Annotated in this window: 175 protein-coding genes and 3 pseudogenes; 88 read left to right on the top strand and 90 right to left on the bottom strand. The window is 27.0% G+C overall.

What is annotated here, in order from left to right:
* The first annotated feature begins 200 nt into the window (after positions 1-200).
* From Q0K19_RS00890 to Q0K19_RS00880, 3 genes are read left to right on the top strand one after another with little or no spacing between them, the layout of a single operon-like run.
* A complete protein-coding gene (locus Q0K19_RS00890; RefSeq protein ID WP_297244763.1) occupies positions 201-1,418 on the top strand; it encodes an FtsX-like permease family protein in 1,218 nt (405 codons plus the stop codon).
* The gene (locus Q0K19_RS00885) at positions 1,411-2,091 is read left to right on the top strand and encodes a hypothetical protein (protein WP_297244762.1); all 681 of its coding nucleotides are present in this window, start codon (positions 1,411-1,413) and stop codon (positions 2,089-2,091) included. The genes Q0K19_RS00890 and Q0K19_RS00885 overlap by 8 nt, the downstream gene beginning before the upstream one ends.
* Positions 2,092-2,122: 31 nt before the next feature.
* Positions 2,123-3,187, top strand: a complete 1,065-nt coding sequence (locus Q0K19_RS00880; RefSeq protein WP_297244761.1) for a hypothetical protein — start codon at positions 2,123-2,125, stop codon at positions 3,185-3,187.
* Positions 3,188-3,190: 3 nt separating this feature from the next.
* On the opposite strand, the gene Q0K19_RS00875 is transcribed toward Q0K19_RS00880, so the two are convergent.
* Positions 3,191-4,078: a glycosyltransferase gene (locus Q0K19_RS00875; RefSeq protein ID WP_297244760.1), complete on the bottom strand. Its 888-nt coding sequence runs from the start codon at positions 4,076-4,078 to the stop codon at positions 3,191-3,193.
* 401 nt (positions 4,079-4,479) lie between these two features.
* Between Q0K19_RS00875 and Q0K19_RS00870 the strand changes: the two genes are divergently transcribed.
* The 6 genes from Q0K19_RS00870 (at position 4,480) to Q0K19_RS00845 (ending at position 9,714) form a co-directional block, all read left to right on the top strand.
* A complete protein-coding gene (locus tag Q0K19_RS00870; protein ID WP_297244758.1) occupies positions 4,480-4,854 on the top strand; it encodes a hypothetical protein in 375 nt (124 codons plus the stop codon).
* Between the two features lie 176 nt (positions 4,855-5,030).
* Complete coding sequence (locus Q0K19_RS00865) at positions 5,031-5,447, top strand: hypothetical protein (RefSeq protein ID WP_297244757.1); 417 nt, start codon at positions 5,031-5,033, stop codon at positions 5,445-5,447.
* A 338-nt stretch (positions 5,448-5,785) separates the two neighbouring features.
* Complete coding sequence (locus tag Q0K19_RS00860; protein ID WP_297244756.1) at positions 5,786-6,844, top strand: ABC transporter ATP-binding protein; 1,059 nt, start codon at positions 5,786-5,788, stop codon at positions 6,842-6,844.
* Complete coding sequence (locus tag Q0K19_RS00855) at positions 6,841-7,659, top strand: ABC transporter permease (protein ID WP_297244754.1); 819 nt, start codon at positions 6,841-6,843, stop codon at positions 7,657-7,659. Before Q0K19_RS00860 ends, Q0K19_RS00855 begins: the two co-directional genes overlap by 4 nt.
* 12 nt (positions 7,660-7,671) lie before the next feature.
* A complete protein-coding gene (locus Q0K19_RS00850) occupies positions 7,672-8,481 on the top strand; it encodes an ABC transporter permease (protein WP_297244751.1) in 810 nt (269 codons plus the stop codon).
* Positions 8,482-8,511: 30 nt separating this feature from the next.
* Entirely contained in the window at positions 8,512-9,714 is a 1,203-nt protein-coding gene (locus Q0K19_RS00845) for an ABC transporter substrate-binding protein (RefSeq protein WP_297244748.1), read from the top strand.
* A 97-nt stretch (positions 9,715-9,811) separates the two neighbouring features.
* On the opposite strand, the gene Q0K19_RS00840 is transcribed toward Q0K19_RS00845, so the two are convergent.
* Complete coding sequence (locus Q0K19_RS00840; RefSeq protein ID WP_367172099.1) at positions 9,812-10,684, bottom strand: integrase core domain-containing protein; 873 nt, start codon at positions 10,682-10,684, stop codon at positions 9,812-9,814.
* 204 nt (positions 10,685-10,888) lie between these two features.
* Here Q0K19_RS00840 and Q0K19_RS00835 point away from each other — a divergent pair, with 204 nt between their 5' ends.
* On the top strand, positions 10,889-12,448 hold the full coding sequence (locus Q0K19_RS00835; protein WP_297244744.1) for a bifunctional UDP-sugar hydrolase/5'-nucleotidase: 1,560 nt from the start codon (positions 10,889-10,891) through the stop codon (positions 12,446-12,448).
* Between the two features lie 847 nt (positions 12,449-13,295).
* Here the strand turns inward: Q0K19_RS00835 and Q0K19_RS00830 are convergent.
* Together Q0K19_RS00830 and Q0K19_RS00825 are read right to left on the bottom strand one after the other, a co-directional pair.
* Entirely contained in the window at positions 13,296-14,456 is a 1,161-nt protein-coding gene (locus Q0K19_RS00830) for a phosphopentomutase (protein WP_297244742.1), read from the bottom strand.
* A gap of 209 nt (positions 14,457-14,665) precedes the next feature.
* A complete protein-coding gene (locus Q0K19_RS00825; RefSeq protein ID WP_297244739.1) occupies positions 14,666-15,424 on the bottom strand; it encodes a glucosamine-6-phosphate deaminase in 759 nt (252 codons plus the stop codon).
* A 168-nt stretch (positions 15,425-15,592) separates the two neighbouring features.
* Here Q0K19_RS00825 and Q0K19_RS00820 point away from each other — a divergent pair, with 168 nt between their 5' ends.
* Positions 15,593-16,255, top strand: a complete 663-nt coding sequence (locus tag Q0K19_RS00820) for an HAD family phosphatase (protein WP_297244736.1) — start codon at positions 15,593-15,595, stop codon at positions 16,253-16,255.
* A gap of 95 nt (positions 16,256-16,350) precedes the next feature.
* Positions 16,351-16,785, top strand: coding sequence for a PTS sugar transporter subunit IIA (locus tag Q0K19_RS00815; RefSeq protein ID WP_297244734.1), 435 nt, complete (start codon positions 16,351-16,353; stop codon positions 16,783-16,785).
* A gap of 66 nt (positions 16,786-16,851) precedes the next feature.
* Here the strand turns inward: Q0K19_RS00815 and glyA are convergent, their stop codons facing one another.
* The gene (gene glyA, locus Q0K19_RS00810) at positions 16,852-18,279 is read right to left on the bottom strand and encodes a serine hydroxymethyltransferase (RefSeq protein WP_297244732.1); all 1,428 of its coding nucleotides are present in this window, start codon (positions 18,277-18,279) and stop codon (positions 16,852-16,854) included.
* Between the two features lie 236 nt (positions 18,280-18,515).
* On the opposite strand from glyA, the gene Q0K19_RS00805 reads away from it, so the two are divergent.
* The 5 genes from Q0K19_RS00805 (at position 18,516) to Q0K19_RS00785 (ending at position 22,175) form a co-directional block, all read left to right on the top strand.
* Positions 18,516-19,181, top strand: coding sequence for a hypothetical protein (locus Q0K19_RS00805; RefSeq protein WP_297244730.1), 666 nt, complete (start codon positions 18,516-18,518; stop codon positions 19,179-19,181).
* Between the two features lie 97 nt (positions 19,182-19,278).
* A complete protein-coding gene (locus tag Q0K19_RS00800; RefSeq protein ID WP_297244728.1) occupies positions 19,279-20,583 on the top strand; it encodes a variable surface protein VspJ in 1,305 nt (434 codons plus the stop codon).
* Positions 20,584-20,663: 80 nt separating this feature from the next.
* Complete coding sequence (locus Q0K19_RS00795) at positions 20,664-21,062, top strand: nitrous oxide-stimulated promoter family protein (protein WP_297244767.1); 399 nt, start codon at positions 20,664-20,666, stop codon at positions 21,060-21,062.
* An 18-nt stretch (positions 21,063-21,080) separates the two neighbouring features.
* Entirely contained in the window at positions 21,081-21,479 is a 399-nt protein-coding gene (locus tag Q0K19_RS00790) for a YbaN family protein (RefSeq protein ID WP_297244726.1), read from the top strand.
* Positions 21,480-21,548: 69 nt separating this feature from the next.
* Positions 21,549-22,175, top strand: a complete 627-nt coding sequence (locus tag Q0K19_RS00785; protein ID WP_297244723.1) for a hypothetical protein — start codon at positions 21,549-21,551, stop codon at positions 22,173-22,175.
* A gap of 94 nt (positions 22,176-22,269) precedes the next feature.
* Here the strand turns inward: Q0K19_RS00785 and Q0K19_RS00780 are convergent, their stop codons facing one another.
* On the bottom strand, positions 22,270-23,232 hold the full coding sequence (locus tag Q0K19_RS00780) for a Gfo/Idh/MocA family oxidoreductase (protein ID WP_297244722.1): 963 nt from the start codon (positions 23,230-23,232) through the stop codon (positions 22,270-22,272).
* 205 nt (positions 23,233-23,437) lie between these two features.
* Here Q0K19_RS00780 and Q0K19_RS00775 point away from each other — a divergent pair, with 205 nt between their 5' ends.
* Positions 23,438-25,099, top strand: a complete 1,662-nt coding sequence (locus Q0K19_RS00775) for a formate--tetrahydrofolate ligase (RefSeq protein WP_297244720.1) — start codon at positions 23,438-23,440, stop codon at positions 25,097-25,099.
* Between the two features lie 348 nt (positions 25,100-25,447).
* Here the strand turns inward: Q0K19_RS00775 and Q0K19_RS00770 are convergent, their stop codons facing one another.
* From Q0K19_RS00770 to Q0K19_RS00710, 13 genes and pseudogenes are all read right to left on the bottom strand, one after another.
* Positions 25,448-28,306, bottom strand: a complete 2,859-nt coding sequence (locus Q0K19_RS00770; RefSeq protein WP_297244718.1) for a tetratricopeptide repeat protein — start codon at positions 28,304-28,306, stop codon at positions 25,448-25,450.
* Between the two features lie 45 nt (positions 28,307-28,351).
* On the bottom strand, positions 28,352-28,777 hold the full coding sequence (locus Q0K19_RS00765) for a hypothetical protein (protein WP_297244716.1): 426 nt from the start codon (positions 28,775-28,777) through the stop codon (positions 28,352-28,354).
* A gap of 191 nt (positions 28,778-28,968) precedes the next feature.
* Positions 28,969-30,666 (bottom strand): carbon starvation protein A, encoded by a 1,698-nt coding sequence (locus Q0K19_RS00760; protein ID WP_297244714.1) that lies wholly within the window; start codon positions 30,664-30,666, stop codon positions 28,969-28,971.
* Positions 30,667-30,703: 37 nt separating this feature from the next.
* On the bottom strand, positions 30,704-31,228 hold the full coding sequence (locus Q0K19_RS00755; protein WP_297244712.1) for a hypothetical protein: 525 nt from the start codon (positions 31,226-31,228) through the stop codon (positions 30,704-30,706).
* A gap of 321 nt (positions 31,229-31,549) precedes the next feature.
* Positions 31,550-32,143: an RdgB/HAM1 family non-canonical purine NTP pyrophosphatase gene (gene rdgB / locus Q0K19_RS00750; protein ID WP_297244710.1), complete on the bottom strand. Its 594-nt coding sequence runs from the start codon at positions 32,141-32,143 to the stop codon at positions 31,550-31,552.
* A 1-nt stretch (position 32,144) separates the two neighbouring features.
* Entirely contained in the window at positions 32,145-32,618 is a 474-nt protein-coding gene (locus Q0K19_RS00745; protein ID WP_297244708.1) for a GyrI-like domain-containing protein, read from the bottom strand.
* 20 nt (positions 32,619-32,638) lie between these two features.
* On the bottom strand, positions 32,639-33,838 hold the full coding sequence (locus Q0K19_RS00740; RefSeq protein ID WP_297244706.1) for a MalY/PatB family protein: 1,200 nt from the start codon (positions 33,836-33,838) through the stop codon (positions 32,639-32,641).
* A gap of 503 nt (positions 33,839-34,341) precedes the next feature.
* Positions 34,342-36,318, bottom strand: a pseudogene (locus Q0K19_RS00735) (TRAP transporter permease).
* Positions 36,308-36,829: a DUF1850 domain-containing protein gene (locus tag Q0K19_RS00730; RefSeq protein WP_297244702.1), complete on the bottom strand. Its 522-nt coding sequence runs from the start codon at positions 36,827-36,829 to the stop codon at positions 36,308-36,310. The pseudogene Q0K19_RS00735 and the gene Q0K19_RS00730 overlap by 11 nt, the downstream one beginning before the upstream one ends.
* 72 nt (positions 36,830-36,901) lie before the next feature.
* Positions 36,902-37,858 (bottom strand): annotated as a pseudogene (locus tag Q0K19_RS00725) (TAXI family TRAP transporter solute-binding subunit).
* A gap of 109 nt (positions 37,859-37,967) precedes the next feature.
* Complete coding sequence (locus Q0K19_RS00720) at positions 37,968-38,468, bottom strand: leucine-rich repeat protein (protein ID WP_297244700.1); 501 nt, start codon at positions 38,466-38,468, stop codon at positions 37,968-37,970.
* Positions 38,469-38,730: 262 nt separating this feature from the next.
* Complete coding sequence (locus tag Q0K19_RS00715; protein WP_297244698.1) at positions 38,731-39,390, bottom strand: hypothetical protein; 660 nt, start codon at positions 39,388-39,390, stop codon at positions 38,731-38,733.
* A 71-nt stretch (positions 39,391-39,461) separates the two neighbouring features.
* Positions 39,462-39,983: a hypothetical protein gene (locus tag Q0K19_RS00710; protein WP_297244696.1), complete on the bottom strand. Its 522-nt coding sequence runs from the start codon at positions 39,981-39,983 to the stop codon at positions 39,462-39,464.
* Between the two features lie 209 nt (positions 39,984-40,192).
* Between Q0K19_RS00710 and Q0K19_RS00705 the strand changes: the two genes are divergently transcribed.
* Positions 40,193-40,726, top strand: coding sequence for a hypothetical protein (locus Q0K19_RS00705; RefSeq protein ID WP_297244695.1), 534 nt, complete (start codon positions 40,193-40,195; stop codon positions 40,724-40,726).
* Positions 40,727-40,793: 67 nt separating this feature from the next.
* Here the strand turns inward: Q0K19_RS00705 and glgP are convergent, their stop codons facing one another.
* Complete coding sequence (gene glgP / locus Q0K19_RS00700; RefSeq protein WP_297244693.1) at positions 40,794-43,355, bottom strand: alpha-glucan family phosphorylase; 2,562 nt, start codon at positions 43,353-43,355, stop codon at positions 40,794-40,796.
* Positions 43,356-43,727: 372 nt separating this feature from the next.
* On the opposite strand from glgP, the gene aroF reads away from it, so the two are divergent.
* Positions 43,728-44,771, top strand: coding sequence for a 3-deoxy-7-phosphoheptulonate synthase (gene aroF / locus Q0K19_RS00695; protein WP_270003972.1), 1,044 nt, complete (start codon positions 43,728-43,730; stop codon positions 44,769-44,771).
* 78 nt (positions 44,772-44,849) lie between these two features.
* Here aroF and carB read toward each other — a convergent pair whose 3' ends face one another.
* From carB to Q0K19_RS00655, 8 genes are all read right to left on the bottom strand, one after another.
* Positions 44,850-48,047 carry a carbamoyl-phosphate synthase large subunit gene (gene carB, locus Q0K19_RS00690; RefSeq protein ID WP_297244689.1) on the bottom strand — a complete coding sequence of 1,066 codons (3,198 nt, stop codon included), beginning with the start codon at positions 48,045-48,047 and terminating at the stop codon, positions 44,850-44,852.
* A complete protein-coding gene (gene carA / locus Q0K19_RS00685; RefSeq protein WP_297244687.1) occupies positions 48,040-49,125 on the bottom strand; it encodes a glutamine-hydrolyzing carbamoyl-phosphate synthase small subunit in 1,086 nt (361 codons plus the stop codon). The genes carB and carA overlap by 8 nt, the downstream gene beginning before the upstream one ends.
* 541 nt (positions 49,126-49,666) lie before the next feature.
* A complete protein-coding gene (locus tag Q0K19_RS00680) occupies positions 49,667-50,620 on the bottom strand; it encodes a peptidylprolyl isomerase (protein ID WP_297244685.1) in 954 nt (317 codons plus the stop codon).
* 89 nt (positions 50,621-50,709) lie between these two features.
* Positions 50,710-52,173, bottom strand: coding sequence for a radical SAM protein (locus Q0K19_RS00675; RefSeq protein WP_297244683.1), 1,464 nt, complete (start codon positions 52,171-52,173; stop codon positions 50,710-50,712).
* Between the two features lie 16 nt (positions 52,174-52,189).
* Positions 52,190-52,630 (bottom strand): YkgJ family cysteine cluster protein, encoded by a 441-nt coding sequence (locus Q0K19_RS00670; protein WP_297244681.1) that lies wholly within the window; start codon positions 52,628-52,630, stop codon positions 52,190-52,192.
* Positions 52,631-52,691: 61 nt separating this feature from the next.
* Positions 52,692-53,132, bottom strand: coding sequence for a MarR family transcriptional regulator (locus Q0K19_RS00665; protein WP_048593604.1), 441 nt, complete (start codon positions 53,130-53,132; stop codon positions 52,692-52,694).
* A 337-nt stretch (positions 53,133-53,469) separates the two neighbouring features.
* Positions 53,470-55,698 carry a glycoside hydrolase family 2 protein gene (locus Q0K19_RS00660; RefSeq protein ID WP_297244675.1) on the bottom strand — a complete coding sequence of 743 codons (2,229 nt, stop codon included), beginning with the start codon at positions 55,696-55,698 and terminating at the stop codon, positions 53,470-53,472.
* 940 nt (positions 55,699-56,638) lie between these two features.
* Positions 56,639-57,070, bottom strand: coding sequence for a hypothetical protein (locus Q0K19_RS00655; protein WP_014488681.1), 432 nt, complete (start codon positions 57,068-57,070; stop codon positions 56,639-56,641).
* A gap of 208 nt (positions 57,071-57,278) precedes the next feature.
* On the opposite strand from Q0K19_RS00655, the gene Q0K19_RS00650 reads away from it, so the two are divergent.
* The gene (locus tag Q0K19_RS00650) at positions 57,279-58,352 is read left to right on the top strand and encodes an ankyrin repeat domain-containing protein (protein WP_297244671.1); all 1,074 of its coding nucleotides are present in this window, start codon (positions 57,279-57,281) and stop codon (positions 58,350-58,352) included.
* A gap of 312 nt (positions 58,353-58,664) precedes the next feature.
* On the opposite strand, the gene Q0K19_RS00645 is transcribed toward Q0K19_RS00650, so the two are convergent.
* The 7 genes from Q0K19_RS00645 to pnuC form a co-directional block, all read right to left on the bottom strand.
* Positions 58,665-60,986, bottom strand: a complete 2,322-nt coding sequence (locus tag Q0K19_RS00645) for a BspA family leucine-rich repeat surface protein (RefSeq protein ID WP_297244766.1) — start codon at positions 60,984-60,986, stop codon at positions 58,665-58,667.
* Between the two features lie 641 nt (positions 60,987-61,627).
* Positions 61,628-62,239, bottom strand: a complete 612-nt coding sequence (locus Q0K19_RS00640) for a BspA family leucine-rich repeat surface protein (protein WP_297244669.1) — start codon at positions 62,237-62,239, stop codon at positions 61,628-61,630.
* 20 nt (positions 62,240-62,259) lie between these two features.
* Positions 62,260-63,327 (bottom strand): DNA replication/repair protein RecF, encoded by a 1,068-nt coding sequence (locus Q0K19_RS00635; protein WP_297244667.1) that lies wholly within the window; start codon positions 63,325-63,327, stop codon positions 62,260-62,262.
* A 165-nt stretch (positions 63,328-63,492) separates the two neighbouring features.
* On the bottom strand, positions 63,493-64,677 hold the full coding sequence (metK, locus tag Q0K19_RS00630) for a methionine adenosyltransferase (protein WP_297244665.1): 1,185 nt from the start codon (positions 64,675-64,677) through the stop codon (positions 63,493-63,495).
* A gap of 163 nt (positions 64,678-64,840) precedes the next feature.
* Positions 64,841-65,827: a VWA domain-containing protein gene (locus Q0K19_RS00625; RefSeq protein ID WP_297244662.1), complete on the bottom strand. Its 987-nt coding sequence runs from the start codon at positions 65,825-65,827 to the stop codon at positions 64,841-64,843.
* A gap of 196 nt (positions 65,828-66,023) precedes the next feature.
* Positions 66,024-67,028, bottom strand: coding sequence for an AAA family ATPase (locus Q0K19_RS00620; RefSeq protein ID WP_297244660.1), 1,005 nt, complete (start codon positions 67,026-67,028; stop codon positions 66,024-66,026).
* Positions 67,029-67,040: 12 nt separating this feature from the next.
* Entirely contained in the window at positions 67,041-67,727 is a 687-nt protein-coding gene (pnuC, locus tag Q0K19_RS00615) for a nicotinamide riboside transporter PnuC (RefSeq protein WP_297244658.1), read from the bottom strand.
* Between the two features lie 170 nt (positions 67,728-67,897).
* Between pnuC and Q0K19_RS00610 the strand changes: the two genes are divergently transcribed.
* The 10 genes from Q0K19_RS00610 (at position 67,898) to Q0K19_RS00565 (ending at position 76,653) form a co-directional block, all read left to right on the top strand.
* Positions 67,898-68,374: a hypothetical protein gene (locus Q0K19_RS00610; RefSeq protein WP_297244656.1), complete on the top strand. Its 477-nt coding sequence runs from the start codon at positions 67,898-67,900 to the stop codon at positions 68,372-68,374.
* Between the two features lie 134 nt (positions 68,375-68,508).
* The gene (locus Q0K19_RS00605) at positions 68,509-70,461 is read left to right on the top strand and encodes a hypothetical protein (protein ID WP_297244653.1); all 1,953 of its coding nucleotides are present in this window, start codon (positions 68,509-68,511) and stop codon (positions 70,459-70,461) included.
* Positions 70,462-70,602: 141 nt separating this feature from the next.
* Entirely contained in the window at positions 70,603-70,731 is a 129-nt protein-coding gene (locus Q0K19_RS00600; protein ID WP_297244651.1) for a hypothetical protein, read from the top strand.
* Positions 70,732-70,880: 149 nt separating this feature from the next.
* On the top strand, positions 70,881-71,162 hold the full coding sequence (locus Q0K19_RS00595; protein ID WP_297244649.1) for a hypothetical protein: 282 nt from the start codon (positions 70,881-70,883) through the stop codon (positions 71,160-71,162).
* Positions 71,163-71,181: 19 nt separating this feature from the next.
* Positions 71,182-71,928, top strand: coding sequence for a MerR family transcriptional regulator (locus Q0K19_RS00590; protein ID WP_297244647.1), 747 nt, complete (start codon positions 71,182-71,184; stop codon positions 71,926-71,928).
* 148 nt (positions 71,929-72,076) lie between these two features.
* Positions 72,077-72,448: a hypothetical protein gene (locus tag Q0K19_RS00585; protein ID WP_297244645.1), complete on the top strand. Its 372-nt coding sequence runs from the start codon at positions 72,077-72,079 to the stop codon at positions 72,446-72,448.
* A 603-nt stretch (positions 72,449-73,051) separates the two neighbouring features.
* Positions 73,052-74,176 (top strand): chorismate mutase, encoded by a 1,125-nt coding sequence (locus Q0K19_RS00580; RefSeq protein WP_297244643.1) that lies wholly within the window; start codon positions 73,052-73,054, stop codon positions 74,174-74,176.
* Positions 74,169-74,696 carry a shikimate kinase gene (locus Q0K19_RS00575; protein ID WP_297244641.1) on the top strand — a complete coding sequence of 176 codons (528 nt, stop codon included), beginning with the start codon at positions 74,169-74,171 and terminating at the stop codon, positions 74,694-74,696. The genes Q0K19_RS00580 and Q0K19_RS00575 overlap by 8 nt, the downstream gene beginning before the upstream one ends.
* Positions 74,697-74,784: 88 nt before the next feature.
* The gene (locus Q0K19_RS00570) at positions 74,785-75,483 is read left to right on the top strand and encodes a DUF554 domain-containing protein (protein WP_297244639.1); all 699 of its coding nucleotides are present in this window, start codon (positions 74,785-74,787) and stop codon (positions 75,481-75,483) included.
* 45 nt (positions 75,484-75,528) lie between these two features.
* Positions 75,529-76,653, top strand: a complete 1,125-nt coding sequence (locus tag Q0K19_RS00565) for a hypothetical protein (RefSeq protein ID WP_297244637.1) — start codon at positions 75,529-75,531, stop codon at positions 76,651-76,653.
* A gap of 716 nt (positions 76,654-77,369) precedes the next feature.
* On the opposite strand, the gene Q0K19_RS00560 is transcribed toward Q0K19_RS00565, so the two are convergent.
* The 3 genes from Q0K19_RS00560 to fusA form a co-directional block, all read right to left on the bottom strand.
* Positions 77,370-77,780 carry a hypothetical protein gene (locus Q0K19_RS00560; protein WP_014488657.1) on the bottom strand — a complete coding sequence of 137 codons (411 nt, stop codon included), beginning with the start codon at positions 77,778-77,780 and terminating at the stop codon, positions 77,370-77,372.
* Between the two features lie 8 nt (positions 77,781-77,788).
* Positions 77,789-78,607 (bottom strand): PTS sugar transporter subunit IIA, encoded by an 819-nt coding sequence (locus Q0K19_RS00555; protein WP_014488656.1) that lies wholly within the window; start codon positions 78,605-78,607, stop codon positions 77,789-77,791.
* 86 nt (positions 78,608-78,693) lie between these two features.
* Complete coding sequence (gene fusA, locus Q0K19_RS00550; protein ID WP_297244634.1) at positions 78,694-80,784, bottom strand: elongation factor G; 2,091 nt, start codon at positions 80,782-80,784, stop codon at positions 78,694-78,696.
* Positions 80,785-81,096: 312 nt separating this feature from the next.
* Here fusA and Q0K19_RS00545 point away from each other — a divergent pair, with 312 nt between their 5' ends.
* Complete coding sequence (locus tag Q0K19_RS00545) at positions 81,097-82,419, top strand: MATE family Na+-driven efflux transporter (RefSeq protein ID WP_297244632.1); 1,323 nt, start codon at positions 81,097-81,099, stop codon at positions 82,417-82,419.
* Positions 82,420-82,496: 77 nt separating this feature from the next.
* Here the strand turns inward: Q0K19_RS00545 and Q0K19_RS00540 are convergent, their stop codons facing one another.
* A complete protein-coding gene (locus Q0K19_RS00540) occupies positions 82,497-84,191 on the bottom strand; it encodes an amidohydrolase (RefSeq protein WP_297244630.1) in 1,695 nt (564 codons plus the stop codon).
* A gap of 29 nt (positions 84,192-84,220) precedes the next feature.
* A complete protein-coding gene (locus Q0K19_RS00535) occupies positions 84,221-84,604 on the bottom strand; it encodes a VOC family protein (RefSeq protein WP_297244628.1) in 384 nt (127 codons plus the stop codon).
* A 342-nt stretch (positions 84,605-84,946) separates the two neighbouring features.
* Between Q0K19_RS00535 and Q0K19_RS00530 the strand changes: the two genes are divergently transcribed.
* The 6 genes from Q0K19_RS00530 (at position 84,947) to Q0K19_RS00505 (ending at position 93,815) form a co-directional block, all read left to right on the top strand.
* Positions 84,947-85,168, top strand: a complete 222-nt coding sequence (locus tag Q0K19_RS00530) for a hypothetical protein (protein WP_297244765.1) — start codon at positions 84,947-84,949, stop codon at positions 85,166-85,168.
* A gap of 107 nt (positions 85,169-85,275) precedes the next feature.
* Positions 85,276-89,022, top strand: coding sequence for a phosphoribosylformylglycinamidine synthase (locus Q0K19_RS00525; protein ID WP_297244626.1), 3,747 nt, complete (start codon positions 85,276-85,278; stop codon positions 89,020-89,022).
* Between the two features lie 83 nt (positions 89,023-89,105).
* Complete coding sequence (locus Q0K19_RS00520) at positions 89,106-89,912, top strand: Cof-type HAD-IIB family hydrolase (protein WP_297244624.1); 807 nt, start codon at positions 89,106-89,108, stop codon at positions 89,910-89,912.
* A gap of 24 nt (positions 89,913-89,936) precedes the next feature.
* Positions 89,937-90,719 carry a Cof-type HAD-IIB family hydrolase gene (locus Q0K19_RS00515; RefSeq protein WP_297244764.1) on the top strand — a complete coding sequence of 261 codons (783 nt, stop codon included), beginning with the start codon at positions 89,937-89,939 and terminating at the stop codon, positions 90,717-90,719.
* Between the two features lie 27 nt (positions 90,720-90,746).
* On the top strand, positions 90,747-91,973 hold the full coding sequence (locus Q0K19_RS00510) for a M20 family metallopeptidase (RefSeq protein ID WP_297244621.1): 1,227 nt from the start codon (positions 90,747-90,749) through the stop codon (positions 91,971-91,973).
* A gap of 99 nt (positions 91,974-92,072) precedes the next feature.
* Entirely contained in the window at positions 92,073-93,815 is a 1,743-nt protein-coding gene (locus tag Q0K19_RS00505) for a sulfatase (RefSeq protein ID WP_297244619.1), read from the top strand.
* 56 nt (positions 93,816-93,871) lie between these two features.
* Here Q0K19_RS00505 and Q0K19_RS00500 read toward each other — a convergent pair whose 3' ends face one another.
* On the bottom strand, positions 93,872-94,309 hold the full coding sequence (locus Q0K19_RS00500) for a PepSY-like domain-containing protein (protein WP_297244617.1): 438 nt from the start codon (positions 94,307-94,309) through the stop codon (positions 93,872-93,874).
* A gap of 212 nt (positions 94,310-94,521) precedes the next feature.
* A complete protein-coding gene (locus tag Q0K19_RS00495) occupies positions 94,522-94,959 on the bottom strand; it encodes a PepSY-like domain-containing protein (protein WP_297244615.1) in 438 nt (145 codons plus the stop codon).
* Between the two features lie 206 nt (positions 94,960-95,165).
* On the opposite strand from Q0K19_RS00495, the gene Q0K19_RS00490 reads away from it, so the two are divergent.
* Positions 95,166-95,405 carry a hypothetical protein gene (locus Q0K19_RS00490; RefSeq protein WP_012671924.1) on the top strand — a complete coding sequence of 80 codons (240 nt, stop codon included), beginning with the start codon at positions 95,166-95,168 and terminating at the stop codon, positions 95,403-95,405.
* 31 nt (positions 95,406-95,436) lie between these two features.
* Here the strand turns inward: Q0K19_RS00490 and Q0K19_RS00485 are convergent, their stop codons facing one another.
* The 4 genes from Q0K19_RS00485 to dhaK form a co-directional block, all read right to left on the bottom strand.
* Positions 95,437-95,910, bottom strand: coding sequence for an ankyrin repeat domain-containing protein (locus Q0K19_RS00485; protein WP_297244610.1), 474 nt, complete (start codon positions 95,908-95,910; stop codon positions 95,437-95,439).
* An 80-nt stretch (positions 95,911-95,990) separates the two neighbouring features.
* Positions 95,991-97,436 (bottom strand): dihydroxyacetone kinase phosphoryl donor subunit DhaM, encoded by a 1,446-nt coding sequence (gene dhaM / locus Q0K19_RS00480; RefSeq protein WP_297244608.1) that lies wholly within the window; start codon positions 97,434-97,436, stop codon positions 95,991-95,993.
* A 24-nt stretch (positions 97,437-97,460) separates the two neighbouring features.
* Positions 97,461-98,072, bottom strand: a complete 612-nt coding sequence (gene dhaL / locus Q0K19_RS00475) for a dihydroxyacetone kinase subunit DhaL (protein ID WP_297244605.1) — start codon at positions 98,070-98,072, stop codon at positions 97,461-97,463.
* A 354-nt stretch (positions 98,073-98,426) separates the two neighbouring features.
* Entirely contained in the window at positions 98,427-99,422 is a 996-nt protein-coding gene (dhaK, locus tag Q0K19_RS00470) for a dihydroxyacetone kinase subunit DhaK (protein WP_297244603.1), read from the bottom strand.
* 280 nt (positions 99,423-99,702) lie between these two features.
* Between dhaK and Q0K19_RS00465 the strand changes: the two genes are divergently transcribed.
* From Q0K19_RS00465 to Q0K19_RS00435, 7 genes are all read left to right on the top strand, one after another.
* Entirely contained in the window at positions 99,703-100,425 is a 723-nt protein-coding gene (locus Q0K19_RS00465) for a HEAT repeat domain-containing protein (RefSeq protein WP_297244601.1), read from the top strand.
* 242 nt (positions 100,426-100,667) lie between these two features.
* Positions 100,668-101,666, top strand: a complete 999-nt coding sequence (locus Q0K19_RS00460) for an ABC transporter ATP-binding protein (protein ID WP_297244599.1) — start codon at positions 100,668-100,670, stop codon at positions 101,664-101,666.
* A gap of 39 nt (positions 101,667-101,705) precedes the next feature.
* Complete coding sequence (locus Q0K19_RS00455; RefSeq protein WP_008732202.1) at positions 101,706-102,413, top strand: ABC transporter permease; 708 nt, start codon at positions 101,706-101,708, stop codon at positions 102,411-102,413.
* Between the two features lie 30 nt (positions 102,414-102,443).
* Positions 102,444-103,019, top strand: coding sequence for an ankyrin repeat domain-containing protein (locus tag Q0K19_RS00450; RefSeq protein WP_297244587.1), 576 nt, complete (start codon positions 102,444-102,446; stop codon positions 103,017-103,019).
* A gap of 476 nt (positions 103,020-103,495) precedes the next feature.
* Entirely contained in the window at positions 103,496-104,275 is a 780-nt protein-coding gene (locus Q0K19_RS00445; RefSeq protein WP_297244585.1) for an ankyrin repeat domain-containing protein, read from the top strand.
* Positions 104,276-104,358: 83 nt separating this feature from the next.
* Positions 104,359-105,948, top strand: a complete 1,590-nt coding sequence (locus Q0K19_RS00440; RefSeq protein ID WP_297244583.1) for a hypothetical protein — start codon at positions 104,359-104,361, stop codon at positions 105,946-105,948.
* A gap of 160 nt (positions 105,949-106,108) precedes the next feature.
* Positions 106,109-106,684, top strand: coding sequence for a hypothetical protein (locus tag Q0K19_RS00435; RefSeq protein ID WP_297244581.1), 576 nt, complete (start codon positions 106,109-106,111; stop codon positions 106,682-106,684).
* Here Q0K19_RS00435 and Q0K19_RS00430 read toward each other — a convergent pair.
* Positions 106,681-107,625, bottom strand: a complete 945-nt coding sequence (locus tag Q0K19_RS00430; RefSeq protein ID WP_297244579.1) for an alpha/beta fold hydrolase — start codon at positions 107,623-107,625, stop codon at positions 106,681-106,683. The genes Q0K19_RS00435 and Q0K19_RS00430 overlap by 4 nt on opposite strands.
* Positions 107,626-107,789: 164 nt before the next feature.
* Between Q0K19_RS00430 and Q0K19_RS00425 the strand changes: the two genes are divergently transcribed.
* From Q0K19_RS00425 to Q0K19_RS00410, 4 genes are read left to right on the top strand one after another with little or no spacing between them, the layout of a single operon-like run.
* Complete coding sequence (locus Q0K19_RS00425; protein WP_297244577.1) at positions 107,790-108,569, top strand: hypothetical protein; 780 nt, start codon at positions 107,790-107,792, stop codon at positions 108,567-108,569.
* 28 nt (positions 108,570-108,597) lie between these two features.
* The gene (locus tag Q0K19_RS00420) at positions 108,598-109,368 is read left to right on the top strand and encodes a hypothetical protein (RefSeq protein WP_297244575.1); all 771 of its coding nucleotides are present in this window, start codon (positions 108,598-108,600) and stop codon (positions 109,366-109,368) included.
* A gap of 17 nt (positions 109,369-109,385) precedes the next feature.
* Positions 109,386-110,165: a hypothetical protein gene (locus Q0K19_RS00415; protein WP_297244573.1), complete on the top strand. Its 780-nt coding sequence runs from the start codon at positions 109,386-109,388 to the stop codon at positions 110,163-110,165.
* 25 nt (positions 110,166-110,190) lie between these two features.
* Positions 110,191-111,033 carry a hypothetical protein gene (locus tag Q0K19_RS00410; protein ID WP_297244571.1) on the top strand — a complete coding sequence of 281 codons (843 nt, stop codon included), beginning with the start codon at positions 110,191-110,193 and terminating at the stop codon, positions 111,031-111,033.
* A 46-nt stretch (positions 111,034-111,079) separates the two neighbouring features.
* On the opposite strand, the gene Q0K19_RS00405 is transcribed toward Q0K19_RS00410, so the two are convergent.
* The 9 genes from Q0K19_RS00405 to ispG form a co-directional block, all read right to left on the bottom strand.
* Positions 111,080-111,619, bottom strand: coding sequence for a Gx transporter family protein (locus Q0K19_RS00405; RefSeq protein WP_297244568.1), 540 nt, complete (start codon positions 111,617-111,619; stop codon positions 111,080-111,082).
* 8 nt (positions 111,620-111,627) lie between these two features.
* Entirely contained in the window at positions 111,628-111,990 is a 363-nt protein-coding gene (locus Q0K19_RS00400) for a NusG domain II-containing protein (protein WP_297244566.1), read from the bottom strand.
* A gap of 16 nt (positions 111,991-112,006) precedes the next feature.
* Entirely contained in the window at positions 112,007-113,092 is a 1,086-nt protein-coding gene (locus Q0K19_RS00395) for a CdaR family protein (protein WP_297244564.1), read from the bottom strand.
* The gene (gene cdaA, locus Q0K19_RS00390) at positions 113,089-113,871 is read right to left on the bottom strand and encodes a diadenylate cyclase CdaA (protein ID WP_297244562.1); all 783 of its coding nucleotides are present in this window, start codon (positions 113,869-113,871) and stop codon (positions 113,089-113,091) included. Before cdaA ends, Q0K19_RS00395 begins: the two co-directional genes overlap by 4 nt.
* 93 nt (positions 113,872-113,964) lie before the next feature.
* Positions 113,965-115,032: a hypothetical protein gene (locus Q0K19_RS00385; RefSeq protein WP_297244559.1), complete on the bottom strand. Its 1,068-nt coding sequence runs from the start codon at positions 115,030-115,032 to the stop codon at positions 113,965-113,967.
* Positions 115,033-115,209: 177 nt separating this feature from the next.
* A complete protein-coding gene (locus Q0K19_RS00380) occupies positions 115,210-116,007 on the bottom strand; it encodes a hypothetical protein (protein WP_297244557.1) in 798 nt (265 codons plus the stop codon).
* Between the two features lie 130 nt (positions 116,008-116,137).
* Positions 116,138-117,427 carry a hypothetical protein gene (locus tag Q0K19_RS00375; protein ID WP_297244555.1) on the bottom strand — a complete coding sequence of 430 codons (1,290 nt, stop codon included), beginning with the start codon at positions 117,425-117,427 and terminating at the stop codon, positions 116,138-116,140.
* Entirely contained in the window at positions 117,417-118,766 is a 1,350-nt protein-coding gene (locus Q0K19_RS00370; protein ID WP_297244553.1) for a tetratricopeptide repeat protein, read from the bottom strand. The genes Q0K19_RS00375 and Q0K19_RS00370 overlap by 11 nt, the downstream gene beginning before the upstream one ends.
* A 172-nt stretch (positions 118,767-118,938) precedes the next feature.
* Positions 118,939-120,006: a flavodoxin-dependent (E)-4-hydroxy-3-methylbut-2-enyl-diphosphate synthase gene (gene ispG / locus Q0K19_RS00365; RefSeq protein WP_297244551.1), complete on the bottom strand. Its 1,068-nt coding sequence runs from the start codon at positions 120,004-120,006 to the stop codon at positions 118,939-118,941.
* 214 nt (positions 120,007-120,220) lie between these two features.
* Here ispG and Q0K19_RS00360 point away from each other — a divergent pair, with 214 nt between their 5' ends.
* A complete protein-coding gene (locus Q0K19_RS00360) occupies positions 120,221-121,141 on the top strand; it encodes a hypothetical protein (RefSeq protein WP_297244549.1) in 921 nt (306 codons plus the stop codon).
* 1,097 nt (positions 121,142-122,238) lie between these two features.
* Positions 122,239-124,236: an ATP-dependent helicase gene (locus tag Q0K19_RS00355; protein WP_297244548.1), complete on the top strand. Its 1,998-nt coding sequence runs from the start codon at positions 122,239-122,241 to the stop codon at positions 124,234-124,236.
* A gap of 434 nt (positions 124,237-124,670) precedes the next feature.
* Here the strand turns inward: Q0K19_RS00355 and Q0K19_RS00350 are convergent, their stop codons facing one another.
* Positions 124,671-125,102 carry a PepSY-like domain-containing protein gene (locus tag Q0K19_RS00350; protein WP_297244546.1) on the bottom strand — a complete coding sequence of 144 codons (432 nt, stop codon included), beginning with the start codon at positions 125,100-125,102 and terminating at the stop codon, positions 124,671-124,673.
* A gap of 293 nt (positions 125,103-125,395) precedes the next feature.
* Here Q0K19_RS00350 and Q0K19_RS00345 point away from each other — a divergent pair, with 293 nt between their 5' ends.
* Both Q0K19_RS00345 and Q0K19_RS00340 read left to right on the top strand, forming a co-directional pair.
* Positions 125,396-125,716 (top strand): hypothetical protein, encoded by a 321-nt coding sequence (locus tag Q0K19_RS00345; protein WP_297244544.1) that lies wholly within the window; start codon positions 125,396-125,398, stop codon positions 125,714-125,716.
* A gap of 5 nt (positions 125,717-125,721) precedes the next feature.
* Entirely contained in the window at positions 125,722-126,705 is a 984-nt protein-coding gene (locus Q0K19_RS00340; protein WP_297244542.1) for a DUF2157 domain-containing protein, read from the top strand.
* Between the two features lie 65 nt (positions 126,706-126,770).
* On the opposite strand, the gene Q0K19_RS00335 is transcribed toward Q0K19_RS00340, so the two are convergent.
* The 4 genes from Q0K19_RS00335 to Q0K19_RS00320 form a co-directional block, all read right to left on the bottom strand.
* On the bottom strand, positions 126,771-127,580 hold the full coding sequence (locus Q0K19_RS00335; RefSeq protein ID WP_014488612.1) for a family 1 encapsulin nanocompartment shell protein: 810 nt from the start codon (positions 127,578-127,580) through the stop codon (positions 126,771-126,773).
* A gap of 33 nt (positions 127,581-127,613) precedes the next feature.
* Positions 127,614-127,964 carry a demethoxyubiquinone hydroxylase family protein gene (locus Q0K19_RS00330; protein WP_297244538.1) on the bottom strand — a complete coding sequence of 117 codons (351 nt, stop codon included), beginning with the start codon at positions 127,962-127,964 and terminating at the stop codon, positions 127,614-127,616.
* A 479-nt stretch (positions 127,965-128,443) separates the two neighbouring features.
* Positions 128,444-129,316 carry a glycine--tRNA ligase subunit alpha gene (locus tag Q0K19_RS00325; protein ID WP_297244535.1) on the bottom strand — a complete coding sequence of 291 codons (873 nt, stop codon included), beginning with the start codon at positions 129,314-129,316 and terminating at the stop codon, positions 128,444-128,446.
* A gap of 171 nt (positions 129,317-129,487) precedes the next feature.
* The gene (locus Q0K19_RS00320; protein ID WP_297244532.1) at positions 129,488-131,149 is read right to left on the bottom strand and encodes a methyl-accepting chemotaxis protein; all 1,662 of its coding nucleotides are present in this window, start codon (positions 131,147-131,149) and stop codon (positions 129,488-129,490) included.
* A 165-nt stretch (positions 131,150-131,314) separates the two neighbouring features.
* On the opposite strand from Q0K19_RS00320, the gene Q0K19_RS00315 reads away from it, so the two are divergent.
* From Q0K19_RS00315 to purC, 6 genes are all read left to right on the top strand, one after another.
* Positions 131,315-132,520: a DUF815 domain-containing protein gene (locus Q0K19_RS00315; protein WP_297244530.1), complete on the top strand. Its 1,206-nt coding sequence runs from the start codon at positions 131,315-131,317 to the stop codon at positions 132,518-132,520.
* 152 nt (positions 132,521-132,672) lie between these two features.
* A complete protein-coding gene (locus Q0K19_RS00310; RefSeq protein ID WP_297244526.1) occupies positions 132,673-132,837 on the top strand; it encodes a zinc ribbon domain-containing protein in 165 nt (54 codons plus the stop codon).
* 79 nt (positions 132,838-132,916) lie between these two features.
* The gene (locus Q0K19_RS00305; RefSeq protein ID WP_297244524.1) at positions 132,917-133,981 is read left to right on the top strand and encodes a DNA adenine methylase; all 1,065 of its coding nucleotides are present in this window, start codon (positions 132,917-132,919) and stop codon (positions 133,979-133,981) included.
* 31 nt (positions 133,982-134,012) lie between these two features.
* On the top strand, positions 134,013-135,113 hold the full coding sequence (locus Q0K19_RS00300) for a hypothetical protein (protein ID WP_297244521.1): 1,101 nt from the start codon (positions 134,013-134,015) through the stop codon (positions 135,111-135,113).
* A 17-nt stretch (positions 135,114-135,130) separates the two neighbouring features.
* Positions 135,131-135,619: a 5-(carboxyamino)imidazole ribonucleotide mutase gene (purE, locus tag Q0K19_RS00295; RefSeq protein WP_297244519.1), complete on the top strand. Its 489-nt coding sequence runs from the start codon at positions 135,131-135,133 to the stop codon at positions 135,617-135,619.
* A 69-nt stretch (positions 135,620-135,688) separates the two neighbouring features.
* Positions 135,689-136,405, top strand: coding sequence for a phosphoribosylaminoimidazolesuccinocarboxamide synthase (gene purC / locus Q0K19_RS00290; protein WP_297244516.1), 717 nt, complete (start codon positions 135,689-135,691; stop codon positions 136,403-136,405).
* Between the two features lie 80 nt (positions 136,406-136,485).
* Here the strand turns inward: purC and Q0K19_RS00285 are convergent, their stop codons facing one another.
* The 6 genes from Q0K19_RS00285 to glmS all read right to left on the bottom strand — a co-directional run bounded on the left by Q0K19_RS00285 (position 136,486) and on the right by glmS (position 145,629).
* On the bottom strand, positions 136,486-136,971 hold the full coding sequence (locus Q0K19_RS00285) for a hypothetical protein (protein WP_297244513.1): 486 nt from the start codon (positions 136,969-136,971) through the stop codon (positions 136,486-136,488).
* A gap of 96 nt (positions 136,972-137,067) precedes the next feature.
* A complete protein-coding gene (purF, locus tag Q0K19_RS00280; protein ID WP_335846321.1) occupies positions 137,068-138,480 on the bottom strand; it encodes an amidophosphoribosyltransferase in 1,413 nt (470 codons plus the stop codon).
* A 908-nt stretch (positions 138,481-139,388) separates the two neighbouring features.
* On the bottom strand, positions 139,389-139,928 hold the full coding sequence (locus Q0K19_RS00275) for a CbrC family protein (protein ID WP_297244508.1): 540 nt from the start codon (positions 139,926-139,928) through the stop codon (positions 139,389-139,391).
* Between the two features lie 24 nt (positions 139,929-139,952).
* Positions 139,953-141,929, bottom strand: a complete 1,977-nt coding sequence (locus Q0K19_RS00270; protein WP_297244506.1) for a BspA family leucine-rich repeat surface protein — start codon at positions 141,927-141,929, stop codon at positions 139,953-139,955.
* Positions 141,907-142,938 carry a deoxyguanosinetriphosphate triphosphohydrolase gene (locus Q0K19_RS00265; RefSeq protein ID WP_297244504.1) on the bottom strand — a complete coding sequence of 344 codons (1,032 nt, stop codon included), beginning with the start codon at positions 142,936-142,938 and terminating at the stop codon, positions 141,907-141,909. Before Q0K19_RS00265 ends, Q0K19_RS00270 begins: the two co-directional genes overlap by 23 nt.
* 861 nt (positions 142,939-143,799) lie before the next feature.
* Entirely contained in the window at positions 143,800-145,629 is a 1,830-nt protein-coding gene (glmS, locus tag Q0K19_RS00260) for a glutamine--fructose-6-phosphate transaminase (isomerizing) (RefSeq protein ID WP_297244502.1), read from the bottom strand.
* A 232-nt stretch (positions 145,630-145,861) separates the two neighbouring features.
* Here glmS and Q0K19_RS00255 point away from each other — a divergent pair, with 232 nt between their 5' ends.
* Together Q0K19_RS00255 and bioD are read left to right on the top strand one after the other, a co-directional pair.
* Positions 145,862-147,982 (top strand): alpha-amylase/4-alpha-glucanotransferase domain-containing protein, encoded by a 2,121-nt coding sequence (locus Q0K19_RS00255; protein ID WP_297244499.1) that lies wholly within the window; start codon positions 145,862-145,864, stop codon positions 147,980-147,982.
* 17 nt (positions 147,983-147,999) lie between these two features.
* Positions 148,000-148,665: an AAA family ATPase gene (bioD, locus tag Q0K19_RS00250; RefSeq protein WP_297244497.1), complete on the top strand. Its 666-nt coding sequence runs from the start codon at positions 148,000-148,002 to the stop codon at positions 148,663-148,665.
* A gap of 23 nt (positions 148,666-148,688) precedes the next feature.
* Here the strand turns inward: bioD and Q0K19_RS00245 are convergent, their stop codons facing one another.
* Positions 148,689-149,663 (bottom strand): substrate-binding domain-containing protein, encoded by a 975-nt coding sequence (locus Q0K19_RS00245; RefSeq protein WP_297244495.1) that lies wholly within the window; start codon positions 149,661-149,663, stop codon positions 148,689-148,691.
* Positions 149,664-149,965: 302 nt separating this feature from the next.
* Here Q0K19_RS00245 and Q0K19_RS00240 point away from each other — a divergent pair, with 302 nt between their 5' ends.
* The 4 genes from Q0K19_RS00240 (at position 149,966) to Q0K19_RS00225 (ending at position 155,506) form a co-directional block, all read left to right on the top strand.
* On the top strand, positions 149,966-151,324 hold the full coding sequence (locus Q0K19_RS00240) for an alpha-glucosidase (protein ID WP_297244493.1): 1,359 nt from the start codon (positions 149,966-149,968) through the stop codon (positions 151,322-151,324).
* Between the two features lie 105 nt (positions 151,325-151,429).
* A complete protein-coding gene (locus Q0K19_RS00235) occupies positions 151,430-153,013 on the top strand; it encodes an alpha-glucoside-specific PTS transporter subunit IIBC (protein WP_297244490.1) in 1,584 nt (527 codons plus the stop codon).
* Positions 153,014-153,049: 36 nt separating this feature from the next.
* Positions 153,050-154,375 (top strand): 6-phospho-alpha-glucosidase, encoded by a 1,326-nt coding sequence (locus Q0K19_RS00230; protein WP_297244488.1) that lies wholly within the window; start codon positions 153,050-153,052, stop codon positions 154,373-154,375.
* Between the two features lie 540 nt (positions 154,376-154,915).
* Positions 154,916-155,506, top strand: a complete 591-nt coding sequence (locus tag Q0K19_RS00225) for a phosphatase PAP2 family protein (RefSeq protein ID WP_297244486.1) — start codon at positions 154,916-154,918, stop codon at positions 155,504-155,506.
* A gap of 61 nt (positions 155,507-155,567) precedes the next feature.
* Here Q0K19_RS00225 and Q0K19_RS00220 read toward each other — a convergent pair whose 3' ends face one another.
* Together Q0K19_RS00220 and Q0K19_RS00215 are read right to left on the bottom strand one after the other, a co-directional pair.
* Complete coding sequence (locus tag Q0K19_RS00220; RefSeq protein WP_297244484.1) at positions 155,568-157,238, bottom strand: vWA domain-containing protein; 1,671 nt, start codon at positions 157,236-157,238, stop codon at positions 155,568-155,570.
* 114 nt (positions 157,239-157,352) lie between these two features.
* A complete protein-coding gene (locus Q0K19_RS00215; RefSeq protein WP_297244482.1) occupies positions 157,353-158,039 on the bottom strand; it encodes a hypothetical protein in 687 nt (228 codons plus the stop codon).
* 214 nt (positions 158,040-158,253) lie between these two features.
* On the opposite strand from Q0K19_RS00215, the gene Q0K19_RS00210 reads away from it, so the two are divergent.
* Positions 158,254-158,874 (top strand): class I SAM-dependent methyltransferase, encoded by a 621-nt coding sequence (locus Q0K19_RS00210; RefSeq protein WP_297244480.1) that lies wholly within the window; start codon positions 158,254-158,256, stop codon positions 158,872-158,874.
* 85 nt (positions 158,875-158,959) lie between these two features.
* Here the strand turns inward: Q0K19_RS00210 and Q0K19_RS00205 are convergent, their stop codons facing one another.
* A complete protein-coding gene (locus Q0K19_RS00205) occupies positions 158,960-160,291 on the bottom strand; it encodes a glucose-6-phosphate isomerase (RefSeq protein WP_297244478.1) in 1,332 nt (443 codons plus the stop codon).
* Between the two features lie 100 nt (positions 160,292-160,391).
* Between Q0K19_RS00205 and dcd the strand changes: the two genes are divergently transcribed.
* Entirely contained in the window at positions 160,392-160,910 is a 519-nt protein-coding gene (dcd, locus tag Q0K19_RS00200) for a dCTP deaminase (RefSeq protein ID WP_297244476.1), read from the top strand.
* Between the two features lie 667 nt (positions 160,911-161,577).
* On the opposite strand, the gene Q0K19_RS00195 is transcribed toward dcd, so the two are convergent.
* Together Q0K19_RS00195 and mutS are read right to left on the bottom strand one after the other, a co-directional pair.
* Entirely contained in the window at positions 161,578-161,901 is a 324-nt protein-coding gene (locus tag Q0K19_RS00195) for a cupin domain-containing protein (RefSeq protein ID WP_008723089.1), read from the bottom strand.
* 88 nt (positions 161,902-161,989) lie between these two features.
* Positions 161,990-164,653, bottom strand: a complete 2,664-nt coding sequence (gene mutS / locus Q0K19_RS00190; protein ID WP_297244466.1) for a DNA mismatch repair protein MutS — start codon at positions 164,651-164,653, stop codon at positions 161,990-161,992.
* 845 nt (positions 164,654-165,498) lie between these two features.
* Between mutS and murJ the strand changes: the two genes are divergently transcribed.
* The 7 genes from murJ (at position 165,499) to Q0K19_RS00155 (ending at position 176,393) form a co-directional block, all read left to right on the top strand.
* Positions 165,499-167,112 carry a murein biosynthesis integral membrane protein MurJ gene (gene murJ / locus Q0K19_RS00185; protein ID WP_297244464.1) on the top strand — a complete coding sequence of 538 codons (1,614 nt, stop codon included), beginning with the start codon at positions 165,499-165,501 and terminating at the stop codon, positions 167,110-167,112.
* 79 nt (positions 167,113-167,191) lie between these two features.
* The gene (locus Q0K19_RS00180; protein WP_297244462.1) at positions 167,192-170,086 is read left to right on the top strand and encodes a methyl-accepting chemotaxis protein; all 2,895 of its coding nucleotides are present in this window, start codon (positions 167,192-167,194) and stop codon (positions 170,084-170,086) included.
* A gap of 125 nt (positions 170,087-170,211) precedes the next feature.
* Positions 170,212-170,595 carry a rod-binding protein gene (locus Q0K19_RS00175; RefSeq protein WP_297244460.1) on the top strand — a complete coding sequence of 128 codons (384 nt, stop codon included), beginning with the start codon at positions 170,212-170,214 and terminating at the stop codon, positions 170,593-170,595.
* A 36-nt stretch (positions 170,596-170,631) separates the two neighbouring features.
* Positions 170,632-171,075, top strand: a complete 444-nt coding sequence (locus tag Q0K19_RS00170; protein WP_297244458.1) for a DUF2752 domain-containing protein — start codon at positions 170,632-170,634, stop codon at positions 171,073-171,075.
* Between the two features lie 98 nt (positions 171,076-171,173).
* Positions 171,174-172,532 carry a TonB-dependent receptor gene (locus tag Q0K19_RS00165; RefSeq protein WP_297244455.1) on the top strand — a complete coding sequence of 453 codons (1,359 nt, stop codon included), beginning with the start codon at positions 171,174-171,176 and terminating at the stop codon, positions 172,530-172,532.
* 44 nt (positions 172,533-172,576) lie between these two features.
* A complete protein-coding gene (gene polA / locus Q0K19_RS00160) occupies positions 172,577-175,336 on the top strand; it encodes a DNA polymerase I (RefSeq protein WP_297244452.1) in 2,760 nt (919 codons plus the stop codon).
* Between the two features lie 517 nt (positions 175,337-175,853).
* Entirely contained in the window at positions 175,854-176,393 is a 540-nt protein-coding gene (locus Q0K19_RS00155) for a GrpB family protein (RefSeq protein WP_297244450.1), read from the top strand.
* A 107-nt stretch (positions 176,394-176,500) separates the two neighbouring features.
* On the opposite strand, the gene Q0K19_RS00150 is transcribed toward Q0K19_RS00155, so the two are convergent.
* The 5 genes from Q0K19_RS00150 to Q0K19_RS00130 form a co-directional block, all read right to left on the bottom strand.
* Positions 176,501-177,448 (bottom strand): N-acetylmuramoyl-L-alanine amidase, encoded by a 948-nt coding sequence (locus Q0K19_RS00150; protein WP_297244448.1) that lies wholly within the window; start codon positions 177,446-177,448, stop codon positions 176,501-176,503.
* Entirely contained in the window at positions 177,394-179,544 is a 2,151-nt protein-coding gene (topA, locus tag Q0K19_RS00145) for a type I DNA topoisomerase (RefSeq protein WP_297244446.1), read from the bottom strand. The genes Q0K19_RS00150 and topA overlap by 55 nt, the downstream gene beginning before the upstream one ends.
* A 42-nt stretch (positions 179,545-179,586) precedes the next feature.
* Positions 179,587-180,861 carry a DNA-processing protein DprA gene (dprA, locus tag Q0K19_RS00140; protein WP_297244442.1) on the bottom strand — a complete coding sequence of 425 codons (1,275 nt, stop codon included), beginning with the start codon at positions 180,859-180,861 and terminating at the stop codon, positions 179,587-179,589.
* Positions 180,858-181,571 carry a tetratricopeptide repeat protein gene (locus tag Q0K19_RS00135; protein ID WP_014487284.1) on the bottom strand — a complete coding sequence of 238 codons (714 nt, stop codon included), beginning with the start codon at positions 181,569-181,571 and terminating at the stop codon, positions 180,858-180,860. Before Q0K19_RS00135 ends, dprA begins: the two co-directional genes overlap by 4 nt.
* A 153-nt stretch (positions 181,572-181,724) precedes the next feature.
* Positions 181,725-185,114, bottom strand: a complete 3,390-nt coding sequence (locus Q0K19_RS00130) for an exodeoxyribonuclease V subunit beta (protein WP_297244437.1) — start codon at positions 185,112-185,114, stop codon at positions 181,725-181,727.
* Between the two features lie 122 nt (positions 185,115-185,236).
* On the opposite strand from Q0K19_RS00130, the gene Q0K19_RS00125 reads away from it, so the two are divergent.
* The 6 genes and pseudogenes from Q0K19_RS00125 to Q0K19_RS00100 all read left to right on the top strand — a co-directional run bounded on the left by Q0K19_RS00125 (position 185,237) and on the right by Q0K19_RS00100 (position 190,990).
* Positions 185,237-186,355, top strand: coding sequence for an AI-2E family transporter (locus Q0K19_RS00125; protein WP_297244435.1), 1,119 nt, complete (start codon positions 185,237-185,239; stop codon positions 186,353-186,355).
* A 38-nt stretch (positions 186,356-186,393) separates the two neighbouring features.
* A complete protein-coding gene (locus Q0K19_RS00120) occupies positions 186,394-187,383 on the top strand; it encodes a glycosyltransferase family 9 protein (RefSeq protein WP_335845740.1) in 990 nt (329 codons plus the stop codon).
* A gap of 42 nt (positions 187,384-187,425) precedes the next feature.
* A pseudogene (locus Q0K19_RS00115) lies at positions 187,426-188,336 on the top strand (Rpn family recombination-promoting nuclease/putative transposase).
* Between the two features lie 81 nt (positions 188,337-188,417).
* Positions 188,418-189,068: a CatA-like O-acetyltransferase gene (locus Q0K19_RS00110; protein ID WP_297244430.1), complete on the top strand. Its 651-nt coding sequence runs from the start codon at positions 188,418-188,420 to the stop codon at positions 189,066-189,068.
* A gap of 123 nt (positions 189,069-189,191) precedes the next feature.
* Entirely contained in the window at positions 189,192-190,433 is a 1,242-nt protein-coding gene (locus tag Q0K19_RS00105; protein WP_297244428.1) for a DUF6175 family protein, read from the top strand.
* 11 nt (positions 190,434-190,444) lie between these two features.
* A complete protein-coding gene (locus Q0K19_RS00100) occupies positions 190,445-190,990 on the top strand; it encodes an epoxyqueuosine reductase QueH (protein ID WP_297244426.1) in 546 nt (181 codons plus the stop codon).
* An 11-nt stretch (positions 190,991-191,001) separates the two neighbouring features.
* On the opposite strand, the gene Q0K19_RS00095 is transcribed toward Q0K19_RS00100, so the two are convergent.
* The 3 genes from Q0K19_RS00095 to Q0K19_RS00085 all read right to left on the bottom strand — a co-directional run bounded on the left by Q0K19_RS00095 (position 191,002) and on the right by Q0K19_RS00085 (position 192,202).
* A complete protein-coding gene (locus tag Q0K19_RS00095) occupies positions 191,002-191,364 on the bottom strand; it encodes a helix-turn-helix transcriptional regulator (RefSeq protein WP_297244424.1) in 363 nt (120 codons plus the stop codon).
* 195 nt (positions 191,365-191,559) lie between these two features.
* Entirely contained in the window at positions 191,560-191,748 is a 189-nt protein-coding gene (locus Q0K19_RS00090; RefSeq protein WP_041177240.1) for a putative motility protein, read from the bottom strand.
* A 250-nt stretch (positions 191,749-191,998) separates the two neighbouring features.
* Positions 191,999-192,202 (bottom strand): hypothetical protein, encoded by a 204-nt coding sequence (locus Q0K19_RS00085; protein WP_041177241.1) that lies wholly within the window; start codon positions 192,200-192,202, stop codon positions 191,999-192,001.
* Positions 192,203-192,480: 278 nt separating this feature from the next.
* Between Q0K19_RS00085 and Q0K19_RS00080 the strand changes: the two genes are divergently transcribed.
* Complete coding sequence (locus tag Q0K19_RS00080; protein WP_297244417.1) at positions 192,481-194,169, top strand: FAD-dependent oxidoreductase; 1,689 nt, start codon at positions 192,481-192,483, stop codon at positions 194,167-194,169.
* A 175-nt stretch (positions 194,170-194,344) separates the two neighbouring features.
* Positions 194,345-194,950 (top strand): metal-sensing transcriptional repressor, encoded by a 606-nt coding sequence (locus Q0K19_RS00075; RefSeq protein ID WP_048593763.1) that lies wholly within the window; start codon positions 194,345-194,347, stop codon positions 194,948-194,950.
* Positions 194,951-195,002: 52 nt separating this feature from the next.
* On the opposite strand, the gene pyrF is transcribed toward Q0K19_RS00075, so the two are convergent.
* The 3 genes from pyrF to Q0K19_RS00060 form a co-directional block, all read right to left on the bottom strand.
* Positions 195,003-196,358, bottom strand: a complete 1,356-nt coding sequence (pyrF, locus tag Q0K19_RS00070; RefSeq protein ID WP_297244412.1) for an orotidine-5'-phosphate decarboxylase — start codon at positions 196,356-196,358, stop codon at positions 195,003-195,005.
* 68 nt (positions 196,359-196,426) lie between these two features.
* Complete coding sequence (locus tag Q0K19_RS00065; RefSeq protein WP_297244410.1) at positions 196,427-197,338, bottom strand: dihydroorotate dehydrogenase; 912 nt, start codon at positions 197,336-197,338, stop codon at positions 196,427-196,429.
* Between the two features lie 24 nt (positions 197,339-197,362).
* The gene (locus Q0K19_RS00060; protein ID WP_297244407.1) at positions 197,363-198,130 is read right to left on the bottom strand and encodes a dihydroorotate dehydrogenase electron transfer subunit; all 768 of its coding nucleotides are present in this window, start codon (positions 198,128-198,130) and stop codon (positions 197,363-197,365) included.
* 298 nt (positions 198,131-198,428) lie between these two features.
* On the opposite strand from Q0K19_RS00060, the gene Q0K19_RS00055 reads away from it, so the two are divergent.
* Positions 198,429-198,902 (top strand): CAP domain-containing protein, encoded by a 474-nt coding sequence (locus Q0K19_RS00055; RefSeq protein ID WP_297244405.1) that lies wholly within the window; start codon positions 198,429-198,431, stop codon positions 198,900-198,902.
* 85 nt (positions 198,903-198,987) lie between these two features.
* On the opposite strand, the gene Q0K19_RS00050 is transcribed toward Q0K19_RS00055, so the two are convergent.
* The 3 genes from Q0K19_RS00050 to Q0K19_RS00040 form a co-directional block, all read right to left on the bottom strand.
* Entirely contained in the window at positions 198,988-199,233 is a 246-nt protein-coding gene (locus Q0K19_RS00050) for a hypothetical protein (protein WP_297244403.1), read from the bottom strand.
* Between the two features lie 1,266 nt (positions 199,234-200,499).
* Positions 200,500-200,673 carry a hypothetical protein gene (locus Q0K19_RS00045; protein ID WP_270000317.1) on the bottom strand — a complete coding sequence of 58 codons (174 nt, stop codon included), beginning with the start codon at positions 200,671-200,673 and terminating at the stop codon, positions 200,500-200,502.
* Between the two features lie 190 nt (positions 200,674-200,863).
* Positions 200,864-202,012 carry a site-specific integrase gene (locus Q0K19_RS00040; protein WP_297244399.1) on the bottom strand — a complete coding sequence of 383 codons (1,149 nt, stop codon included), beginning with the start codon at positions 202,010-202,012 and terminating at the stop codon, positions 200,864-200,866.
* A gap of 205 nt (positions 202,013-202,217) precedes the next feature.
* Between Q0K19_RS00040 and Q0K19_RS00035 the strand changes: the two genes are divergently transcribed.
* The 4 genes from Q0K19_RS00035 to Q0K19_RS00020 all read left to right on the top strand — a co-directional run bounded on the left by Q0K19_RS00035 (position 202,218) and on the right by Q0K19_RS00020 (position 203,900).
* On the top strand, positions 202,218-202,745 hold the full coding sequence (locus Q0K19_RS00035) for a Panacea domain-containing protein (RefSeq protein ID WP_297244397.1): 528 nt from the start codon (positions 202,218-202,220) through the stop codon (positions 202,743-202,745).
* Positions 202,736-203,047: a hypothetical protein gene (locus Q0K19_RS00030; protein ID WP_297244395.1), complete on the top strand. Its 312-nt coding sequence runs from the start codon at positions 202,736-202,738 to the stop codon at positions 203,045-203,047. Before Q0K19_RS00035 ends, Q0K19_RS00030 begins: the two co-directional genes overlap by 10 nt.
* Before the next feature lie 460 nt (positions 203,048-203,507).
* Positions 203,508-203,639, top strand: coding sequence for a hypothetical protein (locus Q0K19_RS00025; RefSeq protein WP_297244393.1), 132 nt, complete (start codon positions 203,508-203,510; stop codon positions 203,637-203,639).
* 75 nt (positions 203,640-203,714) lie between these two features.
* Complete coding sequence (locus Q0K19_RS00020) at positions 203,715-203,900, top strand: hypothetical protein (protein ID WP_297244391.1); 186 nt, start codon at positions 203,715-203,717, stop codon at positions 203,898-203,900.
* An 85-nt stretch (positions 203,901-203,985) separates the two neighbouring features.
* Here the strand turns inward: Q0K19_RS00020 and Q0K19_RS00015 are convergent, their stop codons facing one another.
* The 3 genes from Q0K19_RS00015 to Q0K19_RS00005 form a co-directional block, all read right to left on the bottom strand.
* Positions 203,986-204,210, bottom strand: coding sequence for a hypothetical protein (locus Q0K19_RS00015; RefSeq protein ID WP_297244390.1), 225 nt, complete (start codon positions 204,208-204,210; stop codon positions 203,986-203,988).
* A 386-nt stretch (positions 204,211-204,596) separates the two neighbouring features.
* Positions 204,597-206,495, bottom strand: coding sequence for a hypothetical protein (locus tag Q0K19_RS00010; RefSeq protein ID WP_297244388.1), 1,899 nt, complete (start codon positions 206,493-206,495; stop codon positions 204,597-204,599).
* Between the two features lie 80 nt (positions 206,496-206,575).
* Positions 206,576-207,115 (bottom strand): hypothetical protein, encoded by a 540-nt coding sequence (locus Q0K19_RS00005; RefSeq protein ID WP_297244386.1) that lies wholly within the window; start codon positions 207,113-207,115, stop codon positions 206,576-206,578.
* Between the last annotated feature and the right edge of the window lie 109 nt (positions 207,116-207,224).

The following is a 207,224-nucleotide window of genomic DNA, read 5'->3' as shown; positions in this document are numbered from 1 at the left end:
GCGACCGTAGGAAGTGCCTGTGGTATTGCCACAAAGAAGCAAAAAGGCTATATTTTTAACTTAAAATGCATAATTTATCTTACCTTTAAAATATAATTAATATTATTTAAAAGTATTTTTCACTTGCACTTTTTGGTTCTTTTTGCGGCGGGAAAAAGAACAATAATAAAATTTTATTAATAACTACAATGGACAGATAAATGAATATAATAAAATTAGCATTCGATAATCTTTGGTATAATAAAACCAGAACAATTTTAAATATGATACTTATTATAGTGTCTTTCGTATCTCTTATGATGATAAGCGGATATAATAACTTCACCAAAGAAGGTATTATTATAAGCGTTAATACAAGCGGTGGATCTGTTGTAATAGCTGATAAATCTTATTGGGATACAAAAAGCGAAAAAATCAATATGCTTAATAGTAATGATTTTGAAGTTATTTATAAAAAACTTGACACTATAAATGAAGTTAATGATTATCAGAAAAAACTTGATATAAGCGGACTTGTTGGTAATGAAAGTAAAAGTAAATTCTTTTCAGGTTATGCCTATGAGAAATCATCAAAAATAATGTCATCAGTTTCATTAAAAGCAGGTACTCCTATATTTGATGATGATATTGATACTATGGTTTTGGGCAAAGATTTGGGCGAGTTTTTTAATATTAATTATGATGATACACCTTATTTAAATTTGATGACAGATTTCGGTGAGGGTATAAATCTAGGCTCTTTAATGGCGGTAGGTTCAATGTCTTTAAATAATAGTGCTTCTGATGCTATTACTCTTTACTGTCCTCTTAATGCTATGTATGAAGTATTTGGACTTGAATATGGTAATGCTCATAATTTGTTGGTATATTTAAAAGATTATAAAAAGGCTACTGAAATAAAAAATGATCTTAATAAATATTTTAATGAAAACAATTTAAATTATGAAGCTAAAGATTGGAAAGATTTGAATGCATTTTTACTTTCAGTTATTGATATGAATACTAATAATTATTTAACAGCTTTATTTATATTAAGCATATTAGTATTCGTTTCAGTTATGCAAATGCTTACAACAAATTTTTTAGAGCGTTTGAATGAATTTGGTACTATGCGAGCATTGGGAATAAATATAAAAAATGTAACTTTACTTTTATTTTTGGAAATCATTATAATGGCAGTGTTAAGTTCTGTTATTTCAATAATTATTTCTTATGGTGCTTCAGGTATACTTAATGCTTCAAACTTTATAATGAAATTCCCCGGTGCTACAGATGGTTATCCTTTAAGTTTATTACTAACATTTAAAGATACTGTTTTAATATTTGCATGGGTATTATCTGTATCAATATTAGCAGGTATTTATCCAATAATAAAGGTTATTAGAATGCCTATAATAGAGGTGATAAAGTATGTGTAAAAAAATAGTGAAAATTTTATTTATAATAAGCATTTTATCTTTTAATTTGTACAGTCAGAATATATTTGATGATTTCGTTAAAATTTATAATAGAGATGGAAAAAACTATAAAATGTCCGGCACTTTCACAGATATAAAAGACGGCAAAAAGAAAGTTAATAATTTTGATATGATAGTTGGAAAAGATTATAAATTGATGTATTTAAAAAATAATAATACTCTTTTTCTTGCTAATAATCAGGGATATTTTGTACAGTCAAAGAATCAGGTTTCCCCTTTAAAAATTTCAGGAAGCTATGTTGTAACAGGGGCAGCAAACATGAATGATTTAATGTCTATAAACTTTACAGATGATTATAAACTTGACAAAGTTGTGAGTGATGAAGAAGTAAATTTAGTAAAGAAAAACAGAAGCGTTACTTATGCTAAAGCTACACTCAAAAAAATCGCAGGCGGATATAGTATAGATTTTTTTGATAATAGCGGAAAGGCATTGAAAAGAGGTATATACAAAATAAAAGATAATTATTTCAATGATATGGAATTTTATAATTTGATTATTAATACAAATACAAGTACAGTGTGTAATATATCAAAGACAGAGCCTTCAAGTTCATCAAGTTCCTATTTTAGAAGCGAGAACATGAAAATGCTTTTTAGTTTATTTAAATGATTAAATAATAATCAAAAATATTTGGTAATAAATGCATCGTATAAAAATATATTTAACCTTTTTTATATTTGCTGTATCCTCTATAGCATTCGCCGATATAACACCTAAATTCGGTATAAAAAATAGTTTTAATTATATAGATTTAAAAGAAAGCGAATATATACCAAATTCAATATTAAGTAATGATACTTATTTTTATTTAGGCTTTGAATATCTTAACAATAATTTTTATTTTTCATTCAAGCCTGCAATTAGAATATACACAAAAGACAATAGAGAACTTATTTATGATAACGGCAATCTTATAAAACAGAATGATAATAAGGCATATTTGTCTTTTACATTCGATGAAATACAATTTAATTATATAAATGAAATCTTGGGCTTTTATATAGGAAAGAGAAAATTCCATTTCGGAGAAGGTTTTAACAGACAGTATATGTTTGTAGGTGAAAGTGTACTTTATAATGATTATGAGGCTTTATATAATACCGAGCTTAATTTTTATCAGGGAAATATTACTCATTCAATAGGTTTTATTACGGACACTAAATCAATAGATTTATTAAAAGAACCACAGTATTATACTTCTTGGTATTATTTGAAATATTCTTCATCTCATTTGGGTTTAATGGGAATAACTAAATATACTTATGACTTACAAAAACAAAATAATTTAATGCTTGGTTTTGAGGCTTCATATATATTTGATATAGGCTTTAAAGTTTATGGAAATGTTACTTATAATATTTTAAGCAGCAATAATATAGGAAAAAGCCTTAATGATATAAAAAGTTTATTAGGTATTAATTATACTTTTATTTATAATTATGATTTTATACTTAGTCCTTATGTAGAATATTTTTATGAGGATAGTCATTCATTTTATTCTGTAGGGCTTTATTTATCTTTCCTTAATAATTTATTTAATATAATAACTTATTTTTCTCATTCGCCTAATTATAAAATGGATTTAAATGCTAAACTTCTTATCAATTATAATAATTTTAGTTTTACTTTTAATTATTATACTCCTTTCAAGAGCAATGAAATTTTAGGGCAGGCATTTGAAGTAAGTTTAGAATATAATTATTAATATTTACATAAACTTAAGTCTGAAATTATCTCTCCATTCTCTTTTTGGTATGAGCCAAGATATCTTTAGCATTAATTTATAAAATAGTTTATTTGTATTTTTATATCTGCTTCCGCCCATATTTATCCATTCATTATAATTTTCATTCCATAATTTTAAAGAATCATCTTTTATTCCGTTCCAAAACTTATGAAATCCGTAAGAATGAAGTATTTTAGCATCAGGAAAATTCGGATAATTATTAGGAAGCAGATAATATTTATTAATGTCTAATTTCTCTGGTTTAATATCAAATTCCTGAAGCATTAAACTGAATGCAACCTGTTCTGGAAAATATAAATTATCAAAGTATTTCAGAGTTGCATCATAGCAGAAATCATATATTTCATTGTAATTTTTTAGATGATCTTGTAATACTATAAGACCAGTTATCATACTGTCGCCTTTCATATTATATTCATCTATTTTATTAATTAAATTATTGGTTATAGCCCCTTCACTTATCAAAGCCTTAATACCAGATTCGGATTTATTTTCTAATTCGGATATATTGCCAGTAATATACACATCATAATCAGTATATATTACAGTTTCATATTCATTTAATAATTTTAAGCATTCAAATTTTGCAAATACCATATATGTAAAATGTTTAGTACCTGCAGTTTTATTATTTAATTTATCTTTTAATGGAAAGTCATAGTCTATAAATATAGTTTTATGTATATTATTTATTAATTCTTTATCTTTTTCTTTAAATTTTCCATCTGTGAAAACAATAAATTCATAATCAGAACCTTTATAGGTTTTTTGGAAATTTATAACCGCAGAAGCAATAGCAAATGTCATATTAGAAGTACCGCATAAAACAATGGCAAGTTTCTTTTTCATTGCTTTATACCTCTATTAAAATATATTGCAATGTCAAAAGAAAATATATTTTTATATTAGCTAATTTTTTGTATAATGATTTATTTATTGCTGATTGCTGATTGCTGATTGCTGATTGCTGATTGCTGATTGCTGATTGCTGATTGCTGATTGCTGATTGCTGTCAATATGTTTAAATTAAAAAAATTTTCTGCATTTTTCATATAATTAATATAACATAGATAAAATATAAGTCAACGATAAAAATATAAAAAATTATTTTAACAATCTTACTTATATAACTATAATGAATATAAAAATAGCATGTATTTTGATTAATTTTCTTAAGGAATAATATTATGAAAACTTTATATTGACATAGTAAAAAATATATTTATAATCAAAGGCTTTAGGAGGGATCTATGAAAAGAAACATTTTTAAACTTTTATTTATTTTATTAACTTTAAGCCTATTTTCTGTAAGCTGCAGCATGAAAGATTTGACGGGTTCAGATGAAGGCATAGAAAAAGAGTACAGAGGCAATAGATATGCAGGAAATCTTTCAGATGGATCAAAAGCTGAAATTTATATAAATAGTGATGGTTCTTTTGATTTAAATTGGAACGGTCAAGTAAAAGTTGAAGCAAAAAACATAATAAGTCTAGGTAATGGCAAATATAGTGCTTCACAAGGAACAAGCGGTTTTGAATTGCAATTTGAAAGTACATCATTAGGTTTAATAATAGTATATTATGATAATGGTAAGCAATTATTAGGTACACTTACAAAACAGTGAGAAATAAACTATAAAAATAAAGGGCTTTTGAAATAAGGCTCTTTTTTATTTGCATTAAAAATATTTATATAAAAATATTTCATATACTATTGACACTATTATTTTTTATAATAAATTAATATTGATTAATTTGTAATAATGTATAGTATTATAGAATATTAAAAAAAGGAGAAAATATGATTAAAAAATTATTTTTATTTAGTTTATTAGTATCAAGCTTTTTAGTGATAAGCTGCAGCAACAAAGATACAACAGGAGCAACAGAAGAAAAGCCTATAGGTACAGGTATAGATGCAAAATATGCTTATACTTATGAAGGTACTGAAGCTAATCCTAATGATCCTAATCAGTCAATAACTATGATTCTTATAGTTGATTCTAATGGAGGCGGTTCTTTAGAAATTAAAAGTACTATTCCAGAAATTACTTCTGATAAGAAAAATTTTACTTCTAGTCAAATTGATAAATATTCAGATACAAAATATAAATTTCAAGATGGATCCTTTGAATTCAATTTTAGTAATGATGGTAGTACAGTAGATGTAATCTCAGGAGGTGCATCTCTTCTAACTCTTAATAAGAAGCAACAATAATATAAAAACAAAAGAAGGGGGGCTTAAAAAAGCCCCTTTTGTTTGCATTGAAAAATATTTATATAAAAAAATTATAAAAATATTTCATATACTATTGACATTATTTATATTTGTATTATATTGAAACCCATTAAAAATTAATTATGCAATAGCTCGAGTAATGGATATTCTTTGCAGGTGTATCTGTTGACTAAGAAAGGCTTATTATTAATTATAATTAGCTAGAACGAAAAAAACCCTATGCGGGTAAGCGACGAGTAAACTGCGTTTTATACGTTAAGATGTATATACGTAATTTTACGGAGGCTATTGCAAATATACGCATAGGGGGCTTAATTATGAGCGATAATATTATCGTGTCTTTAAAAAATATCAATGTTTCTTATGATGAAAATTCTATACTAGAAAATCTTAATCTTGATATCAAAGATAAAGAATTTTTAACTCTTTTAGGACCGTCAGGCTGCGGTAAAACAACTATACTTAGAACTATAGCAGGTTTCATAAAGCCTGATTCCGGAGAAGTGCTTTTTGACGGAAAAGTTATTAATGATACTCCGGCTTATAAAAGAGAAGTAAATACTGTATTTCAAAGATATGCATTATTTCCGCATTTAAATGTTTTTGAAAATATTGCATTCGGGCTTAATCTTAAAAAAGTTCCTAAATCAGAGATTAAAGATAGAGTTCATCAAATGCTTAAAATGGTTAACTTAGAAAATTACGGAAACAGAAATATTGCTAGACTTTCAGGAGGACAGCAGCAGAGAGTAGCTATTGCGAGGGCATTAATCAATAAACCTAGAGTGCTGCTTCTTGATGAGCCTTTAGGAGCATTGGATTTAAAGCTTAGAAAAGAAATGCAAATAGAATTGAAGAAAATTCAGCAGTCATTAGAAATTACTTTTGTTTATGTTACTCATGACCAAGAGGAAGCATTAACTATGAGCGATACTGTAGCAGTAATGAAGGACGGTGAAATACTTCAGATAGGCACTCCTGAAGATATATACAATGAACCTAAGAATGCATTTATAGCTGACTTTATAGGCGAAAGTAATATTATAGACGGCATTATGCATGATGATTATGTTGTAGAGTTTGCAGGTTATATATTCGACTGTGTGGATAAAGGATTTGAAAAGCTAGAGAAAGTTGATGTTGTTATACGTCCTGAAGATATAATAGTTGTGCCTGCTGAAAATGCCAATATATCTGGATTAGTTGAATCTGCTATATTTAAAGGTGTGCATTTCGAGATGGTACTTGATGCACATGGATACAAATGGATAATACATTCTACAGAAAAATGGGAAGCAGGTACTGAAATAGGAATAGATATTGCCAAAGAAAATATACATATTATGAAAAAAACTGTAGAAGAGGTGATAATATGAAAACAAAAATACCAGCAATACCTTATTTAATTTGGACATTAGTTTTTGTATTAGTACCGCTTTTTTTAGTTATATATTTTGCTTTTACCAATCAAAGAGGAGATTTCACTCTAAATAACTTTGCAAATGTTACAGGATTTACACCTGTTATAGTTCGTTCTGTAATACTTGCTTTTGTTGCTACTTTGATATGTTTGATACTTGCTTATCCTTTATCATATTATATATCAAGACAGGAGAAAACAGTTCAGCATGCTTTAATAATGCTTGTAATGCTTCCTATGTGGATGAATTTTCTTCTTAGAACTTATGCTTGGATGACTATATTAGAAAATAACGGTCTTATAAATAAAATGCTTATGTTTATGGGGCTTTCACCTGTAAAACTTATAAATACTCAGGCAGCTGTATTAATAGGAATGGTTTATAATTATCTTCCTTTTATGATACTTCCGCTTTACTCTGTTATGACTAAAATACATCAAAGTTTGATAGAGGCTTCTCAGGATTTAGGTGCTGATTCTTTCAATGTATTCAGCAAGGTAATATTTCCATTGAGTTTACCGGGAATGGCTGCAGGAGTTACAATGGTATTTGTGGCTGCTGTAAGTACATTTGTAATTTCGCGTATGCTTGGAGGAGCCTCTAATATACTTATAGGCGATTTGATAGAGATGCAGTTTTTAGGTATGTCTTATAATCCTAATTTGGGTTCGGCTATAAGTTTGGTGTTAATAGTAATATCTTTATGTGCTATTATGCTTATGCAGCAGATAGATGATGAAGATGAAGATGTTAAGGGTATGTTTTTATAAGGATATGCTGTTATGATAAAGAAAATATTATCAAGAAGTTATATTGCTTTTATATTTTTATTTTTATATGCTCCTATAGCAATACTAATTTTTTTCTCTTTTAATAAAGCAAGAGGAAGAGGAGTATTTACTGGTTTTACTTTAAATTGGTACAAAGAATTATTTTCTAATGATTTGATACTTCATTCTTTTTTTAATACAATAATAGTTGCAGCAGTATCTTCTATATTTGCTACTATACTTGGTACCATGGCTGCTATTGGGATAAATAGTTTCAATAAAAAAATGAAAAGTGCTGTTATGGGTATTACTTATGTATCTATAATCAATCCTGAAATAGTAACAGGTATATCTTTAATGCTTTTATTCGTTATAATGAAACTTAAATTCGGATTTACTACTTTGATTTTAGCACATATAACTTTCAATGTACCTTATGTTATATTAAATGTGCTTCCGAAATTAAGACAGCAGGATAATAGTTTATATGAGGCAGCATTAGATTTAGGATGCACTCCTTCAATGGCTTTTTGGAAAGTTGTTATACCGGATATACTTCCAGGAATACTTGCAGGTTTTCTAATGGCATTGACTTATTCATTAGATGATTTTGTTGTGAGCTATTTTACTACTGGTATTACTTCTCAGACTTTACCTATCACTATATATTCTATGACTAGAAAGAGAGTAAGTCCAGAAATTAATGCTATATCTACTGTTATCTTTATAGTTGTGCTTGTGAGTCTTGTTGTTATGAATTTAAAAGAAATTAAAAAAGAAAAATATTTGATGCAGTTAAAAAGAAAAATAAATAAACATTAATAAAAAAATTATTTATAAGGAGATTAAAAAATGAAAAAGAAACTTTTTGCAGTTTTTATGTTAATTGCTATAGTAGCAAATGCACAAACTGTTAATCTAAACAGATTTGATACTAACTATTATCATAAATACAAAGGACAAAATTTATCAGTTAATGTTTATAACTGGGGCGAATATATATCAGATGGTTCAGACGGATCATTAGATGTAAACAAATTATTTGAAGAACTTACAGGAGTAAAGGTTAACTATTCAACTTTTGCTTCTAATGAAGAGATGTATGTAAAGTTAAAAGTCGGCGGTATTCAGTATGATGTTATAATTCCTTCTGATTATATGATAGAAAGACTTATAAGAGAAAATTTAGTAAGAAAATTGAATTTTAAAAATATACCTGCTCATACAAATATAGCTAAGAGATTTAAAAATTTACCTTTTGATCCTACAGGTGAATATTCTTTAGCTTATACTTGGGGAGTAACAGGAATAATTTATAATAAGAGTTTAGTAAGTGAAAGTGAAGATATGATAGATTGGAAAATACTTTTTGATAAAAAATATCAAGGTCAGATACTTATGTACTATAACCCTAGAGATGCTTTTGGAATAGCTCAGGCATATTTAGGATATTCTTTAAACACTACTAATGAGTCAGAACTTAGAGAATGTGCTAAACTTTTAAAAACTCAAAAACCTTTGGTACAGTCTTATGTAATGGATGAGATGTATGATAAGATGGAAGCTGGAGAGGCTGCTATAGGCGTTTATTATGCCGGCGACTCTTTAACTATGATAGACAATAATCCTGATTTGAATTTCGTTATTCCTAAAAAAGGTGCTAATTTATTTGTAGATTCTATATGTATACCTGCTTCTTCAGGTTCTCCTGAATTAGGAGAGATGTATATTAATTTCTTATCTGAACCTGAAATAGCTTTAGCTAATATAGAGTTTATAAATTATGCTTCTCCAAATGATGGAGCTATCGCTATAATGAGTGATGAAACTAGAAATAATAGAATAATATATCCTGATCAGGAAACTTTAGATAATTGTGAAGTTTATATAACTTTACCCGATGAAACTAATATCTTAATGGAAGATTTATGGAATGAAATACTTTCTAATGACAATACATATAAAGGCTGGGTAATACCTGTTGCTTTAGGTGTTATAGTTTTACTTTGTGTTGTTATTATAGTATTGAAAAAGATGAAAAAAAGAGAAAACTAATAAAATAGTATTTGTAATATTATACTAAAAGCCTAGTATGTTTTTTACATACTAGGCTTTATTATTTATTAAATGCACAGGAGCCAGACATATTGCATTAAGTATTCCTTAGTTTTTTAAAGTATAACATAGGTGTATCATAATTTAAAGCTGAATGTATTCGTTTATGATTCCAAAAATTATTATATCTTTTTAATTTTTGATTAGCTTTTTCTAAAGTTAATTCTTGTGTACAATAATCATAGAATTCTTTTTGGTCTCGGTTATGTGTACTTTCTACAACACCATTATACCAAGGACTAGCGACTGGGCTATAAACTCTTTTAATATGTTTATTATTACAAAACTTGTCTAACGGATGTTCTGTTTCAAATAAATGCTTACGATAAGTAAACTCAGTGCCATTGTCTGTTTGAATGCAATGAACTCTAAAAGGAAAATATTCTATCAAACGTTCCATAAAATCAATAGTGCTATCTGGAGTTTTTTCATTATACAAATATCTAAAACTTATTCTTGTAGCTAAATCAACAGCTGTTAGCTGATAATAGCGTATTTCACCAAAAAAAGCATACTTTGTATCTATTTGAACCTTTTCGCCTGCTTCTTTTATATAAACAGCATGCTTTCCTCTATGTTTTTTTCTAATTTTCTTCTTTTTCTTATTATACAAATGATGTTCTTTTAAGATTGTTTCAATAGCTGTAGTACCTATTTTAATATTTTCTTTTTCTAATAATTTCTTTATTTTTACTTTACCATATTTATATTTCTTACATATTTCTATTACTTTGTTAATAATCTTTTTATTTTTAACTTTATTAGGACTATTTTTAGGTTTTCTGCTCTTATTTTCTATTATGCCTTTTTCTTCTAATTTCTTCTTCCAATAATAATAAGTTCTAATACTAATATTAAATTTTAAAGCCTGTGCTTTTTTATTTTTTACTTTATTAATAATTAATACTATCTTTTTTTCTGTTCTGTATTATATTGTTGCATAGGTATTCCTTTTTGTTTATTTCTAGCAATTTAAATTATAAGGGATACCTACTTTTTTTAAACTAAAAGTGTGCAATATCTGTGGCTCTTAAACATTATTATTTATTAAATTATCTTGAAAAAGAGAATAATAGATATATAATTTAAAAACAATATTTTAAGGAGAATGCAAATGTTTAAAAGATTGCATGTTATTTTGTTATTATCTTTAATTCTTTTGTTTTCATACTCATGTTCTAATTCAACTGCAAAGAAAACAGGAAATACAGGTAATTTAACTATAATACATATGAATGATACGCATGGAAAAGATGAGGAGGAGAGAGTTGTTAATAAAGATGTAAATCCTCCGGAAACCAATTATATGTATGGAGCTGCTAGAAGAGCTTCATATATAAAACAGGTAAAAGCCACTAATAATAATGTATTAATTCTTCATGCTGGAGATACTATTACTGGAAGTATTTATTCTACAGTATTTCAGGGAAGAGATGAAGTTGATATTATGAATATGATTGGTGTTGATGCTGCTGCTGTTGGAAATCACTTTGTAGATTTTGGACTTAGTAATTTTACAGAGATAATGAAAGAGAGAAAATTTCCTACACTTTCTTTAAATATAAAAAATAAATCAGATAATAGTTATTATGCTACTCCATATATAGTTACAAATGTTAATGGACTTAATGTTGCAATTATTGGTGTAACAACAACAGATTCAGTTTATAGCCCTAAAAACATTGTAGATTTAATATTTGAAGAAGAAATTAAATCATTAAAAGATTTTCTAAAACAAACTCCGCTTAATACTACTAATGATGTTACAATATTACTTAGCCATGTAGGTTATGAAGGCGACAAAAAAATTGCTGAAGCTATACCTAATACATTTGATATAATAATAGGCGGACATAGTCATACTGTATTAGATAAAGCAGAAGTTGTTAATGGTACTCCTATAGTTCAGGCTGGTTCTTATGGACATTATTTAGGACATGTTAATTTTAATGTTAATAATGGTGTAGCAGATAAAAATAATTTAGATTATAAATTAGTAGCTATGGATCAGACAATAGAGCAGGATAAGGATATGCTTGCATTTATTGATGAGATGAAAGGTACAGTAGATAAAGAATTTAATGTTAGAGTAGGAAGTTTACCTATGGATTTAGCTCATGATGGAATAAGATCCAATTCTATGCCTATAGGAAATTTTGCATGTGATTTGGTAAAAGATTCTTATGAAAATGTTGATATTGTAATGATTAATTCTGGAAATTTAAGATCTGTATTAAAATCAGGCGATATTACTTTAGGAAATATACAGAATGAATTTGCTCCTTTTGATAATGAAGTTATTATAGTTTCATTGAATGGAAAAGATGTACTTGATATGATAAAACTTTCAGGTCAAAAGAGAGGAAATGGAGGATTCTTGCAATATTCTAAAGGTATGGAAGTAAAATACACAGCAAATGGAGAGTTAATATCAGCTAAATTGAATGGAGAGGATATAAGCGAAGCTAAAGATTATAGTGTTATTTTATCAGATTTTGTATTTGATGGCGGTGACGGATATGTTGATGCAGATAACAATCCTATAGGAAGAAAGGGAAAAAATGTTGTTCATACAGGAAATGATATAAGAGATGCTTTAATATCAAAGATTAAAGAATTTAATAATATACCTGCTGATTATATCGATCAAAATCCAAGAGTTATATTTGAATAATAATTAGAACATAAATAAGAGTCTGGTTTTATTAAACTAGGCTCTTCTTTATATAGAATAACTTTCTAAAAAATTAACTGACACGCGGTGATTAGATTTTAAAACTTAAATAAATTATATTATAGAATAATTTCTAATATAATTTTTATTTAAACGCGTGCTAATATAGTTCATAAATTTAAAAAAGACTAGGGTGGGGCATGTTATTTTTGTGTTTGTAAAATAGAAATAAAAAGTGAAAATAACTGATTATGATAATAAGGAAAAAGGGCGGGGATTGTAATAAAATTTAAAAATCATTTTATAAATGCCCACTATTTATTCTTTTTAATTATACTGAAAATTTTTAAGTTTATCAATTTTTTATTGTTCTTTTTCCCGCCGCAAAAAGAACCAAAAAGTGCAAATGTAAAATTAGTACTAAATCATACGAAATTTGTTTTACATGTAATATAAATTATTAATTTAAGATAAAATATAGCCCTTTTGCTTCTCGGCGTAGGCGGGCTTCGCCTGTGGCAATACCACAGGCACTTCCTTCGGTCGCAAAAGAAGTGGGGGTGTGGTGGCTAGTTCCCACAAATAATAAAACTAAGAAAATAATTTTTGACAGAATATAGTTGTTTAGGTATATATTATAAATTATTAATTTTAATTAAGTTTTTTAGCCACACCCAAGTTTTTATTAGAATTTTACATTTCATTAACGCACGTTTAATGAAAATTTTTATTATAGATCAAATTATTATTAAGAATTATTTATATCCATGATTTTGTTTTACGTGCGTAAAAATTAAGGCTGATATAAATTAATATACCAGCCTAAAAATAATATTAGTAACTTTTATTATAAGAAACAACCTTCAAGTTTAGTGTCGCCAAGTAAATGTTTTTCTATTGATGCTGCTATAGAAACAAAAGAATCTTTAACACCTATATTAACATTTTTTTTCAAATTTTTTCCATAAGCAAGTATAGGTATATATTCTCTTGTATGATCGCTTCCCTTGTATGTAGGATCGCATCCATGATCTGCTGTTATAATGAACAAATCATCATCATTTAAATTTTCAATCATTTCAGGAATATATTTATCGAATTCTTCCAAAGCATTTTTATATCCTTTTGGATCTCTTCTATGTCCGTAAAGCATATCAAAATCAACTAAATTTGTAAATATTAATCCTTCATCAATTTCCTTAATAGCCTTAATAGTTTTTTCTATACCATCAAGATTGTTTTTATTAGTTTGTCTGTTTTCTGTGATTCCAACACCTGCAAATATATCGCTTGTTTTTCCTATGCCTACAACAGGAAGATTTTTATTTTTTAATCTGTCAAGCATAGTTTCACCGCTTGGAGGCACTGAATAATCATGTCTTCTTTCAGTTCTTTTATAATTTCCTTTAGTTCCTATATAAGGACGTGCTATAACTCTTGCTACAGGAGAATATTCATTGCATATTTCAAGAGCTTTTTTGCATATATTATAAAGCTCATCTACAGGTATTATTTCCTCATGAGCTGCTATTTGAAGTACAGAATCTGCAGAAGTATAAACTATTAAAGAACCATTTTTTAATTGTTCATCAGCATAATCGTCTATAACTTCAGTACCTGAATAAGGCTTATTGCATACAACTTTTCTTCCTGAAAATTCTTCTATTTTTTTCAAAGTAATTTCAGGAAATCCATTAGGGTAAGTATTGAATGGTTTTTCAGATACTAATCCAGCTATTTCCCAATGTCCTGTAGTAGTGTCTTTGGCCTTAGAAGTTTCCATAGCTTTTCCGTAATATCCTATTGTATTATTATTTTTTGAAACCCCTTCTATATCTATTATATTTCCAAGTCCTATTTTTTCCATATTTGGAAGACTTATTCCTCCATTAGCTTTAGCCAAATGAGCAAGAGTATTAACTCTCTCATCTCCAAAAACAGCTGCATCAGGTAAAGCACCAACACCGCAGCTATCAACCACTATTAAAACGGCTTTCTTTTTATTCATATTTTATTATCCTATATTTAATTTTTTATATCTAATTTAAATATAACCATTTTTTAAGAATTATATAAAATATTATTTAATGTGTATATTATATTTTTTATAATAAAAATTAATAACTATAGAAATATTATATAAATAAATTTTTTGGCATAAAAAAGGGATAGTATTAAACTATCCCTATTTTTAATAATATATTTAAGAATGATATATTATTTTTTGCATCCTTTTTTCTTTTCTAAACCTATAGCATCAGCTAATTCCTGATCTATAACAACAACAACATCATCATGAAGTTTAAGGAAGGTGACAGGACATTTAGTAGTAACTTTATCATTGGTAAGAAGCTCTTTCATAGCAGCAGCTTTTCCTTTACCAATAGCAGCTATAACTATTTTTTTAGCCTTTAATATTCCGCCCATACCCATACTGAATGCTTCTTTAGGAACATCTTTTTCTGAAGCAAAGAATCTAGCATTAGCTTTAATAGTTTTTTCATCTAATTTAACGCATAATGCATCGGCATGTAAAGCCTCATCAGGTTCATTAAATGCTATATGTCCGTTAGGGCCTACTCCTAATAATTGTATATCTCTAGGAAGTTTATTTATTTTATCATTAAATTCTTTCAATATTTTTTCTTTTTCTCCTATACCTTTAGGAACAAAAGTATTCTTTTTATCAATATTAACATGATCAAATAAATTTTTATTCATGAAATATCTATAGCTTTGTTCATTTTTAGGATCTAATCCCTTATATTCATCTAAATTTACAGATTTAACATTTTTAAAATCAATTTCTTTTTTTTCATAAGCCTTTATTAAATGAGGATATACAGCCTCAGCAGTACCTCCTGTAGCAAGTCCTAAAACTGCATCTTTTTTCACTTTTAATAAGTTAATAATTTCTGCTGCTGTTTTTTTTCCTACCGCATTTGCATCCTTAGCAATAATTAATTTTAATCCCATAATAATATACTCCTTTTATTTGGATTATCATATTTTTCATAAATCAGCTCTTTGTGCAAATTATAACATATATATAATTTATTATCAAACATTATACTGCTATTGATTTTGATAGAAAAAAATATAAAATATTTGCATCAATAAATATTTTAAAACATTAAGGAAAAAATGATGGATAAAAATATAAAGGTAAAAGCTGTAATATTTGATTTTGACGGAACTTTAGTTGATAGCGAAAGTTTATATACTAAGGCATTGATTAAGGTAGCAAATGAGATGAATGTACTTAAAGGGGTTGATTTTAAATCTTTAACAGGATATCAGACTAAAGATATAGATAATATTTTGAAAAAAGAAGGCTATCATATACCAGATAATTTATTTAAAGAAGCCGAAGTTCGTTTTCATAAAATAATGGAAACAGATTTAGAAACTTTTGATGGTGTTATGGAAACATTGGAGAGGTTTAAAGATTTGGATATGGTTATAGCTTCCAATAGTAATATAGAGTATGTTAAAAAACATTCTGATATGAAGGGAATATCTAAATATATTAAAGGCTATTCTTGTTTTAATGAAAAATTAAGAGCTAAACCTGAACCGGATTTATTTTTGTATGCATTTGAACTTCTTAAAGGTTATAATAATGATTTAAAAAAAGATGATGTTATAATATTTGAAGATAGTTTGGCTGGTATTGAAGCGGCTAAAAAAGCTGGCATTAAATCTATAGCAATTACTAATAGTTATAATAAAAAAGAACTTATGGATAAAGGTGCTTATATAGTTGTTGATAAAATAAATGAAGTATTTAATTATATAGAATTATAGTTTTTAAATGTATATTTTTACTAATATAATTATTGAAATTTATGTATAAATATTATATAAAATTAAAGTAATTATTAAAAATGAAGGATTTTAATATGTTAAAAGAGATGTTAAATGGTAAAATACAAGTTGTTGAAAGCATAGAAGATTGGCAGGAAGCTTTAAAAATAGCAGCAAAACCTCTTTTAGATGCTAAAAATATAGAACCTAGATATATAGATTCTATTATAGAAAATGTAAAAAAGAATGGGCCTTATATTGTTTTAACTGATGGTGTTGCTATGCCTCATTCAAGACCTGAAGCTGGGGTTATAAAAGAAGGAATGAGCTTATTAAAAGTAAAAAATGGTGTTGATTTTTATCAAACAGAAAAAAAAGTATATTTATTTTTTACTTTAGCTGCTAAAGATTCTAACAGCCATCAGGATGCAATAGCTGATTTGGCAGATGTTCTTGGAGATGATGAATTGTTGCAAAAAATAATAGAAAAAGATTTAAAACCAGAAGAAATTTTAAATTTATTTAATTAATTTATTGTTTAAATTAATAAAGGGAGCTTCAAATTAATGAAGCCCCCTTTTATTTTATAAATAATATTACATATCAGCTATAAACTTATACATAGGGAATTTTTTACATAGAGCAGCTACTTTTTTAGCAACAGCATTAATCATTTTTTCATCATTACTATTGCTTAGAACTTCATCTATATATTGAGTTAATTCCATAACATCTTTTTCTTTTAAACCTCTTGTAGTTATAGCAGGAGTACCTAATCTTATTCCGCTTGTAACCATTGGGGATTCAGTATCATAAGGTATACCGTTTTTGTTTATAGTTATATGTGCTTTATCTAAAATAGTTTCAGCAAGCTGACCAGTTATGCCTTTAGATTTTTTCACATCAACTAATATTAAATGAGTATCAGTACCGCCAGAAATCAATTCATATCCTTTAGCTAAGAACATATTAGCCATAGCTTCAGCATTTTTTACAACTTGCTCCTGATATTTAACGAATTTAGGATCTAAAGCCTCTTTAAAACATACGGCTTTAGCAGCTATAACATGCATTAAAGGACCGCCTTGTATGCCAGGGAATATAGTTTTATCTATTTTTTTAGCTAAATCTTCCTCTGTAGAAATGATATATCCGCCTCTAGGACCTCTCAAAGTTTTATGAGTAGTACCTGTAACGAAATGAGCATGAGGAACAGGGCTAGGGTGAACACCTGCAGCAACAAGTCCTGCAATATGAGCCATATCTACCATTAATAAAGCACCAACTTCATCAGCTATTTCTCTAAATTTTTTGAAGTCAAGGAATCTAGGATAAGCACTTCCGCCTGCAACGATTAATTTAGGGTTAAGTTTTTTTGCAGTATCTCTAAGCTCATCATAGTCAATTTGCATAGTTTCTTTGCTAACATTATAGTGTTGGAAATTATAAATTTTTCCTGAGAAATTAACATTTTTACCATGAGTTAAATGTCCGCCTGAATCAAGTGATAATCCTAAGCATGTATCTCCTGGCTGAAGAACTGCCATATAAACACCCATATTAGCTTGAGAACCGGAATGCGGCTGTACATTTATAAAAGGAGCTTTGAATAATTTTTTAGCTCTTTCTCTTGCTAAATCTTCTACAATATCAACCTCACTGCAGCCGCCGTAATATCTTTTTGACGGATAGCCTTCAGCATATTTATTTGTAAATATAGAGCCTTGTGCTTCCATAACAGCACGTGAAACTATATTTTCGCTAGCTATAAGTTCAAAGCCATTAACTTCTCTCTTATACTCATTTTTCATTGCAGCAAATATCTCTTTATCAGCACTTTTTAATGGAGTTTCTGATACATAATATTTAGGAGCAACTACTTTTTTCTCTGCAGGTTTTGAAGCTTTTTTTACATTAACAGCTTTCTTAGATGCAGCTTTTTTGTCAACAACTGTTTTCTTAGCAGCTTTTGAAACCTTTTTTGATGAAGATTTAACTGCTGCTTTTTTCTTAGATACAGCCATATTTCCTCCAATGAAATTTATTATTTAATCAAATTTTTGTTTGAAGTAATGATATATCAATATAGTTTTTTTTTCAATTATTAAAATAGTATTTAATGTGTTTTTTTTATTATTTTGAATTATAAAAAATTATAAAATAAAATGTTTTATTTATTTTGGCTATTGATTTTTTTTATTTAAATGTTAGAATATACTAACAATTTGAATTAATATACTAACTTATTCTAGAGGCATAAATGAAATACATAATTATTTTATTTATAATAACAAATATAATATATTCTTATGAATCTAAAGAAATAAATAGTTTTTATAATGAATATTATTCTTCATCATATAATATTAAATTAATAGAAAATAATTCTTCTAAGACTTATAAAAATATATATTCCCTTGTTACATCAAAAAGCATAACTAATGAAAAAGAAAAATATAATTATTTGAAAGAAGCTATAAATGATAATGCTGATTATATAAAATCTGAAGATATTGATTATTTGATAAGTGTATCTGAGCTTATGAGTTATATAGTTTATTACAGCGGACTTTCTGAAAAAATTTCTTTTGGATCTAAAAGCAAAGAAATATATAAGAAGATTTTGGAGAAAGATGATTCTAATTTTTTCGCTCTTTTAGGTACAGCTATCGGATATATGCATGCTCCGGCTATAGCAGGCGGAAGCAATAAAAAAGCTTTTGAATATTTTAATTCAGCATTAAATAATTCAAAAGAAAAATATCAGAAATATTTATCTTATGTTTGGTTATCACAATACTATTTTAAAATAAAAGACGATGAAAATTATAATAAATATATTGAAATGAGCAAAAAAATATATCCTAATGGAAAATTATTGAAGGAGGCCGTAGAGAGAAATAATACTAAAAATAAACCGTTATAAAAATAGTTTAATAATAGTGATAGGATAAAAAATATATTTGAATTAATAAAAGTACAAAGTTGTTAAAAAAAATTATAAACAAAATAAAGGATTATATATGAAACGTTTATATTTTATTTTAGCGGTTTTATTAATAACTGCTTATAGTGCATTTAGTTATACTGTTGTAGAAGATTTCAATGATTTTTTAGTTGATGAAAATCAATTAAGAATAAGGCTTGATAGATTCGGCGTATTAGCAGGAACTGAAAATTTAAGATTTATGGTTGGAGTATCAGGAGAAACTGCAGGAGTATTGCTTGATAATTTAGACAGCGGTACTAAAGGAGGAATAAATACATTCAGACCGGCAGCAATAGCAGGATTTGGATATAAAACAGAAAGTTTTGGTATAGGTTTGGGTTATCAATTCAAATATGTATCAGGAAGCTGGCAGGCACATACTCCTATAATAACAGCAACAGCTTTGAATGATAACTTGAGAATCAATGTACCTGTTACAATAGGAGTAGGAAGCGGAAATGTTAATAATGGAGATATAGCAGTTTCAACAGATACTAGAATAGAATATTATACTGGAAACAATATATTCAGCAGAATAAGAGTTAATCTTAAATATGGTATGTATAGATTAAAAGCTAATGAAAGCAGAAGCGGAGATTTAACAGGAGGCGGTAATTTACCTATGAATATGGGGACTGTAGGAGAGAATGGTAAATATGGATTTACTAAAGATACTACAGCACATTCTATAGGTATAGATGTTAGAGGTTATTTTATAGCGGCAACAGATCCTGTATTAATAGAGCCTCAAATAAGAGTATTATATCAAGGTTCTATAGCAGATTTTACAGGTACTTCATATAAAGTTACACCTCCAGGAATGGACTCTAAAGAAGGAGGAGCAGGATTCGGACTCTATAATATAGATGCTTCAAATCCTATAGGTGCTTTTTCAATAGGTGATACAGGTTTTACTATGGCCCCATATTATGATTTTACTGCTCACAATATAGCATTTACTGGTGAGGGAGCTTCAATAGAAATAGGAGGTACAGAATATTATATAACTAAGCCTCAATTTATAGGTGTATCTGTTCCTGTGGGTTTTACTGCTGAAAGTGAGTTTATTACATTGTATTTAGAGCCTGCATTATCTTTCTCTATGATTACAGGGGGAATTAATGCCTATGCGAGCAGTGCTAAGCCTATGAGAATACCTCCTATATTCTACTCTGTTGGATATTTAGTATATGGAGAATTATATATCACTCCTATTCCTAATTTGGAATGGTATTTTGAGGCTCAAATAGGAAGTGCTACCACTATTGATAGTATAGGAGATAGTAAGCAAGGAGGTTTGGCTTTCAATGGAAGTACTGGTATCACTTGGAAATTTTAATTTGCTAAATTATTGATTTTGGGTAAATAAATTTATTGGGTGTCTTAGAATATAAGATGCCCAATATAAAAACTACTAATATGAAAGTTATTTTAAAAAATAAAGAAAATAATATATTAAAAATAAAAAGAAAAATAGATTATGAAAAAAATATGCTGCTTTATATGATTAAATTGTATTGTAGATATAATCATAAAGAGTATCATAAGAATTATAATAAAACATTTGGAAGTAAAAATATTTGCAAAGAATGTGAAGAAGTTTATAATTATGCTTGTGAAAGAACTTCAAAATGCAGATTCATTTCTACAAAAACATTTTGCAGTGCATGCTCTTCTCATTGCTATAAAAAAGAGATGAGAGAAAAAATAAAAAATATAATGATTTTTTCTGGAAAGAGAATGATTTTTTATAGACCTGTAATTGCTTTGAAACATGTTTTTGTTATGCTTGTACGCAATATGAAGAAAAATATTTAAAGTTATTGAAGGTGTTATATGAGAATATTATTTATATGTTTAGGTTTTATTTTTGTAGGTATAGGTGCTGTGGGAATAGTTGTGCCTATACTTCCAACAACACCTTTTCTTTTGCTTGCATCTTTCTTTTTTGCTAAAGGCTCTAAAAAATTTCATGATTGGTTTATGTCTACAAAACTATATAAAAAATATTTAGAAAGTTTTGTTAAATCAAGGGCTATGACTTTAAAAGCTAAACTCACTATACTTTTGCCTGTAAGTGCTATGCTTATAGTTACATTTATTTTTGTAAATAATCTGCATGCTAGAATTGTTCTTGTAATACTTTTTATTGCTAAGTATGTATATTTCTTTACTCAAATAAGAACTATAAAAGAAGGCGAAGAAACAGCAGAATTAGAAGAAAGCAATAAATAATTATTTGTAATAAATAATAACATTTTTTGCATTATTGATATTTCCCTTTGTTTGATATTGGGAGATATGATGAAAATACTAATTAGATATATTTTTATGGTGAATATTTTATTTTTTAATTTATTTACTATAGTATATTCAGAGGATAATAAAGAAAATAAAGAAAATGATGAAAAAAAAGGCTTTCAGTCTGTATTAGATAATAGATTTTTTTCTATAGGATTATTCAGCAGTGCGGATTCTATAAAGACAACTGTTAATATAGAATTTGGTTTTAAGATAATGAAATATAATAATTTTCAAATAAAAAGCTATACTGCTGTAACAGGTTCAAAAATATATGATGATAGTCCAGAAATGTATCAGCTAGGACTTATGCAAAAATTTACTTTTGGCAATAACGATGAATATACTGGCGAGATAGGTATATCAAGATATGGATTTGCTTTTTTTAGTTTTGGATTTTTATCTTTTGATCCTGATAAAAGCGGAAAATTTTTATTTGCTTCTCCATACTATTGGGAGGTTGGGGGAGGAGCCGGTTTTAATATTAATGTGAGTAAACATGTTGGTATAGTATTAGAGTTTGGCGGCGGACTTCATCTTGTTCCTGACGGTAAAGAACTTGGATATCCTGCAAAAATTAATAAAGCCGGATTTGGCAGAATGAGTATCGGAGGAAGGTATTATTTTTAAATTGCTTCTCCTAAATTATTATAATTGCCTAGTAATTATATAATTAATTTTTAATATAATTACTAGGCAATATTTGTTATGTGCAGTAAAATTATTACCAAGTTTTTTTAATTTCTTTTAAAATAGCTTCAGTTAATTTTATTGTATTCACATCATCTTCAATAGATACGAATCTTTTATCTTTTCCCAATATGCAGTTAGCAAAATGTTCATCTTCTAATTTTAGAGGATTATCTCTATGTATAAATACTCTTTCTATTATAGATTCCTGCTTATAATTAATACCTACTGAAGTTTTTATATTACTTTGACTTGCTGCCTGTCTATGTATAGTTATATCTTGAGTGGCATAGTCTAATATAAAATATGCTTCCTCTGTACTGATAGCTAAAGTTCTTATTTTTTCCTGAGTTACTCTGCTTGCACTTATTGTTGCTATAGTTGAATCTTCAAATTCTAATAATGCACTTGCAATATCTTCATTATTTGTTCTTATTCTTTTTCCGCTTGCTGAAAATCTTACTATTGGTTTTTTCACTAAAGAAGTAACTATATCTAAATCATGTATCATTATATCAAATACAACACCAACATCAGTAATACGAGGAGTAAAAGGAGCTAATCTTCTAGCTTCTATTAAATAAGGTTTTTCTATTATATGATGAAGTTCCTGTACAGCACCATTAAATCTTTCAACATGACCAACTTGAAGTATAACATTTTTTTGTTTAACGATTTCTTCCAATTCCAAAGCCTGAGTATAAGTTTCTGTCATTGGTTTTTCTACTAATACATGTTTTCCTTTTTCTACAGCTTTTTTAGCTATTTCAAAATGATACATTGTAGGGCTTGCTATTATAACAGCATCAGCATTATCTATCGCTTCATCTAAACTATTAAATTTTCTTATATTATGTTTTTGTGATATTTCATTTAAATGATTTTCATCAGCATCGTATATGCCTGATAAATTTATTTGATTTATTTGGCTTACAACATTTAAATGGAATTGACCCATTCTTCCTACACCTATAAGACTTATATTTACTTTATCCATTTGCAATCCTTTTTTATAAATTAATAATTAAATGCTTAAATAAATTTTATTTGTAATAAATATTTTAAACGTTCTAAAGATTATAATAATAATTCTACAAAATTCAATAATATTTTTTTATTTTATGAAATTTTATATACTATCAAATATTTTAAAAGTATAGTATATTTTAAATCTATATAAAAATTATTTGATTGGAGTATGTATGAAAACAGATATAGAAATAGCTCAAGAGTGCAAATTGGAAAGAATAGAAAAAATAGCAGAGAAATTGAATTTGACTGATGATGATTATGAGGTATACGGAAAATATAAGGCAAAGATAGAATTATCATTATTAAATAAATTAAAAGATAAGAAAGATGGAAAATTAGTTTTAGTAACTGCAATAACTCCTACACCAGCCGGAGAAGGAAAATCCACTGTTACAATAGGGCTTACTCAAGGATTAAATAAAATAGGGGTTAATGCTGTTGCTGCTTTAAGAGAACCATCTCTTGGTCCTGTGTTCGGTATAAAGGGAGGTGCATGCGGAGGAGGCTATTCTCAAATTGTACCAATGGAAGATATTAACCTTCATTTTAATGGAGATTTTCATGCTATAAGCAGTGCCCATAATTTAATATCCGCTTGTATAGATAATCATATTAAACAAGGAAATGAATTAAAAATAGATGTTAATAAGATAGTATTCAAAAGAGTTTTGGATATGAATGACAGAGCTTTGAGAGATATAGTTATAGGACTTGGCGGAAGTGAGAATGGTGTTGTAAGGCAGTCATCATTTCAAATAACTGTATCATCTGAAATTATGGCTATACTCTGCTTATCAAATTCATTAATGGATTTAAAAGAGAAAATAGGAAATGTTATATTTGCTTATGATATTAATGATAATCCTTTGAGAGTGAGAGATTTAAAAATAGAAGGTGCAGCATGTACACTCCTTAAAGATGCCATAAAACCTAATTTAGTACAGACACTTGAGAATACTCCTGTTATAGTTCATGGAGGTCCTTTCGCTAATATTGCTCATGGATGTAATTCTATACTTGCTACAAAAATGGCTTTGAAATTATCCGACTATACTATTACAGAGGCAGGTTTTGCTGCTGATTTAGGAGCTGAAAAGTTTCTTGATATTAAATGCTGTCTTGCCGGTTTAAAGCCTAATTGTATTGTATTGGTTGCTACTATAAGAGCATTGAAACATCATGGAGGAGCTTCTGATATTAATAAAGAAGATTTAGGAGCTTTAACTAAAGGTTTTGAAAATTTGGATAAACATATTGAGAATATGCAGAAATATAATGTTCCTGTAGTAGTTGCTATTAATAAATTTGTTTCTGATACTGATAAAGAAGTGGAATGCATAACAAAACATTGCGAGAGTAAAGGAGTAGATATTTCATTATGCGAAGTTTGGGCTAAAGGCGGAGAAGGTGCAATAGATTTATCTCATAAAGTTTTAAAAGCAGCTTCTGAAGAATCAAATTATAAGCCTTTATATGAATTAGAAAAAAGTATAAAAGAAAAAATAGAAACTATATGTAAAGAAATATATGCAGCAGGGGAAATTAAATTTTCTAACAAGGCATTAAAAATGATGAAGAAAATAGAAAATATGGGATTCGGTAATCTTCCTATATGTATATCAAAAACTCAAAAATCAATATCAGATAATCCTGCTTTACTAAATGCTCCTAAAGGCTATACATTAAATATTGATGAAATAAAACTTGCATCAGGAGCGGGATTCATTATTGCTATGGCCGGCGGTATTATAGATATGCCGGGACTTCCTAAAATTCCTGTTGCATGCAATATAGATATAGATGAAAATGGTAAGATAAAAGGTTTATTTTAAAATATTTAGAATATACTGAAAAATTTTTAAGTTTGTCAATTTTTTTATTGTTCTTTTTCCCGCCGCACGCCACAGGCGGACAGCGTCAAAGAACAATAAAGTGCAAGTATGAAATTAGTACTAAATAATACTAAAATAGTTTTACATGTAATATAAATTATTAAATTAATCTAAAATATAGCCTTTTTGCTTCTTTGTGGCAACAAAAGAAGTGGGGTGCGGGGCAAAGCCCTGCAAATATTTAAAATTTAAAAAAATTATTTTTGACAAAATATAATTGTTTATGTATATAAAAAAAGAGCTATAAATAATTTTATAGCTCTTTTTTATTTTTATATTAATTAATTTTTATTCTGTTGTAGTGGTAGGTGACGTAGTAGTATCGCCTGTTGTATTTCCAGTAGTTGTAGTATCATCTGCAGCAGTATCTCCTGTTGTATCTCCAGTAGTTGTAGTATCATCTGCAGCAGTATCTCCTGTTGTATCTCCAGTGGCTGTATCATCAGTTACTGCAGTATCATCTGTAACTGTAGTGTCTTCAGTAGTAGTTGTATCATCAGTTACTGTAGTATCATCAGTGACAGTTGTATCTTCTACAGGTTCTGGTTCAGGAGGAGGCGGAGGTAATTTAAGATTATCAATATCCTCAACTCTTATATTTAAATCCATTCTTCTAATTACTGTTTTTGCAATCTCTGCTTCTACAGGCTCTCCTAAAGAATCAAGTAAAGTTATTTCAGGATTTTCATTTCTGTACTGCTTCATTTCTAGTACATAACCTTCAGCATCTCTTGCCACAGTAGTTTTATTTCTTCCGTCATTTTCTATATCTATACTAACTCCGTTAGCTCTCACTTCATTGACAGTTGATCTTCCGTCAGTATAAGTTTTTGTAGTTGAAGTGCTTCCGTCTGCCTCTGTTGTTGTAGTTTCTGTGTTTCCTTGTATATCTTTTACCACTACTATGCTTGAGCCATTAGGTTTAATAGTTGTAGTTATACTGCTGGAATCTGCTGCCACTACTTCTGTTACTGTGCTTGAATCTCTGTTAAGAGTAGTAGTTTCTCTTGAGCCGTCTTGTCTTATTACTCTCTTTATAGTAGTACCGTCAGGCATTTTTATTTCGCTTATAGTATCTTCAGCAACTGTATCAGTTATTACTGTGCCGTCTACCTTCTTAGTTACTACTGTAAATGAACCGTCTTCATTATAAGTTTTTGTTATAATACTTCCGTCATCAGCTTTTACATTGTATGAGAATGTACCGGCACCTGCTCCTGTAGAATTTCTTTCCTCAACTCTGCCGTCCGGATAAACTATTTTTAAATTGCTTATTCCATTTGTATCTACTGTTGTAGTACCTATACTTCCGTCTATATAATTTGCAACTACTACATAGCTTCCGTCAGGATTCTCTGTTTTTACTATAACAGCTCCATCAACTCTCTTTGTTTCAGTTGTGATATTTCCAAAATTATCTTCAGTTCTTTTTACCTCTGTCCCGTCTAAACTTCTAGTGTAGAAAAATGCTCCGTTATTATCTTTATAATTTGTTGTGATAGAGCCGTCAGATCTTTCCACTACAAATGCTTTATTACTATCTAAAGTTTTTCTATTTATAAAAGAACCGTCAGGGTATAAAGTGTATTCAAATGTATCTCCATTAGAATTTTTTGTATTTATAGATTTTGAATTATCTATCATATATGTTTCTAATCTTTTATCTCCGTTTTCAAATACTGTTTCTATTTCTCTTTTTCCATAAGGATATATAGTATCTGAAACTTCATAATTATTAGAATACATTTTAGTTTTTTCTATTTTTCCATTTTCATAAACTATTCTAACACCATTAGGATATATAGTTTCTCTTTCATAATAAAAATTAGGGAATATATTTTCTGTTGTTATACTTCCGTCATTATTTGTATTTACCCTATGATTATTAGTAAAAGGAATAAATTTAATTGATGTATCATTACTTCTTATAAGAGATATAACTCTTTCTAAAGATTCTTTTTGATAATAATCATTTCCTACATTAGTTAAAAATATTTCATAGGATATAGCGGCATTAGTTATTTCGCCAAGTGCTAAGAAAGTATGCCCCATATTAAGATAAGCACTGTAATATAAAGCCCAAGTATTATATGCATCCACTGAAGCTATATTAGTTTTTATCTCCACCATATTTCCATTAGTATCCATAACATTAGTCATTATAACTATATTTGTTACTGTAAATGGATTTTCTTCAGTTATTACATAGCTTGATCCTGTAACAGTTGAATTTGTGGACATTGTAACAGTATTTGAATCTCCTGCTGCAGCTTCATTAGTAACATTATCAGGAGGAAGGGCAGTTTCCGAAACTGAAGGATTTACCACTTCCAAATTAAAATTAGCATTTGCTTCAAATATTACTGTTGTATTTGTAAATTCATAATTATTTGTATATGTATTTGTGATAACTACATTTGTAAATAATGGAAGTTTAGTAAATGTATTATCCAAGGTATTTTTTATATTTTCATTTGCAATATTTAGATTATTTATAGCATCAGATATTGCATTAGTATCAGATGATAAATTTGTTGATATTGTATTTGTATTTATAGCAGGAGCAGTTATATTAGTTGATATAAATTCATTTGTTAATGATTCATTTGAACCTATGGAGATATTAGTTATAGATTCATTAGAAGAAGTATTATTAACATCAAAAATAAATATTGTATTTGTTACTACATTTTGAGAAACTGTATAATTAGTTAATACTTCATGATTTAATTTAGTTGTATATGGGGAATGAAGACGTTCTATAGATCTGTTATACCAAAGTAAAGCATCTTCATAATTTTTTAATTGATAGTAAGAGTTTGCTATATTATTACAATATGAATATGAATCATTGATATCGAATGCTAATTTATAATAATTTATAGCATTTTCATATTGTTTATCTTGGAAATAGCATGCTCCTATATAATAATAAAGCATATCATTAGTTGATAATGGTCTTCTTTTCAAATATAAAAGAAATGCTTCTCTTGCAAAATTATATTTTTTTTGGAAGAAAAGTTTTTCTGCATTATAAAATTCTCTGTCAATATTTCTTTCATCATTTGGAGCGGCATTCTGTGCTAACAATATAGATGATAATGATATAAAAATAGATATTATAATTATTGAAAGAATTTTTTTCATAATAATATGATCCTCTTTATTTTTTAAGGATAATATTTAAAACTATCAATTTTTTATATAGTCAAAATAATGATTAAATAGCGAATATAGTATATATTCACTGTATCCTCTTACCTTTTTTTTGTCTTTTTCTAAAACATCATTTAAAAATTCAAAAGTTTTTTCATTAGGATTTTCTATATAATAAATCCTTTCTCTAGATATTAAATTACTTTCATTTTTTATCATTTTTATAATTGAAAGTTCTTTTAATCTATCCTTTTTATCTTCGCGGCTTGCCTGATATGAAAACAGACGTTTTACCAAGTTCTCAAATACTATCTTATTGTACATAACAGCTCTTCTTACATCTGTATCAACACTGCCGTCATAATTATTGATTTCATTGTCAAATATTGCTATAGATATTGCAGATTTAATATCAGCAAACACAGCTTTTTCTTCTTTTAATTTAAATTTCTTACTAGACATAATATTAGAAAATATTCACCTTTGTTTAAAATATAAGTCATATTGAATATCGACAAAGTTAAAAATTTAATTAGATTAAAAATTTGATTCAGATAATAGTTGTATATTTGTTATAGTATTAAAATATAGTGAAATAAAAAACCCCTTCCATAAAATAATTATGAAAGGGGAAAATTCTATATTAAATAAAATTATTTGTTTTTGATAGGATCATTAGGGTTAGAAGCAGTTTCTTTAGATAATCCGCGAGCCCATTGACCAGTGATGAATAATTCTATAACTGCTAATATTATCATAATAGCAGCTATTGCAGCTAATACATAACCGTCAAAAGTAGCTTTCATAACATTAGTATATACTACTAAGCATAAAGCGGAAAGAGTAACAGCAAACATGAATACTAAAGGAATAATAGTTTCCCAAGAGTTTCTTTTTTGAGTATTTTTTATCCAAGCAGCAACAGCAAGTAATGCTAAACCTGCTAATAATTGGTTAGCACTTCCAAATATAGGCCATATTCTTTCATAGCCGTAAAGAGTAAATCCTAAAGATATGGCAACAGTAATACCTGTAGCAAGATAAGGATTTGTAAATACGGTTTTTACTGTTCTTCCATCTTCAGTATAGTATTCACCCAATTCTTGAACCAAGTATCTTCCTATACGAGTGGCACTGTCTAAAGAAGTTAAAGTAAAAGAAGCGAATGCTAAAGTAACAAAAGTTTGACCTAATCCCATAGGTATTCCAAAAGAATTCATAAATGTTGCAACGCCTAAAGCAAATCTAGCAGCTGGAGTTCCTTCAGTATTTCCTGCAATTGCAGCAACGCTCATTAAAGCAACTATTGCAACTATACCTTCTATAAGCATAGCTCCGTAACCTACAAGTTTAGCATCTTTTTCGCTATTAAGCTGTTTAGCACTAGTTCCCGAACTTACTAAAGAGTGAAAACCTGATATAGCTCCGCAGGCAACGGTAATAAATAGTATAGGAAACAAATAATTGCCGGCACTAGGCAAAAAGCCATTGAAAGCGGACATTTGTACAGAAGGTCTCATAATTATCAAACCAACTACTCCTCCTGCTACCATAGCATATAATAAGAAAGAAGACAAATAGTCTCTAGGCTGCAGAAGTATCCACACAGGCAGAAGAGAAGCACATATTATATATATTACCAATATTATTTGCCAATGAACTTTAGTTAAAGCTAAGAACGGAAATTTATCAGCTAAAAAAACTACAGCCGCTAATAGCACAACTCCTATTACAGTTGAAACAGTTACGTTTACGCCTCTTCTATAAACCAAAAAACCGAATAACAATGCCAAAACTATAAAAAGCATACTCGCAGTGCCTGCAGCAGCTTTCTGTTTTTCCGCTAAATCTATAGCGTCAATATTTCCAACTGTCTGAACATTTACTGCGAAAGTACCTGCTGTAATATCCAAAAATGCAGCAACAACTAAACAAATGGTAATGAAAGCATAAAGAGTGAACATTATCTTACCTTTTTGGCTAACATTACTTCTTATAACTTCTCCGATAGATTTACCTTCATGTCTTAAAGAAGCAAGTAATGAACCGTAATCATGCACACCTCCGAAGAATACGCATCCGAATATAATCCATAAATACACAGGCAGCCAGCCGAACATAGTAGCAATAATCGGACCAGTGATAGGACCGGCACCAGCTATTGAAGAAAAATGGTGTCCTAATAATACTTTAGCATCTGTAGGAACATAGTCTCTGCCATCAGGTCTAGTATGAGCAGGAGTCTTTCTGCCCGGATCTACACCCCATTTTTTCGCTAGATATGAACCGTAAGTTATATAGGCTATGAAAAATATAATCATACCTAACAATAGAAGAATGAAAGCATTCATTTTTATCTCCTTAAAAATTTTATTATTTTATAACCTCCTAAAAATCTGAAAGAAGAAGTTTTAATTCTTTCTTACGCATTTTAGGTAAGTATACATTTTTATCTGTCATAGATACTATAGCATATTGCGTTTCTGACCAGCCATGAAATAGTAATTTGTAATTGACTTTATAAAAGAATTTTTTTGTTATCTTTTCCCATTCTTTTTCTAAAGGACTTTCTGTAACTAATATTCCTGTTATTAAACTTCTTTTATGAAATTTATTAGGATTAGATAATATAGGAGTAAGCCTAATAAGCATATTTTGAAAATTTTCTATATCTTCATTCTTTAACTCTTTAATAAATCTTAAAAGCATATGTTCAAATACAGAATAACCTTCATAAACTGTAGATTTAGTTATAAATGATTTGAAGAAATCGTTTCTATGAAAAGCATACAAATCAAAGTATTCATCTTCTTTGGTAATTTCATATTCTAAATCAAAATGTCTCATTAATTTTTCTGAAACACTAAATATATACTTTTTTACATTTTCATTATCAATGTGAAGTTTAGCCATGTTTCCTCTCCATGCTATATATTATATAAAGTTTTTTTTCATTGTCAAGTTGTTATCTATACTAAATAGTAATTATTATTATTTAAAATCGTATTCTTAATAGATTTATTAAATATTGTATGATTTTTGTAATATATGTATGATTATTGCTATATATTAAATTGTTTTTATTATTATTTATTTAATTGAATGTTTAAATTTATAATAAAAATAGGGTATAAATATTTATTATAATTCTAAAAACAATAATTATTATTATATTTTTTTATATAAAATACATTTTTTATGATTTATACAATGAAAAACATATATTATATATAATCAATAAGCATAAATACCAGATAAAATATTTTTCATTTTGTTCATAGCCAATGATCTATGACTCATAGAATTTTTTTCTTCCAAACTCATTTCAGCATAAGTAATATTATATCCATCAGGCTGAAATATAGGGTCATATCCAAAACCTTCAAAACCTCTTGGATTTTCTATTATTATTCCATTAACTCTGCCTTCAACTGCTATATAATAATTATCATCTAATACACATACTGCAGAAGTTATAAAATATGCTGTTCTATCATTTTTATCTTTTAATTCATCTAAAAGCATCTGCATTTTTTCTTTATATCCAAGTGTCTCTCCGCCGTATCTAGCCGAATATATTCCGGGTTTTCCTCCAAGTGCATTAACACATAGTCCGGAATCATCTGCCAAAGATGGTAATTTAGTATGATTATATACTGTTTTTGCCTTTATAAGTGAGTTTTCTATAAATGTATTTCCATCCTCTATTATTTCACCTATATCCGAAGGCATTGATAATATTTCTTTTATTACAGTTCCTTTGAATATGGATTCTATTTCTTTTAATTTATGTTGATTTGTTGTTGCTATTACTAATTTTTCAAGCATATTAATTTCCTTTTATATTAAAAAATAGATAAAAATCTTTACTGTTTGGTATATAATATTCCATAACATTGCCTATTATTATATATCCGTTTTTTGGGGCATAATTTTCAACTACATTTGTAAATATTTTGCTGTAATTTTCTATATTGCATTTTACCTTTATAAACTTACCGCCTTTAATATTCCATTTTGTCCAGCCTTCAGGAGGAGTAGAATTTTCTTTTACTTCCACACCTGCCATATATTTGCCTCTTTCTCCCCAATGGGCAAAGGTTTCATCTATATCATTCATTATTCCCCATATACCGGACAAATTATTATTTTCATCAATTTTTACTAAGTTAATTATTTCTTTAATATTTTTATTAAATTCCTGCCATAAAGGTAATACCCATTTTGAATGTTTTTCACTTTCTCCTTCGGCTACTTTTCCTATAACTTCAAAATCTTCTTTTTCTACTATTTCTATATCCATAATGTTTTAGAACTCCTATTTTATTTTTTTAATTTTTTTACAGCTTCTGATATATTATTCATAGCATTTTCAACATAGTATCTTTGAGTGGCTAAATTAAAACGCATAAATCCTATGCCGGCTTTTCCGAAAGCATTCCCTTCATCTAATGATAAATTACAAGAATCATAATAGAAGTTATTTAAATCTTCCTGATTCATATTAAATTCTTTCATTAAGTTTTTATTATCAGCAAACATCAAATAAGAACCTTCTAAAGGCACAGCTTTTATATAATCTTTTAATATACTATTTTCTATATAGTTTTTAATATAATTATAATTGCCCCAAACATATTTTCTCATTTCATCAACCCAATAAGCACATTTTGAATATGCTGTTTTACAAGCAGCTAATGATAATATAGAAACTGATACGCAGAATCTTTCCATTTGAAATTTGAATGCTCTCATTATTTCTTCATTTTGAATTATAACATTTGATACCTTTGCACCTGCTAAATTGAAAGTTTTTGAAGGGGCATTCATTGAAATTATATGATTGGAGTATTTTTCTATAGATGCTAATGGCGTATATTTTTTTGTCGGATCAACTATTATATCGCAGTGAATATCATCACAAATTATTTTGACATTGTTTTCTATTAAGATATCTGCTAATTTTGATAATTCTTCTACAGAATAAAGTCTTCCTGTAGGATTATGAGGATTGCCTATTAAAGCAGCTGTTAGATTATTGTCTTTTACTTTTTTTGCTACATCTTCATAATCTATAGTATATCTGCAAGTATTATCATCATATATTAAATCTGATTCAACTATTTGACAGCCTTGATTTTTTATTCCTGCAAACATAGGGTAGTAAGTAGGAGTTAAAACTAATACGCTTTCACCTGGTCTTGTTAAAGCAGATATTGCTATATTAAATCCTTGTACTAATCCTTGTGTGAAATTAAGCCATTCTTTTTTTATATCCCAATTATATCTTTCTTTATGCCATTTTATAACAGATTCATAATATTCATCATAAGTAAAATAACCAAAAATACCAAAATCTGCCTCTTTCTTTATTGCTTCTATTATTTCAGGAGCAGCTTTAAAATCCATATCAGCAACCCACATAGGAATTTGATTTTCTTTTAAAGTTTTTTCTCCGAATGCTTTAGTCCATTTTATACTGTTAGTTTTTCTTCTGTCTATTAATTCATCAAAATTAATCATTAAATAACCTTTTATGAAAATTATACCGATTTATTTTATAATAATATAAAAAATAAATCTATTATATAATATATTTTTATTAAAAAGAAAATACATATTGATAGTTGATGTTTAATTTAATAAATTAAAAATTTTTAGTATATACCTAAACAATTATATTTTGTCAACCGCGAGCTGCGGCACCTTCCCGCACGGTATCACTTATTCTTAACGAATGTCCTCTATATGTGCGGCTGATTACTTATTATTGCACAAAAATTAATAATTTATCTTAAAAGTAAGACTATTTTAATATGATTTATTACTAATTTTACATTTGCATTTTTTGGTTCTTTGACGCTGTCCGCCTGCAACTGTAGGGAGTGCCTTTTAGGTATGGCGTGCGGCGGGAAAAAGTTGAATAAAAAAATGACAAACTTAAAAATTTTTAGTATATATAAAAATGAGGAAGCATTTATAAATATTAAAGCTCCCTCATTATTATTTTTATATATTATTAATTATTAAGCAGCAGCGGCAGTATTCATTTTATTTTTTGTTGCTATTTGTATGATAACTAATATCGCTATAACTGCTATTCCTATAATGTCACTATAGAATTCAGGATATATAGATAATAATCCAGCTATAATAAATAATATTCTCTCATAAGCTTTACATTTTCTAAATACATATCCTTCTAATCCTGCAGATACTCCAAACATACCAATAAGAGAAGTTATAAGTATAGGTATAACATCAGCAATAGTAGTGTTTATCATTAATATATCAGGATTGAATATAAACATATAAGGAATTATAAAAGCACCTATAGAAAGTTTTGTAGCTTCAATACCAGTTTTAAGCGGATCTGATTTAGCAATAGCAGCACCAGCCATAGCAGCCAAAGCAACAGGAGGAGTAACATCTGCAATTATTCCGAAATAGAATACAAACATATGAGCAGCTAAAGGTTCATAACCTAAACCTATTATTGCACTTGCAGCTATTGTTGAAGTGATAAGGTAATTTGCTGTAGTAGGAACGCCCATACCAAGTATAATAGAACTTACCATTGTTAAGAATAATAATAACAAAGGTATTCCGCCGGATATAGATATTAAACCTGCTCCTATTTTTAAACCTAATCCTGTTAAAGTAATAACTCCTATTATAACTCCAGCCATAGCACAAGCAACAGCTACACTTATTATATTTCTAGCAGCATTAACGAAAACATCTATTAAATCTTTGAATCCGAAACTTACCTGTCTTTTCATTATAATATCTACTATTGAGTTTACAATGGCAACTAAACCGGCAGCAATTATACCCATTAATCCGGCATAAATTGCAGTTTTACCAAGTACGAAGAAGTATATAATAGTAGCAAGAGGTATAACTAAATAACCTTTCTTCATCAAAAGTTCGCCTATTTTAGGAAGAGAATCTCTTGATAAACCTTTAAGTCCTGTCTTTTTAGCTTCTAAATGCACCATTATAAATATACCTGTAAAATAAAGTATAGCCGGTATAATAGCAGCCTTAGCAACCTGCATATAAGGTATACCCAAACTTTCAGCCATTAAGAAAGAAGCAGCTCCCATTATAGGAGGCATTAATTGTCCGCCAGTAGAAGCTGAAGCCTCAACAGCACCTGCAAACTCTGGTCGGTATCTTAAAGATTTCATCATAGGTATTGTGAAACTTCCTGTACCTACAGTGTTTGAAACTGAACTTCCTGATACTGTACCAAACATAGCACTTGTAAGTACTGCTACTTTTGCAGGGCCTCCGTCAAATCCTCCTGCTATAGCATTACATATATCTATAAAAAATTGTCCTATTCCTGTTTTATCAAGCAATGCACCGAAAAATATAAATAAGAATATAAATGTAGCTGAAGCACCTATAGGAGTACCCATTATTCCTTCAGTATTATAAAATAAATGTGATACTAATCTTTGAAGAGAATATCCTCTATGATTCAAAAAACCAGGGGCATAAGCTCCAAACAAGGCATATATAATAAAAACTATTGATATTATAAGTATAGGAAGTCCTACTATTCTTCTGCAAGCTTCAAATACAAGAAGTATCCCTATTATACCTATAATGACATCAGTTGTAGTGTATATTCCGGCTCTTCTTATTAATTCTTCAAAATTAAATGATATATAAGCCCAAGAAGCAGCACCTATTACAGCAAGTATAACATCATACCAAGGAAGTTTATCCTTAGGCATATCTTTTTTCATCGGAAATAAAAGATATGCAAGAAGCATAACAAATGATAGGTGAGTAGCTCTTACAATCTGTGCTGTAATTTTTCCAGATAATATTGAATATAATTGAAATAAACAAAATACAACAGATATTACTATTATCAAATATTTTTTCCAATCTTAATATCTTCTGTACCTTGATTCACTGTCATATTTACTCATGTAATCATCAATTTCTTCAACTGTTGGAATGTGAATATCATTTCTATGTTTCATTGTTCTCCCTTAATATTTTATTATTCATTATATTTGAAATTATTTTAAATAATGATACTTTCTTATATTCTATCTTTATATTTGTTTGAGGCTTAAATAATGTATTTAACTTTATTTCTTTTCCGTCAAATTCTATTCTATGATCAGCTACAATGCCGACAAATAAATATAAGTCTTTTATTTTTTTATTAATGTTGTTTATTTCTATATAATCATCTGTAATAATTATCTTTTCATTACCTTCTGGATCTGACATACCAGCACCATAAGAAACAAATCTAGTCTTATCCAGTACAATATTATTATTATTTATAATGTAATAATCTCTAATTCTTCCTTTATTTACAGAATGTGTATATGAAATTAGAAACTCTTTTCTATTAATATTAAATATAAAATTATCTTTATTATTTTTAACACTATTTAATATAAGTCTTGGAAATAGAGGTACAAATAATAAAGCAATAATTATTATGATGACAGATATACATATAATAATTTTCTTTAACATATATCAGAATAATTATTAGTGTATTCATTATTTAATTAATATAAACAATGAATACACTTATATTATTTGTAATTATTGTACATTATATCCCAATTCTTCGTAATATTTTAAAGCACCTGGATGGAATGGTATAGATATTCCTTTGTAAGCTTCTTCAATATTTAATTCTTCGCCTTTAGCATGAGCAGTTGCTAAATCAGCTTTTTTATCAAATAAAGTTTTTACTAAATTATAAACAACATCTTCAGGTATATTATTATTAACTGCGATAGTTGCTTTTACTACTATTGCTCTAGTATCTGTAGTAACATTATTATATGTATTAGCAGGTATTGTAACTTCTGTATAATATTTATATTGATTTAAAATTTCATCTAATTGAGTTTTATCTAAAGAAACCAAAACTATATCTTTTGATAAAGATAATTCTTGTAAAGCGGCATTAGGTATTCCAGCAACTATGAAACAAGCATCTAAAGTACCATTTTGTAATCCGTCACTTGACTCTTTAAAAGAAAGATTTTATTTATTTATATCATCGAAAGTTAATCCATAAGCTTCTAATATTTGTTTGGCATTAAATTCAACACCGCTTCCAGCATCTCCTACTGATATTCTTTTTCCTTTCATATCAGCTATTGATTTTATTCCACTTTCTTTTGTAGCTGCGATTTGTACTATTTCAGGGTATAAAGTAAGAACAGCAGAGAAATTAGTTAATATTTCTCCGGCAAAGATGTCTGTACCATTATATGCATAGTCCATAACATCGTTTTGTACAAATGCTAAATCAGCTTCATGTCTGTTAAGAAGTCTTAAATTCTCAGCAGAAGCTCCTGTTGATTGAGCAGTAACATTCATTCCTTCTATATTAGCATTCCATATACTAGCTATGCTTCCTCCGAATGAATAGTATGTACCGCTTGTTCCGCCTGTAGCAAAAATATAATTTAGATTATTGCTTTTTTGGCATCCTATCATTAATACCAATGATAGAATAGCTGCAGCAGTGATAAGAACATTTCTAATAATAATAATACTCCTTGCAAAATTTATTTACATAATACACTTTATAATATTAAAAGTCAATATTTATTATTGATATATAAGTTTTTATATATTTATTATAGGTTAATAGTTATTCTAATACTTCTATGATATCTTCTATACTAAATTCGCCTTTATAATAAACTTTTTTCCAAGTATATCTAGCCCAATTTGTAGTAGTATATTTTTTTCCTCCTGATATAATTTCTTTATATCCGTCAAAATTTCCCAAATATAATGTCATTTGTTTTTGATCTATTCCTTTCCAAGCATCTCCATTATTAGCACCTGTAAAATCTAATCTTGTACCATAATACACAACATGCTTAAGATTTTTTACACCAGCAAGCATACTAGGATACATAGTTTTAAAATTAGTACCTAAAACTATAGCTTCAAGAGATGTGCAGTTATCAAAAGCATTATTTCCTATAGCCTCCATATCAGCTGGAAAATAAACACCTGTAAGATTTTTTACATTCATAAAACTTTCATTAGGCCATTTCTTCCCATTTCCTTCAAAAATAACATTTTCTGCATACAAAAATACATGCTTATCAGGCTGCTTTCTTAGGCATTCTGCTATACTCAATATTGTAGTTTTATCTATAATTCCTCTAATTCCTAATCTGCTTCCTCCGCTTCTATCTATAGCATCGTATATTACAGGGCATTGAAAAGTTCCTCCTCCGCTAGTATATGGTAAATGAATTTGGTATACAAAAAAATTGATTTTATTTGCTTCTTCTAATGCATTATCAGGACTTAAATATTAAATATTACAAGATACAATAAAAATTAAAATAATAGTTATAAGAATGATAAAACTTTTTATTTTCATAAATTAGACTCCTTTATAATTTTGGTTCTCCAGCAAATCTATACACAAATGGTACAAACATAACTGAAAAACTTTTTGAAAATATAGAATATTCAAATGATAAAGATTGGTAAAATATATCAATAGTTGCACCAACTCTTATATCATAACTGAAATAATTATCTTTTATTGATATTTTAGGCATACTTGTATTAAATTCATAAGTTTGATTATTAATATTTTCTGTAACAGTATTTATACCAAATTCAGAATCAGAATCTACAAAACTATATACTAAATCAACTCCAATAAATCCGTATATTGCAAAATAATCTATATATGGAACTTTATCTCTTAATTTTAATCCTCCAACTAATTTTGGAGTTAAAGCAAAACTTATCCATTTACTTTTTATGTCGGCTGATGTTCCAAAGTATGCTCCTGTATATGTGCTGTTTGCGGAATTATGCATCTGAAATACATACCTATCATTCATGAAAGCCATATTGAATTTTCCATAATCAAAATTGAAATCTGCTCTGGCATCAACAAAAAAATATTTATCTCTATAAATATAGAATTTTAAGTCCATACCGCTATGTAATCCGAATGTTTCTATTTTTGTATCTTTAACAAAAAGATTATAAAATTCGCTGTAACCTGGCATAAATGCAAATCTTAATCCTATGGACATAGGAGCAGTCCAGCAATTAATAGAACCAAAAACTTCAATATATGGAAATGGTACTTTATCTATAGAATTTATTAGTCTGCAAAATCATTATCATAACTTAATGAAGATTTTGTATCTTCAAGCTGAAAATTTAAGTATGCTCCAATACCTACAGTACCTAATGGAAAATGTAAAGGAATTATTAATCCATAATTATCTCCTGAAGCAGCATTGAACTGTATTTTTCTTTTAATTTTCTGTTCTATTGCATATCCAACTGACATATTAAAATTATAAATATCATATAAAAATTCGATACTTGACATCAAAAGTATTGTATTAGGAGATTCAGGATATTTTTCTATTAATTTTGGATTGTTAAGTACATCTTTCCAAAATTGCGGATTTATATTTTCTATAAAGTTTTTGGCATTATTAAAAAAATTTATTATATATTTGTTATTAGAAATATAATCGATATAGCCTTGATTATATTTATTATTCATTTGAAAATATTTAGTTATAAATTGATTATATTCAGTATTTATATCTTGTGAATATAAATATGGAATATGCAAACATAAGAAGAAAGCAACATGTAAAAAGTATTTCATAAATAATCCTAATTGTTTTTATTATAGTAAAATTATTTTCTAAAATCAATATAAAAATAGTAAAATAGAAATTTTATATAAAAATATTCATTTTAATTAAAAATAAAAAATATTTTAACGATAAAAATTACCATTATATTTAAAATAATTAATATTATTATAATATGAAAAAAATCATAATTTTGATATTTCTTTTTTGCAGTATAGTAATGTCCACTCCATTATTTATAGAAGAAACCCCAATAAAAATTTATATAAAAAATAAAATTTTAGATGAGGCTGAAAAAAAAGGTGATATTCAAACTATAGAAGAATTAACAAATGAAAATACATCAGTTATAACTAATGATAAATTAATAAGTACTAATAATAGTGTATTAATAATAACTAATGATATAGATTTTTCAAAGTATAGAGATAGAGGATATGATATAACAATGGATGTACTTCCTAGATATTATAGAGTACAGGCAGGAGATACATTATTAAAAATATCATCATATCCATTTATATATGGAGAGAGAAATTTTTGGCGTATTATATATCTCCATAATAAAGATATAATAAATGATACTACTTCTCTACCAATAGGATTAAGACTTTTTATACCTAGTATAAGAGGGGAAACTAGATATTGGAATTATGAACCTAAACTTGAATATATACCATTTAAAACAAGAATGGATTTAACAACTAATATGTATAATGATTATCCTTTTATTATTAAAACAGAAGATAATTAATTCATAATAAAAAAGACCTTCACTAAAATGTGAAGGCCTTTTAATTTTTATTCTATTTAATTAGATATTAGCTCCATATAATAAGTTTCATATCAAATTTATAGCTTAAATCTTTATGATATGGATACATTCTTATAGCATAACCGCTTTGTCCGCTGTTAGTACATTCCAAAGTTCCTGAGAAAGAATGTCTTCCGTTTCCTAAATCAGCAGAATGCTTCATTTCTACTGTGATAGGATCTATGATTTCTTCTTTCATGCTTAACTTACCATGGTAAAGTTCTACTCTTACAGAATCAGGAGCTATATCTCCAAGATTAACTATAGTTTTAACTTCAAATTTGCTTCCAACTTTTAAATTTCTTGAAGGCATTTCAGAAATTGTGTTTTCAATAAGAACTTTTGACCATTTTGAAGCGATATCTTGTTTCCAAGCTTTTAATTCTTTAGCTTTAGCAAATTCATTTTCAGTCATATTGAAATATCTTTTGCTTGCATTGTTATAGAATTTATGGAAGTAATCAGCAACCATTCTATTAGTAGAGAATACTGGACAAACAGTTTGCATACTCCATTTCATAGCAGCAACCCATTGTCTAGGTATATTATCTCTTCCTCTTTCATAGAATAGAGGTATAATCTCATTTTCTAAAACATTATAAAGAGCTTTACTTTCAACTTCATCTTGATATTCTAAGTCAGTGTACTCTTCTCTGTTACCGATAGGCCATCCATTTTGACCATCATAAGCTTCATCCCACCATCCGTCTAATACACTGAAGTTTAAACCTCCATTTGGCGGAACTTTCATACCGCTTGTACCGCTTGCTTCTAAAGGTCTTCTAGGGTTATTAAGCCATACATCAACACCTTGTACCATGTATCTAGCAACATTGATGTCATAGTCTTCTATAAATACTATATGATCTCTGAAATCTTCTCTTCTGCATATTTCAGCAATATTTCTTATTAATTCTTTACCGCCATTATCATGTGGGTGAGCTTTACCAGCAAATATGATTTGCACAGGTCTTTCAGAATTAGTAACGATTTTCTTTAATCTTTCTAAATCTCTGAAAAGCAATGTACCTCTTTTATAAGTAGCAAATCTTCTAGCAAAACCTATTGTTAAAGCTTCAGGAGAAAGTATTTGATCAGCATGTTCTATTTCGCTTTTTGTGAATCCTCTATTTGTTATTTGAGTTTTTAATCTTTCTCTGCAGAAATCAATAAGTCTTTCTTTTCTTCTTTCATGAGTTCTCCAAAGTTCTGCTTCAGGTATTTTTTGAACTCTTTCCCAAATTTCATATTCTAAAGGTTTAGTTCTCCAACGATGTCCTAAATATCTGTCAAGTAAGTTCTGCATATCAAAAGATATCCAGCTTAAAGTGTGAATACCATTAGTAATAGAATCTATAGGAAGCTCATTAACAGGAACACCTTTCCAAATATCTTTCCACATAGCTCTTGATACATGTCCATGAAGCTCACTAACACCGTTATTTTCAGCAGAAAGGTTAAGAGCAAGTACTGTCATACAGAAACTTTCTTTTTGATCATCTGGATTGATTCTTCCAAGTCTTATGAATTCATCCATAGACATATCTATATGTTTAACATAATCTGCGAAATATTTTTGAACCATATCTATAGGGAATATATCATTACCAGCAGGTACAGGAGTGTGAGTTGTAAATATATTAGAGCTAAATACAACTTCTCTTGCTGTATTTTTATCTAAATGATTATTTTCCATTAATTGTCTTATTCTCTCTAAAGAAAGAAAAGCACTGTGTCCTTCATTCATATGGTATATAGTAGGTTTAATTCCTAATTTTTCTAAAGCTTTAACACCACCTATACCAAGTAATATTTCCTGCTGTATTCTAGTTTCTAAGTTACCGCCGTAAAGCTGAGCAGTAATATCTCTATCTTCAACACTGTTTTCTTCTATGTTAGCATCTAAATAGTAAAGCTCTATTCTTCCTACATTAGCTTTCCAAATTTGAGCATAAACTTTTCTTCCAGGAAGATCAACATCTACTTTCATAGTTTCGCCGTTTTTATCTAAAACTTTTTCTAAAGCTAAGTTAAAGAAATCATTTTCTATATCATATTCCTGCTGCCAGCCATCAGCATTTAAATATTGTCTGAAATATCCTTTTCTATATAAAAGTCCAACTGCTACCAAAGGCAAACCTAAATCACTAGCAGATTTCAAATGGTCTCCTGATAATATACCAAGACCTCCTGAATAGTTAGGCAAAGATTCATGCAAACCATATTCAAAAGAGAAATAAGCTATTTTTTCATTAGGAGTTTTTTGACTTTCATCTAAGCTATTATACCAAGTTTCCTGCTTCATATAAGTTTTAAACTCATCATAAACTTCAGCTAAATTCATCATAGCTGCATCATCTTGAAGCATAGCATCAAAACGTTCCTGAAGAGATTCTCCTAATACTCTTATAGGGTTATGATCTCTTTTGTCCCAATTATCAATATCTATTGTTCTTAATAAAGTTACTGCTTTCTGGTTCCAACACCACCAAAAGTTTTTAGTAATTTCTATAAGTGGCTCTAATTCTTTTGGAACCGATGGTGAAACCATATATTTATTTAATTTCATAAAATTACCGCCTTAAAAATTATTTTAGATATACCTCTGCTTATTCTATAATATTTTACAATAAAATCAATGAATTTATTTAATAATTCTTATTATATAGTTAATTATATATATTTTTTATTGACATTTATCAATTTTTATATATAATATATTACTATGAAAGATAAGATTTTTATTAACTCTATCATAAGCAACTCTTTTTGCTTCCCATTTTTCTTTAGCTTTTTTGGCGTTTAAGGCGCCAGTATATTCTATTTTTCACAACAATAAAAAATAAATACATAATAAATTAATTTTTTAATTATAAGAAAACTATTAAGATAAAGCAATCATAATTAACATAATATTTTAATTTTTAAGGAGATAATTACTATGATTATTGTAATGAAACCAAATGCTAAAGAAGAATATATAAATAATATAACAGACAGACTCATCGAAGCAGGATTAGGAACTAACAAAATAGTAGGTGTTGACTGTACTGTTATAGGTATAGTAGGAGATACTTCAAAAGTTGATAGAGAATTAATGGCTACTTTACCTGGTGTTGCTAGAGTTTTAAAAGTTCAAGAACCTTTCAAAAGAGCTAACAGAGCTTTCAAAAAAGAGGATACTATTGTTGATGTAAGCGGAGTAAAAGTAGGAGCCGGAAAACCTGTAATAATAGCAGGTCCTTGTTCGGTTGAAAGTGAAGAGCAGGTTATTAATATTGCTAAGAGCGTAAAAGCAGCAGGAGCTTCAATACTTAGAGGCGGAGCTTTCAAGCCTAGAACTTCTCCTTATGCTTTCCAAGGTTTAGCTCTTGACGGACTTAAAATATTAAAACTTGCAAAAGAAGAAGTAGGAATACCAATTGTAAGTGAAATTGTATCTATAAGACATTTAGAAGATTTTGAAAATACTGTTGATATGATTCAAATAGGTGCAAGAAACATGCAGAACTTCGAGCTTTTGAAAGAAGTAGGAAAATTAAAAAAGCCTATACTTTTAAAAAGAGGTTTAGCTAATACTATGGAAGAATGGCTTATGAGTGCCGAATATATTTTGGATAAAGGAAACAGCAATGTAGTATTATGCGAAAGAGGTATAAGAACTTTTGAAACTTATACTAGAAATACTTTCGATGTTTCTGCAATACCTATGATAAAAAGAATGAGCCACTTACCTGTAATAGGCGATCCTTCACATGCTAGCGGTAAGGCTTGGATGGCACTTCCTCTCACTTTAGCTGCTCTTGCTGCAGGTGCTGATGGTATGATTATAGAAGTTCATAATGATCCTGAACATGCTTTATGCGATGGAGCTCAATCTATAAAACCTGATACTTTTGAAGAGATTATGGCTTCTGTTAATATGATGGCTGATACTGTAAGCAAAATAAAAGAACGTCATGGCGGTAAGATTTATACTAAGTAATTAATTTTTATTTAAAATAAATTTTTAAAACTATGTATTTGATATAAATATAATAACAAATACATAGTTTTTGATTTTTTAAATATTAGATAAATCCATTATAGTGAAATTCATAGATTCTATAACTTTAAGCAAAGCATAAGCTGTATCTAATGATGTAATACAAGATATATTATTTTCAGCAGAAGCTCTTCTTAATTCCAAACTGTCTGAATGTGTTTGGCTATTGCTTTCTATTGTATTTATAACATAATCAACTTTGCCTAGTCTTATTGTATCTATTATATTTTCTAAACCTTCTTCGTAAATTTTTGATACTTCTTTAACATAAAGTCCTTTTTCTCTCAAGAAATTAGCAGTTCCTTTTGTAGCATATATTCCGTAGCCTATATTAGAAAATCTTTTTGCCAAATCAAGTATTTCATTTTTATGATTATCCGAAATAGTGAGAAGTACATTTCCTTGTAAAGGTATTCTTAATCCGCTCGCTATTAATGCTTTGTACAATGCCTTTTCAAAATTAATATCAAAACCTAATGCCTCGCCTGTACTTTTCATTTCAGGGCCAAGTATTGTATCAACTTTTCTTAATTTGGAGAAAGAAAATACAGGAGCTTTAACAAATACTTTATCAGATTCTTCTTTATATAAATTATTGTATCCTTGTTCTTTTAATGATTTACCAAGTATGCACATAGTGGCAACATTAGCCATTGGAACATTAGTTATTTTGCTTAAGAAAGGTACTGTTCGGCTGCTTCTAGGATTTACTTCAAGCACATAAACATTGTCTTTTTTATCAACTATAAATTGTATATTGTAAAGCCCTATGAAATTAAATCCTATTCCTATTCTTTTTGCATAATCAATGATAGTTTCTTTTACTTTGTTTGATATTGTTTGAGTAGGGTATACGCTTATAGAATCTCCGGAGTGAATTCCTGCTCTTTCTATATGCTCCATAATGCCCGGAATAAATACATTATTTTCACTGTCAGCAATAGCATCAATTTCTATTTCCTTACCTATAACATATTTGTCAATGAGTATAGGAGCTTTATTGCTTACTTCTTTTACAGCAGTTTCCATATAAACTTTCAAAGATGCATCATTATCCACTATCTCCATAGCTCTTCCTCCAAGTACATAACTAGGACGAACTAGAACAGGATATCCTATATCATTTGCTATTACTAAAGCCTCTTCAACTGTTATGGCAGTTTCGCCTTTAGGCTGAGGTATATTAAGAGTTTTTAACATCTCTTCAAATTCATGTCTGTCTTCTGCTTTATTGATATTTTCCAAAGAAGTGCCAAGTATATTTACTCCATGCATAACTAATTTTTCAGCTAAATTTATTGCAGTTTGTCCTCCGAATTGTACTATAACTCCTTTAGGCTTTTCAAGTTCTATTATATGCATAACATCTTCTATAGTTAATGGTTCAAAATAAAGTTTATCGGATATAGAAAAATCAGTAGATACAGTTTCAGGATTATTATTTATTACTATAGCTTCATATCCGGCCTCTCTTATAGTCATAACTGAATGAACTGTAGAATAATCAAACTCCACACCTTGCCCAATTCTTATAGGGCCAGAACCTAATACTATTATGCTTTCTTTTCCGCTTTTAAAAGATTCATTTTCATTTTCATAAGTAGAGTAGAAATAAGGAGTTTCGCTTTCAAATTCTCCTGCGCAAGTATCAACCATTTTATATACAGGTATTATATTATTTTCATGTCTTAATTTGTATATATCAATTTCTTCAGCTTCCCAAACTTTAGATATATAACTGTCAGAAAATCCTCTCTCTTTGCATTCTCTTAAAACATCTATATCCATTTTATTTTTATATAATTTTTCTTCTAATATTATTATGTTTTTTATTTTGTCTAAGAAGAATTTATCTATATGAGTAATTTCTATTATATCATTTATATCTTCTTTACGTCTTATAAGTTCAGCTATAATAAATATTCTTAAATCATCTCTTAATTCTATACGCTCCCATAATTTTTTAGTTGTATATTCTGAAACATCATTATGAATTATATGATCGCATTTTATTTCAAGAGAACGAACAGCTTTCAAAAATGATTCTTCAAAATTTCTTCCTATACTCATAACTTCGCCTGTAGCTTTCATCTGTGTGCCTAATTGTCTGTCAGCATTAGGGAATTTATCGAATGGAAGTCTTGGGAATTTTGTAACTACATAATCAATGGAAGGCTCAAAACATGCAAAACTTTTTTTAGTGATAGGATTAAGTATTTCATCTAAAGTCATACCAACAGCTATTTTGGCACTTATTTTTGCAATAGGGTAGCCTGTAGCCTTACTTGCCAAAGCACTTGAACGTGATACTCTAGGATTAACTTCTATTATATAATATTTAAAACTGTCAGGGTCTAAAGCTAATTGTACATTACAGCCTCCGCATATTTTTAAAGCTCTTATTATTTTAAGACTTACATTTCTAAGCATTTGATTTTCAGTATCGCTTAAAGTCTGACAAGGAGCAACTACTATACTGTCTCCTGTATGTATTCCAACAGGATCAACATTCTCCATATTACATACAACAATAGCATTATCATTATTATCTCTTATTACTTCATATTCTATTTCTTTATATCCGGCAATACTTTTTTCAACCAAACATTCATGTACCGGACTTATTTTTAAACCTGTTTCGCATATTTCAATTAATTCTTTTTCATTGCGTGCAAATCCGCCTCCTGTTCCGCCTAATGTATATGCAGGACGAACGACCAAGTGATAACCTATTTTGTTTGCAAATTCTATTGCTTCTTCAACACTATGTACTATTATACTTTCAGGCACAGGTTCATTGATTTCATTCATGAGATTTTTAAAAAGTTCTCTGTCCTCAGCACAATTTATAGCATTCAAATCTGTACCTAAAATCTCAACATTATATTCATCTAATATTCCGCTTTCAGCAAGTTCAACAACCAAATTTAAACCGGTTTGTCCTCCAAGAGAACCCAATATTGCATCAGGTCTTTCTTTATATATTATTCTCTTAGCAAAGTTTAAATTTATAGGTTCTATATATACTTTATCAGCAATAGCGGCATCAGTCATTATTGTGGCAGGATTTGAATTTATAAGTACAACTTCATATCCTTCTTCTCTTAAAGACTGACATGCTTGAGTACCGGCATAATCAAATTCTGCAGCCTGTCCTATAATAATAGGGCCTGAACCAATCACTAATATTTTTTTTATATCTGTTCTTTTAGGCATTTTTCTCTCCATAATTGTTGTTTATCATATCAATAAAATTATCAAATAAATATTTACTGTCTTCAGGTCCCGGGCTTGATTCAGGGTGATACTGAACAGAAAATACAGGATATCTTTTATGTTTCACTCCCTCACAGCTTCCGTCATTCAAAGATACATGTGTCATAATTAAATCTGTATTTGATAGACTTTCTTTTTTTACTGCATAACTATGATTCTGACTTGTTATGCTGATTCTTCCTGTTTCTAAATCTTTAACTGGGTGATTTCCGCCTCTATGTCCGAATTTTAATTTAATAGTATCAGCACCGCATGCCAAACTTATAAGCTGATGACCTAAACATATACCGAATATTGGAACTTTACCTATAAGCTCTTTTATTGTATTTATAGATTCTTTAACATCCTTAGGGTTTCCAGGCCCGTTTGAAAGCATTATTCCGTCAGGATTTAAACTCATTATAGTTTTAAAATCTGTATCATAAGGAACTACAATTAAATCGCAGTTTCTTTTGCTTAATTCTCTTATTATTCCGAGTTTTGCTCCGAAATCTATTAATACAACTTTCTTTCCTCTATTTGGTATAGGAAAAGCATTTTTTGTAGAAACCATTTTTACATGATCATTCATATATGGTGTTTCTTTAAGCATTTTTACTATATCATCTTTATTTTCTATAGTATCGCTCATTATTGCTTTTAAAGTTCCTATTTCTCTTATTTTCTTTGTTATAGCTCTAGTATCTATATTTTCTATAGCTGGAATATTTTTTAATTTTAAAAATTCATCTATGGTTTGTGAATTCCTGAAATTATTAGGACTTTTACAGGCTTCTTTTACTATAAGCCCGAATATTGCAGGATTCAAACTTTCAAAATCATCCCTGTTTATACCGTAATTTCCTATAAGCGGATAAGTCATAACAGTAATTTGTCCGCAGTAAGATAAATCTGATAATACTTCCTGATAACCTGTCATAGATGTATTAAAAACTAATTCACCTATTTTGAAATTATCTGCTCCAAACCCTATTCCTTCATAATGACTTCCGTCTTCAAGTATTAAGTAACGTTTCAAATTTTACCTTCCTATAATTCTAAATTTTTTTTAGATTTTTATTTAAAATAAAAAAAAGATTGGAAATCAACCGAAAGTCAATCTCCAATCTTTTTAAGATTATAAAAAACTGCATTATTAGCAGCGTTTTCTTTAGTTTAAACTTTTTCCCTGTCATATTATTTTTTCTTCATTTTTATTTTCTTTATAATAACATATAATAATTTATTTTACAATTATTTTTTTATTATTATATACCTAAACAATTATATTTTGTCAAAAGTAAAGTTATATTTTTGTTTTTATATCTGGGGCTTTGCCCCATACCCCCAGTTCTTTTATTGGTATAAAAGAACCAAAAGAACTGCATTTTTAGTCTAAATTTAGGTTATACCATACATTTAATACATATATTTTTAATATAAAGTTCTAGCAATTGCGTTTTCGCAAAGCGTATCCGAGCTTGTCGAGGATATAGCAACTTTTTTGTGCGGCAAAAAAGTTGATAATTCTATATAAAGTGCATCAGTTGACAAACTTAAAAATTTTCAGTATATATTAATTATTTGTAAATTTGAACGGATACTCTTTTAGTTTCTTCATCAAGCCATTTTATAAATGATTCTCTCATTTTAGATTCACTCAAATAGTTTTTTACTCTAGTTCTTATGCTTTCCATATCCTTTTCTATTCCCATTATTTTTACTATATAGAATCCTTTTCCAACTAATTCTCTCACGCTGCTTACAGTACCAACTTTATATCCTCTTTTAGCTAAATTAAGTCCGGCATTTATTTGAGCTGGTAATGATCTTTTTCCAGCATCATAAAGAAGATTATATCCTAAATCTCCTCCGTTTTTACTTGTAGCTTCATCTTCACTGTATTGCTTAGCAAGTTCTGCAAAATCTTTTCCTCTTGCTGCCATACCTCTTACTTTAGTAGCTAATTCCTGCTTTTCTCCTTTTTCTGTAAATGTAGTAGCTTTGAAGAATATCCAAGAAAGTTTTACTAAAGTATCAGCTTCAAATGCGGATTTATCTTTTGTATTATTATAAAATTCATCAGCCTCTTTATCGCTAATTTCTGTATTGTTAACTACAAGTCCGTATAAATTTTCCATAGCTATTTGCTTTTTTATAGAATTCTTATATTCATCATAAGATATTCCTTCAGCCATTAACTGCTTAGCAAATTGATCTGCATTCATATTATATTGTTTTGCAATACTTTCCAATCTTCTTTTTACATCATTTTCTTCTATAACAAAATTATTTTCTTTAAGTTTTAAATACATTACTCTCTCTTCAACTAAATCCTTATAAACCATATCATCAGTAACTTTTTGTCCTATAGATCTAGCCTGTAATGTTAAAAATGTTTTTCTGCTTAAAAAATCTTCATAAGTAATAGGCATAGAACCTACTATACCTACTATGCTGTTTACAACATCATTAAATAAAAGATTACTTTGTATAAAAATAAAAGATAATATAAAAACTATTATTTTTCTCATGTAATTTTAATCCTTAATAATAATTATTGCATGTATATAAACCGTTTATAAAGAATATCATTAAAACATTTTACATGCAAGCATATTTTTTAATCATTTAAATAGTATGAAAGCACATTTTTAAATGATTTTATATGGTATTTTATATCGTAAATATCTCTTATACTTTTTATCTTTTGAAGCACATATCCAGGATTAAATGATAAATTATAAAAATATTCAATATATCTAAATATTTGATCATCATCCATATCTAATTTCATAATGCTTCTTCTCATATCATAATCAAACCAATTTTTTGTTTTAATAAGATTATTTTCATCGCAATATTTGAATAATTTAGTTCCAGGATATGGTACAAAAATAGAAGCATTCATAGAATTAATATATCCATTAAGCATTAAATCTTTTACGATATTGAATGTGTTTATTATATCTTCATCTGTTTCCCATGGATAACCTATTTTTATCATTATATCTATGAATAGACCTGCTTTTTTAGCTAATTTTATGGATTCTACAATGTTTTCTATAGTATTATCAGTAATACCTAATTTTTCTATAGTTTTAGCATTTCCTGAAGGCAAATTAAAAATAACTGTTTTGAACCCTGACTTTTTCATCATTTTATAATCTTGATATTCTAATACTCCAAGATAAACATAACAGTCTATATAAACTTTTTTATGGAGTTTTCTTTCTTTCATAGTTTCGCAAAACAATGAAAGCCATTCTCCTGTAGGAAAATAAACACTTGTATCCAAAACTTCTTTTATTCCATATCTTTTATTCAAATATTCTATTTCATCTATAACACTTATTGGGTTTCTAACTCTCACTTTATCAAAAAGAATATTAGAAGAATTACTGTTATAATTATTATATAAAGAGCCTCTTGCGGACATTATAGATGTGCCTGGTGTTTTTTTAAAATATTCATTAGTTTTTGAATATAACTTCCAGTTTGTAAGATTTCTATCTATAAATGGAAGTCTGTCTAAAGATTCTTCAAGTTCAAATTTTCCAGTATTTTTTATATTTCCATTAGAAGTTCTGTAGTATATACCTTTACCTAATTTTTCCCCATTATTTATATGATTAACTAAATTTAAAAGAAGAAAATCATAATCACCGCCTGTTAATACAAAATCAGTTTTGGATTTTTCCATACTTTCTTCAGGTAAAGCAGTAACATGATCTCCTGCTAAAACAACATAAGTATTTTCATATCTTTCTTTTATTGCTTCTATAGTATCCCAAATATAATTAATTATAGGAGTTTTTACTTCAAAAAATATTAAGTCGGGTGCTATATCATCTATATTATTAAACCAATCTATAGTTGTAATATTAGATGCTATTGTATCCAAAAACACAACATTAATACCGTTATTTTTTAATAAAGTAGCAGCATAAGACGGAAGCATAGGGTAGGCATACGAAGGATTTTTTAACCATTGAAATTGTCTATTTAAAGATATTAATGGATATCCATTATTATATTCAAAAGGCGGATATGTTATACAAACTTTTTTAATTTCTTTTTTTTTCATCTTTTATTAAAATATATTATTTAGTTTTTTTAGCTGCTTTCTTCTTTGTGCCGGAAGATTTTTTCTTAATTATTTTATTTTCATATACATACTTCTCTAATTCATATTGATCATCAAATATTACATCGTACCATTCTTCATATCTCTCACATTTAGGAGGGCTATGTTTTGAGCAAATTTCATTTCTGTTTTCATAATTTTTGCATAAATATGTTTTTTTATCTAAATATCTGCATTCGCTTCTTATCATATGGTACCAAGTATTTTCGTATATAAATATAAATGAATGTCTGAAATGCAAATACCATTTTAATGTATTAAGTTCGCTTTCATTTTTAGGCGGAGATATTTCCATAACCAAATCATGACAGCATAATGAATTGCAGTCAGCACATAATTTTTCACTTACTTTTTCTTTTCTATTTTTTAATAAACTATCTGAAGGTATAACTTTCAAAATAAAACCGCCTTTTTTAATATTGCTTAATTATAATAATAATTAAATTAAATTCAATATTTTAATTATTAAAATAATTTTCCATAAATGTCATAAGTTTTTTCTGAGGCTCTACATAATTTTTGATTTCATCTTCCGTAAGACATTTAAGCATTTGCATATCTAATTTTTCTAATTCTTTTAATATAGGTTCTGCAAATGTAAGACCTTTTTTTGTTAAACTTATTAATCTGTTTCTTTTATCTTTTGGGTTAATCTTTTTTTTGATATAGCCTTTCTTCTCGAAATTATCCAATATAGAACATACAGTCTGCTTTGGAACAGATAGTTTTTCTGTGATAGTGTTCTGTACGCATTCTCCGCTATTATAGATTATAAATAAACTGAATAAAGCTAAATCTGTAATACCGTACTGCTTAGCCCATAGATAATAAAATCTATTAGAAGTATACCAAAAATCATATATGACTTCCATATATTTTTTTATATCTTCATTTTTCATAACTTTATCCCATTATTAATATTTCTATTAATATTAAACATAAATTAAAAATAAAACAAGATAAATTTTTATAAAAAAAGAGCTTGATATTTTGCATCTCAAACTCTTTTTTTATTTATTATTATCATAAAAATTGTTCGCTGAGAGTGTCTGCCAAGTAAACTTAGCAGACGCTCACAATTTTTATTTTGTTATTATCATAAAAATTGTTCGCTGAGAGTGTCTGCCAAGTAAACTTAGCAGACGCTCACAATTTTTATTTTGTTATTATCATAAAAATTGTTCGCTGAGAGTGTCTGCCAAGTAAACTTAGCAGATGCCCACAATTTTTATTTTATTATATTACTTTTATTTCTATTGTTTCTTCTTTTACCCTTTTGTTTTTTACTGTAACTTTTATGCTTCCTTTAGTTTTGTTGGATTTAACCCAGAAAGAATAATAACCTCCTTCAAGTACAGGATTATCATTTCCTATCAATTCTCCTGAGCCTTTTACTTCTATAGTAATAGCTTCATTTATATATGGAAGTCTGTTTCCTATAGCATCTACTGCTTTTACTGTTATTCTTGTTGAGTCCCAAGTGGAGCCGCTGCTTACAGCATTGATTTCATTATCATCTGCTTTAACTTCCAAACCTTTGAAAGTAGGGTTATTCAAATAATTTTTTTCTATAGCAGGTTTACCGTCTATATAACCTATTAATTTCATATCACCCCAACCCATATCGCTTACTCCTGGAACATTTACATCAATTTTTATTATAACAGGTGCATGTTTTAGTCCTTGATATTTTCCTGTAGCCGGATATTCTTTTGCCATTAATTCATTTCTGTAATAAATTTCTACATAATCACAATTAGTGGCAACCATTAAAGGTGATATTCCTCCTATAGCTCTTTCGCCTCTAGCGTATATAGTTATAGGCTCTAATATTATTTCATTTTTTGTACACATTTGAGATGAATATGCAGAAGCAGCTAGTTTAGGATTTCTAAACATATCATAAACACCATGATAGCATATTCTGTCTCCTGAACCGAAATTATAATGTGTATGATAATCGAAAGCACACCAGCCTGTAGAACCTGAAATATGATTATCTATAGCAACAGCATTGATTATTTCAAAATGTCTTTTAGTATGTTCTATTAATCTTTCTTCACAGTCCTGCATCTTTGTAGGGAACATATGTCCGTTATATTCTGTTATCATATAAGGAACATTTTTATCTAATTTAGTTACAAATTTTTGTGCTCTTAGAGGATCAGCAATACCGTCATAATTAAAATCATTCATTGTATATACATCTTCCAAAAGCTCGCTTCCTACTAAATATCTTACTCCGCCTGTTTGTCTTGTTTTATCTAGTTCATGAGCTGTTTTATTAGTTTCTTTATAGAAGCTGTGATTATCCTGACTCTCATTTATTCTTACACCCCATATTATAATGGAAGTATGATGAAAATCTCTTTCTATCATATCTTTAACATTTTCCACAGCAACTTTCTGCCATTTTTTATCACCTATATGCTGCCAGCCTGGAATTTCTTCAAATACCATTAATCCTATTTCATCACATCTGTCTAAAAAATGTCTTGAAGCAGGGTAGTGTGAAGAACGTACTATATTAAGTCCTAAATCAAATTTTAATATATCAGCATCTTTCTTTTGTATTCTTTCAGGCATAGCATAACCAACATAAGGGAAACTTTGATGTCTGTTTAATCCTCTTAATTTTACTCTTCTGTCATTTAAGTAAAATCCGTTTTCAGTGAATTTTGCATCTCTGAATCCTATTTTTATAGATAAACTATCTTCATTGCTAGGAATAGATACTTCTAATCTATAAAGTCTTGGATTATCTATATCCCATAACTCTATTCTGTCAGAATCTATATGCTCATCTATTTTTATATCAGTAAATAATTCACCTTTTTTTAAAGTTACTTCTTTTTTTATTTCACATATATGATATTCTCTGTTATACAAGTTAATAGCTATTGTTTCTTTAATGCTTTCTTTTTTGCTGTTTCTTATTCTTATTTTTCCTGTTATATTTTGATTGGCAAGACCAGTAAGCATAACATTTTCTATTGATATATTATCAACAATAATAATTTGTACTTCTCTGTATATTCCGCCATAGCATAAATAATCTATTTCATTACCAAAAGGAGGAATATCTTCTCTTTCTGTACTATCAAGTTTTACAGCTATAATATTTTCACCGTCTTTTAATTCATCTGTTATATCGTATACAAAAGGTAAATATCCGCCTTTATGCTCTCCGAAACTTTTTCCATTGATAAATACTTCAGCAGCAGCCATAGCTCCCTCAAAGTTAATTAATATCCTTTTATCTTTTAATTTTGATTTTTCATATTTAAAAATGTTTTGATATCCTGAAACAAGCCAAGTATCTGATTCATTGAAATAATGAAGAGGTATCTCAGCAACTGTATGAGGCAATGTGATATTTTCTCCATTTAATTTTTCAATTTTTATATTATCATTCCATTCTTTAGTAAATTTCCAATTGGTGTTAAAATTGATTATTTCTCTCATTTTGGTATATACTCCAATGTTTTTTGATATGCAATTTTATATTTAAAAAAATAAAAATCAATAAAAGTTTTTACAAAATTTATTATTTATTGTTTTATATTACTTGATCTAATATTACTATATGAAGTTGTTAAATATCTTTAAAATAAATTATCATATATCAAAATAGAATCAAATAAAATATAAATGATAGAAATTTGATTATATTAAATTATATAGTTATAGTATACTTAAAATACTAATTTTTTTTTGAGGATTATATATTTTTGAAGTTTGTCAATTTTAGTTTTTTTAATTTTATTGTTTGTGGGGACTAGCCCTACCTCTCTGCGTACTTCGTAACACCTCCACTTCTTTTGCGACCGAAGGAAGTACCTGTGACTGAAGGGAGTACCTTCAGGTATGGTATTGCCACAAAGAAGCTTATATCCTCGATAAACTCGGATATGCTTCGCGAAAGGCTGCATTTTGACTTAAATTTAGTAATTTACCTTACATGTAAAACATAATTGGTATGATTTAATACTAATTTTATATTTGCACTTTTTGGTTCTTTTTGCGGCGGGAAAAAGAACAACAAAAAATTGACAAACTTAAAAATTTTCAGTGTATACCTAAACAATTATATTTTGTCAATTTTAGTTTTTTTAATTTTATTGTTTGTGGGGACTAGCCCCCACACCCCCACTTCTTTTGTTGCCACAAAGAAGCAAAAAGGCTGCATTTTGACTTAAATTTAGTAATTTACCTTACATGTAAAACATAATTGGTATGATTTAATACTAATTTTATATTTGCACTTTTTGGTTCTTTTTGCGGCGGGAAAAAGAACAACAAAAAATTGACAAACTTAAAAATTTTCAGTATATACTATTATAAATTATTATATTAATAGTTATGAAATAATAGGTATTATATATTTTTTATATTATAAAAAGTTTTATGCGTATGTATCTACATTATTGCCTTTGCTTGAAGGGCTAGCTATTGCTGCTTTTGTAACACCGCCTGAAACATAAACTCTTTTACATTCAGGGCATATATTAGTAGTTAATGTTACATTTTGGAAAATTACTTCTCCGCCGCTTTTTTCTGCTGATCTCTGATTATTGGCAACATGTTCCTGTTCATGTGATGCTACCATAGAAGGAGCACTTGAAGGATCTATTTTAGTAGGAGTTTTAAAAGATACGCCTATATCATTAGAACCGTCTTGATATGTTCTTGATGCACAAGTTTTACATACTCCAACTTCGCTTATAGGAGTTTTTTGGCTTGCTTCCTGAACAATATTATTGATATTATTGTTATTATTTCTTATATTATTAGTGTTTCTTATATAAGGAGCATTATTACGAATACTTATTTCCATAAATTACACCTCTTAAATATTTAATTCTACCCCTATATTTGAATTATAAACCTATAAAAATAAATATCAATACATATTATATTTATAATTGCTGTTATGTTTACTAATTATAGAATTTTTATTATAATTTCAGTAAATTTTTTATTTTATAAGTATAGTTTCATTATTTCCGATAATAGAAACGGTATTTTATAACTTGGATTTTATAATGAAAAAAATAATTGCATTATTATTTATAATATTTAATACTTCTTTAGTATTTGCTCAAAATGATGAGTTAATGGAATCTATAAAAAATAATGATATAGATAAAGTAAAAATATTATTGAGAGAGGGCATTAACTTAGATTTATACAATATCAATTATGGTATGAGTCCTTTAATGTATGCGGCTCAGCTTGGAAATGAAGAAATAGTTCAGGAATTATTGGATTTTGGTGCTAAAGATTTTGATTTTGCTTTTTATGTGGCATGTGCTGAAGGTTATTGGAATATAGCAGAAGATATAATGAAGTCCGGTGCTAGTAATTATAATATTGCATTGTCTTATGCTGCCATAGGCGGACAATTAGATATAGTAGAAAAACTTATTGATTTAGGTGCTAAAGATCTTAATCCTGCATTGGTATCTGCATGCGAAGGTAATCATTTAGAGGTTGTAAAATATTTAATAGGTAAGGGTGCTAATGTTAATACTAGGGCATATATAGAAGTATATAGAAATTATAAAGGTGCTGAGAGAAAATCACCATTAACAGCTTCAACTAATATTGATATAATAAAAGAATTAGTAAATGCAGGAGCTACTAATTTAAATGAAGCTATCATATATAATGCTGAAACTATATCAACAAATTTTGACAGTTCTTATTCTACTGCAATATTAAATGAATATATCAATTTAGGTGCTGATATAAATTCTATGAGTACAAATGACGGAAAAACACTTCTTATGTATTTGATAGAAAAAAGGCAATTAGATTTTGAATTGATAAAAAAAGTTATAGAGCTTGGTGCTGATGTTAATGCACGCGACAGAAATGGAAATACTGTTTTAATAAGAGCGGTAATGTATGAATATGAAGCTCCTATTCAGGATAGTAATTTGAATAAAAAAGTATACAGAACTATTGGTACTCCTATAAATGTAATAGAAGAACTTTTAAAAGCAGGTGCAAGTCCTACTGATAGAAACAGTTATGGAAATACCGCATACAGATTGGCGGCAAGAAAGAAAAGAGATGATATAATAAAACTTTTTGATGAATATTTAAAAAGATAGTTATTTGTATATACTGAAAATTTTTAAGTTTGTCAATTTTTTATTGTTCTTTTTCCCGTAGCACGCCACAAGCGGACAGAGTCAAAGAACAAGACAAAGTACACCTACAGCGAAAGTATAAATATAAAATTAGTAGTAAATCATACTATAATTGTCTTATATGTAAAATAAATTGTTTATTTTGTATAGTTGTAAGTAATCAGCTGCATGTATAGTTGGCGTTTGATAAGATAAAACAGTGCCGTGCGGGAAGGTGCCGCAGCTCGCGGTTTACAAAATATAGTTGTTTAGCTATATTATAATTTTATATAATCAAAATAAATCTGTTAATCTAAAATCCCATATCATAAGAATTAATAAAGTATAAATAAATCTTTCTGATACTTTTTCATTATTTTCATTATAGAATTTAATATTTATTTTTACTTTATCTTTATAATCAATATTATCTTCAGAATCTATGATTATATCAAAACTGTCTCCATTATTTATTTTTAGATTATATTCTTTAACTGTACCATAATCCATATAACTAGGAATCATTGAATACCTATCACCGAAAGCCTTAAAAGTACCATAAGCTATTTCAATGTTTTGTAATTTGTTTATTTCATTTTCTAAATTATTTTTATCTAATTTTATTATGCTTAATTGATTTATTGGCTGAAGTAATTCATAATCTTCTAATTGTTTTTTCCATTTTGTAATAGTTTCTTCATTCATTTCTATAGGGCTTGCTAAACCTATAAAGCTGTCATCATTAATTTTTATTTCTTCATCATCACAATTTGAATAGCTTCCGTCACCTGCGTATCTGAATGTAGTTAAAAACAAATTATCTTTATCATATAGATTCCAAATAAGCGAAGAAGAAAATTTATTCATTAAAGGATTATCAATAAATATTTCTTTGAAAAGTTTATAATTATATTTCTTTTCATACATTAATGATTTATACAATTTTAAAGAAAGTTTCTTTATAATATCAGGAATTTCTTTTTTTATGTATTTAATTTCTTCTTTTATAGCTTCTGTAAAATCTTTAGGTACAGCTTTTAAGAGTTTATTATTTTTTATATCAAATACATTCACAGAATAATCACTATTTAAAATCAATTTGTAATCATCATTGATAATTTTTTCGCCTTTTAAATCAAATCCGAAATTTGAGGTAAATTTCAATTCTAAATCTTCAAGCGATAAATGTTTTTCTTTTGATATTTCTTTTAATAAATGTAATGCTGAACTGCGTATTTCATGTTTTTTAGCTTTTGAATAAATATCATACAATAATTTTACAGCATAATTAGTAATTTCTGTAATTTCTATTGAAGACAAAATCATTAAGAAGAATTTAGAGTCTTTTTCCTTCTTGTATATTTCTCTTAAAGCCTCATCACCGCCATACAAACTATAAATAATCGCTGTGGTTTCCTTGTATGTTTCTTTATAAATATTTTTAGTAAAAGTCAAAAAACTTTCTTTATCAAGTAAATTAATAATAGAATCTATTTCAATCAAATGATAAATATCTCTTTTTAATTCTAAATATTTTAAGTATATATATTTTATAACTTTAGTATCAACTTCTCTCGATTTATCTTTTATTAATACATTACAATTTTCTATATAAGAAACTTTTGACTCGTCTTTTTTCTTTAATTTTTTATTAATACTTTCTTCATACTTTTCAATATTACAAAATAATTCATAATTAATAAATTCTTTTAAATCATTATAATAAAGATTTTCTAATCTTGTTTTAACAGCTTTGATTTTTTTATTATTACTTTTTGATGCTATTTCATAAATTTCTTTTATATTTTTTTCTAAAACAGTTAAAACATTAATATTAGAAAAAGTATATAAATATAAAATCCATTTCAAACTTAAACTACTAACTGCACTATCATCAACAATATTATCAATTATAACTTTGTCATTAAGCTCCCAAGTATTAAGAGAATCATATTCTTTAAAACCGCTATTATAAAACATAGCAACCATAGTATTGACATTGCTTACATTCCATTTATCCAAAGGCTTGTTAAAACTTTTAGCTTTCCAAAACATAGAATTCATACTTTTTACATTTGAAGTATCCCATTTATCTAAATCCTGATTAAAACTTTTACATCCTTCAAACATGTTGCTAATATTTTCAACCTTTGATATATCCCAATCATTTAAAGTCTGATTGAAATTTACAGCTTTATAGAACATACAGCTCATAGTAAATACTTTAGAAGTATTCCATTTATCAATAGGCATATTAAAACTTTCAGCTTCAGAAAACATAAACTCCATATCTTTTACATTAGAAACGTCCCAATCATTTAAAGGCTGATTAAATTTTTTGGCACTTGAAAACATACCAGACATATTAGTAACTTTTGAAACATTCCAATTATTTATGTTTGAATTAAAATAAGAAGCTCCCATAAACATTTCAGACATATCTGTAACATTAGAAGTATCCCAAGTTTCTATGCCATCAAAATTTTCTCTCTTGCTATTTGCAAATAAACATTTCATATCGGTAATTAAACTTGTATCAATATTTCCTAAATATATATTTTCATCTTTCAATAATCCTTTTAATTCGTCTTTTGTCTGAGTTTTATATTTCATTATTATATTTCCTTATTCATTTTTTATTATTCTATATTCTTTTATATATTTTTCAATTTTAAAATTATAGTATTTTACTCAAACAATTTTTTATCTCAATTTTTTATCTCAATTTTTCCAGTGGTATATACTCTATGGACTTCGTCGGCACGCTTCGCGAAAATTTAATTGCTACACTTTATATTAAAAATATACCTATTAAATATAATATATAACCTATAAAAATGCAGTTCTTTTGGTTCTTTTATACCAATAAAAGAACTGGGGGTGTGGGGGCTAGTCCCCACAAATAACCTAAATTTAAAATTGTGTTTTTTGACAAACTCTAAAATTTTTAGTATATACCTAAACAATTTTAAATTGTCAATTTTTAGTTTTTTATGAATGTAATTATAATTTATAAATGTTATAAAATATTATTTTCTGTTATTATAATATGTTTTACATGTAATATAAATTATTGACTTTTGTATATTAATAAGTAATCAGCCGCACGTATAGTTTGCTATCCATAATGATTTGCAGTACCGTGCGGAAAGCCTCCGCGAAGCGTACCCAATGGGTATAGGCGAATAGTTGGCAAAATGAAATCATTTCAGTATATACAATTTATAAAGTATATTACAATCCGCTATAAATTATTTTTAACTTTTATACCAAGAAGGCGGATTATTTTCTATAGGCGAATCAATAAAAGCGTATTTCATATTAACGTTTTCTCCTAACTTCCAAGATTCTAAATCCTGATTAAAACTTTTAGTAAAACAAAACATTAATGACATATATTTTACATTAGACACATTCCACTTGTATAAAGCACTATTAAAATTAACAGCTCCTTGAAACATACAGCTCATATTTTCTACATTAGATACATTCCAGTCATTAATATTTTGATTAAAACTTTCAGCATTCTTAAACATCTCCATCATGTATTTAACATTAGAAGTATTCCATTTATCTAAAGGCTGATTGAAACTTTTAGCACCGCAAAACATAGCAGACATAACTGTAACATTGGATACATCCCAATCATTTATATTATAATTAAAATTAACTGCATTTTTGAACATTCCGCCCATACTTGTTACATGAGAAACGTCCCAAGTTTCTATACCTGAAAAATCTTTTCTTATATTATTAAAAAATAATGCACTCATATCAGTTATTAAACTTGTATCAATATCACCTAAATATATATTTTCATCTTTTACTAATTCTTTTAATTCATCTTTTGTCTGAGGTTTATATTTCATTTTTAGCTCCTCTATAATTTTTACATTCTTATATTTGGTATATCGAATACTTTTCCGTTTTCAAAGTTTTTCACTTTTTCTTTTTCTGTAACAGTTATGAAAACCTGTCCTAATGTTTTTATGTATTCAAGTATATTATCCCTTCTTGTATTATCGAGTTCAAGCATAGCATCATCAATTAATAAAATAGGGGATTTTTTTCTGTATTCTGATAATATTTTTTCGCTTGCCAATTTCATTATAAGAGTAAACATTCTCTTTTCGCCTTGAGATGAGAATTTTTTTGATAATGAATCTTTATAAAAGAATTGATATTCCGCTCTATGTATTCCAAAATATGTTGTACGCATTCTGATTTGTTCATGCAATGTAGTTTCAAGCTTTTTAATATATTCATTTTCATTTAAAATATCTTCTATAGTTGATTGGTATTTTATAGTATAAGGGTTTTCATCATTGAAAATATTTTTATAAATTTCATTCATCTTTTCTTCTAAAAGAGCAGAATATTTTTTATTTTCATTAGCTATATAAAGAGAAAGTTTGGCTATGTCGCTATTATAAATATATGCTTCATTAGGTTTTGTACTAAGGCAAATATTTCTCATTTTAAGAAGTTTATTGTATTTTATCAATGCAAGCAAATATTCTGATGATATTGTTGATATTAGCATGTTAAAATAATCGCGTCTTAATTTAGGCTCTGCTATAACCAAATCAGTATCATTAGGAAGAAATATAACATAAAGTATCCTTCCTATTAAATCCTTTCTTGAAGATACTTCTTTTTTATCAATGAATACTTTTTTTATTTTTTTTTGATAGGCTATTTCTATATTAGTATCATAATTAAGCTCATCTTCTCTAAAAATGCCTCTCAAAAAATAATTATCATTTCCATTTTTTACAAGCTCTCTGTCAAGTCTGGTTCTAAATGACACACCATTTCCAAGCATATATATTGCTTCTAGTATATTAGTTTTACCGCATCCATTATGTCCGTAAAGAACATTTATTTTATCAGAAAATTCAAATATATTTTCATTGTAGTTTCTAAAAGAACGTAATGTAAGTTCTTTAAGTATCATTTTATAAGCCTTTAATATTGTAGTGAAAAGTATTATATATTAAAATATTAAAAATAGTAGTGTTTTATATTATTAAGTTTTTTAAAAATAAAAAATAAGGCTTGCTAATATTTAATATTAACAAGCCTTGAATGTTTAAAACTTTTTTATTTTTATTGAAATCAATTATTTAGCATTAGCAAACAAATCTTTTATATCTGTCTTTTCCCAAGTGAACTCTGGAAGCTCTCTGCCGAAATGTCCATAAGCAGTAGTTTTTTCGTAGATAGGTCTTCTTAGATCTAATCTTTTGATTATGCCTGCAGGAGTTAAATCAAGCTCTTTAGAAACTATATTAGCTAATACTTCATCATGTACTTTTGCTGTACCGAAAGTATTAACATATACAGATAAAGGCTCAGGAACACCTATAGCATAAGCAAACTGTACTAATGCTCTGTCAGCTATACCAGAAGCAACAATGTTTTTAGCAACATATCTAGCCATATAACAAGCACTTCTATCTACTTTTGTAGGATCTTTACCAGAGAAAGCTCCGCCGCCATGTGCACCATGTCCGCCGTAGCTGTCTACAATGATTTTTCTTCCTGTTAATCCGCAGTCTCCCATAGGTCCGCCAACTACGAATGAACCTGTTGGGTTAATGTAATATTTTGTGTTTTCATCAAGCATATTAGCCGGACATATTTCATTAATAACATATTTTTTAATGTCAGCTTCTATTTGTTTATGCTCAACGCCTGCAGCATGCTGGGTAGAAATAACAACAGCTTCTATTCTTGCAGCTTTACCGTCTTTATATTCAACAGTAACCTGACTTTTTCCGTCTGGTCTTAAATAGTCAACTACTTTGTCTTTTCTAATCTTAGTTAAACGTTCTGCCAATCTATGGGCTAAATGTATAGTTAAAGGCATAAAAGTTTCAGTTTCATTTATAGCATAACCGAACATTATACCCTGGTCGCCTGCACCTTCAGAAACATTTGATGATTCAGAATTGAATAATCCTTTTCCGGCACTAACTCCCATATCTATATCTGGAGACTGTTCTGCAATAGACTCCATAACTGCACAAGTATCAGCGTCAAAACCCATATCGCTGCTTGTGTATCCTATTCGCCTTACGGTATCTCTAGCGATTTTTTGATAATCCAATCTAGCTTTTGTAGTGATTTCTCCGGCAATCATGATCATTCCAGTTTTTGCTAAAGTTTCACATGCCACTCTAGAATTAGGATCTTGTTTTAAACATTCGTCTAAGACTGCATCGCTTACAGCATCGCAGATCTTATCAGGATGGCCTTCTGTTACCGACTCAGAAGAGAAATAATAATTCTTTATCTCTGCCATAGTTTTACCTCTTTTTAAAATATAATCGTTTCATTGTATATCAGTTAACATAAATAGTCAAGTAAATATTTGAGAATTATTACAATTTAGTATAAATAACTATTAATATTTATTAAATTATTATTGTATATAGAATTATTTTAATGTTATAATACATATTAAACTATGGTATTATCAAAAATCTGGTTGTAGAGAGTATGATGCTTAGGCATAAGCAAAGAAAAGCTATTATAATAAATGGCTTGTATAATTCATCATATTGTATAAGATCATCATCTAATATAGGTTTTTTCTCTAATCTGTCTATTGTATTATAAACATTATCTAAAGCGGAAGCATTTTTAGCATTGAAATATTTACCGCCTGTAGTAGCTGCTATATCTATTAAAGATTCTTCATTTAGGGTAAAATCTGCCCTTATTCTTCTTTTACCATAGCTAGGATCATCATAAGTAACCCAAGCATGACTGCCATTCGCATCGCCTATACCTATTGTATATATTTTTATATTGAAATTTGAAGCTATTTCAGAAGCTAGTTTAGGATCTATTTCTCCGGAGTTATTTTCTCCATCTGTAAGAAGTATTATTATTTTTTCATTATCCTCTTTTACGCTTCTAAGCATATCAACAGCAGTAGCAATTCCAAGTCCTATTGATGTGGAGCCTTCTTCATCTATTTCTATTTTTTTTATTTCTTCTTCCAATGAAGTATAGTCAAATGTAGCAGGTGAAAGTACGGAAGCTCTCAAAGCAAATGATACTAAACTTATTTTATCGAAATTTCTTTTCTTTATGAAGTCTATCATAGTTTTTTTAGAAGCTTCAAGTCTTGTAGGTATCATATCTTCGGCCATCATAGAAGGTGAAACGTCTACTACAAGAGATATATAAATACCTTCTCCATTAATATCTGATAAATGGGAAACTCTTGCAGGACGGGCTAAACCTATGATAGAAAATGCAAGTGCCAATATGATAAGCATAAATGGTATATCTTTAACATAATATCTTGATTTTAATACTTTAGACATACTTACTCTTGGATGCTTTACAGAATAAGAATGATTCTTTCTTGTCTGTATATATGCAAATATTATAATAGGCAAAGTTAGCAGCAAGAATAAAAGTTTCGGATATACAAAAGTCATTTACACATTTTCCTAATCATAATTTTATTATTAAAACATAAATAAATAATTAAAGTAATATTTGATAAATTATTATACTAAAATACAAATAAAAGTAAAGTACCGAATTATTTTATAGGTATATACTAAAAAAATGACAAAGTTAAAAATTTTTAGTATATACAAAATCATATTACAAACTAATAACATATTTTAATCATAAGAACAATTTATCTATTATAGAAACAGACTTTTTGAATCTTTCCTGATAATCTCCATTTATAGAATGATACTTTATATTTAAATTATGAAGTATATCTTTTATTTTGTTGCTATATTTAATTCTGTTATTCTTTATTATTTCACTTCTGTCGCCGTCCTGAACAAAATCAACATCAGGCTCTAAAAATAGTATAGCATCATATTTATTTATATGTATAATAGCCTTTGCTAATCTTTCATTATCTATAATATTTTCATCTTCTAAAAAATGCATATAGAAGTTAGTGATTATAGCATCAGTATCAACAAATAATATTTTATTACTGCTTTCTATTGCTTTTATTTCATTTAATTTATGAGTAAGAAGTATCTCCGTAAAATCTTCTGAAAGCATAAGCAAATCAGTACCGGACTTTTCAGATAATTCTCTGCCTGCTTCTTCTATATAGTTGGTATTATAATAATTTGCAAGATTAATTGTGAGAGTGGATTTTCCTGTGCTTTCGCTTCCTAATAATAGAACTTTTTTTGTATAATAAGGCTTTACTATATTAGGTAAATAATCCCAATGCTTATAAACATTTTCTCTAATTTTTGAAGAACTTATTTCATTTCTTTCTATGAATATTAATTCTGATTCTTTATAGTGCCTTGTGTAAAAAGAATCTTTATCTTTATAATCATCTCCGCAAAATACTGCATCGATTTTTTCACCTATAGCATTTTTTATTTTTATGGAATCTGCTTCCCATAAATCTTCTGTATATTCTTCTTTCGTTTTTGCATTATCTTCTATAAATATAATCTTAACATTTCCGATATGCTTTGTTAATTGATAAAGCCAGCGGTATCTTATTTTTTTATCAATTTCATTTCTGTTATTTCCAACAGCCAAAACAATATAAAGTTTTTTACATTGATTAGCAGCTTCTATTATGCATCTTACATGCCCAAGATGAAGAGGATTAAAAGAACCTCCATACATTCCTACATTATACATAAAAACTCCGAATTATTTTTGTAAATTGGCTTCTCTATACCATTTAATAAACATAAATATTGCATTAATTAAATAAACGCTCCACATAAGCAGAGTTGCTATATTATCACCCCCGCTCGAGAAATTAATATACCATATAGAAATATTTAAAATGTTTACAAGTATCCACATTATCCATTGTTCAGTACATCTTTTTACGCATAGTATCTGTGCAGTTACAGCAAATACTGTACTTGCACTATCAACAAAAGGAAGAGAGCCTCCTAATTTTTTTAATATAAGTCCGTAAACAAAAATTGATATAAAAGATAAAGCAAATATTATAATTTTATATTTATTATCCAGTTTTATTTTTATGACTTCTTTGCTTTCATTATTTATATTTCTGCTCCATAATACAAAGCCAACTATATTCATAGGTATATAATAGAAGACATTTAACATAAACTCGCCGTAATATTTAGCATTAAAAGCTATAATAGAATAAAGAATAGTATTAACCATTCCAAATATATATGAAGATAATTTTCCTTTACCTGTGAGAATCACGCATAATATACCGCTTATTGATGATACTATACCAATAATGTTTTCTTTCCAATATATAGAAAGCGATAATATTATACCGCTTGCAATTATAATCCATATAGCTTCTACTGCTTTCCAATTTTGAAGTTCATTTTTTATAAAATTTTTCATTATGATTTTCTTAATTTGAATAGTTTTTGACAATTATATAATCATTTTACATAAAATCAATATTAATTAATTTTTCTATATTAAAAACTATGCTTAATAAAGTTAATTTTACTATTGACAAAAAATAAATTTATAAATAATATGAATTTATTAAGAAAACGGAGATAAATATGTTGAGAAAATTATTAATTACATCTTTATTATTTATAGCTTTATTTACTGTAAGCTGTAATATGTTTAAAAAAACATCTGACGAAGTTACAGGATCAATTACTGGAGTAGACAGCAGTTATCTTGGTACTTGGGATGCTGATAGTACTGGAAATACAACTCATCAGAATCTTTTGGGTGCTTATATTATAGTAAAAGATGATAGTTCTATAGATTTTTATTTTAGACCAGACCAAAAAACATATAGTTTCCCTTCAACTTCAATATTAAAATTTGGAAATACTAGTATGGCTACATATAATGAAACAGATCCTAATAACAATAATGTAGTATTAAAAAAACATATACTTACTATGACTTTTGAAGAAAGAGATAATGGTAATGGAACATTTTCTTCTGTAATGAATGTTAGCTATAGTGTTGAAGAAAATAATTCAGGTACAATAGTTAAAGGTGTTTTTGTTAGAAGAGCATGATAAAATTTTTAATATAAAAATTATTAAGGGGGCTTTAAAAGGCTCCCTTTTTTATTTTTTAAAATTAAATTTAATTGATGAAATGATATTTATAATATAAAATCAAAAATTATAAATATATTTTAGGTTTTATAATGGCTTCAAATAAAAATAGTAAGGCAAAACAATTCAATATAAAAAATAATGATAGAAGATACATAATTGAAAAATACAGTTCAGACATATATTCAAAATATACTCCATACAGTAGTAATAAAAATAGACATTATGATGATTATTATATTCTTCACTCACTAAAAAATATAGTAAATAAAATCAATACTTTAAAAAATAATGATATAAAAGTATTATTAGTATCAATGAATTCAGGAAAGCCTACACAATTAAAAAGAGGAAAGTATAAATATATAGAAATAAAATTTTATAAAGATTTAAGTTATAAAGAAATAGATTCTGATCCTGATTATACAGATAATATTTATTTATTTTTAGATGAGAATAAAATTTGTTTTTTTGAAATAGGTGTGTTTTTAGAATTATATAATAATTTGAAATCTTATGAGCAATTCAGTTACACTTATATATATGAAATAATTAATAAAATAATAAGCCCTTATAAATTAATATATGATAATTACCGCTTTTTAAATAATAAAGAAAGAAATTATAAAGATATTATAAAAGATATAAAAGAAAGTAATTTTGAACTTATAATCAAAGAGAGAGAAATTGAAAGATTAAAAAAAGTTATGCAGGAATATTTTGATAACAATAAAAAAACTGTTTCAATTCTTCCTTCATATAGATTGTATAAAGAAGATAAACAAAAAGATACTAGATATTATACATTAGAAAGTTTAATAGTTTTAGATGAAATATTAAGAATATACAAAGATATAAAAAGTACAGAGTTTGTATTTATTAGAAATATAAGCTATTTATATGATGCCGAAGATATAGCAAAAGAAATATTTAATTTTGATAAGATAGTAAAATCAAATATATATACTATTGAAAGTGAAAAATATATAAAAGAAATTTGTTTAAATATAAAAGATGATAAAGAAAGACAAAAAGAAATAAAGAAAATCGATATAAAAAATATACTTAATAATTTTGAAACTATACAAATAAAGGACTTAGAAAATATAATATTTTATCTGTATAATACAATACTTAGTCTGATAAGAGATAATAAGGACTATAATGTAGAAGAAAATGAACAGTTACAAAAAGGCATTTTATACTATGACAGTGTTTTTTATTACTTACAATATTTTATAGGATATTTATTTAATGATAAAAAAATTATAAATGAAGAAGAATATAAAAAAATAATATCTCTTTACATTTATAAATATAATGCTATTAGAAATCATAATACTTATAGATTCTACGAATTTTATTTAAATAATGAAACAGCAAAAAAGTATAATATAAAAGATTATGGTATCATTAACTATAACATTTACTATTATCAAGATGAAGAAAAAATAATTAAAAAATATTCAATATATGATTATAAAGAAATATACATTTATTATTATAAGTTTATATTGATGAGTATTGCATACAATATTGTAGGCTATCATAGAGATGAAAAAGATTATATAAAAACTAGAATAGAAATAAAAGAAGAGATAGAAAAAAATCCAGATAGTGTAATACTTAATTGCGGAATTATATATAAAGAAGAATTCAAATATATAAAAAATGATATTAATAAGTTTAAGAAAATGCTTAATAATTTATATTTTATTAATATTATTGATTATGAAGAGTATAAAAAATATAATTGTTTTAAGTTGGAAGAATTAATAAATTATATTTGTGATTTAATTCAAGATGATGAAAAATTTATAAATATAGAAGAAAGTATAAAAGACTTTAAAATATATCAATTAATAAAAAAAGAAATAGAGTCAATAAAAGAAAGTAAAATTATATATGATAGATATAAATTATTTTATTCCTTTTTAGAAGAAGAATATAAATTAACCTATGAAGAATCATCAGATATAATAAAAAAAATCAATAACTTCTATAATATATACAAATCAATAGAAATTCCTATAAAAAATATTTAAAAAAATCAAAAAAAAAATTCTCGATTGACCTCCACACGAATATGTCAAATGATAAAAACATATAAAGAGCCTAATATATAACTATGGTTAGATAAAAAACACATATCTAACTAAATATCATTTTTATAAAGGAGGCTCTATATGAACAAAAAACCAAATCATAATGCTGACATTTCAAATGCCAACAAAGGCACATCTGGAACAAATATTACCTATGACAAGAATCAAGGCAACAGAGGCAAACAGTTGAACCCTAATCAAAAGAAATAATAAATAAAATTATTTATTTGGGCAGCTTCAAATTATTTATTAGTTTTTAGCGGCTTAAAACAAAATAATGAAAGCTATAATAAAAAGTATGTATCTCATTATAACGAGGTATTAAAAAATTTAATAATAATATTTAAGGAGATTGTATAATGAACATTTACTTATTTATTGATTTACATAGAAAAAGAGCAAAAGAAGCGAGAGAGTATTTCACAAATTTATTAAAGATACTATACATATTAAAAATAGTATTTGGAGATAGTTTAAACATTGATATGGAGGTGGTATTTGGCAGAGGGCTTCATAGTAAAAATAAAATACCTGTTTTGAAATTTGTTGTTTTAAGACAAGCTAAAAGATATCAAGATTTCGGATACAAGTACAAACTAAATAAAAAAACAGCTAATGGCTCTATGATTATAACTTTTTAATAAATAAGGTAAATATAAAATGGCTAGAAGAGATGAAAACAACAATATAGATATAAATGCTAAGAGAGACATAAACAATTTTGATTTATATTATTTTATAAAAAATAAAAAATATTACTTGCCAAAATATTCATTTATTTTGAAAAGCAAAAAAAGATTGATGTCCATAGGAGAATTTTTAAATCTTTTAGAAAAAAATAATATGAAAAACATGAGTATTAATTTATTAAGAGAATGGGATAATAAAGAACTTCTTCCAGCATACAGAGTTGAAAGAGGAATGATCAGAACAGAAAGCAGATACTACATAATGGAACATCTTGATATTGTAAAAGAGATAGTAAGACTTAAATCCTATGGGCTTGAGATAAGAGAGACAGAAAAGATAATTTTTGAAAATAAATCTTTTGAAATACTTTTCTTATCAAAAATAATAAAAAATAAGGAGTTATTTATGAAGATGAAAGATATTATAAAAAACATAAAACATATAGAAGATGAGCTAGTAGGTTCTATATGCACTGAAGTGAAAAAAATATTTAATATTAATGATGATGATTTTAAAGATACTTTTAATGATAAATATTTAAACACTATATTAAATGATTATAAAAAGAGCAATTTAAATCCTGATGAATCAAGCATATTATTATTATCTTTAATACTTTTGAGTTTGTATAATTCTTATGATAATAATTCATTTGACAGGAAAAAATTCTCAAAGCATTTTTACAGTATCATAAGCGATAATAAAAATCATACCTGACCATACTTAGATGACTACTTTATTGATTAATAACATTGAATAAAGAGCAAATATATTTAATATATATAAATGCTTTTAAACATTTGATAACTTATTAAAGATTAAAAAAATCTTTAATTGTTATAAATAAAAAATAGGAGATTTAAAAATGACTAAAAAAATTTTATCAATTGCAGCTGCTGTAATTTTAGTAAGTTTTTTAATGATTGGATGCGGTAATAAAACTACAGATCCTGCTAAAGTTTCACCTAATAAAGGTATAGAAACATATCAAGGAAATTGGAAGCCTAAAGATACTAGTAAACCATATGGAGGTACTTTTACAATAAATTCTGACGGCTCAATCAATATGCATGATAGTGAAGGTACAACTATACAAAAAAATCAGATAACAGATAAAGGAAATGAAGTGTATGAGTTTAGCATACAAGGATATACAATAACTCTTACATTTAAAGATGTTTCTAATTGCATTATGAATCAAGGCGGAATGGATATAGAGATGATTAAAGTTAATTAAAAATTATTAGTATTATAATAATATAATAAAGCCTGTCTTAATAGTTTTATTGGGGCAGGTTTTTTATTTTAAAGTCATCTCGCCACGCGTTGAACTCGCTTTAAAAATAAAATTAATCAATAATTAAACATTTACTATAACTTAAAATTATGCTTACCGCGTGCTGTTAAAGTATCTAAACTAAAAAACGTTTGGGTGGGCATGCTTTTTCTTGATTGGCTGTAAATATAAATAAAATGTTTTTTCAATATAAAATTTCTAATTTTAAAGGGTGGGATTCAAAATAAATTTATAGCTTTAATAATTATCAACTTTTCCCGCCGCATACGCTCTGCGGACTTCGTCAAAGAACCATACGAAGTACCCTACGGCGAAAGAGCAAGTATAAAATTAGTACTAAATAATACTAATTTTGTCTTACATGTAAGATAAAATATTAAATTTAAGCTAAAATATAGCCTTTTTGCTTCTTTGTGGCAACAAAAGAAGTGGGGGTTCGGGGGCTAGTCCCCGAAAATAATAAAAACATAAAAACTATTTTTTGACAAAGTATATTTGTTTAGGTATAATCTTAAATATTTAAAATTATAAAAGGACACAACTATGCTTAATGATGAATTACAGGAATTAAGAAAAGATATTGATAGAATAGATAAGCAAATAGTAAATTTGATAGATGAAAGAATGAAAGTAAGTTTGAAAGTAGGGGAGACAAAAAAGAAATATAATGCCCCTATATTCGACCCAAAAAGAGAAAAAGAAGTTATAGCAAAAAAAATAGAATTGCTTGAAAATAAAGAATTGGCTAGTTTAATTACTACTATTTATAATGATATAATGTATACATCAAAACAGCTTCAGAAACATTTGATTGATGAATATAATGCTGAAGAAGATAAAAAAGAAGATGATAAAGAAAATATAAAATATGATGAAAAAATAGTGTATCAAGGCAGAGAGGGTGGAAACGGACATGAAGCTGCTTTAAAATTTTTCGGAGAGAATGCTAAACTAATAAAGAAAGAACATTTTGATGATGTGCTTGAGAGTATAAGAAGCGGAGAATGTTATTACGGTGTTTTACCTTTAGAAAATTCTTCTACAGGAATGGTTAATGAAGTTTTGGATATACTTGCAGATTATAATTGTAAAATAGTAGGAGAGGTTTACCTTCCTATAGAATACGGACTTATGGCAAAAAAAGGTGCTAGTATAAAGGATATTAAAAAAGTTATATCTCATCATCAGGCTTTGAAGCAATGTTCTAATTTTATAAAAGAAAATAATTTTGAAGAGATAACAGCATCTAATACTGCAGAAGCAGCTTTTATAGTTTCTAATGGAGATGATAAAGAATTGGCTTCAATTTCAAATAAGCATGCTTGTAAAATTTATGATTTAGAAATGCTTGAAGAGAATATTGAGAATATTAAAGGAAATACAACCCGTTTTATTATAGTTGCTAATTATGATAATGCTTTAAAAAGAGGTAATAAAATGACTATAAGATTCTTACTTCCTCATGAAAACGGCAGTTTGGCAGATTCTTTGAATAAATTGAAAAGTTTTAATTTAACTTCTATAGTAAGCCGTCCGCATGTTGAAAGAAAATGGCAGTATTATTTTTATATTGATATGACAGGTGATTTTGAAAACAGTAAAGAAGAATTTGAAGAGTTCAAAAAGAGTGTAGAAAATTTAATTGTTTTAGGTGTGTATAATGAATAATATAAAAAATAATAAAATTATATTTATTGTAGGTTTACCAGGATGCGGAAAAAGTGCATTATCAAAAATGCTTGCTGAAAAATTAAATTATGATTTGTACGATATGGATTCTTTTATAGAAAAAAAAGAGGGCAGGACTATAACAAATATTTTTGCTGAAAATGGAGAGTCTTATTTTAGAAATATTGAAAGCGAAGTTCTTGAAGAATTAAGTAATTTAAATAATGCTGTTATATCAACAGGAGGCGGTATAGTTCTAGCTGAAAAAAATAGAAAGATCATGAAAGATAAAGGATTGACTATTTTTATAGATAGAAATCCTAATATTATACTTGAAAATATTGACCCTACAGAAAGACCTCTTCTAGCTAAAGATAAAAATAAATTATTAGAATTATCTAAACAAAGAGATAGCTTATACATAGAATCAGCACATATTATATTCACACATAATACTTGGGAAGATAATATTGATAATACTTTTAAAAAATTTTATGATTGTATCATTGATTATATTTAAAAATTACTATTGATAAAAACAAAAAGAAGTATTATATTATTTTATTTATATAGCAAATTATATATTATAATAATGTTAGGATTAAAATATGATAGCCGTTTTCGTTAATATGATAGCTGTACTTGTTGGTTCTCTTATAGGTTTTGCATTCAAAAATAAATTATCAAAAAGGTATGAAGAGCCTGTTTTTATTGCTGCCGGTATAATATCTCTTACTATAGGTATAACTATGGCTATAACTACAAAGCATATATTAATATTTGCAGTTTCTATTATGCTTGGTGGCGTTACTGGTACATTTTTTAGGATAGAAGAAAAAATAGAATTATTCGGAGAGTTTTTAAAAAATAGATTTGCATTTAAAGAAAATTCAGGAAATTTTGCTTTAGGCTTTCTTACTTCTTCAATACTTTTTTGTTCAGGTTCAATGTCTATAGTAGGTTCATTTCAGGCAGGAACTCAAGGCGTATATGATTTAATATTTACCAAAAGCGTAATAGATGGATTTGTTGCAGTGTTTATGTCTACAGTTTATGGTATAGGTGTTGCTTTTTCGATAATAAGCATATTTGTTTATCAAGGAGCTTTGACTATACTTTCATCTTTTTTAGAGCCTTATGTTTCTGAAACTATGCTTAATGAGGTTTCCGCTGTAGGAGGTGCTACTGTTATGATGATAGGAATCAATTTATTAAAATTAGCCAAAATAAAGACAGGAGATTTCCTTCCTGCATTAATTTATTCTATTTTACTTGTTTTACTTATACCTTATATTCAATTTTTATGATATAATATATTAATATAATATTATAAATGTTAGGAGATATTATCAATGGAAGACATAGTAAAAGAGTATATTGACTACACTAAGCAAAAATCAAATATTGAAGAGGTAGCAAATAAAAAACTTGTATCTCAAAATGAAAAATTTTTAAAATTAAAAGAATATGTAAAAGAAAATCATGATAAAGAATTGGATATATGCAGACAAATAGCATCAGAATTTGAAAATATGGATATACTAAAATCATATTATGCTGCTAATTTTGTAGGACATTCACTTCATCATGAAGATATAATAGATGATGAAATAGGCAAAAATATTATTAATTTATTTTTTAGAAATATAGATAATGCCTGCCGTTTCATAGAAAATGCCGCTCAGCTTTATAATGTAGATGAAGATGATCTTACCGATGATGATATAGCCCGTATTAATATAGATATTATGTACAGACTTGATTATAAACCTTTAGAGGCATTTATTGGAATTGATATGATGATACCTCCTGTTATGACAGTTATATGTTCTAATCAGGATTTAAGAAAATATTTTATAAATTTAGGACTTGAAGATCATATAGAATATTTAGAAGGTTATGTTAATGCTTTATCTTATGTACATATTGGTATAGAGGCTTGCTATAAAACAAAAATTTTAGTTCTTTCTCCTAAAGTACAGAGAGGTTTTTATATAGAGGCTTCAGATATGAGTAATGGATACTATCTTATAACTTTATTAGAAGCAGAATTATATAAAAAAGGATTATTAAAAAGATACGGTATAGATAATTATGAGTTTAATGAAACTATTTATAATATAGCCACTGGAAATGAGCATCCTCAGGAATTAATGGAAGCGGAGGCACATCAGCAATACTACACTATGTACGCTCTTCAAAAAGACGGTACTTATAATATTGAAGATGAGAATGGAGAATTGGATTGCTACAAAATATTATACAGCGATATGTCTCCAGAAGAAATTCCTGACTTGGATGGCACTCATATATTGATTATGGATAGTGAAGGAATGTGGGCAAAACCTGTAAAATGGGATATAAGCTACTTCACAAAACCTCATCAGAAATTGAAACCTTATGTAAAAATACTAGATGAGATATCAGATGAGGAATATAATAGTTGGATAGAAAAAATAAAAAATTCTAATTCATAAAAAATATAGTTATGTTATAACTTTTAAATCTATAAAGGATCAGCTGATAATTTAGTTGTCAGCTGATTTTTTATTATATAAATAAAAAAATAACTGTTTATATTTTATATATACCTGAACAACTATATTTTGTCAAAAATAAATTTTTTAAATTTAAAATATTTGCAGGGCCTTGCCCACCGCTCTGCGTGCTTACGCAGCACCCCACTTCTTTTGTTGCCACAGGCGAAGCCCGCCTGCGGCGAGAAGCAATATCCTCGACAGGCTCGGATACGCTTCGCGAAAGGCTATATTTTAACTTAAATTAATAGTTTATATTACATGTAAAACAAAATTAGTATTATTTAGTACTAATTTTACATTTGCACTTTTTGGTTCTTTGACGCTGTCCGCCTGTGGCGTGCTGCGGGAAAAAGAACAACAAAAACATTGAGAAACTTAAAAATTTTTAAGTTTCTCAACCGCTAGCTCTACCTCAACTTTGTTCGGTACGCTTTGCGGGCACCTTCCCGCACAGTATCACTTATTCTTAAAGAATGTCCTCTATACGTGGTGCGGCTGATTACTTATTATTGCACAAAAAATAATAAGTAATCTTAGAGATAAAACATATTTAACCAATATTAGATAATATTTAGTATTATAAAAAATAATAATTTATATTCATAAAAAAGCAAAGATTGATAAAATATAGTTGTTTAGGTATATATTAGTTTTTATCTTATAGAAGTTTTGAATTCAGCTGTAAATGTGGAATCTTGATTATCTTTTACTGTTACTTTAGCATCATAAACAGCAGAAGGAAGATATTTTCCATTTTTATCAAGTCCGGACCATATACAAGTGGCTGTTTTCTTTGAAGCATCAATAGTTAAATCTTTTGAGTCCATTAAATCGCCGTTTTGAGAGTATATTTCTACTTTAGCACTTATAATTTCTCCGCTATTAATAGAAACTTTATAAGTAGTATTCTCTTTAGACGGACTAAATGGATTAGGATAATTATAAAACTCAGAAATGCTTGAGCTAGGTTTATTAGGTGAACATGAAATATAAAGGAAAGCTAAAAGAAGTATTATTAAAATATTTCTTTTAGCTGTCCATATTTTTAATAAATTACTTATCATTAATGTTATCAGTCAGTAGTGAATAATATTCTTCCGCAGTGGAAACACATAATAATTTGATTTTGTCTTCTAACTTCATTAACAGTCATTTTAGGTATAGCTACATTACAAGCACTGCATTTGTAATTTTCAATTTTAGCTAAAGCTTCACCTTTATTTTCTTTAATTCTCTTATAATTTTCTAAAACAGCAACATCTATTTTGCTAAGAATAGTATCTTTATATTTTTTATACTCTTCTAAAACAACATCAGATTTTTGCTGAGAGTGAGTAGAGCTATAAAGTTCATAAGCTTTAATTTGTATTTCAGCTCTTTCAAGTTCGATTAAGAATTTGATTTGTTTTTCAGCCTCAAATTTTTCATCTAATTTTTTGAATGATTCTAAAACAGCAGCAAGTTCATCATAGCTTTTAGTAGCCATTACTTTATCAAGTATTTCTTTCTGGTTAACCAAGAAGAAAATTTGAGAAAGATTTAAAAGATAATCTTGAGGGTTATCAAGATCTGAAAGTATTGCAAATACAAGTTTAACAGGGCTTTTTTCATCAGAGTCTGAATCGTAGTTAATTTCATTTTTTAAGAAACCAACAAATATATCTGTTTTTCCGTAACCTTGTATTCTTCCATGAGGAACAGCAACCCCGTTTCCAATATTAGTAGTGTATTCATCTTCACGTTTTTTGAATGCATCAAAGATAGCATCTGCAGATGCAGAAGCAACTGGTGCAATTTTTTCACTTAACGCTCTAAAAAGTGATTCTTTGTCTTTTGATTCCAAATCTTCAAATACATGTTCTTTTGTGATTTTGTCAATTATTTTGAGCATACAATCTCCTAGTTTTATACATATTCAATATTATATGATAGTATATAAAAAATATCAACTTTATTTTTATATACTAAACCCTAATTTTATTCTCCGCTGCCAAGCAATGCTTTTCTTTCCTCTATAACCTTATCGGCCAAAGGACCTGTAAGCTCTTGATAGTGAGAATGCTCCATTTCAAAAGTACCTCTTCCTGAAGTAGATGCTTTCATCTCTATAGAATAAGTAAGCATTTCAGATAGCGGCACTTCGGCTTTAATCATTTGTATTGTATTAGATGCTGCCTCCATACCTAAAATTTTGCCTCTTTTACCTGTAAGTTCATTCATTATAGAACCAGTAAACTCTTCAGGCACATAGACTGTAACTTTCATCACAGGCTCTAATAATACAGGGCTTGCATTTTTGAATGCTTCTTTTGCTGCCATAGAACCTGCTATTCTAAATGACAATTCGTTAGAGTCTACATCATGGTATTTACCGTCAAATAGTCTTACTTTAATATCAACCATAGGATATTTACCCAAAGGTCCTTGTGCTAATGCATCCTGTATACCTTTTTCTACTCCCGGTATATACTGTTTAGGTATAGCTCCTCCAAATATATCGTTTATAAATTCAAAACCGCCGTCACGTGGCAGAGGTGAAACTTCTAAATGAACTTCTCCAAACTGTCCGCTTCCTCCAGATTGTTTTTTATGTCTGTATTGAGCCTGAGCCTGTTTTCTTATAGTTTCTCTATAAGCTACTCTAGGAACGCTTTGTTCTATTTCGGCTTTAGTAAGAGATACTACTCTTTCTAATGCTAATTTTACCTGTAAAGCACCCATAGCTTTGATAATAGTTTCTTTAGTTTCGCTGTCATATTCTACATTAAATGTTAAATCTTCCTGAGCTATAGTATCAAGAACTTCAAGAGCTTTTATATCATTTTTCAATATTTTAATAGCTGTAAAGTATATAGGCTGAGGTACTTTAAGAGGTAGGAATTGGAATGGAGCAGATGGAACACTTATAGTATCGCCTGTTCTGCAGTCTGAAAGTTTTGCCAATACTCCTATATCTCCTGATGTAATAGTATCACTTTCTATTTGTTTTTTTCCTCTAGCCATGTATATATGGGAAACTTTTTCTTTCTTTCCTGTTCTGGAATTGTATATTTCATCTCCGCTTTTTATGCTTCCTGAACGAACTTTAAAGAATGATATTCTTCCAGCATATTGATCTATAGTAGTTTTAAATACAAATGCTGCAAAAGGATTATTATCACCTAATATAGTTCTTGTTGCAGGCTCATTAGTTAAAAGATCAGTACCATCTGTAACAGGTACATAAGAAGGAGAAGGCATATATCTGATAATAGTATCGAGTAAAGCTCCCATACCTATATCTCTTATAGATGTACCGAAAAGTATAGGTACTACTTTATATTGAAGTATAGATTTTGTTAAAGCTTCAATATATTCTTCATCTGTAAACTTTCCGCCGTCTAAATATCTTTCCATAAGTTCATCATCAACTTCGCATACTAATTCTTTTAATCTGTCGCGTGTTGCTCTGTACTCATCATAATATTCTTCAGGAATTTCTGCCTCTACAATTTTGCCGCTTTCATCTCTAAATAATGCTTTATGATAAATAACATCTATTATACCTTTAAAATCTTTACCATTACCCATAGGTATTTGTATAGGAACTACAGGAGGTTCTTTAAAGTTATTTTCGATTTTTTCTAATAAAGCTTTATGATCAACCATTTCTTTATCTATTTTATTGATAAAGACTATTCTAGGTCTTTTAAAATTATTAGCCATTTGCCAATGTTTTTCAGTTTCTATTTGTATACCGAATTCTGCATCTATAACAACAATACAAGATTCAGCTACTCTTAAAGCAGGGTTAATTTCACCGCTAAAATCACCAGACCCAGGAATGTCCAGCAAATTAATTTTATGATCGTTCCATTCTATAAAACTTAAAGAAGTTCTGATGGACATTTTTTGCTTAATTTCTTCGTCTGTATAGTCACTGACTGTAGTTCCTCTTTCGATTTCACCTTTTTTATCTATAGATTTAGCTCTATAGAGTAAGGCTTCATTCAAACTAGTTTTACCGCTTCCTACATGTCCTAGAAGTGCGACATTACGAATACTTTCTGGGTTATATATTTTTCCCATAAACATTCCTCCTTTGGTAACAGAAATTATTTTGATGATATAATAGATTATTTATTATATTATTTGATTTGTTTCTAAAGAAGCTTAAAGAATAAGCTGATTCATAGAAAACTAAGTAATGCATGATAACTCAAGTATAGTAAAAAAAATCTCAAAAATCAAATTTTATGTACTATTTTTGATATTAAATAATAATAGCTATGTTGATAATAAATACTAATTTTTATTTATTATGCTTGCTATATATTTAAAATATATTTATATATTATATTTTAATTATATAGCAATAGTAAATAAATTGGGAATAGAATTATGTATTTAAATTCATTAAAGCAAATTAATTTCAGACTTTTTATTGTTCTTATGATACAAGCCTTGATGCCTTCTATTTATTCAACATTTAGAATATATTTGCTTGACAGCTATCCCAGTGCAAGCGGTATAAATATTGCATCTCAGCAAATGTGGCTTGGAATCATATATGAGGTATTTGAAGAAGCTATAATAGCACCGCTTTTTTTCTTTTTCGGTAAGATAAAAGATAAAGATTCATTTGAAGAGAAATATATATTTATAAATAAAGTGAGAAGTTCTATATTAATAATAACTTTTATATATATAATAATGGCTTTTATTATAAATGTATTTGCCGGCAATTTAGTTACTGTTATGAAGCAGCAGACAGAACTTTATGCTCAAACTACTACGTATATAAGATTGGAATCTTTAGCTAATATTGCAATAGTATTATTTCATTTGGTAATAATAGTTCATACTGCTTTGGAAAATTATAAATCTATTTTTGTAATAACTACTATAAAGATGTTTTTAACTATCATTCTTGATATACTTTTTGTTTCTCAGTATCCTATATCATTAAATTTCGGAGTTAATGGAATAGCTTATAATAATATAATATCAAATTTAATTTCTGTAATAATAGCTTTAATACTATTAAGTAAATGCGGATATAATATTTTTGATAAAATAAAAGTTCAATTCTTATGGAATAAAAAAGTAAGTTCATTAAATGTGGTATCAGGGCTTGAATCATTTTATAGAAATTTGATTTACAGCATAGTACTTGTAAGAATGATTAATATTGTAGGGGAGCAAGGTAATTATTGGGTTGCAAATTCATTCTATTGGGCTTGGCTTTTAATCCCTATAAATCAAATAGGTACATTAATAAGAACAGATTTATCTAAAGATCATAACAGAAGCTTAAAGCCTTATGTTCTTCTTACAACTATATGCGTTCTTATATGGATAGCATTAATACCTACATATAAGTATTTTATGAAGTATATAATGAATGCTCAGAATCTTGAATCTGTTATGTCATTGATTATGATACTATTTCCTTTTTATATATTCTATGCATATTATAATATCATATCTAATTTATTGTACGCTATAGGACAGATTAAATATATGCTTTTTCAGTCTTTTATAGTTAATACTTTTTTCAATATACCATATTTTATTTTATATTTAAAAGGTGCTTATGAGATTACGCTTTTGAATATCACTTTAAGATTCGGGCTTGCCATTTTAATATCTACAGTGATTATATATATAATTTATTTTACTAAAATAAGAAAAATTTTAAAATTAGAAAAACATAATATTTGAATATAAAAAAATTACTGCATTTACTATTATAAAAATAATTAATGCAGTAATTTGTTATTTTAATTTTGTTTAATCATTTATAAAGCAGTATTTTTCGTATATAATGTTTTACCTTCTTTAATAGTTTCAATTACTTCTATATCTTTTATCTTCATAGGTTCACAGGTTAAAGGATTATCACTTAATATTACTAGATCAGCCAATTTTCCTTCTTCAATAGTTCCTTTTAAATATTCTTCTTTATTTTGATAAGCGGCATTAATAGTTATAGCCTTTAAAGCCTCATAAGGAGTAACTTTTTGATTATCTCCTAATAATACACCATTTTTTGTTATTCTATTAACTGCACACCAAATAGTTTCAAGCATATCGGGTTTTATTACTGGTGTGTCCTGATGATAAGTAAAGGCTAAATTATTGTTTAATGCTGTTTTTGATGCACTTATCTGTGAAGCTCTTTCCATACCTAAATTTTCTATATGTACATCGCCCCAATGATAAACATGTGCTACGAATATTGAAGGTATGATATTTAGATTTGACATTGATGTATATTGTTCATCTCTTATTATTTGGCTATGAACTAAAACTGCTCTGTAATTGTTAGTGGTATTTCTTCTTTGCATAACATTGCTGAATGCATTTATATACTGATCTGCTGCTGCATCTCCATTACAATGAGCCTGAAGCTGCATTTCATCATCTAATGCTTTTTCAACGTATTTTTCTACTGCTGCATTACTATATATTCCATATCCTCTGTATCTTGCTGGTCCGCTTACATAAGGCTGTTCTAGCCATGCAGTTTTTGCCTGAGGAGAGCCATCCAAAAATATTTTATAGCCTCCTATTTTAAATCTATTGCTGTACTTTCCTACCATTTCTTTATTAGTTTGTACTATAGAATCAGAATTTTTTAAATCTATAAATCCTATAATATCTATTCTAAATCTATTATTAGTTATCATATTATTTACAAGAGGAAATTCTGCAGTTGATAATAAAGCATCTTGTGCGGTTGTAATGCCGTATCCTAAATAAACATCTTCAGCCTGATTAACAAATCTCATCAAGTCTTCATCAGTTAATTCAAAATTAATACTGTTTGCATAATGTAAAAATGCAGTTTCTTCCATATATCCTGTAGGCTTTCTGCTGTCTGGATATCTCTCTATTACTCCGCCTTCTATATCCGGTGTATTTTCATCGACTCCAAACTCTTCCAATGCTTTTGAATTCATTGCTCCTACATGTCCTGAAGCATGAGTTATAAATATTGGATGAGTAGTAGAAATTTTATCTAAATCATCTCTGTTAGGATTTTTATTATCAGGAAGCAAATTATTATCATAACCAAATCCTACAACCCAAGCATCTGGGGCTAATTTATTTATTTCTATATAGTTAGTTATTCTTTGAGCTATTTCAAGTAAATTAGTAGAGCCTGTTAAATCTACTGTTGTAAGAGCCTGAGAAAATCTTATTAAATGGCTATGAGAATCTATGAATCCTGGCATTAATGTTTTACCTTGCAAATCCACTACTTCTGCATATACATTATTTACAATGCTTTTTTCATCTTCTTCTGTATAAACAACTTTCATTATTGTGTTATCTCTTATCTCTATCGCTCTTGCATAAACTGGTTCATTGCCTTGCATAGTAAGTATATTTCCATTATGATAAACTTTTATTTGATGAGTAAATTTATCATAGCAGGAAATTGATAATACAGACAAAATCATTAATAATACAAAGTATAATTTTTTCATTTTGATATCCTTTTATTTTATATATGCCTTTATATAGTTATTTCTATTCTATTATTTTCGCTGTCAAGTACAACGCTTTCATAATATCCATCGCCTGTAGTTCTAGGATATGATGCGATTTTAAATCCGTCTTTTTCTAATTCTTCTGTGAGGCTGTCTACTTTTTCTTTGCTTCCTACTGATATTGAAATATGAGCAAAACCGTACATTTCATCATTTGTATTTCTTTCTTTTATATCTTTTCTAGTCATAATCTCTAATCTGCAGTCATCTTCAAATTTTAGAAAATATGATTCAAACCCTTTTTTCTCATTAACATATTTATCATTGCATGTACAATTAAAATATTTGATATAAAAATTTTTAATATTCTCTAAATCTTTAACCCAAACGGCAATATGAGCTATTTTCATTTTATAACCTCGCATGATAAAATTTATGTTGATATTATAACATTAATGTAAAAATTAAAAACAATTATTATCTGCTTATATATGTAATAATATAAAAAATAATGAACTATAAATAAAAAATATCAAAATGTTATTGTTTGTAGTATTTTTTAATAAATATATACCTAAACAACTATATTTTGTCACTGCGAGCCGCAGCACCGCCCCGCACGGTATTGTTTATTCTTATTGAATGTCAACTATATGTGCGGCTGATTACTCATTATTGTACAAAAATTAATAATTTATCTTACAGATAAAACATATTTAAGCAATACAAAATAATATTTTATATTATAAAAAATATTATTTACATTCATAAAAAATCAAAAATTGACAAAATATAGTTGTTTTGGTGTATACTACATTGTTATTAAAAAGAATAATTTAAATATTAAAGGCTGTTTTATATATATGCCTTATATAACAGAACAAATACTTGATAAGCCAAACAATACATATATGACTAAAGATATGATAGTACATACTCTTGAAATAATAATAAAAACTTCTGTATTATATTAAGTGAAATATTTTATAAGCTTTAAAGTTATATTATAAAAAGTATTGATATAATAATCATTACATATATAATCATTATATTAAAAATTTAAAATTAGGAAATTATATCAATGAACTATCGTATTTTCATCGAAAAAAAAGACGGCTTTAATTTGGAAGCTAAAAGATTAGAAAATCAATTAAAAGAGAATTTCAAAATAAAATGTAATGTAAGACTTCTCAATGTTTATGATATTTTTAATATTGAAGAAAGTCAGTTAAATAATTCAATTAAAGTAATATTTTCAGAACCTCCTACTGATAAGATTGTTGAAAAAAAAGATTTTGATGGTTTAAAATATTTTGCTGTAGAATATTTACCAGGACAATTCGATCAAAGAGCAGATTCAGCATTACAATGTTTGAAGCTTATTTATAATGATATAAAAGATGTAACTATAGTAAGCGGAAAAGTTGTTATTTTTGAAGGCAATATAGATGACAGTACAATAGAAAAAATAAAAAAATTCTATATTAACCCAGTAGAAAGCAGAGAAAAAGATTTAAGCAAATTAGAAATAGAACCTCATCAAAAAGCTGATGATATTAAAGATGTAGAAAATTTCATTAATTTAAATATAGATGAACTTCATAAATACAGAGATACTCTTGATTTGGCAATGACTTATAAAGATATAGAGTTCGTACAGAATTATTTCAAAAATGAAGAGAAAAGAAACCCAACAGAAACAGAAATAAAAGTACTCGATACATATTGGTCAGACCATTGCCGCCATACAACATTTATGACAAAGATTAATGATGTAAAATTAGAGAATGATAAAAGTAATTTTTCAGAAGTTATACTCAATGCTATTAATAGATATTATAGTATGAGAAAAGAGCTTTACGGTGAAGATGTTGACAGTAAAAGAGATATTAATTTAATGGACATGGCAACAGTATCTGCTAAATATATAAAGAAAAAAGGAAAACTTGAAGATTTAGAAATTTCAGATGAAATAAATGCATGTTCTATTTATATAGATGTTGACGCCATTGATGAGAACGGAAAAAATAAAACAGAAAAATATTTATTAATGTTTAAAAATGAAACTCATAATCACCCTACAGAGATCGAACCTTTCGGAGGTGCTTCTACATGTTTAGGCGGAGCTATAAGAGATCCGCTTTCAGGAAGAAGCTATGTATATCAGGCTATAAGAGTTACAGGAAGTGCTAATCCATTAGAAAAATTGGAAGATACTTTAGCCGGAAAACTTCCTCAAAAGAAAATTACTACCACTGCAGCAGCAGGATATTCTTCTTACGGTAACCAAATAGGGCTTACAACTTGTTTGGTTAATGAAATATATGATGAAGGATATAAGGCAAAAAGACTTGAAGTAGGTGCTGTTGTAGGTGCTGTTCCTGTAAATTATGTAAGAAGAGAAAAGCCTAAAGCTGGCGATATAGTTATAGTGCTTGGAGGAAGAACAGGAAGAGATGGATGCGGCGGTGCTACTGGTTCATCAAAAAGCCATACTGATACATCTTTAAGACTTTGCGGTGCTGAAGTACAAAAAGGTAATGCCCCAGAAGAGAGAAAGATTCAAAGATTATTCAGAAATAAAGAAGTTACTAAATTAATAAAAAAATGTAATGACTTTGGTGCGGGCGGTGTTTCCGTTGCTATAGGTGAATTATCAGACGGAATTGACATTAATCTTGATGTTTTGCCTGTTAAATATTTAGGTTTGAATGGTACTGAACTTGCAATATCAGAATCTCAGGAAAGAATGGCTGTTGTTGTTGAAAGTAAGGATGCAGATGCATTTATAAAACTTGCCAATGAAGAGAATATTGAAGCTACAAAAGTTGCTACTATAACAGATACTAATAGACTTGTAATGTATTTGAAAGGCAAAAAAATTGTAGATATAAGCCGTAAGTTTTTAGATACTAACGGAGCTAAACAGGAAACTAATGCAGTACTTAAAGATATTAATTTTGAAAATAATCCTTTCAGCACAAAGAATGCATGTTCTTTAACATCTCATTGGTTTAATATGATAGAAGATTTGAATGTCGCTTCTCAAAAGGGACTTATTGAAATGTTCGATTCATCAATAGGAGCAACAACTGTATTAATGCCTTTTGGCGGAAAATACCAAATGACTCCAAGCGATGTAAGCATTCAAAAAATACCTATATTTGATAATAATGCTAAAGAAATAAATACTGCTTCTGCTATATCTTGGGGTTATAATCCTTCTATAATGAAATGGTCAGAGTTTCATGGCGGTATATATTCTGTAATAGAATCAATGTCAAAACTAGTTTCTATAGGCGTTGATTATAAAAATATAAGATTATCATTTCAAGAATATTTTGAGAAATTAGGTAATGATGCTAAAAAATGGGGTAAAGTTTATTCTGCATTGCTTGGTACAATATATGCACAAACTGAATTTGATATACCAGCTATAGGCGGTAAAGACTCTATGAGCGGTACTTTTAATAATATATCAGTGCCTTCAACTTTAATATCATTTGCAGTATCAACTGTAAACTCTAAAGATGTTATATCTCCTGAGTTCAAATCAGCTAATAATTATGTTTACTTAATAAAACATAACATGTTAGAAAATTACATGCCAAATGTTGCTGAAATAAAAGAGAACTTTGACTTTATATATAAAAACATAAAAGACAAAAAAATATTATCAGCTTATACTATTAAATTCGGAGGTATTGCTGAAGCTTTAACAAAGATGTCTTTCGGAAACAGAATAGGCGTTGATATAAAAGATGAGCTTTATTTCTTTAATTTGATGCCTGCTTCATTTATAGTAGAAACTAAAGAAGAATTAAATTATAAAAATGCTGTACTAATAGGAAAAACTATCAATGAATATAAAATAAAAGTATGCGGTGAAACTGTAGATTTAGAAGAAATAGAAAAATTATGGCTTGATAAATTATCTCCGATATTCCCTTATAAAACTTATGAAGATATAGAAACTTATCCATTGGCTGAGTACAAAAGAGAAGCACCATTTATATGCAAAAACAAAACAGCTAAGCCTAATGTTTTAATAGCTGCATTCTTAGGTACTAACTGCGAATATGATACTCAAAAAGCATTCTCTGATGCAGGAGCAAACACAGATATTTTTGTATTTAGAAACATAAAGTCAGAATACATAAAAGAATCCATTGAAGAGATGTCTAAAAAAATTGATAACTCTCAAATATTTATGATACCCGGAGGATTCAGTGCTGCAGATGAGCCTGAAGGTTCCGGAAAGTTTATTTCTGCAATACTTACAAATGAAAAAATAAAAAATTCTATACATAAATTATTAGAACGTGACGGACTTGTTTTGGGTATATGTAATGGTTTCCAAGCATTAATAAAATCAGGTTTACTTCCTTATGGAAAAATAGGAAACATTACAGAAAACTCTCCAACTCTTACATTCAATAAAATAGGAAGACATATTTCCCAAATGGTAACAACAAAGGTGGTATCAAATAATTCTCCTTGGCTTTATAATATACCAGTGGGAAGCGAATTAGTTGTTCCTGTTTCTCATGGTGAGGGAAGATTCTTCGCCGATGATAATACAATAAAAGAGTTAATCAAAAAAGGACAAATTGCTACTCAATATGTTAATTTAGAATCAAAGCCTACTAATGAGTTCAGATTCAATCCTAATGGTTCAGTTTATGCTATTGAAGGTATAATTTCAGAGGACGGAAAAGTATTGGGTAAAATGGGACATAGTGAAAGATACGGAAACAATTTATACAAAAACATCATTACAAAAGATATTTATAACATATTTGAAAATGGTGTAAAATATTTTAAATAAAAATATTATATTATAAACAAGTATGCTTATATATTTAAGTATACTTGTTTTATTTTTAAATAAAAAGATTATAAGGATGAGTAATGAATATATCAAAAGAAAAAATAAAATTAATAGCTACAGATTTAGACGGTACTTTACTAAATAACAATAAAGAAATTTCAAAATTCAATCAAGAAATATTAAAAACACTTATTAAAGATTATAATGTTCAATTAATATTATCAAGCGGACGTCCTTATGAAGGAGTAAAAAGCTATAATAAAATTTTAGAAAATAATAATTATTCTATTATTTTTAACGGAGCTTCTATAGTTGATAATAGCGGAAAAATTATATATAAACAAACCGTTGAAGAAAATTATGCCAAAACAATAATAAAATTATCAGAAAAATATGATGTGTGTGTTCATGTTTATGATAATGGTAAATATATAGTATCAAAAGAAGATTTTCCTATAAAATCTTATGTGCAAAAAGAACAAACTATTGAACCTATTATAGGACTTGAAAATATTGAAACTTATAGATTTGATAAAATGCTTATTTTAGGTAAAAGAGATATTTTAAATAAACTTTATAAAGAGATATCAGAAAATACTGATGTTCATTCTTCTTTTTCTGGGGAATTGTCTTTGGAAATAACATCTAAAATTGGAAATAAAGGAAAATCATTAGAGTGGATTTGTAATAATAAAGGAATAAGTTCTGATAATATTATAGCTTTCGGCGATAATTTTAATGATATTGAAATGATTGAATATGCTGGTATTGGAGTTGCTATGGCTAATGCAGAAGAAGAATTAAAACAAAAATCTGATTATATAGCTCTTTCAAATGAAGAAGATGGAGTAGGAAATTTTCTAAAAAATATTTTTAAATTAGGATAAATTATGAATATTGAAAGATAACAAATAAAATTAATAGCTACAGATTTAGACGGTACTTTACTTAATAATAAAAAAGAAATAGGAAATTATACTAAAGATATATTAAAAACTCTTATTAATGATTATAAAATAGAACTTGTACTATCAAGCGGAAGAGGATTTGACGGAGTAAAAAAATATAATGATATTTTAGGTAATAGTAATTATTCTATTGTTATGAATGGCTCTAATATTATAGATGCCGATGGAAATATTTTATACAGAAAAAGACTGGAAGAATATATATCAAAAGGCATTATCAAATTATCAGAAAAATATGATGTATGTGTGCATTTTTTTGATGATCTAAAGTATATAGTATCAAGAGATGACTTTTATTTAAAATCATATATACAAATTGAAAAAACAAGAGAAATTACAGTCGGCATAGAAAATATCGAAGATTATAGATTTGATAAAATAATCATTTTTGGAAATAGAGAAATTCTAAATAAATTAAAAATTGATATAGATTCTAATTTTGATGTCAATTCTTGTTTTTCAGGAGAAACATTATTAGAAGTAATATGTAAAGATGTAAGTAAAGGCAATTCTTTAAAATGGATTTGTAATAAAAAGGGTATAGATATAAAAAATACAATTGCTTTTGGCGATAATTTGAATGATATTGAAATGATTGAATATGCTGGTATTGGTGTTGCTATGGATAATGCAGAAGAAGAAGTAAAAAGAAAGGCTGATTATATTGCTCTTTCAAATGAAGAAGATGGAGTAGGTAAGTTTTTAAGAGGTATTTTTTCAATATAATAAATTAATTAGTAAAAAAGTTATATTATGAAAGAATTGGATTTAATAAAAAATAAAATAAAAAGCATTAAAAAAGAATTGATAAATATAAGAGAGGATATACATTCTCATCCTGAATTATCGAATGAAGAGTTTAGAACTATGGATATAGTATCTAAATATTTAACATTTCATAATATAAAGCATAGAACAAAAGTGGCAGGTACAGGCATTATAGCTGATATTGAAGGCATTGATAAAAGTTTTACTGTTGCTTTTAGGGCAGATATTGATGCACTTCCTATAGAGGATTTAAAATATTGTGATTATTCTTCTAAAAATAAAGGTATTTGTCATGCTTGCGGACATGATGTGCATACAGCTATTAATATGGGTATAGCAAATATATTTTCAAATAATAATGACAATAAAGAAAAAATTATACCTCCTTGTAATGTGAGATTAATATTTCAGCCTGCGGAAGAAACTACAGGCGGGGCTTTACGCATGATAAAAGAGAATGCCTTAGAAAATGTTAATGTTATATATGGGCTTCATGTTTCATCTAATGCTGATATTGGATATATACAGATAAATGATAATATAGTTAATGCAAGCTGCCTAGATTTTATAATAAAAGTTTATGGGAAAAGCAGTCATGGTGCTAATCCTGCAGGCGGTGTGGATGCTATAGTTATTGCATCAAAAATAATAAATGATTTACAAACTGTAATAAGCAGGAATATAGCTGCAGAGGATAGTGCAGTCATTACAGTGGGGACAATTCATGGAGGAACAGCTACAAATATAATATGCGATTATGTTGAAATCACAGGTACTATAAGAGCTTTAAAAGAAAGCATTATGAATAAGGTAAAGTCAAGAATAAAAAAGATTATAAAGTTTACAGCTAATTCTTTTGATGGAGATGCTGAGTTTATAGAAACTGTTTATTTTGCATCTCTTGTGAATTGGAAAGATGCATCTAATATTGTAAGAGATAATGCTTTTGAGTTTTTGGGTGAAAATAAAATATTAGAATTAAATCCTTCTTTAGGTGCTGAAGATTTTTCTTTTTTTGTTCAGAACAAACCCGGAGCATTTTTTTATGTAGGTTCAAGAAATGAAAAGAAAGGAATAACTCATAAAGCACATAATGGATTATTCGATGTAGATGAAAACTGTATAGAAATAGGATTGATGCTTCAGATAATGAATCTTTATAAAAGTTACTCAAAAAAAGATTTATTTTATATAGGAAAGGAAAGAAATTAATTATTGTGTATTTTTCATATAATAAAAAATAATTGTATAAAAAAATATATATTATATAATATTTAGTTGATATTTTAATTTTTTAAAATGGACTTATTTATGAAAAATATAAAATTAAAAAATAATAGCTTTTATTTAATTTCTTTATTATTAATAGTTTTGCTTTATTATTCTATAACTCAGTTATTATTTCCAATGTTTTCAGTAATGAAAATGAATTTCAGTATTATTGACATATTGTATATTTATTTATTTTCTATAATATCATATATACTATCTGATAAAAATAATTATATTTCTTACTTTTTTATAATAGTTGCAGTATTTTCTTTTTTTGCCATAGAGCCGCTTGGAATTACTATAGAAGCTAAGCCTTTATTCTTTACTGATATGCCGGATTTATATCCTTCACTTATAGAAGTACTTCCTCTATATATGAAAATCATAACGATATTTGCAACAACTTTATATTTCGGACTTTTGTTTGCTTATGCTTTGTATTTTATATATAGATTGATTAGGATGTATATGGTAAATGTTAAGAAAGCTGTTATAATGACTTTAATAGTTGCTGCTGTAACTTATATATCATTTTTTAGAAATGTAAAAATGGATTCTATATATGTTGATTATATTAATATAGCGAATAAGTATGGAATCATTAATACTATAAGTTATAGAATTTCTTATGATAAATTTATGAAAGTAGATTCAGATATAGAAAGCGTACAAGAAGCAGTTAATATATTAAAAGAAGCACAGAGTAAAAGAGATATATCGCATTTAATGCTTTCTTATGATTGCGATAAAAAGAGAGATGTATTTGTAATATTTTTAGAATCTTTTTATGATTATGAACATTTTCTGCCTTTGATGGATAAAGACCCTTTTCCTAAAGAATATAGAGAATGGGCAAGCAATTCCACTAAAGTAGGACCTAATGATGGTTATGGAAGTTTATTCGCTAGAACTTCAGGACTTACAGGAACTTCTCCTATATTTCCTAAAAAACAAAAAACTCCTATATATACAGCTTTGCCTTATTTAATGAAAGAAAATGGGTATCATACTATAGCTTTAGAGGAATCGGATGTAACATATTATCTTGATGCATTGTTTCCTAATATAGGTATAGATGAAGTTGTATTTAAATTGGGACTTACAAATATAAAAAATTATATAAAGACTAATGATTTTGATAAGCCTATATTTGTAACAGGATTTACATTTATGGGGCATGCCGGAAGCCATGTTGAAAATGATTTAGATGTATACGAAAATAATAAAAGCTTTATGGATAAAATAGATAAAAGAGATATTCCTGTATTGGTTGAAACAATGGAGAATTCGGCATTAACTGCTAAGGATATAATAGATACAAAAAATATTATATTAGAAAAATATCCTGATGCTTTAATAATATTTAAACATGATCATTTGTATCCATATTTAAAAACTATAATACATAATTCAAATATAGATCATTCAATAAAAGAATGTTTCTTTAATTCTTATGATATTTCCCCTTTGCTAATATGGAATGGTACTAATGGATATTATAAATTTGAAGAGAATGGATTTCCTCCAGAGAATATACCTATGTTTGTTGCTGTAAATACATGTGCTAATTATACAAATTCTATAATATCATTATTATATAAAGATAAAACAGACGGTATCATCAGATTTTATAATGCCTTTTATACTAATGACAATGGAAAACTAATTAGGCTTGAAATGGATAGAAACAGTTTATCGTATAAGCAGAATAATGCTCAAAGAATATTATCTCAGGATTTATTCAGAGGAGAAAAATATTTTTATGAATGTATAAATAATTGATTTATTATAAAAATAAGGACTGACAAATAATTGCCAGCCCTTATTATTATTTGCTATTAGTCTAATTTATCTCCTACAATTTTACCATTGTTATCAACATAAACTTCTCTGTTATTACCTAATTTTAATTTGTAGCTTAAATATTCTTTGCTTATTTCTAATACAGGTATTTGAGGGTATTTTGCTTCTACAGTTTTTATAATATTAGAAGGTATAAATTTTGTATTTATCGGCTGATTATTTCCAGATACATCAGTCCAATTTCCTTGTTTGTCAAAATCAATTTCTACACCGCTAGCTAATTCTACTTTGTATGATTGTCTATCCTGTTCGGCATAAACTATTTTGTCATTTGGAAAATTAGTTTTTACAAAGTCCTGTGCATTTTTTGGAAGCTGATTTGCTTGTATTGCTATGTCAGCAGCAAAAGCACTAACTACAGACAATATCATTATAGATGCTGCTAAAATAATTTGTTTGAAATGTTTTCTCATAAAATAACTCCTTTTATTTTTTGTTATACTTATATGATAGTACATAAAAGATTTATTGTCAAGTTATTTTACAATATTGTTAAATAAAATTTACTTAAAATATTAAAAAGTAAATAAAAAGTAAATATTTTTATATTCTGTAAATAAATTTTAATAAATAAAAAAGCCGGCATATATGAATATACCGGCTTTTTTGATGATTTTTTATGCTATTAATCTAATTTATCGCCTGTTATTTGTCCGTTATTAGATACATAAACTTCTCTGTTATTTGCTAATTTTAATTTATAGCTATTATATTCTTTGCTTATTTCTAGAACTTCAATTTGAGGATATTTTGCTTGTACACTCTTTAATACTGCTGTAGGTATAAACTGAGTAGGTATAGGTCTGTTATTTCCAGATACATCAGTCCAATTTCCTTGTCTGTCAAAATCAATTTCTACACCGCTAGCCAATTCTACTTTATATGATTGTCTGTCCTGTTCTGCATAAACTATTTGATCATTTGGAAAATTAGTTTTCACAAAAGTTTGAGCATTTTTAGGTAATTGATTAGCTTGTATAGGCATATCCTCTGCTGTTAAAACTAAACTTGAAATCATCATTAAAGATGCTATAGAGATGAAAAGTTTTAATTTTTTTGTCATACGCTTCTCCTATTTTTGAAATCCTTTTGTAATATTAAAACTTATATATTTTTTTTATGTAAAATATTATTTATAAACAATATTATTTTTTTTACAATTTTAAATAAATTTTGATTATAATTTTATAAAAAATAATTTACAAAAAAAATATTGACTTTTTGTAAAAAAATATTAAATTCTTTTAAGATACAGTAAAAGGAGGAACTATGGCTCATAACATTATAGATGGATATAGAAAAATAGAAGGTAATTATCCAACCTATAGAGAATATTTAATACATTTCTACTGCAAAGATTGTTCTAATTTTTGGGCAGTAGATGATAAAGAAATTAATATATCAGAAGATGATGATATTTCTCAAATTGATGATATAATTGAAGATTCAGTATCACATTGTCCGATATGCGGATCTACAAATATAACAAGGAGCAATAATAATAATTAATAAATAGAATTTTAATATTAGAGAAGGTATTTTATATATCTTCTCTTTTATTTTCTATAAACTCGGCAATTTCTTTGCATCCTAAATCTTGAGCTATATTAAGTGCATCTTTATTATCTTCATTTTTTATTCTTAAATCTGCACCATTTTCTATAAGCATTTGAGAGGCTTTAATATTATTGTTTTTTACGGCTATTATTAAAGCAGTATCTCCTCTTACATCTATATCATTTAGATTAGCACCGTTTTTGATAAGATATTCAATAGTTTCTATAGCCCCATCTTCAGCGGCATACATTAAAGGAGTTTTATTGCTGAAGTCTTTGGAATTAATATTAACACCAGATGCTATTAATCTCTTAATTTTTGAAAGATCACCGTATAAACAAGCTATATGTATATTTTCTGAACTTTCTATTTTGATATTTTTAGTTATTTTTTTCATAATAGGCCATAATATTACTATAGCTACTATTACAACTATGATGATAGTATTGAAATTCATTGTCTTTTCCAAATTTTATATAAAATTATATACCCGTAATATGTTTATAAAACAATATAAAATTATTATAGTAAAAGCTATTATTTTTTTAAATAAATAATTTTACCTTCCTCATTTTTAGTATCTATAACTATATCTTTTCCTTTCAACTGCATAGCAGAGTCATATATAACATAAGGTATATTTAACGATTTTAAAAGTATAGCAGCATGAGATACAGCACTTCCATTGATAGAAATTACACCTTTTATATTTTGTCCTATCTCTGTTACAATAGAAGCATATATATTATCTACTATCAATATTACATCATCTTCTTCGGGCATATCAATTTTTATATCTAATAAATATTTTAAAACTTGATAAAGTATATCTTCTATATCATATTTTCTTTCTTTTATGTATCCATCATCTAAAGAGTCAAAACTTTTGAATATATTTCTCATTACTTTATTGTATGAATAAGCTGCAGAATATTTTTTATTATCTATTAAATCATATACTTCTTTTAAAACATAATCATCAAAAAGCATTGATATGTAAGTTTCAAAAATAAGATATTCATTATTTTGAAGATTTTTTTCTTCTATAATTGTTTTTTGTTCTAAAAGGTCTTTTTTAACATTTTCTATTGATTGATTAAATTTATCTTTTTCAACCTGTGTATCTTTTATATATTCTTTTTTTACATTGATACCAAAATACATATAAGTGGCTTTACCGCTTACATGTCCATCTGAAACTACAATGGCATTATTATCAATATTTTTTTGCTGAAGAGTTTTCTTTTTAGTTTCAAATTTTCCATTCACTAAATATTCAAATCTTTCTAAAACTTGATCAGCATCAGGACCTTTTGCATATATTTCCATTACATCGCCATATTCTATATTTAATAATGTTACTTTAGTGATACTATCAGCAGATACAGGAGGTTTATGTTTAGTTTTATTAGAAATATAAACTTCACTTTTTGAATTAGCTATTAAATTAATAAACATAAAAACAGGTCTTGCATGAAAACCATTTTCTAATAATATCTTATATTCTCCTTTTACATAATCTTTGAATTCTATATCATCTAATGCTTCATTGTTTATAGTATAATCAACTTTATCTTTAACATAAGATATTTTTGGAGTTAAACTTTCAAGAGATTCATTAATAACCTCGTCTATATTTTTACCCAATGAAGACTGTATTGCAGCATTTATTCCGCCTTCTATAAAAGGTGCTGAAGTAATTCTTACATTTGCTGATTTTTCTTCATCAAGCATAGATATTGCAAGTTCAGAACTTATCAAAGCACTTCCTAAATCGCAAAATATTATAACTCCGTCATCGGAATATACTCTTTCTATAGCATTAAAAACATCAACCGCATCCGTACCAATTTCTTTATGATCATCACCAGTTCCGCCTGAAAATGATATATCCACATTATTGATATTAGTAACTTCTTTTATGTATTCTGCTGCAATTTTAGCAAGTTTATAACTATGTGAAACAAATATTAAACTAACCACATTAATTCCTTTTAATATAATTTTTTATAAAATATTTATTAATTCTTTTATCATCATAAATGAAGAAGTAGCTCCGGGATCTTGATGTCCTGCACTCCTTTCAGCTAAATAACTAGCTCTTCCTTTAGTAGCAACCATATCTATAGTTGATTTCATTCCATTTTCTGCTGATATTAATACTTTGTTTTTAAAATCTTCTATGCTTTCATTATTTTCTTTCATAGCATTTAATGCAGGAAATAATGTATCAAGCATAGTTTTTTCACCTTCTTTAGATTTTCCTAGTGCTGCTATGGCATTTGTTCCTTTATTAAAAATTTCTGTTATATCTTTTAATGTTAATTCTTCTTTATTGGCAGAAACTATGCTGGCATTAAGAAAGAATGTACCATACAAAGGTCCTGAAGCTCCGCCTACATTTTTTATAAGAAGAGTTGCTGTTTGTTTGAATATAGCTGATATTGCAGAATCATTATCTTTTAAAGCATCTCTAACGAAACCAAAACCTCTGCTTATATTTATTCCATGATCAGCATCTCCTATGTCAGCATCCAATTTAGTAAGATAATCTTTATTTTCATCATATACAAGAGATAGATTAATAAGCCATTCTTTTATTTTTGTATTATTACACATAAAATATCTCCTTTATGTTGTTATGCTTGCCTTGATTTAATAAATTAAGTTAAGTGCTTAGGCTCGCTTTTTTAATTTTCTAATTATAACAAAAAAATTATTTTTTATTATGCTAATAAAAATTGTTCGCTCGTTATGCATTTATTTGGAAAATATTTTTTAAGTAAACTTGCTATAAGCTAACAATTCTTATAACTAGCTTTATAATTAAATAAATTTAGTAAACTCTCACAATTTTTTATATATATCTAATATTTTTAATATAATAAACTTGTATTTATATATAACTAATGAAATTACCATAATTTTTTACAATCTCATTAGTTATATGAAATACTAAATTTATCTAATTAATTACATACCCCATCTTAAAGCTGCAGTATATACAGGATAATCCCAAAGTTTTAATATATCATCATTTACTTTCATTAAACTAATAGAAGCACCTGCCATATCTATAGAGGTAACATAATTACCTATTAAGTTTCTTACTATTTTTATTCCTTTTTTATCAGCTATTTTTATAACATCATTATATAATATATAAAGCTCCATTAAAGGAGTGGCACCCATACCATTAACCATACAAATTACTTCATCTCCATTTTTGTATGGTATATCAGAACATATAGCTTCCATCATTATTTCAGCTATTTCAGAAGATTTTTTTATATTTGTTCTTTCTCTTCCAGGTTCTCCATGTATTCCTATACCCATTTCTATTTCACTATCAGATATATCAAATGTAGGCTTTCCAACAGCAGGAACTGTGCATGAAGTTAGAGCCATACCCATAGAACGTGCATTTTCTTTACAGAAGTTAGCATATTCTAAAACTTTATCTATATTATCTCCTTTTTCAGCAGAAGCACCGCATATCTTTTCAAAAAATACAGTTGCTCCGACTCCTCTTCTTCCTGTAGTATATAAACTGTTTTTTACTGATACATCATCATCTATAATAATACTTCTTGCATCTATACCATCAGCTTTGCATAAATCTTCAGCCATTTGGAAATTCATAACATCGCCTGTGTAATTTTTTACTAGAAATAGTACACCTTTATCATTATTTATAGCTTTGGCAGCTTCTTCCATTTGATCCGGAGTAGGTGAGGTGAATATTTCTCCTGGACAAGCCGCGTCAAGCATACCATATCCAACAAATCCTGCATGCAATGGTTCATGCCCTGATCCTCCGCCCGAAACTAGGGATACTTTACTGTTTTTGCCGGCTCTTGTTACATATATAGGATCATAATTAACTTTTAATATATTAGAATATGCTTTTTCCATACCTTGAAGTTCTTCTAATATTATGTTATTTACATCATTAATTATTTTTTTCATAAGATAAGTACCCCCTTATTATTTTTTATTTTATAATATATTATGTTACTTATATATATTATAAAACACATACATCTTTTTGCAATAGATAAATAGATAATATAGAGAATTTATTTAATAATAATTAAAAAATTAATTATTAAAGAAGAAATTTTGTATTATATGAAAAATATAGTATTTTTATACATGATTATTTTTTTATAAATTTTTTAAATTCACTTGCAATTATTGAATAATAATAGTATTATTAGTGGAAGTTAATATATTAAGGGGTTGTATAATGCTCAAGAAAGTATTTATCGTAACATTAATGTTTGCATTTTCTTTATCATCTGTTTTTGCTCAAGATACTACAACAACTACTACTACAGATACAGGAACTACAGGCAATAAGCCAAGAGAACAATTAGCTCAAAATTTTGTGGATGCATTGGCTGCTCAAGATGAAAAACTTTTAATTTCAGCTATAGAAAGCGGCAGTCCTCAAGTTAAAGCTATGTGTTTTAAAGCTTTAAGTGAAAAAGGTGCTAGTTCTGAAAATTTATTGGCAGCAATTAACAGATATGTAAGCTATGGTTTAAATGCACCTTCTAGTCAGAATTCTGATTCTATGGTTCGTTATCAGGCTTTACAAGCTGCTAAAGCTGCTAAGTCAGAAACTTCTGTAGAATATATATCACAAATGTTATATTCTGAACAAGAAACATCTAACATTATAGCTGCTGCTCAGGCATTAGGTGAAATAGGAAGCAATAAAGGTGTAGCTGCTTTACTTTTCCAATTAAGATTGGCTAAAACTCAAGCTATAGTTTATGAAGTTGTTGTTGCTTTGGGTAAAATAGGCGATCAGGCTGCTTTAAGCGATTTGATAGATTTAGCTCAAAATGAAAGATATTTCGTTGTTGTTAGACAAGCTGCTGTTGATGCTATAAAAAATATTAAACCTTCATCAGATGGCGGAAACAACAATACTACAACTACTACTGATACTGCAGCTCAGTAATTTTAGTAAATAAGAACATTAATTTAATTTTGAATAAAAAAAGTCTGTCTAATTTAGGCAGACTTTTTTATTTATGTAATCATATCTAATTTGGTATAATACAATCTTTATATTATAATTTTTTATTACTGAAAAATTATTATTTTGCGATAATATAATAATTAACAAATATATTGATAAATTAGAGTTTTGCTGTATAATACAGCATTCTTTTATTGGAATAAATATTTAAAGGATTTTTAATGATAAAAGTTGATAATATAGTTAAATATTATGGAGAACATATAGCATTAAAAGGGGTATCCTATACTATAAATAAGGGAGAGATAGTAGGATTTTTAGGGCCGAATGGAGCTGGTAAAAGCACTATGATGCGTATAATTACAGGTTATCTTCCAGCTACAAGCGGATATGTTTATTTAGATGATTATGAAGTTTATGATAATCCTATAGAAATTAAAAAAAGAATAGGTTATATGCCTGAAAATGTTTCTCTATATACTGAAATGACAGTTATAGATTATCTTAGATTTTGTGCTAAACTTAAAGGCATACCAAGAAAACATATAAAAACTGCATTAGAAAATACTATAGAAATAACAGGACTTACAAAATACAGAAACAGAATAATAGGACATTTGTCAAAAGGTTATAAGCAGCGTACAGGAATAGCTCAGGCAATAATACATGATCCTGAAGTTTTAATATTAGATGAACCTACAAGCGGACTCGACCCTAATCAATTAATAGAGGTAAGGTCATTAATAAAAAGTTTGGGCGGAACAAGAACAGTTATACTTTCTACTCATATATTAAGCGAGGTTGAAGATACTTGTGAAAGAGCCTTAATCATAGACAGCGGAGAATTAATAGCTGAAGATACAATTGAAGGCTTGAAAATGGCTATGGATAGAGAAATATTAGGCGGTAATATAGAACTTAAAGTAGCCGGCAGATATAATGATGCTCTTTTATGCGTTAGGGAAGTTAATGGAGTTGTACAAGCTGAAGCTAATTCTTATGGCGATATTATTATCGAGTGTGAGAGAGGAAATGATTCAAGAGCGGCAATAGTTAAGCATTTAGTTAATAATAATTTTGATGTTTTAGAGATAAGAGCTAAAGAAAGATCATTAGAAGAAGTATTCATTTACTTTACTGATAAAAAGAAAAATGAAGATTTTGATAAGTCTAAATATATTAGAGATGCCGTTTTGAGTGCAGAAAATAATGAAGAATAAATATAAAATAAATAAACAATTAATAAGAGGTTAATATAAATGAGAAATATATATGTTGTATTTTCAAGAGAAATTCAATCTTTTTATGTATCGCCATTATATTATATATTGGGATTTATATATCTTGCTTTGACAGGATATTTTTTCACTATAGAAATTTATTATAGCAGATTGGCTGTTATGGAAAACACTATGTATAATATTGGATTTTTTACAATATTATTCCTTTCTATTCTTTGTATGAAGCTTATAGCAGAGGAAAGAGCTTCAGGAACTTTTGAACTTATAATGACAGCACCTATTACTTCACTTCAGTATGTTTTAGGTAAATATTTATCTGTATTGGTTGTATATGCTTCACTTCTTGTTATGACTTTTGTTTATCCTATACTTCTTATGGTATTTGGTAAGCCTGATATAGGAGTAATATTCAGCGGATATTTGGGATTATTCCTTTTAGGTACTGCTATACTCGGATTAGGACTTATAGCAACAAGCATATCTAAAAGTCAGTTAGTAGCTGCTATTTTGGGTGTATCTATGGGTATATTTGCCTATATAATAAATTGGCTTAGTGAAATGTTTACAGGTGCAAGCAAGATATTGAATGCTATTTCTATAACTACATACTTTTCCGATTTTACTAAAGGTATGATAGATATACAGAATGTTATATTCTTTTTAATTTGGGCTGTTGCCTGCATATCAATATCTACTATGTTTGTAGAATCTTATAAATGGCAATAATTTTGATTTTATTAAAAGGGCTTTATCAAAATGTCTGATATAGTTGAGTATGTAAAAAACAATGATATAGAGAATGTTAAGAAATGTTTAGAGTCTGATAATACTTTGTCAGATGCCAGAGATGAAGAATCTAAATTTACATTACTTATGATTTGTGCTAAGAAAGGTTATTTTGATATAGCCAAACTTTTAGTAGAAGAAGGTGCTAATTTAAATGCAAGAAGCAGAACAGGGATAACAGCTTTAATGTTTGCCTGTGCAGAGAAGCAAGTAAAAATAGCTGAGTATTTAATAGATAGCGGTGCTGATGTCAATTTAAGAGATAAGCCTTTATTTTCTGCTTTGCTTTATGCATGTCTTACAAAAGAATATGATATTATAAAGGCATTAGTTGAAGCTGGTGCTGATGTTAATGTTAAAAATTTTAAGCTTGTAACGCCTTTAATGTTTTCTGCTGGTATAAACGATATAGAAACAATGAGATTATTAATAGAAAATGGGGCAGATATAGAGCATAAAAATAAAGACGGAGAAAGAGCTTTAGAATTTGCCATTCGTAAAGAGCAGAAAGAAGCAGCAGATTATTTAAAAACCGTTTCTAAATAATTGAAATTTATTTAGAAAAATACAAATAATAGAAATAATTATATTTTCTAATATCAAAGAAAAAGTAAATATTATATTCCCAAAATACACTTGATTATCTTTATCTATAAATGTATTTAAATTTGTTCCATAAGTATTTATTTTATATAAAAGATTAATGAGAAAGTAAGCACTAATTAATATGTTGATGGATACAAATGAAATTATATGAACTCTATCCATTAGTTTTTTGTCTATATGAAATAATTTCATCAAAAAAATATTTATTATTTTTATGAAATAATATAGAACAATAAAGAATAATAAAATTACCAAACTTTGTGCTATTAGTATGGGGCTAAACATTATTATTTCAAATATAGCTGTATTCATATTTTTGTTATACCTTGTATGTGTATTTTGTCAATTATAAAATGTTTAACATAATTCTATATAATCCGTTATATATATTTGTAAATTTATAATTGGATATTATTATGAAAAGATATTTGATTTTAATATTTATTATATTTAATAGTTTTTTATATTCAGAGTATGTAAGCAGTGCTAATAAATATGATATTAATAGAGAAGAAGATAAAATTTTTATATATGCTCAGCAGAATAATTATAAAGGAGTAAAGGAATCATTAGATAATGGAATCGATCCTAATGTACTAGACAGCGATAAAATATCTCCTTTGATGATTGCTTCCTTTAATGGATTTAAGGATATAGTTGATTTACTTATAAAAAATAATGCTGATGTAAATATAGTGAATAATTTCGGATATAGTGCTCTTATGGCTTCCGCTGCTGGTGGACATTATGATATTTTTAATATTTTATTGGAGAATGGTGCTAATATTAAGCAGCTTAATAATGATGGTAATAATGTATTGATAGAGGCTTGTTTCTCTAAAAATACAGATATAGTGAAAAAAATATTAGAGCTTGACACTATTGATATTAATCATAGAAATAATATGGGATATACAGCATTAATACAGGCTGTTATAAATGGTTATAAAGATGTTGTTAATATTTTGTTGTATAATAATGCTGATATTAATATTTCAAGTAATGAAGGTAAAACTGCATTGATGTTTGCAATTATTAGAGAAAATATTGATATAGTTGATATTTTACTTAAATATAATCCAAATATAGATTTTGAAGATAATGATTCAAATACTGCTTTAGATTATGCTTATAATACTGGTAATGAAAAAATTATTAATATGATTAAAGAATATTACGAGAATAATAAGATTTAAAAAAATACGATCAAGTTATCATATTTATTTTTTTTTATGAAATGCAATCCGATAAATAATCTACTTAATATCGGGATTTTTGCATGGAAGAAGAGCATAATTTTATAAAAACTGAAGAAAATTATGAACCTGAAACAGAAAAATCTTCTTCAAATGGTGTTATGTTAACAATTATATTCCTTATTTTATTAATTGCTGGAATATGCTATTGGATATATAACTCAAATACTTATTCAAGAAGTTATTCATATAAAAATAATATACAGACTAATACACAATTAAGTAATAAAAATGATATTCTAAATAGAAATAATATAAAGAAAAATTTAGATTATTTACTAGAAATAAAATATAAAGAATATATAGCCCCTCATGTTAATAGTTTTAATTCAATCATAGATAACAGCGGATTATTAAATGTAGATACTAGAACTATAGCTATTATATTTGCTGGTACTGTATTTACTATTATTGCTTCTATGTTTTTATTTAGGGGTAATAATTCTGAAAGATTAGAAAATGCAGATTCGGATGTGCGTTTCTTTGATAAGGATAATGAAGATAGCGGGAATGATAAGGAAGCTAAAAAAGATGAAAGTGTCAATAAATTGGATACATCCGGAATTATTAATTTTTTAGATGATGATAAAAAAATTATCGATACAAATAATGACGGAGATAAACTTGTATTAAAGAATAATTATTATAAATACAATAAAAATGCAGATAATGTATATTGGAATGTTATAAAGAAAAATAAAAATGATGAGAATTTAAATATAAATGAATTATCTCTTATGGCTTTAAGAGAGGTTGAAAATGGAAATGATGATAATGCTATAAATATTTATACAAAAATATTGAGTTTCGATGATGATAATATAGCAGTGTTAAAAAGCAGGGCATTGCTATTCAATAAAAAATATGAGGAAACTTCAGAAGATAAATATTTTGATGCTGCTTTAAAAGACTATAATAAAATAATAGATATAAACAGTTTTAATGGATATAGTAATACTGATACTTTGAAAGATAGATCAGTTCTTTATACAAAAAAATATCATTATACAGCTAATGAGAATTATTTTAATTTAGCTTTGAATGATTATAACAAAGTAGTCAATGATAATAATGATAAAGATGATTTAAGTACATTGCTTATATATTCAGACCTTTATAATGAGAAATATAAAAATACTAGAGATAAAAAATATTTCAAAATGTCTTTAGATAATTATAATAAAGCACTTGCTATAGATGATAATAATACTTCTATATATATAAATAGAGGATGGCTATATTTAACAGATTATAAAATTTGTAATGATATAGAAAGTTTGGATAATGCTGAAAAGGATATAAAGCATGGTCTTAATTTAGAAAAGGATAATTTTTATCTTTTGAATAACAGCGGTATAACATCTCTTTATAAATACAAATTAGAAAAACAAGTAAAAGATTTAAAAGAATCTGAATATAGTTTTTTGAAATCTATTAAAAATAATAAATCAAATTCTGTTTTGGCTGAAAGTTATTATTATTTATCATTGGTTTATGATGAATATGCAAAACTTACAACTATTACAGCAGAGAAGATGAAAGAGTATACAGAAAAAAGCAAACATTATTTTGAAGAATCAAGAAAATTGGGATATTCTGCAGTATCCAAATAAATTCATAACTTATTGATATTTCTATAATAAAATTGTATTTAATTATAGAAAAATATGTCTAAATTATTAAAAACTATTATATAAATTTGATTTTTAGAATTATTTTTACTATAATAAATAATATATGATATTTATTATAGTTTTATATAAGGGTTTGTATATGAAAAATATTATAATGTTTTTTGTATTAATCATTTTTGCCATATCAGTTAATTTATATGCTTATAATCATGAAGAAATAGCTGAAGATATATTTAATTCTCTTGGAATGGAAGAATGGTATTATGAGTTTACATACACTGAAGACGGAGAAACTTATTATTTTGAAGATATATTACAAATATATAGTTATGTTTTATCGGATCCTAACATGACTAGAAATGATTATGAATCTATGTCGCAGATTTTAAATGAGTTAATGAATTATATAACTTCTCAATATACAACAGATCAATTTCGTAAAGAACCTTATTCTACATATTTGATGACTTTTACATTGATGGTGGTTTATTTAGAGGTTAGGGTAAATATTGTTAATAATTATAATAATACAAAGGATATAGTAAATTTTCTTATGTTTGATTATGCTACTATAGTACAGAGTATTCCTAATACTTGGAGAAATAATAGATTTTGCAGTCATGTTGATAAACAATTGAATATTATTTTTGCTAATTATGCACAATATGGAAGTTTAAAATCTATAGACTTTGAATTTTGGAATGTAGAAAATTAAATTCCGCTTACTCTGCTGCATATACCTTCTACTATAATATTGTAATCTTTTGTATTTTCTATATTAAGAAGATGTCCTGCATTTTCTACTATAAATAAATCTTTATCCGGAGCTATTATGTTTCTATAGTATTCTTTTACTACAACAGTTGGTACCTGCCAATCATTAGCACCGCATATAAAAAACATAGGTATATTAAAGTTTGTGAATTTGCTTGTATCATAATCAATTAGGTAGTATATAATGTTTTGATTTAAAATTAATGAATTAGGATTAAACATATCTTTAAATGAATATATAGGACTTTGCTTAATGATTTTATTTAGTTTGTCATTGCCTTCATAATATCCAGCTAATTTATATTTTACCTGTATTTCTCTGAAATTTTTAAATATTTCAAATACATTATTTTTATTGATGATAAAAGGATAATTTTTTAATTTTTCTATTTTTTTAATATATTTTTGATTATTGCTTTTTTGCACAATATTATAACAGTAGTCAAATCCAGTTTTTTCGCCTATTTTGAAATTTACAACCTGTCCCATACCAATATAGGCAGAAATTAAATTAGGAAATTTTTTTATGAACTCAATTCCTAAAACACTTCCCCATGAATGACCAAGCAAAATAATGTATTTAGAATTATATTTTAGTTTAACATAATTAATTGTTTCTTTTAAATCTATGAGCAATTTTTCTATAGTTATATCTTTATCTTTTGATTTATTTTTTGTTTGAGTTTTTCCTGTACCCCTTTGATCATAGTATACTAAATTGTAATTTTGAGTTTTTGAATGCATTTTATATAAAAAATATGCTTCGCTTTCTCCGGGTCCGCCATGCAGAAATAGTAAAGTTGTATTTGATTTTTTTGGGTAATGTATAAAATATTGTTCTATACCATTTATATTTATATATTCTTCAAAAAATATGTCCATAATTTATTATCTTTTTATTTATAAATGTTAATTAATTTTATTATATAAAAAATATCCATTATTACAATGATAAAAATTACTAATTAATTTACTAATAATACCGTTTGATTAATATTATAATATGTGTTATTATAAAAATTAGAATTTAAAAATTAAGGGTTACAATGAAACTATGTAAAATATTAGCGGTGTTATTTGTTCTTTCTTATTCGGTATTTGCGAAAAGCGGATTAGAGTTGGGTGTTTTTGTTCCTTTAGGTTTCAATATAGGTATTCATTATTATGACAAAGCTCCTTCAGGATTGAATAATCAGCAGGCAGCTTCATATAACAAATATGTTACAAATAATACTAGAACTTCCCATATTGGGTTTGATGCGGGGGCTTTATTTCAGGCAGGGTACAGATTAGAATTAAATAAAGAAATTAGTTTTAGTTTTATGGGAGAGCTTGGATACAGCAGAGATACTTTTAATTACAGATTAAAAGATAGTAATACAGAATCTCAGGCACTTAAATTGCAGAATTATCGTTATTATATTTTTGACAGTCTTGTTATTGGTATTTTGCCTAAAGTTAATTATAAAAGATTTTCTTTCGGTATTGGCGTAGGAATGAAAATATTTCTATCCGGTACTATTAATAATTCAAGTTATAATCCAACATTGGGTTATACAACTGAAACAATAAAGATGATTGATACAAAGAATTATAAAGATTATTTTACTTCAAATGTAATGGGGTATTTGAAATTAACTTTAGATTATTCAGTATATACATCTAATAAATTTGATATAGTTGTAGGGGCATATATTGATTATGATTTTGGTTTGAGATATCAAGTGAAAGGATCAAAATATGAAACTATTGATACTCCTATAGAAAATATATCAAGTGTAGATTTAGGTATACAAGTAGGTACTAAGATAATACCTATGAATTAAGAATGTTGAAATTAATAAAGAGAAAATTATGAAAAAATTATTTAATATATTTATAATAATGTTTTTAAGCTGCTTTACTCTTTTTGCTAAAAGCGGTCTTGAAATAGGCATATTTGTTCCATTAGGGTTAAGTATTGGAATAAATCAATATAGTTTAACTAATAAAAATCCCACTGAGCAGCAGAAAAATGATTTAAAATCAGCAATAAAGCAGTCGGATAGAAAATCAGGTGTAGGGTTTGATGCGGGTTTTTTAGTTCATATAGGGTATAGATTCGATATAAATAAAGATTTTAGTATCAGTGTTTTAGGTGAATTAGGATATAATCATGATGAATTTTCATATTATAGAATAAGCACAGATAAGAAAAATGAAAATGTTTATGATTATACATTTGAAAGTATGTCATTTGGTATATATCCTAAATTTAATTGGAAGAAATTTTCATTTGGTTTGAATGTTGGAATTAAAGTACCGCTGTTTGCCAGAGCTATGTCAGCTTCTATCAATTATGATACTAAAAATATGAATAGAAATATAGAAGATTTTAATGCATTTCAGATAAAAAATTTATTTGAAGTTCCTATAATACCATATCTTAGATTTTCTGTAGATTATGAAATTTATAGTGATAAGAAATTCGGACTTGTATTGGGCGGTTATATAGGCGGTGATTTCGGTATGTCTTTTAAAAATGCTATGTTAAATAATCAAAGCATAGCTAAAATAACAAGACAAACTATATCTAGTTTTGATATAGGTTTTCAAGTTGGTGTAAAAATACTGCCTTATAATTAATATAATAAGGAAATAATATGATGAGAAAATTATTTTTATTTTGTTTGTTTTTATTATCTTTATTTATATTGAGTTGTAATAACAATGCATTAAAGCCTGATGATTATAGTAAAGAATCTATAAATAAAAAATATCCATATTGGCAGGTTAGTGTTTCCAGATTTCAGATATCTCAAAATGAAAAAACTTATACTACTATAACTGTAGAAGAGAAGCGTTATATATTAAGAGGAATGGCTCTTTTAAGAATTGTTGTCAATTCAGAGGAATTTCCAGGTGCTGTAAAATCCAAAAAAGATGAATTAATTTCAGGAGTAAGTGATTCATATAATGGAAAAACTTTAAATGTTGGAGACAAATATGATCCTGACAGAGTAACTGAAATAATACGTACAGTAAAATATGATTTTATATATGAAAAAACAAGTGCTAATCAGGCAGGAGGAGTTGGAACTGTAGGTAACTCTAGATATTTACGTTATGGTATTCAGCCTGAAGATCAAATATTTATAGGAGATTGGGTTGGTTTTGTAAATGCTAATTGGCTGCCTTGGTCATATAATAACATAGGCAACTTTGCTCCTTTAATGTTTCATGAACATATGCATAATATTGGTTTCGGACATCCTGGTGCTTATGTTCTTGATGATATAGTAAGACAGCTTGGTTATAGAATATTATCTGGGGATTTGAAAGATAAATATGCCAGACAGTTAGATGAGTTAACTGCCTATTACTATACTGAATATAAAAATTTGTTGTTAGAAGATACTATTTTTGATCCTAGTTTAAAATAATAAATAGTTGAAAGCGGAGTTGATTATGTTAAAAAAATTATTTTTATTTTGGTTGTTTTTATTGTCTTTATTTGCATTAAGCTGTAATAATAATGCATTAAAGCCAGATGTTTATAGTAAAGAATCTATTGATAAAAAATATCCTTATTGGCAGGTTGGTATAGAAAATTTCGAGATAGATAGCCGTCTAAATAAACGTACTGTTATTACAGTAGATGAAAAAAAATATATATTAGTATGTATGGCTCTTATGATATTGGCTGTTAATACTGATGAGTTTGCTGAACGTGTAAAGGCATCAGAAGGTTCATTAAAATCTTCTGTTGGAGATTCTTATGACGGACATACTTTACAATATGGAGAACAATATAATGCTCAAAAATTAATAGATAGCGTACGCTCGCTTAAATATAATTTCACATATAGAAAAATGAATGTTGCTGCCGGTACTGGTACAGGTGAGCAAGGTAAATCAAGATATCTTAGATATGGACTTCAAAATGAAAATGATATACCTACAGGCAAGTTGATAGGATTAAGCTCAGGTAATTGGGGAAGTTTAGATGATGTTTTATTTGGAGATTATTTTACTTATATGCAAAGTCAAACTTATGCCAATGTAGCAGGCTTAATGTTTCATGAACATATGCATAATATAGGTTTTAATCATTTTGGAGATTATAATGTTCCTGCGGCTCTTCAGGGTGTAGTAACTCAAATTATAAATGAAATGTTATGGAAGCCTATTGAGGGTCCAGCCTTAAAAAAGAAATATTCAAAACAGCTTGATGAACTTATAGCTTATTATCTTACAGAGTATAAGCATCTATTAAATGAAGATACTGTCTTTGATCCTAGTTCAAAATAATAAAGTTAATAATTATAATATTAAAATATACAAAAGGCTTTGATAATTATTTTTGATTATTGAAGCTTTTTTTATAATTATCTGAGCATAATATCATTGTTATAATGCCTACTATGCTTCCTGTTATTAGTGATAATATAAATACAGGCACTATTAAAAATCTTATATCCGGCAATTTAAATAAATATTTAGACAAAAAAGCCTGAGATAAGTTACTTATTAAAGCACCGGCTAAACTTACACCGAATACAGAAAAAGTATTTTTAAAATAGCTCATTAATTTCATCACTATTATTGATGTTATACCTCCGCATAGTCCTAAATAAAAAGGAGGTGTTAATATATAAGCAAATGCCAAAGCAACAGAAACATTTTTGATAAATATAAGAAGCAGTAATTCTTTGAAAGTGAATACATCTACAACCATTAATACAATAACAAATGAAAATCCTATTCTGAAATATGGTATAGGTCTTGGGAACATATTTTCAACTGCTGCAATAAATGATGATAAAAAAGCAAAAAATATTATATCATATATTCTTCTTTTGCCTGTATGAGATTTTATATTTTCTAAAAATAACATAAATATTCCTATTGAACTACAGAATCAATTTCTATATCGTTCTCCATATTTTTTTCAAATCTTATAGATATACCATTAGGCATGCATATTATAGGTGAATTTTTTAGTGCACCTGCCTTGATGCATAGTTTATCTCTGCAAGGGGAACTTTCAAACATAATTTGCTGATTGCTTATAAGTATTTTTGATTCACCTAGTAAACCATTAACTGTAATTTCTCTGTCGGTATTTAAATCATATCTGAAAGATTTATCATAAGTATCTATTATTATTTTACTGCTTTTATTTGAAATTAAGTTCTTAGCATAAAAAAATGAGAAAACAATTATGAATAAAAATATTAATACATCACCATATTTTAATCTTTTCATTATTTACTTATTAACCTTATTCGTTAGTTAAAGTATTTTCATTTGTTAAACTATTTTCGTTAGTAATTGTTTCGTTATTTATATTTTCTTTATTTTTTATATTGTTATTACTGTTTGTTATACTATTATCGGTTATATCTTTTTCTATTATTTCAATATCTAAGAATGAAGGCTCTATTTGTATAAGTCTTGTATGAGCTGGTATTTTAGCTTCTACAGATACATTTGAGTATATACCAACATTAGTGATTTCTTCCAAATCTATATACAATTTTATATCATCAGCCGATAAATTGGCAAGCATTATTTTATTAGCTTCTAAAACTATTTTATTTATTACAAGCGGATTATTATCATTAATTTTGAAATTTCCATTTAAATTATCTATATTAATTGCAAGATCATTGAATTCCGCTCTATCAAGATTTTTATTAAATATAATATTTACATTTACTCTTGAAACATCTGATTTTATATTTCTAGGTAAATGTATTCTTGATATTGATGAATAATCCATATATTTATCTGTTATATCTACATTAAAAGTTTTAATTTCATTTATAGATGATATTAAAGTTTTAGGTCCGGATATTATAGTATTAGAAGGGTTTATTGTTATTTTATCAATAGTAAGTCCATAAGCTGCCATTCCTATAGTAGGTACTTTTATAGGAACAGTTTTATATGATAATTCATCTAATATTATAGGTATTTCACTTGGGTTTACAGTAATATTCATTTTAGAATAATCTATGTCTCCAGCCAAATTAACACTATACATATTACTTCCTATAGCGGCATTAGTAAGGTCTATATAAGCACTAAATTCTGTAGGAAGTTCATAAATATTATCTTTAAATCCTTTTAATGTTATAGTAATATTTTCAGGAACATCATTTGCAATCAATAATCTTGAAGGAATATTTTTTATATTTATTTTTGTAACATAGTCTTTAGTATATTCTTTTTGGTATCTAACGAATAGGAATAATAAAAATGACATAAGCAGACATAATAATTTAATTGCTAATCTATTCGTTAAACGAGATAACGCTTTTTTAAAACTAAATTTACTTAAATCTGATGTTGTTTTGCTGCTCATTTTTTTATCTCTAAAAGTTCTCCAAGTCTTTTATCTAATTCTTCTCTATTTAAATTATATTCTAATATACCATTATGAACAATCGATACACATTGAGTTTCTTCTGAAACTACAACTACCACTGCATCAGTTTGTTCTGAAATACCAAGTGCCGCTCTATGTCTAGTTCCTAATCTTCTGTTTTTTATTTGAGGCTCTATTTCTGTAAGAGGCAGATATGCACTTGCTGCTGCTATTCTGTTTTCCATTATTATTGCAGCACCGTCATGAATAGGGTTGTTCTTAAAAAATATAGATTCAACGAGTTCTATTGATATATCAGCATTAAGTTTTACAGCCCTATCAACTAAAGAATGCAGAGATATATTTCTTTGAAATACTATTAAAGCACCGAATCCTTTATATGATAAATTGAATGTGGCACTCAATATTTTTTGAATTTGATCTTCATCATATCTGAATGACTTCTTTAAGAATGCTTTTCCGCCTAATATTCTTAAAGCATGCTTTATTTCCGCTTGGAATATCACTACTATGGCTATAAGTCCCACTTGGAAGAATTGATCAAATATCCAAGATAATGTAGAAAGTCCGAATACTTTTGCTATTAGGGTTATAAAAAATAATATTATAAAACCTATTGCTATGCTGTAGGCTCTTGTATTATACATGAGCATGTATATAATATAAAATAATACAGCAACTAATACTATATCAAGACCATAAAAGAAATATCGCCAGTTTGAAGTTGATATAAAATTATTTATTACATAAAGCATTGCTAATCCATTATATCATAAATATATAATTTGTAAATATTTGGCATTCAATTATTTTTTATTATTAGTTTATTATATTTAATAGTATAATATCTAATTATAAAATAAATAACTGTAAAAACTATCAGGTTTTATATATGGCTTTAATTCATTTATTTTTATATTGATGAAACTATATTCTAGTTTTTCTTTTCCTAAAAAGAAATGAATGGTTACAGCAGCATCAGTATTGAAGTATATTTCAGCGTAATTAAGAGAGGTTATATATTCATCAAAATATTCTCCGAAATTATCATTATCATAATTGGGATTTTGTTCTTTTATTTTATTTTTTAAAAAAGTTCGGAAATCTTTAGTATCATATACCAAATTTCCTAAATAATTATTAATTTTTACTAGTGAATTTATACTAAGTATGGTTACATAAGATTGATAAACTATTCCAGATTCTCCATAGTATCCGTCAGAATAGTTCATTATAGAAAATATTTTATCATCGAAATAATCTGAAAGTGTAGAAAATTCTGTATAGCTTAAATTATTTGTTGTATTATTAGTTTTAAGGTTTTCATTAAGATTATTATTCATATCAGAGATTAATTGATTTAATGTGATATTTGTTAGGCTGCCTTTATGTACTGCTAAATATTTATCTTCTATATATATTCCTCCTATAGAGCCTGAATTTTCTTTATACTCTTTTTCTATATATATTTCATAAATAGAGTGTACAAATTTTATAGATTTTATAATGCATTCTGATGATTTATCTTTATTTCTCCATTTGCCATTTAAATTAAAATATATTTCGCTTTTTGAATTAATAATATCGTATAATTGATTTTCATGAAAATTGAAGGCAAAAATTTCATTATTAGGGGTTTTTATAGTCATACTTTTTTCATCAATATTTCCTTCCAATTTTATAGGAATATTTATGCTGTCATATTTATAATGCCCTTTTATACTGCTGATTTTACCATCTATAATAGAATCAGGATTTTTAATTTTTATATGCATAGTGATAGGTGAGTTGTCTATAATTCCATTAATTGTAAGAAGAAGGTATTTATCTATAGAAGAGTTTGTATAAGTATTTGGATATATATTGAAAACTATTATAAAAAATAATATTATGATTGATATATAGATTCTTTTCATAATAAATACCTTTAATTATTAAAATTTCATATTATTGTTAAATAAAATTCGGTTTTTATGTTTATAAATTTACTTTGTTATATATAAAAAATAATAAAAAACCTGCCTCATAACTTAAAATATAAGACAGGCTTTTTAATAATATTGATTGTTTTAATTTAAATTGTTAATGTCAAATTAATTAAAAGCTTTAGGTCCGAATCTGAATCCAAGCTGTAGACCTATATCATAAGTAATGAATAATGATTCTGTATAAGCAGAAAAATCATCATTTTTAGTTCCAGATAAATATGTTTGTACTCCGCCTACAAAATCAACACCTGTATATAAACCTATATTCATAGCTATTTTATCAGTAAAGAATATAGAATAATCAAAAGTTAATTTAGCATATCCTCCTATTACATTTACCATTTTTGGAGTTTTACCTTCTTCTTTATATAAATCTTTTCCATCAATAATTACAGACTGACTTACTGCCATAGGAACTATAATACCTCCGCCTATACCTATAGAAAATGCATTAATATTGAATTTAGGTAATATACCGATTTTTAAATTATGTGTATATGTAGATATTTTTGCTTCATCGTAACCAGTTCTAGGTTGTATAGGTGAACCTTCATCAGATTTATCTAATTTGTATGTGCCATAAAGACTGTCAAAACTATATCCTATTTCTCCTAAAAGGCTTATACCAAAATTATTGACAACCTGCCACATATATCCTACTTGAGCAGATACTCCGACATCAAATCCTAATCTGTCAGGAGTTTTGAAAGTTGCACGTTTATAGTCTTTTCCGCTTCCATTTACTTTTGGGAATGTATTTACAATATCGTATGTTGGAAATAAATTTATTCCCATTCCTACTGGTACATTGAGTATGAACTCGAAACCGCTTTCAGCAAATGCTGATGTGCTTAATGCTGCTGCTAATACAGCTGTGAAAATAATTTTTTTTAAGTGTTTCATAAAAAACCTCTTATTAATTTTTTTATTTATAACAATTAAAGATTTTTCTTTAATAAGTTATGCTTGGTTAATATAAACTATATTTTATTAATTGCATTTGAAGTATGCATTTTTTTAAATACTTCAAAAATTATTTTAAAATTTTTTTGAAGAAATTGTATCCTGAAATTAATTCTATATTTCGTTTGTAATGCTTTTTTGAGGATTTATGATAAAGTTTATTGAAATTGTATAATTCTATATAGCCTATAATCACTTGTTTATGATCATTTTTAATTATTGTTTCATAAATTATATCTTCATCTTTTTTAGTTAGTTTTATAGCTTCATATTCTTTATTATCATCAGCATTTATTTTTTTTAATTCTTCTATATTTCTTTTAAATAATAAAAAATCATCATTAGAAATTCTATCTGTAAAATATAAAAAATTTAAAATTTTATCATTAAAAAAGTTATTATAATATTCTATATATCTATTATATTTTATTTGGTATTCGATTAATTCCTTATGTAATTGAATATACTCTTCCCAATATGAATTGTTTTGATAATCTTCATAAGAAAGTACTTCAAATATTTTTGTGAGATTTTTTTTATAGAATGTTTCTTTATTTTCTAATTTGAATCCAAAATAATTATATTCTTTTTTTTCTTTCTGATTTTTTTTGAATGATTTATAAAGTTTTCTGTATGATTTTAAAAGCTCATTATATTCTTTTTCTGTGATTTTACCCTGCTTGAAATTATCGAAAATAAAAAATGGTATAAAGTACAATTTATAATCATAATATATCATTTTATTATTATCTTTTGATTTGTAATTTTGAATATTATTGTAAAAGCATTTTATTTTAGCATTTATAATATTATAATAATTATTATCTTTGCTGTATAAAATATTTTTTAATTTACTCATTTCAAGTTCAAAATATTCTACTATCATATCAAATAATTCTATTTCTTCTAATGAATAGAAATAACCTTCTTTACCTTTTTCTTTAATTTTTAATTGATATGCTGGTAATATTAATTCTCTGTACTGTCTTTGTTTGATTCTGTCTTTTATTCTTTTTATATATTCTTCGCTATCTATTTTATTATCATATAAAATATTATAATATTCTATAAAAGCATCGCGGCTTAAAAAATATATATTAGATTTATTTATAATATTATTAATTTCATTTTTATATATATACTGAACTTTTTTAGAGCTGTCATAATCAAATATATTATCATCATTTACTAATATTTTTCTTATCTTGTAATCTTTTTCAATATTTTTTTCTCTGCCGGATACGCTTTCAATCAAATAAATATTTTTTTTATTATTGATAATATCTTTCAAAGATGAAATATTCTTTTTTGAATCCTTATAATTGAATTCTATATTTTTTTTATTTATATCAAATGCCATATTCTGTAACATCCGTTGTTATTTTTTCTATTCTTTTATAATATTTATTTTCTTTTTCAATATTATTCTTGGCCTTATTGAGATAATATAATGCCTCTTCTTTTAATTCATAATTCAAAAAAGAAATATCATATAATTCATATAAAGCAATGCCTTTAAGATATAAATACCAAAAATCATTTTTTTCTTTTAAAGATTCGATATATTCTAAAGCTTCATTGCATAAATTTTCTGTAACTTGAAAATCATTTTCATATTTATAAATATCAGATAATCTTAAAGTATTAATTATTAAATTTATATTAATATTATTGTTAATTTTATGTTTACATATAATTTTATAATATTTTGTTTTGGCATAATTTTTATTGTTTTTATCCACTTTAGAAAATATTTTTAAAGCTTCTTTATAGTGTTTTTTATTTAATTTTAATTTGGCACTATTGTAATAGCCTTCAGAAAAATCATCAATATCTTCATCTACTTCAATATCTAAAAATATTTTTTCATCTCTATTTAAATTGTAATTGCACCAAGCTATATAATGATCGCATTTTATTATATCCAAAGGAGAATCAATATTATTTCTTACAAATATTTTCTGGGCTTTTCTGAAATCTTTCAAAGCTTCTTCGTAGTTTTTTAATGTATAATATAGTTTTGCTCTGTTATAATAGTTCTCTGCTAGTCTTGAATTAATGCTTATTGATTTATTAAAATCTTCCAATTCTTCATCATATATTTTAAGATTGTATTTTAAAAATCCCCTAAGATTATATGCTTCATAATCATTATCATTATTTTTTATAAAGAAGTTATAATTTTCTATTATGTCTATATAATCGTATTTTACTTTTTCTCTGTTAAAATATTTCATATATTTTTTTATTTGAGAAGAAGTTTTTAATATGAGTTTATTTTTATCATAATAGGATAGGGGATTTTTTATGAAATTTTTTATATGCTTTTTTATGATGAAATTATTAGAGGCATTTTTTAAATAATATAAATCATTATTAATTAATTGTTCTAATTGTTTTGAATATCCATTGTCTTTATAGTGCTCTAATAATTTTTTACTTGCTTTGTATCTATAGCAATATGCTAGCAGATAATGTTTATTATATTCTATAGCTTTTGAAGAATATTTGATTGACAGTTTTAATTTTTCTTCATTATTTTCTAACTGCATTAAATATGCAAATAAAAGATATAATTTATAATATTTCAAATCTTCATTTACTATATTTTTAATAAGTTTTTCAGATAAAAAGTATAGTTTATTTTTGTATGCTTCATTTATATTGAATATTATATCTTTAATATTTTTTGTATACATTTTTCTAATACTTTATTATATGAAGATTATTAAAGTAAAAGTAACATAAATTTATAATTTTTTCAATAAAAATATATTGTTATTAAAAGATATTTGATACATTTTAATTCTGTATTATTAATATAGAAAAACATATTTTACTAATTTAATAATATAATTTAATATATAAGTTTTAAAACTCTTCTATTTTTTTTGTAAGGAAATTTATAATATTATCTTTGGCTACTTTTATAGGTTCATTTTCCTTTTCAAAGAATATAAAATTTCCGTCACCTGTTCCAGCTACTCCGAAATCAGCATGCCTTGCTTCACCAGGGCCATTAACAACACAGCCCATAATAGCTATAGTGATATTCTTTTTTATATTCTGTACATGTTTTTCTATGAAGCTTGCCACCTCTTCAACATTCACCTGACATCTTCCGCATGTAGGACATGATATTATTTCTATGGAAGGTTCATTTCTTATGCCTAAAAATTTAAGAAGCATTTTACCTGCCATTACTTCTTCTACAGGATCTCCTGTTATAGAATATCTTATAGTATCGCCAATACCCTGCATTATTAAATATGATAAAGCACTTGTACTTTTTATAAGTGAGCTTCTTAAAGTACCTGCTTCTGTTACTCCCAAATGTATAGGATAATCGAATTTTTCTCTAAATAATGTATTAGCTTTTATTGTAGTTTTTATGTCTGAAGATTTTAAAGAAACTTTTATATTTGTGAAATCTAAATCTTCCATTAATTTTATATGATCAGCTGCACTTTTCACCATGTTTTCAGGAGTTACTTCTTTATATATGCTTCTGTCTAAACTTCCGCCATTTACTCCAACCCTTATTGTAAGGTTTCTCTCTTTTGCTTCTTTTATAACTTCTTTTACTTTTTCTTTATCTTTTATATTACCCGGATTAAGTCTTAAAGAATCAATACCGCTTTTCATACTTTCTAATGCTAATCTATAATCAAAATGTATATCAGCAATTAAAGGAACTCTAGTTTGTTTTTTTATTTCTTTAATGGCTTTTGCAGCATCCATATCCAAAACAGCAAGCCTTACTATATCAACTCCGGCATCTTCAAGCGATTTTATTTGATTAACAGTTTCTTTTATATTTCTAGTATCTGTATTTGTCATAGACTGAATGCTTATAGGGTTATTTCCGCCTATCAAAACATTTCCTATTTTTACAGTTTTTACTTTTTTTCTTATATCATTAATATTATCTATATTCATTCTGTTTCCTTAATAATTGCTTTTTAAATTGTATGATTTATAGTATCATTTTAAAATATTTTTGCAAATATATTTTAAAAGTTTATATTATATTTTTTTATGATGTATGTAATTATATTGTAATTTATAAAATATAGTTTACAATTATTAATATATATTAGCTGTTAAGTATAATATCTATAATAATTATCTTAAGGAGAAGAAAAAATGAAAAATGCAATTTATGAAAATTGCTGTATGTTTAGCAGTAATAATTTTTGCTGTAAGCTGTAATGAAAAGCCTACAGACTCTACTAATTCTGGCGTATCAGATATGTCAAGCGGGGATGATTTTACTGTTATAAAATTAGATAAAACTACATCTTCCATAAAGAAAGAGGCTATATATACATTTTATGTTAGCCCACCAGATACTAGTACTACAGTAACAATGTCAAAAGTAGATGTAGATCAAGGAAGTCCAATACAAGGTATAACATTAAATCCTGAAGATTTTATATTGACTCCAGATTTAAAAGACGGTATGATTTTAACATTGAAATTATCATTATCAGATACCGGAATTCAGAAATTTAAAGATGCTAAAGAAGCAACAGAAATAAGATATAGAGCAGAGCTTGATTTTAAAACTAGCGGACAAACTAAAAAGATGACTATAAGTATTTCAGTTATACCTGTACATATAACAACTAAACAAGAAGTAGAAAATATGATTAAAGCACTTGGAACAATAGAGGTATCTCCTGATGGAGCACCTGGAATTAAATCTTCTTTCGATTTTTCAGGATTTCAATTATCAGAAACAGAATTTGAGATTGAAGAGTCTGGTTCTGGTTCTGGTGGAAGTTATAATTATAGTGTAGGAACTGCCGATGATGCTATAGGAAAACAATTAACATATTTATTGAGTCAGCAGCCACATAACGGTTTAGGTTTAATTTATAAAAACGAGAAGTATTATAAGTCTGGAGGTAATGATAAAAGTGTTATTTTTATTTATATTTTAGATATAGATTCAAAATATGCTTTAGAAGATTCAGCTGCATTTATAACTGGTTATGATCCTCAAACTGGAAAAGGTGGGATTAGAGTAAAATTAACATTAAAAGGCAGTAATAAATGGCTAAATTATTAATATTGTAATAAAAAACTTGTAATTAAAACCTGTCTTAATATATTTTAAGGCAGGTTTTTTATTTGCAGTTAATTATGTATTTTAATATTAAAAAATATTTTATTTTGTGAAATAGTTGAAAAGTGTAATGAGATGTACTATAATATATGCATCGGTTCTTTGACATATCAATTTCGCACGAGAGAGCGATTTTTTGTAAATTACATAGAAAATGGCTTGATAATTACATACCCGGGCGAAAGTAAAGCGAATTTACAAACAAAATTGATAATTACATAATGAGTTTAAAAACATATAAATGAAGAAACTAGTTTAAAAAACCTGTATTGTAAAGAAAAATTACTAATTTTTTACAAAAAATTTAAGAAAAAATTACAGGTTTTTAAACTCATTCCCCGAAAGGGGACGAAAACTAGCTAATGAAAATTCCAACGAATCTGCTTATAATAATAGTTTTTAAACTCATTCCCCGAAAGGGGACGAAAACACTGGCCTTAATCCTGGATTTTAATCCATCTCTAACTTTGCGTTTTTAAACTCATTCCCCGAAGGGGGACGAAAACTTAATAAAATTTTCAGGACTTATTTTATAAATTAAAATATGTTTTTAAACTCATTCCCCGAAGGGTGACGAAAACTAGAAAGTTACTTCGTCTGGTTCAAACACATTCACCATTGTTTTTAAACTCATTCCCCGAAACCAAGTAGGCTCCTTTCAGTCGGGGGACGAAAACAATCAACATAATTTTCTCCTTTTTATTTTTATTTATTCACGTTTTTAAACTCATTCATTATGTAATGTTTGTAATGAAGAAGTTAAATGTAATACCTATTGATGTAATGAAAGGTAATCAGCCGCACCTATAGTTGACTGTCTTGAATGTTTAGTAATGCGGTGCGGGAAGCCACGCGGGCGAGCGTTTTTAAACTCATTCCCTATATAACGGAAGCCTTTGCGGTTTCCGTCTAAACAATGGTAATATTAATGTACGAAATTGATAGTATCTTATAAATAATATTCAAAATAAAAATTCTGAATTTTACATTATTTAAATATAATATATAATAGCTTCTCAAAATGAGAGGTATTTTTAATTATGGCATTGATGTTAAATGAAGAACAAAGACAAGCAGTAGAACATATTGACGGTCCATTACTTGCCTTGGCTGGTGCAGGTTCTGGTAAGACTAGGGTTATTACAGAGAGAATTGCATATTTAATAAAGCATGGTGTACTTCCTAGTCAAATATTAGCTGTTACTTTTACGAATAAAGCAGCAGCCGAAATGCGTGAGCGTATAACAAAACTTTTAAAAGAAAAACCAAAACAATTAGTAGTAAGCACTTTCCATTCTTTTTGTGTGAGAGTGTTGAAAGGCGATATTGAAAAGCTAGGTTATAAAAATAATTTCAGTATTTATTCTTCTTCTGACAGCCGTACTTTGATAAGAAATATTTTAAGAGAAATAAAAATTAATACTCTCAATTATGATGAAAATTTATTCGCTTGGTATATAGACAGATTTAAAAATAATTTGATGAAGCCTTATGAAGTAGAGCCTCATGATGATTTAGAAAAGATAGCAAAGAGAGTTTATGAAGTTTATCAAAGCTATTTAAAAGGATATAATGCCGTTGATTTTAATGATCTTATTAATCTTACAATAGATTTGTATGTAGAGTTTCCTGAAGTTCTTGATAAATATCAGGAGAGATTCAGATATATAATGGTAGATGAATATCAGGACACTAATTTTGCACAGTATAAACTTACCACTTTATTAGCATCAAAATATAGAAATATTGCCGTTGTAGGCGATGATGATCAAAGTATATATGCATTCAGAGGTGCTGATGTATCTAATATATTGTCGTTTGAAAATGAATATCCTGATGCAAAAATAGTAACTCTTACAAGAAATTACAGAAGTACAAAAGCAATACTTGAAGCGGCACATTCTGTAATAAGCAATAATACTCAAAGAAAAGATAAAAAGGTAGTGGCAGAAGGCGAGGAAGGAATACCTCCTACTATAATGCCATGCGAAGATGAGAGGGAAGAAGCTCAATTTGTAGCAGATTCTATAATAAATTATTCTATAAGTAAAAGATTAAATTATGAAGATTTTGCAGTGCTTTTTAGAATGAATGCACAGTCAAGACTTTTTGAAGAGGCTTTCAGACTTAGAGGTTTGCCTTATACTGTAGTAGGAGCTTTTCAGTTTTATGAAAGAAAAGAGATTAAAGATATACTTGCCTATCTTAATTTATTTGTTAATCCTGAAGATGAGGTGTCTTTGCTTAGAGTTATAAATATACCTAAAAGAGGAATAGGGGCAGTTGCTATAAATAATCTCAATGAAGCTAGTATAAAAAATGGCGTGTCATTGTATGAGACATTGCTTAATTATGAGAGTATGGACGAGATTTCCCCTAAAGCTAAAGCAGGTATAAAAGATTTTCTTGAAGTGATAGAACATTATCATAATTTATTTACAGTTGACAAAAATGATTTAGAGCGTCCTAAACTATATGAGAACATTAATAAATTTTTAGATGTTATTGCTTATCATAATGAGATTTTAAACTCAAGCGATACAAAAGAGCAGGGTGCTAAAAAAATGGAGAACGTAGAATCTCTTATGAACGGCATACTTGAATATGAGAAATCAAATAAAAATGCTACTTTAAAAAATTATTTAGATAGAATTTTATTAATGAGTATAGAAGAACAAAATGATGATGAGGATAAAAAGAAAGGTATAATGCTTATGAGTATACATGCTGCTAAGGGATTAGAGTTTCCTTATGTTTATATATGCGGTATGGAAGATGGTATAATGCCTCATCAAAAAAGTTTGGACGAAAATGGATTAGAAGAAGAGAGAAGACTTTGCTATGTTGCTATGACTAGAGCTAAAAAACATTTAACTCTTACATACTGCAGAAGCAGAACTAAAATGGGAAGAAAGGTTGAGTGTACGCCTTCTATATTTTTGGAGGAGATGAGCGAGAATTTACCTGAAGAAATGGCTATGAATGAAGAGGAGTTTTTCTCAAATTTAAAAGCTTCTTTAAGACCTGATAATAAATAGAGTTTGTATTTTTTTAGTAAAATATTTAATTTAAAATATACTAAAAAATTTTTAACTTTGTAAATTTTTTATTCAACTTTTTCCCGCCGCAAAAAGTTGCAAAAAGTGCAATTGCTATAACTTTATATTAAAAACATGCCTATTAAATTAGGATATAACCTAAAAATACAGTTTTTTTGGTTCTCGCCTCAGGCGGGCTTCGCCTTATACCAATACCGAAAGGTACCTTGCCTACGGCACGCAGAGCGTCGGTAAAAGAACTGGGGTGCTGCGTAAGCACGCAGAGCGGTTGGCAAAGTCCTGCGGATATTTAAAATTTAAAAAAATTATTTTTGACAAAGTATAGTTGTTTAGGTATAATAAAGAGAGAGTTTTTATAACTCCCTCTTTTTATTTAGTATTTTTCATGAAATAATCTAATAATATATTTCTAATTAATCGTCGAATTTCTGTCCCATTAACTGTCCGTCAGATGTTATAAATAATTCCATAAAGTTATTTAATTTAACTTTGTAATTACCCCATTTTTTTTCTACATCTATTACAGCAGCCTGAGGATAAGTATTTCTTATAGTGTTTACTATATTAGCAGGTAAAGCATTGAAAGGTACTGCATTATATTCACCTTCTATGCTGTTCCAATCGCCATTGTATAAAAAGTCTATTTTAGCACCATTTGATAATTTTACTTCAAATTTTCCGTCATCTCTTTCTACTTTCCATATTTGTGTATTAGGATAAATTTGCTGTATGAAGCTTCTAGCATTTTGAGGAAGTGAAGAAGCTGGAACTACCCAATCAGCAAAAGCGTTTGAAGTAGAAATTATAGTCAAAGTTATTAATAAAGCGAATAATTTTTTAGTCATAGTAAATCTCCTTTATATTGTTTTTATTTATTGTCATTAATACTGTAAATTATCTTTACAATTATAAGTATAGCCTAAAACCAATATTTGTCAATATATTTTACATTAATTTTACTTAAAATTTACCTAAAATATAGATTTTAATATATATTAGAATACATATTGTACATATTGATTTTTTTTTATATAAAATAAAGCTATAAATGTAAATATTACTTACATTTATAGTATTGTTTTATAAATATTCATCTTTAGCTATTGCAATTATTTTATTATAATATTTAATTGTATATATGAGTAACAAAGATTTACAATTAATAGCTAATAAATTAAATGAACTTATTTCATATTTAGAGAATAATGATTTGGATAATTTTTTCAAACATAAAGATGAATTCTGTGATTTAATAATATTAGAAAATAGTGACAGTTTTAATGATAATATAAAATCTGACATAGAAAATATTGTTCCTGCAAATTTGATGAATACTTTTATGAATTTTATTAAGTATATAAGAGCTTTAAGAACTATGAAGCATAATGATAATGATTATACAAGATATACATTGGATAATATAAAATTTATAAAAACACAAATCTTTAAAGACTATTAAACATTATGGGAAGCAAAAACAGATTTTTACTCAGAGAATTAAAAAAATGGAATAAAGATAATATCATAACTGATGAGCAGTTTGAAACATTATCCAAAAGATACAGAAATGATTATATAGATTGGCAGCCTATTATAAAAGCTATAATGATAACAGGTATTGTAATGGTGGCTATTGGATTTATTGCTTTTATAAGTTTCTATATTTTTTCTCTTTATTTTATAGCATTCTTATTTGCTTTGCTTTTCTTAGCAGGATTTATAATTGATGAAGTACTTAAAAGAAAAGATATTTATTTGCCAAAAACATCTTCTGCAATAATAGCCATTTCTTCTATATTTTTATCAGCATTTATTTTTACTTTATCATACATTATAACTCATAACAAAGATAATTTTATTTTATTATCTCTTATAAGTATAATATTGTTTTTTATCATAGCATATATAAAAAGAAATTATGCTGTATTATCCATTGCAATAATAGGCTTAATAACTTGGTATGGTTTTGAAGGTTTCGATATATCCGGAATTGATTTGACACTTAATAATTATATAAGATTTATTATAACAAGCATATTAATGTTTTTAATAGGAATAACTAATATAAATAAAAAATTAGGAGAAAGATATTCTAATTTTACAATCATATATTATACAGTAGGAATATTATATTTAAACATAATACTAGCAATAATGTCGATATTTGGAAATAATCCAGATCCTATAATATTTGAGTATGGATCATCTGAATTATTAATATATAGCTTATTATTTTTATTTATAGATATAATTATTTTTGTAATAGGCTATAAATTAAAAATCTCTTCAATAGTAAGATATTCAATATTTTTTGTTATTCTAAATATGTATATAAGGTACTTTGAATATTTTTATCTTAGAATGAATACTTGGATGTTTTTTATTATTTTAGGTTTATCAACTATATTAATAGGTGTTATAATAGAGAGAGTAATAAAATATAAATAATAAAACCTGCAGATTTTATATAACCTGCAGGCTTATAATTTTTAAAGAGTTATTATGAAATTAAACTATTCTAAAACAACTATTGCATTAGAGTCTTTTATTCTAGGTATTATAGTTTCCATTATTCTAAAGCTGTGATTTAAATCTTTTTGTTCTAAATATGCAGTAGACATATCTATTCCAACAGCTAAATCCATATATTGAGGTTCAGCACAAATCAATGCTGCTTTCTTTCCTTTGATAACAGGTACATTATAAAGATTTCCAATCATACTAGATATTCTTTGAGCTTCTGTCATTCCAGTACCTTGCTGTATTCTCTGTAAGTCAAAATATAATGATTGGCTCAAACATAGTACGAATCTTCCTACAATGCCTTTTTCTCTAATCATATTTATAGCTTTTACTATATCAGTATAAGGGTTCTCGCCTTGTCCCCAATCAGAGATTTTTAATTTTTGTACTCCTTCAGCATTGAGTATTCCTTTTAATTCTAGGAAATCATTTCCATTGAATATTAAATTATCTTCTTTGTTAGCGAGTGTCTGAGCTGCCTGAGATACAATAGATAAATCTAAAGGTAATTTATTAGAAATATTATTCTCTAAATCTCTCCATAATAGAGTAAAATCCTGATAAATCTGAGGAAGCTCAACAGATTTTCTTCCTGAAGTTTTTACGAAGCCATCTTCAAAAACTTCTTCTCTGTCGCTTTTATCATATTGAACGCTTATAGCACCTGCACCAAGAGGTCCGTAAATAGATAAAAATCTTCTTCCTATAAGTGTTCTGCTCGCTGTTTCAACAACAACTTTATCTATATTCTGCCAAAAACTTTCTTCAAAAGGCGAACTTTCTCTAGCTAAATAATCCATATATTCCTCCTTTAATGTTTTATTATCGCTTTATCAGTCTTTTTTCAAACTTCCAACTGTAAGCCCTGATAGATTAGGTTCTTTTATTCCAAGCTCTTCCATCATCTCTTTAACCTCTAATTGTCCAGATTCAAAATGTTCTGCTTCTTTAGGGTCTAAATGTCTAAGTAAAGCCATAAGCTCTCCGACATGTGCTTTTTCTTCATCTCTTATGTCAGCTAATACTGCCTTTGCAACAGGGTCATCTGTAGCCATAACATGGGCATCGTACAGATATATAGCCTCCAATTCTCCGGCAATATCAAGTCTTACAGCTTGTATTAATTCTTCTTTAGTAACTTTTCTGTTCACATTTGCATTAAATGGATTTGAAAAACTAGGCATAATATTAGTCTCCTTATTTAAAATAATTACTTAATAGTATTAATTACTAATAATATTATACAAGATAAAAAAATAATGTCAATATTATTATAATAAATAATAACATTTTTCATATTAAAAAGTAATAATTTATTTGTTATAATTTTATATTAATATGTATAATAAAAACTATATATAGAAGTAAACCGGTAACATATAATGTGTATTTTAATGAAATATATGATAACAAAAAAGATAATCTTATATAATTTAAAAGTAGTATAAAATAAAAATAAAAAAAGCTGCCATTATATAAATGACAGCTTAAAAATTTTTTATTATTGCTAGCGATAAACTCGCTCACAAATAGCTGACAACTAAAGTTATCAGCTGCTCGTTTATCGCTTTAAAAACTTAATAAAACAATTAATATATAGTCTTTAGTAATATATTATAATAATAAATAATAAATAATAAATAATAATTTTTAAATAAATAACTTACTTATTCTTTATCAATGGATAACCTAATTTTTCTCTTGATTCTATATAAGCAGCAGAAACTTTTTTCATTAGCTCTCTTACTCTTGCTATATATCCGGCTCTTTCTGTTACACTTATAGCATTTCTAGCATCAAGCATATTGAATACATGAGAACTTTTCATAACCATATCATAAGCAGGAAGTACGCAGCCATTAGCTAAACATCTACCGCATTCTTCTTCATATTCTTTGAAATGTCTGAAATACATATCTGTATCAGCAACTTCAAAATTATATTTAGAGAATTCTTTTTCACCTTGTAAATGTACATCTCCGTATTTTATACCATGTCCCCATTCCAAATCATAAACATTATCTATATTTTGTAAATACATACATATTCTTTCAAGTCCGTAAGTAATCTCACCTGTTATAGGTTTTAAATTTATTCCTCCTACAGCTTGGAAATATGTAAATTGAGTTATTTCCATACCGTCAAGCCAAACTTCCCAGCCTAAACCCCAAGCTCCAAGGGTAGGGGATTCCCAGTCATCATGAACGAATCTTATATCATGATCTTTAAAGCTTATTCCTAGTGCTTCCAAACTTTGTATATATAAATCCTGAATATTTTCTGGAGATGGTTTCATTATAACTTGGTATTGATAATAATGCTGCAGTCTATTAGGATTTTCTCCATATCTTCCGTCAGTTGGTCTTCTTGATGGTTCTACATAGGCTACGCTGAAAGGTTCAGGGCCTAATGCTCTTAATGCTGTTGCTGGGTTGAATGTTCCTGCTCCTACCTCTAAATCATAACCCTGCTGTATTATGCATCCATTCTCGCTCCAAAATTTATTTAAAGTCATAATTAAATCTGTAAATGTCATGATTGATATATCTCCATTCTTTTTTATTAATCAAATAACGCTATCAATTATATAATATGATTAATTAAAATGCTATAATTAATATTAAAATATTATGTTTTTAATATAAAAAAGACAATAACAGTATAATTTACCATTATTGTCTTAATATGAAAAATATTTTAATTAATATTAAACTTTAAAGAAATGCATTAAATCAACTAATTCTTTAGCCTGTCCCATTAATCCTTCTGAAGAAGCTGTTGCCTGTTCTACTAAAGCGGCATTTTGCTGAGTGGATTGATCCATTTGAGATACTGCTATATTAACTTGATCAACTCCAGCCTGCTGTTCTACCGCCATAGCACTGATATCCTGCATGATCCTAGAAGTATCTTCTATTTTTTGTTCTATGTCCATAAATATTTCTTTTGATTTTCTAGCTGTTTCTGTTGCAGTTTTTATTTTTTCATTAGCATCTGCTATAAGAGAAGTAATATCTTTAACAGAAGACTGACTAGTTTGAGCTAAGTTTCTAACTTCAGAAGCAACAACCGCGAAACCTTTTCCTTGTTCTCCTGCTCTTGCAGCTTCTACTGCAGCATTAAGTGCCAATATATTAGTTTGGAATGCAATATTTTCTATTATTTTAGTAATATCTGTAATTTTATTACTTGCTTCAAATACCAATTCTATATTATTTGTAGTAGCTTCAATTATTTCTCCAGCTTCCTGAACTGATTTTTCAGAATCCTGCATCATCTGATTTCCTCTTACAGAATTATCAGCAGAAGATTTTATAGTGGATGCAATTTGTTCCATAGAAGAAGCTGTTTCTTCCAAATGAGATGCCTGCATTTCTGTTCTTGTTGATAAGTCAGTATTTCCTTGTGCTATTTCTGTAGCAGCTTCAGATATTTCTTTAGAGCTTTGTAATACTCTTGAAATAATTTCTCTTAAATGTGATATCATATCTCTGAAACTTTTAAGTAATGAAGCAAATTCTCCATTACCTTTGCATAATCTTTCATCTATTTCTGCTGTCAAATTACCATTAGATATTTCAGAAGCTAATTCTACGCATAATCTTAAATTTTTTCCTATAGTTTTTCCTAAAGAAGCCAAGAACACTACAACAGATGAACCTACTAATAATAAACCTATAAAAAACAATATAGTATCATTTCTTACTTCATAAGCTGCCGCACGTAACTTTATAGCATTATCACTTTCTAATTTATCAAAAAACTGGCTTATAGGAGTCATTATCTCTGAAACTCTTCTTTCATATTCATCACCATTAACTAATTCTATGGCTTCTAATTGTCTTATCTTATATTCATCAGGTATAGTTCCGTCTGCATTTCTTGGTATTGATTTTATTATATCCATAGCCTGAACTTCTAATTTTACTAATTCTTCAGATCTGCTCTTTGATAAAGCAAGTAAATCAAACATATCCTGAGAGAAATTAAGTTCTTTCATCACATCAGCATAAGATTTTGTTTGTCCGTCTTGATATGGTTTAGTTCCGCTTCCTAAGTATAAAGACCAATATAAACCTCTATCATAATTCATTGGAGTAGGCTTTGTTCCGCCTGATATTGCTATACAGTCATTATATGCTTGTTCATATTTTTGATTAGCAGTTGCCACATAACTTCTAACGAACTGAGTTAAATATGCTGAATTTTGCTGGTACTGTCTTGCTATAGCTGATGATTTTATAGTATGCTGATATATCTTACTATATCCGGTAACACTTCTTACAATTCTAAATTGCAAATATATTAACAAAAGAGTAACTATAAAAGTGTAAATACCAAATATAATGAACCTTGTCTTTATTTTCATATGCACCTCATATCAATAATATAGTTTTTTAACAATTCTCGGAATAAATTAAACTGTAATGCAATAATTATAGCATATAAATGAATAAAATATTACATTAATATAAAAAAAATAAAAATACTTGAATATTTTTTTAATAAATTTACAATAATTGGAAATTAAAATATGGAAAATATTATGAATGATAAAATAGTAAAAATGAGAATAGGATTTTCTAGTATAGTAATATTTAGGGATATACTTAAAAATAAAGTGATAAAAAAGCTAATTAAATTTTTAGAAGCTTATGATGATGACAATAAAAACAATGAAATAAAATTGATAGATTATTATTCAGATTTTTTATATGAACTTTTTAAATATAATAATAATATAGCTGATTATTTATTATCTTATATATTTAAAGATGATAATATTTATATAAACAAGTACATAAAGAAAGATAATTTAGATTATAATTTAGAAGAGTCATTAAAAAATGAATTAAATTTTTTTGAATTTTTATCTTCATTCGATTTTAATACATTATTTTCAGAAGAATATTCAAGTCAAATATCAAAATTAGATTGTGATGAAATAAGCTTTTATGAATTATATAAAAAACATATAGAAGAAATGCCTAGAAAAGGTCATGGAATATTTTATGAAAATAATATGTTTACTCTAGATGATAAAAAGAATATTATACCGGCAAAACATCAGGATATGCAGGATATTAAACATTTATACGGTTATGAAAGAGAGAGAAGCAAGGTTATTGCCAATACTAAAAGTCTGCTTGAAGGAAAGAAAGCAAATAATATACTTCTTTACGGAGATGCCGGAACAGGAAAAAGCAGTACTATAAAAGCAATAGCTAATATGTTTAAAGATGATGGATTAAGACTTATAGAGGTTAAAAAAAGTCAATTATCATTTATAACTGATATAATAGAAGATTTAAGTTTTAGTCCTCTTAAATTTATAATATTTATAGATGATTTAACATTCTCTTCAAATGATGATACTTTCTCATATTTAAAAGCCATACTTGAAGGCGGAGTTAATTCTTTCCCTTCAAATGTTGTAGTTTATGTTACTTCAAATTACAGGCATTTAATAAAAGAAAATTTCCAAGACAGAACAGGAGATGATATTCATATAGAAGATACTATTCAGCAGATAATGAGCTTAACTAACAGATTCGGTATAATAATAACATTCCAAAGACCGGATAAAGATTTATTTATATATATTGTACATTCCTATGCTGAAATTAATAATATAGAAATGGATAAAGAAGAACTTATAAAGCAGGCTGAAAGTTATGCTATAAGAAGTGCCGGAAGAAGCCCTAGGGTAGCAAGACAATTTATAGAGTCTTTATTATAATTAATATTAAATATGGGTTATTTTGAATAAGTAATCCATATTTAAATTTTATTTATTTTTATATAATTTCCAATTTTTTTAATATTATGTCAAAAACTGTCATGCATATATACTATAATATTATTATATAAAAATTAATTTAGGAGTTTTTTATGTTGCCATTCAGCCCGCCTTTTTTATATAAATGTAATTCTTGCGGTAAAATGTTTAGTTCTAGGAAGAAACCTTCTATTTTTAATTTATTTGGTCGCGGTCCTAAATGTCCAAAATGCGGAAGTAAAGATACTAAGTCTATGGATCATATTATAAAAAAATAATTTGTGTTCTATATTTGTGATTTATTATATTACTGTTTATGATACTTGCAAAATAATAATTAATAAATTATACTAAATTATGGTCAATTTATTTAATGAAACAACATATTTAGATTATACATTTCCACAACCACAATATCTAGGTGCTAAATATAAATTTATAGATTGGATATCTAGCTTTTTACCTAATAATATAAATAATGTATTAGATGCTTTTTCTGGATCTCAATCTGTATCTTTTAGATTTAAACAATTGGGGTATAAAGTAATAACTAATGATTTTTTAAATTTTAATCACCAGATAGGGATTTCATTAATAGAAAATAAAAATAATATATTGACAGATATAGATTTAGACATTTTATTTGATAAAAATTCTAATGAAACTTTTTTTAATTTATTTCAAAATGTATACACAAATGTTTTTTTTGATATTAATGAAACTTTATTTTTAGATTCATTTAGGTCTAATATTGATAGATTGGAGAATAGATATAAAAAATCTTTAGCTTTATCAATAATGAATAGAAGTATGACCAGAAAAGTGACAATGGGACATTTTTGTCATGCTCAAGCTTTAAATTATGCTTCTAATCCAGATAGAATAAAAAGGAATAGAAGCTTGATAAGACCCATAAAAGACATATTTATTGATTTATTAAAAGATTATAATGCATCAGTATTTGATAATAAAAAAGATAATATAAGTTATAATTGTGATATATTAGAATTACTCCCAAATTTAGATGATATAGATTTAGTGTATTTTGATCCACCATATTGTAATAGTCATGCTGATTACCAAAGTTTTTATCATGTTTTGGAGACTTATACAGAGTATTGGAAAGATAAAGAATTTATTAATTCCACTAAAAGATACGAACCAAAAAAGTATACAGGTTTTGATAAAAAAAATAATGTTATAGAATCATTAAATTTATTATTCGAATTTTCAAAAGACATACCTTATTGGTTATTTAGTTATAATGATAGAAGTTATCCAGATGAAAATACTATAGTTGATATGATTAGTAAGTATAAAAAAAATGTAGATGTATATTATAATAAATATAGGAATGGAGTTGGTGGTAAGGGTAGTGTAGCAGGAAGTCATGAGATATTAATAGTTGCAAGTTCTAAATAATATTAAATTTTTTATTATGGATAAATAATATATGGTGACTTTTAATGAATTAAAATTAAAATACTCAAATAATGATCTTTTATTATTCTCATTAAATGAATATGGTATTTTATGGCTTAAAATAAAATCTATTTTAAGAAAAGATATAATAAAAGATTTTTTAATTATAAATGGAATTATATTACAGACAACTAAGCTTGAAGATAATTTTGAGGAATTATATGGTATTTTATCTTCAGATGTTATTAAATCAATAGATATGATTGATAAATATTGTATTTATAAATTTAATGATAATTTAATAGATATAAAAAATATAGAAAAAGAATTATATAAAATGAAATTTTTTGAATGGGGTGGTGATTATAGTAATTCTTTAGATAAGTATTTTGTAACTAAATATGTAAAAACTAAAGATATAATACCATATAATATTATTACCAATAATATAGGAAAAGATATTCAAAATTCTGTATTAGGTTATATAGTTAGCAGTTGGTATAATTATTGGTCATCTGTACTTATTGAAAATATTTTTAAAAAGCAAAATTTTGTTGTACCTGCTATTGGAAATATAAAAAATGTAGATTTCTTTATAAAAAATATTCCTTTTGATTTAAAAGTTACTATTTTTCCAAAAGGTTATATGGAGAAAATAAGAAAAGATAGTAATTTGAAATCAGAAATCAGTACTTTAAAAAATATAGCAAAAAAATTTAATATATCATATGATAATAATGATGATAAAAATTTACAATATAAAATTTTAGAAAGATTAAAGTTAATAAAAAATAAAGAAGCTAAATTAGAATTATTAAATTTCAAAAATGAACAAATAAAAATAATAAATGATACAATAACTAATTACAAGCCATTAATAAAATATTTATATGAAAATCAAGGAGATATGAGATTTGGTTGTGAAAATAGAATATTTATTATAGTAATTGATGTTAATGATATATATAATTCATGGAAATTAAAAAGAAATATAGAATTATTAGAAAAACCAATTAAAAAATATATAAATAATTTTAATACTAATAATTTAGATAAATTAAGAATTGATTTTATTTATAAAAATAAAAAATATACAACATATTCTGATATTATATTTATAATTAATCAATAAAAAAATAAGGAGAAAACATGAAAGTTGCTATAATATTTGGAAGCAGATCTGATACTGATAAAATGAAGGGTGCTGCTTCTTGTTTAAAAGAATTTGGAATCGAGTATAAAGCATTTGTTCTTTCAGCTCATAGAGTGCCTGAACATCTTGAAAAAACCATTAAACATATAGAAGAAAATAATTATGAAGTGATAATAGCAGGGGCAGGACTTGCTGCACATTTACCGGGTGTAATAGCTTCAAAAACTATACTTCCTGTTATTGGCGTTCCTATTAGTGCTAGCAATCTTGACGGAATGGACGCTTTACTTTCTATAGTTCAAATGCCTAAGCCTATAACTGTTGCTACTGTTGGTATTAATAATTCTTATAATGCCGGTATGCTTGCTGTGGAAATGCTTGCTTTAAAATATAGTGATATAAAAAACAAATTGATAGAATTCAGAAGAAAAATGAAGGAAGATTTTATTGCTGATAATGAAAAGCCTATAGAGTTTGATATTTAATTATTTTAAAAAATATTATATAATATAGAGAATATATTTAAAAAGTTTAACTATAATAGGAGTTAATATATGTCTAAAGAAAAAAAAGAAATGATGTACGAGGGAAAAGCTAAAAAGATTTATGCTACAGATAATCCTGATGAAATAATTGTGTATTATAAAGATGATGCTACTGCTTTTAATGGCGAGAAAAAAGGTTCTATAAAAGATAAAGGCGTTATGAATAATGAAATAACAACTTTGCTTTTTAAAATGCTTGAAAAAAACGGAGTAAAAACTCACTTCATAGAAAAGTTAAATGAAAGAGAACAGATTTGTCATAAAGTTAAAATCTTCCCATTAGAAGTGATTGTTAGAAATTTAATAGCGGGTTCTATGGCTAAAAGACTTGGAATAGAAGAGGGTACAGTTCCTCCTAATACTATATTTGAAATTTGTTATAAAAATGATGAATACGGCGATCCTTTAATTAATGATCATCATGCTGTTGCTTTGAAATTGGCTACTTATGATGAATTAAAATATATTTATGAAGTAACTTCAAAAGTTAATAATCTATTAAAAGATGCTTTGGATAAAATAGGCATTACTTTAGTTGACTTCAAAATTGAATTCGGTAAAAATGCAAAAGGTGAAATACTTTTGGCTGATGAGATTACTCCTGATACTTGCAGATTCTGGGATAAAGAAACTGGTAAAAAATTAGATAAAGACAGATTCAGAAGAGATTTAGGTTCTATTGAAGAGGCTTATATAGAGGTTTTAAATAGACTTAATAATCTATAATTAGTTTATAGTACATATAAAAAAGACTTTGCTTGATTTCAATATTCAGCAAAGTCTTTTTAATTATTATTTGATTAATTTTATTTCTTTTCTGGTTCTTTTATTTCTGTTATTTTTACTTCTTTAACTTTTTCATCAGCGGTTTTTTTAAGTGTAAGTTTTTCTCTGTCTTTTTCAGCTATATAATAGTTATTTCTTAATTTAAATACTAGATCTTTAGCACCATTAATACCATCATTTTTTTTATATGCCTGAATAATTATTTGTATTAATGATATAGTAGATGGAAGTCCTATATATATAATAGCTATACCTGCAGATGGAACTGTTGCTATTGAAGAAGCTATTAATGCCTTATCTTTTCCGAATTTTTTTGATGATACTATAGCAGTAGCAGCAACTAATACGCCTCCTATAAGAACGCCCCATGCAATTTTACCTGTATTTTTTATGTTAGAAACTTTATTGCCAAGTTTATGCTCTATGTAAATAACATCATCGTCTGACATAAGAGCATTTACTAACTCTTCCTCATTCATACAAATTTTATAAGAAACTTCTTTCATAATAATTTCTAACCTCAGCTTTATTATATATTTTCATAATTATATAATAAATTTATTGATAAAAAAGTCAATTACTACATAAATATTTTTATTATGTCAGCAAGTCTTTTCAGCTGCAGGTCTGTTTGGTATTTCAGTAGGATATTCTCCTGTAAAACAGCCTATACAGTAATTCTGATTTTGTAAAGCTTCAAGCATATCTTCTATAGTGAGATATTCTAAAGTATCAGCATTAATTTCCTTTCGGATCTCTTCTACAGAGAGTTTAGCTCCTATAAGTTCTTTTTTAGAAGATATATCAACTCCATAGTAGCAAGGACTCTTTATAACAGGGGAGGCCGATCTGAAATGCACCTCTTTAGCACCTGCTTTTCTAACAATATCTATTAATATTCTGCTTGTAGTTCCTCTAACCAATGAATCGTCTATTAATATAACTCTTTTTCCATCTATTAAATGTCTTAAAGGGTTGAATTTTAATTTAACTGTTTCTTCTCTAGATGATTGTTCAGGCATGATGAAAGTTCTCCCTATATATCTGTTTTTTACTAAACCTATACTATATGGAATACCGCTTTCTTTAGCAAATCCTAATGCTGCTATTGTACCAGAGTCCTGAACACCTATAACTATATCAGCATCTATTTTATTTTTTTTGGCAAGCAATACACCTGTTTGGAATCTTACATTATAAACGTTAATACCGTCTATATTACTTTCAGGGCGTGCAAAATATATATGTTCAAAAGCACAAGGATAATGTTTAACCTGATCTTTAGAATATTTGAAAGATTTTACACCTTCTTCATCTATTATAACCATTTCTCCTGCTTCTATATCTCTTATGAATTTAGAACCTACAGCATCTAAAGCACAAGACTCGGAAGCTAAGAAATAATCGCCATTAGCATTTGTACCCAAACATAATGGTCTTATTCCATAAGGGTCTCTTACCCCTATAAGTTTTCCATCAACAACTATAACTAAAGCAAAAGCTCCTTTTATAATATTAACACATTCTTTAATGCCTTCTATGAAGTTATTAACAGTTTTTCTAGCTATAAGTTTAATAATAACCTCTGTATCTGAAGTAGCATTGAATGTTGCTCCTCCTTCTTCAAGTTCATATCTTAATTCTTCAGCATTAGTCAAGTTGCCGTTATGAGCTATAGCAATTTGCCCCAATCTGAAAAGGTTTTCAAGCGGCTGAGCATTTTCTATTTTACTAGCACCTGTAGTGGAATATCTTACATGTCCTATAGCAATATTACCTTCTGTATCCTTAGGTATATTACTAGAAAATAAATCTGATACAAGCCCCATAGATTTATAAGTAAATAAATGTTTGTAATTTGATACTGTAATACCGGCACTTTCCTGTCCCCTATGCTGTAAGGAATAAAGTGCATAATTTAATGTTTTTAATATATCTTTCTTTATTTCTTTAGAATAAATACCAAAAACTCCGCATTCTTCTCTAGGCTTATCATTCATATAAATATTATTCATCATATATTATTATAACCAACTTTATTTTTATTTTTAACCTGTCAATATTATAATTAATTGCATTTTTATACAATAGATTTATTGAATATTTTTTTATTATTATGTTTGCCTCTACTAACAATAGAGGCAAGTTAAAGCTGTTATCTGCTCCGGATCGCTTATTTATTAAGTATATACCTAAATAACTATATTTTGTCAAAAATAAAATTAAATATGGGACTTTGTCCCATACCCCAGTTCTTTTATTGATATAACGCACAGCCCGCCTTCGGCGAGAACCAAAACAACTGCATTTTTGACCTAAAACTAGAGTATTACACTATATTTAATACATATTCTTAAAATATAAAGTTCTAGCAATTGCGTTTTTTGCTACTTTTTTGTGCGGCAAAAAAGTAGATAAAATTTATATAAAGTGCATCAGTTGACAAAGTTAAAAATTTTCAGTATATACTGAAAATTTTTAACTTTGTCAATTTTTTATTCAACTTTTTCCCGCCGCATACGCTCTGCGGACTTCCTCAAAGAACCATACGAAGTACGCCTGCGGCGAAAGTGCAAGGTATAAAATTAGTACTAAATCATACTAAAATCGTCTTACATGTAAGATAGATTATTAATTTAAGCACACCTAAAGGTTGACTTCGTCAAATATAGCCCTTCGCGAAGCGTATCCGAGCCTGTCGAGGATATAGCTTCTCGCCTGCCGTAGGCACACTTCGTGAGGCGGGCTTCGCCTGTGGCAATACCATACCTACACTTACAGTGGACTTCGTCAGGTACTCCTTTCAGTCGCAGTACTTCCTTCGGTCGCAAAATAAGTGGGAGGCTAGTCCTACTAATAATAAAAATAAGAAAATAATTTTTGATAAAATATAGTTGTTTAGGTATATACAGAAAATATCAAATCAATCACAGTCTGTATGCAAAATTAATTGTCCGCATTTCAAACATTCAAATAAATATCCTTGGAAATTTACTTCTATTTCCAAATCTTCAATATATTCTCTTACCGAATCTTCATCATTATCAGAGGATATAATTATTTTATCTAATAAATTTCTTTCTTTTAATTCTTTATAGCCAACATAAGAAATAAATTTACAAAAATCATCGCAATGGTTTGGATAATACGGCTGCTGCCAAGCTGAATATTCTGGTGTTCTTTTTGTAAGTTCCTCAATTTTTTCATCTCTATTTTCTATGATATTGTCACTATCAAAAGGCTCATCAATAAAATCACAATTAAATTTTTCAGCTTCCTTTCCATTTGCTATGCATTCAGGGCATAACGGTTTTATATTGTCTTCACAATGCGGAATAGTATAATAAACCAAATCTGTTTCTTTTTCACAGCATTTACATAATACTTTATTATCTTCCTTTACAAAAAAAATTTTAACAATATTATCATCAACATATTTAAATTTAGGTATCTCGTTAGACATTTTATACTCCTTTATTGCTTTTAATTATTTAATCAAATTTTCTAAAATTAAAATGCTTCCGTACATAAATCTTCCAAATAAATGTTTATTATTCTCGTTTTTGCCCTGAATAGATATTTTTATATCAATTTCATCATTATAATTTGAATTTCTATTAAAAGGAGATTCTATATATAATGATAAGCCGCTGTAATTATCTAAGTATTCATAACCATTAACTTCTTCATAATATTCAGAAATTTCTTTAAATGCAAATTGAGAAGCGAAATTTTTTATATTTGATACTGTTGCTGTTATGTTATTATATCTATTGAACTCATCTTCTAAATCATCTATTATTTGAATCTGTTTAATAGGCTGTGCTATCTCGTAATCAGATAATTGATTGATACACTTTATTATTGAATCTTTATTTATTTCAGTAGGGGAGGCTAAACTTATTAAATTATTTTCATTTAATGTTATGTAATTATCATTTATATCAATGAAACTTCCATCTCCTAAATATCTGAAAATATTTATAAAATTTTCGTTTTCATCGTATAAGTTCCAAAATAAATTTACAGAATACTGACTCAAAAATGAATTATCAATATAAATCTTTTTCCAAAAATCATAACTCAATTTTCTTCCGTTCATTAGAAGCATTAATATTTTTTCTCTTTCTCTTTTTACAATATTCTTTATTTCTTTTTTCATGAAGTTTATTTCTGATTTTAACTCAGATGAAAAAGTTTTTGGAATAGTTTTTAATATTTTTTCTTTTTCTGTTATATCGTATATATCAACAGACATATTTGAATTTACGGATATTTTATATTTTTTCTCTTCTATATTTATTATTCTCTCTCCGTTTTTATCTAATGAAAAATCTGGAATTAGTAAACCGCTTAACTCATCTCTATTTATTTTCATTCTATCGGCTATAACATCTAGTGCAGAATTAGAAGCATTTCTTACGCTTTCAATCTTTGATTTTCTAGCCATTTCATCTATTAAACTTAAAGCGTATTTTCCGTCATTTAAAGCTAAAATATAAATATAATATGAACGCGGATAAAATTCTTTTCCCTGAATACTTTTAGCATAATCTTTTATGATATTTCCTTTTCCATATATGCCTACTATTATTCTTGAAGCGATTTTACTTCTGTAATTTTCAAATATTTTATAGGCAGCACTCCTGAAACTTTCTATATCTATTAAATCTATGATATTATCTATGATTTTTAATCTCATTACATTGTCTTTAACTTTCAAATAATTTCCGTAAATGAATTTAATTATTTTTATATCAATCTTTTTAGTTTTATCCCTTGAGAGAATATCATATTCATCTTTAATAAATTTTAAATTTTTATCAAAATATTCTTCATAATTATTATTAACATAATCCTGAACTTCTTCTATGCTATTAAACTTTACTTCATTTTTAGCTTCTATTTTTTCTCTGTATTCTATAAGGCTTTCAAGTTCATTATAATGTTCTTTTTCTAATTTTGTTCTAAAGGCTATAATCTTTCTGTTTTTAGAAGTTATAATAGTTTTGTATATATCTTTTATATCAATATCTTTTATTTTATCAAAATCTTCATAATACAGATTTATTCTAAGATTAATAGGCAGTTTATTTATATCAATATCATTATTAAATACATCATAAGCTTCTTTTATATTATCAAGATTCCATTTATCAGGATATTTATTGAAAGCTGATGCATTAAAAAACATATATGAAATTTTTTTAAGGTTTGAAGTATCCCAATTATTCAAATCATTATTGAAGTAATGAGCATCTTTAAACATACCAATCATATCATGAACATTTGAAGTATTCCAATTTTCTATGCCTTCAAAATTTTTTCTTTTGCTTTCTTTGAATAAAAAACTCATATCTTTTATAAGACTTGTATCTATATGGTATAGATTTATATTTTCATCATCAGTTAATTTTTTTAATTCTTCTTTATTTTTAGGTTTATATATAATTAAATTTTCCATAGGTAATCTTTTTATGTAATGATATAGCTTCAGAATCTGTAAGATGTGCAACATAATCTTTTACTAATTCTTCATCGCTGTTATAAGGTATATCTGCTTTTTTGAATAAAGTATCTTCTTCTATAATATCTTTATGCTTTAATAAATATTCAAATATTGTTGAAATTATTCTGTTTACTCTTTCAACATCTTCGAGTATTGCTTTGCTTTCATAAACAGTCTTAAACATGAAAGCTCTTAAATCATTTATAGCTTTTAATACTTTTTCATCAATATCAATTTCCATCTTTTCCATACTGGCTTCTATAACACCCATAATCATAGTGTCAGCTCTCTCTCCATAAGTTGTGCCAAGAACTTTAACTATATCTTTAGGTAAATCCTCATATTTAAGAAGTCCGTATCTTATAGCATCATCAACATCATGGTTAGCATAAGCTATAGTGTCTGATATCCTTACTATCATACCCTCATTAGTTGAAGGACCTGATGAGTCAGCAATAAGTTTTCCGTTTTTTCCTTTAGTATGCTTTATAATACCATCGCGTACCTCAAAACTTAAATTTAGTCCTTTGCCTTTTTCAAGATGCTCTACTACTCTTAAAGAATGTGAAGAATGATGAAAACCTTTGAAATATTTTGATATAGCTCTCTCTCCTGCATGTCCGAATGGTGAATGCCCTAAATCATGCCCAAATGCAATAGCCTCTGTTAAATCTTCATTTAATCTTAAAGCTCTTGCTATACTTCTTGCTATTTGCATAACTTCAAGTGTATGGGTGAGTCTTGTCCTGAAATCCCCTACAGAAAGCATTATAACTTGTGCTTTATCTTTAAGGCGTCTGAAATACTCGCTATGTACTATTCTGTCTCTATCCTGCATATAAATAGTTCTTATATCGTCTTTTTCTCTAGGATATACTGTGCCTTTACTATCTGCTGAGAAAGCTGCTGCAGGTGATAAAAAACTTTTTTCTCTGGTCTCTATATCAAGTCTTATAGTTCTCAAAATATTTTCCTTAAATAATAATTAAATTATAGTTTAATATATACTAAAAATTTTTAAGTTTGTCAATTTTTTGTTGTTCTTTTTCCCGCCGCATACGCTCTGCGGACTTCGTCAAAGAACCTTATATCCTCGATAAACTCGGATACGCTTCGCGAAAGTGCAAGTATGAAATTAGTACTAAATAATACTAAAATTGTCTTACATGTAAAATAATTTATTACATTTAAGTTCAAATATAGCCTTTTTGCTTCTTTGTGGCAACAAAAGAAGTGGGGTATGGGGCAAAGCCCCAGATATAAAAACAAAAATATAAATTTATTTTTGACAAAATATAGTTGTTTAGGTATATACTAAAAATTTTTAAGTTTGTCAATTTTTTGTTGTTCTTTTTCCCGCCGCATACGCTCTGCGGACTTCGTCAAAGAACCTTATATCCTCGATAAACTCGGATACGCTTCTCGAAAGTGCAAGTATAAAATTAGTACTAAATAATACTAAAATTATTTTACATGTAATATAAATTATTAGTTTAAGCTCAAATATATTCCTTCACCGAAGGCAGGCTTCGCATGTGGCAATACCACAGACACTTCCTTCGGTCGCAAAAGAAGTAGGGGGGTGGCACGTTTGTGTGCTTCGCAGCAAAGCCTTGCAGATATTCCAATTTAAAAAAAATTATTTCTTACAAAATATAGTTGTTTAAGTATATTCTAATAATTATGTTAATAATAAATCAATTAATAAAAAAATACAATTATAATAATTATTTATTTAGTTAAATAAAAAATCCTGTATTTTGAAAAAATAAATAAGCTAAAATAAATATTTAATAAAATACAAGATTTTTAATTTTTGTATTATTTATTCAACTGTAACACTTTTAGCCAAATTTCTAGGCTTATCAACATTGCATCCTCTTATTACAGATGTATGATATGCTAATAATTGTAATGCCACAATGGAAACTATAGGCATAAACATATCCTCAACTTTAGGAAGATATACTATTTTTTTATATGAATCTTTATCTATATCAATACCTTCCTTTACAAAAAGTAAAACATTAGCTCCTCTTGATATTACCTCTTTTGTATTGCTTATCATTTTACTAAGTATTTTTTCTTGTATAGCCAATGCCACTACAGGAGTATTGTCTGTGATAAGAGATATGGCACCATGTTTGAGTTCTCCTCCTGCATAAGCCTCACAATGAATATAGCTTATCTCTTTCATCTTTAAAGCTCCTTCCATTACCTGATAATAATCTAAATCTCTTCCTATAAAGAATATGCTGTTAGCTTCTTTATAATCATAGCATAGTGATTTTATTTCATTATTCATAGTTAGAACTTTATTTACAGAATCTATTGTATTAAGTAGATTTTTTATAAGTATTTTTATATAATCATTATCTTTGATTTTTCTTGCTGATATTATTTTAAAAGTTATCAAATACATTATAGCCATTTGTACAGAATAAGCCTTTGTAGAAGCCACAGATATTTCAGGGCCTGCATAAGTATATATAACATAATTTGCATTTCTAGCTATAGAAGAACTATTAACATTTACTATAGCTAAAGTTTTGTATCCTTTTTCTTTAACTAAATTTAAAGCAGCTAAAGTATCAGCAGTTTCTCCGGATTGTGATATAAATATAGAAAGAGTTTTTTCTGTGAGTATAGGGTTTTTATATCTGAACTCAGAAGCTATTTCGCATTCTACGGGTATTCTGCAATTATCTTCTATGAGTCTTTTTCCTATCATGGCAGCATGCATAGCAGTACCGCATCCTATTATATAAACCCTATCAAAGAATGTCCAAAAACTTTCATCTTCGATTCCGTCTCTTTTAAAATCTGGAATACCATGCACTATTCTAGGTTCTATTGTATCAAGAAGAGCTTTAGGCTGTTCATTAATCTCTTTAAGCATAAAATGTTCATATCCGCATTTTTCAGCTTGTTCTACAGTCCAATTTGCCTCAAGTATTTCATAATCTTTTTCTTTTAAGTTTTCATCATATATAGTTATTTTATTTTTTTCTAAAATAGCTATATCTCCGTCATCTATCAAAATGTATTTATTTGTATATTTTAATATTGCCGGTATATCTGAAGCTAAGAAATTTTCATTTTCACCTAAAGCAGCTATTAAAGGAGCAGATTTTCTAACGGCATATAATTTATTAATATCATCTTTAAAAATGATAGCGAATGCATAAGAGCCTTCTATAATATCCAAAGCCTTTTTTATGGCAGTTAAAGGATCGCCTTCATATAATGAATCTATTAAATTAGCTGCTGCTTCAGTATCCGTTTCTGATAAGAATTTATATCCTTTTTTTATTAAATCATTTTTTATATCTTTATAGTTTTCTATAATTCCATTATGTACCAATGTAAGCCTTTCAGTAAAATGAGGATGAGCATTAATATCTGAAGGAGCACCATGAGTAGCCCATCTTGTATGTCCTATACCTATATTTGACTCTATGTTTTTTTCATTTTTTAATATGTTTTTTAGATTTTCAAGTTTTCCTTCGGCTTTGAAAGTAATAATGTTATTATTAGAATCTGCTATAGATATACCAGCAGAATCATATCCTCTGTATTCTAATGAAGATAGTCCATGCATTAATATATCTGATGCCTTATTATTATAGCCTATATATCCAACAATACTGCACATAATTAAAAAGTCCTTAAATAAGATTTTATCAAAAATACATCATTTTTAAAAAATGAGTTTTTTTGATAATCGAATATGATAAATAAAAAAAGTAAAAAGTCAATACTGTTTGAAGTAATACTGTAAAAAAGATGCTTTACAAAAAGACTTATTTATTATAGAATTATGTTAATTAATTTTTCTATTATTACGAAATTATAAGTAATAAATTTCAATAAAACAGGGCATTATCATGAAGACTATTAATTTAATATTGGGTAACCATAATCATCAGCCGGTTGGCAATTTTGACTTTGTATTTGAAAATACATATAAAAATGCTTATAAGCCTTTTTTAGATATATTAGAAAAGTATAAAGACATAAAATTTAATTTTCACTATACAGGCTGTTTATTAGAATGGCTTGAAAAGAATCACCCAGAACATATTCAGGCTTTGAAAAAACTTGCAGAAGAAAAGAGAATAGAAATGCAAAGCGGTGGTTTTTATGAACCTATAATGCCTTCAATACCGGATAAAGATAAAGATATACAGATTAAAAAATTAAATGAATATATAGAAAAGAATTTTAATATTACTCCTCAAGGTGCTTGGATTGCTGAGAGAGTTTGGGAGCCTACATTAGTTAAGAATTTAGCTATGAATGGCATCAAATATATAATGCTTGATGATTCTCAGTTTTTAACTACAGGAATAGACACTAAAAATATGTTTGGTTATTTTATAACTGATAATGAGAATTATAAATTAAATATATTCCCAATATCTCAGGAACTTCGTTATTTAATACCGTTCAGAGATGTTGAAAAGTCTATTGAATATTTAAAATCAATAGCTACTGAAGAAGGCGACAGAGTTGTAGTTCTTCATGATGATGGGGAAAAATACGGAGATTGGCCTGGTACTCAAAAATGGGTATATGAAGATAAATGGCTTGAAAAGTTTTTTGATGCCCTTACAAAAGAGAAAGATACAATTATCACTACTACATACAGTGAATATATGGAGAAACATCCTCCTATATCAAGAATTTATATACCTACGGGTTCTTATGAAGAAATGCTTACTTGGGTTTTACCTGCTAAAGTACAGGACGAATTCCATTCAAAACAGGAGGAATTAAAAAAATCTGAAGATAATGAGATTGTAAGCAGATTTATGAGAGGCGGTTTCTGGAGAAATTATTTCAGTAAGTATTCTGAAAGCAATAGAATGAATAAAAGAATGATATTTACTTCTAATATGATAGGGGAGATTACAGAGTCTAATTATAAAGAAAAAGAAGAGGCTTTAAGCTATTTATTAAAAGGTCAGTGTAATTGTCCTTATTGGCATGGTACATTCGGAGGACTTTATTTAAATAATTTAAGACATGCTACCTATGCTAATTTAATTAAGGCTACTTGTATATCTTTAGAGAAAGTTTATGGAAGAAAATATTTTTTAAGTCATAGTTTGGATTTTGATATGGACGGCAGAGAGGAGATCATGATTTCATGTGAGAATGCCGGATTAGTTTTCCATACTTTAAGCGGTTCTTTAATAGAATGGGATTTGAAAAAAGGAAATCATATAAATTTAATAGACTGTCTTAGAAGAAGGGAAGAGGCTTATCATATAGCTGCTGTAAGAAATTCTAATAATGATCAAAATAATGATGAGCATGTATCAATACATGAAATAGCAAAAAAAGTTGATGAAAAGATTGCTAAATATTTGGTATTCGATAAAAATGAAAAAGTATTCGGAGTTGACCACTTCTTAAATAAAATGCCTACTGCTGAAGAATTCCAATTATTAAAGTATGAAGAAAATGCAGATTTTTATAATCTTCATTATAATGTTTTGGAAAATCTTATCAATAAAGATTATGCTACTGTATCTTTTGAAAAGACTTCAAAGGTTAATGGTAAAGATATACATTTGGTAAAAAGATATATTGTAAACAATGACGGAAAATTTTCTGTTGAATCTATTATAGAAAATAAATCTAATGAAGATATAGAATTTGTATATGCTTTAGAAAATAATATAACATTGCTTGCAGGACAGGAACCAGACAGATACTATATAGGAGGCAATGAAAAAGTTTCTAATAATTTGTCTGACTGCGGAGAATACAAAGGAACAGTTTTCGGTATGGCCGATGAATCATATATAAAAATAAATGTATTAATGGAAGCAAGCGAAGAAACAGTGTTCTTATATATGCCTAACTTCACTATATCCGATGCTGTTGATAAACTTGAAATGAATTATCAAAATTCTACTGTAGTATGCTGTAAGAATATATCATTAAAAGCCGGAGAAAAAGTTAAATATAAAGTAAAATTAGATGTTAAGTATATTTAATTTTAAAGGTAGTGTAGATGAAGCTGTTTTGTGTTATATCTGATAAGAGTCATGTTGGTAAGACTTATATTTCTTCTCATATAGTATCATCATTAAAGATGCTTGATAAAAGTGTATGCTATTATAAACCTTTTGTAATGGAAGTAAGAGATAATAAATTATTCGACCCTGAATATATAAAAAATACAACTTCTTTAAAAGCTTCAGAAATATTTGTTTCCTATGCTACCAATGGAAATATATCTCCTCTTCACAGTATTAATGCAAAAATAGATGAAAGAGATATTACCGATCTTATAGATGAAAGTAATAATACTTATGATTATATGGTGTTTGAATCATTATCTTTATATTCGCCTATAAAAGAGAATTATAATTTTATGGATTTAATGCTTGATATAGAAAAAGAAAATGAAATTCATATAATACCTATTGTAGAATATGATTATAATGTTATACATTCATCTTTAGAGCAGGTGGAATTATTTCATACTAGAGGATTTAAAATACCTTTTATAATTATCAATGTAAAAAAAGATGTATTTGTTTCATCTAATGTTATAAAGTATATTACAAGACAAATAGATCCCATAAAAGTTCATATAACAGAATTTGATAATAATGCAGGAATATCAAAAATAAATGATATTAAATATCCTAATATTATTAAGGATTTATTTTAGTAATAATATTTTATCTTCCTATTTTATCTTCTTAAGGAGCTTTTTCTGGCTACTACCTCGGGAGTATAACTTATTAAAGGAGATTTCTCTGTAAAAGGTTTTCCGTTTCCGAATAAAATATATTCTATAGAGTATAGAATTTTTTCATACAATTTCTGATCCATAGAGCTTAATCCTAAAAATTCAGATATCTCTAAATTGTCAAATCCTATTACACCTATATCTTTACCCATTTCATATCCATATTCATTTATAGCTTTAATTCCGCCTATAGCCATTTGATCGCAAAAATAAAAAATAGAATCTATTGTTTTATCCTGTAAAATTTTTTTTGTTATATTGTATGATTCTTCCATAGAAAAATTATATGTGGTAAACAGTTTGCAATCTATATTAAGATTTTCGCATGCAGTTTTTACTCCTTCGTATCTTTCTACTATATCGCCGCTTAATTCATAATGTCCTACAAAAGCAGTATTTTTCCAATTATTTTCATATAAATGTTCTATGGCTAATTTACCGCCTAAATAATCATTAACATCTATATTTAATCCGTACTCCTGCTGAGGCATATTTAAAAATACTGTAGGAATTAAAAAGTCATTTGTAATTTCTTCGGTCTCAGTTGATAAACTTATAATACCTCTAATATCGCTCCATTTCTTTTTGTTTTTATTAATAAGTATATTCAAAGGTATATTTTCATTATTTTCATATAGTCTTATTGAAATATTATATTTTAAAGTTATTTTCTGTAAATATTTAATTATATCAGAAGCTACCATCAAATTATGATCTCTTAATATAAATAATATATCCCTATAGTCTGATTTTACTATTGATCTTAAATCTTCAGGATAGTATTCAGCCAAAACAGACATTATCTCTCTAAAAGTATCACTATGCAGTTTTTCAGGAGAATAAAAAAATCTCTTTACTGTTGTTTCTGCAATATTTAAAATTTTAGCAATATTCTCAACTTTCTCTTTCTGTACCATTGAACCAGTCCTGTAATGATTTCTTATATTATATTACATTTTTTTATAATAAACAATATCATAATAATGATATTAAAAATATAATAAATATTAACAAAAATAGTAATTAATATTAATAATAGTATATTTTATATAAAAAATCTATATCTTTAACTAAAAAATGATTATATAGTACTAAAAAAATGATTTTTTAGTATCATTTTATTGATATTGTAAAATATTTGTATATAATAATAACTATAGATATTTTATAGGCTGAATATTTAATTAATATTCAATTTTATAAATAAAAGGAGATGGAAATGATTAAATTTGTTTTGGTAGGTGCAGGAAGTGCACAATTTGGATGTGATATGCTTGGGGATATTTTCTCTACTAAGTCTTTAGAAGGCTCTCATATAACTTTACTTGATATTAACCCTAATGCTTTGAAAAAAGTATATGATTATGTTAAAGAGTTTATTGAGTCTAATAAATTAAATTTTACTGTTGATGCCACTACAGATAGGAAAGAGGCTTTTAAAAATGCTGAATTTATTATAAGTTCAATAGAGGTAGGAGATAGATTTCAATTATGGGATGAAGATTGGAAAATACCTATGCAGTATGGTATTCATCAGGTTTATGGAGAAAATGGAGGACCTGGAGGAGTATTTCACTCTTTAAGAATCATTCCGCCTATTTTGGATATAGTAAAAGATGCTATGGATATATGTCCTAATGCTTATATATTCAATTTCTCAAATCCTATGACTGCTATATGTACTGCTGTAAAAAGAGTTTATCCTAATGCTAAATTTATTGGTATGTGCCATGAGATAGGCTGGCTTCATAAATGGCTTCCAAAAATTTTAAGAATGAATTATGACTCATTTGATATTAAAGCAGGAGGACTTAATCATTTCAGCTGCTTATTAGAAATTAAAGATAAAAAAACAGGAAAGGATTTATATCCTGATGTATTAAAAAATGCACATGGTTATTTTGAGCATGAAGTAGGCTATAGTGATTTATTAAAATACGCTAAAGCAAATAATGCATTTTCAAAAACAGAAAGTTTTGATCACTCTATAGAAGATAAATTAAAAGGCGAATTTATATGGGCTGACAGAAGATTATTAAAAGTGATATTAGAAAAATATAATCTTTTGCCTATAACAGTTGACAGCCATTTCGGTGAATATATAGGCTGGGCTTGGGACGTTGTTGATCATAGAGGAATATTAGATTTCTATGAATTATACAGAACTGTACTTTCTAAAGCTGAACCTAAAATAGAGTTAAGAGTAAAAGAAAGAGCTTCAAGCATAATAAATGGTATTGTTACAAATGAAAGCTATGTAGAAGAGGCTGTTAATATTTTGAATGATGGATTAATAGAAGATTTGCCTAGCTGGATAGCAGTTGAAGTTCCTGCTGAAATAAGCAAAGACGGAGTTAAAGGCGTAAAATTAAATAATGTTCCTAAAGGTTATTTATCACTTTTAAGAAATTATGTAAGCGTATACGATTTAACAGCTGAGGCTGCTATACATCATAAAAAAGAATATGCTATACAGGCTATACTTGCTAACCCTGTTGTTAATGTATGTAAAAATATTGAAGAGATGGTGGACAGAATGATAGATTCTCAAAAACCATATTTAGATTATTTAAAATAAGTTATTTTTATTTTCGTCTGCGTTTTATAAAGGAGGATGCAAATATTTTAGAGATTATAAAGCTCTGAATTATGATATAAAAATTTAAAATGAGGGGGATATAAAATGTTTGCCAATATTGATTTAAGGGCTAGTTTCCAAAAATTTGGGGCGGCCATGTTTGTACCGGTATTACTTTTTTCGTTTTCCGGTTTAGTTGTAGGATTAACTATTATTTTTAAGGATCAGTCTATAGTAGGTAATTTGGCTAATCCTGATGGAACATTCTACAAGTTAGTATTTATAATAGAAGAAGGTGCTTGGACTATATTCAGAAATATGCCTTTATTTTTCTGTTTAGGTATTCCTATAGGTCTTTCAAAAATGGCGCCTGAAAGAGCAATATTAGCAACTTTGATATGTTACTTATCATATAATTATTTTATAGCTGCTATACTTAAATTTTGGGGTCCTCAGTTTGGAGTTGATTTCACTCAGGAAGCAGGCGGAGTAAGCGGTTTAGCTTTAATAGCAGGTATTAAAACATTAGATACAAGCATAATAGGTGCTATATTTATAGGAGTAGTTATTACTATTATTCATAATAGATTCTATGAAACAAAACTTCCTGATTATTTGGGAGTATTCCAAGGAACATCTTTTGTACATATTATAGGTTTCTTTGTTGTATTGGTTTTAGCATTCTTAACATGTTTGATATGGCCTAAAATACAGGCTTTGATAGCTTCAATGCAGAGCTTCTTAGCCAGTGCAGGCGGAGCAGGAGTATTTATATATACTTTTTTAGAAAGAATATTAATACCTACAGGACTTCACCATTTCATTTATGGACCTTTTATTTACGGGCCAGCTGTTGTACCTGAAGGTATAGAACCTTATTGGATAAAACATGTTGCTGAATTTTCAAATATGGTTGAGCCTCTTAAACAATTATTCCCTGAAGGCGGATTTGCTTTGCATGGAAACTCTAAAGTATTCGGAGCTCCCGGACTTGCTTTAGCAATTTATTTCTGTGCTAATAAAGAGAATCGTGAAAGAATGGCTGCTTTACTTATACCTGTAACATTAACATCAATACTTGTAGGTATTACTGAACCTTTAGAGTTTACATTCTTATTTATATCTCCTTTCTTATTTTTAGTGCATTCTATTTTGGCTGCTAGTTTAGCTACAGTATTATATGTAGTTGGAGGCGTAGTAGGAAACTATGGATCAGGATTAATAGCTTTCATAACGCAAAACTGGATATTTGCTATGAAAAATCATTCATCTATGGTTATAGCAAATATTGTTATAGGGCTTATATTTACTGGTATATGGTTTGTTGTATTTAGATTTTTAATATTGAAATTTAATATTCCTACTCCGGGAAGAGGAGACAGCAAAACTAAACTATATACCAAAAAAGATTATAAAGAAAGAGAAGCTAAAAAATCAAGTTTTGATGAGCAGGCTGCTATTTATTTAGAGGCATTGGGCGGAAGAAATAATATAGAGCATGTTACTAATTGTGCTACTAGATTGAGAGTAACAGTTAAAGATGTGAATCTTGTAAAAGATGTAGATGCATTCAAAGAAGGCGGTGCTCATGGACTTGTTAAAAAAGGAAATGCTATACAAATAATAGTAGGTTTATCAGTTCCTCAAGTAAAAGCTAAATTTGAAGAACTTTTAAAAACTAGTGAATAATAATAATATTTAATAAATTTTTTAAGGAGTAATAAAATGAAAAAACATTCAGTTGTTATAGCCGGAGGCGGAAGTACTTTTACGCCAGAAATTATTTTAATGCTTTTAAGTGAAGAAGGAAGATTTCCTTTATCAGAATTGAAATTATATGATAATGATGCAGAAAGACAGGCTATAGTTGGAAATGCTTGTGCTATCATCATGAAAGAGAGAGCTCCTCATGTAAAATTTTCTTTCACAACAGATCCTAAAGAGGCTTTCACTGGAGTTGATTTTGTTATGGCTCATATAAGAGTTGGTAAATATGAAATGCGTTCTTTAGATGAAAAAATACCTCTTAAATACGGATGCGTAGGACAGGAAACTTGCGGTGCCGGCGGTATGGCTTATGGTATGCGTTCTATAGGAGGAGTTTTAGATCTTATAGATTATATGGAAAAATATTCTCCTAATGCTTGGATGCTTAACTATTCTAACCCTGCTGCTATAGTTGCTGAAGCTTGCAGAAGATTAAAACCTAATTCTAAAGTTTTAAATATCTGTGATATGCCTGTTGGTATAGAAGATATCATGGCATCTATATGCGGTTTGAAATCAAGAAAAGAAATGCAAGTAAGATACTTCGGTTTGAACCATTTTGGTTGGTGGACTAGTATAATAGAAAAAAGCACAGGCAGAGATTTAATGCCTATATTAAAAGAATTCGTTTCTAAAAACGGATACTTACATCCATCTATGGAAGGACATGTAGATGCTGATTGGCATTCTACTTATGAAAAAGCTAGAGATGTTTTAGCTGTTTCTCCAAACTTTATGCCTAATACTTATTTCAAATATTATTTATTCCCTGATTATGTAGTAAGCCATTCAGATATTAATTATACTAGAACTGATATGGTTAGAGACGGCAGAGAGAAAAGAGTATTTGGAGAATGCAGAAGAATAACAGAGGCAGGTACTGCTAAAGATTCTACATTTGAAGTAGGAGGACATGCTACTTATATAGTAGATTTAGCTTGTGCTATAAGCAATAATACAGGAGAAAGAATGTTATTAATAGTTCCTAATAATGGTTCTATAATAAACTTTGATCCTACTGCAATGGTTGAAATACCTTGTATAGTTGGCTGCAATGGCCCTGAGCCTTTGGTAATGGGAGAGATTCCTAGATTCAATAAAGGATTAATGGAACAGCAAGTAGCTGTAGAAAAATTAGTTGTTGATGCTTGGATAGAAGGTTCATATTTGAAAATGTGGCAGGCTATCAGTATGTCAAGAACTGTTCCTAGTGTTGAAGTTGCTAAGAAAATATTAGATGAGTTAATAGAAGCTAATAAAAAATATTGGCCTGAATTAAAATAATTATTTTTTAATAATTATATGATATTAGAATAGGGAAGGGGAAATTATTACTCCTTTCCTATTTTTTATATATACTGAAAATTTTTAAGTTTGTCAATTTTTTACTGTTCTTTTTCCCGCCGCACGCCACAGGCGGACTTCGTCAAAGAACCAAAAAGTGCAAGTGTAAAAATTAGTACTAAATCATATTAAAATTGTCTTATATGTAAGGTAATTCATTAAATTTAAGATAAAATATAGCCTTTCGCGAAGCGTATCCGAGCCTGTCGAGGATATAGCTTCTTTGTGGCAATACCATACCTACACTTACAGTGGACTTCGTCAGGTACTCCTTTCAGTCGCAGGTACTTCCTTCAGTCGCAAAAGAAGTGGGGGTGTTACGAAGTACGCAGAGCGGTGGGGCTAGTCCCCACAAATAATAAAAATAATAAAATAATTTTTGACAAAATATAGTTATTTAGGTATACTCTATTACTAAAAAATTTATTACATATTTATAATATAATTGTTTTATTAAAAAATTAATTATAGGAATAGTAAATGCAGATAATAAATATATTCGATAAAACTATAATAGAATTTGCTCATAGTTTACATAATAATTATCAAATATTAGATTTGTTTTTTTCATCTATAACATATTTAGGAGAATCAATTCCTTTGATAGTATTTACAATTATATTAATATTCATAAAAAGGACTAGAGTCTGCGGTATTAATATGGCTGTAAGTTTATTCATATCTATATTGCTAGGAGCTATTATATTAAAACCATTAATAGCAAGAGAACGTCCTTTTACAGATCCCGTTTATAATGAATATTGGATTGCTGTTGGAAAGCATCTTGAAACTTCATTTTCATGTCCTTCCTCACATACTACTGCATCATTTGCTGTGCTTTTTCCTATTTTTCTTTATTTTAATAAGAAATATAGTTTTATAGCTGTATTGATTGCAGCATTAATAGGCTTTTCAAGAATTTATTTAGTAGTTCATTATCCTAGCGATGTAGTATTTGGGGCATTCATTGGGATAAGCGTATCTTGTTTAACTTATTTTATTTTTAAGAGATTGAATATTGAATACAGATTAAATCAAATTCCAATCATAAATAAATTCGATAACCCATAAATATAATAAAAGCCCAAACCTTATTTGGTAAGGGCTTTTCATTCATTATTATCAACATATATTAGAAATTAAAGAAGTATAAATAATCATCAGAAAGATCTTCTTCTTCCTCTATTTCTGAAGCTAATATAAATTCTACAGTAACATTTTTTTCTTTAGCTGTAGATAAATTCAAATCCAAATTAGCTCTTCCAATAACTTTAGCAGGTGCATCTGTAAGAACTATTATCAATCTTTTCTGATTAATATAATCAAATGTTTCTAATGCTTCCTGCAAAGCTTCATACATAGGTTCTGCTTTATCTCCGCCTCCTGCTGCATAGAAATAATTAACTTCTCTATTTATAAAGTTAATATTATCGCTGAAGTCTATTTTTTTTGTAAGATAAGTATCTTTAACATCTCTGTAAAGCAAAAAACCTACTCTTGAATATTTATGATTATCGAATAATTCTGTAATCATACCTCTTATATCTCTTTTTATGGTTTTCAAATAAGGATGCATACTTTCTGTTGTATCTAGCACTACAACTAAATCGATACTTCCTTCATCTTTGTATCTTTTAATAATGCTTTTAACTTTATCGCTCAATTCTTCTTTATCTTTTACATAATTATTAGGAGTATTGAATGATTTACTAGCATTATTTAAATTATCCATAGCTTCCAAGTTATAATTGAAATTTTCTTTTACTTCAGGTTCTTCTATAGCTTTTTCTTCTTCTACAGGTTTTTCAACAATATTAGCAGAAGATAAAATTTTTATCTCATTATTTTCTTTTTGAGGCTGAGCATCTTTTTTTACTATTATGGTATTTGTAGAAGTTTCTATCACTCTATCTCTAGGTCTTATTTGTACAGGGCCTTCATTTCCTCCGCTAGGCATTTGAGGAGGTACTGCTTCCTTTTGTACATTTGTAGTTTCTATAACATAATCTATAGGATAAGTAAAGCTTTCACCCTGAGTATTAAATACATTGAAAGATAAATATCTATCCTCAGGCAGCTGTTTAAAATATGCTTTTATATAAAGTTTTTTACCCAATGATCTATTAAAAGTATCTTCTAATACAATACCGCTGCTGTCATAATTTCCGGTATTTCCATAAGAAGTATCTATTAATTTATATGATGTATTTGTTCTTCCTTCTCTTACATAAAATGCATATTCTCCGTTATCGCCTCCGGAGTAGTATAGATAAAATGCATATAGATCGCCTTCTTTTTCAACATTTCTAAGTGTTATAGTAGGTGTTGAAATTTCAGCATTATTTGCCTTTAATATTATTTCATTATTTATTAAAATCTCATTGTTGATATTATAGGCCTCTAAAATTAGAGTAATATTATCCCTTAAAGTAAATGAAGAATTATTGTTTCTTCTATCCAAATATACATTTTGCGGAATAAATACTTTAAATACTTCCCCAAGTTTATAATGATAATCGCTTTCTCTTATTCTGACTATAGAGTTAGTATTGCCGCTATTATCAATATAAAGATAAGAATTAAAACCGTCTTGTCCTTTTAATTGTATTCTATATCCGTATACATTCGGCTTTTTCTTTAAATAAAGCTGATATCCATTTATAAACTTTACTATTTCTATATCGTTAGTAGTAATTTCTAAAGAATAGGTATTTACGGCGATTTGACCATATAAATTTTCTAAAGTAGAAATGAATACTACCGATAAAATAACAAACAAATATTTATATCTTATGTTTCTCATGTTGATACCTCTTACAGATTATTATCGGTTAAGGATATCATAAATCTGCATTGTTATGTTAATTGACTATAATATTTTTAATAATGAGTTTACATAACTTCTGAATTCTTAATATCATAAAATATTTTTTACTTCAATGACTTCGCTTGATTCTGTAAAATTATTTATTGTTAGTAATTTTATTGAATGAGTTCCATCATTAAGTTCTGCATGAGCTATAAAATAATAATTGATTCCTTTTACAACTTGGCTTGCAGCATAAAGTTCTGGAGTATATTTTATATCTTTAATATCTTTAACAGCATTTTTAAATATTTTAATAATATCATTAGCTTCTTTAGAATTTGATATATTAATTTTAGCTTCATCGGATGATGTGCATACTATTCCGCCGACACTGCTCTGACTGCTTTCTATTATCTTTTCTAATTTTACTATAGATATTTCATTTGAAGGAGATACATTGCATATAATAATTTCATAATAAGGCAATGCTGAAGGATATGTTATTTCGCTTCGGCATATAAAAGCATAATTTATACCATTAACTGTTTGATTTCCTAAATAAAGCATTAATTCTCTTTTTACGCCTAATAAATTCTTTACAGTATTATCAAAAATTGTTTTTATATTTTCATCTACTTCATTTATTTGTTTAGGATTAATATCCCATTCTCCTGTTTTTATCATTTTTTGTGCATTTTGCTGTGAATTATTATTTTGTTTTTCTGATTGATTAGAGCATGATATTATTGATATAAAAGATATCACAATAGTAAAGAGTATTAATATTTTTTTCATAATGTTTTCCTTTAAAAATTATTGCTATATAAAACAGTTTATACAATAAATAGAAATAAATACAATCTAAAAATAATATGAAATCATGTGTTTTTTTCAAAATAATTTATATTTACATAATTGAATATATGAAAATATTAGTGAAAATTTATTATTGATTTAATTATTTTAAATGTTAGAATATACTAACATTATTCATGTATGGAAAATATTTATGAAAGATTATGAAAAATTATCAAAAGAACATTTCAATAGGCAAGCTAGTATTTATGATGAAAAAGATACTATTTATTATTCTAAATACGGAAAAATAAGCTGCAATTATGTGTCAGAATATTTAAAAAATATAGATTATAATAAACTTCTAGATATAGGCTCTGGAACAGGTTATTTAATAAATATGCTAAAAGATAAAGAAATGGCAGAATTTTATGGACTTGATTTATCAGAAGAGATGATAAAGATTGCAAAATCTAAAAATATTGAGAATGCTCAATTTATTTTGGGCAGTGCCAATAAACTTCCTTTTGATGATGATGCTTTTGATATAGTAACATGTATACAAAGTTTTCATCATTATCCATATCCTAATGAGGCTATGAGAGAGGCTTATCGAGTTCTCAAAAAAGGAGGACTTTATATATTATCAGATACAGGAGTTGGCGGAATTGCAGCTTGGATAGACAATCATATTTTATTTAAGATAATGAAAAGCGGAGATTGTCATACAGAAAACAAAGAAGGTATATCTAAACTAATGATAAAAAACGGATTTAAAGTAATAGATAAAAAACAAATAAAAGGTTTTATATATTCTGTTGTAGGACAAAAATAATAGATATATAAAAAATTAAAGCTGATAATAAATTTTATTTACAATTTACTATCAGCCTTATTAATAATATTATAATCAATAATAATTATTTTTCTAATCTAGCTCTTAAAGTTTTACCCATTTCTTCATAACCTTTTTTACCAAGCATAGCAAACATATTTTTCTTGTATGCTTCTACACCGGGCTGATCGAATGGATTAACTCCAAGTATATGTCCAGATATTCCGCATGCTTTTTCAAAGAAGTACAAAAGCTCTCCAATAGTGAATGGAGTAATTTTATCTAAATCTATTATGATATTTGGTACTCCTCCATCAACATGGGCAAGAACTGTAGCTTCTAATGCTGATTTGTTAATTTCATGTAAAGATTTTCCATCTAAATAATTAAGTCCGTCCAAATCAGAATCTTCTTTTTTCATTTTTAAGTCAATATCTTCTTTATCAACTCTTATAACTGTTTCAAATAATCCTCTTTTACCGTCTTGTATGAATTGACCTAAAGAGTGTAAGTCAGTAGAGAAATCAACAGAAGCAGGGAATATACCTTTTTTATCTTTACCTTCACTTTCACCGTATAATTGTTTCCACCATTCAGATACATAATGCATTCTAGGTATATAGTTAACCATTATTTCTGTGCTGAATCCTTTATTATAAAGAGCATTTCTTATCATAGCATATAACATAGAAGGATTTTTCTTATAATCCATTTCTTTAGTTATTTTTGCCATAGAATCAAAGCCTTTAACAAACTCTTCGATATTGATTCCAGCAACAGCTATAGGTATAAGTCCTACAGGAGTGAGAACTGAATATCTTCCGCCTACATCATCAGGTATTACAAAAGTTCTATATTTATTTTCTGTAGATAATGTTTTTAAAGCTCCTTTTGCTTTATCTGTAGTAGCGATTATTCTTTTAGCAGCACCGTCTTTACCATATCTTTTTTCAGCATATTCTTTTAACATTCTGAAAGCTATAGCAGGTTCAGTTGTAGTACCGCTTTTTGATATAACATTAATATAGAAGTCTTTTCCCTCTAAATAATCTAATAAATGTTTGAAATATTCTCCGTTCATATTATGACCGGCATATACAACCTGAGTATTTCCTTTTTTAGCTTGAGAGAAAGGATTCAAAAATGATTCAATTACTGCTTTACCGCCTAAATAAGAACCGCCTATACCAACAGATACTAATACTTCAGCATTTTCTCTTATTTCTTTAGCTAATTCATCGATTTCTTTAACCATTTTCAAAGCTTCAGTTGGTAAATTAACCCAGCCTAAAAAGTCATTTCCGGCACCTTTTTTGTTTTCAAGAAGTTCATTTGCATATTTAGCATGCTCAGCAAGATATTCCAATTCATGCTCTTGTAAAAATCCTAAAACGTTTTTATAATTTATAGATAGCATTTAATAACTCCCTCATTTTATTTTGCTCGATAAATTATACTATAATAATACCGAAAAATAAAGTGAAATAATTTAAAATAAATTGCAGGAAAATAAATAAATGATTTTGTCAGGGCTTGAAATAGAAAAAAATCTCGGTAAAGATATAATAATAGAACCATTCAATAGAAAACAATTAAATTCAAATAGTTATAATGTAAAACTTCATGATAAACTTTTGGTATATAAAGATAATGTTCTTGATATGAAAAAACCAAATGAAGTAGAGGAAATAATAATACCAGAAAGCGGTTATCAATTAAAGCCTAATGAATTATATTTAGGCAGAACTTTAGAATATACTAATACAAAAAAATTTGTTCCTATGATAGAGGGCAGATCATCTATAGGAAGGCTTGGAATATTTATTCATATTACTGCTGGTTTCGGAGATGTAGGATTTGCAGGATACTGGACTTTAGAAATTTTCTGTATAAAGCCTATAATAATATATCCAGGGGTTGAAATAGCTCAGCTTTATTATCATACAATAGACGGAGAATATGAAGAGTATACAAGCAGCAAATACCAGAATAATACTGATGTTCAGCCTAGTATGCTTTATAAAGATTTCAAGTAATTTAGTATTTGTATTAAATTTTTTAATTAATACTTTTATATTAAAAATAATCCATTTCAATTTTTACATTTGAAATATATTTAGTGTATACTGAAAATTTTTAAGTTTGTCAATTTTTTTATTGTTCTTTTTCCCGCCGCAAAAAGAACCAAAAAGTGCAAGTATAAAATTAGTATTAAATCGTACTAAAATTGTATTACATGTAATATAATTAATCAAATTTAAGTTAAAATATAGCCTTTTTGCTTCTTTGTGTCAACAAAAGAAGTGGGGGTTCGGGGGCTAGTCCCCGAAATAATAAAAACATAAAAACTATTTTTTTGACAAATTATAGTTGTTTAGGTATATACTGAAAATTTTTAAGTTTGTCAAATATTCACCATATGGGCTTTCCGCACAGTATTGCAAATTATTATGGATAGCCAACTATACGTGCGGCTGATTACTCACTATTTTACAAAAATTAATAATTTATCTTACATATAAAACATATTTGATCGATATAAAATAATATTTTATTTTATAAAAAAATATTATTTACATTCATAAAAAAGCAAAAATTGACAAAATATAATTGTTTAGGTATATACTGAAAATTTTTAGTGTAATATAATTTTAGATTATTATATTATACAATTATATTTTTTAACTATTAATTTATAAAAGATTAAATAAATACTAAAAGTAAATTAGATATACCGTTTTCAGAAATTCCTATCATGGAATGCACAGAATGCGGTCTTACCCTTATAATATCGCCTTCTTCTAAATCCACGATTTCTTCTTCTACTATATATCTTACTTTACCGCTTAATACTATTACCATTTCTTCGGAAGGATGTTCATGATATGGTATTAATTGATTAGATTTTTGTGCAATGGCATAAACAGTATAGCCTTTATCAGACAAAGTTTCTATCAATCTCTCATCATCTTTTACGCAGTCGAATTCTCTTTCAGTTGTTGATTTGTAGTAATATTGTTCAGTCATTGTACACCTCATTATTATACTATAATTTCGGCTTGCAACCTCTTAAAATTGAATTTATAAAAAAATCAATGAAATTAATATGATATTTTCACATCATGTTCTTCCATTTATTAATTAAATTCATAGCATCAAGAGGTGTTATCGTATTAATATTCAAATCTTTTATTTCTTTTTCTATTTCACTTTCTTTTTCTATTATTTTAGGCTCTTCATAAAGCGGAAGTATATCTTTAGATTTTTGAGTATTTAATTCTATATTTTCTACCTGAACACTTGCATCAGCTTCTAATCTTTTTAATATTTCAGTGGCTCTTTTTATAACTTTATTAGGGGCACCGGCTATTTTTGCTGCATATATACCATAACTGGATTTAGCTGCTCCTTCAGTAACTTTTTTCATGAATATTATTTCATCTTTATATTCTTCAACTAATACTTTATAATTTTTTACACCTTCCAAATCTTCAAGCATAGTAAGTTCATGGTAATGCGTAGCAAATAGAGTTTTAGCTTTTTTATTTTCTTCATGAACTAAATATTCAACTATAGCCCAAGCAATGGAAAGCCCATCATAAGTTGAAGTACCTCTTCCTATTTCATCCATTATAACAAGACTTTTATCCGTACAATGATTTAAAATATATGCTGTTTCATTCATTTCTACTAAAAATGTACTTTCTCCTCTTGCTATATTATCGCTTGCCCCAACGCGTGTAAATATACGGTCAACTATAGAAATTTTAGCACTTGATGCCGGAACGAATGAACCTATTTGAGCAAGAAGCACTATCAAAGCTGTTTGTCTTAAATATGTACTTTTACCGCTCATATTTGGACCTGTGATTATAAGCATATGTTCATTTTTATTGTCTAAATATGTATCATTTGGAATGAAGCTTTCTGTTTTTAGATTAACTTCTACGACTGGGTGTCTTCCGTCTTTTATATCTATTATGCCGTCATCTGTTATTATAGGTTTTATATAATTATCTTCTTTAGCTAAGCATGCAAGCGAAGAATAAACATCTATTATGGAAATTACTCTTGCCATTTTTAATATTGAGTTTAAATATTCATTGGTTTTATTTCTAACTTCAATAAATATATTGTATTCTAAGGCATAACTTTTTTCATTAGCTTCATTTATAATAGTTTCATATTCCATTAATTTACTTGTAGTATATCTTTCGCTTCCTATTAATGTTTGTCTTTTTATAAAATCATTTGGAACTGATGATACATTTGCTTTTGTTACTTCTACATAATAGCCTATAACATTATTGTATCTTATTTTAAGATTATTTATTCCTGTATCTTGTTTATAATTATATTCAAGTTCTGCTATCCAAGACCTGCCTTCTCTTCTTGCTTCATTATATTTTTTTAATGTTTCATCATAATCATCTTTTATAATGTCGCCTTCATTTATAACGACTTTCGGGTCTTCTAATATTGCACGCTCTATCAAATCAGTTATTATTTTGATATCATTAACTTCTTCAAAGTTTACATCTTCAAAGTTATTCATTGCAAGTTCTGTTACAACTTCAAGAGAACCTACTAAAAATCTTTTTAATGATACTAATTCTTTTGGGTTAATCCTTCCTAAAGCCAATTTAGATGCCAGTCTTTCTATATCTCCAATATCCTGAAGCAAATCTCTTATTTTATACATAAACTTTTGATTTTTATAGAAAAACTCTACATTATTAAGTCTTTTATTTATTTCTTCTATATTTAATAATGGTTCTACGATTATTCTTTTTAAATATCTTGCTCCCATAGAAGTTTTTGTTCTGTCTATTGTGTCAAACAATGTCATTTTATTATTATCATTTCTTATAGTTTCTAATATTTCCAAACTTGCTATTGTGGCATAATCCAAAGTCATAGAATCTTTTCTATTATATAGCTTAATATTTGAAATATGCTCAAGAGAAGTTTTTGAAAGCTCCTGTATATAAAATATAGTTGATCCTAATAATGATATTAAAAGAGGTTTTTCTTCTATACCAAAACTTTTTAATGATACTGTTTTAAAATGATTAGTTAAAGTTTTATATGCATAAGAATATTCTGCAGTATAATTTGGGGTAGTGCTGTAAAATACATTATTAAATTTATTTTGAATTTCTTTTATAATAATGCTTTCAGAAACGGATTCTATAGTCATAATCTCTTTAGGAGAGAATCTTATAATTTCTTCTGTAAGTTCATTAATGATTTCTTTTAAAGCTTCATTATGATTTTCTAAATTAGAATTTATTTCTGTGGCATAAAGTTCTCCTGTAGAAATATCGCATATAGATAATGCAGCATTTTTCTCGCTTTTTGATACTATTACAGAAGCTAAATAATTATTGCTTTTTGATTCTAAATATTTATTTTCTGAAATAGTACCCGGAGTTATAACCTGAGTAACCTCTCTTTTTACTATACCTTTTGCAAGTTTTGGATCTTCCATTTGATCGCATATAGCAATCTTCATTCCTGATTTAACTAATCTTGATAAATAATTGTCTATAGCATGATAAGGCACTCCGGCCATAGGCACATTAGCTCTCTTTGTAAGTGTAAGCCCCAATATATCGGACACTACTTTTGCATCATCAAAAAATACTTCGTAAAAATCCCCCATTCTAAAAAGAAGTATACTATCATTATATTTATCTTTTATTTCTTTATACTGCCTCATCATAGGAGTGAGTTTTTGATTTTCTTCTTTTTCGCTTCCAAAAAATGTTTCTTGCATTATAGTTATCCGTTTATAAATTTTTTGATTAGTATAATATATTTTTATTCTTTAATCAAATTTGAATTTTTATTATTATGATATATGTTATTTTCAAATTCTTAAAAGAATATATTTTTTATATGTATAAAATCTAAATCTGTAGTATTTGAGTATTTACTGCAACTGAATAAAGTCTTTTATGATAGCAGTCACTTTTGGAGAAAGCATATAAAAAATTGATAATATATACTTAAAAAACTGTAATTTATTCAAAAATAAAATTATAGTTTGTTTTTATATTTTAGTATTTATATTCCATTATGCATGTTTATGCAATACCATGATTCTTTTTATATTGAAGTAATTATGGTATTGTTATATACAGAGTATGTATTTGTGTATAAGTATATATAGCCAGCAAATTGTAAATGCTATATATTTCAACTTAAATTTAATATTTTATATTACATGTAAAATAAATTTAATGTTGTTTAGTACTAATTTTGTGCTTACACTTTCGGCTGATAACACCATAGATGTATTTCGTTGGCATATTTTGTAATCGACTTTGTATGTTTCTTTCTATGTACACTTGCTAGAAAAATAACAATAAAAAAATTGACAAACTTAAAAATTTTAGTATAAATTCGCTTTTTATTATATGTTTGATATACTGTTATAATTAACAAGATTTTTATGTAAAATTAATAAAATTAAATATTAATTATGTTATGAACTTTTTAAAGTGATAAACGAGCAGCTGATAATTTTAGTTTTCAGTTATCTTTTGCTAGTTTATTGCTAGCAACAATAATAAATTATTATTTTAGTTATAATTTAATAAATATTATAATAGAGGCAATATGTCAGAGAATAAAACAGTAAGTAAAGAAAAGATAGCTAAATCATCATTAAAAATGTCATTGGTAACTACAGTAAGCAGAGTATTCGGGCTTGTAAGAGATCAAATACAGGCAGCTTTGCTTGGTACTACATTCATAGCAGATGCTTTTGCAATAGGATTTATACTTCCTAATCTTTTAAGGCGATTATTTGCTGAAGGTAATATGGTAGCTAGTTTTATACCTGTATTTACTGAACTTGAAAAAGAAAAGGGTATAGAAGAATCAAAGAAATTTTTTAGGGCGGTTTTTACATTATTAGGATTAATACTTATAGTAGTTGTAGGTATTGGAATAATAATATCTCCTTTGCTTGTAAAAATACTTTATAAATCAGCACATAATAATATAGAAGCACTTAATCTGGCATCGGATTTATCAAGAATAATGTTTCCTTATCTTTTATTTATATCTTTGGCGGCTTTGATGCAGGGTGTGCTTAATATAAGAGGCTACTATTCAATATCTGCGGCAAGCCCTATACTTTTAAATACTGTAATTATATCTATGGCTTTGTTTTTTAAATTCTTTCTTCCTAATTTTTTCAATAATATGGCTTATGTATTCGCATTTGCTGTATTGCTTGGAGGATTCGTACAATTTGCCTATCAAATGCCTTTTGTACATAAACAGGGTTTTAGTTTTAAGCCTTATTTTCATTTTAAAGAACCTTATGTTATAAAGATGATAAAATTATTTGCTCCAGGTATTTTCGGTGCCAGCATATATCAGATAAATTTGCTTGTTTCTACTGCATTTGCCGGTGCTATAGGAGAGGGCAGGGTTTCAGCTGTTACTTTTGCTACTAGAATACATGAATTTGTTTTAGGTGTTTTTGCTGTAAGTGTGGCGACTGTTATGCTTCCTACTTTAAGTAAATTAATAGCTGACAATAAAAAAGATGAAGCTGTTGAAAATTTAGGGTATTCATTAAGGCTAGTTGCTTTAGTTACTATTCCAGCTACTTTTGGATTTGTGGTACTTGGCAGAGAAATTGTAAGAATGATATTTGAATACGGTGCTTTTTCTTCAAAATCTACATATTTAGTATCTAGTGCTTTAAGATATTTATCTATATCATTATTCTTTGTGGCAAGCTATAGAATACTTGTACAGTCATTTTATGCTATGAAAGACATGAAAACTCCTGTATATGTAGCATTTTTTACATTTATTATTAATGCTGTTAGTAATTATTTATGTGTTTATATATTTAAATTCGATATTATAGGAATATCTATATCAAGTGTTGTTGCAAATATTGTATCTTTTTGTATACTATATGTATTGCTTATAAAGAGAATGGCAGTGAAATCGATAATAAATAAAAAAATTGAGGTTGTGAAGACATTGGCTGCTAGTTTATTTATGGCTGCTTCTGTCTATGGTATGAAATATTATTTGTTATCTGGTAATGCTGATTCTAGGATATTTTTTATATTAAAAGTATTTATAGTAATATTATTAGGAGTTGTTGTTTATTCTATAATGAACATTATATTAAGAAATGATGATTTTGTTTCCTTTATTAGTATGTTTAAAGGCAGATTATCAAGAAAGTTTCTGAAAAAATAATATATATCATTCTTAATAATAAGAAAAAAGTATCCGATAATTTAAGCAGTAATTTTTTATTTAATATAAGGTTTTTTCTATGAGTCTAAAAAATAAGGTACTTTTATTAGTTATTATAGTTGTAATTTTAGCATTATCACCAACAATTTTTATAAATACTAGAACAAATAGAGAAGCATTATATAATTCTGCTATGAATATTTCGCAGAACTATTTTTATGATGTATCTTCTACTTTTGATAATATATTCACTTCAACGACTGTAGGTACTGTTTCCTTATCAGATATAGCTACAGTATCTTATGATTTATACTCTACAGGAAGTGTTACAGATGTTGCTACTAATTTAAGAAAAATAATATATAGATTCCATAAATCTCAATTAGGTTTGCATCATGTTATAGCAAATGGTATTTATTTTGAACCAGATATCATAAATAATAATCCTTATATGAGAGGACTTTACTCTTTATATTTGTATGATGTAGGCAACACAGGTAATATGCAGCCTAAAATAGAAACAGCTAACGATAATTATAATCAAGAAGAATTTTATTCTTTGGCTCTTCCTGAGAATTGGAATAGAGAAGCTAAAAGACCTAGAACTATTTATTATTCTTCTCCATATTTAAAGAATATTGATAAGCCTCAAAAAGTTATTTCTTTCTCATCTCCTATATATTCAAGTATTAATGATAATCTTATAGGAGTTTCTCTATCAGATGTTTCTTTAGAAATAGTTCATGAGATGTTTACTAATATAGTAAAAACAGGTCCATTCAATACTGTTATATTCGATTCTAGAAATAAAAAGATAGTTTATCATGATAATGCCAATTATATATTAAGTGATTTAAAAGATATAGAATGGATTAACAATGCAATAGATAATACAACATTCTATACTAATACTAGAATAAGAGAGAATTATAAAGTAGGCGATAATACATATACTTTATTTTTCAAACAGTTTGATAATGGTTTTTACAATATATTTATGTATGTTCCTACAAGCTTCTTCTACAATGTATTGGTAACAACTAATAATACAATATTTACTATATTAATAGTTGCTATTATAGTTATAATAGTGGTTTTAAATATTACTATTCCTATATCATTAAAACCTTTAGACAAAATATCTCAGGAATTAGAATCCGGAGTATTTGATAATAATATATTTGTTAATGTAAGTAAGATTCATTCTAGGGACTCTCTTGGAGATTTAAGTACTTGGATAAGAATATTTTTTGATATGGTTCAGCATGTATTCTCAAGCGTATCAAAAACTCTTAAAGTATCAAAAGAGCAAAGTAATGCTTTAAAAGTTAAGATGGTAGATATATCTGAAGCAGCTGGTTCTATGACTGAATCTGTAAGTATGATAATAGATAATATATCATCTCAGCAAACAGAATTTAAACATGTAGAAACTAGTAATTTAGAAATATATAAGATTATAGCTTCTAGCTTGGCTGAATTGATTTCCATTGATGATATGACTAATAATCTTCAAAGTAAGATTGATGATCAGTCTGTAAGTATCAATCAAATTAATTCATTAACTATGACTATGCAAAAAGATATGCAGGAAGTATCTCTTTCAGTTGGTAAGGCTAAAGAAGAATCTGAACATGTTGTATCTTTAGCAGAGGACAGTAAAGAAAAAATAGTAAAAACTGAAAATATTACAAAATCATTAATAACTTCTATAAGAGGTATTACTGACTTCGTAAATTCTACTATTGATATATCTCAGCAGACAAATATGTTAGCGATGAACGCTGCTATTGAGGCTGCACATGCTGGGGAACAAGGTAAAGGATTCGCAGTTGTTGCTGAAGAGATTAGAAAATTAGCTACTACAACAAATTTACAGTCTGAAAAAGCTTGGAAAATATTAAGAGATATAGAAAAAGAAATGAATCAGATTATGTCTAGTATGACAGAAAGAATAGTAACTACAGAAGATATGTTAGTGAAGCTTCAAAATTTTGTTAATACTATGACTAAAGTTAAAAAAGTTGCAGATGAAAAATATGATTCTACAAAAGAGATAAGCGTATCTATAGAAAGTTTGTATGATGCTGTTAAAGAGATTAAAGAACAATATACAAATTTACATGGAAGAATATCTATAGCTAAAGATGATTTAGTAAATCTTTCTGATTTCTCTAAGAAAAATGATGAGGCTATGAAGCTTGTATCACAAAATAGTGATGATATAGTTTCTAAGACTCAGGATATGGGAAATCAAATAGGAAATGTATTTGGTCTTATAAAAGAGATAGAACAGCTTTCTAATGTAGCCAGTGATTCAGTTGATATGTTAGAAAAAGAAATGTCTAATTATGTCATAAAAGATTTTGAAGATGTTATTAAAGAGAAAATAAAAATTATTAATGAAGGCGATAGAGCATACAGCAGACAGGCATTCGTACAAAGTATTTATAGATTTGTTATAGCTACTTTCGGAAAAGATAAATTCCAAACTCTTTTAGATCAAATGCCTGATGAATGTAAAAACATATTTAAAGAAGTGAAAAAGACTAAATTTAGAAAGAAATATCCTTTATCTACATCTTGTTTTATACCTATGACTTCAATAATGGATGAGTTTTATGACGGAGCTAGAGAAGGTATTAGACAAAAAGCTAGATATGATTTTAAAAGATTTAGTTTTATAAAAAAAGTATTCATCAAAATTGCAAAAAAGAATGCTTTGGCAGATGTATTTGTTAACTTTACTAAGAAGATGTTTAAAAATATACATGTAGAAGTAGTTAAAGCAGAGAAGAAGCGTATTATTTACCATCTTCATTATTTCCCTAATTATGATTCTATGATAGAAACTTATTTTGATGAAATAATAAAAAACATATTTAGATTTAAATATCCTAATGGTTCTAAGGTAAAAATGACTAAGTCTATAAGTAAAGGTTATATTTATACTGAATATATAGTAACTTGGTAATCATTGATAAAAATATAAAGTCTGAATCTTTTAATAGGGTTCAGACTTTTTTATTGCTAATATAATTTTAATGATTTCCGATATAATTAATGATATAATTTTATAATTTTACTATAGGAAAGATTATGAATATAACTGATAAATATAATTTAAGTATGGGCAGTGCTAATTTAACTAAATTAGAGAACGCTAAAAAACAATATGGAAATGCTAAATTTTCTATAGATGAAACTCCAACAGAAAATGTAAATAATGCAATATCCAAATATAATAAAGAATTTGAAAAAAAACGTTTAAGACAAGTATCTGAAGACTTTGAAGCTTTGATGATTAATCAAATGCTTAAAGAGATGAGAAAGACTGTTGATAAAAGCGGTTTAATAGATGGAGGTATGGCTGAGCAGATATTTGAGGATATGCTTTATGATGAATATGCAAAAGAATTCTCAAAAACAAAAACTTTCGGTCTTGCTGATATTATATATAATCAAATGGAAAAATATGTATAATATAGTTTTAATTTAAAAACATAATAATCTAATATTATGACAAAAATTTTAAAACTTATATTAATATCTTTTTTAGCATTTTTTATAAATTATGACAGCAATAAACATTTTGATAAATATTATATACCAATAGATAGATTGTGTATGATTAGAAATGTTACAGGATATCCATGTCCAGGCTGCGGAATGACTAGAGCACATATAGAAGTTTTAAAATTAAATTTCAAAAAAGCTTTTTATTATCATCCATTATTCATATTTCCAAGTATTATTTTCTTTGTAGTAATTTTTCAAAAAAGACTAAAGATAGCAAATTATATTTATCATAATAATTATATTATAATCTCTATGTTATTAATTTTTATAATCGTATACATCATTAGATTTATATTATTATTTCCAAATGAAGAGCCTTTTACATATAATTATGACAGCGAATTTTACAAAGCATTCAGAATTATAAAAAATATATTGAAATAATTATTATCTGTAAATTTGCTTTACAACTATTAATTTTTCAAATTTCTATTTTATTGGTTTAAGTTTATACATTGTTAAATGAGATAGGAATTAAAAATATGCCGGCTTTTTTATTAATATTATTATATATATTTTTGTCTTTTCCTATTTATGCTGAAGATGAAATTCCGTATGAAGATGAAAATACATTTGATTACGAAATTATACAAGAAGAGACAAACGAAATTCAGGCATCTCATAAAGAAAAACAATTTCTTTTGGATAAATCAATATATATAAGAAAAAGTCAAATAAAATCATCTAAATCACAAAATATGGCAGAGCTTATAAAAGAATATTGTAATATAGATATAAAAAATAAAACAGTATATTCACAGTCTACATTTATATTAAATGGTAAAGTACTTAATAATGATGAAAAAAAAATATATTTATTTTTATATAATAAAGATGATATAGATTCAATAAATATTAATTATTATGCATCAAGAGGAAGAATAGTATATGATATTTTAAGTAAGAAGTATTCTAAATCTGAAGAGCTTTTATATACAAAATTATCAAGGGATGTTAAGATTGAATCGGATAAAACTATTAAATATGTAAAAACTCAAACCAATGAAAGTAAATCTTCTGGTAAAATGAATTTGCTTGAATATAATATAAAAAATCAGAATAATAGTTCATTAAATTTTAATTTGGATACTTCAGGGGAGGAAAGAGGATTCAGCGGTAAGAAAAGTAAAACAGCAGATTTCAGATCTTATGTGAATGGGAATGTTAATTTTAAAGTAAATCCAGTGAAACAAATAAGTTTAACTGGTAAATATTTTGTTAATATGCAGACAGATATTGCTATGCTCAACAAAGGTTATACAAATAATATAAAAAATCAAAATCTTTATCAAGGAGGAAATATAGGTGTTTCTATAAAGCCTCATGATATAGTTACTTTGGAAGCTTTATATTTTGTAAGTTCTAAAAAAGATTTGCTTACAAATAATAATCAATATCTTACAACTCAAGGAAGTAAAACTAGTATAATATTTAATATACCAATAAAAGATATTAGTTCAACTATAAGAATAAAAGGTAATTATTCATATTTAGTCGGTAAGAATTTATATAATGTAAGTGTAAATAATAATGATTTGCCGGGACTTCCAAGGCATCAGTTTAATACATCTTTGGAATATATATATAGCCGAAATAAGGATTTTGAATCAAGCATACTTTTTAATGTACAATATATAGGGGATCAATATAATAATACAACAAAATCTGAAGTTGATAAGTCTTATACCACATTTGATATAATAAGTTCATTTGTATTTAACAAAGATATATCATTAAAATTTGGTGTAAAGAATGTATTAGATGTTAAGTATGAAACTATTAAAGGTTATCCTATATCAAGCAGAGAATATTTTGTAAATGTTTCTGCAAAATTACGATAATAATTAAGTTATGTAATCTATTAAAAAACAATTATGGAAATATTATGAAAAAAACATTTCTTATTATCGATGCATTCGGTATACTTTACAGATACCATTTTATTTTTTTGAAAAGACCTCTTTTAAACTCTAAAGGTCAGAATGTTTCATCTATTAACGGTTTTATGAGAACTTATTTCTCACTTATAAATACATATCCTGCTGAATATGTTGCTATAGCTTTGGACAGCTCAAGAAAAACTTTTAGAAATGAAATATATAAAGAGTATAAAGAGAATAGAGAGAGTATGCCTGATGATTTAAGAAGTCAGATACCTATACTTTATAATCTTATAGATGCTTTAGGTATATCTAGAATAGTACTTGAGAATTATGAGGCTGATGATATAGTTGGTACTATTGCAGAAAAAAATAAAAAAGAGAATATAAAAACTATAATTTATTCTCCTGATAAAGATATACTTCAGCTTGTTTGCGATGATGTAAGAGTGGTCGCCAGCAATAAAGATAATGAGTTAATGGAGTATGATACGGAAGCTGTTAAAGAAAAGAGAGGGGTTTATCCTAATCAAATAATAGATTTACTTGCTCTTATGGGCGATGCTTCAGATAATATACCGGGAGTTAAAGGAGTAGGTGAAAAGACTGCTTTAAAACTTCTTGAAGAATATAAAAGTTTAGACGGTATATATGAAAATATTGATTCTATTAAGGGTAAGATACAGGAAAAACTGTTAGAATCAAAAGATATGGCATATATGAGCTATAAACTTGCTACCATTGAAAGAGATATTAAAGATTTTAATTTAGATTATAATGAAATAGCAAGCAGTAAAATAAATATTGATGAAGTTAATAAAATATTAGATGAATTAGAATTAAAACAGATAAGAGATAAAATCAATTCATATATATATGGTTCTTCCAAAAAAGATGATAAAGTAAAAATATCTGATGAAAAAACAAATAACAATGATACCGCAAAAGAAGAAAGTCCTATACTTAGTGCTAAAGATAATAAGGCTAGCTATTATTTAATAGAGAATGAAACAGAATTAGAAAATCTTTTAAAAGATATTAACAGTAAAAAGCTTGTATGTATAGACTTTGAAACTACAGGACTTGATACTTTTAAAGATACTATTATAGGAATTTCATTTGCTATAAGATCTAATGAAGCATTTTATTTAGATTTAAGCGGAAGAACAAATATTGATAAAGATAAATGTATGAATCTTGTATTTGATACTTTAGCTAAAGAAGATATAAAGGTTATAGGTCATAATCTTAAATATGAATACAAGATGATGAGAGCTATAGGCAAAAGTTTAGGAAATATGTACTTTGATACTATGGTTGCTGCATATTTGATTAATCCTACAAGAGGAAGATATAATATGGACGATTTGGCTATGGCATATCTTTCATACAATACAATCAAATACGGCGATTTAACTGATAATGCTAAAAAGACATTATTAGATGCACCTTTAAAAGATGTTGTTGAATATGCTTGTGAAGATGCTGATGTAACATTTAGATTCTATGAATGTTTTGCTCCATTACTTAAAACACATAATCTTGAAGAATTATTTTTCAATATAGAAATGCCTTTAGTTAGCGTACTTGCTGATATGGAATTTGACGGTGTTTATATAAGCAGTGAAAAAATGAAAGCATTATCTGATGAGTATACTTCACTATTAGAAAAGACAAAAGAAAAAATATATAAAGAAGCAGGAGAAGAATTTAATTTACAATCTCCTAAACAGCTTGAGTATATACTATTCGATAAAATGGGAATACCTCCAACTAAAAAAACTAAAACAGGTTTCTCAACTGATGAAGAAGTATTAACAGAGCTTTCCCAAAAATACAAAATAGCAGAATACATGCTTACATATAGAAAATATGCAAAATTAAAAAATACTTATCTTGATGTGTTCCCTACTTTGATAAATGAAAAAACAGGAAGAATACATGCTTCATTCAATCAAACTGTAACAGCTACAGGACGTTTATCATCATCAGAACCTAACTTGCAGAATATTCCGGTGAGAGGTGAAGAGGGCAGAGAGATAAGAAATACATTCATACCTGAAAAAGGCAATTTACTTATAGCTGCTGACTATTCTCAAATAGAATTAAGATTATTGGCACATTTCAGTAATGATCCTGTATTAGTGGAAGCATTCAAAAATAATGATGATATTCACAGAAAAACAGCAATGAAAATATATTCTGTGAGTAAAGAGCATGTAACTGCCTCAATGAGAAATATTGCTAAGATAATAAACTTCTCTATTATTTACGGTAAAACAGCATTCGGACTTTCAAAAGAGCTAGGAATAAAAAGAAAAGAAGCAGAGGATTTTATAAAAGGATATTTTTCAACATATTCAAGAGTGAAGCCTTTCTGTGAGGAAGTAGTTGAGGAAGTAAGAAATAAGGGCTTTGTAAGAACTATGTGCGGAAGAATTAGGGATTTATCAAAGACTATCAATTCTTCAAATGCTATGGCTAGAAATGAGGCTGAAAGAATGGCTTTAAATACTCTTATTCAGGGAAGTGCTGCTGATATGATAAAGGTTGCTATGGTTGCTATACATAAAGAGTTTAAAAATCATTTGAAAACTGCAAAAATAGTTATGCAAGTTCATGACGAATTAGTAGTAGAAGTTTCTGAAAAAGAGGCTGACAAGGCTATGACTATAATGAAAGAGATAATGGAGCATTCAGTAAAAACTAATGTGCCTATAACTGTTGATATACATAAAGGAAACAGCTGGGGAGAGGTTCATTAATATTTGATTTTTTTAAAGAAAAAGAGTATTTTATTTTTTTATATAAAAACTCTTTTTCTTAAATAAAAATTAATAAATCATTGTTATATATTTATTATTTTTGATGTGCGTTATAAAAAACAATGAAAAATAAATCTATTATGTTTCAGTAGTTTTTGTAATATTTATATTATTCTTTAGTATATACTGAGAATTTTTAAGTTTGTCAATTTTTTTATTCAACTTTTTCCCGCCGCACGCCATAGGCGGACTTCGTCAAAGTTGTAAAAAGTGCAAGTATAAAATTAGTACTAAATAATACTAATTTTGTCTTACATGTAAATAATTTATTACATTTAAGTTCAAATATAGCCTTTCGCGAAGCGTATCCGAGTTTATCGAGGATATAGCTTCTTTGTGGCAACAAAAGAAGTGTGGAGGGGGGCAAAGCCCTGAAAATATTTTGAATTAAAAAAATTATTTTGACAAAATATATTTGTTTTAGTATACATAATAATTTTATTATTTGGAGTTGGTAATGAGAATAATTGAAATTGTTGATTATGATTATAATTGGAAGAATTTATATAGAGAGGAAGAATCAAAAATAAAAAATATTATTAATGATATACTTATAAGCATTCATCATATAGGAAGCACATCAATAGAAAATTTAAAAGCAAAACCTATTATAGATATGCTAGCTGTAGTTGATGATATAAATAAAGTTGATCGTTATAATAATGATTTTGCTAATATTGGTTATAAAGCCATGGGAGAAAATGGAATAGCAAAGAGAAGATTTTTTATGAAAGATTATATCGATGATAATGGTACCCAAAAAAGATTTTCTCATATACATATATTTGATATTAATAATAAATTCGATATTGAAAGGCATTTAGCTTTTAGAGATTTTTTAATGGCAAATAAAAATATCGCTGAAGAATATGTTAAAATAAAATTGGAAGCTTTGAAAAATTGTAATAATGATATTGAATTATATTGCAATTATAAAGATAAATTTATAAAAGACATAGAAAAAAAGGCATTAGAATTTTATAGAAAGAATTTCTAAATATTATGATATGCTGTTTTATTAAATTTTTTATTAATGATATAAAATCTTATTAAGAATAAAAGATATTATGTTTTTATTTATAAAATTAATTTTGAATATTGCTATTATTTTGTAAAACCTTTAGTTTTTTCAAAAAGTTCTATGTATTTCTTTATACCCTCTGCTGTAGCTTTTACCATTTTTAATCTTGTTTCTTTGGTGTTCATAAACTTGGCATCAGCAGGATTTGTTATGAATCCCAATTCTATTAATGTTGAAGGCATAACGGCACCCTTAAGAACATAAAATAAAGCATTCTGTACAGGTTTAGTTCTTCTTGCCACTCCTGATACTTTGAGAACTTGTTCTGTGATTGATTCTGCTAATAATTTGCTTTCTTTTTGATACTGTTCTACAAGCATATAGTTATGAGTGATTTGCGAGGAATCTTTTTCATATTTTGAAGGGTCTATATTATCAAACTTTACTAAAGCCTCATTCTCAAACATAGACACTGCTCTTGCATATTCGCTTGACTCCTGAGCACTCACAAAATAAGCCTCAAAACCTCTAGCATTCGGACTGAATGAAGCATTTGCATGAACACTTACAAATAATGCATTTTTGGCTTTATCTGTGTTTATTTTTGCGGCATTATTAGCTATTTCAAAACGCTTTTCAAGAGTAGGGTAAGTATCACCTGTTCTCGTAAGCACAATTTTGACATTTGGAAGTAAATCCTCTAATTCTTCTTTTAATTCTAATGAAAAGGCTAAAACTATATCTTTTTCAAATAATTTATTTACTCCAACAGCTCCAGGGTCTTTTCCTCCATGTCCGGGATCTATAATTATTGTAGATATAGTTTTCTCACTGAATTTACTTACAGCTGGATTAAAAGCCTCTTTCAAATCTTCTACTTTTATATTTAAATTATTTAGTTTTATCTTATCATTATTTTGCGGATAAAGTAGATAACAAGTATTAAACAGAGCTAATACAGTAATTAATAGTAATGTTATTCTTCGTCCTCTTTGATTTCCTCCGAATAACCGCAATCTTCCTTGATACAAACTTTAAACAATCCTTTGTTTTTAATATTCTTCTCAACCATAAGTCCTCCGCATTTAGGACAAGGTTCTTGAAGAGGTTTATCCCAACTTACAAAATCGCATTTAGGATAATTAGAACAACCATAGAATTCTCTTCCTCTTTTTGAGCGTTTTAATGTAATATCTCCTCCGCATTTAGGACAAACACCAAAAGATATTCCTTTAGTGTTTTTACATTCAGGGAATCCGGAACAAGCTATAAAATATCCGTATCTTCCCAAACGCTTAATCATCTTCTTACCGCATTTTTCACATACAAAATCAGTTTCTTCATTGAAAAAGTCTTTCATATTATTGATATTTTCAGTAGCTGTTTTCAATGTGTCCAAAAAATGAGGATAGAATTCTTTTAATATATTATTCCATTCTATATTATCGTCTTCTATTTTATCAAGTTTACTTTCCATGTCGGCAGTAAAGTTAATATTTACAAGTTCAGGGAAATTTTCGCTTATAAGCTCATTAACTAGTTTTCCTAATTCTGTAGGTACTAATTGTTTTCCTTTTCTCTGTACATAATGCCTTGATATTATTGTTTTAATAGTTGGGGCATAAGTAGAAGGTCTTCCTATACCTGATTCTTCAAGTATTTTTACAAGTGAAGCATCTGTATATCTTGGAGGAGGTGTTGTGAAATGCTGCTGAGGATTATTTTCAACAAATTCACATACATCATCTTTTGATAAATTAGGCATTTTTGAAGCTTTTTCTTTATCTTCTTTGTCTATTGTAAGAACCTTCATAAATCCGTCAAATTCTATTTTTGAAGAAGAAAGAGAAAACTCACAATCTCCTGCCACTATTATAGCTCTTGTATTTTTCATTTTAGCTGGAAGCATTTGAGATGATACAAATCTCTCCCATATAAGTTTATACAGTTTATATTGGTCTGTTTTTAAATATTCTTTTATGCTGTCAGGAGTTAAAAATACATTAGTAGGTCTTATAGCCTCGTGAGCGTCCTGAGCATTCTTTTTTACTGAATATGTAGGAGGTTCAGGAGGTAAATAATTGCTTCCATATTCTTTTTCTATAAACTCTTTAGCCTGTTCCTGAGCAACAGGAGATATCCTTACACTATCGGTACGCATATAAGTTATCAAACCAGTTGCTTCTCCTGCTATATCAACACCTTCATAAAGTGATTGTGCCACCTGCATAGTTTTTGAAGCACTGTATCCTAATGCACTGCTTGCTGCCTGCTGAAGCTTACTTGTAGTATATGGAGCAGTAGGGTTTCTTAATCTGTCTTTTACCTCTATGCTTGCAACAGTATAAGTTTTGTCTTTAAGATGCTCCATTATATCTTCAACATCTTGTTTAGTTTTTAAATCAGGTTTTTCACCTTTATATTTTTGAAGTTCTGCTAAAAACTCTTTATTTTTATGCTTTAAAAATACTCCGAAAGTCCAATATTCTACAGGTACAAAAGTTTCAATTTCATCTTCTCTATTACATATTATAAGTAAAGCTACATTCTGTACTCTTCCTGCAGAAAGTCCTCTTTTTATTTTATCCCAAAGTAAAGGGCTTAAATTATAACCGATAAGTCTGTCTAATACTCTTCTTGCCTTTTGAGCATTAACTTTTGAAATATCTATATCTCTTGGCTGATCAATAGCTTCTTTTAATGCATCTTTTGTTATCTCATGAAAAACTATTCTCTTTATAGGTACAGCAGAGTTTACGCCTCTGATTTTATTTCCTATATGCCAAGCTATGCTTTCTCCCTCTCTATCATCGTCGGCAGCTAGCAATACTTCTTCCGCTTTTTTTGCCTCTTTTTTCAAATCATTTAATATTTTAGCTCTTCCTCTTATAGTGATGTATTCAGGTTCAAAGCCATGATCTACATCTATAGCCAGTCTGCTTCTAGGCAAATCAATTAAATGCCCCATTGATGACATTACAAGATAATCAGAGCCTAAATATCTATTAATTGTTTTAGCTTTCGCCGGAGACTCCACTATAATAAGTTTTTTCTTTTTAGACTCTTTTTTATCTTTTGTCTTTTTACTTGTTGTTTTTTTTACTTTTTCCTCTGTTGTTGTAGCCATAGTTAAATCTCCTTTTATAAATCCTAAAGTTATATATATTTTTTATTTTTCTATAGTATAATATTTTCCCGAAAGCTGCTTTATAATCCCTTTTATCTCTAATTGCATAAGCATAGAAGTTACAGCCTGCACTTTCATTTTGCTTTCCTCTATAACTTCATCAATATGTATTTTATCATTTTGTTTTATTATATTATAAAGCAATGCCTCATCTTCCTGTAAAGTACTTATAATAGATTCATCATTTTGTTTTGATATTTTATTTTTTTTCTTTTCTTTTTTATCTTTTACTTCTTCTTTTTTTGTTTCTTTCTTTTCTTTATTATTATTGCTTTCACTTTTTATAGAATCATTTTTTACAGCTTTAGATTTTATATCTCCGCCTTCAAAATATTTTAATTTCATTTTCACATAATCATCATCATTTGAGAATATTGAATCAAAATCTTCAAGTATATCCATATAACTATATGCTATTTTAGCACCGTCTTTATATAGTTTATGATTTCCAAAATAACAGCTTTTCTTCTCATCATAAGGTGCAATATAAACGTCTCTGCCTTGATTAAGGGCATAATCAACAGTAATTAAAGCACCGGATTTACTAGCAGCTTCCACCATAACAACAGCATAAGAAAGTCCTGATATTATTCTGTTTCTTCTAGGGAAATTCATTCTGTCAGGCTTTCTTCCTATTTCAAATTCGCTTACTATTAAACCTTTTTCTGATAATTTATTATATATCTGCAAATTTTCAGAAGGGTAAACATTATCAATGCCGTTTCCTAAAACTGCCACAGTATTAATATGAGATGATATTGCTCCAAGATGTGCCTCTCTATCGACTCCTTTAGCCATTCCTGATACAACAGATATATTCAAAGATGATAATTTACTAGCAAGCTCGAAAGAATACTTACGGCTTTCATTTGTAGGCTCTCTAGTACCTACTATTGCTATAGCATTTCTTCTTAGTTTTTTTAAATCTCCCTTATAATAAAGTATATATGGCGGATTATCTATTTGTTTTAAATTAAATGGATAATCTTCATCAAATAAACTTAATATTCCTATACCATAGTTATTTGATTTTTCTACTATTGTATTTGCTTTATCTAATATCTCATTTTTATCAAAATTACCTATTTGAGATTTAAATTTTTTTTCTAATAATTCCTTTATATTTTCTTCTTTATCATCAAAAATATTTTCTACAGATTCATAATGATTTATAAGTTCGGATATTCTTTTATCTCCTACTTTATCAATTTGATTCAAGGCAATCAAATAAGTTTTTACATCATAACTTTTACTCAATTTCTCTGTCCTATAATTTGCTCAATATTTTTTAATACCGTTTCTTTAACATTATTTTCAACAGGGAGATTGAGTATTTTTCTGTACGCTGCCACAGCTTCATTATAATTTCCCCTGCTGTACTGTATTCTTGCAAGAAGCATCAAATAATCTGCATTATTAGGATTCATTTCAACAGCTTTTTTTATATTATCAAATGCTTCTTCATAATTATCCTGATGCATTCCCTTTAATGATGCTAAAGCTGCATAATAATTTGCATTGTTAGGGTCTTTATCTATAGCAAATCTAATATTATTTTCCGCTCTTTGTATAAAATTACTCTTTTTTTCATAAGTATCAGCACTTTCTGCTAAATTGGCATAAGATATTCCAAGTCCGTATCTTAAATAAGGGCTATTTGGAAGTATTTTTAATGCCTCAGTAAAATATTTTGCTGAATATGCATACTGTTCTTTTACTAAACTTCTTTCACCTAATGTCCTATATACAGATGCTAGTCTATCCTGAGCATATATTTTTTGATTTATAATGTCATTATAGGTGGAAGTTATTTCAAGAAGTGCCTTGTCATCATCTGCATTCTTTCCTTTTTCATATAGATTATAAGCTCTGTTTAAATTAAATCTATTGAAAAATACCTGCTTATCACATGATATGATAGATAAAAAACAAATTATTAATGTAAAATATTTTAAAATTACTTCCATTCATTTTCCTCACAGTTATAATATATACAATATAATAGAAAAAAGTAAAGGAAATTATTAATATAATAGAAATAATTAATAAAAATATATCGTAATAATATAAAAATATAGTATATTTTATAATAAATATGATTAAAATTTGATATTCATAATTTATTTAAGGAATATAATATCAGTTTTTATTTTATTCTTATCTATATTAGAAGATTTTTGACTAAGTACTTTTTCAAACATATACTTATAACTATTTAATTGGTATTGATATTTATTTATATTATATTCGCTTTCTTCTGCTACTTTATAATCTAGAATATAATACTCATCATTTTTATTTTTAGTTATAATATCAATTTTTCCTGTCATAAAATATTTTCCGTCATAATGCTGGTATGTATGTTCTCTTGAAACTATTTCTTCATCACCATTAAGTATATTTTGTATATGATGATTTTCAAATAGCTTTTTGAATGCTGTATTCAAACTTTCTGTTAATTGCTCTTTACTATAATGATTATTGCTTTTTATAATATATGATTTTACTTTTTCTAAATATTGATCTTTTTCTTTGTTGTATTTATCAAAGTTAAAATATTCAAGCATTTTATGTATTATTATTCCTATATCTTTATATGATATGAGTTCTATGTCCTCATTATATTCATTATCTGTATTATTTATATCATTTTCAAGTTTTGATATTTTTCTATCTAGAAGCTTTGTTATATTAACATAATTTTTATTGAATATGTTATTTAAAGACGGATTAATATTTTTTATATATTGATTATTATTTTCTTTTTTATCTTCTTTTGAAAGACTATCAATCTTTTCTTTTATTGACTGAGCATCTTTAATGTCTATTTCTTCTTCTCTTTTTATAGCTAATCCATAGAAATATGTATCAATAAATTTATTTTCTATATCATCAATTTTTATCAATCCTTCTGTATCTTCGCTTATAATATCAGCTTTATATTTTTTTGTTTCATCATGAAAATATTTATCTAAATATGATCTATATGTTTCTTCTTTGGTATGTTCACCTGAAAGTATTAAATTGTTTGATGCTCTTGTTAATGCTACATATAATAATCTTCTTTTTTCTGAAAATTCACTTTTTTTATTGTAATCAGTATTTAATGCTGAGAAATCTACACTATAATGTTTATTTTTTACAGGAAGTTTTATAAATGATGAATCTTCTATAAAATCAAAATCTGATAAATTAGGTTTTATATAACCGCCTATTCCTGCAACAAATACATTATTAAATTCAAGTCCTTTAGATTTATGTATAGTCATTATTTTTACGGATTCTACTGATAATTTTGGTATAGCAGAGTAGGCTTCATTATCATTGGTATTTTTTAGATTGAGTACAAAATCATAAATATTATTTCCTGTTTGATTTTCAAAATCATTTGCTATTTTTTTTAATTTTTCTATATTGGCATAAGAAATTTCCGCATCATTCATAGTCATTAAATAATTATAGAAATTAGTATCAATACATATTGTTTCAATTATTTCAGCAGCATTCATCTTATGTATTTTACTTTCTATGCTGTTTAATAATTCTTTGGCTGTTTTTAATTGATAATAATAACTTTTTGATTTAGCTATATTTTCTATTTCTTTATATTTATTTTCATCGTATATCATTTTTGGGAAATAATCTTTTATATCCAAATTTTTGACATATAAACTGAATAGAAAATCTGATAAATTGCCTATATCGATATCGAATAATTCACTTCTAAGAATTTCAGGCAGTTTTGCATGATCTCTTAATATTAAATATTCTAAGAATGTTTTTATTAATACTATTTCTTCTCTTGAGTAGAATTTATTTCCGCCGTCTATATAGTATGGTATTTTATAATCTGATAATGCTTGTAAATATTTATCTAATCTGCTGAATGTAGGAAGAAGTATAACAGTATTTTTATAATCATTACTATAATTATTTTTTATATATTCAGCTATTGCATATGCTTCTAATTCTGTTTTATCATCTGCATATAAATTAATGCTTTCATCTTCTATATTATTATTTAATATTAGTAAAGATACCGATTTATCATTTGTTTTTTTATTATAATCCAAATCATCTTCATCTTTATAATTAATATCATCATTTATAAATACTGTGCTTTTAAATAAATCATTAAAGAAATCTATAAGCATAGAATTGCTTCTGTAATTATCTTTTAAGTATCTTACATAATCGCTGAAATTTTCCTGAGTATTAGTGAAGGCATTTACATCAGCATTTCTGAATCTGTATATAGACTGCTTTCTATCTCCTACTATCATTAATTTTTTATCTGTTTTTGATTTGCTTGTTATTTCTCTTTGTCCGAATACTATTAAATTTATGAAATCAAACTGAAGAATGCTTGTATCTTGAGCTTCATCTAATATTAATGCTGATATATTATCTCTTATTTCTTTTGATATGTCTTTATTTTCTAATGCTTCTATAGCTTTATACATCATATCTTCATGAGAGTATATGCCTATATTATATTTTATTTTTTCTATATGATTGTATGTTTCTTTTATAAAATCTATTACCGCTTTATAATTTTCTTCGTTATATAATATATCAATATAATTAAGCATAGATATAGTGCATTGTTTTAAATCTTCTAATACTGCTCTGAATTCATCATGCTTTGTATTTCCTAATTTAGCATCTGATACATTATCCAATGCAATTCTAATATATTCATAATCTTCTGATTTTAATTCTTTTACTTTTTCTTTATTTTTTATCAAATCAATCTTTTGAAGAAGAAGAGATATTCTATTTTTGCATTCTGTTATAAATTTACCGCTTTTTAGATTATCATTTATAAGCTCTATACCGTAATTATATATATTATTGTATAGCTTATCATATTCTTTATCATCTATTTTTATTATTTCTAATGCTTTTTCTTCAAATCTATTTATATTTTCTAATCTTGGCTTTATTTTTAGTAAGAAATGCAGTATTCTTTGAGCAAATTTATTTTTACTGTCTTCTGTAGATATTCTATATAGAGAACGTATAATTTCGGCATGTTTTGATTGTCTTAAAATATTTAAAATCTCGCTTTTTAATGTTTCCTGAATATCAATACTATCTTCCAATATTGCCATATTAGGAGGTATGGAAAGATACATTGCATTTTCCATAGCTATAGAGTTGGCAAATGCATTTATTGTTGAAATTTTAGCACTTGTAAGTATATCTTTATAAACATTCTGCCAGTATTTTTTTTCTTTTAAAGATTTTTCATCATTTGTATTTTTTATATTATCTATTTTATTTCTTACTTTGGATCTTATTCTAAAAAGCATTTCATTAGCTGCAGCTTTTGTGAAAGTGATAACTACTATATTTGAAACTTTTTCTTTATTTTCTAATAATTTTATATATATTTCTGTTATAGTGCTTGTTTTTCCTGTGCCTGCCGATGCATTAACAAAGCATAAGCCATTATCTTCAAAACATTTTATTATATCTTTTTGTTTATCATTTAAATTGAATACCATTTTTATATGATAACATAAATATTTAATAATTCAAATTAAAATGCTTGAAAAATATATTATATATATTATTATAAAAACCTAATTAATTTTATTAATTTGGACTATTTTATTTTGGAGATTTTATGAATAAAAACAATATAGGCTATATTTTCTTTATAGCTTTTATATTCCTGTCTATATTTATAATGTACAAATTATTAAAACCTTTCGGCATGATAATATTCTTTGCCGTTGTTTTTTATGTCATATTAAATCCTCTTTTTATAAAGGCTATGGGGAAAAGTTATAAAAAAACTGATAAGCTTTCTATAATCAAAAAAAATACTTTGGCATTGCTATTTTCTCTTATATCTTTAATTATATTTTTAGTTCCTACAAGCATATTAGCATATACTATAATAGTTCAGCTTATAGATATTTCAAATATTGGTATTAAATATTTTATGAATTTAGATGTTAATGAAGTTATGAATAATTCTAACATAAATAATTTTCTTAAATCATTGCCTATAGATGTATCTATGGAAACTATATTAAAAAGGATACAGGATTCTTCTCTTTCAAATTTAACATTTATAAGTTCGTATCTTACTCAAAATGTAGCTAGTTTATTAAAAAGTACAGGCGGATTTGTAAGTTCATTTATATTTATGATGTTCTCATTATTTTTCTTTTTTGTAGACGGGGAATATTTGATAGGTCAGGTAAGAACATTAGTTCCTATAGATGCAAAATATCTTGACAGACTTATAAAACAGGTTTCTGAAGGTATAAAAGGAATAGTATTTGGAAATTTGTTTACAGGAATGTTTCAGGGCTTTTGTGCTTTTATAGTATATACTATATTTGGTGTTTCCAATTCATTTACATTTGCATTTCTTACTATAATAGCATCTTTTATGCCTATAATAGGAACTACTATAATATGGATACCTTTGGGTATATTGTTTCTAATAAATGGTGAAATTATTAAAGCTATTATATTTATAGTATGTTCATGGTTCTTTATTACAATACCTGATAATTTTGTACGTCCTTTGCTTCTTGGAAACAGAATAGAACTTCATCCATTATTTATTTTCTTTGCTATACTTGGAGGTGTATTATTCTTCGGACTTTCAGGAATTATATTAGGCCCTTTGAGTTTTATACTATTCTTTGAGATTATGAAAATATACAATGAAGAAAGAGCATTAGAATCAAAAAAGGAAAGAATGTTAAAAAGACGAAGATTATCATAATTTAATAATAATTATCAAGAGTTTTATCTATGACAAATATGACAAAGATATTGATTATAGGAATGAATTATATAGGAGATACTATATTTATAACTCCTTTAATAAGAGCCGTAAAAAAACATTATAATGATTGTATTATTGATGTTGTAAATGGAGCTAGGGGAATAGATATTTTACAAGAGAATCCTTATATAAATAATATTATAGTCAGAGATGATAAAGCATTAGAATATATAAAAAATCAGAACTATGATATAGGTATTACAGCTACAACAGCATTTTACGGAGCTTCACTTTTATATAAGGCAAAAATACCAATAAGAGCTGGAGTAAACAGTGAATGCCGCGGATTTCTTCTTAATAAAAAAACTTCTTGGAAAAAACATAAAAGACATATAGTAGATACAATACTTTCTATATTAAAACCTATGAATATAGAATCTGATGGCATAAATGCAGAAATATTTCTAAATGAAAAAGAAAATGAATTCGGCTTTAATAAAATGAAAAATTATAAAAATGCTTTACTTGTGCATGGCGGGGCTACTAGGATAAGTAAAAGGTATGGGATAGATAATTTTTCAAAACTTATAGATATGTTTTATAAAGAAAAACAAATGCCTATAATATTGATAGGTGCTAAAGATGATTTAGATTTTTCTGATGAGATGAAAAAAAGATTAGGAAATATAATAGCTGATGATTTTACTAATAAATTGACTATAAGGGAGCTTATATCAGTAATAAAACATTCTTATGCATTGATTGGCGGAGATAGTGCCCCTTTGCATATAGCTAATGCATGCAATATATATTCTATAGGTATATTCGGAGATACTTTGCCTTTGATTTACGGAGCTAGAGGAGATAAAGCTATAAATATAGAGGCAAGAAAAAAATACTGCTCAGCATTAAAAAGTTTTCATTGCGAGTATATGAAAAGAGGATGCAAAACTATTGACTGCTTAAAAAAACTTGAACCTGAAGAAATTCTTCCTTCACTTTTGTCTGTTTATAAAGGTATTTAATCTTATTTTGACAAAGTCTTATATTTTTAGTATAATTAAGCTATGAAAGAAATTAACAGACTTAATGATTTATTTGTACGATATCTAATTGGTACTGAAGGCGATGAGGATATATTAGAAAATATTGTTAATGCTGTTTTGAATGATGTTGGTTTTGAATCTGTAAGCAATCTTGAAATTATTAATCCTTATAACTTACCTGAAAATGAAAATTTAAAAGAGTCTATACTTGACGTTAAAGCAAAAACTAAAGACGGTAAGAAAATACTTATTGAAATACAGTTGGTAGGAAATAATAACTTTATAAAAAGAATATTATATTATATTATATAGCAAAAAATATAGCTTCAGAATTAAAAGAAAGTGATTTATATATTAATATAAGTAAGATGATTAGTATTAGTTTTATAAATTTTAATTTAGATATGGGAAGTAAAACTGATATAAAAAAAGAACATAAATGTTTAACATTTGCTGATATTAACAATCCTAGCCTTAGGCTGGACGATTTTCAGATACATTTTATAGAGATTAATAGATTTGCAGAAATATTAAGAAATGCTAGTTCAGATGAGTATAATAAAAATAAACTTCTATCTTGGATTGATTTTTTTACAACTAAAGATTTAGAAAAAAGTATTAATAAGTTAATAGGAGGTAACATTATTATGCCTAAAGTAATAGATAAATATAAAAGATTTGTAGCTGATGAAAAAGAGATGTCTGCCTATAATGAAAGAGATACTTTTCTTTATGGACAGGCTGCTATGCTTCAGTATGAGAGAGAAGAAGGAAAAATAGAAGGTATAGAAATAGGTATTCAGCAAGGTATAAAAGAAGGTATAGAGAAAACAAAAATATCTATGGCTATAAATATGAAGAGAGATAAAGTAGATTTGAATACAATATCAAAATATACAGGATTAAGTATAGAAGATATAAAAAAATTATGAGCATATTTTGAGTTTACTTAAAATATGCTAAAAGCGAATAATTTTTTATAAATATAAAAATTGTAAAAATATAATTGTAATATGTTTAATAAAATAGATTTAAATAATTATAATAGAAAAGAACATTATGAAATGTATATGAATAATATTCCATGTACATATAGCATAACAGTACCTTTAAATATCACAAAATTTAAAAAAGCTGTTAAAGATAAGAATATTAAATTTTATGCCTCTGTTATTTACTTAATATCAAAAGTTGTAAATAAATACAAAGAATTTAAAATGGTATTGAATGATAATAAAGAACTTGGCTATTATGATATTATTAATCCAAGCTATACCATATTTCATAATGATACAAAAACTTTTTCTTCTATTCATACAGAATATAATGAGAAATTTGATTTGTTTTATAAAAATTATATTTCAGATATGGAAACTTATGGAGAAAATAAAACTTTTTTGGCTAAGCCATGCAATATGAAAAATATATTTAATATTTCATCTCTTCCATTATCAGCTTTTACTAGTTTTAATCTTAATTTACCAAATAGTTTTGAGTATTTAGCTCCGATATTTACTATAGGAAAATATTATACAGATGATAAAAACAATATAATGATGCCTTTATGTTTACAAATACATCATAGTGTATGCGATGGATATCATGTGGGTATTTTCTTTGAGGATTTACAGCATGAATTTGATGAATTCTATTTATTATATTGAATTCTTTCTTGAAAAAATATAACTTTATTATAAAATATATGTTAATAACATTATATTTAATTAAAATTTGTTTTTTATTTATAATAAGAGTTTTATATAATATTAATTGAGGTTTATGATAATATGAAATTTACATTGAATAAGTTATATCTATTTATATTTTTATCTTTATTTTTTATATCATGTGCTACAACTTCTAAAAACACATCAAGCGGCGGCGTATATGTAGGAGAGGAAACTGGAGAGATTGGAATAGTTAATAATTGGAAGAATCCTGATTTCAAAGGCGGAAAAACTACAAAAATAATTGCTGAAGGTTATGCATCTGCTGACGGAAGAGGAGAGGCTGATGCTATAGAAAGATCCATTGAAAGTGCTAAAAGAAATGCAGTAGAGCAGGCAGTTGGTTCTATAGTTAATGGAAGTACTTTGGTAGAAAATAACAAACTTATAAGTTCAAAAATATATGATAATACAACAGGTTATATATCTGCATATAAAGTTATTAATATATCTAAATCAGGTTCTGTTTGGTATTCTAAAATAGAGGCTACAGTTGGTGTGGACATGCTTCAAGATAATCTTCAGGCTATGGGCATACTTATGGATAGAAAAAATCTTCCTCTTATAGTTGTGCTTGTTACAGATGAAACAGGAAATTTAAGCGAATCATTTAATGTAGAATTAGAAAATAATATGAGCGAGAAAGGATTTAAATTTGTTAGTCCTTCATCATTAGAGAATGTAATGAGAAAAGAAAATATAACTTACGAAGATACAAGAGGTTCACGTTCATCTTCTTCAATAAAAAAGATAGCCGATGCAACAGGAGCTCAAATAGCTATAATAGGTAAAGCAGATGCAGCTTTCTTTACAACTATACAAGGTACTGCTATGAAAAGTTATAGAAGCGATGTTGCAATAACAGCTATTAATATATCAGATTATTCTACTATAGCCCGTGCTACACATCAGGCAGGCGGTGTTGGAGGAAGCGATAAGGATGCACATTCTATAGCTTTGGTTAAATCAGCAGATTATGTATCAGATGATTTTGTTAATCAGATAGTTAATAAATGGCAGAGCGAAGTTCAAAATGGTACAGAGTATACTATATATGTAAACGGACTTGATTTTAATGAATCTATAGGTTTTGAAGAAGCTATGAAAAAGAATATAGGCGGATTAAAAAATATTTATAATAGAGGAGTATCCGGAGAGTCTTCAAGATATGTTGTTACTTATATAGGAAGCAGCAGAGATTTGGCTGTTGATATTAATTCTAAAGCTAAAAATATGGGATATCAGATAATAATAAATAGCTTTGATGATAAAACTATTACTTTGAAGGCAAGTAAGAGGTAATTTTTTCTGTTATGGATATTAAAGAAAAATTAGTTGTTCATACTTGCTGTGCAGTTTGTATGTCTTATCCTCGTACTATTTTAGAGGATTATGATACTGTGTTTTATTTTTATAATCCTAATATATATCCCATCGAAGAATATAAAAGAAGAAGGGATGAGTTTATAAATTATACTAATACTTTGGGTATAAAAACTTATATATCTGAAGAAGATGATGATGTTGCAAAATGGTACAATGATATAAAAGGTTTTGAAAATGAACCTGAAAAAGGGGCAAGATGCAGTATTTGTTTTAAGCATAGAATGAAAAAGGCTTTTGAATATGCTAAAAGTATAAATGCTAAATATGTTGCTACTGTAATGACTGTAAGCCCTCATAAAAACAGTAAAGTTATTGAGATGATAGGTAAAAGTTTAGCAGATAATTATGAAGGAATAGAGTATTTGCATTTTGACTTTAAGAAAAAAGACGGATTTAAAAAGACTAATATAATAGCTAATGAAGCTGGACTTTATAGACAAAATTATTGCGGATGTGAATTTAGTATAAGATAATTTAATGTATATTATTCATTTTTTTCTTCGTTTTTTATTATATTGTTTAAATGATCTATCATATTTCCTATAAAATCCAATTTGTTTTCTTCAATTTTTTTGAGTTTTTCTGATATTGCAAATATTTTTTCTTCTGAAGTTTTTAAATTGTATGGTTTCATATTCAATAATATATCCGGAGAAGTTTCTAATGCTTTACAGATTTTATTTAGATTTTTTATTGATATATTTCTATTACCAACTTCTACACCCTGAAGATATTTTCCGGAAAGAGAAGATTTTTCAGCTAATTCATCTATAGTCATTTTTTTGTTTTTTCTTAATTCTCTTATATTTTGACCTAAATTTTTTAATACTACTTCTGTATCCATCATAAAAAACTCCATTCATACTTATGTCTATTTATTTATGATATACAAAAATTTTAATTAAAAAAACAATTTATAATTTGATTATTAGTGAAAAAAGTATATTTTTGGTGTTTTATAGTGGGTATGTTTTGTTTATTATAAATAAAAAAGCTGCCAATAATAAATATCAGCAACCTTATGAAAATTACTTTACTTTAATTAAGCATAAGTGCTTAATCTTTCACCTACACCAGGTCTCATAGGTGCAGAAACAGCTTGAGGCTGCATGCTAGTCATAATTTTATCAACAGCCTGAGCTTGCATGTCTGAAGTTTTTCTTATCATGCTTAAAGAAATGTCTTGTTTAAGCATTCCAGTAGAATAAGAACTATAAGCTGAAAGATCCATAGTATATACCTCCATTTAAATTTATAAATTTAAAACTAATTTACTATATAATTGTAAATCAATGCTATATTAAATCAAGAAAAATATTTAAAAATGTTTAAAAATAAACTTTATAGAATGTGTTATGATAACAATATGGTTTACATAATGTATTTTTTTGTTAAAAAAGATGACCAATTATGTTTTTATTATTTTTATTTTTTATCAACTTACAGAGCAGTACTTTCACATAATTGGTCAAAACTAATAATTAAGCATATACATCCAAAGTCTTTCCAATATTGTTGTTTATAGGAGCAGATGATCCCTGAGGAGTTACCATGCTTGCAACTTTATCAGCAGACTGAGCAGAGCCGTAAGCAGAAGAGTTGTAAACATTTAATCCTGCAGAAGTCATATGTCTAGTCAATGGAAACATATCGGATGAATAAATAGAGTTAAGTGAAACACCCATTTAAAACCTCCAAAGACTTATTATACATATAATATCGGAATATTTATTATTAAAATGAACATAAATATTAAAAATGAAAGAAATGTATAAAATTTTGTATGTTTTCATAATTTAAAGTTTAAGTGAAAATACAAAGCATTATTATTACAGCAATATTATTTAATATAGTAAAATAATATTTTTTGTTATATTTTTGTTTAAAAATATTGACTTATTTTTTAATAATACATATACTAGGTATATTATTAAAATAAAATATTATCTGGGAGTTTTGTACTATGAAAAAAATATTAATAGTAGGCGGTGTTGCAGGCGGAGCTTCTGCAGCTGCAAGACTTAGAAGATTAAATGAAGAAGATAAAATAATAATGTTTGAAAAAGGTCCTCATGTATCTTTCTCTAATTGTTCTCTTCCTTATCATGTAGGAGGACTTATACCTAATGAAGAAACTTTACTTTTAATGAATCCTGAGAAATTTTTAAAACAGTTTAATGTAGATGCAAGAGTTAATAGCGAAGTTGTTGCAATAGATAGAGAAAATAAAGAGGTTGTAGTTGTATCTGAAGGCAGAGAGTATAGAGAAAGCTATGATAAACTTATACTTTCAATGGGTGCTAAACCTATAGTACCACCTATTAGAGGAATTGAAAAAGTTAATGTATTTACTGTAAGAAATGTTGTTGATATAAGCAAAATACATAATTTCCTCAATGGAAAACCAAATGCTAAAGTGTCTGTTATAGGCGGCGGATTTATAGGCATTGAGATGGCTGAGAATTTGAAAAAAGTAGGATATGATGTAACTATAATAGAAGCATTGCCTCAAATAATGAAGCCTTTTGACTATGATATGGTTCAAATTCTTCATAGAGAAATTATGGACAATGGAGTTAATTTAATAGTTAATGATAAAGTTGATAGCTTCGATACAAATACAGTTATTTTAGCTTCAGGTAAAAAAATAGAGGCTGATGCTGTTATTCTTGCTATAGGTGTAGCTCCTGAAACTGATATTGCTGTTAAAGCTGGTATAGAATTAGGAAAAACTAAAGCTATAAAAGTAGATTCTACTTACAGAACTAATGATAAAGATATTTATGCAGTGGGAGATGCTATAGAGGTATATAGTCCTTTATTCAATGATTATTACAGACTTCCTTTAGCTGGACCTGCTCAAAAACAGGCTAGGGCAGTTGCTGATCATATCAATGGAAGAACAGTTGATAATAGAGGATTTATAAGTTCATCAGTTATTAAAGTATTCGGATATAATGGAGCTTCTACAGGACTTTCTGAAGGATTCATTAAAGCTATGAATTTGAATATAGATTATGATACTGTAGAGATTATTCCTTTTGATGGTGTATCAATTATGCCTAATGCTAGATTAATGCATTTCAAACTTATATATGAAGTACCTACAGGTAAAATATTAGGTGCTCAGGCTATAGGTAAAGGAAATGTTGATAAGAGAATAGATGTTATAGCTACTATCATAAAATTCGGCGGCACTATAGATGATCTTAAAGATTTAGAATTATGCTATGCTCCTTCATTCGGTACTGCTAAAGATGTAGTTAATTTTGCGGGTTATGTTGCTTCCAATTTGAGAAACGGAGATTATAAGCAAGTTCATTATAGTCAAGTTAGAGAATTGGTTGAAAAAGATGCTTATTTCCTAGATGTAAGAATGCCTGAAGATTTTGCAGTAGGACATTTAGAAAAAGCTGTTAATATACCTCTTGGAGCTTTAAGAAGCAGATATAATGAAATACCTAAAGACAGAACAGTATATATAACTTGTAAAACAGGCTTAACAAGCTATACAGCATGCAAAATACTTCAAAATATCGGATTCAATAATGTTGTTAATGTTTCAGGCGGATTTATTGGATTATCACAATATGAATATTTTAATGATAAAAGCACTGGAAGAAAACCTATATTAACAGGATATTTCGGATAATTTTATATTTGTATACCTTTATAATAAAAGAGCCGTTTTTTATGAAATGGCTCTTTTTATTGTTAATAATATATATAATTCAAATTTTTTCTTAAAAAAAGATTTTATAATTTTATTTTTTTTATATTTATTATATAATATAAGAAAAGATATATACTTTTAACAAGGATGAAATATGTTAATAGAAAATGATTTAAAAATATTATCTCCTTCAGAGGCTGATGAAATTATCAATAATACAGATAATATAGTAATATTGGATGTCAGAACGGAGATGGAACATAATTATGAGGGTATGATTGAAGATTCTATTTCTATGGATTTCCTTAAGCCAAGAGTGTTTAAAAGAGAAATATCTAAATTAGACAAAGAAGCTCCATATTTACTATATTGTTCCATTGGTAAGTTAAGTATAAAAGCAGCGGAATATATGAAAGAAGAGGGATTTAAGAATCTCTATATATTAGAAGGCGGATTGAAGGCTTGGAATAAACATTTTGGAGATAATAACAAAGTTTCTAAATTTGACAGAGAAGAGGCTGTTGAGAGAAGAAAAAGACTTATTATAAGATTAAACAGAATCGAAGGTCAGATTAAAGGAATGAAAAAAATGCTTGCCAAAGGAGAATATTGCGGCGATATACTTAATCAGTCTTTAGCTGTTAAAGCTGCTATGGGAAGTGTTAATCAGGAAATTATGGAAGTATTTTTGAATACATGTATGATTTCACCTAAAGAAAAAGAAGATTTCTTCAGATATATGAGAAAACTTATCAAGTAATTATTTTTTAAGCAAGGGATAATCCCTTGCTTTTATTTTATTTAAATTTTATTTATTTACCCCAAGCATCAGGATTTTTATTCCATTCCAAAGCCTTAGATAATTCTTCTTCTGTTATATATTTTTCATCTTTAGCTATTTCCATAAGAGATGAGAAATTAGAAAGAGATGAGAATTTAATTCCTGCTTCTTCAAAGTTTTTATATGCTTTTTCAAATTCATAAGTAAATATTGATATAATTTCAAGTCCTATAGCTCCTTCAGCTTTAGCAGCTTCAAATGCCTTTATAGAACTTCCTCCTGTAGAAATTAAATCTTCTATCAATATTAATTTTTTACCATTACATTCAGCGCCTTCAATCTGTTTTCCTCTTCCATGTTCTTTTTTCTCTGCTCTTATATAGCATAAAGGTTTATTAAGTTCATAAGCTATGAAAGAAGCCCAAGGTATTCCTGCTGTGGCAGTACCAGCTATAACATCAAAGTCTTTATCTCTCAAAATGCTCACAAAGGCATCAACTATAACCTTTCTAGCCTCAGGGAATCCTATTACATATCTATTATCGCAGTATATAGGGCTTTTTATTCCTGATACAAATGTGAAAGGCTCTTTAACATTAAGTTTAACTGCTTTAGTTTCTAATAAAGCACCTGCTATTAATTTTGATTTTGCTTTTTTATTGTTCTCCATACCTTCAGCAATTTCTTCAACAATCATTTTGCAGGCTTTTACTCTGTCTTCATTTCTTGTAATAGGTCTTCCAACAACAAGATAATCACATCCGTTTTCAATAGCTTCTTTAGGAGTCATTACTCTTTCCTGATCATCAGTGCCTGCCCATTTAGGTCTTACACCCGGACAAATTGTTCTGAAATTCTCTCCGCATTCTCTTTTTATTACTGCTGCTTCTTTAGGAGAGCATACAACACCATCAAGTCCTGATTCTTTTCCTAATTTAGCCCAATTAACTGCTAAATCTGTAAGAGGTAAATTAGAACTGAACATATTTTTTACATCATTTTCTGAAAGGCTTGTTAATATTGTTACGCCTATTATTAAATTATCTTTATTAAGTTTTTTTATCTCTTGTACAGTTTTTTCCATCATCTTTTTACCGCCGCTTGTATGTACATTGAACATAAATACATTCTGTTTAGCTGCGAATAATGAAGCCATAGCTGTAGTATTAGGTATATCATGGAATTTCAAGTCTAAAAATACTTTTTTATTTTTACTAGCTAAATATTCTATTATTTCACCTTTAGTGTATAAAAAGAGTTCTAGTCCTACTTTATAAAATACAGCCTCATCTCCAAGCTCATCTATAAGTTTGGTAGCCTCTCCCATAGAATTAAAATCTAATGCTATAATTAATCTTTCTTTTGGGTTTTCAGTTAATTTTGTCATAATTTATCCTTTATATTTTTATAATCAAATTATTTATTATATTTTAAAACTTAAATATTTTGATAAAGTTATAAATGTGCCGCACCTATTATATCTTTTATATTATCTATTTTATTCTCTTTAAGATAATTATCTATTACATTGATAACCTCTATAGGAAGTACAGGATTAGAGAATATTCCAGCTCCTATAGAAACCAAAGAAGCTCCTGCAAGTATAAACTCTAAAGCATCATTATAATTAGTGATACCGCCCATACCAACAATAGGCACTTTTACAGCTTTATATACTTGATAAACCATTCTTACAGCTATAGGGCGTATGCATGCACCAGATAATCCTCCGAATACATTTCCAAGTAATGGTTTTCTAGTTTTAGTATCTATTTTCATAGATAAGAATGTATTTACAAGTGATACACTATCAGCACCTGCATTTTCAACTGCTTTTGCTATGCTTGCTATATCAGTAACATTCGGAGATAATTTTACTATTAAAGGCTTTTTGCTAAGAACTTTTTTTACGGCCTTTGTAGTAGACTCGGCACTTTCACAGCTTGCACCAAATGCCATTCCTCCATTTTTCACATTAGGGCATGATATATTAAGCTCTATAAAATCAACTCTTTCTATTTCATTTGCTATTTCAGCTACTTTTACATATTCATCTATAGTGGCACCGTTTATATTTAATATTATAGGCGTAGAATATTTTATATTTTTTATTATATTATCTTTGAAATATTCTATTCCCGGATTTTCAAGTCCTATGCAGTTTATCATACCTGAAGGAGTTTCTGCTATACGAGTACCTTTATTTCCGTCTTTTTTATTTAATGTTATGCCTTTTAAGTTCACTGCTCCAAGTTCATTAACATCAAAGTAATTGCTGTATTCTTCACCGAATCCGAAACAGCCTGAAGATGTTATAACATTATTTTTTAATTCTTTTCCTAAAAAATTTATATTTAATCTGCTCATAAATTTATCCATATATTTTATAATTTAAAAGTTTAATAATTCAGCATTGAATACGGGGCCGTCATGACAAACTTTTTTAAGTGTATATCCAGACTTTTCATCTTTTATTTCTATATTGCATCCTAAGCATGCATTAACTCCGCAAGCCATTCTCTCTTCAAGTGAAGCATAGCAAAGTATATTATTTTCTTTAGCAACTTTTATTAAAGCTTTCATCATAACAGTAGGGCCGCAAGTGTATATAATATCAAAAGTTTTTTCTTTTAATAATTCTTTGGTTTTATCAACTGTATTGCATTTATCACCGACAGAACCGTCATCAGTTGTAATATGTAAATCAATATTATTGGTATTGAATCTATCCATTATTTTTATTGCACTTGAATCAGCACCGCCAATTATCAATGTTATAGAGTTGTTGGAATTGTTTAATTTTTCTATTAAAAGTTTAATAGGTGCTATTCCCATTCCTCCTGCTACTATTAATATTTTTTTATTATTGATATTTGTATCAAATCCATTGCCTAATGGTCCTTGAATACTAATAGTATCATTTTCTTTTAATTTTGATAAATACTCTGTACCTTCGCCTTTTACCTGATAATAAAATTCAAGTATATCATTATCAATATAATGCAGGCTTATAGGACGTCTTAAAAAAGTATTGCTTTTAAGCATGAAAAATTGTCCTGCTTTTGAATGTTTATAGCTTTCTTTTGATTTTATTCTAAGCAGATACTTATCATTTGATATTTGTATATTATTTATTATAATACCGTCTTCTAAAAACATTTTATGAACCTTTATTTTTATAAATATTTTTTATATAAAAAAAGAATACCTCTTCCTTTTATAGAAGACTGTATTCTTTGAAAATTTCTTTTTAAATATTATCATGATGTAAAAAATAAATAATATGTTTCATAAAAACTGAATATATCATATATCTATAAAAATTCAAGTACGGCATTTAAATAATTTTGTTTTAATATTACACATTATTAATAAAATTGTTATATTAAAAATTAAACGAATAAAACAAAGGTGTAAAATGAAAAACTATATTTTAATTTTTTTATTGCTGATTATAATGTCTTGTAATAACAATACTACTAATCCCGGCAATAATTACAACAATAACTCTAATAATAATTCCAATAATAACACATCAATAAGTGCAGATGCCAAGGAAGTATTTAATTTAGTTAATCAAGAAAGAGTAAAAGCAGGACTTACAGAGTATAAATTAGATGCCAAATTATGTGAAGCTGCCAACCAAAGAGCTAAAGAAATAGTAGAGAAATATGATCATGTAAGACCTGACGGAAGAGAATGGGATACTGTGCTTGATGAATACGGATTTAATTCAGGGGCTTATGTTAGAGGCGAGAATATAGTTGCTATGAGAGAAAGTGTTTCTTCAGCTATGAATGCTTGGATGAACTCTCAGGGACATAAAGATAATATTTTAGCTGATTATTATACTACTATTGGTGTTGGAGTTTATGAGCATAATGGAAGTAAATATTGGGTTCAGATTTTTTTGAGTGATTCTTTTATTTAAGTAAAAGAAAAAATAATTTGATATTAAAACTGTAACAATTTGTTAGTTTAAATTTACTGTAATATAATTTTAGTATGATTGAATACTAATGCTTATTTAAAATTGATAAAGTTAAAAGTTTAACGAATTTTTTAAAATCTATAAGAAAGCGGTACAAGGCTTTATTTTTATTGACAAGCAAAATACAAGCAGGAAAGAAACTATTTGAGAGATAGTTTTTCACACTTGTACCGCATTTCGAGCTTATTAAAATTAAAGAACAATTACTATTATTTTTCTTCTGAGCATACAGCTCCTTAAAAGATAGTATTATACCTCTATCCGCTTTCATATTTTCTTTCCTTACAATGCTGCAAAAGTTTCTCAGGCTTTTGTTTTGATAGCATTTTATAATTTTGCTTGTCAATTACTAATATACACAAAATAATTTTAAAGTCAACAAAATACAAAAATTTTTTAAATTAATTTTTAATAAAATAAATTTTAGTAAAAAAGTAGTAGTGGTAGTAGTCAAATTAATTGGCACGTTTCTTGCAGTAGTAGTTAACTACTACTACTACCTACTTTTAAACTTTCTTTTTGATTTAAAGGTTTTAAAAATAAAAAAACTAGAAAACATAGTTATCTAGTATTTATAAAAAAAGCCTAGTTTTTGAAGTTTTTTAATCAGGCATACAAATAAATCTATATTAAACCTAAAAAAGCCCCGAAAACAAGCCTCTACGCTTCAAATAAAGCCCTTCAAATCAAAAATCAAAACTCAATTTTTGATGATGTTATCGCAACAGCATAAATCAGCATTACAAAACGCCTTTTTATAGAAACAACTAACATCAAAATATTTAATGAGCCTGCTAAAATGTTAGTCTAACAAAATGCTAATCTCATACAATTTTTTTAATGAGCCTGCTAAAATGTTAGTCTGACAAAATGCTAATCTTATACAAAATCAAGAAATCAATTATAAAAAGTTAAATCAAAAAGTTTTGATTTAATTTTTAATGAGCTTATATTCTCTAATGATTTTTGATATTGATATATATTTTGATTTTTTAATCAGACTTGATTATTTTGATGAAAAAAGTTAAAATGTACTTTACTATTTTTAAAAATAGTAATATAATTTTGATATCAATATTGAACATTGTTTTAACTCCATTTTAAAATGATGTTTTCAAGTGTAAGGTTTGGCAGAACCTTACACTGTATATTGCTTATTTTTTTATTTCTTGTATAAGCAAGATTAATAAAACTAAAAACAATATAGTGTCTTGCATATTAGACCTCCTAATATGTTGGATTCAGGGCTGAAACTTGGCAGAGTTCCAGCCTTTATTATTTATTTTTTATAAAAAAATATTTCATAAAATATTGGTTTGTTTTTAATATTTAATTTCATTTCAATACTGCAGTTATTAATAACTATTAAAAAGATTATTATACTTGCTATTAAACATATTAATGATATAATAATACTGTTTACTATTTTTAAAAACAGTATTATAGTATTTTTATTAATCATAATGCTTGTCCTTTGTGTTATGATTTTAGGGTAAGGTTCTGCTAAAACCTTACCCTCTTTTTTTATTTAGGCTGATTACTTTTTATTTACTTCATTGATATACATTTTATGCAGTTCTAATAAATACTCGCTTACTCTCATATTCAAACTGCCAGCCTCTTTCTTCATTTCTTGAAATGCTGTCTTTGTAACTCTCAAAGTTATTCCTATATTTTTTTCTTCTTTGATAACAGGTTTTAATTTTTGCATTCCGCACTCCTTATAAATTTATTTTTTATATACTCTTAGTAAAAAAATATAAGGAAATATAAGCCGCTCTTTATTTATTTTTTAAAAAAATTCATACTGACATCATTTTTTTTAAAAAAGCGTCTGCAAATATAAATTTGTTTATATTTTATTATACAGTATCACGGTATAGTATAAATACATAGTTTAGCTATACATTTTTTGTACTCAGTTTATCAATCCTATTATTAAGCTCATTCATTTTTATCACTATTGTATTAAGCGTATTTGTTATATTTTCCTGAAAATCATTTTTTATATTTTTGATTTCATTATCTCTATTTATTTTTTCTGTATTTGCTTTATTGAATGGGTGATTACTCATTGCATTTTTTATCATATTCATAAGCACATAAATATATCTGCTTGTTGTTGTATTAATGTTTGAATGTCCCATCATCTTGCTTATTAAATAAGTTTCTGTTCCGCTCTCTGCCATATCAGTTGCAAACCCTCGCCTAAAAGAATGGCAAGTTATTTTTACTTTATTTCTTTTTGATATTATTCTCATAATCATAGTCATAGTTTCTATTGCTAAATCATGTCCATTGTTTTTAATAAAAAGATTATTCTGTTCTTTTATTTTATTTTTTCTTAATATCTCATCACGCTCTGATATATAATCAATTAATATATCTTTAATCATATCAGAAAAAACAACTATGCGGGGCTTGCTTCCTTTGGTTTTATAAATAGTTATAGTTTTGTTTTCAAGATTAATATTTCTAATATCTATGCCTGCAGTTTCTTTTCTGCGAATGCCTGTGTTTGACATTAAAAGCATCATTAAAATATTTCTTTGATTTGTAAAACTGTCTTTTGAAGTTCTTTCTATTTTTTTTATAATATCTAAAGTTTGATTTGCTTTTACTACTAGCTGTTCTTTTATTATTGGTTTAGGTCTTTTTATATCATCAAAAGTATCTATCAATATTTTAGCTTCTATTATTTTTTTCTTATGCAAAAACTTTAAATAACTTTTAACAACATTTATTCTGCAGTTGATAATGTCAGATGATAATTTAATTTCTGTTTGATATGATATATATTTTTCTAATAATTCTTTATTTATATTTTGGTATAAAACTTCAGTACTGCAAATATAGAGATAATCTTTTTCAGAAAAAATAGAATAATCATTATCTTGTTTAATTATAAACTTGAAAAAATATATAATATTATTTTTATATGTTTTTACAGTTGATGGGCTTTTATCTATAGAAAGATAATCAGCAAATTGAAGAATAAAATTGACATCTTTGGAATAATCATAAAGATTATATTTTTCAGCATTAAGCATAAAAAAACAACTCCATTTTTTATTCTAAAAAATTTGCTTGACTTTTGAAAAAGAATAGAGTTGTTTTCTTAGATATAATTATTATCGTCTTAAATAATTTTTTTATTAAATATTTTTATATAAGAAAAAAATATTTTTTATATATTGAAAATAAGATATAAATATATTAGACTATATTTGCCGATTATTCTGAGGAGGTAATAAAATGCTTGATAGTGAAAAATATAAAGCTGCAGTTCATTATATAATAGCAAGCTGCGATGATCCTATAAAATTAGGTTCTATAAAATTAAATAAGATATTATTCTATTCAGATTCAGATATGTTTTTTAATACAGGTAAATCAATAACAAATGATGAATATATAAAAAGGCAATTCGGACCAGTACCTAAAAATATACTTGAAATATTAAAAGAGCTGGAAGATGAAAAGAAAATAGCAATTCATAAAGTTCGTCATGGGCATTATGAACAAACTATTTTTGTAAGTTTAAATGATCCTGATTTAACTAAATTAACCGCTCAGGATGTTGATGCTATTAGCTATAATAATTATCATATATGTAATGATTATACTGCTAAAGAAATCAGCGAAACTACACATAATGAAATATGGGAAATGGCTGATATAGGAGAAGTAATTCCATTATATACAGTTCATGCTGACAAGCTTGGTGAAATAGATGAGAATGATATAAAAAACATAGAAGAGGCTTTATCAGAATGTCAATAATATGGGAAATAGATATAACTAATGTTATAGACTTTTTAAATGAAAAGAAAAAAATATATCCTGTTTTGTCAGATATTTTTAAGGGTTTATGCTGGAGACTTCAAAGAAGCGAAGAGATATATTACAATGATAAACATAAAGTTTATATGATAAAATCTAACGGAGGATACAGTCATGGTTTATTTATGACACTTGCAGTAAAAGTTGATGATAATAATAAAATAAAAAAAATAGCAGCTATGATAATAGAAGATAAAAAGAATGGAATTGTTATGATATACCCGTCAAAAAATAAAAAATAGTATGTGAGTAATTCTTTTGCTATTCATATTGATTGCTTATTTTTATGAAAAAGTTTAAAATTCATTTATATTAATTTCTAAAAACTCATAAATTATATTTCAATTTTTCAAGGGCAGGAGTTTAAGCTCCGCCCTTATTTTTTATATTTCATTTTATCCCTCCATATAAAAAAGGAGGTAAATTATGACTTTTAATTTAGAAAAAGCTATTAGAGCAATATTTGTTATAGCCAATACCGTAATTGCTCTAATAGACATATTTAAAGAATGAACAATATAAAACTTTGTTCTCTATCAGGCATACACTGCAAGTATGCCTGATACTAAAAATTATAATATTAAAATAAATAATATCAAGGAGTTGTATATGACTAATGAATTAGAAAAAAAGAAGAGTTAAAAAAAGCACCAAAAAAAATTACACTGGGCTTTTACAGCTTCAGAAGAGTGTATTAATGAAATGAAAGACTATGCAAGAAAGTACAATATGTCTTTAGGTGAATATATAGAGGCTGACAGTTTGAATATGAGAGTAAGCGAGTATTTAGTAGAACTGCATAAAATGTATATGAATGAAATATACAAAAAATAATAAGCCTAAATCAAAAAAGAGGGTAAAGTCCCCAAAACTTTACCCTCAAAAACCATAACACAAAGGACAAGCATTATGATCAATAAAAATAGTATAATGCTGTTTTTAAAAATAGTAAACAATATTATTATATCATTAATATTTTTTATAGCAAGCATAATAATATTTTTAATAGTTATTAATAACAGCAATATTGAAATGAGATTAAATATTAAAAATAAACCAATATTTTATTATGAAATATTTTTTAATAAAAAATAAATAAAAAACAGGGCGGAACTTTTTAAGCTCCGCCCTTAAAACATTTTATTGTTAGGAGAAAAAAATGGTAAATGATTTGTTAATATTATTTATCGCCTTCAAACTTTGACTGATAACTTTTAAATCCAGCAAGTCCAAGCAAACCTCCCATCAAAAATGGAAGAGCTTCACCAAGCCTAACATCTTTAGAAAAAACTAAGAAAGCTATACAAACAAGCATAACCGCTGAACCTAATAAACTTATTAAACGCATAGATGATAAATGCCCAGTCTTTGAGCATGAAATTAAATCTTTAAAGCTATTGAACATAAATAACCTCTGTAATAATTTTTTAATATAAAAAAATTAAAAATAAAAAATTGGGAGCATCTGCTTGATTTATCAAGCAGATACTTAAAGCGGACAATTTTTTTATATATAATAAAAAGTAAATCTTTTAATACGTTCATAATGCGTCCTAACAAATTACAGCTATAAAAAACATCACACATCCGTAAGTTAATTTAATAAAATAATATATTGACGTTTTGTTTTTTATGAGAGCTTTTAACCTCTCAGTAAAAGTTCCTTCGCTCTCATTCATAAACTTGTTATAGTATTTTACTATTCCAATGAAAGTAAAAAGTACCATAACACCTATTAAAAAAATTAATATTAATTTAAACATATTTTTATATCACTCCTTACTATATTTATTATAAACTGGGCTGCTTAGGACACTCTATATCGCAAATACGATTACTGCCTTCACTAATAAATCCGCAAGTTATCATTGTATTGCCGATTTGAGTTTCTCCTAATTGCAGCATAAAATCTCCATTGTTATATTCATTATCAAAAAATAGTTTTATATCTTCATTAGCCATAGTTTGAAAATATGCTAGAGGACTTTCCATACTGATTTTTCCTTTCAATTTATATTTTCCATTTACCAAATATATTCCGAAAGGCTCTTCTATTATAACTCCTGAAGCAGTAATAATATCGTTATCAAAAGGAGATAATATATTTTGATCATATATTTTATATTCATTTATTTTTTGATATCTATCTTCACTTATTTGCTGAAGAGCAAATACGCAGTATATATAATTATCCTTATAGATAATATATACAATAATTCCATTTAAATGATCATTAATCATAGTTCTAAGTTTTGATTTTTCTAAACTCTCGGCTTTCACTCTTACAGCAAATATAGCTTGCTCTAATGCAGATGTACTGATTTTCAAGCTTCCTTTTATATAATAAGAACCATCATATTTTTTTTCTAAATAAAGTCCTGAAACATCTTCTAAGGCTTCTGCAGTTATATGCTGTACTTCTCCTCCTGCCTCTATATCAATTTCTGTTTTTTCAAAATAAGTTTTTGAGCTTCCTATTCCTAAATTAAGCATTAAATATTTTATCTGACTGCTTAATATTTCTATAGCATTTTGAATATTCGCCTCTTTCTCTATTTTGGGAACATCGGCATTTTTTGGAGCTGTTAAATTAAATGTAAGTCTTTCTTTATATTCTATATCAGTATCATCAGAATGTTTTATTTCTAAGTAATAAAAAGTTATAGGTATATTGGCATATATAGGAGATAATTCTGAACCATCAGTTATTTCTTTTCTTATATAATATTTCAAAGATTTATTTTTATTAGAAGTTATATTATTATTAGCTTCTATATAATAGCTGTCATTTTGATCAGTTTTTATATCAAAATAATTTTCTAAAGCAAAATGAGAAAATAATATAAAACTACTATCAGCAGATGTTTGTATTGTTTCTCCAATTATAGCTGCTTTCCCATTAATATTTTTTAATTTCAAAAATGAAAGTTCTGACGTACCGCAAGCTATAGGAATAAACTCTTGATTATTTTTAATATTATTTAATTGTATTTCTATATTAATCGTATATTCTTTTTCTTCAAAGTTAGAATTATCCTGCTTTTTTATTTGAAAAATAGGAATAGCATAGTAAAAGCCAAAAGCATATTTAAAATTATTAAGTCCTTCTATTAGTATTTCATTTTCTTTTGCATTACTCTCACTATTTATAAATTGAAACATTTCACTTATTATATGTCCGAAATCATTATTACCATCTATCGATATTATATAAAAATTAAGTGAACTAGTATACTGGCTTGTATTATTATAATTCAAGTTTCCTTTTAATATATATTTATCAGTATTCTTTTCTAATATAAGAGTATAAACATCCTGCACTTCATCTATATGAGAAACATTATTTATTGAATAATCAGTTATTAATTTTATTTCATATATTTCTTTAAGTTCATTTTTAAATTTAGGAAAATCATACTTTGAAGAAAAATCTAAATTAGCATTATCATTATTAAAAGATACTTTATCAGCCGGAATATTATCTATATTTCCTCCGCTTCCTGCTCCTTGTTCTAAATTATCCAAATGCTCTTTTAATTCTTTAATATTAGAAATAGGAGCTTCATTAGCCTGACCGCCTTTTAATTTTTCTATATTTGATATTATTTGATTAATATCTTCGGCATATACAGTTGCTTCTCCTTGCTGAGCTGGTACTTCATTATATTCATTAGGTTTACTTAAAGCCATATAAAACTCCTAAAAACATGGATGTTTTCATACAGCTGCTGCACGGAGGTAAAAGCAGCTGTATAAATATTATTTATTTTTTATATAAGTAATAATTTGTGCCTGCTTGTATATTGTACCAGAGCTGCCATTCGCCTATTTTTATAATGCTTTCCTGATATCTTCTCATTAAATCCTGCCGATTTGTTACAGACTTGATTATAAATATTTCGGGAGGAGTAGAAAGAGGTATTTTTACATATTTTACCTGAGCCTGACATGAAGTTAATATTATTAAAGTACTTATAAAAATTATTAGATATATTATTAAATGTTTCATGCTCTTTCCTTGTCAGTAATTCTTTATCTATATTTTTTATCATAACACTAGAATTACTAAAGCTGTTTTGAAGCTTTTCATTTTCTTTAATAAACAGTATCTCATTTTGAAGCGTTTGATTATTAAGCTCCAAGCCCTTAATATCTTCCTGATACTGTGCGATCTCTTTTTCTTTTTTATGTATTTCACTGTCTTTAGCAGCTATTAATACTATAAAAATAGAAACTATCAAAACCATTATGACTGCTATAATGATTTTTTTGTTTATTTTGGACAAAAAGCCCGTTATTATTGGTATCATTAAAAAATCTCCTTTTATTATATTTTTTAATTTTTTTTATTTAGTAAAATAAAGAACAGCTTTTATTATTGCTATGCTCAAAAAAGCCTATAAGTAAATCGATAATAAA

The sequence above is a fragment of the uncultured Brachyspira sp. genome (assembly GCF_944393015.1).
Lineage (GTDB): Bacteria > Spirochaetota > Brachyspiria > Brachyspirales > Brachyspiraceae > Brachyspira.
The sequence above is the reverse complement of the archived record's forward strand: the minus strand, read 5'-3'. Positions and strand labels throughout refer to the sequence as shown.

Coding starts and splice junctions, on each gene's coding strand:
- Q0K19_RS00890 (WP_297244763.1), top strand. CDS start 201: ATGAATATAATAAAATTAGCATTCGATAATCTTTGGTATAATAAAACC.
- Q0K19_RS00885 (WP_297244762.1), top strand. CDS start 1,411: ATGTGTAAAAAAATAGTGAAAATTTTATTTATAATAAGCATTTTATCT.
- Q0K19_RS00880 (WP_297244761.1), top strand. CDS start 2,123: ATGCATCGTATAAAAATATATTTAACCTTTTTTATATTTGCTGTATCC.
- Q0K19_RS00875 (WP_297244760.1), bottom strand. CDS start 4,078: ATGAAAAAGAAACTTGCCATTGTTTTATGCGGTACTTCTAATATGACA.
- Q0K19_RS00870 (WP_297244758.1), top strand. CDS start 4,480: ATGAAAAGAAACATTTTTAAACTTTTATTTATTTTATTAACTTTAAGC.
- Q0K19_RS00865 (WP_297244757.1), top strand. CDS start 5,031: ATGATTAAAAAATTATTTTTATTTAGTTTATTAGTATCAAGCTTTTTA.
- Q0K19_RS00860 (WP_297244756.1), top strand. CDS start 5,786: ATGAGCGATAATATTATCGTGTCTTTAAAAAATATCAATGTTTCTTAT.
- Q0K19_RS00855 (WP_297244754.1), top strand. CDS start 6,841: ATGAAAACAAAAATACCAGCAATACCTTATTTAATTTGGACATTAGTT.
- Q0K19_RS00850 (WP_297244751.1), top strand. CDS start 7,672: ATGATAAAGAAAATATTATCAAGAAGTTATATTGCTTTTATATTTTTA.
- Q0K19_RS00845 (WP_297244748.1), top strand. CDS start 8,512: ATGAAAAAGAAACTTTTTGCAGTTTTTATGTTAATTGCTATAGTAGCA.
- Q0K19_RS00835 (WP_297244744.1), top strand. CDS start 10,889: ATGTTTAAAAGATTGCATGTTATTTTGTTATTATCTTTAATTCTTTTG.
- Q0K19_RS00830 (WP_297244742.1), bottom strand. CDS start 14,456: ATGAATAAAAAGAAAGCCGTTTTAATAGTGGTTGATAGCTGCGGTGTT.
- Q0K19_RS00825 (WP_297244739.1), bottom strand. CDS start 15,424: ATGGGATTAAAATTAATTATTGCTAAGGATGCAAATGCGGTAGGAAAA.
- Q0K19_RS00820 (WP_297244736.1), top strand. CDS start 15,593: ATGATGGATAAAAATATAAAGGTAAAAGCTGTAATATTTGATTTTGAC.
- Q0K19_RS00815 (WP_297244734.1), top strand. CDS start 16,351: ATGTTAAAAGAGATGTTAAATGGTAAAATACAAGTTGTTGAAAGCATA.
- glyA (WP_297244732.1), bottom strand. CDS start 18,279: ATGGCTGTATCTAAGAAAAAAGCAGCAGTTAAATCTTCATCAAAAAAG.
- Q0K19_RS00805 (WP_297244730.1), top strand. CDS start 18,516: ATGAAATACATAATTATTTTATTTATAATAACAAATATAATATATTCT.
- Q0K19_RS00800 (WP_297244728.1), top strand. CDS start 19,279: ATGAAACGTTTATATTTTATTTTAGCGGTTTTATTAATAACTGCTTAT.
- Q0K19_RS00795 (WP_297244767.1), top strand. CDS start 20,664: ATGAAAGTTATTTTAAAAAATAAAGAAAATAATATATTAAAAATAAAA.
- Q0K19_RS00790 (WP_297244726.1), top strand. CDS start 21,081: ATGAGAATATTATTTATATGTTTAGGTTTTATTTTTGTAGGTATAGGT.
- Q0K19_RS00785 (WP_297244723.1), top strand. CDS start 21,549: ATGAAAATACTAATTAGATATATTTTTATGGTGAATATTTTATTTTTT.
- Q0K19_RS00780 (WP_297244722.1), bottom strand. CDS start 23,232: ATGGATAAAGTAAATATAAGTCTTATAGGTGTAGGAAGAATGGGTCAA.
- Q0K19_RS00775 (WP_297244720.1), top strand. CDS start 23,438: ATGAAAACAGATATAGAAATAGCTCAAGAGTGCAAATTGGAAAGAATA.
- Q0K19_RS00770 (WP_297244718.1), bottom strand. CDS start 28,306: ATGAAAAAAATTCTTTCAATAATTATAATATCTATTTTTATATCATTA.
- Q0K19_RS00765 (WP_297244716.1), bottom strand. CDS start 28,777: ATGTCTAGTAAGAAATTTAAATTAAAAGAAGAAAAAGCTGTGTTTGCT.
- Q0K19_RS00760 (WP_297244714.1), bottom strand. CDS start 30,666: ATGAATGCTTTCATTCTTCTATTGTTAGGTATGATTATATTTTTCATA.
- Q0K19_RS00755 (WP_297244712.1), bottom strand. CDS start 31,228: ATGGCTAAACTTCACATTGATAATGAAAATGTAAAAAAGTATATATTT.
- rdgB (WP_297244710.1), bottom strand. CDS start 32,143: ATGCTTGAAAAATTAGTAATAGCAACAACAAATCAACATAAATTAAAA.
- Q0K19_RS00745 (WP_297244708.1), bottom strand. CDS start 32,618: ATGGATATAGAAATAGTAGAAAAAGAAGATTTTGAAGTTATAGGAAAA.
- Q0K19_RS00740 (WP_297244706.1), bottom strand. CDS start 33,838: ATGATTAATTTTGATGAATTAATAGACAGAAGAAAAACTAACAGTATA.
- Q0K19_RS00730 (WP_297244702.1), bottom strand. CDS start 36,829: ATGTTAAAGAAAATTATTATATGTATATCTGTCATCATAATAATTATT.
- Q0K19_RS00715 (WP_297244698.1), bottom strand. CDS start 39,390: ATGTCCATAGGATTAAGATTTGCATTTATGCCAGGTTACAGCGAATTT.
- Q0K19_RS00710 (WP_297244696.1), bottom strand. CDS start 39,983: ATGAAATACTTTTTACATGTTGCTTTCTTCTTATGTTTGCATATTCCA.
- Q0K19_RS00705 (WP_297244695.1), top strand. CDS start 40,193: ATGTCCACTCCATTATTTATAGAAGAAACCCCAATAAAAATTTATATA.
- glgP (WP_297244693.1), bottom strand. CDS start 43,355: ATGAAATTAAATAAATATATGGTTTCACCATCGGTTCCAAAAGAATTA.
- aroF (WP_270003972.1), top strand. CDS start 43,728: ATGATTATTGTAATGAAACCAAATGCTAAAGAAGAATATATAAATAAT.
- carB (WP_297244689.1), bottom strand. CDS start 48,047: ATGCCTAAAAGAACAGATATAAAAAAAATATTAGTGATTGGTTCAGGC.
- Q0K19_RS00680 (WP_297244685.1), bottom strand. CDS start 50,620: ATGAGAAAAATAATAGTTTTTATATTATCTTTTATTTTTATACAAAGT.
- Q0K19_RS00675 (WP_297244683.1), bottom strand. CDS start 52,173: ATGAAAAAAAAAGAAATTAAAAAAGTTTGTATAACATATCCGCCTTTT.
- Q0K19_RS00665 (WP_048593604.1), bottom strand. CDS start 53,132: ATGAAAAATGAAGATATAAAAAAATATATGGAAGTCATATATGATTTT.
- Q0K19_RS00660 (WP_297244675.1), bottom strand. CDS start 55,698: ATGAGAGAAATAATCAATTTTAACACCAATTGGAAATTTACTAAAGAA.
- Q0K19_RS00655 (WP_014488681.1), bottom strand. CDS start 57,070: ATGGAAATAAGTATTCGTAATAATGCTCCTTATATAAGAAACACTAAT.
- Q0K19_RS00650 (WP_297244671.1), top strand. CDS start 57,279: ATGAAAAAAATAATTGCATTATTATTTATAATATTTAATACTTCTTTA.
- Q0K19_RS00640 (WP_297244669.1), bottom strand. CDS start 62,239: ATGAAATATAAACCTCAGACAAAAGATGAATTAAAAGAATTAGTAAAA.
- Q0K19_RS00635 (WP_297244667.1), bottom strand. CDS start 63,327: ATGATACTTAAAGAACTTACATTACGTTCTTTTAGAAACTACAATGAA.
- metK (WP_297244665.1), bottom strand. CDS start 64,677: ATGGCAGAGATAAAGAATTATTATTTCTCTTCTGAGTCGGTAACAGAA.
- Q0K19_RS00625 (WP_297244662.1), bottom strand. CDS start 65,827: ATGACTTTTGTATATCCGAAACTTTTATTCTTGCTGCTAACTTTGCCT.
- Q0K19_RS00620 (WP_297244660.1), bottom strand. CDS start 67,028: ATGTATAATGTAGGAATGTATGGAGGTTCTTTTAATCCTCTTCATCTT.
- pnuC (WP_297244658.1), bottom strand. CDS start 67,727: ATGAAAAATTTTATAAAAAATGAACTTCAAAATTGGAAAGCAGTAGAA.
- Q0K19_RS00610 (WP_297244656.1), top strand. CDS start 67,898: ATGTTGAGAAAATTATTAATTACATCTTTATTATTTATAGCTTTATTT.
- Q0K19_RS00605 (WP_297244653.1), top strand. CDS start 68,509: ATGGCTTCAAATAAAAATAGTAAGGCAAAACAATTCAATATAAAAAAT.
- Q0K19_RS00600 (WP_297244651.1), top strand. CDS start 70,603: ATGAACAAAAAACCAAATCATAATGCTGACATTTCAAATGCCAACAAA.
- Q0K19_RS00595 (WP_297244649.1), top strand. CDS start 70,881: ATGAACATTTACTTATTTATTGATTTACATAGAAAAAGAGCAAAAGAA.
- Q0K19_RS00590 (WP_297244647.1), top strand. CDS start 71,182: ATGGCTAGAAGAGATGAAAACAACAATATAGATATAAATGCTAAGAGA.
- Q0K19_RS00585 (WP_297244645.1), top strand. CDS start 72,077: ATGACTAAAAAAATTTTATCAATTGCAGCTGCTGTAATTTTAGTAAGT.
- Q0K19_RS00580 (WP_297244643.1), top strand. CDS start 73,052: ATGCTTAATGATGAATTACAGGAATTAAGAAAAGATATTGATAGAATA.
- Q0K19_RS00575 (WP_297244641.1), top strand. CDS start 74,169: ATGAATAATATAAAAAATAATAAAATTATATTTATTGTAGGTTTACCA.
- Q0K19_RS00570 (WP_297244639.1), top strand. CDS start 74,785: ATGATAGCCGTTTTCGTTAATATGATAGCTGTACTTGTTGGTTCTCTT.
- Q0K19_RS00565 (WP_297244637.1), top strand. CDS start 75,529: ATGGAAGACATAGTAAAAGAGTATATTGACTACACTAAGCAAAAATCA.
- Q0K19_RS00560 (WP_014488657.1), bottom strand. CDS start 77,780: ATGATAAGTAATTTATTAAAAATATGGACAGCTAAAAGAAATATTTTA.
- Q0K19_RS00555 (WP_014488656.1), bottom strand. CDS start 78,607: ATGCTCAAAATAATTGACAAAATCACAAAAGAACATGTATTTGAAGAT.
- fusA (WP_297244634.1), bottom strand. CDS start 80,784: ATGGGAAAAATATATAACCCAGAAAGTATTCGTAATGTCGCACTTCTA.
- Q0K19_RS00545 (WP_297244632.1), top strand. CDS start 81,097: ATGTATTTAAATTCATTAAAGCAAATTAATTTCAGACTTTTTATTGTT.
- Q0K19_RS00540 (WP_297244630.1), bottom strand. CDS start 84,191: ATGAAAAAATTATACTTTGTATTATTAATGATTTTGTCTGTATTATCA.
- Q0K19_RS00535 (WP_297244628.1), bottom strand. CDS start 84,604: ATGAAAATAGCTCATATTGCCGTTTGGGTTAAAGATTTAGAGAATATT.
- Q0K19_RS00525 (WP_297244626.1), top strand. CDS start 85,276: ATGAACTATCGTATTTTCATCGAAAAAAAAGACGGCTTTAATTTGGAA.
- Q0K19_RS00520 (WP_297244624.1), top strand. CDS start 89,106: ATGAATATATCAAAAGAAAAAATAAAATTAATAGCTACAGATTTAGAC.
- Q0K19_RS00510 (WP_297244621.1), top strand. CDS start 90,747: ATGAAAGAATTGGATTTAATAAAAAATAAAATAAAAAGCATTAAAAAA.
- Q0K19_RS00505 (WP_297244619.1), top strand. CDS start 92,073: ATGAAAAATATAAAATTAAAAAATAATAGCTTTTATTTAATTTCTTTA.
- Q0K19_RS00500 (WP_297244617.1), bottom strand. CDS start 94,309: ATGAGAAAACATTTCAAACAAATTATTTTAGCAGCATCTATAATGATA.
- Q0K19_RS00495 (WP_297244615.1), bottom strand. CDS start 94,959: ATGACAAAAAAATTAAAACTTTTCATCTCTATAGCATCTTTAATGATG.
- Q0K19_RS00490 (WP_012671924.1), top strand. CDS start 95,166: ATGGCTCATAACATTATAGATGGATATAGAAAAATAGAAGGTAATTAT.
- Q0K19_RS00485 (WP_297244610.1), bottom strand. CDS start 95,910: ATGAATTTCAATACTATCATCATAGTTGTAATAGTAGCTATAGTAATA.
- dhaL (WP_297244605.1), bottom strand. CDS start 98,072: ATGTGTAATAATACAAAAATAAAAGAATGGCTTATTAATCTATCTCTT.
- dhaK (WP_297244603.1), bottom strand. CDS start 99,422: ATGAAAAAAATAATTAATGATGTAAATAACATAATATTAGAAGAACTT.
- Q0K19_RS00465 (WP_297244601.1), top strand. CDS start 99,703: ATGCTCAAGAAAGTATTTATCGTAACATTAATGTTTGCATTTTCTTTA.
- Q0K19_RS00460 (WP_297244599.1), top strand. CDS start 100,668: ATGATAAAAGTTGATAATATAGTTAAATATTATGGAGAACATATAGCA.
- Q0K19_RS00455 (WP_008732202.1), top strand. CDS start 101,706: ATGAGAAATATATATGTTGTATTTTCAAGAGAAATTCAATCTTTTTAT.
- Q0K19_RS00450 (WP_297244587.1), top strand. CDS start 102,444: ATGTCTGATATAGTTGAGTATGTAAAAAACAATGATATAGAGAATGTT.
- Q0K19_RS00445 (WP_297244585.1), top strand. CDS start 103,496: ATGAAAAGATATTTGATTTTAATATTTATTATATTTAATAGTTTTTTA.
- Q0K19_RS00440 (WP_297244583.1), top strand. CDS start 104,359: ATGGAAGAAGAGCATAATTTTATAAAAACTGAAGAAAATTATGAACCT.
- Q0K19_RS00435 (WP_297244581.1), top strand. CDS start 106,109: ATGAAAAATATTATAATGTTTTTTGTATTAATCATTTTTGCCATATCA.
- Q0K19_RS00430 (WP_297244579.1), bottom strand. CDS start 107,625: ATGGACATATTTTTTGAAGAATATATAAATATAAATGGTATAGAACAA.
- Q0K19_RS00425 (WP_297244577.1), top strand. CDS start 107,790: ATGAAACTATGTAAAATATTAGCGGTGTTATTTGTTCTTTCTTATTCG.
- Q0K19_RS00420 (WP_297244575.1), top strand. CDS start 108,598: ATGAAAAAATTATTTAATATATTTATAATAATGTTTTTAAGCTGCTTT.
- Q0K19_RS00415 (WP_297244573.1), top strand. CDS start 109,386: ATGATGAGAAAATTATTTTTATTTTGTTTGTTTTTATTATCTTTATTT.
- Q0K19_RS00410 (WP_297244571.1), top strand. CDS start 110,191: ATGTTAAAAAAATTATTTTTATTTTGGTTGTTTTTATTGTCTTTATTT.
- Q0K19_RS00405 (WP_297244568.1), bottom strand. CDS start 111,619: ATGTTATTTTTAGAAAATATAAAATCTCATACAGGCAAAAGAAGAATA.
- Q0K19_RS00400 (WP_297244566.1), bottom strand. CDS start 111,990: ATGAAAAGATTAAAATATGGTGATGTATTAATATTTTTATTCATAATT.
- Q0K19_RS00395 (WP_297244564.1), bottom strand. CDS start 113,092: ATGAGCAGCAAAACAACATCAGATTTAAGTAAATTTAGTTTTAAAAAA.
- cdaA (WP_297244562.1), bottom strand. CDS start 113,871: ATGCTTTATGTAATAAATAATTTTATATCAACTTCAAACTGGCGATAT.
- Q0K19_RS00385 (WP_297244559.1), bottom strand. CDS start 115,032: ATGAAAAGAATCTATATATCAATCATAATATTATTTTTTATAATAGTT.
- Q0K19_RS00380 (WP_297244557.1), bottom strand. CDS start 116,007: ATGAAACACTTAAAAAAAATTATTTTCACAGCTGTATTAGCAGCAGCA.
- Q0K19_RS00375 (WP_297244555.1), bottom strand. CDS start 117,427: ATGGCATTTGATATAAATAAAAAAAATATAGAATTCAATTATAAGGAT.
- Q0K19_RS00370 (WP_297244553.1), bottom strand. CDS start 118,766: ATGTATACAAAAAATATTAAAGATATAATATTCAATATAAATGAAGCA.
- ispG (WP_297244551.1), bottom strand. CDS start 120,006: ATGAATATAGATAATATTAATGATATAAGAAAAAAAGTAAAAACTGTA.
- Q0K19_RS00360 (WP_297244549.1), top strand. CDS start 120,221: ATGCAATTTATGAAAATTGCTGTATGTTTAGCAGTAATAATTTTTGCT.
- Q0K19_RS00355 (WP_297244548.1), top strand. CDS start 122,239: ATGGCATTGATGTTAAATGAAGAACAAAGACAAGCAGTAGAACATATT.
- Q0K19_RS00350 (WP_297244546.1), bottom strand. CDS start 125,102: ATGACTAAAAAATTATTCGCTTTATTAATAACTTTGACTATAATTTCT.
- Q0K19_RS00345 (WP_297244544.1), top strand. CDS start 125,396: ATGAGTAACAAAGATTTACAATTAATAGCTAATAAATTAAATGAACTT.
- Q0K19_RS00340 (WP_297244542.1), top strand. CDS start 125,722: ATGGGAAGCAAAAACAGATTTTTACTCAGAGAATTAAAAAAATGGAAT.
- Q0K19_RS00335 (WP_014488612.1), bottom strand. CDS start 127,580: ATGGATTATTTAGCTAGAGAAAGTTCGCCTTTTGAAGAAAGTTTTTGG.
- Q0K19_RS00330 (WP_297244538.1), bottom strand. CDS start 127,964: ATGCCTAGTTTTTCAAATCCATTTAATGCAAATGTGAACAGAAAAGTT.
- Q0K19_RS00325 (WP_297244535.1), bottom strand. CDS start 129,316: ATGACATTTACAGATTTAATTATGACTTTAAATAAATTTTGGAGCGAG.
- Q0K19_RS00320 (WP_297244532.1), bottom strand. CDS start 131,149: ATGAAAATAAAGACAAGGTTCATTATATTTGGTATTTACACTTTTATA.
- Q0K19_RS00315 (WP_297244530.1), top strand. CDS start 131,315: ATGGAAAATATTATGAATGATAAAATAGTAAAAATGAGAATAGGATTT.
- Q0K19_RS00310 (WP_297244526.1), top strand. CDS start 132,673: ATGTTGCCATTCAGCCCGCCTTTTTTATATAAATGTAATTCTTGCGGT.
- Q0K19_RS00305 (WP_297244524.1), top strand. CDS start 132,917: ATGGTCAATTTATTTAATGAAACAACATATTTAGATTATACATTTCCA.
- Q0K19_RS00300 (WP_297244521.1), top strand. CDS start 134,013: ATGGTGACTTTTAATGAATTAAAATTAAAATACTCAAATAATGATCTT.
- purE (WP_297244519.1), top strand. CDS start 135,131: ATGAAAGTTGCTATAATATTTGGAAGCAGATCTGATACTGATAAAATG.
- purC (WP_297244516.1), top strand. CDS start 135,689: ATGTCTAAAGAAAAAAAAGAAATGATGTACGAGGGAAAAGCTAAAAAG.
- Q0K19_RS00285 (WP_297244513.1), bottom strand. CDS start 136,971: ATGAAAGAAGTTTCTTATAAAATTTGTATGAATGAGGAAGAGTTAGTA.
- purF (WP_335846321.1), bottom strand. CDS start 138,480: ATGAATAATATTTATATGAATGATAAGCCTAGAGAAGAATGCGGAGTT.
- Q0K19_RS00275 (WP_297244508.1), bottom strand. CDS start 139,928: ATGTCTAACGAGATACCTAAATTTAAATATGTTGATGATAATATTGTT.
- Q0K19_RS00270 (WP_297244506.1), bottom strand. CDS start 141,929: ATGGAAAATTTAATTATATATAAACCTAAAAATAAAGAAGAATTAAAA.
- glmS (WP_297244502.1), bottom strand. CDS start 145,629: ATGTGCAGTATTGTTGGATATATAGGCTATAATAATAAGGCATCAGAT.
- Q0K19_RS00255 (WP_297244499.1), top strand. CDS start 145,862: ATGAAGACTATTAATTTAATATTGGGTAACCATAATCATCAGCCGGTT.
- bioD (WP_297244497.1), top strand. CDS start 148,000: ATGAAGCTGTTTTGTGTTATATCTGATAAGAGTCATGTTGGTAAGACT.
- Q0K19_RS00245 (WP_297244495.1), bottom strand. CDS start 149,663: ATGGTACAGAAAGAGAAAGTTGAGAATATTGCTAAAATTTTAAATATT.
- Q0K19_RS00240 (WP_297244493.1), top strand. CDS start 149,966: ATGATTAAATTTGTTTTGGTAGGTGCAGGAAGTGCACAATTTGGATGT.
- Q0K19_RS00235 (WP_297244490.1), top strand. CDS start 151,430: ATGTTTGCCAATATTGATTTAAGGGCTAGTTTCCAAAAATTTGGGGCG.
- Q0K19_RS00230 (WP_297244488.1), top strand. CDS start 153,050: ATGAAAAAACATTCAGTTGTTATAGCCGGAGGCGGAAGTACTTTTACG.
- Q0K19_RS00225 (WP_297244486.1), top strand. CDS start 154,916: ATGCAGATAATAAATATATTCGATAAAACTATAATAGAATTTGCTCAT.
- Q0K19_RS00220 (WP_297244484.1), bottom strand. CDS start 157,238: ATGAGAAACATAAGATATAAATATTTGTTTGTTATTTTATCGGTAGTA.
- Q0K19_RS00215 (WP_297244482.1), bottom strand. CDS start 158,039: ATGAAAAAAATATTAATACTCTTTACTATTGTGATATCTTTTATATCA.
- Q0K19_RS00210 (WP_297244480.1), top strand. CDS start 158,254: ATGAAAGATTATGAAAAATTATCAAAAGAACATTTCAATAGGCAAGCT.
- Q0K19_RS00205 (WP_297244478.1), bottom strand. CDS start 160,291: ATGCTATCTATAAATTATAAAAACGTTTTAGGATTTTTACAAGAGCAT.
- dcd (WP_297244476.1), top strand. CDS start 160,392: ATGATTTTGTCAGGGCTTGAAATAGAAAAAAATCTCGGTAAAGATATA.
- Q0K19_RS00195 (WP_008723089.1), bottom strand. CDS start 161,901: ATGACTGAACAATATTACTACAAATCAACAACTGAAAGAGAATTCGAC.
- mutS (WP_297244466.1), bottom strand. CDS start 164,653: ATGCAAGAAACATTTTTTGGAAGCGAAAAAGAAGAAAATCAAAAACTC.
- murJ (WP_297244464.1), top strand. CDS start 165,499: ATGTCAGAGAATAAAACAGTAAGTAAAGAAAAGATAGCTAAATCATCA.
- Q0K19_RS00180 (WP_297244462.1), top strand. CDS start 167,192: ATGAGTCTAAAAAATAAGGTACTTTTATTAGTTATTATAGTTGTAATT.
- Q0K19_RS00175 (WP_297244460.1), top strand. CDS start 170,212: ATGAATATAACTGATAAATATAATTTAAGTATGGGCAGTGCTAATTTA.
- Q0K19_RS00170 (WP_297244458.1), top strand. CDS start 170,632: ATGACAAAAATTTTAAAACTTATATTAATATCTTTTTTAGCATTTTTT.
- Q0K19_RS00165 (WP_297244455.1), top strand. CDS start 171,174: ATGCCGGCTTTTTTATTAATATTATTATATATATTTTTGTCTTTTCCT.
- polA (WP_297244452.1), top strand. CDS start 172,577: ATGAAAAAAACATTTCTTATTATCGATGCATTCGGTATACTTTACAGA.
- Q0K19_RS00155 (WP_297244450.1), top strand. CDS start 175,854: ATGAGAATAATTGAAATTGTTGATTATGATTATAATTGGAAGAATTTA.
- topA (WP_297244446.1), bottom strand. CDS start 179,544: ATGGCTACAACAACAGAGGAAAAAGTAAAAAAAACAACAAGTAAAAAG.
- Q0K19_RS00135 (WP_014487284.1), bottom strand. CDS start 181,571: ATGGAAGTAATTTTAAAATATTTTACATTAATAATTTGTTTTTTATCT.
- Q0K19_RS00130 (WP_297244437.1), bottom strand. CDS start 185,114: ATGGTATTCAATTTAAATGATAAACAAAAAGATATAATAAAATGTTTT.
- Q0K19_RS00125 (WP_297244435.1), top strand. CDS start 185,237: ATGAATAAAAACAATATAGGCTATATTTTCTTTATAGCTTTTATATTC.
- Q0K19_RS00120 (WP_335845740.1), top strand. CDS start 186,394: ATGACAAAGATATTGATTATAGGAATGAATTATATAGGAGATACTATA.
- Q0K19_RS00110 (WP_297244430.1), top strand. CDS start 188,418: ATGTTTAATAAAATAGATTTAAATAATTATAATAGAAAAGAACATTAT.
- Q0K19_RS00105 (WP_297244428.1), top strand. CDS start 189,192: ATGAAATTTACATTGAATAAGTTATATCTATTTATATTTTTATCTTTA.
- Q0K19_RS00100 (WP_297244426.1), top strand. CDS start 190,445: ATGGATATTAAAGAAAAATTAGTTGTTCATACTTGCTGTGCAGTTTGT.
- Q0K19_RS00095 (WP_297244424.1), bottom strand. CDS start 191,364: ATGATGGATACAGAAGTAGTATTAAAAAATTTAGGTCAAAATATAAGA.
- Q0K19_RS00090 (WP_041177240.1), bottom strand. CDS start 191,748: ATGGATCTTTCAGCTTATAGTTCTTATTCTACTGGAATGCTTAAACAA.
- Q0K19_RS00085 (WP_041177241.1), bottom strand. CDS start 192,202: ATGGGTGTTTCACTTAACTCTATTTATTCATCCGATATGTTTCCATTG.
- Q0K19_RS00080 (WP_297244417.1), top strand. CDS start 192,481: ATGAAAAAAATATTAATAGTAGGCGGTGTTGCAGGCGGAGCTTCTGCA.
- Q0K19_RS00075 (WP_048593763.1), top strand. CDS start 194,345: ATGTTAATAGAAAATGATTTAAAAATATTATCTCCTTCAGAGGCTGAT.
- pyrF (WP_297244412.1), bottom strand. CDS start 196,358: ATGACAAAATTAACTGAAAACCCAAAAGAAAGATTAATTATAGCATTA.
- Q0K19_RS00065 (WP_297244410.1), bottom strand. CDS start 197,338: ATGAGCAGATTAAATATAAATTTTTTAGGAAAAGAATTAAAAAATAAT.
- Q0K19_RS00060 (WP_297244407.1), bottom strand. CDS start 198,130: ATGTTTTTAGAAGACGGTATTATAATAAATAATATACAAATATCAAAT.
- Q0K19_RS00055 (WP_297244405.1), top strand. CDS start 198,429: ATGTCTTGTAATAACAATACTACTAATCCCGGCAATAATTACAACAAT.
- Q0K19_RS00050 (WP_297244403.1), bottom strand. CDS start 199,233: ATGAAAGCGGATAGAGGTATAATACTATCTTTTAAGGAGCTGTATGCT.
- Q0K19_RS00045 (WP_270000317.1), bottom strand. CDS start 200,673: ATGCAAAAATTAAAACCTGTTATCAAAGAAGAAAAAAATATAGGAATA.
- Q0K19_RS00040 (WP_297244399.1), bottom strand. CDS start 202,012: ATGCTTAATGCTGAAAAATATAATCTTTATGATTATTCCAAAGATGTC.
- Q0K19_RS00035 (WP_297244397.1), top strand. CDS start 202,218: ATGCTTGATAGTGAAAAATATAAAGCTGCAGTTCATTATATAATAGCA.
- Q0K19_RS00030 (WP_297244395.1), top strand. CDS start 202,736: ATGTCAATAATATGGGAAATAGATATAACTAATGTTATAGACTTTTTA.
- Q0K19_RS00025 (WP_297244393.1), top strand. CDS start 203,508: ATGAAAGACTATGCAAGAAAGTACAATATGTCTTTAGGTGAATATATA.
- Q0K19_RS00020 (WP_297244391.1), top strand. CDS start 203,715: ATGATCAATAAAAATAGTATAATGCTGTTTTTAAAAATAGTAAACAAT.
- Q0K19_RS00015 (WP_297244390.1), bottom strand. CDS start 204,210: ATGTTCAATAGCTTTAAAGATTTAATTTCATGCTCAAAGACTGGGCAT.
- Q0K19_RS00010 (WP_297244388.1), bottom strand. CDS start 206,495: ATGGCTTTAAGTAAACCTAATGAATATAATGAAGTACCAGCTCAGCAA.
- Q0K19_RS00005 (WP_297244386.1), bottom strand. CDS start 207,115: ATGATACCAATAATAACGGGCTTTTTGTCCAAAATAAACAAAAAAATC.